The sequence below is a fragment of the Rhodococcus triatomae genome (assembly GCF_014217785.1).
Lineage (GTDB): Bacteria > Actinomycetota > Actinomycetes > Mycobacteriales > Mycobacteriaceae > Rhodococcus_F > Rhodococcus_F triatomae.
The window spans coordinates 2,453,866-2,681,329 of the sequence record NZ_CP048814.1 but is presented as its reverse complement, the minus strand read 5'-3'; the positions used below and the strand labels follow the sequence as shown (position 1 = coordinate 2,681,329).

The window sequence follows — 227,464 nt, the reverse complement described above, 5'->3', positions numbered from 1 at the left end:
GTGGCCGCCACCTCGCGGGCGGAGTTGGACAGGGCACCGACGCCCACCCCGACCATGGCCACCGTGTTGGTGACGTTCGCGGCGACCGGGGAGAGCCCGACGGCGAGCAGCGCGGGGTAGGACACGATCGAGGCCAGCCCGGTGACGAACCCCACCACCCCGGCGAAGAATCCCGCCACCACGAGGAAGCCGACGTCGAGGAGGGACACAGGACGTCAAGCTACTCGGAGTGTCCGCCGTCCGACCCACCGGCCGCGCACTCACACCGCCCGAGCCGCGGCACCGACACTCAGCCGGCGGGCGGCTTCGCGAGTTCCCGGAAGAAGCGATCGGTCATCTGGACGGCACGGTCGCCGCCGTCGGCGTCCGCGACGTACACCGCGAAGGCCAGGTCGCCCTGCGACCCGAAGAACCAGCGGTCGTCGTCGCTGCGTGCGGTCATGCCGAGCAGATCGGGGACTCCCCGGAGCAGCGCGCCCGGCCCGTGGGTGACGTTGTCGCGCATCGCCCCGCGCAGATGGTCGAGCACATGCGCCGGCAGCGGCTCCGCACGCTGGTCGGTCTCCGCCGGCTGACCGTGGACGATCATCGGAGTCGGTGCACTGCCACGGGCGATCGACGCCGCGAGCATCGCCATCCCGAACGGCGTCACGGCGGGCAGGTCGTCGTCGCGGGTGGCCATCGCCTGGTCCATGCCGTCGCGCGCCGAGGTGAAGACCGCGGTCTGCTGGTCCAGCCCCGGGATCCGGTAGTCCAGCCCGAGCCCCAGTCGCCGTGCGGTCTCCTCGACGTCCTCGATCGACAGGTCCTTCTCGTCGACTCCGCGATCCAACGCCGCGGCCTGACGGACCAGATCGAGCGCATTTCCCGCCGGATTCAGGCCCTCGAAGGCGATCGACCCCTGCTCGAACGCCTGATTGTTCTGAGCGGCCGCGAGTACCGCTCCGGTGGAAGGCTGGATCGCGACCACGGCGGCGGGAGTCCCGGCGCTGACGACCGCCTCGATGGCGGCGATCTGGATCCGCGAGTCGAGGGTCGCGGCGATGTCCGGCCCGGGCGGGCCCTGGAACCCGGCCTGCGGCAGCAAGGTGCCGTCCGGTTCGACCACGTGGACGGCCCAGCCTGCGGATTCGTCCCGGTTCGCCTGCCAGACGCGGCGCAACGGGTCGAGCAGCGGCGTCGAGATCCGGCGGTCCGCCGTGATCAGCGTCGGTTCCTTCACCACGACGACGCCGGGAATGTCGAACCTGTTCTCGAGGTAGGTGAAGTCGGCGTCGCGCAGTCGCACGGCCGTGACCTGCTCACCGGGATTCTCCCGGAGATCGGTGAGCATCGACTCCGCGGTGATCAGCGGGGCGACGGGCGCGATCGCCGCCGCGAGTCGGTGCGTGGTGTCGATCGGATCCGGCATCGTCGCCGGGTCCAGCACGATCGAGTTGATGGTCTGCTCGTTCATGAGCAGGGCCCCGGTGTTGTCGAACACCAGTGGCGGGGCGGCATCGGTCCGGTCGTACCGGACGAGACGGCCGTTGCCGAGCATCGGCGCGACGACCGTCGGGTCCCAGGAGATGCGCCACCCCACGGACAGGTTCCGCACACCGGCCTGCACCTGATAGCTCCAGTCCTTGCCCTCGCCGAAGTTCCACGACGCCGTCATCGTGAAGAAGCTCGACGACGGACCGAGATCCATGAACTGGGTGAGTTCGAACGTCGCCTGCTTCGGATCGAGGCCGTCGAACACCTGCTGCAACGTCTCCTCGGCCGCGTTCGGGTAGGAGGTCCGTTCGCCGGCTGCGGCCACGTCGCCGTCGTTGAGCGCGGACACGAACTCGTCGACCACGGCGCGGGCCGTCGGCTCGGGTCTGTTCAGCATGCAGGACGCCAGAACCACCACCAGGGCGAGGAGGGCGGCGGCAAGGGTGATCACATAGCTACGTCTTTTTCGTGACCCGATCCCCATGTCCACCATCTTGCTGCCCACCTCCCGCCCAGGGGGCACGAGTTGCGTACGAAGACATTACGGTTGAGCCACAACTTGCCCCCGAATCGCAACACTCGACGGGTTTCATCGCAGAAAACGCCCCGCGGCCTGCACCGCCGGTGCCGAACTGTCACCTTCGGCCACGAACACCGCAAACGCGAGATCGTCCGTGATCCCGACGAACCATCCATGCGCGGAACCACTTCCGGTCTCCGCGGTACCGGTCTTACCGAGTACACCGGGGATGTCGGCGAGGTCGGTGGCGGTGCCCGCGGTGACCGTCTCGCGCATCATGGCCCGCAGATCCGCAGTCACCTCGGGCGGCACCGGAGGAGCCGTACGGTCGGCGGACGCGGTCGCACCGCGCACGATCGTCGGCGACGGGGTGGTGCCGTCCGCGATGGACGCCGCGACGAGCGCCATCCCGAACGGGGACGCCGTGACCGTGCCCTGACCGATGGCGGACTCCACGCGCGCCGCCGGGGTCTCGGCGGGCGGCACCGAACCCGTGACCGTGGTCAGACCCGGAGTCACGTAGTCGATGCCCAGCCCGAACTGCAGTGCGGCGTCGGTGAGCGCATCCGGGCCGAGCCCGACGGCGAGGCGGCCCATCGTGGTGTTGCAGGACCGGGCGAAAGCCGTGTGCAGCGGGACCGAGCCCAGGTCGAAATTGTCGTCGTTCGGTATCTGCCGCCCCTCGATGTTCTCGGTGCCGGGGCAGGGCAGCACGGTGTCCGGGGTGACCTCCCCGGACTGCAGGGCCGCGGAAGTCGTGACGGTCTTGAACGTCGATCCGGGCGGGTAGAGGCCGGTGAGGGCGATCGGTCCCAGTGCGTCGGCCGACGCGTTCTGCGCCACCGCGAGCACCTCGCCGGTCGACGGAGCGATCGCGACGATCGCCGCCTGCTGCGGCAGATCGGCCAGCGCGCTCTCGGCGGCGTACTGCAGGTCCAGATCGAGGGTGGTGGCGATGTCCTCGGCGGGGGTCCCGTCCTGCCCGGCGATCGTCGTCGCCGTGCCGTCCGGCTGCACCAGCTGCACCGCCCAGCCCGCCGATTCGTCCTGGCGTTCCTGCCACAGCGTGGTGAGGTCGCCGAACACCGGCGAGGCGAGGTCCCGGTCGACCGCGAGCAACCGCGTCTGCTCCGATGACGTCACCCCCGTCATCGCACTCAGTGCGGCCGCGATCGGCGCGTGGTCCTCGGCCCGCAGGGTGATCGCCGTGACCGGCGCGCCCTGGGCGGCGGCGACCGACTCGGTGAGGGACTGCGCGGTGATCGTCGGCGCGATCGGCGCGAGCAGGTTCGCGAGCGCGGCGGTGTCGGCGGTGCCGTCGATGCTCACGACCGTCACCACCTGCTCCTGCATCAGCGGAGCACCCGAGGAGGAGAGGATCTCCGGGGCAGGGCCGAGCGTCGGCGTGTAGCGCACCGATTGCCCGGCGGTCATACCCGGAATCAGCACCGCCGGGTCGAAGTCGACGCGCCACTCGTCCCCGACCCGCACCGCGGTGCCGCTGGTCGAGTAGTCCCAGGTCTGTCCCTCGCCGGACGTGCCCTCCCCGGACGTCCCCTCCCCGAATGTCCCCTCCCCGAATGTCCCCTCCCCGAATGTCCAGGAGGCGTCGAGCGAGAAGGTGCCCGCATCGTCTCCGGTCTCCTCCGCAGCGGTCACGGTGAACGAATGCTCGGTGGCGCCGAGGCCGTCGAATGCCGCGGAGAGGGTGTCGGCGGCGGCATCGGGATCGTCGGTCAGTGCCGCGGCGGCTTCCACGTCGCCGCTGCCGAGCGCGGCGGCGAACTCCTCGGCGACGGTCCGGGGCTGGTCCGGGCCGAGACTGCATGCGGCGAGGAGCCCCAGAGTGAGCGCGGCGACGGAGCTGACGGCGAAGGACCGCTTCGGGATACGCACGCTTCCGATCATGCCTCGAGTGGCCGCGCCGGTCGTTCGTCCCGCCGTCATCGGCAGCCGAACCCGCGCCGGGAATGCCGAGCGCGAATAATCCGTTGCACCGGCACGGACCACGCACGTAGTCTGGTCCGGTCGTTGTTTCCGCACAGGAGGTCCCAGGCCGTTGCTCGTTCAGAGGTGATTCGCGCGTACTCGTATCGCACCTCTGGAGGTCTGTCATGGCCGTATACCCTGTCGTTCTTTCCGACATCTCGCTGTCCTGGCCGGACGGCACTCCCCTCTTCGACTCTCTCGACGTCACTTTCGGGGCCGGGCGCACCGGCATCGTCGGCCTCAACGGATCCGGCAAGTCCAGCCTGCTGCGGATCGTCGCCGGCGCGGTGCGTCCGAGCCTGCCCGGAGCACTGCGCCCGGACCGGGGTTCGGTGACCGCGGCGGGTTCCGTGGCCTACCTCCCGCAGGACATCACTCTCGACGCGAGTGTCGCGGTCGAGAGGATCCTCGGAATCGCCGACGCGAGGGCCGCGCTGCAACGAATCGAATCCGGCGCGGGCAGTGAGGAGGACTTCGACCGGATGGCCGGCGCGTGGGACATCGAGGAGCGCGCGATCTCCCTGCTGCATCGTCTCGGTCTCCACACGATCGTCCCGGATCCGGCGGCGCTCGAGCGCACGGTCGGCAGCCTGTCGGGTGGGGAAACCGTGCTCCTCGGCCTCACCGCCCAATTGCTCGCCGAGCCGGACATCCTGCTTCTCGACGAGCCGACGAACAACCTCGACGAGGCATCTCGCGCGCACCTTCACGCTGCACTGCAACAGTTTTCGGGAACGGTGCTCGTTGTCGGCCACGACCGTGAGCTGCTCGATCGGATGGATTCGATCGCCGAGGTCCGCGACGGGGCCGTCCGCACGTTCGGCGGCAACTACACGCACTACCGGGAGGTGATCGACGCCGAACAGGAAGCCGCCCGCGCCGCGGTCCGCGATGCCCGCGGGGACATGCAGAAGCAGAAACGCGAGTTGGTCGAGGCACGCACCAAGATCGATCGCCGAGCGCGCTACGGACAGAAGATGTTCGAGAACAAGCGCGAGCCCAAGATCGTGATGGGAGCGCGCAAGCGGGCCGCTCAGGTGTCGGCCGGAAAGTTGCGGAACAGCCACATCGCCAAGCTCGAGGATGCGGAGTCCACACTGACCCGGGCCCGGGAGGCGGTCCGCGACGACCGGGAGATCCGGGTGGATCTGCCGGACACCCGGGTCCCTGCAGGGCGTGTCGTCGTCGAGTTGGCCGAGACCACACTCGCGACCGGTCAGGACGTGGCGCTCACGATCGTGGGCCCGGAGCGGATCGCGCTCACGGGGAAGAACGGTGTCGGCAAGTCCACCCTGCTCGACAGGCTGGTCGCGGCGGGTCCCCGAGTACCGTATCGGGTGCTTCCGCAGCGCCTGGACGTCTTCGACGAGGAGGCGACCGTCGCGGAGAACGTAGCCGTCGCGGCGCCCACGGCGACGGCCGAGCACGTGCGTTCCCGGTTGGCGCGCTTCCTGTTCCGTGGCGCCGACGCCGACGTCCCGGTGCGAGTGCTGTCCGGCGGCGAACGGCTGCGGGCCGCGCTGGCGACGGTGCTGCTCGCCGACCCGGCCCCGCAGCTGCTCGTGCTGGACGAGCCGACCAACAACCTCGATCTGGCGAGCCTGGCGAATCTCACCGAAGCCCTGGCGGACTACGAGGGTGCGCTGGTCGTGGTGAGCCACGATCGACGGTTCGTGGACGACCTCGGGGTCACGCGGCGGCTGGAACTCACACCCGACGCGCTCGAGGACCACACGTGAGGCAGACTCGGCCACGTGCCCGACATCCACAACCCGGTCGACGGAACCCGCATCTCGTACGAGATCGTCGGTGACGGCCCTCCGGTGCTGTTGCTGCACGGCAGCGCCCTGTCCCGGGCGATCTGGCGCGGCTTCGGGTATGCACGGGCACTACGCGACCGATACCGGCTGATCCTGGTGGACCTGCGGGGTCACGGGCGTAGCGCCAGACCTCACGGGGTGGACGACTATGCGCTCGACCTCGTGGTCGGCGACGTGCTCGCCGTGCTCGACGAGGCCGGTGTCCGCCGCACCCACGTGCTGGGCTACTCGTTCGGCGGCCTCGTCGCGCTCGGGCTCGCCACCCGGGCCCCGGATCGGGTGTCCGGGTTGATCGTCGGCGGGGGAAGCAGCCGGCCCCGCGCGGGCGCCTTCGACCGGTTGTACTTCCCCGGCGCCGCGGACGTGCTGGCCGACGAGGGCATCGACGCGTTCCTCGATCGGTGGAACGCGGTGCGGGCACGGCCGATCGATCCCTCGACCCGCGCCGCGTTCTCCGCCAACGACCCCTCGGCGATGGCCGCCTACATGCGGCGCAGTGATCTCGAGCCGGGAATCCCGGACCGGCTGCTCCGGCAGATCGTCGCCCCCACCCTGATCTTCGTGGGCTCCGAGGACACTCACCGGATCGAGGATGCCCGGCACCTCGCCACCGTGATCCCCGAGGCGTCGCTGGCGATCGTTCCTGGCCGCGATCACTCGACCACGATCGCCGCGAGGGACGAGATCCTGGCCGTGGTCGAGCCGCTGCTCACCTCCCGGTGACCCGGATCAGGCGAGCAGCCCCTTCGCGATGTGCGTGACCTGGATCTCGTTGGAACCGGCGTAGATCATGAGCGACTTCGCATCTCGCGCGAGCTGCTCGACCCGGTACTCGGCCATGTAGCCGTTGCCGCCGAACAACTGCACCGCCTCCATCGCGACCTCCGTCGCGGCGCGGGACGAGTACAGCTTCATCGCCGACGCCTCCGCGAGGGTGACCGGGTCTCCCGCCGCCGTGCGTTCGATCGCGTTGAAGACCATGTTCTGCACGTTGATCCGGGCGATCTCCATCTCGGCGAGCTTGAGCTGGATCAGCTGGAACTGCGCGATCTCACGTCCCCAGAGCTTGCGGGACTTGGCGTAGTCGACGCACAGCCGATGACATTCGTTGATGACCCCGAGAGCCAGTGACGCGATCCCGATTCGTTCTGCCGCGAAACTGTCTTTGGCACTGGACTTTCCATCGGATTTCCCGCCGTCCTCGCTCTCCCCGAGAAGTCGGTCGGGGGTGATGCGCACGTTGTCGAAGAAGAGCTCCCCGGTCGGGGAGGAGTTCATTCCCATCTTCTTGAACGGTGGGCTCTGGGTGAGACCTTCCATGCCCTTGTCGAGGATGAACGCGAGCACCTTCCGGTCCCGCCGATCGATCGAGGTGTCCCCGTCGTCGAGCTTGGCGTACACGATGACGACGTCGGCGTACGGCCCGTTGGTGATGAACGTCTTCTGCCCGTTGAGGATGTAGTCGTCACCGTCGCGGCGCACGTAGGACTTCATTCCGCCGAACGCATCCGACCCGGAATCCGGCTCCGTGATGGCCCAGGCACCGACCTTCTCGAACGTCACCAGTCCCGGCAGCCACCTCTCCTTCTGGGCGAGGGTGCCACGGCTGCGGATCGTGCCCACCGTGAGCCCCAGGCTCACGCCCATCGAGGCGACCAGGCCGAGGCTGACTCCGGCGAGTTCCGAGTTCAGGAGCACGGCCGTGCTGCCCGCCCCCTTGAACACGCCGGAGTCACCGGAGCCGCCCTGCTCCGTGGATTCGCCACGTTCGCGCGCGAGTGACTTGCCGAGCGACTCCCGCGCGAGTTCGTCGAGCCCGAAGGTGGAGAACAGCTTCCGGATGATGTCGAACGGTGGGAGCTCGCCGGTCTCGAGCCGGTCCACGTGGGGCCGCACTTCTTTGTCGATGAAGCCTCGGAGCGCCTCGCGGAACATCAGATCGGTATCGGACCACTGGTACATGCCCCGACAATAGAACACGTTCTCGTTTTTCGACAGGGTATGTCAGCCCGTGATCCCCAGGCGCTGCGCCAACCAGCCGAGCTCCTGCTCGAGGCCCGCCGACCAGACCGCGAAGCTGTGCCCTCCCGGCAGTTCGACGTAACGCACGTCCATGCCCGCGTCCTTCGCCGCCTGGTAGACCTTCTGCGCGCCCGGCCGGTAGTCGGCGTCGTCGCTGCCGACGACGAACACGCCGGCCGAGTCCGGAAACCGCTCACGCGCCAGGATGTCGAGCGGATTGACCTTCTCGAAGGCCTGTTCGTCGCCACCGAACGCCTCGTCCAGGGTGCGCTGCCGGTCGCCGAGCGTCGGTTCCTCCTGTCCGGAGATGTCCAGGAAGGTGGGGTACACCTGCGGATGGTTGGTCGCCATCTGCAGCGCACACGTACCACCGTAGGAGAGCCCACCGATCGCCCACGCCCTCGGATCCTCGTCCACCTGGAGGGTGGAACGCACCCACGCGGGGACGTCGGTGGACAGGTACGTGTCGACGTTCCCGGCAGCCGAGTCCACACAGAGCGGGTTCGCGAACTGGGACCCGGTGCCGTCGGCCACGACGACGATCGGGGCGAGACCGTCGTGGCCGCGCGCGAACTCGTCCATCGTGGTGGCCATCCGGCCCCCGGCGAGCCAATCCTCCGGACTCCCCGGCTGGCCGGCCAGCAGCACCAGGACGGGCAGCAACGGACGCGGGTCGGTGAAGTAGGCCGGGGGGAAGTAGACCTCGGCGTCCCGGGCAGCGAACCCGGACACCGGCCCCGGGACGGGCATCGTCACCACCGATCCCCGGTCCGGCATGCCGGCCGGCGGCGTCCACGCTCCCTGCAACGGGGTGCCGGTCACCACGTTCTCGGTCCGCACCTCGACGTCGGCAGCAGACCGGCGGTCGAACTCCTCCCGCCCGACGACGGTCCCCAGTGTCGGATACGCATCGAACACCAGGTTGATCTGCAGGGCGGACGTCAGCAGGACGGCGAGGGCAGCCACCACCGCGGCGACGGCCGAACGCACCCGCCGGCGGACCAGGGCCCGAGGAACGACGAGGAGCAAGGCCAGCAGCGCCGCCCCGATCCACAGGTACACCGGCAGCTCGATCGGATCCGGGAAGGGTCGCAGCACCTTCTCCACCAGCACCCAGAGCAGCGCGGTGACCACCACGGCGGCGACGGCACAGATCGGCAGAGCCTGCCGCCGGTACCACGGAGCCCGGCCCGCGAGAAGCCAGAGCGCACCGGCCACGCCGAACGCGGTCACGATCGGCGGCACGGGGCCCGAGATCACGTCGAGTCTGCTGAGCCACTCCACTCCGGAAGCCTAGAACGGCGCGGCCCGTAAAGTGGTCGTCGTGACGTTCATCAAGGTCTGCGGGTTGCGCGACGACATGTCGGTGGACACGGCAGTGCGCCTCGGCGTCGATGCCGTCGGGTTCGTCTTCGCGGCCAGTGTCCGGCAGATCTCCCCCGACGACGCTGCCCCGCTCGTCGCCCGTGCCGCGACCGGGACGGTGCCGGTGGGAGTGTTCAAGGGCAACCCGATCGAGGAGATCCTCGCCGTCGCCGCCCGCACCGGGTTGCGCACGGTCCAGGTTCACGACCTGGTCGATGCGCAGCAGGTGGCGCGCCTGCACGCCGCGGGTCTGCACGTCGTCCGGGCGATCGTCGCGGGCGACACCTCGGGCGATCTCGGCGCCGACCGGCTGCTGGTCGACGGCGCCGTCGCGGGCGCGGGGCGCACCTGGGACTGGTCGTCGACCACGGCACCCGACGGCGGGTGGATCCTGGCCGGCGGGCTCGACCCGGACAACGTGGCCGATGCCCTCGCCGCGACCGGCGCGTGGGGCGTCGATGTCTCCAGTGGCGTCGAATCCGAGCGCGGCGTCAAGGACCCGGCTCTGATCGAGAAGTTCGTCGCCGCCGTACGTGCCGTTCGAGCCGACTGAGCCGTTCGCGCCCGGCCCGCTCCGCGGGGCCGTGACGGGATGGGGCCGCTAGGTCGGGAGACCGGCGACGCGGTCCTCGCTCGCCCACGCGGCCAGCACGGTGCGGATTCCCGCGACCAACGGCAACGGCTGGTCGATCATCACGTGGTGCCCGGCGTCCGGAATCTCGGCGACGATCGCGGTCGGACCGAATCGCTCACGCATGTCGGCCATCACGGCGTCGGAGATGATTCCGTGCTCGGCGCGGAAATAGGCGATTCGGCAGCGCGGGTCGTCGGCACCGAGGTGCTCGCTACCGCCGCGTGACATCATCGCCGCGTCGAACTTCCACGACCAGCCGCCCTCCACCGGCCTCATCGAGTGCTCCGCGACATGGGCGAGGACCGCGGGAACGGCACTGTCCTGCGGCGGTACGAACCGGAAGTGTGCGAGCGCTTCCTCACGCGTCGGATACACCTTGACCGGCCCGAAGGCCCGGCGCCTGCGGGCTGCTTCCTCCTCCGGCGTCCTGGCGTGCACCGGAGAGTCGATCAGCACCACCCCGCCCAGCTCCGCGCCGAACAGCCGCGCCGCGACGAACGCGACCATGCCGCCCATGCTGTGCCCGACGAACACCGGGGCACCGTCGATTCCGGCAGGTTTCGCCACGGCGAGAGCCTCCTCGGCCCAGCGCTCGAGCGAGTAGTCGGCCCGACGGTCACTGTCCCCGTGCCCACTGAGATCGAGCGCGACGACCCGCCGACCCTCCGCGAGCTGCGGGGCCAGATGATCCCACCAGCGGCTGTGCGCGGCCCCGCCGTGGATCAACACGATCCCGGGTGCACCCACCGGCCCCCAGGCCCGGTAGGTCACCTCGGCGCCGGCGACGTCGACCCTGCCCGTCTCGACCGGAGCCGCCAGTGCCCGATCGAACCACCCCGGCGTCGTGTGCGTGTGCTCGGTGCTCATCGATCGAACATACCCACACGCTTCCGTTGCGCCCGCGTGCGGCCTGTGCCTGAATATCCCCATGAGCACTGCGGACACCGACAGCACTGCGGACACCGACAGCACTGCGGACACCGACGTGGCAGCGGTGTACGAGCAGTTCACGGATCTGCCGGACGTCCCGATGTACATCGTCACCACGGTGTCCGCCGACGGTCGCCGCGCCGGGTGCCTGATGGGGTTCGCCACCCGGATCAGCATTCGTCCCCCGCGCTTCCTCGCCGGGCTGTCGCGGGTCAACCACACCTTCACCGTGGCTGCCGACGCCGACTATCTCGCCGTCCACCTCATCGGTAAGGAGCGGCGCGATCTCGCGGAGCTGTTCGGCGGAAGGACGGGCGACGAGATCGACAAGTTCGCCGAATGCGCGTGGACGGAGGGGCTGGTGCGGGAGAGCCCCGGATTACCGATCCTCGACGACGCCGCCGCGTGGATGTGTGGACGCATCCTCGAACGTGTCCCGCTCGGCGATCACGTCGGCCATCTCCTCGAACCCGTCGCCACGGAGATCCGTCGCGACGTGCCCGTGGTCTCGTTCTTCGACATCCGTCACCTCACACCGGGGCACCCCGCCTGACGAGCGCGTCAGCGGTCCCCGGTCGGCAGCTCCCGCAGCACTGCCTCGACGGTGCGTGCGACGACGGGGAACTTCTCGGGGGACAGATCGTGCCGCCCACCGTCGATCTCCACGAGCGTCGTCGGGGCCGGGATCAGGTCGAGGGCCGCGGTGATCTCCGCCGTCGTCGCGAAGGTGTCCTTCGACCCGTGCACCACGACGGTGGGCGTGCGCAGCTGCGGGAGATGCTCGGTGCGCGCCTTCTCCGGCTTGCCCGGCGGGTGCAGCGGATACGACGTGAGGAGCAGCCCGTCGGCGAGGTCCGGCTGTTCGGCGAGCAGCATCGACGTCTGCCTGCCTCCGTAGGACTGCCCTCCCGCGATCACCGGGCTACCGGGGACGAATGCCCGCATCTCGGCGATCGCCGCCTCGATCCCGGCCCGGTCCTCCGCCGCCTTCGACGGATGCGGCGGGCCCGACGGCCGGCGCTGACGGTAGGGCAGGTCGAAGCGCAGGACGAGGAACCCCTCCGCGGCGAGCCCGGCGGCGAGCGCCCGCAGGAGCAGCGAGTCGCTGTTGCCGCCCGCACCGTGTGCGAACACCACACCACCGACGATGTCGCCGTCGGGGCGGTGCAGGAACCCGCGGATTCCGCCGCGGTCCACCAGTTCGCTCATTCCGTCCACGGTAGTGGACCGGCCGCGCCCCCCAGCCGTGAACTGCCGGGGAATAGCCGCGGGCCGGCAGCGTTGCACCCAGGGATATAGTTGACAAATCAACTACCCGAGGAGGCCCCCGTGCCCGCTGTGACTGTCGACGACATCCTGACCCTGCCCCGCGTGAACGCTCCCGAGCCGCAGTCCACGGATCGGCCGGTCAAGACCGTGACCACCGCCCCACAGGGCTACGAGGGCGAGGGATTCCCGGTCCGGCGCGCCTTCGCCGGCGTGAGCCTCGGCGCACTGGACCCGTTCATCCACATGGACCAGATGGGCGAGGTGAACTACGCACCGGGCGAACCGAAGGGCACTCCCTGGCACCCGCACCGGGGCTTCGAGACGGTCACCTACATGATCGACGGAATCATGGAGCACCAGGACTCCCACGGTGGCGGCGGCGTCATCGGCGGCGGCGACACCCAGTGGATGACCGCAGGTGAGGGCATCCTGCACATCGAGGCACCGCCGGAACACCTCGTCGTCAGTGGCGGACTCTTCCACGGCATGCAGTTGTGGGTGAACCTGCCCCGCAGCGACAAGATGACGACTCCTCGCTACCAGGACATCACCGGTAAGGAGGTCGCACTCCTCTCGTCCCCGGACGGCGGCGCGCTGATCCGGGTCATCGCCGGGGAGATCGACGGCCATCGGGGACCGGGGTCGACCTACACGCCGATCAGCATCGCGCACCTCAGTATCGCTCCCGGCGCCTCGGTGACGCTGCCGTGGAACCCCGAGTTCAATGCCCTCGCGTACGTGATGGCGGGCAACGGGCTCGTCGGCTCGGAGCGGCGCCCCGTGCACACCGGGCAGCTGTCGGTCTTCGGCCGCGGCGACACGGTCACCCTCGCCGCGGCGGACACCCAGGATTCGCGCAGCGAATCGCTCGAGGTCTACCTGATCGGCGGCAAGCCGATTCGCGAGCCTGTCGCGATGGCCGGCCCGTTCGTGATGAACACGCGCGCCGAGGTGATGCAGGCGTTCGAGGACTTCCAGGCGGGTCGCCTCGGGGTGCCCACCGAGACCCGCGACTGACCGGTGGGCGCCCGCACGCCGGGCAGGTCGTACGCCCGTCCCTGAATTCCGATGGGGGCGGGCGTGTTTCCGTTGCGGTATCGACACCTGGTCCCGCGTCCGGTGACCCGCACCACCTCGTACCCTTGATCGGTATCACCGAAGGAGGCCCGACGATGTCCGCTGTCAGTATCCCCCGCGTCCACGTCCACCGAGCGGGCGACCGTCTCTCGACGCGCATCTCCTGGCTGGACTCGAAACACTCGTTCTCCTTCGGCCAGCACTACGACCCCGACAACACCCACCACGGACTGCTCCTGGTCAACAACGACGACACCGTGCTCCCCGGCGAGGGGTTCGACACCCACCCGCACAAGGACATGGAGATCGTCACCTGGGTTCTACGGGGCTCGCTGGTGCATCAGGACTCGATGGGACACTCCGGGGTCATCTACCCGGGCCTCGCGCAGCGGATGAGCGCCGGCCGCGGCATCATGCACTCGGAGAAGAACGACAGCTGGCGGCTCGAGGGCACCGAGCACCATCAGCCGGTGCGGTTCGTCCAGATGTGGGTGGTGCCCGACGAACCCCGCCTCGACCCCGGATACGAGCAACTCGAGATCGAGGACGAGTTGCTGAAGGGCGGGCTGGTCCCGGTCGCGTCCGGCATGCCCGAGCACCGAGATCACGCGGCGATCCGGATCAACAACAGGGCGGCGGGCCTGCACGTCGCCCGGCTGCGCCCCGGCACCGACGTCGTCCTACCGGAGGCGCCCTACCTGCACGTCTTCGTCGCCCGTGGACGGGTCGAGCTCGAGGGCGTCGGATCTCTGGACGAGGGCGATGCCGTCCGGCTCACGCACTCGGGCGGGCAGCGGATCACCTCGGCGGACGGCGCCGAGGTCCTGGTGTGGGAGATGCACAAGCGAATCGGCGAGTAGCCGGCGCGGCCCTGTGGCCGCGGGCTACCACCGGGGCCCGGCAGCGGGCGGGCAACCGGTGTAAGTATGGAACGATGACCACGAAATCCGGCATCGACCTGACCCATGTCGACGGCGACACCCGCCCCCAGGACGACCTGTTCGAGCACGTCAACGGACAGTGGCTGGCGAACTATACGATCCCGGCCGACCGCGCGGTCGACGGAGCCTTCCGGTATCTCTACGACAAGGCCGAAGAGGACGTCAAGACCATCATCCTCGAGGCCTCGGAATCCTCGCCCCCGGAAGGCACGGACGCCCAGCGGATCGGCGATCTCTACGCCAGCTTCCTGGCCGAGGACCAGGTCGAGGAAGCGGGCCTGACCCCGATCGCCTCGGAACTCGCGGACGTCGCGGACGCACCCGACCGAGTCGCTCTGGCCGCGGTTCTCGCCGGTCTGCAACGCACCGGCATCGGCGGTGCCGTGGGCCACTACGTCGACACCGACGCCAAGGATTCCTCCCGCTATCTCATGCACTTCACCCAGTCCGGGATCGGCCTTCCGGACGAGTCGTACTACCGCGAGGACGAGTACGCCGAGACACGCGCCGCCTACGTCCGGCACATCGGCCGGATGTTCACGCTGGCCGGCCTGGACCACGACCCCGAGCGCGTGATGGCTCTCGAGACGAAACTGGCCGCCGGGCACTGGGACGTCGTCCGTCGGCGGGACGCCGAACTCGGCTACAACCTGCTCACGTTCGGCGAGCTGCCGGAGGGCTTCGACTGGGCGGGCTGGACCACCGCTCTCGGCGGCTCGGGCCAGGACTTCGCCGAGATCGTCGTGCGCCAGCCGGACTTCCTCACCACCTTCGCGGGCCTGTGGCAGAGCGAGTCGCTGGACGACTGGAAGGCGTGGGCGGCCTGGCGGGTCGTGCACGCACGCGCGCCCTACCTGACCTCGGCCCTCGTGGACGAGAACTTCGACTTCTACGGACGCATCCTCACCGGCGCGGAGGAGAACCGGGAACGGTGGAAGCGCGGCGTCTCGCTGGTACAGGACCTGCTCGGCGAGGCCGTGGGCAAGATCTACGTCGAGCGGCACTTCCCCGGAGACGCCAAGGTACGGGTGCGCGAACTCGTCGCGCACCTCATCGAGGCGTACCGCCGGTCGATCACGGCCCTGGACTGGATGGGGCCGGACACCCGGCAAGCGGCCCTGACCAAGCTCGAGAAGTTCACTCCGAAGATCGGCTACCCGGACACCTGGCGCGACTACTCGCGTGTCGTGATCGTGGAAGACGATCTGGTCGGCAACTATCGGCGCGGCTATGCCGCCGAGTACGACCGTGACCTGGCCAAGCTCGGTGGTCCGGTGGATCGCGACGAGTGGTTCATGACCCCGCAGACGGTCAACGCCTACTACAACCCCGGGATGAACGAGATCGTCTTCCCCGCCGCCATCCTGCAACCGCCGTTCTTCGATCCCGACGCCGACGACGCCGCCAATTACGGCGGGATCGGTGCCGTCATCGGCCACGAGATCGGCCACGGGTTCGACGACCAGGGGGCCAAGTACGACGGCGACGGCAACATGGTGGACTGGTGGACCGATTCCGACCGCGCCGAGTTCGGCAAGCGCACCGCGGAACTCATCGCGCAGTACAACCTGTTCGAGCCGAAAGCCCTTCCCGGGCATCATGTCAACGGCGAGTTCACCATCGGCGAGAACATCGGTGATCTCGGCGGGCTGTCCATCGCTCTCGAGGCGTACCGGATCGCGACGGACGGCACCGAACCCCCGGTGCTCGACGGGCTCACGGGGCTCCAGCGGGTGTTCTTCGGCTGGGCGCAGGTGTGGCGGACCAAAGCCCGCGACGCCGAGGCGATCCGGCGTCTGGCGGTCGATCCGCGCTCGCCCCCGGAGTTCCGCTGCAACGGCGTGATCCGGAACCTCGATTCGTTCCACGAGGCCTTCGACGTCCGGCCCGGCGACGCCCTGTACCTCGAACCGGAACGCCGCGTACGGATCTGGTGACCCGGACCCGGCTCACCGTCCGCGCCCCGAGACGTTCGCGTTCGGGCGCGGACGGTGAGCGGTTGAGCTGAGCGGGGCCGTACGGTCCCGCTCAGGTCAACCGTTCCCCCGTCGTCGGCGAGAAGAAGTACACCTGATCCGGCCGCGGCTGGAGGTACAGCTCCTCGCCCGGTCCGAACGGCCGGTGCCGGTCGACCCGCACCACGATGCGGCCGGTCGGTCCCTCCACGTACACGAACGACTCGGCCCCGAGTTCCTCGACCATCTCCGTCTTCGCGGTGAGCGAGCCCTTGCGCCAGGCGCCGACCAGCGTCCAGGATTCGGGGCGAACGCCCACGACGACCCGGCCTTCCGCACCGGCCGGCACCGGAATCCTCAGGTCGCCGAGGACGGCCCTGCGGTCCTCCACCGGGGCCTCCAGGAGATTCATCCCCGGTGAGCCGATGAAGCCCGCGACGAAGGTGTTGACCGGATCGTCGTACAGCTCACGAGGACTGGCGACCTGCTGCAGTACCCCGTCCCGCAGGACCGCGACACGATGACCCATCGTCATCGCCTCCACCTGATCGTGCGTGACGTACACGGTCGTGGTGCCGAGCCGACGTTGCAGTGCCGCGATCTGGGCCCGGGTACTCACGCGCAGCTTGGCGTCGAGGTTGCTCAGTGGCTCGTCCATGCAGAAGACCTGCGGGTGCCGGACGATAGCCCGGCCCATCGCGACCCGTTGCCGTTGCCCGCCGGACAGTTTCGCCGGCTTGCGGTCGAGGAGTTCCTCGAGTTCGAGCATGCGGGCGGCCTCGAGGACCTGCCGGGCGCGGTCCGCCTTGGGCACGCCCGCGTTCCGCAGGGCGAACCCCATGTTCTCGGCCACCGTCATGTTCGGATACAGCGCGTAGTTCTGGAAGACCATCGCCACGTCACGGCCGCTCGGTGGCACCCGGGTGACGTCCCGTCCCCCGATGAGGATGCGGCCACGCTCGACGGCCTCGAGCCCGGCGAGCATCCGCAGGCTGGTGGACTTGCCGCAGCCGGAAGGCCCGACGAGGACCAGGAACTCGCCGTCCTCGACCTCGAGATCGAGCAGGTCGACGGCAGGCTTGTCCGCTCCGGGGTAGCGGTGGGTGACGCCCGAGAAGTGTACGCCCGCCATCACTGCGGCAGCTTGGGTGAGATCTGGCGGTCGATGATCTGCTGCAACTGGTCCGCCACCGAGCCGAAGGTGCTTCTCACGTCGGCGTTCTGCAGCGCGACCTGTTCGAGGCCGGTGCCGATGATCTGGTCGCCGCCGGGGACGAACACCCGCGCATAGTCCTGGGACCGCGTGTGCGCCAGCTGGTCCACGGCCGTCCGGGCATTCGGGTTGGCGTCCAGGAAACTCTTCATCTCCGGATCCTCGGTGGCCGACTTGCGCACCGGCATGTATCCGACGCTCTGGGAGAAGTACGCGGTGTTCGCCCCGTTCGTGACGAAGTCGATGAACGTCAGGGCGTTCTTCTTCCGCTCGTCGGAGATCCGGGCGGGGATCGCCAGGCCCGCACCACCGGTGGGGCACCCGGGGTCGCCGGACGACGACGTCGGCAGGAAGGCCGTGCCGAAGTCGAAACCGGCATTGGCGGTGACGCCGGACAGGTCGCCCGTCGAGGCGATGGTGGATGCCAGAATGCCCGCGGAGAAGTCGTTGGCGATGTCGTTGGCAACTGCGGCGTAACGCTTCTCGTGGATCATGGACTTGAGGAACTCGCCGGCCTGCACGGTGCGGTCGTCGGTCATCGTGAGCCGCCACTGATCGGAGTAGCCTCCACCGAACGTCCAGATCGGTCCCTCGAAAGTCCAGCCCAGATAGTCCGTCGCGTTCCCCCAGCCGTGGGCGAACTTGCCTCCGCCCACCACTCGCTGCAGTTCCGGGCCCCACTCGTCGAACTCGGCCCAGGTCGCGGGCCCGCGATCCGGAAGTCCCGCCTGTTCCCAGATCTGTCGGTTGTAGTAGAACAGCGGCGTCGACCGCGCGTAGGGGAGCGCGAAGTGCTCGCCCTGGAACAGGTAGTCCGCCAGCAGGGAATCGACGTAGTCCCCGGAATCCACACCGACCTCGTCGAACAGCCCGTCGAGTGGTGTGATGGCGCCGGTGAGAGCGTAATTGAACCACCACACATCGGAGAGCACGATCACGTCCGGCAACTCGCCCCCGGACAGCGCGGCGTTGAACTTCTGCGACACTTCCTCGTAGTTCTTGCCTCCGGTCACGAGATCGACGGTGAGGTCCGGGTGCTGGGCCTCGAACCGCGCGATCAACTCACGCTCGACGTCCTGGGACTTGCCGGGGTGGTTCGACCAGAACGTGATGGTGTTCGCATCGCCGGATTCTCCGGAACTCGACCCCGTTCCCGCGCAGGCGGTGAGGGCCGCTCCGGCGGCCACCGCGCCGGCGAGGCCGAGGAAGTTGCGGCGGTTCATGACGGACGGATTCTGGTGGAACGTGGGATAACGCACGGGTGTCGACTCCTTCGAAGTCAGGTTCTCCGCCGATCACAGTGATCGGCGGCCGCCATTCAGCCTTTGACCGCACCGGAGGTGAGGCCCTTGATCATGTGTCGTTGCAGGAGCAGGAAGATCACCAGGATCGGCAGCATCGCCAGCACCGTCCCGGCCATGACCGGCCCCCAGTTGGTGAAGCCGTCGTTGTTCTGCAGCAAGGTCAGTCCGATCGGCAGCGGGGCCACCGAGGCGTCGTCGGACATGAGGAACGGCCAGAGGTACTCGTTCCATTCGTTGACGACGGTGATGATCCCGAATGCCACCATCGTCGGGATCGAGATGGGTAGCACCACCCGCCACAGCAGGCGCCCGTGGCCGGCACCGTCCATCCGCGCGGCCTCGACGACCTCCGTCGGTATCGACAGGAAGTGGTTCCGCATCAGGAAGGTGCCGAACGCGACCCCCGCGAGGGGGACGATGATCCCTTGGAACGTGTTCCGCCAGCCCCATTCCGCGACCAGTGCGTAGTTCGAGATGACCGTGATCTGGTTGGACACCATCAGCGCGCCGATGATCGTCAGGAACAACAGGTTCTTGCCCGGGAACCGGAGGAACACCAGCCCGTACGCACTGAGAGTGCCGAGCACGAACTTGATCGCCGCGAGAATCGTCGTGATGATCACCGAGTTCCGCAGGAACATCCAGAACGGGACACTCGTCGTCGCCTCCCGGTAGTTCTCGGGGTGGAACGTGCCCGGCCACCAGGTGACGGGCTGGACGTAGATGTCGGACCGTTCCTTGAACGAGGTCATCACTATCCAATACAGCGGGACCACCACCACCGCGAGCGCGAGGACCATCGCGACGTAGGCGAGTATCCGCACCGCGATCTTCCTGCGCTGCGCCGATCCGGCGTCCTGGGCGGGCACCGCTGCCGTCTGCGGACGCCGGAGAGTCGCGGTCACCGGTGATCACCCCGATCCATGATGCGTACCTGATACACGGTGATCGACAGCAGGACGAGGAACATGATCGTCGCGACCGTTGCGCCGTAGCCGGCCCGGAAGTTGCGGAACGTCTCGTTGTAGACCTGGTAGACCATCGTCGTCGTTCCGGTTCCCAGTGGCCCGCCACGGGTCATCACGTTGATGATGTCGAAGACCTGCAGGGAGTTCAGCATCACGGTGATGGACAGGAAGAACGTCGTCGGCCGCAATTGCGGGAGCACGACGTGCCGGAAGGTCGACCACCGGCCGGCGCCGTCGATCTCGGCGGCCTCCGAGAGCTCGGCCCGAAGCCCCTGCAGTGCAGCGAGATAGATGACGAAGGTGTACCCGAGGTTCTTCCACATGTAGGTGACCGTGACCATGAACAAGGCCCAGCCGGGGCTCTGGTAGAAGTCCGGGACGGTGAGTCCGACGCGATGCAGCAGATCCTGGACGAGCCCGAAGTTCGGATCGAAGACGAACTGGAACGCCACTCCGACGGCCGCACCGGAGATCACGAAGGGCGCGAAGATCGCGGACCGGACCAGGTTCCTGCCGAACAGCTTCCGGTCGAGCAGCATGGCCAGCGCGAGCCCGAGAACCATCGACCCGGCCACCGTGGCGACGGTGAACAGCACGGTGTTCGACACGATCTGCCAGGTGTCGCTGCGCCCCCACCATTCCCGGTAGTTGCCGAACCCGACGAACGTCGCCACCGGATCGGCGATGTTCCAGTCGAAGAAGGACAGCCGGATGTTGTCCACCAGGGGGCGATAGGTGAACAGGAACAGAAGAGCCAGGTTCGGCCCGACCAGAGCGAGGAACAGTACGTAGTCACGCCACGGTCGGCCGAGCACCTGTGGAACACGCTCGGGACTCGATCTCACTGCGGCAGTCTGGCCTTCGCGGACGAATAGCCGGTGAACCGGAACTGCCCGCCCACTGAACAGTGGGCGGGCAGTCGTCGATCAGGAGGTGATCGGGATGCAGTCGGTGACCGGGGGTGTCAGCGGTTCCAGTCGCCGAGTCCGTCGGAGCCGCTCAGCACGCCGCCGGCGGTGTTCTGCACGATCACCGGGTCACCGCGCCCGACGTTCTCGAAGAACCACTTTCCGTCCTCGGTACTGACGTTGAGGCAGCCGTGGCTGACGTTGCTGTAGCCCTGCTGGCTCACCGACCACGGTGCGGCGTGCACGAAGATCCCGCTGTAGGAGATCCGGGTCGCGTACTCGACATAGGTGCGGTAGCCCTCGGGCGAGTCAACCGGGACACCGTACGTCGACGAGTCCATGTACATGTCCCGCCGCTTCTCACCGACGATGTAGGTGCCGTTCGGGGTCTCGTAGCCGGGCTTGCCCAACGACGTCGGCATCGTCTTGACGACCTCGCCGTTGACCGTGACGGTGATCTGCTTGGTCGCGTCGTCCGCGACCGAGACCACGGCGTCACCGATGGAGAATGCCGAATGCGAGCCGCCCGCGTTCACCGTCACCTGGGTGTGGGCGGGCCAGAACTCGGTCGGCTTCCACCGCACCTGGCTGTCGTTGATCCAGTAGAACGCGCCGTCGACCTCGGGCGTCGTCGTGATCTCGATGGCACGCTCGGCCATACCCCGGTCGCCGATCGGCTCGTCGAAACGGAGTGCGATCGGCTGCGCGACGCCCACCACCTCGCCCGAGGCGGGGCTGATCGCGGGGGCCGAGAAGTTGGCCGGGCCGACGGACGGCTCCGCGGGGGCACCGGGCAACCCGGGAACACCGGGCAGTTCCGGCAGGGGTATCTCGGGCAGACCCGGAATCTCGGGCCCCCCGGGGAACAGTGGCGCCGCAGCGGACGGTCCGGCGAGGACCAGCCCGGATGCGAGCGCGCCGGCGAGAAGAACCGCGAAGCGGCTCCCGAACTTGCTCATGACAAACCTTCGTTCGACGCGTTGGTGCCGCGCGCCCGACTTCGCGCCGCTGATCGGAGTAGCCACCGAAGTGGCTGCTGTCATTCGACATCGAGAGACTACGTCACTCGAGAAGACATCGAGAGACTACGTCACCCGGGAGCCGTGTGGCTGAGGCCTCCGTCACTCCACGGGATCACACCGGGCTCATTCGCGGTGCGCCGCCGCCAGCATGTCCTCGATCCGCACGAGCTTGCGCCGAGGACGCCCGGTGGCTTTGCCCTCGTCGCGCTCCACACGGTCGATCGACTGCCAGCCGCGATAGTCGATCGCCTCCGGCGCCCGTTCGGCGAGCAGGGTCTCGAAGGCGTCGCGTTCCGCCGGATCGTGCAACCGCCCGGCCACGTAGTCGTCGACCAGCATCGACACCGTCTCCGCGGAGCAGTAGCGGTTGGTACCGATGACTCCGGTGGGGCCGCGTTTGATCCAGCCTGCGACGTACACACCGGGAAGCGGGCGCCCGGTTTCCGGGTCGATCACCCGGCCGTTCTCGTTGGGGATCACCCCACGGGCACCGTCGAACGGCACGTCCGGTACGGGAGTGCCCCGGTATCCGACCGAGCGCAGGACCAGTCCGGTCTCGATCGTCGACGTCTGTTCCGACGGCTCGGCGACGAGACGGCCCGTGGCATCGGCGACGAGTGCGTTGCGAACCACCCGCACCCCCTCGACGCCGGTGTCGCCGAGGACCTCGACGGGGGACACGAGGAAACGCAGGACGATGCGGCGCCGGGACGGATCGGGAGTGCGGGCGGCGAGTCCGGCGATCTGGGCGACCTTGAGCCGCACCGACGGTTCCGTGTCGCCGCTGTCGAGAAGCGCCCGGCTCGCGGGGTCGAGTTCCGCCTCGTCGGATTCGACCACGACGTCCACCCCGGCCATCTGGGTGAGCGCGAGCAGTTCCGGATTGGTGAATGCCGCCTGCGCCGGACCACGCCTGCCGAGCACCACCACTTCGCGCACGTTGCTCCGACGCAACGCCTCGAGTGCGTGGTCCGCGAGGTCGGTCTTCGCCAACTCCTCGGGATCGCTCACCAGGATCCGGGCCACGTCGAGGGCGACGTTGCCGTTGCCGACGATCACCACGCGTTCGGACGAGAGGTCGAAGGTGCGATCCGCGTAGTCCGGGTGGCCGTTGTACCAGGCGACGAATTCGGTGGCGGCGTGACTGCCCGGCAGTTCCTCGCCGGGAACACCCAGTGCCCGGTCGCCCGCCGCACCGACCGCGTAGAGGACGGCGTGGTGGTGGGACAGCAGTTCCTCGTGGGTGACGTCGCGGCCCACCTCGACGTTGAAATGGCAGCGCACACTGCGCTTGCCGACCGCGGCGCGGAACTGCTCGGTGACTCCCTTGGTTCCCGGGTGGTCGGGAGCGACCCCCGACCGCACCAACCCGTAGGGGGTGGGCAGGCGATCGAAGACGTCGACCTCGACGCGCGACGTCGACGTCAGTCCCATCGTCGCGTAGCAGGCTGCGGGGCCGGATCCCACGACGGCCACTCGCAGCACGTCTCGATCCTTCGGCACGGCCGGAGTGGTCACCGGTTCCGGCCAGTCCGGACCGGTCGGATGGGCGACGAACCAGTCGCGATTGATGTCGAGGTAGGGCTCGTCGTCCAGCACCAGATCGTTGTCCGGGACGATGGCCTCGACGGGGCACTCCTCGACGCACGCCCCGCAGTCGATGCAGGTGTCGGGATCGATGTACAGCATCTCGGTGGTGGCGAACTGTGGCTCGTCGGGTGTGGGATGGATGCAGTTGACGGGACACACGTCCACGCACGATGCGTCGTTGCAGCAAGGCTGCGTAATCACATAGGTCACGGCACTTCCCTCATCCACGACTCGCGCGACCCGATTCCTCGGAACGTCCTCAGGTCTCGGAACAGCCTCAGACTATAACGTGTTCCAGTTTTGCGCGAGCGTCTGCGCCATCGCCCCGAGCCGCGCCAGGCGGAGATCGCCGAGGGCCGTCAGCGAACTTCCCAGCCGGTTGGTGACGAATCCGAGCGACATGCCGGTGTCCAGGTCCGCGAACCCCCCGGACCCGCCGACGCCGTAGTGCCCGATCGCATTCTGCGGTTGCACCCGGGAGGCGAGAATCGGCCGGTGATAGCCGAGAGACCAGTTCGGCCGGACGGCCAGCACGTAGTCGCGGCCGCGGGCCTGCACCCTCGTACTCTCCTCGATGGTGGCGGGGTCGAGGAATCTGCGACCGCCGATCTCACCACCGTTCGCGATCGCCCCGTACATCCGGGCGACGGCGTCCGCGCTGAACACGCCGTTCCATCCGGGCATGACGGCGTCGTGCACCCGCGGGCTCCGCACGAGCAGGTCGAACCCGTCCGGCATGGCCGCCTCGGCGAGGCCTCGGGTGGGGGCCACGTGCGCGAGGATCGCGCTGGTGAACTGCCAGTTCAAACCACCGGGGTTGATGTGCGGGAACAGTTTCGCGATGCGACCCCGGTGCCCTTCGGGGACGCGGTACCAGTACTCGTCGATCCCCAAGGGGCCGGCGATCTCCTCGGCGACCACATCCTGGAACGGCTTGCCCGTGGCCCGGGCGACCAGTTCGGCGACCAGCCAGCCGTAGGTGACAGCGTGATATCCGGGTCCGTTCAACCGCCTCGGATCCGGACGGGCATTCGCGAGGGCCTCGATGACGGTGTCGTAGTCGAGCATGTCGAACGGTCCACTCAGCAGCCCACGGACCCGATGCAGGCCCGCGCGGTGCGTGAGCAGTTGCCGCACAGTGATCTCGGACTTGCCGTGCGCGGCGAACTCCGGCCAGTACCGCGCCAACGGCAGGTCGTAGTCGATGACGCCGCGTTGAGCCAGACGGTGCACCACCGTGCTCGCGACACCCTTGCCGGTGGAGAAGGACAGGGCGACGGTGTCACGGGACCATCGACGGTCCCGATCCGCCCAGCCGGCCCACACGTCGAGGACCTTCTCGCCGCGCACATAGACGACCAGGGCCCCGCCGCCCTGCTGTGGATTGCGGTACATCGAGAAGAAGCGGTCCGCGAGCGGCAGCAACCGCTGGTCCACCACCATCTCCGTCGGCACCGACCCCTGCGACGCCCGCACACTGCTCGTCACCAGAACCACCTCCGCTCGAACCCACTGGCCCCATTGTGACCTACAACACAACGCCTGTGTGCACCGGATGCCGTTTCAGCCGAGCGTCCAGGTGGAGACGCCATCGTGGAAACATGCCTGGCCTGCAAGCACCTTGACCGCGAGACCGAGCCCACCGGCACACGACACGCCCTGTTCGTCGTCCCCGGCGAAGGATTGGGCGCCGGGGCCACTGACGACGAACGCCCACCCCGGCGTCGAGGTCAGTGCGACACTGTCCGTTCCCACGGCGATCGCCACGCCGGCGCCGAGCCGCGCCTCGACCGCGCCCACGCCCCCGTCGAATCCCAGCGCCAGAGCCGACCCGTGGGTCGCGGCATCGGCGAAACCGACCCCGCCTGCACCGATCGCCAGGGAGTTGCCGGACACGTCCGAGATCGCCCGGCAGGCCGCGCGTCCGTCTGTCACCGCGGTATCGGTGCCCGGCGGCGAGACGCAGGTGGGGGCCGCGGTTGCGGTACCCGACCCGAGAAGAAGGGAGCCGACGACGGTAGCGGTGGCAACCGTGCCTGCGGCAATGACTGTCGAGCGATCCATCGTGGTGACCTCCGAGTCCGAAGGTACAGGGAATGCCACTCGAGCGGCGACCTCACGCTGTCCGCACGGACCTCCCCGCGCTTCGAGCCCATTCACGCGAACATCCTGGAGAAATCACAAGTTTCGGACGCAAATACGGTACTTGATCACGAAGAAGTACGGCGGCCGATTCCTCTACGATCACGCCCCGTGACCTCATTGCGCCCTCTGATCCCGGTGGTTCTGGTGTCTTCGGCCCTCGTCGCGGGCGCCTGCGCGACGACCCCGGACCGGACCGACCGGGCCGACACCCGAACCACCGCCGAGGCGGCCGCAGCCCCCGTCACCGCCAGGGACCAGATCGGATTCCTCCGCCCGATCGGCTCCTGCGGGGAGGTTGCCTGGGTGCTCTCCGACCTTCTCGGCGACCTCGTCGAGATCGACGCGGACGTCTCCGTCGAGGAGTATCGCTGCGCCTGGGGGCCCGAGGGCACCGTCGGCACCGATCCCGCCCGGACCGGCGCCCGAGTGGAGGGTACCGCCACGAACCCCGGATTCACCCCGGACGCCGTACGGGCCGCGCACACGTCGACGCTGCTCAGTTCCCCCGCCACCGAGGCGGCACGCGCCGTGGCCTACTCGAGGGACACCGCGACCACCCGCACCGTGGTCGTGGAGACTCCCGACGCCCGGGTCGAGGTGGTGCTCACCGGCGCACTGTCGGAATCCTCGGCCGACGCCGTACTCGCGGACCTGATGACCCTGATCGAACAACCCTGACTCCCGAACGGCGCCGAGTCCCGAACGGCGCCGACTCCCGAACGGCGCCGAACCGGACTACTTCCGGTCCCGGTCCCGGCTGGGCTGCACCCGTTTCGGCTCACCGGGCATCTTGGGGTAGTTCGGTGGATACGGTAGGTCGCCCAGCCCGGCCGCGGCATCGCGGTCCGCCCGCTCGAGCAGATCGTCCAGGCCGTGCACGTGCCGGTCCATCGCCGCCATCGGATCGCCCCGCCGCGCGAGCAGTGCGGGCACCGTCGCGATGGTGAAGTCGTCGGGATCGGTGTCGGCGAGTTCGTCCCAGGTGACCGGTGTCGAGACCGTCGCGATCGGAGTCTTGCGCGCGGAATAGGCCGAGGCGATCGTCTTGTCCCGATTGTTCTGGTTGTAGTCGAGGAAGATGCGCTCGCCGCGCTCCTCCTTCCACCACGCCGTCGTGGCGCGGCCCGCGCTGCGTCGCTCCACCTCACGGGCCAGCGCGATTCCGGCACGGCGCACCGTCACGAAGTCCCACCGCGGCTCGATCCGCAGGTACACGTGCAGCCCCCGGCCCCCGGAGGTCTTCGGGAAGCCGACCAGACCGAGCTCGTCCAACACGGGGCGCACGACGTCGAGGGCGAGGGACCGGGCGTCACCGAAGTCGGTTCCGGGCTGCGGATCCAGATCGAGCCGCAGCTCGTCGGGGTGGTCGACGTCGGGACAACGGACCGCCCACGGGTGGAACGTGATCGACCCGAGATTGGCCGCCCACACGATGTCGGCGGCGCCGCGCACACGCAGTACGTCGGCGGTCCGTCCCGAGGGGAAGGTGACCTGGCAGCTCGCCACGTGATCGGGCCGCTTCGCCGGCACACGCTTCTGGTAGATCTCCTCGCCCTCGACACCGTCCGGAAAACGCTGCAGGTGGGTGGGGCGGTCGTACAGCGCGCGCAGCAGTGCCCCCTCGGTGGCGACCGCGCGGTAGTACTCGACCAGATGGCGCTTCGTGCCGCCGTCCGCACCCAGGCGTGGGTAGTAGACCTTATCCGGGTTCGACAACCGTACCGCGATGCCGTCGACGTCGAGTTCCTCTGCCGGGCTTGCCATCAGGCCCCTCCTGCCAGGACGTCTGCGAGGTCGTAGCGAACCGGCACCTCGAGCTGGTCGAACGTGCAGTCGCGCGGCGGCTTGTCCGGGCGCCACCGCAGGAACCGGGCGGCGTGCCGGAACCGTGCCCCCTCCATCTGGTCGTAGGCGACCTCGAGCACCCGCTCGGGGCGCAGCGGCACCCAGCTACGGTCCACACCCGAACGCCACCGGGTCGCCTCGCCGTCGGCGACCACGTCCTCACCCATGCGCAGCGGCTGCAACTCGGCCAGCAGTTCCCGCCTGCGGACGTCGGTGAACGCGGAGGCGCCACCCACCATGACCAGTTCTCCGTCCGAATAGAGTCCCAGCAGCAGGGACCCGACCCCGAGTCCGTTCTTGTGCACTCGGTATCCGGCCAGGACGCACTCCGCCGTCCGGGCGTGCTTGACCTTGACCATGTCCCTCTTGCCCGGCACGTAGACGCCGTCCAGCCTCTTCGCGATCACACCGTCGAGCCCCGCGCCCTCGAACGTCTCGAACCACTCGGACGCGATCGCCGCGTCGCGGGTCGCGGCGGTCACGTGGCAGCTCGGCCCTCCGCCCACCGTCGCGACGAGTTCGTCCCGACGTGCCTCGAACACCTCGGCGGTGAGGTCTCGGTCCCCGAGCGCCAGCAGATCGAACCCGACGAACTGGGACGGTGTCTGCTCGGCCAGCAGGCGCACCCGGCTGTCCGCGGGGTGGATGCGTTCGGACAGCGCCTCCCAGTCGAGCCGGACGTGCCCGTCGCGATCCCTGGGGACCACCAACTCGCCGTCGACGACGCAACGGGAGGGGAGCTCGCGCCGGACCGCATCCACCATCTCGGGAAAATACCGAGCCAGGTCCTTCCCGCCGCGCGAGCCCAGCACCACCTCGTCGCCGTCACGGAAGACGATGGTGCGGAAGCCGTCCCACTTCGGCTCGTAGGACCACGCCGGCTCTCCTTCGGGCTGGGACGGCACGGCCGAGGCGGCCTTCGCCAGCATCGGCTGCAGGGGTGGCATGACGGGAAGGTGCACGAGGTCCATCCTGGCACCGAAACGGTGCCGTGGCGACGGAACCCGGACGGAAAGTCCGGGCGCGTGACGTCGGCCGGGCAGCTCTACAGCCAGCCGCGACGCTTGAACACCGTGTACAGGCAGATACAGATCAAGGCCATCAGCCCGACCGCGAACGGGTAGCCGAGATCCCAGTGCAGCTCCGGCATCAGGTCGAAGTTCATCCCGTAGACGGTCCCGATCAGCGTCGGAGCGAACAGAATCGCCGCCCAGGCCGAGACCTTCTTGATCTCCTCGTTCTGCGCATAGCTCGCCTCGGTCATGTTGCGCATCTCCTCGTTCTGCTCCTGCGAGACGAGAGTGGCGTTGACGGTGAGGATGTTGCCGAGCAGCTGACGGAAGCCGTCCGCCCGCTCGACGATGATCGTCGCGTGGTCGTTCACGTCACGCAGGTACCGCTGCAGCTCTTCGTCGGTCTGATACTTGGCGAAGCCCGCCGAGAGCGCCTGCAGGATGCCCAGCAGTGGCCGTGTCGCCCGCTGGAACTCGATGACCTCGCGCGTCAACTCGTAGATGCGGCGGGACACGCCGGGAGCGCCGGAGAACACCTCGGTCTCGATCTCGTCGATGTCGTTCTGCAGGCCGGCGACGACCGGCGCGTAACCGTCGACCACCGCGTCGAGAATCGCGTACAACACCGCCTCGGGCCCCAGGCGCAGCAGATCCGGGTCTCCTTCCATGCGGTCCCGCACGGTGGACAGATCGGGGGATTCACTGTGCCGCACCGTGAGTACGAACGTGGGGCCGCAGAACACGTGTAGCTCACCGAACTCGACGCTCTCGGTGTCGTCGTTGTAGCGGGCCGCCCGCAGCACGACGAACAACGTCTCGCCGTAGCGCTCGAGCTTGGGCCGCTGGTGCGCCGAGATCGCATCCTCCACTGCGAGTTCGTGAAGATCGAACTCCTTTGCCGCGGAGTACAGTTGATCATCAGTCGGACGGTACAGCCCGATCCACGCCATCGACGAGCTGTCCGGGACACTCGACAGCGCCTCCCCGAGCGTCGCCGGGCTCGCGATGCGCTTCCCGTCCCGATAGACGGCGCTGTTGACGACGGTGGACTCGATCGGCCCGGGCGAGACCGGCGGCCTGCGAGGCGTCGCGTGATCGTCGTACGGTTCGGTGAGACCGGCCGAACGGAGTGGGAGCAATGCTCGGAGTGGACGCTTTTCACGCATGGCGACAAGTACTTTCGGGTGTGATTCTGGACAGATACACGAAAGTGAAACCAGCGCACCCGGGTAGGAACGCCGATTTCAGCCGATACTCGGAGGTCGACTGTTGTTCACGCAGCCACACCTCCCTGTCGTCCTTGCCAGTTATCCGGATGGGCCTGCCGCGAAGCCACGATCACGATACTCTTCGCAGCGCGCTCGCGCACACGCTGTCGCGCGACGAGGCGATTCGCGTCTGCCCACGACGGAGAACCCTCTTCTCCCGCCCCTTGTTTCGAACATTCTTTCGAGGTAATGTTCGTGTATGGGGTATCAGGGGGATCGTTTCCGGGAGCGGACCAGTCGTGAGTTGTTGTGTGACGCTGTCGCGTTGAGTGCCCGAATCGCGTCGTTCGAGGCGCAGCGGGTGGCTGTGGTCGCCGAGGTGGAACGCCGGTGTACGCGGGTGGATCATGGTTTCGCGTCGACGAAGGGGTGGTTGTCGTCGGTGACGGTGGTGTCGCCGGGTGCGGCGGGGCGGATCGTGGAACTCGGTGCCGGGTTGGCGGAGCATCCCGCGGTGGCGGAGGCGTTCGATGCGGGTCGGATCGCGTTCGAGCATGCGTTGCTGATTGTCCGGTTCTGCACGAAGCCTCCGAAAGGGATGCCCGCGGAGGCGTTGCCGGGGTGTGTGGCGGCGTTGCTGGCGGCGGCGGACGGGCCGTTGGCGCGTACCGACGGAGTGCGCACGGCGGTTGCGAAGTTGGAGGCGATCTTCGAATCCGATGACCAGCCCGCGTCGGAGGACACCGACCGTAACGAGCTGTACGTGTCGAAGACGTTGAATGGTCGGGTCGCGATTCGTGGTGACGTGGACGCGGTGACCGGGGAGATGCTGCTGACCGCCCTGTCGAAATTCTCGGCCCCACAGCTCGCAGCGGACGGGACACGTGACCCGCGCACGCCGTCCCGACGCCGCGCGGACGGACTCGCCCAGTCGTTGTCGATGCTGCTCGCGTTCGGCGAGCTGGGGGTCGAGGGCGGGGAACGTCCGCACCTGTCGGTACACGTACATGCGCGGGACCTGGGCCAGGACCGGCGGGAAGAGTATGCCCGCAGAACACGGCCGGCCGACAGCACAGACACGCACCCCGCCGATCCTGCTGGTCTTGCCGAGGTGCGGGGTATCGCGTGGTCGCCGTGGATGGGGCCACTCACGGTCAACACCGCACGCCTCCTCGGCTGCGATGCGAACGTCACCGCAATCGTCCTCGACGAGCACGGCGCACCGCTGAGTGTGGGACGCACCCACCGCACCGTCACCAGGGCCCAACGCACAGCGCTCGCCGCCCGCGACGGTGGCTGCGCGTTCCCGGGCTGCGGAGCTACCGCCGCCTGGTGCGAGGGCCACCACATCACGCATTGGGCAGACGGCGGACCCACCGACCTCGACAACCTCGTGTTGCTCTGCGGCACCCACCACCGACTACTCCACACCACCGACTGGGACGTGACGATCGGCAAGACCAGGCACCCGGTATTCACCCCACCGGCGAGCGTCGACCCGACACGAAAACCGATACCGACCAGGAACAGAACCACCACACTCCACCGTCGCCGGGGCACCCACACGGGGCATCCCACCCGGGAAAGGCCCCCGGTCGTGACGAAGGTACGCGCGCCGGCCACGTGAGAGCGGCCGAGTCACGATCCCGACTCCCGGACCATGAGGTCAGGGATCAGGGGATCAGTCCGTGCCTGCGCGCCTCGACGACAGCTTCGTGGCGGCTCCTCACGTCGAGCTTGGCCATGAGGTTGCGCATGTACGTCTTCACGGTCTGAGTGCTCAACGACAGCCGCTCACCGATCTCCGCATTCCGGCATCCGAGCGCCACGTAGTTCAGCACGTCGCGTTCGCGTCGAGAGAGGGCGATCGGTGAGGCAGACGACTCGCCGGAGACGAGGCGCCGTAACGCGTCCTCCACCTGGCGAAATCGGGCCTCCAACTCCGGATCCTCGAGTCGGCCCACGAGTTCCCCGAGTACCACGCAATTCTCCGCGATACCGGCGCGCAGACGCGGATCCTCGACGTCGTCCCGGCCACCGGCCGCGGGCGGCGGGTCGACGGCGGCCTTCAACATCGCCGTGCGGCGGTCCACTTCGTCGCGAATCTCGATCTCACGTGCCAGCGCCGCCGCAGACGTCGCCACCGTTTCGGTCGCCCGATCCCCGAGAGGAAGGTTCTCCCGCAGTCCGCCGTAGAGGGTGCCCCTCGTCCTCCCCCGCACCACGACGGGCACCGCCAGGAGCGTCTCGATTCCCTCGCGCCGCACCGGGGCGTCGTACTCGTGGGTGATTCGTCGAGAGTTGAAGTAGCCCTGGATGCCGACCGGGCGTCGCTCGACCATCGCTCGCCCACCCACACCGCATTCGGCGTCGATCACCAGGTCACGGCAGGACCGTGCTCCGTGTCCCCACGAAACCGGACAACGTCAGCTGTCCCTCCTCCACGACACCACCGAACAGGACGGGAAACGCCGTGCGCCCTCGCAGCCGCCTCAACTCGCCACGCACCGCATCCTGATCGCTCGGCCTGAGCACGCCGTTCGCAACCATGACCAACTCCGTCTCGGATCACATCCCCCGCTACCTACCCACTTCGGAGGGTAGCGACGCCCCTGTGACGACTTCTACCGTCCTTCCAGTCCTGTCGCGCCGATCACAGTTCGTGTTCCATCTGATTTCCGGAGGTTTCGTTGCCCGGCCCCACCCACACATCGGCCCACCGCACGCCACTCAGCCCGCTGCGTTTCCTCGAGCGTTCGGCCGGCGTGTTCCCCGACCGCACCGCGGTGATCCACGGAGATCGCCGGTACACCTATCGCGAGTTCGGAGACGAGGTGGAGCGGTTCGCACGTGCCCTGCGCAGCAGGATCGAACCAGGCGATCGCGTGGCGTTCCTCGCGCCCAACGTCCCGGAACTACTGTTCGCTCACTTCGCCGTTCCCCTGGCCGGCGGGATACTCATCGCACTCAATTCCCGCCTCGCCCCGGCAGAGTTGGAGTACATCCTCGATCATTCCGGCACGAGAATCCTGTTCGTCGATTCCGAGTTCCTCGGGGCCACCTCGACTGCGCGCGCACACGTGCCCGGCCTCGACGAGATCATCGAGGTACCGGATTCCACCGTCTCCGTACCGGAGATCGACGGGATCGAGTCCACGCCGTACACGGAGTTCCTTTCCACCGGAACGAATCTCGAAGACACACCACTGCATTGGGGTGTCGAGGACGAGGATCAGGTCCTCGCGATCAACTACACCTCCGGCACCACCGGCCGCCCCAAGGGGGTGATGTACACCCACCGAGGGGCGTATCTGAACTCGCTGGGGGAGACGTTCCACAACGGCTTCACCGGATCCACGAAATACCTGTGGACCCTGCCGATGTTCCACTGCAACGGCTGGTGCACGCCGTGGGCCGTCACGCAGGCAGGCGGAACGCACGTATGCCTGCGTGCGGTGCGCGAGGATTCGATCTGGGATGCCATCGACGATCTGGGGATCACCCACCTGTGTGGCGCACCCGCCGTGTGCTCGACGATCGCCGGATCGCCGCGCGCCCATCGGGTCGACTCCCTGCGAATCACCACCGCGGGTGCGCCGCCGTCGCCGACCGTCATCGCCCGCCTCGAGGCGATCGGCGTCACCGTCGTCCACGTGTACGGACTCACCGAGGTGTACGGCCCATACACGATCTGCGAGTACCAGGATGCGTGGGACGGGGCAACTCCCGACGAGCGTGCGGCCCTGCTGTCGCGCCAGGGCGTCGGAATGGTGCAGGCCGAAACCGTGCGGGTGGTCGACGAGCAGATGAACGACGTCCCCGCCGACGGAGAGTCGCTGGGTGAGATCGTGCTGCGCGGCAACAACGTGATGGCCGGCTACTACCGTGACCCGGAAGCGACGGCCGAGGCGTTCGCCGGCGGCTGGTTCCACACCGGTGACCTGGGTGTCATGCATCCCGACGGCTATGTCCAACTCAAGGATCGCGCGAAGGACATCGTGATCTCCGGCGGAGAGAACATCTCCACGGTCGAGGTCGAGCAGGCTCTCCTCTCGCACCCGGCCGTCCTCGACGTCGCCGTCGTCGGTGTGCCGCACCCGAAATGGGGCGAACGGCCCAAAGCGTTCGTGGTACTCGAGAAGGGTCGGGCTCTGACGGCCGACGAGTTGATCGCGCACGCCCGCGAGCGGATCGCGCGGTTCAAGGTGCCCGAGGAGTTCGTCTTCCCCCTCGAACTGCCCCGCACCCCCACCGGCAAGGTCCTCAAGTTCGCGCTCCGCGCCGGGTGAGACCGGGACCGAGCCGACGGGGCACGATGACCGCACGAGGGCAGGGCGTGCGAGGGCAGGGCGTGCGAGGGCAGGGTGTGATACTGACAGGCATGACCGAACGCAGCGAGAGTGGCGGCGCGGACCCGGATTTCCGCGTCCACGTCGTCACCCAAGCGATCCGGCTGTTCGCGGAGAACGGCTACGAGTCGACCACGGTCGACCAGATCGCGGCCGCCGCGGGCGTGTCCCGGCGCACCTTCTTCCGGCAGTTCCGGTCCAAGGAAGACGTGATCTTCGCCGACCACGAATCGCTGCTCCAGCACGTCGGCGAGTTCCTGGCACGCTCCGGCCAGGCACGTGACCCGTGGGCGATCGTCTGCGAGGCCGCGGGCGTCGTGTTCGCCCGCTTCCGCGAGAACCGCGATCTGTCGTACCGGCGCTATCAGGTGGTCCAACAGGTTCCCGCGTTGCGCGAACGCGAGATCGTCACGGGCTACCGCTACGAGCGCCTGTTCGTCGAGTATCTGCGCCCCGCCCTCCCCGACGAACCCGTGCTGCGGGTCGTGGGCTTCGCCGCCGCCGTCACCGCCTGCCACAACTACCTGCTCCGCGGAATGATCAAGGGCGACCCGGACACCACTGCCGAGGCACTCGATGCCGCGCTGCTCGACGTGCGCAGGACGTACGGCGTCGCGCCGGACAGCCGGGTGGAGGACGAGGTCGTCGTGCTCCGGTATCCGAGCGGCACCACGATCGACGACATCACCGGCGCGCTGCGTGCACGGCTCACCGAGGAGGAGGCCTGATGCCGGCTCCCTCCCGTGTCGTGGCGTGGGGCCTGTTCGCGTCGTGGCTGGTACACGACCTGGAGGAGTCGGCGACCATGCCCGCGACGTCGCGGGTGCTCGCCTCCCGGCTGGCCGAGTCGTCGTCGCCCGTCGCGCGTGCGCTCGGCGAAAGAGTGGTCACCACACACCGCGAATCCGCCGTCGCGATCGCACTCATGGGGACACTCGTCGCCACCGCCGCGGCACGGGGTGCGCGCACCGGTGGACGGGACCGGTTCTTCCAGGCCGTTCTCGCCGGACTGCACGGGCACGTCCTCACTCATCTCGGAGCGAGTGTGGCCCTACGCGGCTACTCGACCGGCGTCGTCACCGCGGTCACGGTGGTGCTGCCCTACAGCCTGTGGGCACGTCGGCAGCTACGGACCAGAGGAGTCCTCGTCGAGGGCAACGGCCCGTACGCGGAGGGCGTCGCCGTGCTCGTTCCGGCAGTGCTCGGAGTCCACGGCGCGGCCCGTCTACTGCGGCGCAGGTGAGCGATCACGCACTTGACTGGCACTCAGTGCCGTGGTTGACTGGCTCGAAGTGGCCGAAGTGTGCCCGAACACCGCCAACCGGCCGCACCACCCGTGGCACCGAGTGCCTCCACTCGATGCCGTCGATACCCATCGAGGAGCATTCATGGCCGGGAATCCGGACTTCGACCTGTTCAAGTTGAACGAAGAGCACGAGGAACTGCGTGCCGCGATCCGCGCGCTCTCCGAGAAGGAGATCGCGCCGTACGCGAAGGACGTCGACGGCAACGCCCGCTTCCCGGAGGAGGCGCTGACCGCGCTGGTCAACTCCGGTTTCAACGCCGTGCACGTGCCCGAGGAGTACGACGGCCAGGGCGCCGACTCCGTGGCCACCTGCATCGTCATCGAGGAGGTCGCCCGCGTCTGTGGTTCGTCTTCCCTGATCCCGGCCGTCAACAAGCTCGGCACGATGGGCCTGATCCTCAACGGCTCCGAGGAGCTCAAGCAGCAGGTCCTTCCCACCCTCGCTTCCGGCGAGGCGATGGCGTCCTACGCGCTGTCCGAGCGCGAGGCCGGTTCGGATGCGGCGAGCATGCGTACCCGCGCCAAGCAGGACGGCGACGACTGGATCCTCAACGGATCGAAGTGCTGGATCACCAACGGCGGCAAGTCCACCTGGTACACCGTCATGGCGGTCACCGACGCCGAGAAGGGTGCCAACGGCATCTCCTCGTTCATCGTCCACAAGGACGACCCGGGCTTCGTCGTCGGACCGCTCGAGCACAAGCTGGGCATCAAGGGTTCCCCCACCGCCGAGCTGTACTTCGAGAACTGCCGCATCCCCGGCGACCGGATCATCGGCGAGCCCGGCACCGGCTTCAAGACGGCACTGCAGACGCTCGACCACACCCGTCCGACCATCGGCGCGCAGGCCGTCGGTCTCGCCCAGGGCGCCCTCGACGCCGCGATCGCATACACCAAGGACCGCAAGCAGTTCGGCAAGTCCGTCAGCGACTTCCAGGCCGTGCAGTTCATGCTCGCCGACATGGCGATGAAGGTCGAGGCCGCACGCCTGATGGTCTACACCTCCGCTGCTCGTGCCGAGCGCGGCGAGAAGAACCTGGGCTTCATCTCGGCTGCCGCGAAGTGCTTCGCCTCGGACGTGGCGATGGAGGTCACCACCGACGCCGTGCAGCTGTTCGGCGGCGCCGGATACACCACCGACTTCCCGGTCGAGCGCATGATGCGTGATGCCAAGATCACGCAGATCTACGAGGGCACCAACCAGATTCAGCGCGTCGTCATGTCTCGCGCGCTGCTCAAGTGAGGACAGTTGTGGAGAAAGTAGGAGTTATCGGCGGCGGCACCATGGGTGCCGGTATCGCCGAGGTCTGTGCCAAGTCCGGCAGCGAGGTCATCGTCGTCGAGACCAAGCAGGAGTTCGCGGACGCGGCGAAGGCACGGATCGAGAAGTCGATCGGCCGTGGCGTCAAGGCCGGCAAGCTCAGCCAGGAGGATGCCGACGCGGCGCTCGCCCGGGTGACGGTGACGCTGAAACTGGAGGATCTCGCCGACCGCGACCTCGTGATCGAGGCGGCCCCCGAGGTCGAGTCCATCAAGACCGACATCTTCGCCAAGCTCGACACCATCGTGAAGCCGTCCGGCATCCTGGCGACCAACACGTCGTCGATCCCGGTCATCAAGATGGCGCAGGCGACGAACCGTCCCGGTCAGGTCGTCGGCGTGCACTTCTTCAATCCGGTGCCGATCATGCCGCTGGTCGAGGTCATCTCGGCACTGACCACCGAGGAAGAAGCCGCCACGGCGGTGTACGACTACGTGAAGAACACGCTCGGCAAGACCGCGGTGCGGGCCGGGGACCGGGCAGGCTTCATCGTGAACGCCCTGCTCATCCCGTACCTGACGTCCGCGGTGCGGATGCTCGAATCGGGTTACGCGACGAAGGAAGACATCGACGCGGCGATGAAGGGCGGCGCCGGGTACCCGATGGGCCCGTTGACGCTCATCGACACCGTGGGGCTGGACATCACGCTCAACGCCGCACAGTCGCTGTACGACGAGTTCGCCGAGCCGCACTACGCGCCTCCGGCGCTGCTGCGCCGCATGGTCGAGGCGGGACGCCTGGGCAAGAAGTCCGGAAAGGGCTTCTACGACTACAGCTGACCTCCCGAGACAGCGTCTCCAGAGGCCAGCTCGATCCTGAAGCGACGGCGCCCACGGTGATCCGTGGGCGCCGTCGTCGTCTCCGTACCCCCGCACGCGCATTCTGCAGCCGCACAACGACTTGCCGAGACGACATGCCGAGGCTCGCAGAATCGGTGTGCGGCTGTGGCGCGAGACCCGGCACTCACCCCTCGCGCACGCCGTACCCCATGTACGAGATCGCGGTGCTGCGCACCTGCCCGAAATCGAAGCGACGGCTCACCTCTCCGTAGCCGAGCCGGCCGCGCGCGGCGCGTGCCATGTCGACCAGGCGCATCGGGTTCCACGACCGCGGCCCCAGCCCCACGACCTCTCCGACGCCGATTCCGTGCGTGTCCAACATCGTCTCGAGTTCGCGTGGCCGCACGTACATCGACCAGTCGTGAATCGGGGTGTCGAACATCCTCGTCAGACGCCACTCCTGCATCAGGCGAATGGTGACGAGACGACTCACGAAGGTGCGGTTGATGGTGTCGAAGAAGTAGAGGCCGCCCGGCCGCAGGACCCTGGCGGTCTCCGCGAGCACGGCACCGAGGTCCTCGACGTGCTCGAGCACGTCACAGCAGTAGACGACGTCGAAGCTCGCGTCCGGGACCGGGAGCCGCTCCCCTGCCGCCCGGCAGTAGTCGATCGGCAGGTCCCCGCCGGCGTGAGCCCGCGCGGCACGCAGGGACACCCCGGACGGGTCGATGCCGACGACACGCACACCCAGCCCCGCGAACTGCTCTGCGAGAAAACCTCCGCCACAACCGATGTCGAGGGCGCGACGGCCGGAGTGCCCGACACCCCACCGGCGATCCAGCACCGACCGGAAGTACGCGAACCGGCCCGCAGTGAGGCTGCCGTGGAGAAGATTGAGCGGGTTGTCCTCGGACCACCAGGTCTGCCCGGTGCGGTTGTAGACATCGTTGTCGATCGTTCGGTCGTCGATCGTTCGGTCGTCGATCGTTCGGTTGTCGATCGTTCGGTTGTCGATCATTCGCTCGACACCACCTCGTCGCTGCTGCTGTGTCTTCGCTCTCGGCGTCGTTCCATCGTCACATGCCCCTGCCCCACGTGCAGGGAAACCCCGCCCGCCCCCACGCTGAGGGGAGCACGATGGTGCCATGACGTCTCCCGGCCTCGCCCTGCACTCGCGCCGCGGCCGGTGGGTGGTCGCCGCCACGGTGCTGGGGTCGAGTCTGGCGATGCTGGACGGAACGATCGTCAACGTCGCGCTCCCGCACATCGGCGAGGACCTGGGCGCGTCGATGTCCGGGCTGCAGTGGACCCTGAGCGGATACACCCTGGCGTTGGCGGCGCTGATCCTGCTGGGTGGCGCGCTCGGGGACCGGATGGGCCGTCGGCGGATCTTCGTGATCGGCACCGTCTGGTTCGCGGTCGCGTCGGCGCTGTGTGCGCTCGCCCCGGATGTCACGATGCTGGTGGTCGCGCGTGTGCTGCAGGGGGTCGGGGCTGCCCTGCTGACGCCCGGGAGCCTCGCGATCATCAACGCGAGCATCCAGGAGGACGACCGGGGCGCCGCGATCGGGCTGTGGTCCGGGCTCGGCGGTATCGCGAGCGCGATCGGCCCGCTGATCGGCGGCTGGCTCGTCGAGTCCGTCGGCTGGCGCGCGGTGTTCCTGATGAACCTGCCCCTCGCCGTGGTGGTGGTGTGGGTGGCGTTGCGGCACGTTCCGGAGAGCCGCGATCCGGATGCCCCGGACAAGCTGGACGTCGTCGGCTCGGTGCTGGCGGTGCTGGGCCTGGGGCTGATCACGTACGGGCTGATCGAGGTTCGTCCGCTGTTCACCGTCGCGGGCCTGCTGGCGATGGCGGTGTTCGTCCAAGTGGAGCGTACGTCGCCGCACGCACTGGTACCGCCGTCTCTGTTCCGTTCACGCGTGTTCACCGCCGCGAACCTCGTGACGTTCGCGGTGTATGCGGCGCTCGGCGGAGTCTTCTTCCTGCTGCTCATGCAGTTGCAGATCGTCGCCGGGTACTCACCGATCGAGGCGGGCGCCGCCACCATTCCCATCACCCTGCTGATGCTGGTCCTGTCGGCCCGGGCCGGTCGCTATGCCCAGCACCACGGGCCGCGGCTGCTGATGACGGTCGGCCCGGCAATCGCCGCCGCCGGACTGCTGTTGATGCTCCGGATCGGACCGGATGCGTCGTACGTGATCGACGTGTTGCCGGGCGTGCTCGTCTTCGGTCTCGGGCTGTCCGCACTCGTCGCGCCGTTGACGGCCGCGGTCCTCGGCTCGGTTCCCGTGGTGCAGTCGGGCATCGCGTCCGGTGTCAACAACGCGATCGCGCGCACCAGCCAGCTCCTCGCGGTGGCGGCGCTGCCCGCGCTGGCCGGAATCAGCGGCATCGGCGTCGGGCAGTCGGAACAGTTCAGCCACGGATTCCGGGTTGCCATGCTGATCTGCGTGGGGTTGCTCGCCGTCGGTGCCGTGGTGGCCGGCGTGCTGATCCGCAATCCGGCGACACCGCCGGAGGACGACACCGTGGCGACCGTGCCCCGCTGCGACGTCACCGGCCCGGCTGTCGCCCCGGGTCCGCAATATCCGGGTCCGCAATATCCGCAATATCATGGAGAACGTGGCAACCCCTGAATCCGCTACCAGCCGGGTGGACAGCTGGACGTGGGCGGTGCGCTTGTTCAAGACCCGTTCCGCTGCGGCCTCCGCATGCCGCGGCGGCCACGTCCGGGTCAACGGAGCGACGGCGAAACCTGCGCAGCCGGTCAAGGCCGGCGACGAGGTGCGGATCCGCAGCGCGGGCACCGAGCGGATCGTGACGGTCACCCGCACGATCACCAAGCGGGTGGGTGCTCCGGTCGCCGTCGAGTGCTACACCGACCACACGCCACCGCCCCCGCCGCGTGAGCTGTTCGCGGCGCTTCCGGTACGTGACCGGGGCGCCGGACGTCCCACCAAGCGCGAGCGCCGCGAGATCGACCGGCTGCGCGGCTTCTGAGCTGCCACCCGAGATGCCGCAGGGTCACATCCGGGAGAAGACGTCCAGGCCCCGCTGGAATCCGGCCAGGCGCTCGGCCAGTCCGTGGTGCCCGCCGTTGACGAGCTCGGACACCCGCACGATCCCGGCGTTGTCGGCAGCCTGGTTGAGGTTGCGCGAGGTCCAGTACCAGACCGCGGTGGAGAAGGCGTGCTCGGGCGCGGCGACCAGTTCGGGGTGGGAGACGAAGTCGATACCGGTGGCCTGGCTCACGCTCTCGTAGTTGTGCCGGCCCGTCACCTGGATGGCGCCGCGGCCCTTGTAGCGCTCACCGTCGCCCGGCTGGGTGTTGCCCAGATCGGCGCGGCCCTCGTAGGCGCGACCGGACGCGTACTCCTCGAAGGTACGGAACGAGTCGGACTCGACGAGCAGCTGCGCGACGAATGCCGCCTTGCGGATCGGGCTGTCGATACCCCCGCTGACCATCGCGGCGTTCAGCGGAGCCGCGTAGGTGGCCAGCTTGTCCGCCGGAATCTGCGGCACGATCGCGGCGAGTTGCTCGGGCGTGATGAACGTCGGCGTCTCCGGTTCCGCCTCGGCGGCTTCTGCCGCCGCCTGCTCGGCCTGGGCAGCAGCATCCGCAACGCGGGCCTGCTGGCCGGGGAGTGTGAGCGCCACGAGCAGCTGGCGCGGGTCGTAGGGGCTCGTCACCGGGGCCTCCCCCCGTTCTGCGGCTGCGGGGGCAGCAGCCGGGGCCGGGGAGGCGAGGGAGGCCGCCGCCGGCAGGGTGGGGCCGACGGTGGCCGCGGCCTCGGGAGTGGCGTGTGCCACAGCAGCGCTGCTGGTGGCCAGGACAGTGGTCGCCGCGGCGGCGAAACCGATTCGACGTGCGTATGTTGAAACGTGCAAGGGACGTGCTCCAAGATTTCGGCCGAGTCATCGACCTTCCGAAACTGAGATGCGGGTGTTGCCGGGGAAGCGAATGTTCCCTCGATGGTCACCAACGCGTCGCAAATGGGTCACAACCAGGTAACGGTGCAGGTCGCGAGGTTTCAAGGAATCGAGACCAGGGCCACATCCAGCCGGCTTTCTGAGATCCAGATCACTCTCACGTCGCTCGAACCCCCGTCCCGGACGCCACCGGTCCCCCGCCCCGAAGGCGCCGCCCACAGTCCCCGTCCGGCAACGCCGCGAACTGCGACGACACGGACGGAAGAAGTCACATCAGTTGCCGCAGAGCACTATTCGTGGATATCCGGGCGGGTGAGGAATGCCCGCCGAGACTCTCGCGTGCTCGGTCCGCGGCTATCCGCGCCGGTCGCGCCAGGCATCGCGCAGCGGGCGAACGGTGACGCCCATTTCTGCCCGTGCACGGCGGCGGAAGACCAGAACTCCGGTGACGGCGATTGCCCAGATCACATATTGGACACACCACGCGACCCGGAAGGACTCGAACGTGTAACCGCCCATCGCATCGAGAATCAGGCCCATCGACTGGAGCACGATCAGGGTCGCGAGGAACCCACCGCTGTTCACCAGCCCCTGCGCTGTGCCCATGCTCGTCGACGGCACCATCATGCGAGCGAAGTCGAAGCCGATCATCGATCCCGGGCCTCCCACCGAAATCACGATCACCAGCAGGCACAGCAGCCACATCGGCGCAGGGCCGGGCAAGGCGAGCACGACCGCCCACATCACCGCGCTGCTCGACATCACGGTGAGCACCATCAGTGACCGGCGCATCGGATAGCGACCGCTGAGGATCCCGATGACGATTCCCGACGTGATGGCTGTCACCACCGACAGCGACAGCAACGCGCCCGCCGCCGTGGCAGACAGGCCTTGCGCCGACATGAGGTACGGGACTCCCCACAGAAGCGCGAAGGTGGTGATCGAGAACTGGGTGCCCATGTGGGTGAAGAATCCGAGGCGGGCCCCGTGGTTGGCGAAGACCGCCCGCACCTGACGGCCCACCTCACGCAGGCCGGCCGGTGCGGCGATCACCGCCAGACCGGGCGGCGAATTGCGCACCACCGCGAGAGACAGCACGAATGCCAGTACACCGAGGGCCGCGGCCGACGAGTACGCGGTCGTCCACCCGGCATCGGCGAGCAGAATCGTGAACGGGACGGCGGAGAGCACCTGTCCCAGCTGCCCGGTGATACCGGTCAGCTGGGACACGAGGGGGACGCGCCGCGGTGCAAACCATTGCGGAACCAGCCGCAGCACCGCGATGAAGGTGAAGGCGTCCCCGGCACCGACGAGCACCCGGGCCGCGATCGCGACCGGCAGCGACTCGGTGAGAGCGAGGGCAAGCTGGCCGGACGCCATCACCACGGCTCCGGTGGAGATCATGGCGCGGGAGCCGAAGCGATCCAGCAGGACGCCGGCCGGGATCTGCATTCCGGCATAGACCACGATCTGGAGGACCACGAAGCTCGAGAGCACGCCGGGTCCTGCCGAGAATCGTTCCGAGGCCGCCAGACCGGACACTCCGAACGAGGTGCGGTGGAGTACCGCGACGACGTAGGCGAAGACGCCGACTCCCCACACCCACCAGACCCGGTTCATACCGAGCTGAGCTTACGACAGGGCGCCGCCCTCACGCAGACGCTCGACCACCTCGGGGCCGTATCGGTACGCCCGGAAGACCGAGTTGTTCGCGCCCTGTGACGAGTCGAGTCCCACACCGGCACCGAAACTGCCGAAGTACGGGATCACGTACTCCCAGACCACCTCGCGATCCGGCGTCACCTCGAAGATGCGGCCGAACGAGCCTTCGGTGATGAGGGTGTTGCCGTTCGGAAGTCTCTGGGCGCTGGACATGTAGGGGCTGTAGAAGTTCTGGGGTGGGTTGTCGGTGTAATCCCACACCACGGTGTTCGTTTCCGGATCCACCTCCACCGCGCGCGAGTACGGGTAGCTCACGGAATCGCGGAAACTACCGTTGTCGAACACCAGAATGTTGCCGTTGTCGAGTTCGTGCGGATAGTGCTGTTGGGAGACGACCGGTGCGGACAGCTGCCACTCGACGTCTCCGGTCGCCCGCGCGACACGCACCACGGTGGACGCACTGCGGAAACCGATCAACAGGTCTCCGGACGACGTTTCACTCACCGTGTTCGCCATCGGCCAGTGCTCGCGGGCGAAGTGCGCGTCGAGCGGCGCATCCTCGAAGGCCAGCCGCTCCGCCGCCGACCATCGCCACACCACGTCTCCGCTCCAGGTCATCTCGACGACCACATCGGCCCAGATCGATCCGTCCGGCGCCTCCGAACCCGGGACACCGCCCCGCACTCGACGTGCGGTGGCCTCGTCCAGTCGCTCGACGGTGAGGACCGCGAGATTTCCGTTGGCGAGGAGGACCGCATCGTGGTGGTGGTAGGGATGTCGCACTTCGCGCAGGATCGAACCGTCCGGCGCGACCTCGGCCAGCACGCCACCGTGATACACGCCCCAGATCGGGAACAACGTCGGTCCGTCGACGTCCTTGCCCTGGTAGAAGAGGTTGCCGTCGGGAAGCAGGCGGGCATGTCTGCCGGGCGGGTAGGGGAGGTCCCACTCGTGCACCACCTGCCCCTCCATGTCCACCAGGTACACCCGCCCCTGTTCGGCGATCGGAGCGAACAGGGTGTATCCCTGCCACGCCCGCGCCGGATCGTGGGCGATCAGCCCGACTCCCCTGCGACGCAACGTGTTCTGATCCACGTTCGTGCCCGATGCCATCGTTTCTGTCCTACTCGTTTCTGTCGTCGTCATAGGCCACCGCTCCTCGTATCCTCGTATCGTCCGGTCCCGGTCACGCACTCTGTCGGCGCTCCGTGATCCCTGCTTCCGCACAGCGCGCGACATGCCGCTGCTCCGTGGTTTTCTCGCCCGTCTGCGCGCTCAGGGCCGGTCGAGGGTGACCGCCCCGGCGTCCACGTTCTGCAGTGGGGAAGGGTGTATCGCGGCCCGGACCGCATCGGGGCCGGTGGCGCTCCGGATCCCCAACGAGTCCACGGCCCAGCTCGCTTCGTCGTCGAGTGAGTCCACCAGCTCGCGATCGAGGCCGATCTCCATGCGGTAGAGGGGCCACAGGTCCGCAGCTGCATCCGCCGAGATCGATCCGTTCGACCCCGCGACCACCGAAGCGCGTGCCGCGGCCTCGTCGGATTCGACGCGTTGCTGGGCTGCAAGCAGCGCACGCAACACCGATTCGATCACGGTGTCGTCGACGTCGGGGCCGGCGACGAGGATCGTCGCGTTCCGGTAGCCGTCGAAGACGAAGTCCGCATACTGCCCACCGAGCAGAGACTCCGTGGTGCCGTAGAAACTGGGAAAGGTCACGCCCGCGTCGATGTCGCCCGCGGCCAGGGACTGGGGTACCTGGTTCGGCGCGAGATTCACCAATTCCACGTCGGACTCGGCGAGCCCGGCGGACTCGAGCACAGCGCTGACCAGGTACTGGAGATTCGTCCCCTGGGCCAGGCCGATCCGTTGTCCACGCAGATCCGCAGGTTCGTCGATTCCCGAGTCCCGAGTGGTGAGCACCCGCCACCCGCTCCCCCGTGAGAGTGAGCCCACCACACGGATGTCCTCACCGGCGAGAATCCCCGTGACCGTCGGGAGATCACCGACGGTCGCGAGGTCGGCCTGACCACCGAGCACGGCGTTGAGTGCGTCGCGGCCGGTCTGGTAGACCTGCAGATCGACATCGAGGGACTCGGACGCCCACAGGTCGTCGTGGTCGGCGACGAACAGTTGCGCGGCACCCACGTAGTCACTACCGGCGATGCTCACCCGGTTCACGGAGGGATCATCCGGTTGCGACGAGCCACACGCGGTGGCGGCCAGTGCCGCTGCCGTCACGAGGGCTCCGAATGCGAGACGAGATCGAATCATGTTCGTTCCTTGGAAGAGTCGAGAATTCGGCGAAAGGAGTGCTGTGGTTCCGACGAGCCGCCGGGACAATGTGCCGTCAATGTCCTCCGAGTCGGGCGACGATCCGGGATCTGACGTCGGCACGCCGGGCGTCGTCGGCACCGAGGAGATCGATGTCGGCGACGATGCGCCCTGGGGCGCTGTCCATCAACAGGATTCGCTGTGACAGAAACAATGCCTCGTCGACGTCGTGGGTGACGAACACGACCGTGCGCCCCGTCTCGGACCACAACGTCAGCGCCAGCTCCTGCATTCTGGCCCGGGTGATCGCGTCGAGTGCGCCGAACGGTTCGTCCATGAGGAGTACGTCGGGCTCCGCTGCCATCGCCCTGGCGATGGCCACCCGCTGCTGCATCCCGCCGGACATCTCACCGGGCATCTTGTCGGCGGCGTCGGAGAGGTGCACCGCGGCGAGGGCCTGCCTGGCGCGGTCGCGGCGCTCGGCGCGGGGCAGCTGCCACCGTTCGAGCGCGAACTCGACGTTCGCCGTCGCCGTCATCCAGGGCAGCAGTGCGTACTGTTGGAAGACCACGGTGCGATCCGGTCCCGGTCCGGTGATCGGATTCCCGTCCAGCTCGGCAGATCCTGCCGACGGCGGCACGAACCCGGCAATGACGTTCAGCAGGGTCGACTTGCCGCAGCCGCTCGGGCCGAGTAGCGCGGTGAACGAGCCGGCGCCGAGCTCGACCGAGGTTTCGGCGAGTGCCCGCGTGCGTCGGCGGGACTTCGTGGAGGTGTAGGTGACCTCCAGCCGGTCGAGTCGGACTCGGCCGGGTGCCGGATCGGCGGTCTTCCCATGGTCTTTCATGATGCGCTCCAGGTGATCCACCGGCGCCCGGCTGCCGCCAGCACCAGGTCGGCAGACGCGCCGAGTGCACCGAGCACGATGAGCCCGACGAACATCCGATCCGTCTGCAGGAACTGCCCGTCGACCTGGATGCGATAGGCGATCCCGGTCTGCGTGCCACCGAGTTCGGCGGCCACCAGAGCCAGGAAGGCGATGCTGCTCCCGTACCGCAGCGCCGTCACGACGGACGGGGCCGCCCCGGGCAACAGCACTTTCCGGAAGGTGCGCACCCGGCCGACACCGAACATCCTCGACACTCGCAGGTATAGCGGAGCCACCCTGGCGACCCCGTCGTGCACGTAGAGCCAGACCGCGAGGAACACCGCGTACGCGATGACGATTCGCTTCGCGTCCTCACCGATACCGAACCAGGCGGTCGCGAGCGGCACGAGTGCGATCACGGGGATCGGTCTGAGGAACGAGACGACCGGGGACACCACGCGCGCGATCGGGGTGATCCGGCCCGAGACGAACCCCACGCCGACTCCGAGCGTCGCACCGATCGCGAAACCCGCTGCGGCACGACCGAGACTCGCCGAGAGGTCCGTGGTGAGGACGCCCTCGTTCCACATCGCCCGCGCGGCGTCCCAGGTCTCGATGGGGGTGGGGAAGAGCGCTCGGCTGACCACCCCGCTGACGGCGACGGCCCACCACAGCACCAGGACGACGGCCAGCGCGGACAGCGGGGGCCAGACCTGGTCCAGCAGAATTCGGGCACGGCCCCACCGGATGGATGAGGCGTCACCACGGACGGAGCGAGTGCCCGCATTCTCAGCGGGTTCCACGCCCGTCGGTGCGGGTGGTGTCGTCGTAGGCATGAACCCATGATCATTGACGACGTCAATAATAGGAAGCCGTCAGCCTGTTACGATCATGTTGATTCGAAAGAGCCTCGGCCTGCGGCTAATGACGTAGTCTATGGAAGTTTCGCGCCTGTTCGGGCGCTCGAGAGCCACGGAGGTTGCCGCATGGGGAGAGCACCCACTCCGGAGGGAGTGGCGGTCGGGGAACGGATTCGTCTCCTCCGCAAGAAGGCCGGGCTCTCGTCCGGCGCGCTCGCCGAGCACTGCGGAATCTCGCAGCCTTTCCTGAGCCAGCTCGAACGCGGCGTCGCGACTCCCAGCCTCACCACTCTCTATCTCCTCGCGGACACCTTCGGTGTCCACCCGGGTGCCCTCCTCGAGAACCGGCCGCAGGCGCCGGTGAGCGTCACGACCCCGGCCGACCGTCAAGTGATCCGCGTCGGCGAGGGCAACCACCAGATGGCGCGCGCACTCATACCCGGCGGTCTGGACACGATGCTCGAGGCCTACGAGCACACGTTCGATCCCGGTGCCGGAGACCGCGACTGGTTCGAGCACCCCGGGGAGGACTTCATCTACGTGCTGTCCGGAACCGTGGAGTTGCAGCTCCGAGGGCACGACCCGGTCCTGCTGACCGCGGGTCAGACCGCTCTGCACACCGGTCTGGTCCCGCACCGCTGCGTCCTCGTCGGGTCCCGGCCCGCCCGAACGATTCTCGTCTCCCGGCACGGGTAGTCCGCCGAGCCGAGAAGCTACTCCCGCCCGAACGACACCCAGCTCGGGTCCGCGGACCGGTGCCCCACCGTCAGGTCGGCGAGCTCGTCCAGGCGGGCGATCTGCTCCGGTGTCAGTGCGACATCGACGGCGCGCGCATTCTCGGCGACCCGCTCCGCGAACCGGGTGCCCGGAATCGGCACGACGGGCAGGCCCAGTTGCCTGCCCTTCTCGTAGAGCCACGCGAGCGAGACCTGCGCGGGAGTCGCACCGGCCTCGGCGGCGACGGTCCGGACGATCTCGAGAACCTTCGCATTGGCCGGTATCGCGTCGGGCGCGAAACGCGGGAAGCGATGGCGCAGATCGGATTCCCCGAGCGCTGCCGGGTCGTACGAGCCCGCCAGGTATCCACGTCCGACCGGCGAGTACGGCACGAACCCGATACCGAGCTCGGCGGCCGCCGGGACCACATGGTTCTCGACGTCGCGGCTCCAGATGCTCCACTCGCTCTGGATCGCCGCGATGGGATGCACGGCATGTGCCCGGCGCAGCTCGTCACCGGTCGCCTCGGACAGGCCGATGTGGCGCACCTTGCCCGCCTGGACGAGTTCGGCGATCGCGCCGACCGTGTCCTCCACCGGAACATTCGGATCCACCCGATGCAGGTAGTACAGATCGACGGAGTCCACACCCAGCCGTTCGAGCGACTCGTCCAGGTAGGTCGCGACGTGCGACGGAGATCCGTCGATACCCCGCCGCCCGGTCGCGATGTTGCCGACCAGCCCGAACTTGGTCGCCAACTGCACTTCGTCACGACGCGTCTTCAGGATCTCCCCCACCGCACGCTCACTGGCTCCCTGGCCGTAGACGTTCGCGGTGTCGAGGAAGGTGACCCCGATGTCGAGGGAGTGATGGAGGGTCGCGAGTGCCTCGGCAGGATCGACGGGGCCGTAGACCGGGGCGACGGACATCGCGCCGTAGCCCTGGGCACTGACGACCAGCCCGTCGCCGAGTGGGACGGTGTCGACGACGGCGGAAGCGCGGGAAGCGGAAGGAACAGTCATGGCTCGATCCTTCCGCACGGTGCCGTCGGGAACACGGGAGTAAATCACGGCGATCTTTATCGGCGACCGTCCCGCGCCACCCCCGTGACACGCCGTTCGAGCAGGTCTCCGACCTCGCAGTCGAGCGCGTCACAGATCGCGACCAGGGTCGAGAACCGAATCGCCTTCGCACGATCGTTCTTGAGGACCGAGAGGTTGACGAGGCTGACTCCGACGATCTCGCTCAACTGCGTCAGGGTCATCTCCCGCTCGGTCAGCAGGATGTCGAGCCTGCAGTGGATGACACTCGCCGGCACGGCACCGGGATCCGCCGCGTCACTCACACGAGCCCCTCGGCGTCTTTCTGAAGCCGCTCACCGGCCTGGAACGCCATTCCGATGACGGCGAGCGCGAGCGCCACGAAGACCGGGGCCCAGTCGACGGCGAACGTGACGTTGTCGTACGTGTAGTCGCTGAGCGCCGCGAATGCCCCGTTCACCCCCATCGTGCCGAACATCGCAACGGCGAACCATCCCGCGGTCACGATGACCGATGACGCGATGATCATCCGGGTATTCGTACGACTGAACGCAATTCCCCTGGCCAGGTTGCGGCACAGCACCACTCCGCAGCCGACCAACGCGAGCACGGTGGCCGCCACCGCGATGTGCGCCAGGATCAGGGAGACCAGCGTGATGCCGGCCATCCCGGACACCTGGACCGTCGCCGTGTCGATGACGGCGTCGACCGGCGCGCCGTCCGGGCCGACGGGGAGCGGTGCCCGCATGTCCACGAACGGAACCTGCACGGCCACATCCTTGTTCGGCAGGATTCGGGCGATCTCCCACACCGCGTCGGCCAGGGCAGCCACCGCGACGACGAGTCCCCCGACCACCGTGAACACGAGCCCCCACCGGTCACTGCGGGTGAGGATCCCGCTCGACGTACTCGACTCGGCCATGGAGGGGCCTCCACTCTCCTCGACTTATCGCTTGTCGATAAGAACATAACGAATATCGATAACTCGAGCAAGCGAGACACCGGCCTCCTCGTCATACCGCTCGCCTCGTCGTGAGAGCATCCTCATCGGGGACGGGGACGGGGACGGGGACGGGGACGGGGACACAGGGGACGACGCGTGAAGCGAACGCAGCGGAAGCGGGCAGGCCGGCCCGACATGGACAGTGGCCCGATCGGCCCTGAACGGACGCGCCCACTGCCCACTCCGCGGGGGTGGTGGATGTGGACGACGACGTGGTCGCGCGGCATCCTCACCGGGCTCGGCGTCGTCATGGTCGTCGCCGTGATGTTCTCGGTGATCGGGACCGGAGAGTTGGCGTCTGCTCTGCCGGCACTCGGGGTGGGGGTACTCGTGCTCCTGGCGATGCCGGAGAGCGTCGCGACCCGTGACTCGGATCTCACCCATGTCGTGGAGGGTTCCGTCGACCCGCGAACCGGAAGGACCTCGCAGTCCCGCCGAGACCGCGACACACTCGACACCGGCGACACCGAGAGCGGCACCGTGATTCCCTATCGGAGCCTGACGGTGGCGCAGTACGCAGGGACAGGGGTGCTCTGCCTACTCGTTGTCACACCGTTCCTGATCTACCTCCTGGTGAAAATCCGACAATCCGGAGGCGAGGTCCTGCTTCTGCTCTTCCTGGTTCTGGTGCTGGTGATCGTCCTGTCGGCCGGATCGAGTCTGGCCTCGGTCAGTCGCAAGATCCTGGCCGAAGGGCAGAGCCTGACGTTGACCGAATCGGGGATATATCTGGCCAGTCCGCTGTACAGCGGCTACATCGCCTGGGACGACCTCGTGGAGGTCCACGCTCACCAGGCCAAGACCGGGCTCGAAATCCACCTCCGCGCGCCCGGGGCCGTCCGCAGCCTCCGGCCTCGTGGTCGACGGGGTCTCCGGACCCGTGGTCGACAGAGTCTCCGGACCCGTGGTGGCGACCGCCCGATCCACTCGATCGGGAAGCTGAGAGTGTCGGCGCTCGCGCACCGCGTCGCCGGCAAGACACTGTTCTACCTGCTCGACGACCTCCATCGCCATCCTCACCTCCGGAGCCGGCTCCGTGGTGGCCAGATCGTGGACCACATTCGCGTCATCGCATCGCACGTCTGACCTGCCGCCCGGCCGGTGACTCTCCTACTGTGGAGTGCATGGACTTCGACTGGATCAGTCTCCAGCGCACCGCCCGCGACGAGTTCGGGGCCCGAGTCGCGATGATCGTCCAGTGGAGCGGCCCGACACCGGACACCGACTGGACCGTCACCGACCTGGTGCGGCATGTCGTCGTCGAGCAGCAGTGGGTGCCACCGCTACTGGCCGGAAAGACCGTCGACCAGGCCCGTTCGGACGTGGCGTCGCTGCACGGCGACCTGCGGGCGGAATGGAACCGATATGCGCACGCCGCATCGCTGGCGTGGGAGGAGACCGACCTCCAGGCGCCCGTGCACCTGTCGTTCGGCACCTTCCCGGTGGAGTACTACCTCCGGCAGCAGACCTCGGACATCGCCGTGCACGCCTGGGACCTGGCCCGCGCCGTCGGCGCCGACGAACGGCTGGACCCCACGCTCGTGGAGGCGGTGTGGCGCGAGCTCGACGGCCAGCGGGACATGCTCGCCGACAGTGGCCTCTTCGGCGATCCGGTGCCGGTCGAGGACGACGCACCACTCCAGGATCGACTCCTCGCGCTCACCGGCCGAAATCCACGCTGACCTCGCGAATTCGCGCGTCCGCACGCAAACGTCGGCAGAACGGGCCAGACTCGGTGTATGAACACCGAACACGACCACGACATCAAACCGCGCAGTCGCGACGTCACCGACGGTCTCGAGAAGACCGCTGCCCGCGGAATGCTCAGGGCAGTGGGGATGGGCGACGAGGACTGGGGCAAGTCCCAGATCGGGGTCGCGTCGTCGTGGAACGAGATCACCCCCTGCAACCTGTCGCTCGATCGACTCGCGAAGGCGGTCAAGGACGGCGTGCACGCGGCGGGCGGTTACCCGCTCGAGTTCGGCACGATTTCGGTGTCCGACGGCATTTCGATGGGACACGAGGGGATGCATTTCTCCCTCGTGTCCCGTGAGGTGATCGCCGACAGCGTCGAGACGGTGATGCAGGCGGAGCGACTCGACGGCTCCGTCCTGCTCGCGGGATGCGACAAGTCCCTTCCCGGAATGCTCATGGCAGCAGCTCGTCTGGATCTCGCGAGCGTGTTCCTGTATGCCGGGTCCACCCTCCCCGGCATCGCGAAACTGGCGGACGGAAGCGAGCGGCAGGTCACGATCATCGACGCGTTCGAGGCCGTCGGTGCCTGCTCGCGCGGGTTGATGAGCCGAGAAGACGTGGACACGATCGAGCGGGTGATCTGCCCGGCCGAGGGCGCCTGCGGCGGCATGTACACCGCGAACACGATGGCGAGCGCGGCCGAGGCACTGGGCATGTCGCTCCCCGGCAGCGCGGCACCACCCGCCTCCGACCGTCGCCGGGACGGGTTCGCCCGGCGTAGCGGCGAGGCGGTCGTCGAACTCCTGCGTCGGGGGATCACCACCTCCGACATCCTCACGAAGGAGTCGTTCGAGAACGCGATCGCGGTGGTGATGGCGTTCGGTGGTTCCACCAACGCCGTGCTGCACCTGCTCGCCATCGCCCACGAGATCGACGTGGACCTCACTCTCGACGACTTCGCCCGTATCGGCGGGCAAGTGCCGCACCTCGCCGACGTCAAGCCCTTCGGTGCCCACGTGATGACGGATGTGGACCGGATCGGCGGGGTGCCGGTGATCATGAAGGCCCTCCTCGACGCCGGTCTGCTCCACGGCGACTGCCTCACCGTCACGGGCCGGACCATGGCCGAGAACCTCGCCGACATCGCACCCCCGGACCCGGATGGAAAGGTGTTGCGGGCGTTGAGCTCACCGATCCATCCGACGGGCGGGATCACGATCTTGAAGGGCACCCTGGCCCCCGGCGGCGCTGTCGTGAAGTCGGCGGGATTCGACTCGCACGTCTTCGAGGGGCGCGCCCGGGTCTTCGACGGTGAGCGTGCCGCGATGGACGCACTCGAGAACGGCACGATCACACACGGCGACGTCGTCGTGATCCGGTACGAGGGCCCGAAGGGTGGCCCCGGTATGCGGGAGATGCTCGCGATCACCGCGGCGATCAAGGGCGCCGGCCTGGGCAAGGACGTCCTCCTCCTCACCGACGGCCGGTTCTCCGGCGGTACCACCGGCCTGTGTGTGGGTCACGTCGCACCGGAGGCCGTCGACGGCGGCCCGATCGCATTCGTCCGCGACGGCGACACGATCCGGTTGAACGTCGCCGACGGAACCCTCGACGTCCTGGTCGACGAGAAGGAGCTCACCGCGCGCGGGCAGGGCTGGGCGCCGCTGCCCCCGCGCTACACGCGGGGCGTGCTCTCCAAGTACGTCAAGCTGGTCGGATCCGCCTCCCAGGGAGCCGTCTGCGGATAGGACCCTCGATCCGCGGGCTGGTTTCCGGCCCGCGGATCAGGAGGCGCTGACCGCTCGTGGTTCCCCGGCGCGCCACAGTTCCCGGTAGACGTCGCTGCCCGCGAGCAACTCCTCGTGGGTTCCGACGGCGTCGACCACTCCGTCGGCCAGGACGACGATCGAATCGACCCCCGTGACGGTGGACAGCCGGTGCGCGATGACGATCACCGTGCGCCCGGCGATCAATGCCGCGAGCGCTTCCTGGATCTTCGCCTCCGTCTCCAGATCGACCGACGCGACGGCCTCGTCGAGAATGAGGATCGGCGAGTTCTTCAGCAGGGCACGGGCTGTCCGCGATCGAGAATCGGATCGAGCGCGCGACCGGATAGGACGGTCAGATCGGTCGGAAGCCCGCGCCCGGGCCGCCGCTGCCGTTCATGTGATGCATGATCAGGTCGAAATTGGTTCCGATCTCCGGACCGATGCACGGATACAGGAAGTAGGCGTTCACCATCGCCACCAGCGTCGTGCCCACCACCAGCGGTGAACCGGAATCACCCTCGACCACACAGGCCTGAGTCCACGTCTCCTGGGTCTGCATCAGATCGCCCCACACCACACCGCAGGTGTTGCCGGTCGTCCGCCCCTCCTTGCATCCGATCTGAGGGAACGCTGCGGGCGGCCCCACGTGCGTGATCGTCACGTTGCCGACCCGGTTGACCGGGACCACCTTGGCAGGATCGAACTGGATCACGGCGTAGTCCAGGTCGTAGTTCGCGGCGACGAAGGTGCCGACCACACCGGAATCCGGCTTGTACTCCGGAACGACCGTCGACCCCACTCGGCCACAGTGACCGGCGGTCAGCCCGACGAGGCGACCCGCGTTGTCGTGACCGATCGTGGTGATCGAACACACCAGCTCGTCGTCGATGACGATGCCCGACCCGCCACCGAGAACCGCCGGAGCAGGCGCCGCGACCGCCGTTCCACCCGCCATTCCCCCGAAGACCAGGGCCGTGGCCCCGATGACGGTCGCGACCCACCTGAAAACGTGCCTGCTGAGCATCTCCCTGCCCTCCGTCGATCCCGACACCGCGTGTTTCTACAGCGTGTCACCCACGGAGACCGTTGGTGGACGTTTTACGCATCGTCCGAGGCAGAAGCACCGGCTGCACAGAGTCCCTCAATCGGCTGCGCAGTATCACTCAATCGGCTGCGCCGAGCGCCTCGAGGGCTGCGCGAGCCTCCTCGAGCTGCCGGCTGAGCTCCTCCACCTTGGCGGCGGCACTCTCGCGGGCGACGGCGAGGATCGACTCGACGGCATCCACCGTCGCAGGATCGCCGAGCTCACGCACCGCTCGTTCGACCGCATCCGCGGTGACCGGTGTCGACTTCGCCGGCCGCTTGGCGCCCGGAGTCACGGCGACGCTCCACTCTCCGTCGGCACCCGCGTGGATGGTCACCGCCACCGCGGCGGGTGCCTTCTTCTTCGCCGGTGCCCGCTTCCGCGGGGCCGGCGGCTCCGCGGAGGACGCCGCGACAGGGGCAGCGGAGGAGGTACGCGGCTTCGGGGCGGGCGGCGGCCCCGGCTCGATACCCTGGTGAACCGCCAGTTCGGTCTTCGTGCCGCCGGCCTTCGACGCAGCCCGTGCAGGGGTGGCACCGGCCGCGGGCTTGGGCCGGCTCGCCAGCAACTCCTCCGCCTCGAAGGGCAGTTCGTCGTCCACACCCTTGGGTCGGATCACCACCGTGTTGCCCGACACCGACAGGGCCTTGGCGGACGTGCCCGCCTCGAGACCGAGACTCGGCATCGCCTCGCGGAGATAGACGGTGGACCGGCGCCCCTCGGCGATCGCGGCGGCCAATGTCGCGAGGTTCTCGGCGGTGAGCCCGGAGGCGCCGGCTCGGGTGCGGGGCGGCATGTCGAGTCCTTTCGGGTGTTCAGGAATTCGCGCACACTCTTGCACACGGCACCGACGCGGGCACGACACCGCCCCGACTCGGCGCCGTCCCGCACACGATGCCCGGCCGAGTGTGCGAGATTGCATCCAGTGCACGACGCACGCCGACGCGCGACCCCGCCGCGGTGCGCCCGATCGAACGGAGAGGCGATGGAGCCGAGGCCCGACGAGCCCGTGAGGCCGGAGTTCGATCCACACGTTCTCGGCGAGATCCAGGAGGAACTCGAGGAGTTCCTCCTGGGTGGCCCACGCAAGTACACCCAGGACGAGATCGCCGCGCTCGCCGGCGTCCCGCGTGAACGCGCGGACCGCCTGTGGGTCTCGATGGGATTCGCCGTGGACGCCGATCCGGATGCCCGGATGTTCACCGACGGGGACGCGCGGGCACTGCGCTCCATCGTCGAGTTCGTCGAGCGTGGCGTGCTGACCCCCGAGGGAGAAGTGGCCGCGGCGCGGGCGCTGGGGCAGGCGATGTCGCGGATCGCCGAATGGCAGGTGTCCCTGCTCAGTACCCACATCCTCGAGGAGCTGGCGGGATCCGGGGTCTCGGAACCCGCGCAGATCCGCGCGCACGTCCACGCGCTGGCCGCCGAGGTGATCCCCGCCGTCGAATCACTCCAGTCATACGTATGGCGACGCCATGTCGCGTCCACCACGGGCCGCAGCGTCGGAAACCCCACGGACGAGGTCGCCAGCCGCACCCTCGTCGTGGGTTTCGCCGACATCGTCGGGTACACGTCGCTGACTCGGCGGCTCGGGGCCCGCGACCTGTCGGATCTGCTCGAACGCTTCGAATCCGTGTCCACCACCGTCATCGCCGGCCACCAGGGGTGGGTGGTCAAGACGGTCGGCGACGAGGTCATGTTCGCCTCCGAGAACCCTGCCGACGCGGCCGAGATCGCGCTGCGGCTGCAGGAATCGGTCCTCACGGACGAGACCGATCCCGGCCTGCGGGTCGGGCTGGCACTCGGCCCCGCCCTGGTCCGGTACGGCGACCTCTACGGCTCGGTCGTCAACACCGCCGCTCGGCTCACCAGCGCGGCTCGGCCGGGCGCGGTCCTCGTCGACGAACGGATGGCCGACGAACTCGCGGGCGAGCCCGCCTATCTCCTCAAGCAACTGCGTCCCCGCCGCGTGCGCGGTATCCGACGGCTGGAACAGTTCGTCCTGCGCCGACGGCCCTGACCACGCCGGTTCTGCGTGCGGTCACTCAGCCGGAAACTGCTTCTGCACAGACTCTTTCGAGCTCCCCCACGACGGCGTCGAGCGGCGACGAGCTGCGCTGTGCCTGCGCCAGCACCAGGGCACCCTCGAGAGCGCCGACCACGAGCACGGCGACCGTCTCCGCCCGGTCGGGGCCGACGCCCTCGCCCACGAGCTTGCTCGCGATCACCGCACACCAGGATTCGAACGCCACCCCCGCGATGTCCCGGGCGCCGCGCTCGTTCCCCAGTGCCGCCGACACGATCGGACAGCCCACGGCGTAGTCGCCCGACTCGAGCCCCCGGCGCCACAGCTCCACCAGCGCGCGCAGGGCGGTCGCCGTGTCCCCCGAGTCGAGAACCCTGCCGATCCCGGCACCGAGCCGTCCGGCGGCATCGCGCGTCGCCTCCTCGACGAGCTGCGCCTTCCCCTCGGGGAAGTGGTAGTAGATCGAGCCTCGCGGCGCACCGCTGCGTGACAGGACGTCCGCGAAGGAGGTGGCGGCCACTCCACGCTCTCGGAAGAGCGCGATCGCGCTGTCGATCATCGCCGCGCGGGCGCCGGTCCGATCCTGCTGCCTGGTCACCTGCATCCGCCTCTCGGTTTGCCGCACTACTGATATGTATGTTGTCATACTTAATATCGGCGAGGTACCGGGATCGCCGACACCGAGTTCACCCGACACCGTGATCACCCGACACCGATCAGCGCAGCCCGGCAGCCGCACCGAGGAGCATCATGACCGAGATCATCGCCCCGACCCACCCGTTCGACTCGGCGATCGATCTCACCCCGGCAGAGGACGGGGTCTTCGCCGGCCACACCTCGGCGGCGTTCGCGAACATGGTGGGCCCCTTCGGCGGCATCACGGCCGCCACCCTGCTGCGCGCCGTCCAGCAACACCCCGACCGGCTCGGCGATCCACTCTCGCTGACGGTCAACTACGCGGGACCCGTCGCCGAGGGCGCATTCGAGATCACGGCGCGCGCCACCCGCACCAATCGCACCACCCAGCACTGGTCGCTGGAACTGACGCAGGCCGGTGTCCTCACCACCACCGCGACGGCGGTGTTCGGCATCCGCCGCGAGACGTGGGAATCGACCGAGTCGGAGATGCCACGCGTTCCGGCCCCCGACGCCGTCGAACCCTCGCCGTTCCCGGAGTTCATCGCCTGGGCCCGCAACTACGACATGCGGTTCGTCGAAGGCGCTGTGCCGAACGAGGACTCGGGCGAGAATCCGGATTCGACGTCGACCCTGTGGGTGCGCCCCACCCCGGCCCGCTCGTTGGACTACCCGGCCCTGGCCGCACTGGCGGACGTGTTCTTCCCCCGCGTGTTCCTGCGCCGCGGCCGGTACATGCCCGCCGGCACCGTCTCGCTCACCGTGTACTTCCACGGCAATCCGGAGGCGCTCGCCACCCAGGCGGACGAGCCCCTCCTCGGCACTGCCAGGACCGGACGATTCGGCAACGGGTACTTCGACCAGTCCGCCGAACTGTGGGGCCGCGACGGGGCACTGCTCGCCACGTCGCACCAGCTCGTCTACTTCAAGGACTGACGGCACGCATCCGCGTTCCGTCGACCGCCCACCGGTGTCGGCACACTGTCACATAGTTTCGGCCCAACGAAACCAGTGTGACACCGTGCCCGACAACCTGTTTCGGCACAATGTCACATTGTTTCGATCTGACGAAACCGGTGTGACATTGTGCCAGCGGCAGGCGGCAGGGCGAGCGGCAGGCGGCAGGGCGAGCGGCAGGCGGCAGGGCAGGCGGCAGGCGAGCTACCGCACCCTGCGACCGCCCTCGCGCATCCGGCGCGCCGCGAGGAAGTCGTCGACGATCTCCTCGCACGCCTCGCGTCCCAGCGGGGACAGGGTGGCCAGCCGGGTGAACACCAGGGGGCCGATCAGCTGGGCGAGCGCCAGGTCGTAGTCGTGTTCGCCGAGCACCTCGAGCCCCTCCGGGGTGCGCAGGATCCGATCGAACGCCTCGCGGTACTGCTCGACCACCGTGCGGCGCAACGTGCGCAGTTCGCGCCGGTCGGCCGCGCTCGACTCCCCACCACCCGACTCGGACGCCGCGGCGCTCGAATAGTCACCGAGTGCCGGTCCGAGCCCCAGCCAGCACATCGCGGTGACGTGCATCGGCGCGTTCTCGATGAGCCGCGCCTGCCCGACGAGGAGTTCCACCAGCCGCGACCGTAGATCACCGGTCTCGGGAACGACCGGCGCGGGCGGCACCAGACGGGCGAACGCCGCCGCGACGAGCTCGGTCCCACTGGCGAAGTGCCGGTAGAGGGTGGCCCGGGCGACGCCGGCCTCGTGGGTCACGGCGTCGATCGTCACCGCATCCGTCCCGCCCTCGGCCAGCAGCCGGGTCGCCGCATCGAGCAGCCGGGTCCGCGAACGCGCCCGCCGTGGATCCTCGTCGACCATTCGCGTCCCCGTCCTGCCGCAGCCCTTGTGAACCGTTAGTCTACATACGATACTGTCAGTCTCGTTTCGAGTCCGGACACCGATCTCGATTCCCCGAGAGCAGTTTCTCGACGACAGTTCGATCCCCGACCGGAAGGCGAACGGCGTGCAGCAGGCCATGGCACAGGAGCAGGCGAAATCGACCAGATGGACGTTCGGCCAGGTGTGGATGCTGCTCGTCGCGTGCGGCGGGGTGGCACTGGTCGTCGCCGCGATGGCCGCGCTCAACACCGCGCTCCCGGATCTGGCCCGCGACACCGGGGCCACCCAGACGCAACTCACCTGGATCGTCGACGGCTACACGCTCACTCTCGCCGCCCTACTGCTTCCGGCGGGCGCGCTCGGCGACCGGTACGGCAGACGGGGCATGCTCATCGGGGGCTTGGCCGTGTTCGCTGCCGCCAATGCCGTTCCGCTGTTCGAGGATTCACCGACCTGGATCATCGCCGCCCGCACGGTGGCGGGCATCGGGGCGGCATTCGTCATGCCCGCGACGCTGTCACTCCTCACCGCCGGGTTCCCACTCGCCCACCGCGGCCGGGCCGTCGGAATCTGGTCGGGCGTGGCCGGATCCGGAGCCATCGCCGGTCTCGTCGTGTCCGGCGCCCTGCTCGAGAGGTTCGCGTGGACGTCCATTTTCGCCGGTCTGGCCCTGGTCTCCGCGATCCTGCTGATCGCCTCGTTCACGATTCCGTCGTCGAAGGACTCGGATGCGACACCTCTGGATCTCCCCGGCGCGGCGCTGATCTCCGGAGCCGTCGCACTGTTCGTGCTCGGCACCATCGAGGCGCCGCATCGCGGGTGGCTCGACCCGATCGTTCTCGCGTTGCTGGTGGGCGGCGTCCTCGCCGCCGGGCTGTTCGCACTCGTCGAATTGCGTACCAGGCAACCGCTTCTCGACGTCCGGCTGTTCGCCAATCGCGCCTTCGGATCGGGTTCGGCCTCGCTGGCCCTGCAGTTCTTCGCCACGCTGGGCGTCTTCTTCTTCACGGTGCAGTATCTGCAACTGGTCCTCGACTACTCACCACTGCAATCGGCACTGGCCATGGCCCCGATCGCGGTGCCGATCCTGGTGCTGTCGGTCCTCATGCCGCTCGCGATCCCGTACACCGGCCTGCGCGTGCTGCTCGCCACCGGCGCGGCGATCCTCGGTGTCGGGCTGCTCCTGATGACTCGGCTCGACATCGACTCCTCCTACGCCGAGGTGGCGGTGCCGCTCTTCGTCGCCGCCCTCGGCATCGGCCTGTGCACGACGCCGGCCACCACCGCGATCGTGGCGAACACCCCCGACCACAAACAGGGGGTCGCGTCGGCGGTGAACGACGCCTCCCGCGAGATCGGCTCGGCGATCGGAATCGCCCTGGCAGGCAGCATCCTGGCCGCGGGCTACGGCCGCAACGTCCAGGAGGCCGTCGACGCCGTGCCCGAGCCGGCCAAGGAAGCGGTGCACGGATCACTCGCATCCGCGCTCCAAGTCGCGGACATGGCGGGCCCGCGGGGCGCAGAACTGGCGGAGTTCGCTCGCGAGGCGTTCCTGAAGGGGATGGACGAGGCATCGATCGTGCTCGGCGCGGTACTGATCGCCTCTGCCGTCGGGCTGGCCTTCTGGGCTCCGGGCCGCGAGCCGCGGAACTGACCTCTTCCGCACGGACTCGGCGCTACGACCGCGCCCATTGCGATTGTGACATCGATCATTGTATCGTTCAGTATCAGTAACCAAGCGTCACACGTAGGGGCAGCTCACGAAGGGGTACGCCATGACCGCGTCGATCGAATCGGCCCGTCCGACCACCTCCGATCGGGAAGAGACCGCACAGCGGCTCCTCGCCTCGTCGGCGCGGAAGTCGTACGACCCGATGGTGGAGGTCGACTGGGAGGCGCCGATCCCGGCGGACAAGTTCGGGCTCACGCCCGAATGGAGCACCCTCTACGGCACCGCACTCTGGGACGAGATGACGGACGAGCAGCGCATCGAGCTCACCAAGCACGAAGCCGCCTGTGTGTCCGGAGTCGGCCTGTGGTTCGAGATCCTGCTCATGCAGATGCTGCTGCGGGACGTGTACGGGCGTGACAAGCATTCCCGCCATGTCCAGTTCGCGCTCACCGAGGTCGCCGACGAATGCCGCCACTCGGTGATGTTCGCCCGCGCCGGCGAGCGGCTGAGCATGCCCGGCTACGGCCCTCCCAAGATCATCCACCGGCTCGGCCGCATCTGGGGCAGCTTCTTCCGCGGTGCCAACGCCTACGCGTCCGTCATGGCCGCGGAGGAGATCCTCGACATGATGCAGCGCGACTTCATGCGCGACGAGAGGGTCCAGCCGGTCACCCGCACGGTGAGCAAGATCCACGTGCTGGAGGAGGCCCGGCACATCCGGTTCGCCCGCGAGGAGGTGCTCCGCCGGATCGAGGGTGCCGGCTGGGGCCGGCTGCAGATCGAGCGGCTCAACACCGCCGTCGTCGTCTACTTCGTGATGAAGTCGATGATCCGCAAGGACGTCTACCGCAACGCCGGGCTCGATCCGCAGCGTGCGCGGGACGAGGCCAAGCACAACCAGCACTACAAGGACATGGTCCGCACGTCCGGGTCCAAGCTCATGCAATTCCTGGACAGCGCCGGGCTCGTCGGTGGCCCGACCAAGCGCCTCTACAAGCGCGTGCACCTGCTCTGACGGTCACCCGAGTTCGCGGGGGCGGGTGACACCCGTGGCGGTCACGTCGAGGACCTGGGCGCTCACGATGTCGAAGAACAGACCCGCCACCCGCACTCGGCCGTCCGCGAAGGCCTCGCCGACGACGGGGTGCCGCTGCAGCGTCTGGACCTGGACCGCGACGTTCGTGATTCCCAGTCGGTCGATCGTCCCGAAGCCCATGCCCGCCGCGTCCCGCGCGGCGGGGTGACCGCTCCGGAATGCCCGCACGCTCGGATGAGCGTGGGAGAGCCACCGGTCGATCGGCCCGTCGGGCTCCCGGACCGCGGTGTCGTCGCTGTCGGGCTCGTTCGACAGCAACGCCGTCATCGCCCCGCAACCGGAGTGTCCGCACACGACCACGGACGTCACCCCGAGTTCGGTCAACGCGAACTCCAGCGCTGCCTCGACCGAGTCGTCCGCACGCCGCCCGGGTACCAGGTTGCCGACGTTGCGGATCGTGAACAGATCCCCCGGCCCGCTACTGGTGATGACGTTCGGCAGAATTCTCGAGTCCGCGCAGGTGAGGAACAACGTGTCGGGGCGCTGACCGTCGCGCAGGCCCCCGAGGTGTGACTGGAGCTGCTCGGCACCGCGCCGGTGGTACTCCGCGACCCCGGCCCGCACCGGCTGCAGCGCCGGCGGGGTCGCGTGCTCCCGCCTGACCTGGGACTGCCAGCTTCGCCACGGGGCGAAACCCGGCGGCGGGGCCACCCGGGTGCCCCGCCGCGGCGGGGCCGCACCGACCGCGTCGACGTCGACCGGGCCGGTGGTCTCGACGGTCACCGATCCGCCGCCACGCCGATGGTGCTTGACCCACTCCTCGATCGCCTCCCACGAGGCGTGGTCGAGGAAGTCGACGGCGAGCTCGATCGTCACCTCCGCACCCGGCGGCACCCGGCCCAGCAAGGACGTGAGCCGCGGCAGCGACAGGAAACTGCACGGCCCCTCGACCGAGACGCGCCAGGGTGCGCCCGGCGCGTCCGGCTCGGACACCTCGAGCGCCGGACGGATCACCCGCCACAGCAACAGCACGACGGCGAGCGCGAGACCGAGGAGAACACCCTCGAGCAGATTGAGGAACACGACGCCCGCGACGGTCACGGCGTACACCCAGATGTCGCCGGTGCGGCGCGCCATCGTGATGTCGGCGAGCTTGATCAGCTGGAGTCCGATCACGACCAGGAGCCCGGCCAGCGCCGCCATCGGCACGCGCTGCACCAATCCGGTGAGCAATGCCGCGAACACCAGGATCCACACGCCGTGCAGGATCGCCGACGCACGGGTCCGGGCCCCGACTGCGACGTTGGTCGAGCTGCGCACGATCACCCCGGTGACCGGCAGTCCGCCGATCGCGCCGGAGACGACGTTCGCCGATCCCTGCCCGACCAGCTCCCTGCTGAAGTTCGTGCGGGGCCCCTCGTGCATCTTGTCGACCGCCACGGCCGAGAGCAGGCTCTCCACACTCGCGATCAACGCAACGGTGAGCACGCCGGTGGCGACGGCGAGCCACGGGCCCTCGGGCATCGAGGGCAGCGCGATCGCATCCACGAGCGATCCGTCGAGAGCGATCCGGGGGACATCCATCGGGACGAGAAGGGACACCACCGTCGCCACGACGACGGCGACCAGTGGCCCGGGAATCATCCGCAGCTTTCCCGGCAGACGTTTCCACACGAGCATGATCACGACGACGAGCGAGCCGATGAGTACCGAATCCCATTGTGGCGACGCGAGTTGTCCCGGAAGCTCGGTGATGTTCTCGAGTACCGAGCTGTGCGAACTCCCCCCGAGCAGGACGTGGATCTGCTGCAGCGCGATCGTGACGCCGATACCGGCGAGCATGGCGTGCACGACGACGGGTGCGATCGCCAGCGCGGCTCGTGCGACGCGGCTCAGCCCGAAGACGATCTGCAGCACGCCGGCCGCGACGGTGACGGCGCACGTCGCCTGCCAGCCGAACGTCGCGACCAGTTCGGCGACCACGACGGTCAGTCCGGCCGCGGGACCGCTCACCTGGAGCGGCGAACCACCGATCGCGCCCGCCACCACTCCGCCGACGATCGCGGCGACGAGACCCGCCATCACGGGGGCGTCGGAGGCGATCGCGATACCCAGCGACAGCGGCAGCGCCACCAGGAACACCACCAGCGAGGCGGGCAGGTCGTACCGGGCGACGATGCCGACGCGGTCCCGCAGTGTCGGCGCGGCCGCCCGACCGTCAGGCGCCGCGACGGTGGCGGTGTCGGCGTTCTCGAGGGTCTGCATGACGCCACACGGTAACCACGTCCGAGGCCCCGGCGGGCGCTTCCGCCGCCCCGGTGTGGCCGGTCTCACCGGGGCCGGGCAGCATCACGAATGTCACCGGAAAATCCTTGAACAACAACAGATTATGGCGAGGTTAACGACGCACCGGCGGGACCCTTCGGGTGGACACGGCAATTCGGTTCCACGCGTTGATCGTGAAGATCACGGCGATGAGCCGCGCCAGCTCCTCGTCCGAAAAGTGCTCCGCGGCAGTCAGGTACACCTCGTCCGGAACGAAGTCGTCGGTTAGCCTGGTCACCGACTCCGCCAATCGCAGTGCGGCGCGCTCCCGGTCGCTGTAGAGCCCCACCATCTCGTTCCACGCGTCGAGCAGGTAGAGCTTCTGCTCGCTCACCCCGATCCGGCGAGCATCGTGGGTGTGCATGTCGAGGCAGAAGGCACAGTGATTGATCTGGGAGCAGCGGGTGAGGACCAGCTCGACGAGTTCGGGGTCGAGCCCTTCGCGCGCCGCGCTGTCGAGGGCGATCATGGCCCGGTACACGTCCGGGGCCTGCCGAGCGAGGTCGATCCGGGGTGCATGCCCGGTGGTTGCGTCTGCGGTGGATGTATCTGCGGTGCGTGCTGCGGTCATACATTCCACGGTAAGTCGAGATCGGACCATTGGTCTGGTTCAATTTCCCCATGAGTTCTTGGGCCAATTCCGGTCTCGATTTCCACCTCGAACTAGCCGGCCACGGCAAGTCCTCGCTGGTCACCGCACTTCGTCAGGCCGTCCGGTCCGGACGTCTGCAGCCCGGCGCGACGCTTCCACCGAGCCGGGCACTCGCCCTCGACCTCGGAATGGCGCGCAACACGGTGGCCGCGGCGTACTCCGACCTGGTCGCCGAAGGATGGTTCGAGGCCCGACAGGGCTCGGGAACACGGGTGGCGCGGGTGCCGTCACCCGATGCGGCACCGGCCCGGCCCCCGTCCCACGTCCGGACCGCGCTGATGAGTCTGGTGCCGGGGGCGACCGACCCGGCCACGTTCCCGCGCACCGCGTGGTCGGCATCGGCGCGCCGGGCCCTGTCCCGGGCACCCGACTCCGCGTTCGGCCCCGGCGATCCCCGTGGCAGGCCGGAACTGCGGCGCGCGCTCGCCGAGTATCTGGCCCGCGCCCGCGGCGTCCGCGTCCACCCGGACACGGTCGTCGTCTGCCCCGGCTCGGGGCACGGGCTACAAGTGCTGGCACAGGCTCTCGACGCCCCCACCATCGGAGTCGAGGAGTACGGCCTGCATCTGCACCGCCGGCTGCTCGAGCGCGCGGGCGTCGCGACGACAGCACTCGAGCTGGACGAGCACGGTGCGCGTCCACCGACCGGCTCGCCCGCTCCGGCCGCGGTCCTCCTCACTCCCGCACACCAGTTCCCCCTGGGCGGCCCTCTTCATCCGACGCGGCGCACCGCCTTCCTCGAATGGGCGAGCAGCACCGGTGGCCTGGTCGTCGAGGACGACTACGACGGCGAATTCCGCTACGACCGAAGGCCCGTCGGGGCAGTGCAGGGCCTGGCTCCGGATCGGGTGGCCTATCTCGGCACGATCGGCAAGAGCGTGACACCGGCCCTGCGGATCGGCTGGATGGTGCTGCCCGAACGTCTGCTCGACCCCGTGCTCGCGATCAAGGGCCCCTACGAGCGCTGGGTCAGCGCGACGGATCAGCTGACACTCGCCGACTTCATCGACACCGGGGGACTCGATCGGCACGTGCGTGCCATGCGGCAACGGTACCGTCGGCGGCGGCAGCGCCTGGTGGACTCGCTGGCCGCGCACGTTCCCCACGCGCAGGTCACCGGAGTCGCCGCCGGGCTGCACGCGGTCGTCGAATTACCCCACGGCACCGAGGATCTCGCTGTCGAGCGCGCCCGTCGCGCAGGCCTCGCACTGGTCGGCGCGCGGCTGTATCGCCACCCGGCGGCACGATCCCCGCACCGGGATGCCGTGGTCATCGGCTACGCGACACCGCCACAGAGCAGATTCGAGGCGACGCTCGACACCCTGTGCACGGTGCTGTCGGACGTCGGCTGATTCGGGAGTCGGCTGAGCGCCGGGACGCCCGGCTCGGGCGTCGACCAGGCGAGCAACGTCCTGTCCAGCATTGGCCGACGCCCTGTCGCTATCTCTGTACCGATCGCCTCACGCCGGTTACAGTCGTCCCGTGAACTCGACGAACGGATCGACCGGACCGCTGCTGACGCGGCGGCGCCACGTCGATTTCGCACTGGTCTGTACCAGCGGGTGTCCGACTCCCCACCGCTCGAGCGACTGAACCTCGAGCCCACCGCCAGTCCTCGGCCGCCGGTATCCGGCGGCCTCGTGGTGCACCTGCGCCACCCGCTGTCCTCGCCGGACGACTGCACCACCCGCTGTCCTCACCGGACGACTGCACCACCCGCTGTCCTCGCCGGACGACAATGCCGACATCTATCGAAACCGGAGCCCCCCGTGACCGACACCCCCGATCCCAGCGCCGACTGGTCGTTCGAGACCCAGCAGATCCACGCCGGACAGACCTCCGACGCCACCACCAAGGCGCGGGCGCTGCCGATCTACCAGACCACCTCGTACACCTTCGACAACACCGACCACGCGGCAGCGCTGTTCGGGCTCGCGGAGCCGGGCAACATCTACACCCGCATCATGAACCCCACCCAGGACGCGGTCGAACAACGCATCGCCACCCTCGAAGGCGGAGTCGCGGCACTGCTGCTCGCGTCCGGACAGGCAGCGGAGACCTTCGCGATCCTCAACATCGCCGAGGCAGGCGACCACATCGTGTCGAGCCCGTACCTCTACGGCGGCACCTACAACCTCTTCCACTACACGCTGCCGAAGCTCGGTATCGAGGTCTCGTTCGTCGACGATCCCGACAACCTGGAGGAGTGGGCCGGCGCGATCCGTCCGAACACCAAGGCGTTCTACGGCGAGACCGTCGCGAACCCGAAGAACCACGTCCTCGACCTTCCCGGAATCTCGAAGGTTGCGCACGACAACGGTATTCCACTGATCGTGGACAATACGGTGGCGACCCCGTACCTCCTCCGTCCGCTCGAGCACGGCGCCGACATCGTGGTCCATTCGGCGACCAAGTACCTCGGCGGACACGGCACCGCGATCGCCGGGGTGATCGTCGACGGCGGCACCTTCGACTGGACGCAGGGGCGGCACCCGAACTTCACCACTCCCGATCCCAGCTACCACGGTGTCGTGTTCGCGGACCTGGGTGCGCCCGCCTACGCACTCAAGGCGCGCGTGCAGTTGCTGCGCGACCTGGGCTCGGCGGTCTCGCCGTTCAACGCGTTCCTCATCAGCCAGGGCATCGAGACCCTGAGCCTGCGTGTCGAGCGGCACGTGGCCAACGCGCAGCGGGTCGCGGCGTGGCTGGAGGGCCGCGACGAGATCGTCTCGGTCGCGTACGCCGGCCTCGAATCCTCACCGTGGTACACCCGCGCGCAGCAGCTCCTGCCCGAGGGAGCAGGTGCGATCGTCACGTTCGAGCTGGCCGGGGGCGTCGATGCCGGTAAGCGGTTCGTCGACGCGCTCACGCTGCACAGCCACGTCGCGAACATCGGTGACGTGCGCTCCCTCGTCATCCACCCCGCGTCCACGACGCACTCACAGCTCACCCCGGACGAGCAGATCGCCGCCGGTGTCACGCCCGGACTCGTACGCCTGGCCGTCGGTATCGAAGGGATCGACGACATCCTCGCCGATCTCGAGACCGGCCTGAAGGCCGCGGGAGCATAACGCGCGTCCGTCACCCCGCGACACACAGCGAGGGCCCGAGCCGTATGGCTCGGGCCCTCGTCGTGTGTGGAGCAGTCGTGTGTCGAGCGGTCCGGTGTCCGGCAGCCCCGTCAGCGCAGATCGGAGATCGGCGTGGCGGGGTCGAGGTCGATCCCCATCCGCCGCAGGTTCGCGTAGAGCACCTGCCAGATCGACACCTCGAGGAACGCGGAGAGTTCGGGGCTGTCCACGGTGGGGTGCGTGATCCACCGGTTGACACTCACGTCCACCAGCCCGATGATGCCGAACGCCAGGGGTTCCGCGGCGTCGCCGTCCCCGCCGAGATGAACGAGCACCTCCTCCAGGAGACCGGTCAGGTGCAACGCGATCGCCGTCTTCGTGCCCGTGACCACCCGCGACCCCGTGGTACGCCGCGACGGGGAACCGGTTCCCAGGAACTGGTGCAGCCGTGGATGCTCCACGATCCACCGCATGTACGCCGAGACCGCCCGGGCGATCGCCTCCTGAATCGTGCCCTGCGGGGTCAGGGTGGGGCTGAGTTGCTCCATCAGCCGCTCGATGATGCGCACCCGCAGCTGTTCGTCGAGGTCGCCGCGATCGGCGAAGATCCGGTACACGACCGAGCGGGGCACGCCGGCACGATCCGCGACCGTCGCGACCCCCACGTCCGGCCCTTCTGTCTCGATCGCTCCCATGGCAGCGTCGAGGATGCGGGTTCGTCTCTCCGCCTTGTGGTCCTGCCATCTCGTGGCGCGCCCGTCAACGGCCAAGGTGGTGCCCCCGCGTTCTCCGCCACGTCGGTGTCGAACCGAGTTCGTCCAGCATCCGCCACACGATACGCCCCGAGGGATTGACTTGGACACCCTGTCTCACCTACTTTTCTGGGACAGGGTGTTACACACATTTTTCATCATGTCTGGTTCCTGGGAGCTGAAATGAGCAACAGAGTCTTCGTGGTCGGCGTCGGCATGACCAAGTTCGAGAAGCCGGGGGCCCGCGAATGGGACTACCCCGACATGGCACGGGAGGCCGGGACCAAGGCCCTCGAGGACGCCGGGATCGACTACAGCCAGGTCGGCCAGGCGTACGTCGGCTACGTGTACGGAGAGTCGACGTCCGGCCAGCGCGCCGTGTACGAACTCGGTCTCACCGGTATCCCCGTGGTCAACGTCAACAACAACTGCTCCACCGGATCCACGGCGTTGTTCCTCGCCACCCAGGCGGTGCGCAGCGGACAGGTGGACAGCGCACTGGCACTCGGCTTCGAGAAGATGCAGAAGGGCTCGCTCGGGTCGACCTACGACGACCGCGAGCAGCCGCTCATGCGCCATCTGCTGGCCCTCGCCGAGCTCCAGGAGTTCGCCATGCCACCGGCGCCGTACATGTTCGGCGCTGCCGGAGTCGAGCACATGGAACGCTTCGGCACCACCGCCGAACAGTTCGCGAAGGTTGCGGTGAAGAACCACGCCCACTCGAAGAACAACCCCTACGCGCAGTTCCAGGACGAGTACACCCTGGACGAGATCCTGGCCTCGCGCCCCATCCACGGCCCGCTCACGAAGCTCCAGTGCTCGCCCACCTCCGACGGCTCCGGCGCGGTGATCGTCGCGAGCGAGGCATTCGTGGAGAAGCACGGTCTCGACGATCGGGCCGTCGAGATCACCGGACAGTCGATGGTCACCGACCTCCCCTCCACGTTCGACGATCGCAGTGCGATCAGCCTCGTCGGCGCGGACATGACCCGCACCGCCGCGCGAAAGGTCTACGAGCAGGCAGGTGTCGGTCCCGACGACGTCGACGTGATCGAGCTGCACGACTGCTTCTCGACGAACGAGTTGCTCACCTACGAGGCACTCGGGCTGTGCGGCGAGGGAGAGAGCGGCAAGCTCATCGACGCCGGGGACACCACCTACGGCGGCCGCTGGGTCGTCAACCCGTCCGGCGGCCTGATCTCCAAAGGCCATCCGCTCGGCGCCACGGGCCTCGCCCAGTGCAGCGAGCTCACCTGGCAGCTCCGCGGAGCGGCCGACGACCGGCAGGTCTCCGGCGCCCGCACCGCCCTCCAGCACAACATCGGCCTCGGCGGCGCCGTCGTCGTCACGGCCTACCGCGCACTCTGACGTACCACCACACCGAAAGGCATCGACATGGCTTCCGTCTCCGTCTCCGCACCCCTGCCCATCGCACCCGAGAAGGCCTGGGACGCACTGGCCGACCTCGCCCGCTGGGAAGAGTGGCTGACGATCCACCAGTCGTGGAAGAGCGACATCCCCTCCGAACTCGTGCTCGGCACCCGGTTCACCGAGGTCGTCTCGGTCATGGGCATGGCCAACAAGATCGAATGGACAATCGCGGAGGTGACCGTGCCGGAGATGGTGCGGATCACCGGTACCGGCATGGCCGGTGTCACCGTCGAGTTCGTGCTGCGGGTCGAGCCCGACGGCTCCGGGTCGACGGCGCACTTCGACGCCAGCTTCACCGGCACGATGATCGTCGGCCCGATCGGCAAGGCCGTCGCCAAGAACGCAAAGTCCGACCTCGAGAACTCGCTGGCGAAGTTCGCCGAACTGGTCGGCTGAGCCGTGAGCACCCCCACCGTCGTCTTCGACACCGCGGGGCTCGGGGAATGGACCGATCCGGAGACCTTCGAGGTCACCGGCGACCGGATCGCCGAATATGCCGCGGCCACCAATGATCCGATCGAACGGCATCTGCGTGGCGAGGTCGCTCCCCCGGTCTTCGCCGTGGTCCCGGTCTTCACGTCCATGGCACCGGCGGCCCTGTCGGTGGCTCCGGTCGAACTCCTGATGAAGCTGGTTCACGGCGAACAGGACTTCGTGTTCCACCGGCCGATCCTCCCCGGGGACAGGCTCGTGGCACGTGCGAAGCCCGTGGGATACGCGGGCCGCGAGAACGGCTCCACCGTCGTCGTGTACGCCGAGACCCGCACCGACGCCGGAGAACTCGTCAACGAACAATGGATGACGGCCTTCTTCCGCAAGGTGGACGCCGGGCCGGGGTCGGGCGAGGGCGCTCCCGAGCACCGGTTCGACGAGTCGCTACGGTCGGCCGCTCCGGCCGCCGTGGTGACCCAGCACGTCGACGAGGACCAGACGTTCCGGTACTCACCCGCCTCCGGCGACCCGATGCCGATCCACCTCGACGACGAGATCGCCCGCATGTCCGGCCTTCCCGGCATCATCAATCACGGACTGTGCACGATGGCGTTCACCTCCTGGGCGGCCCTGACGGAGTTCGGCGACTCCCGGGTGGAGCGCCTGCGCCGTCTGGCGGTGCGTTTCGCCAAGCCCGTCCTCCCCGGCCAGGATGTGGAGACGACCTTCCGGCGGGCGGCGACGGTCGATTCCGCCACCACGTCATACGTATACGAGAGCGCGGTCGGCGAGGACCTCGTCGTCAAGGACGGGCTCGTCGTCCTCGACGATCACTGACCAGGCCGACCGCGAGAACCGACCACCACACGATTCACCCTCACGGAGGACATTCATGGGTACTTTGGACGGACGAGTCGCCATCGTCACCGGCGCCGGTCGCGGTATCGGACGCGAGCACGCACTCCTGTTCGCTCGCGAAGGAGCGAAGGTCGTCGTGAACGACCTCGGCGGCGCGAACGACGGAACGGGGACCGATGCCGGCCCGGCCCAGCAGGTCGTCGACGAGATCGTCGCGGCAGGCGGGCACGCCGTGGCCGACACCGGCAGTGTGCAGTCCTGGGAGGACGCCGAGGCGCTGGTGCGCCGCGCGGTCGACACCTTCGGCAACCTCGACATCCTGGTGAACAATGCCGGAATCCTGCGGGACGCCTTCATCGCCGGCATGACGGAGACCCAGTGGGATGCCGTGATCGGCGTCCACCTCAAGGGACACGCGGCGATGTTGCACCACGCCGCTGCCTACTGGAAGGGACGCAGCAAGGCCGGGGAGAAGGTCAACGCGGCGGTGATCAACACCGCATCGGCGTCCGGCACCTTCATGCCGAACGCCGGACAGGCCAACTACGGTGCGGCGAAGGCCGGGATCGCCGCGCTGACGCTGGTCGCCGCGGACGAACTGGACCGCTACGGCGTCCGGGTCAACGCCATCGCCCCGATCGCGCGCACCCGGCTCACGCTCGCCACGCCGGGGATGGGAGCGCTGTTCGCGCAGGAGGTTCCCGAGGGAGAGTTCGACGCCTTCAGCCCGGCCAACATCTCTCCGCTGGTGGCGTTCCTGGCGGGTGCGGACTGCACACTGACCGGGAAGGTCTATGCGGTGCAGGGCGGTGCCGTCTCCGAGCTCGCCGGCTGGCACGACGTGAACACCATCGAGAGCGACGGCCCCTGGACCGTCGCCGATCTCGCGAAGCAACTGTCCTGAGAGGATCATCGTGGCACGCACTACGTACGCACTCGGGCTCGGTCTGACCGACGAGCACACGGCCCTGGCCGATTCGGTCCACGGATTCGTCGAGCGGACCCTCACCACGGAATCCCGCAGGCACGCACTGGAGCTGGCGGACGAGGAGCCGCGGCCCGCCTTCTGGGCCGCGCTGTCCGCGCAGGATCTGCTGGGCCTGGCGGTGCCCGAGGACAAGGGCGGTCAGGGCGCGGGGCTGCTGACTCTCGCGGTCGCTCTCGAAGCGCTCGGGAGGGCCGCGGCGCCCGGGCCGTTCGTACCCACGGCATTGGTGGCTGCACTGATCGCCGAATCCGACTCCAAGTTCGGCGTGACCGAACTCCCCGGCCTGATGGACGGAAGCCGCACCGCCGCTGTGGCTCTCGACGGTGACTTCGACGCGGAGGTCCTCGAGGACGGATATCGGGTCAGCGGCAGCGCCGACGCCGTTCTCGGAGCCGCTCTCGCGGACCTGCTCCTCGTGCCCGTCACGGTGGATGGGGCGCGGCGATGGATCGCGCTCGACGCGGAGTCGGTCACGATCACGCCACAGGACAGTCTCGACCTGCTGCGACGCTCGGCACGCGTGAGCGCCGACGCGGTGGTGGCGGAGAGCGGACGGCTCCTCGACGGACTCGACGAGACTCGGGCCCGCTCGATCACCACTGTCGTCCTCGGCGCCGAGGCCGTCGGTGTCCTCTCGTGGTGTGTCCAGTCGGCAGCCGAATATGCCGGTACCCGAGTGCAGTTCGGCCGGCCGATCGGGCAGTTCCAGGGCGTGAAGCACAAGTGCGCCGGAATGGGTATCGCGCTGGAACAGGCCCGTGCGGTGATCTGGGATGCCGCGAGCGCACTGGACGCCCGGGACGACACGGCCGACTACGCCGCGGAGATCGCCGCGGTGCTCGTACCCGATCTGGCGGTGGGCGTCGCCCAGGACTGCATTCAGGTCCACGGCGGTATCGGCTTCACATGGGAACACGATGCACACCTGTACTACCGCAGGGCGCTGTCCATTCGAGGAGTGCTCGGAACCCGGGAAGCGCGCGCGGAACGCGTCGCCGAGCGCGCCCTGGCGGGCGTCACCCGCCCCACCGAGATCGAACTTCCCGACGACGCCGAGCCCGTTCGGGCGGTTGTTCGCGCGGCCCTCGAGCCGATCGCCCGGATGGACGAGGACGATCAGCTGATCGCTCTCGGCGACGGCGGCTGGGTGCAACCGCACCTCCCGAAGCCCTACGGCCGCAGCGCGTCCCCACTCGAGCAGATCGTCATCTCCCAGGAGACCAAGGCCGCCGGGATCGCCATGCCCCAGCTACTCATGGGTGGATGGGCCGTGCAGGCCGTCGTCGCGCACGGCACCGAGCAACAGAAGCAGGAACTCGCACTGCCCACCCTCCGTGGGGACCTGGTGTGGTGCCAGCTGTTCAGCGAACCGGGCGCCGGGTCCGACCTGGCGTCGTTGACCACCCGTGCCGAGAAGGTCGACGGCGGCTGGAAGATCACGGGACAGAAGATCTGGACGACGGTCGCCCAATTCTCGGACTGGGCGATGCTTCTCGCCCGAACCGACCCGTCGCGACCCAAGCACGAGGGCATCACCTATTTCGTGCTGGACATGTCGTCACCGGGAATCACGGTACGGCCGCTGCGGGAGATGACCGGTTCTGCACTGTTCAACGAGGTGTTCCTGGACGACGTGTTCGTTCCCGACGAGAACGTCGTCGGAGAGGTGAACGACGGCTGGAACGTCGCACGTACCACCCTGGCCGGTGAACGAGTGGCGCTCAGCCAGAAGATGGAGGCCTACGCGACGGACAAGGACCTCCTCCGGTTCGTTCGCGACCGTCCACTGGGACCGGTCGGCCGATTCCGGCTGGGCGAGTTGATCGCCGAGAGCCAGGCGATCGACCTGATCGGTGCCCGGGTGGTGCTCGGCCAGCTGTCCGGCACGGACATCGGAACAACGTCGAGTGTCGGCAAGCTGCTCGGTATGGGGCTGGGCCAGTCCATCGCCGAGTTCGTCGTCGAGGAACTCGGCGCGGCGGGCACCGTCGCCGTCCCCGGCGAACCCAGCGACAAGGCGATGGAACAGCTCATCGCAGGCCGGGCGACGACGATCTACGGCGGCACCACGGAAGTTCAGCTCAACGTGATCGGTGAGCGGATGCTCGGGTTGCCTCGGGACGTCTGAGCACCGCCCGCGATCGCAATGATCTGCGGATGTCTCCCGCGCCGCGCTCTCGAATCTTCGGGGGCGCGGCGCGGATTTCCGGCGCGAGTCGGCGGGCCCGGCGTTGGAACCCGAACTCGACTCGAGGTCAAGGGCTCCCGGCGATCACGAAGGCCGCCAGCCCCGCGGTCGAGAGGAGGAACCGCACATGGTTGCCCGCGGCCCACCGGCCGATCAGGGACGGCCACCGGGCCCGGTCGGAGGGAACCGCCGGGTCGAGTTCCGCCATCGTCCGGTTGAGGGGCACGTTGTAGGCCGCGGTGACGACGAAGCTCCCGAGAGACAGGAGCGCGCCGCCCAGGCGCCAGGCATCGACCTCGCGGGTCGTGAAGAGCTCGACGGCGACCACTGCCGCGGCCGACAGCGCGGCACCGAAGAAGAGGACCATGAACGGTGGTTTCAGAGCAGCCGTGTTCACCGCCTGCATCACCCCGAGCGCCTCGCCTGGCGGCCGCCTGTGGAGCGCGGGCACGACCATGATCGAGAACGCCCCGTAGACGCCTGCGGTCACCCCGGTCGCGACGGTCGCGGTGACGGTCAGCAGGGTCGTCCCACTCATCGCGCCACCTCGCCTTCTCGGTCGGTCAGGCGCCAGGCGCCGGCGGCCGCCGCCCGGCTCGCGTAGTCGGCGAAGGTCCTCGGTGCGCGGCCCAGCACCTCCTCGACGGTATCGGTCACCGCCTCGTTGCGCCCGTCGAGAACCTCGGCGAACAGCCAGGCCAGTCCCTCGGCATCCTCGGCGGGCACACCCTCACCCGTCAGGTCGGCGACGAACTCCGCCGACGTCACGGTCTCGAAGTCGACCGGTCTCCCGATCGCGAGGGACAGCAACTCCGCCGCCCGGGCGAAACCGATCGCGTCGGGCCCGGTCACCTCGAGGACGCGGCCGGTGAGCGCCGGGTCCGTCAGCGCCCGCACGGCCACGTCCGCGACATCGTCGAGATCGACGAACGGCTCACGTACACCGTCGACGGGAAGTGCCACCCGCCCGCGCAGCACCTGTCCGAGCAGGAAGTGCTCACTGAAGTTCTGGGCGAACCACGAGCTGCGCACCACGACGCCGTCGATCCCGCTCGCGCGCACCAGGTCCTCGCAGGCCCGCGCGCCGTCCTCGCCGCGGCCGGACAGCAACACCAGCCTTCGGACACCCGATTCCACAGCGACACGGGTGAATTCGGCGACGATGTCGTCGACCCCGGGGAGCGCCAGGTCCGGCGAGACGCAGAGGTACACGACGGTCGTCCCCTCGAGTGCGGCGGGCCACGTACCGGAGTCGTGCCAGTCGAAGGGCGGGATCCCGCGGCGGGAGGCGACCCGCACCGGCAGGCCCCGTTCCCGGAGTCGGGTGACGACGCGGTGCCCGGTACGGCCGGTGCCGCCGGTGACGAGGTAGGTGTCGGTGGATGCGGTACCTGTGTTCATGTCTTCGTTCATGTCTTCGTTCATGTCTTCGAGTACACCCGGCGGAACCTGGACGATGAATAGTCTTGAATCCGTAATACATGTTTCATCGTCCGAGCTACGCTGGCACCCGTGGATCCGATCGGCCGACTTCTCGAGCACCCCCGGGCACGGGGTGCGTTCACGCTCCGGTCCGTCATGCGACCGCCGTGGTGGGTACGCGTGCAGGACGGGGCTGCACTCACGGTGCTCGTCGCCTCGGCCGGGGCCACGCAGTTGCACGCCGCCGACCGTCAGTGGGATCTCGAGCCGGGCGACGTGGCACTCGTTCGCGGCCCCGAGCCGTATTCGGTGCAGAGCCCGGACCCGACGCCCGAGCCGTCGGCCGTCATCCATCCCGGACAGTTGTGCACCACTCCCGAGGGCACCTCACTCCACCAGAGCATGGCCCGGGGCCTGCGTACCTGGGGAAACGCGCCGGACGGTCCGGACAGCCTGATCATCGCAAGCTACGAGGACATCGGAGAGGTGGGCCGGCTCGTGACGGATCTCCTCCCTCCCTGCGTCCACCTCCCCGCGGGAACCGTCGATCCGGATCTGCTCGCCTGGCTCGCCCGCGAACTCGACGGCGACGGGTATGCACAGGGCGTCGTTCTGGACCGTCTCGTCGACATCGTGCTGATCACGGCACTGCGCGCATGGATCGGCGAGCGGGGCGCCGCACTGCCGGGATGGGTCCACGGCGGCGGCGACACCGCGGTGGGGGCCGCGCTCGATGCCATTCACGACCATCCCGAGCACCCGTGGACCGTCGCGAGCCTCGCCGACCGGGCGCTGGTGTCCCGCACCAGCCTCGCCGCGCGCTTCTCCGCCGCGGTGGGCATGTCGCCCATCGCCTACCTGTCGCGATGGCGACTGACGGTGGCCGGCGACCTACTGGCCGACGAAACCCTCACTCTGGCAACCGTTGCCGATCGCGTCGGCTACGGCAGCCCGTTCGCGCTCAGTGCCGCCTTCAAGAAACGGTACGGCGTCAGCCCTCGGGAGTTCCGTCGCCGCTCACCGACGGTGATCGGCGACACCAGGGAGAGCAGGGCGCACTGACGCCGGCAGGACTGTCTCGTTGCTTACTTTCGCCGCGACACCGCACCACGCCCCACCCGGATCGGGCAGGGTGGAGTCGAGGGCTCGCAGGGGAGTCCTCGACGCGAACACGAAGGAAGCGCACATGTCCGAATGGAAGAACGTCACGGTGCTCGGCACCGGCGTACTGGGATCGCAGATCGCCTACCAGACCGCCTACAGCGGCTTCGACGTCGTCGCCTTCGACATCGATGCCACGGTCCTGGACGAGGCGAGACAGCGATTCACCGGGTTGGCCCGAACCTATGTCGAGCAAGTCGACGGCGCGGCCGACGGCAAGGCCGACGAGGCGCTGGCCAGGGTCAGCTACTCGTCGGATCTCGCGGAAGCCGTGAAGGATGCCGACCTGGTGATCGAGGCGATCCCGGAGAACTTCGACATCAAGAAGGACACGTACACCCGTCTCGGTGAGGTGGCTCCACCGAAGACGATCTTCGCCACCAACTCGTCCACACTGCTGCCGAGCAGCCTGATGGAGTTCACCGGACGCCCCGAGAAATTCCTCGCGCTGCATTTCGCCAACCAGGTCTGGATCCACAACACCGCCGAGGTGATGGGCACCGAGAAGACCGATCCGAAGGTGTACCAGGAGGTGGCGGACTTCGCGTCCGCCATCGGGATGGTCCCGATCGAGATCAAGAAGGAGAAGGCGGGGTACCTCCTCAATTCGCTGCTCGTACCCTTCCTGGGCGCGGCAGGAGAATTGGTGGCAGACGGGATCGCCGAACCCGAGATGATCGACAAGACATGGAAGATCGCCACCGGGGCTCCGCACGGACCGTTCGAGATCTACGACGTCGTCGGGCTCACCACCGCCTACAACATCTCGTCGGCGGGCGGTCCCAAGCAACAGGAGTTCGCGAGGTACCTGAAGGAGAACTACATCGACGAGGGCAAGCTCGGCGTCGCCACCGGCGAGGGGTTCTACAAGTACCCGCGGGACGCCACCTGATCGGACGTCGAAACGGCTGGGGCACACCATGATGGATGTGCCCCAGCCGCTCGTCGTCTCGGCTCCCGATCGGTATCCGATCAGTTGGCCGACCCGCTCGGGAACAGCGAGGGAAGCTCACCGGACGGAACGGCAGGGCCACCGGGACGCCACTCGAGGGTTCCGTTCTGGAAGTGCTGGGCCCAGCCGCCCTCGATCTCGAACTCGTTGCTCACCGGGAAGCCGAAGCGCCCCGCCTCCGCCCCACTCTCGAGCCACGCCTGGCGGATCTCACCCCACACGGCGAAGGCGCTCGTGCCCGTGTTCGGGTGCCAGTAGATATCCGAGTTTCCCTGGAACGTGTTGTACCTGCCGGTACCGTCCTGCGCGTTCAGTTCGTCGCTGACGGGATACCCGTGGGCACCGGTCTCCCAGCCCTTCCGGGCCCACTCCGCACCGATCGCGCCCCCGATCTGGTGGGCGTCGGACGCCGGCGACCAGTAGATCGAGGAGTCGTTGGTGAACGAGGTACGTTTGCCCACGCCATCGGGATTGGTCAGCTCGTCGGATGTCGGGAGACCGAGAGGCCCGTCGACTCCGCCCAATTCGTTGTACTTGTCGAGAATGCGTCCGCACACCATGAACCAGCTGTCGAGCTGGGGATTCCAGTAGTCCGCACATCCGGGCAGAGCCGCCGCGCCGGGGTCGTTCTCGGCCTGCTTCCGCGATTGCGGCGCATTCGCGTTGGGCCCGTCGGAGTCCGGCCGTGGCGGCATCGTCTCGCTGGGCTGGGCACTCCCGCCCGAGTCCGACCCGTCGGGCTGGGCGAATGCCGTACCGGCGGGCAATATCACCAATGATGCGGCAGCAACGCCGACGGTCAGCGCCCTCAGCTTTCGGCCACCGCTCCGAGACGACGAGATGGAACCCTTTTCGGTGCAGGGTGATTCGATACCGAGAAGATCATGTCGTGACAGCATGGGAGAATCCCTTCGAGGTCGATGATGGTTGAAAGTGCAACCCCCGCATCGCATCTACCGAGTGCAGCGGGCCAGATTCCGGCACCGCCACCGCTGTGTTGCTCTTCGGTTGTGATTCCTCTGTCCGGGGTATCGCCCCATCGACCACGATCTGTTACGGGATTCTCCCGACTCGTCCGAATCGACAGTTGCGACGAATCATCTTGGTACGTCGAGAAACTCCACGACCAGCGGGGACGTCACCCGTCCACGGCAGGGAGCGGGCCACCGGCCGTGCCGGGGAACAATCGTGCCCCGTTGTCGTGGACGACGGCACGAAGCCAGTCGTCGCCGAGGTCGAACCGGGTCAGCCCTTCCAGGGCGTGCAGGTACCGGTAGGGGATGTTCGGGAAGTCACTGCCGAAGAGGATCCGGTCGCGGAGCTCCACCAGTTGCGGGAGGCGTGAGGTGGGGAACGGCGCCACTTCCTCGGAGAAATCGGTGAAGGCCATCGTCGTGTCGAGGTGCACGTTCGGATACCGCGTCGCCAGGTCGAGGAACTCCCCGTACTCGGGCATCCCCATGTGTGCGATCACGAGAGGCAGGCGCGGAAAGCGCGCCAGGAGCCCGGCGATGGGTCCGGGTCCGGTGAATCGCCCGGGCGCCGGCCCCGACCCACAGTGGATCACCACCGGAAGGCCGGCGTCGTCGATCGTGCCCCAGACACCCTCGAGCAGCGGGTCGTCGGGCGAATAGTCGCCCACCTGTATGTGACTCTTGAAGATTCCGACGCCCGAGTCGACGGCATCGCGCACGTAGTCGGCGGCCCCCGGTTCCGGGAAGAAGGTCGCGGTCCGGACGCAGTCCGGCGTGCGGAGAGCGAAGTCCCGGGCCCAGCCGTTGAGCCAGGCTGCCATCGCGGGCTTGTGCGGGTAGATCATCGAGGTGAAGGCCCGCACACCGAACGCCCGCAACCGGGCGACGCGTTCGTCCTCGTCGTGGCGATAGGTGATCGGCCAGGGCCGTCCGGTGAGCGGGCCGGCGGAATCGAAATAGCGCCACACCTTGTCCATCACGTTGGACGGCATGAAGTGGGTGTGGACGTCGACGATTCCCGGTAGGCCGAGCGCCGCGACGAACCGGCGGACCTCCTCGACCTCGCGATCGTCCTCTGTCTCAGCGCTGTCGTGCGTCACCGTTCGATCCATGTCAGAAGAGTGTCAGGGCGTCTTCCGCCGCGGTCACCGGGGTCTGCGGGGCCGCTCGCGGGGACTCCTGCGGCGGCTCGTCGGCGGGGCGCTCGAGTGGTGGACGCGTCGCGGCTGCCGGGGCCGTCGCGACCTCTGCGGGCGGTTTTCCGTCGGCGATCGCCCGGGCCGCCGCACCGGCGAGGGTATCGGCGATCTCGTTGTAGTGGTTGCCGACGTGACCGCGTACCCAGCGGAAACGGACCGGGCCGGAGCGTCGGGTGATGGCCTCGTCGATGCTCCGCACGAGCTCGAGGTTCTTGACCGGGGCACCGGACGACGTCTTCCAGCCCTTCCGCCGCCAGCCGGGGAGCCAGTCGGACGCGCATTTGATCGCGTACTGCGAATCCGACTCGATGAGCAGGGGCGCGTCGCCGGGGTGGGCGCGAATCGCTTCGAGCAGCGCCATGAGCTCGGCGATCTGGTTGGTTCCGGACTCGGCCCCACCCGATGCGCTGGGCCCTTCGTGATCGACCCACGCCCAACCGATGGCCCCGCCGGGGTTGCGCAGACACGATCCGTCGGTGCTCACGATGATCATGTCCCGAGACGATACGTCCGTTCGCCGACAGCCCGCGCGCCTGTCGGCCCGACGCGCCGATAGGCTGAGACCGATGACCGCAACGCTCGACAGGATCGCCACCACGGTGACTGCTCGGCGCCCGTTCGATGCCGCGCTCGCGTTGGCCCCTGCCCGTCGCGGTCCGTACGACCCGTGTTTCCATGCCGCCGCGGACGGGTCGATCTGGCGCACCTCGCGGCAGCCGAGCGGGCCGGTGACATTCCGGATCACCCAGGTCGATGCCCGGACGGCTCGGTGCGACGCGTGGGGCCCGGGTGCCCCGGACCTGGTCGACGCGGTGCCGGCGTTGCTCGGCATCCACGACGACGCCACTGCATTCGCGCCCTCCCATCCCGTCCTGGCCGAGGCGCACCGCCGGCACCCCGATCTGCGGATCGGCCGAACGAACCGTGTTCTCGAGGCGCTGGTACCGGCGGTACTCGAACAGCGGGTGCACAGCGTGGCTGCGTACGCGTCCTGGCGCAGGCTGGTCACCCGGTTCGGGGAGGTCGCACCCGGACCGGCACCGCAGGGTATGCGGGTATCGCCTGCCGCCGAGACCTGGCGACGCATCCCGTCGTGGGAGTTCCACCGGGCAAATGTCGATCCCGCGCGCTCGCGGACGATCGTGCGGTGCGCGGGAGTGGCCGACAGCCTCGAGCGCCTCGTGGACGTCCCGCCCGACGAGGCGGCTCGTCGGCTCAGGTCCGTCTCCGGCATCGGAGTGTGGACCGCCGCCGAGGTCGCGCAGCGCGCGCTCGGCGACGCCGATGCGCTGTCCGTCGGCGACTACAACCTCGCGGCGATCGTGGGATGGTCCCTCACCGGCCGACCGATGGACGACGAGGAGATGGTCGCGTATCTCGAGCCGATGCGGCCGCACCGCTACCGAGCGGTCCGGCTGCTGATGCTCAGCGGCCGCGCGGTGAAACCGAAGTTCGGTCCGCGGACGCCGGTGACGGACCATCGGTGGCACTGATCTCCGATCACAAATCACATCTCCGATCACAACCGGCACTGAATCCCCTGGAGCCACAACGGTCACAGGCACGGGGTGTCGAAAAGTCTTCGTCGACGGGCACTCTCGGAGGCGCCATCGAAAAACCCGTCGCGATTCGGCGAAAAGCCTCCGCGCCGTCACCGCGGTGGAGAAGCATCGGATGAGGGACACGATCCCCCGACACGAAGTCTCAACTGTACGAACAACTCACTGTACGAAATCCAATCGAACGTGAACACGGTCCGCCGTGGGCATTCGCACCACGCAGCCCGGTAGGTCGGCACGACCACCGACAGCGACGCGCCGTGTTCGTCTCTCCATTCGCGACGGGAATCCATCCGATGAAGTGCGTCAAAATCGTTGCGGTAACGGTCATGATCGGCCTGTGTGCCCTGGTGGGCTCGGGCCTTGCCACCGCCGAGCCCCCTCCGCCTCCACAGATCGACCTCACCCAACCCCTCATGACGCCGACCGACGACGGCAACAGTCAGGTCGCCACGGCGCTGTTTCCCGAGAACGATCCGAAACAGACGTCGTTCGACGACATGACCCGCGAGATCGACATCGGTTGGAACAACGGCGGCATGGCCGGCGCAGCGATCGGTGCGTACGCGGGAATGGCGATCGGGTGCGTGTCGATCTTCCCGAACTTCATCGCCGGATGCATCATCGGCAACGTGGTGGGCACCGTCGTCGGTGCCGTGGTGGGTATCGGCTACGGGAATCCGGATGCGCAACCCGCGGTCGAACAGTTCCTGTCGACGCCGTGACAGCGGTGGCAGGATCGGGGTGTGAACCTCGACGCCGCGGCGGACGAACTGTACGAACTGCCTCCCTCGGAGTTCGTCGGCGCCCGCACGCGATGGGTGCAGGAAGCGCGATCCGCCGGTGACCGTTCGCTGGCCACGGCGATCGGGAAACTGAAGAAGCCGACCACCGCGGCGTGGACGGTCAACCTGCTCGCCCGTACCGAGCCGGGCGCGGTGCAGGAGTTGCTGCAGCTCGGCGTGGAGCTGGGGGACGCACAGCGGCGTCTGTCCGCCACCGAACTGCGGGAACTGTCGAGCCGACGGCAGGCAACGGTCCACGCGCTCACCGGTAGAGCCGCGGAACTGGCCGCCGAACGAGGACACCGGGTCGGCGAGACGGTGCTACGCGACGTCGCCCAGACCCTCGGTGCCGCGCTGGCCGATCCGGACGTCGCCGTCGCCGTCAGGAGTGGGCGTCTCCTGACGGCGACCAGCTACAGCGGCTTCGGCCCGGTCGGACTCTCACTCGTCACCGATGTGGACGAATCGGTCACGGATGCGGACAACTCCGGGGCCCCGGTAACCGTCGCGGACAGCGACGCCGATACCGACCGGAGCCCGGAGACCGCTCCCGTCGACGCCGACCGTCTCGCTGCCGCGGAGGAGGTGCTCACCGACGCGCGCCGACGTGCCGAGGCGGCGCGAGCACGGCTCGCCGCGGCCGAGGAACAGGTGGCGGAGGTGACCGGGCGGATCGAGCAACTTCGCCGGAGACTCGAAAACGCCGAGCAGGAGGGACAGTTCGCGATCAGCTCCCGCGAGGACGCGCAACGCGAACTCACCGAGCTGACGTCCGCGGTGTCGGCGGCGGAATCCGCACTCCAGGCCCTCCGGGACCGCGCAGGGAGTTGAGAGCCGAGGGCGGCCGGCTCGATACGCCGTACGACTCCCCTCAGCTCCCCGTCCAACGAGGTGGACGCTTCTCGACGAACGCGCGCGGCCCCTCCGCCGCATCGGCGGTCTGCGCGATCACCGCGTGCTCGGCCGCCGACCGCGCCCACGCCTCCCGGTCGGTGACGACCTCGCCGTCGACGATCCCTGCCACCAGGCGTTTCGTCGCCTGCACGGCCAGAGGCGCGTTGGCTGCCACCGCCTCCGCCACCGCGAGGGCGCCGGACAGCGCGCCGCCACGGGGTACGACCCTGTTCACGAGTCCCCAGCGCTGCGCCTGTTCGGCGTCGAATCGATCCCCGACCAGGAGGATCTCCATGGCCACCGCGCGTGGGACCCGCTGCGCGAGCCAGATCGCACCACCGCCGGAGGCGATGAACCCGTTGCGTACCTCGGGCAGCGAGAACCGGGCGGTCTCGTCCGCGACCACGAGATCACAGGCCATCGCGATTTCCGTGCCGCCGCCGATCGCGAATCCGTTCACCGCGGCGACGATCGGCTTGTCGATCGGGTGCGCGCAGATCCCGGCGAAGCCCCACCGGGCACGCGGCGGATCTCCCGGCTGCAGCGACCGCCCCGCCGCCATCTCGGCGAGGTCACCCCCGCCGCAGAAGGCCTGGTCCCCTGCACCGGTGATCACGACTGCCCGCACCTCCGGGTCGGTGTTCGCCGCTTCCAGTGCGTCGCCGATTCCTCCGGCCACCGCGGCATTCACCGCGTTGCGCACCTCGGGACGGTTGATGGTCACGATCAGCACGTGGCCCCGGAGCTCGGTGAGCACCACCGGCGCGTCGTCCCGGCGCATCCCGGCATCTGCCGATGCCGGTGCGGCCCCGCTCATCGTGCCGACTCCACCACGGCGGCCAGACCCTGTCCTCCGCCGATGCACATGGTGATCAGCGCCCTGCCGCCACCGCGGCGGCCGAGCTCGTGCAGGGCAGTGGTGGCCATACGGGCTCCGGTCGCACCGACAGGATGCCCGAGAGAGATTCCGGATCCGTTGACGTTCAACCGATCCCGATCCTCGAAATCCCATTCCGCGAGCACGCCGAGCACCTGGCAGGCGAACGCCTCGTTGAGTTCGACGAGGTCGAAGTCCGACCACCCGAGTCCGGTCTTGCGCATCAACTTCTCGGTCGCCGGAACGGGCCCCAGCCCCATCAGCGCGGGTTCGCATCCGGCAGCTGCCCAGCCGGTGAGGAAGCCGAGCGGCTCGAGACCGTACTCGTCGAGACGGTCCTCGGCCACGACGAGCATCGCCGAGGCCGCATCGTTCTGCTGGCTGGCGTTCCCCGCGGTGACGACGCCTCCCGGCGTCAGCGCACGCAACGTCGCGAGTGATTCGATCGTCGTGTCGGCGCGGACGCCCTCGTCCCGCGCGAAGTCGGACGTGTTGCCCTTGCGGTCGGTGAGTTCGACGGCGACGATCTCGTCGTCGAACCGGCCCGCCTCCCACGCTCGCGCGGCCTTCTGCTGGCTCTGCGCAGCGTACTCGTCGGACTGTTCCCGAGTGATTCCCGTTCGCTCGGCGACGTTTTCGGCTGTTTCGATCATTCCGCTGATCCTTCCGAACCGCCACTCGGGCTGCGAGCGCTCCCGTCCCCGGTCGAGCCGGTCGTACAGATTCAGCCCGCCCGCGCGGGTGCCCCATCGTGCCCCGGTCGTGTAGTGCTCGATACCGCTCATCGATTCGACGCCGCCCGCGAGAACGACATCGGCCGTTCCCGTCTGCACCATCATCGACGCGGTCGCGATGGCTTGCAGGCCCGTCCCACAGCGCCGGTCCGTCTGCAGGCCGGCCACCGAGATCGGCAGTCCTGCGTCGAGAGCTGCCCATCGACCGATGCACGGCGCCTCGGAATTCGCATAGGACTGGCCCATCGCGACGTCCTCGATCACCTCGGGGTCGATACCCGAACGAGCAACGGCCTCCCTGATCACGGTGGCGGCGAGCGTCTGGGCCGGGACGTCCCGGAGCCCTCCCCCGTACCGGCCGACGGCGGTGCGCACAGGCGCCACCAATGCTGCTCGCCTCATCACGCCCGGCACCTCACGGAACCATCACGACGACGGTTTCGGCGACACACGCGGGCTTGCTCTCGCCCTCGATCTCGATCGTGTAGGCGACGACGACCGTGGCTCCCTTGGCGGTGCGCTCGACCGACACGATCTCGCCCGTCGCCCGAATGGAGGACCCCACCTTCACCGGCTGTGGGAACCGAACCTTGTTGAGCCCGTAATTGATCTTCATCTTCAGTCCGTCGACCCGCAACAGTCCGGCACCGAGCTTCGGCAACAGCGAGAGCGTCAGGTAGCCGTGTGCGATGGGGGCGCCGAACGGGCCGTCCGCGGCGCGGACGGGATCGACGTGGATCCACTGGTGGTCTTCGGTGGCGTCGGCGAACAGGTTCACCCGGTCCTGGGTGACCTCGAGCCAATCGGTGTGGCCGAGGCTCTCGCCCACTGCGGCTTCCACTTCGTCGATTCCGTCGAGTACGCGCATGATTCTCCTGTAATCCGGCTACCGGACGTATCCGTCCGGTGGCGACTCAGCGCCCGCTGCGGCGCAACGTGACGCGGTACGTGTAGTGCTCTGGCAGGAAGTAGCTGACCGCCAGTTCGGTGGCCAGCCCCTCGGTATCGCTGTAGAGGCGGTCGACCCGCAGCATCGGATGCCCTTCGGCGCAGCCGAGTTCAGCCGCAACCCTGGGCGAGGCCGCGCCGACGGTGATGGATTGGGCAGCCTCACCGATCGGGTGTGTCAGGTGCGGTTCGAGCAGCCCGATGATGGTGTGCTCGCTGGTTGCGCCCGATTGCAGTTCCGGGGCATCGAGAACCGGGCGTGCCACCCGCTGCGGAAGGAACACGGTTGTCACGACGAAGGGCACCCCGTCGTGCAACCGGGCGAACACCAGGCGGTACACGACGTCGGTGTCCAGCCGCAGCCGACTCGCGACGTCGACGTCGATGCGTCGGGTGAGCGGCTCGATCACCCGCATCGTGGTGTCCGCGGACAGGTTCATCAGATCCTCGATGGACCCGAGCTGACGCAGATACCGGCCGTCCGACTCGATGGCGAACGTACCGCGGCCCGGCACCCGGTAGACGATTCCCTCGGCGACGAGATCCTGGAAGGCGCGGCGCACCGTCTGACGGCTCAGACCGTGTTCCTCGGACAGCTGCGCCTCGGTGGGCAGGCGAACCCCACCCCGATAGCGACCGGCGGCGATCTCACGGCGCAGCTCGCCGGACAGCACACGGTAGGCAGGTTCGCTCTCGTTCATCGCGCCCCGATCCTAGCCACCGCGCCCGGCCTACAGGCCGCCGCGGGCCACGAGTTGACCGACGATGACATTGCGCTGGATCTCGTTCGTGCCCTCACCGACGATCATCAGCGGCGCATCCCGGAAGTAGCGTTCGACGTCGTACTCGGTGGAGTACCCGTATCCGCCGTGGATGCGGACGGCGTTCATGGCTATCTCCATCGCGACCTCGGAGGCGAACAACTTGGCCATCCCGGCCTCCATGTCGCACCGCTCCCCGCTGTCGTACTTCTCGGCGGCGTAGCGGGTGAGCTGGCGCGCGGCGGTGAGTTTGGTCGCCATGTCGGCAAGGTAGTTGCCCACCGACTGGTGCTTCCAGATCGGCTTCCCGAAGCTCTCCCGCTGCTGTGCGTATGCGAGCGAGTCCTCGAGCGCCGCGGTGGCGACGCCGAGCGCCCGACTGGCCACCTGGAGGCGACCGGTCTCGAGCCCCTTCATCATCTGCCCGAATCCTCGACCGGGTTCGCCGCCGAGGATCGCGGTGGCCGGGATCCGGTAGTCGTCGAACGACAGCTCACAGCTCTCGACGCCCTTGTAGCCGAGCTTGGGCAGATCGCGGGAGACGGTCAGGCCGGGACCGTGCTCGACCAGCACGATCGAGATACCGGAGTGCCGGGGAGTGGCCTGGGGGTCGGTCTTGCACAGGAGGGCGATGAGCCCGGACCGGCGCGCGTTGGAGATCCAGGTCTTGGATCCGTTGATCACCAGATCGTCGCCGTCGGTTCGCGCCGTGGTGCCCATGTTCTGCAGGTCGGAACCGCCACCGGGCTCCGTGAGCGCCATCGTGGCACGCATCTCACCGGTGGCCAGGAGCGGGAGGTACCGCTGCTTCTGGTCGTCGGTGCCGAACAGCGTGAGCAGTTTCGCGACGACGGTGTGTCCGCCCATCGCACCGGCGAGACTCATCCATCCGCGGGAGAGCTCCTCGGTGACCTGCACGTAGCAGGGCATCGACACGGGCGTCCCGCCGAACTCCTCCGGCACGGCGAGACCGTAGACGCCGATCTGCTTCATCTGCTCGATCCACTTCTCGGGGTACTCGTTCGCGTGCTCCACCTCCTGCACCGTGGGCTTGACATCGCGATCGATGAAGGCGCGCACGGTATCGACCAGGAAACCTTCCTCCTGGTTCAACGTGCTCGCGGTCGAAGTGGTCATGGTCCCGTCCTGCCGATGGTTCGTGGGTTCGTTCGCCCGAGAATATGTACGGCCATATTTGAACATATCTCCGGGGAAGTCAACACTTCACGCCGAATCTGCCGTGTGATAGGAAGAATGCGGCGAGACATTGGCCGCACAAATATCGACAGAATCCTCCAGATGCCGTCGCACGAGAAGGACCCCACCCACAGTGACATTCCCAGCCGCGACGACCCCGGCCGCTGCCCGACAGCATCCCCCCGTCCGCCGCCGTGCCGTGCTCGTCGCACCCGCGTCGGACGAGCGCAAGGCCCGCAAGGCCCTCGAGTCCGGTGCCGACGAGGTGGTACTCGACCTCGAGGACGCCGTCACCGCCGCACACAAGGAATCAGCCCGCGCCGCCGCCACCGCGCTGGTCGCCGAGTACGGCGCCCACCGCACGGTGTCGGTCCGGGTGAACGGCCTCGACACGGACTGGGCTCGCGACGACCTGCAGACCTGCGGCGACCTCGGCGCCGCACTCGCGTCCGCGGTGCTTCCGAAGACGGAGTCCACGGAGCAGTTGAGCGAGGCGGCGACGTTGCTCGGCAGGTCCGTCCCGCTCCAGGCGCTGGTGGAGACGCCCCGCGCGATAGAGGACATCGGGCGAATCTGCGCCGCGGAACGAGTGGAGGCGGTGATCATCGGATACGCGGACCTCGGTGCCGCACTGGGCCGCTCGGCCACGGCGCAACCGCAACACTGGCTCGCCGTACAGGACCGGGTCCTGCACGCGGCCCGTGCCGCGGGGATCCAGGCGATCGACGGACCGTTTCTGGGTATCCGCGACGACGACTCATTCCGCACCGCGAAACGCTGGGTGAGTGAGCTCGGATTCGACGGCACCTGGGCCATCCACCCCGCTCAGATCGACACGGCGACCGCCTTCTTCACTCCGTCCGAGGAGGCCGTCGACGACGCCCGGCGGGTGCTCGCAGCACTCGACGACGCCAGGTCCCGAGGCGCCGGTGCCGCGCGACTCGACGGCAGGATGCTCGACGAGGCAGTCGCCGTCGCCGCCCGTCGCACCCTGGCGAAGGCAGGCGCACGATGACACCGGTTCCCGTGGGCGGACCGTACTTCGACGAGCTCTCCGTCGGGCAGACGTTCGATGCCGCACCCGCGGTGACCCTCACCAGCGGCCTCGCCGCGACGCATCAGGCCATTCTCGGGGACCGGTTGCGACTGCCCCTCGACGCACACCTGTCGGCCGCGGTGACCGGAAACGCCGCGCCTGTCGCGCACGCCGGACTCGTGTGCGACCTCGCGATCGGACAGTCGACGCTCGCCACTCATCACGTCAAGGCGAATCTCTTCTACCGCGGCCTGCGGTTCCACCGGTATCCGCATCTGGGCGACACCCTGTACACGCGGACCGCGGTCGTGGGGCTGCGGGAGAATTCCACCAAGCCCGGTCGGGCGCCCACCGGGCTCGCGGCACTGCGGATACGCACCACCGATCAGGACGGAAGGACGGTGCTCGATTTCCACCGGTGTGCCATGCTGCCGCTGAGCCCGGAGGCCGACCCGTCCCGCACCGTGCACGCCGACGACCTCTCGCGCATCGGAACGCCGTCGCCGCTCGGCCGGAAGCCGATCGGCGAGGAGTCCCTCGTCGTCCCCGAGGGATGGGACCTGAGCGCGTATCGCGAACGCATACCCGGACCGCACTTCACGGAAGATCTCGCCGGACAGGTGTCGAGCAGTAGCGGCGACGTCGTCTCCGGCGCACCGGAACTGGCGCGGCTGACGCTCAACATCGCGGCGACACACCATGATGCCCGGGTCGGGCAGGCCGGACGGCTCGTCTACGGCGGGCACACCATCGGCCTCGCGCTGAGCCAGGCGACGCGAGCGTTGCCGAACCTCGTGACCGTGCTCGGCTGGCATTCGTGCGATCACACCGGGCCGGTGCACGAGGGCGACACACTCACCAGCGAGCTGCACATCGAATCCGCTCGGACACTGCCCGATTCGGACTCCGGGATCCTGGAGCTGCGATCGCTGGTGTACGCACACGACACCGAGGAACCACGCCCCGTCCTGGACTGGCGATTCACCGCCCTGATGGCCTGAACCGAGCAGAGGAAACCCGTGAGCACATTCGACAGCCGCCCTCTCACCGGCCTACGCGTCGTCGAGGTCTCCAGCTTCGTCGCGTCCCCACTGTGCGGCCTCACCCTCTCCCAGTTGGGTGCCGAGGTCATCCGTGTCGATCCGCCGGGAGGAGCCGCCGACTACCGGCGCTGGCCGGTGACCGACGCCGGGGAGAGCATCTACTGGACCGGCCTGAATCGCGGGAAGCGTTCGGTGGAGGTCGACCTCCGCAGCGAGGAGGGTCAGCGATCGGTGCAACGTCTCGTCACCGAGTCCGGTGACGGAGGCGGCATCCTCGTCACCAATGCCGCCGGTCGATCGTGGTCGAGCCACGAGACGCTGTCGGCCCTGCGCCCCGACGTCATCACCGTCGAGATCCTCGGCGGAAGCGACGGGACGCCCGCCGTGGACTACACGGTGAACGCCGGACTCGGATTCCCCCGGATCACCGGGCCCACCGATCACTCCGGCGTCGTCAATCATGCTCTGCCCGCGTGGGATGTCACGTGTGGGATCTACGCGGCGCTGGCGGTGACGTCCGCGGTACGTCGCCGCGAGCGCACCGGGCAGGGAGCCCGGGTGACCCTCCCGCTCGAGGATGTCGCCCTCGCGACCGCGGGCACGCTCGGGTATCTCACCGAGGTACAGGTCAACGGCGTTACCAGGGAAGCCACCGGCAACGACGTGTACGGCACGTACGGCACCGATTTCGTCACCGGCGACGGAGACCGGTTCATGATCGTCGCGCTCACGCCGCGTCATTTCCGCGATCTCGTGGCGGTGACGGGGACAGGTGAAGCCGTCGCGGCACTGGAGAAGGCACTCGGCGTCGACTTCTCGACCGAGGCGGACCGGTACCGGCACCGGGAGGTGCTCACCGCGGTGTTCGCGGCGTGGTTCCGCGAGCACACCACCGAACAGGTGGCCGCGTCGCTACGCGGCTCGTCCGTACTGCACCAACGCTATCGCTCGTTCGCCGACACCGCGGCGACACTCGCCGGACGACCCCTGTTCGGCCGGCTCGAACAGCCGCGGATCGGTAGCTATCTGGCAGCGGCGATGCCCGCCTCCTTCGACGGCGAACACCTGTTCACCGGACCGGCACCGGCAGTGGGGGACGACACCGAATCCGTGCTGGGCGAACTCGGCTAGCCTGGGCACATGGATATCCGGGACGCCGAATACCTGGTCGCGGTGGTCGACCACGGTGGCGTCACCCGAGCATCGAAGGCCCTGTTCATCGCGCAGCCTTCGCTGTCCCAGGCCATTCGGGCTCTCGAACGGGACCTCGGTGTCGAACTGTTCACGCGCGGCGGCCGCGAACTCCAGCCGACCGAGGCAGGTCTCGCGTTCACCGCGGCCGCGAGGCGCGTCCTCGCCGACGTGGACCGTGGCCGCGCGGCAGTTCGGGACGTGGTGGACCTGACCGGTGGGGTCCTGACGCTGTCCGTCCTCAACTCGCTCGCTGCCGACCCCCTTCCTGCGCTCGCCGGGCGATTCCACCGCAGGTTCCCGGAGGTCCGGCTCCGTAGCCTGTCCGCCGACACACCGGACACGGTGCTGCGAGCTCTGCGGACGGGCGAAGCGGATGCCGGTCTCAGCGAGACAGGCGAGTTCACTCACGGACTCGATGTCGCGCGGCTCCCCGACCAGGAACTCGTCCTCGCACTGCACCGCGATCTCGCAGAGGAGCTACCGGACCCGGTGCCGGTGTCCGCACTCGCCGACATTCCGATGATCGTCGAGATCGGGGAGACGGTGCAGCCACCGCTCGAGAACGTCGCCGTCGAATGTGCACATCGGCAGGCGGTGTGGGAGCTGGTGTCGCAGGGCGCCGGCGCGACGCTGGTTCCTGCTGCCGTCGCGGCGCGGGAACTCCGGGACGTCGAGGCCCGCCGTCTCGACCCACCGATGGTCCGCGACGTCGGGGTGCTCAGTCGGTCGGGCCGGAAGCCCCCGGCACTCGCGGGCTTGCTCGCACTCCTCTGACACATCAGAGCATGTCGAGGAACGCGGCCGCGGCAGGTGAGAGTCTGCGCGGGTCGTAGACGACGCCGTAGCCGAGCGTGATCGGTGGATCGGGGCGCCGGACCACCGCCCCGGCCGCCCCGGCGCGACGGGCGAGCGAACGTTCGATGAAGGACATACCGACCCCCTCCACGACGAAAGAGCCGACGGCTTCGCGCTGTTCGAGCACCGTCGACATCACCGTGTGGCTCCCGGCCGCCTGCAGCGCCCGTTCGACGACCGACCGCGACGACGCCTCCTTGGGAACTCCGACGACCCTGATGTCCGGGAGCAAGCCGAGGGGAAAGGGGTCGTCGTCCGGGACGTCGGTGCCGGGAGGGAAGGCGACCCAGTACTCGTGCTGCCCGACACTCCGGACGGTCAGGCCCGGAGCGGCGACGGGGAGATGGCTGAACACGATCTCGCAGTGACCGTCGCGGATCAACGCACCGACCGGATCGGCGGGACGAACTCCCGCCAGTCGCACCGAGACCGACGGGTAGCGTTTTCGGAACCTCCCGATCACCCCGGCCACCGGCCCTTCCGCCACATACGCGGACGCGCAGATGTCCAGACGCCCACGCGGCAGTCCGTCCGGTGCCACGTAGGCACTCTCCGCGGCCACGGTGTCACGCACGATCTGCCGGGCAGGTCCGACGAAGGCCTTTCCCGCAGCGCTGAGCACCATCCCCCGGCCCACCCGGTGGAACAGGTCGGCACCGAGATCCTTCTCGAGGCTGCGGAGCCCGCTGGACAGCGACGGCTTGCTCACACCGAGTGCAGCCGCCGCCGACCCGAGACCGTCGTGGTCGACGGCCGCGAGGAAGTACTCGACATGACGTAGCTCCACGACGTCAGGCTATCGGTCGGGGCGGCCGGAGACCGAAGTGCCGTCAGATGTGTCGGCCGCCGGTGACCTCGAGGACGTTGCCGGTCATATAGCTCGACAGATCGGAGGCGAGGAAGAGCGCGACGTTCGCGACTTCCTCCGGTTCCGCACCACGGCCCATCGGGATCTCCGCGAGTTTGGCGGCGATGATGTCCTCGCGCAACGCACGCACCATGTCCGTGTAGACCAGGCCGGGTTGGATCGCGTTGACCCGCACCCCCAGGTGTGCCAGTTCCTTCGCCGCGGCCTTGGTGAGACCGACGATGCCGGCCTTGGCCGCGCTGTAGTTGGTCTGCCCGACGAGTCCCACCTTCCCGGAGATCGACGAGATGTTGACGATCGCGCCGGAACCGGCCTCACGCATCGCGAGCGACGCCCGGCGGGTACCGAGCCAGCTGCCCTGCAGGTGCACGTCCACGACCGCCCGGAACTGGTCGAGCGTCATCTTCCGCAGTGTCGCATCACGAGTGATGCCCGCATTGTTCACCCAGACGTCGATCCGGCCGAAGGTCTCCAGCGCCGCGTCGCCGAGGCGGTTCACCTGCTCCTCGCTGGTGACGTCGCATTCGACCGCGAGGGCCTCGTGTCCGGCGGCCTTCAGTTCCTCGGCAGCGGCCTGTGTGCGCCCGGGGTCGAGATCGCCGAGCACGATCTTCGCGCCGTTCTCGGCGAACGTCGTCGCCATCGCGAGCCCGATCCCCTGGGCTCCACCGGTGACCACGGCGGTGCGTCCTTCGAGAAGTGTCATGTCGTCTTTCCCTTCAGCTGTAGGTACGCAGCAGACCACGGCTGATGATCTGCTTCTGGATGTCGCTGGTGCCCTCACCGATCAACAGGAACGGTGCCTCACGCATCAGGCGTTCGATCTCGTATTCCTTCGAGTATCCGTAGCCCCCGTGGATCCGGAAGCTGTCCTCGGTGACTTCGGAGCAGTATTCACTGGCCAGATACTTGGCCATCCCGGCGGCGACGTCGTTGCGCTCCCCGGAGTCCTTGAGCCTGGCGGCATTCACCATCATCAGATGTGCTGCTTCGACTTTCGTCGCCATCTCGGCGAGACGGAAGGCGATCGCCTGGTGTTCGGCGATGGGTTCGCCGAACGTCTCCCGCGTCTTCGCATAGCGCACGGCGAGCTCGAACGCCCGTTGCGCGATGCCGCAGGCGCGGGCAGCCACATTGACCCGACCGACCTCGACCCCGTCCATCATCTGCCGGAACCCTCGCCCGGGAGCGCCGCCGAGGACGGTGTCGGCGGGCGCGACGTAGCCGTCGAAGAACAACTCGGTCGTGTCGATGCCCTTGTACCCCATCTTGTCGATCTTCCCCGGGATCGTCAGTCCGGGAAGGGCTTCACCGAACCCGGCGGGCTTCTCGATCAGAAACGCAGTGAGATTGTCGTGCGCCCTGTCCGCCCCCTCCTCGGTACGGACCAGCACGGCGACCAGGGTGGACGAGGCCCCGTTGGTGAGCCACATCTTCTGTCCGTCGATCCGGTAGTCGCCGGTTCCGGTGCGCTTCGCCCGGGTCCTGATCGCTGCGACGTCCGAACCGAGCTCCGGCTCGGACATGGAGAACGCCCCACGAAGTTCGCCGGTCGCCATCCGCGGCAGGTACTGCTGCTTCTGCTCTTCCGTACCGTGCCGTGCGATCATGTGCGCGACGATGAAATGGGTGTTGATCACCCCCGAAACGCTCATCCACCCACGAGCGATCTCCTCGACACACAGCGCATACGTGAGCAGCGACTCGCCGATGCCGCCGTACTCCGGGTCGATCGTGAGCCCGAACAGACCCATGTCCTTCATTCCGTCGACGATCTCCTGGGGATACACGTCGCCGTGTTCGAGTTCCTGCGCCCGGGGGATGATCTTCTTGTCCGCGAAATCCCTTACTGCGCCGATAATGTCGCGCTGATTCTCGGTCAGGCCGGCAGTCTGTGCCAAGCGTGCCATGATGTCCTCTCGTTCCTGCTCTCATCGGCCCTGCGTCCGGCGGGCGGCCCGAGCGCGGCCCTCGGGCGTTGCCGGCAACTCGTCCACGAACACGACATCGTGGATGCGTTTGTAGCGGGGGACGGCGCCCGCCACCCGGGCGAGCAGCCCGTCGATGTCGACCGCGCCCGGCGAGTGGGGCACGACGAGCGCCACGGGCAACTCACCGACGGACGGGTCGGGTCGACCCACCACCACCGCGGCACGCACGCCACGAAACCGCGACACCAATTCCTCCAGTTCGCCGGGGTCCACTCGATAACCCTTGTAGAAGAGCATCGGACCACCATTTCTCGCACCGGACGATTCGCGTTGCCCACACCTTCGCCTGCCGCCGGACGCGGCACGGGAATTCCCCGATTCGAGTAGACGGCACGGCGCACGCACACACAAAGACCGGCACGCTTACGCATCGTCAGGCTGCGCCTATAAGCCGAGTTCAGCGGTGCTTCATGCCGGCATCGACGTCCGCGTCGGCACTTGACAGCATCGATCGGGCGATCGAATACTCGCTGTCATGCCAGTAGTGAGCGACGACGACTTCAAGGATATTCTCGCGCAGACCCGCGCATTCATCCAGAAGGAAGTAATTCCCCGGGAATCGGAGATCGCGGACACCGACACCATTCCCGACGACATCCGCCGGAATGCCGCCGAGATGGGCCTGTTCGGGTACGCCATTCCTCAGGAGTGGGGCGGCCTGGGTCTCGACCTCGCCCAGGACGTCGAGCTCGCCTTCGAGTTCGGCTACACCTCGCTCGCGTTGCGGTCCATGTTCGGTACCAACAACGGCATCGCAGGCCAGGTACTCGTGAATTTCGGTACGGACGAACAGAAGTCGACGTGGCTCGAGCGGATCGCTTCCGGCGAGGTCGTGGCCTCGTTCGCGCTCACCGAGGCGGAGGCCGGGTCCAATCCGGCCGGCTTGACCACCAAGGCCGTGCTGCGCGACGGCGCATGGGTCGTCAACGGCACCAAGCGGTTCATCACCAACGCTCCCGCCGCGCACCTGTTCGTCGTGTTCGCACGCACCCGTCCCGCGGACGAGAACGGCACGGGCATCGCCGTGTTCCTCGTACCCGCCGACACTCCGGGGATCACGGTGGGGCCCAAGGACAGGAAGATGGGCCAGGAGGGTGCCTGGACATCCGAGGTCAGCTTCGACGACGTGGTGGTGGAGGAGTCCGCACTCGTCGGCGGATCCGAGGATGCCGGATACCGAGCTGCCATGACCTCACTCGCGCGCGGCCGGGTGCACATCGCCGCCCTCGCCGTGGGTTCTGCCCAGCGTGCGCTCGACGAGTCGGTCGCGTTCGCGGCCGTCACCCGTCAAGGGGGCACCCCGATCGGGGACTTCCAACTGGTTCAGGCGATGCTGGCCGATCAGCAAGTGGGTGTCAGCGCCGGACGGGCACTCGTCCGCGATGTGGCGCGCAAGTACGTGAGCGGCGAGGATCGTCGTATCGGGCCGTCGGTCGCGAAACTGTACTGCACCGAGATGGCAGGCAAGGTCGCCGATCTCGCGGTCCAGGTGCACGGTGGGAGCGGATACATGCGCGGCGTCGCGGTCGAACGGATCTATCGCGACATCCGGTTGCTCCGCCTGTACGAGGGCACCAGCGAGATCCAGCGGCTGATCATCGGGGGCGGCCTCGTGCGCGCTGCGAAGAAGACGTCGTGAGCGCGGTGCGCGCCCTGCACGATGCAGTGATCTGCGAACCGCTGCGCACTCCCGTCGGCGGTTTCGGCGGCGTGTTCCGGGACGTCCCCGTGACGACACTCGCGGCGACCGTGCTGCGGGGGCTGGTCGAGCGGACCGGAATCACCTCCGGTGACATCGACGACGTGGTCTTCGGCCAGGGGTACGCGAACGGGGAAGCCGCGGCGATCGGGCGCATCGCCGCGCTGGATGCCGGTCTGGACGTCGAGGTGCCAGGGCTGCAGCTGGACCGCCGCTGCGGATCGGGCGTCCAGGCACTGATCTACGCCGCGATGCAGGTACAGACGGGCATGAGCGACCTGGTGATCGCCGGCGGGGCCGAATCCATGAGCCGGACCGAGTTCTACAGCACCGACATGCGCTGGGGAACCAGACGTCCGTCCGTGGAGTTCCACGACCGGCTGGCCAAGCCGCGGGTCAACTCCGGAGGCGAGCGGTTCCCCGTGGAAGGCGGCATGATCGAGACGGCCGAGAACCTCCGGCGCGAGTACTCGATCGGACGCGCCGAGCAGGACGCGTACGCGGCCGAGTCACATACGCGGGCGGTACGCGCCCGGGACACCGGACTGTTCGACGACGAGACGGTGCCCGTGACCGTCACGCGACGTGGCAAGGACCCCGTCACCGTGACCGCGGACGAGCACCCCCGCCGGGACGTCACCGTGGAACAGCTCGCCGAGCTCCGGCCGATCCGCGCCCGCGTCGATCCCGACGCCACGGTCACCGCGGGCAACGCCTGCGGGCAGAACGATGCCGCCGCCGCGGCGATCGTGACGACACCGGAGAACGCCGCACGACTGGGACTACGTCCGTACGTACGACTGGTCAGCTGGGGCGTGGCCGGCGTGGAGCCCCACCGCATGGGTATCGGCCCCGTTCCGGCCGTGGCGAAGGCCCTTGCCCGCACCGATCTCTCGCTCGACGACATCGGCCTCATCGAGGTCAACGAGGCCTTCGCCGCCCAGGTCCTCGCCTGCGCGCGGGAATGGAAGCTCACCGACGAGGACATACGGGACCGGTTCAATGTCAACGGGTCCGGGATCTCGCTCGGGCACCCCGTCGGAGCCACCGGCGGACGAATCCTCGCCGGTCTCGTTCGCGAGATGGAGCGACGGTCGGTTCGCTACGGTGTCGAGACGATGTGTATCGGTGGCGGTCAGGGTATCGCCGCGGTGTTCGAGAACGTCCGGCTCTGATCACACCCGCCGGCACCCGACCGAAAGGAAGACTCCATGTCCGACGAAGTACTCACCGAGCGCCGTGGACGCACCCTCGTCGTCACGATCAATCGGCCCCAGGCCCGCAATGCGGTCAACGGCGCCGTCAGCCGCGGCCTCGCCGCAGCTGTCGACGAACTCGACGACAGCGACGATCTGTCGGTGGCGGTGATCACCGGCGCAGGTGGAAACTTCTGCGCGGGAATGGACCTCAAGGCATTTGCCGCGGGAGAAGATGTCACCGTCGAGGGCCGGGGCCTCGGCTTCACGTCCCAGCCACCTCGTAAGCCGATGATCTCCGCGGTCGAGGGATTCGCCCTCGCCGGCGGAACGGAACTCGTGCTCGCGACGGATCTGGTCGTGGCATCGACGACAGCGAAGTTCGGGATCCCGGAGGTCAAGCGTGGCCTCGTCGCAGCCGGTGGCGGCCTCCTACGACTCCCCGAACGGATTCCGTATCAGCGGGCGATGGAACTCGCACTCACCGGCGACAACTTCGACGCCGAGGAGGGCTTCCGCCTCGGCTTCGTCAACCGCCTCACCGAGCCGGGCGAGGCCCTGGCCGCAGCTCTCGAACTGGCCGACAAGATCGCGGCCAACGGCCCACTCGCCGTGGCCGCGACGAAGCAGGTGCTCGTGGCTGCGCGGGACTGGCCGTCGGACCAGTTCTTCGCGAAGCAGGCCGAGATCACCGGCCCGGTCTTCGTCTCGGAGGACGCCCGCGAGGGTGCCACGGCGTTCGCCGAGAAGCGCCCCGCGGTCTGGAAGGGCCGCTGACCTAACGCACCACGTTCCGTGCCCGGAGTTCGGCGATCTCCGTCTCGCTCCAGCCGAGATCGCCGAGCACCGCGGCGGTGTGCTCCCCCAGCGCCGGAACGGCGTCCATCCGCAACTCGACATCGTGGAATGTCATGGGCGGCAGTACCGCCCGCACCGAGCCGTGCTCGGTACCGACCTCCCGCCAGCGGTCCCGGACGGCCAGCTGAGGGTGCTCCACCATGCCCGCGACGTCCCTGATCCGGGCTGCAGGGATCCCCGCGTCCGCGAGACGGGCGTCGAGATCCGCCGTGGAGCACTGCCGGGTCTGCTCCGCGACCACTGCATCGACCTCGGCCCGGTGCCGCACCCGTTCCACGTTGGTGGCGAACCGCGGATCGTCGGCGAGATCAGGGAGCGAGAACACCTCGGTCACCAATTGTCGCCAGCCACGGTCGTTCTGGACGCCGATGAGGATCTCCCCGTCCACCGTCGGGTAGGCGTCGTAGGGCACGATGGCCGGATGGCCGAGCCCGGCACGCGGGATCTGCCGGTCGGCGTACAGCGAGATGTACATCGGGTGCCCCATCCACTCCACCGTCGCGTCGAACATCGACACATCGATGTGGGCACCCTTCCCGGTACGGCCACGACGCAGCAGAGCAGCGAGAATCGCGCTGAGCGCGTACATTCCGGTCGCGATGTCGGAGGCGGCCACTCCCGTCTTGGTCGCGGTGTCCGGCGTGCCGGTCACCGAGATCAGTCCCGCCTCGGCCTGGACGAGCATGTCGTAGGCCTTGCGATCCCGCAGTGGACCTTCGGTGCCGTACCCGGTGATGTCGACGGCCACGAGTTCGGGTCGCGTGGCACGAAGCTGCTCCGCCCCCAGCCCGAGTCGCGCCGCCGCCCCAGGCGCGAGGTTCTGCACCACGACGTCCGCGTGCTCGACCAGCCGGCGCACGACGTCCCGTCCCGACTCGGTCTTGAGGTCCACGGCGACGGATTCCTTGCCCCGGTTCAGCCACACGAAATGCGAGGCCTGCCCGTGCACCACGTCGTCGTAGGCCCGGGCGAAGTCGCCGCCTTCGACGCGTTCGATCTTGATCACCCGGGCCCCCATGTCCGCAAGATGACGGGTCGCCAGTGGCGCGGCGACGGCCTGTTCGAGCGCGACGACGGTGACGCCGTCGAGCGGGAGCGGAGCGCTTTCGGTCACACTCGAACCTTCGCCGAGGCGGCCGTCGGTGTCAATCGCCCTGCGTACGGCAATGTTCGAAGGTTCCGCTCGATCACTGTGGGGTGCATCTGTTCCGACGCGAAGGCCGCGCCACATAGGCAGGGCCTCACGGTCCGTACGCGTCTACGTCTTTGTCGCGGCGATCACAGTGATGCTCCACTGAGGAGGACGATCGTCCCGCGGCTCCTCCGGCCTGCCGCCCTACCGGCGGCGCCCCTGCCGGAGCCGCACCACAGCTTCCCAGGAGTGCGATGTGAACGGACTGCACCTACCCGACCGGATTCGGCGCTACGCCGTGGACCGAGCCGACCGCCCCGCGCTCAGCTTCCGCGACTCGTCCTGGACCTTCGCCGAACTCGACCGGGAGACGAACCGCGTCGCGACGGCACTGACGTCGCTCGCCGCCCCGGGCAGCAGGGTGGGTGCGCTGCTCCGGATGCAACCGGAGGGCGCGGCGGGCTTCATCGGTGCGGCGAAGGCCGGGATGGTGTTCACTCCCCTCAACTGGCGGCTGCCGGCCACCGAGATCGCCGACATCGCGGTGGATGCCGAACTCTCCGTACTGATCGCCCACACCGACTTCCGGGAATCGGCCGATGCCGTCCGAGCCGCCCTCCCCGCCGTGCAGGTCGTCTGGGTCGACGACGCACACTCCAGCGACAGTTCGGGCGGCGGGACCGGTGATGCCGGGTGGGCCTCGTTCGTCGCCTCCGGGTCGGAGGACGATCCCGGGTACGGCACCGATCCCGACACTGCCGTCCTGCAGCTGTACACGTCCGGCACCACGGGGCGGCCCAAGGGCGTGGTGTCGACGCACCGCAACCTCCACAACGACGACGCGGGGCTACGGGTCTACCGATGGAAGGACGACTCCGTCTCACTCGACGCGATGCCGCTGTTCCACATCGCGGGCGCCGGGTGGCTCTCCTCGAGCCTGTCGGCCGGCGCCCACGTGGTGCTGCTCGACAACTTCGATGCCGCGGAGGTCCTGGGACTCGTCGAGACCCACGGAATCACGCACGCGTTCCTGGTGCCGTCGACGGTGCGCATGCTTCTCGACGTCCCGACTCTCGAGGACCACGACCTGAGCAGCCTCGAGGTGGTGTTCTACGGCTCGTCGCCCGCGACGGCGGCACTGCTCACCGAGGCGATCACCCGGCTGGGGTGCGGATTCGTCCAGCGCTACGGGATGACCGAGACGACGGGCTCCGTCTCCGCGCTCGCGGTGGAGGACCACGACCCGAGCGGCCCACGGGCGCACCTGCTCAGCTCCGCGGGAAGGCCGATGCCAGGCGTCGAGATCGACATCCGGGACGTGGTCACCGGTGCGCCCCTGCCGACGGGAGACACCGGTGAGATCGTCTGCCGCTCCCGCAACAACGTCTCCGGATACTGGAAGCGTCCGACGGAGACGGCGGAGTTGTTCACGGCCGACGGGTTCCTGCGCACCGGCGATGCCGGTCATCTCGATGCGGACGGATATCTCTACGTCACGGACCGCCTCAAGGACATGATCATCTCGGGTGGGGAGAACGTCTACCCGATCGAGGTGGAATCGGCCCTCGTCGAGCATCCCGCAGTCGCGGAGGCGGCCGTGGTCGGTATTCCCGACGCGGTGTGGGGCGAAGCCGTCACCGCGGCCGTGCGACTCGTGCCCGGGGCGCTCGCCCCGAGTGCGGGGGAGCTGGTGGACTTCGCCGCATCACGACTCGCGTCCTACAAGAAGCCCCGGCACGTGCACTTCGTCGACGAACTGCCCCGCAACGCGGGCGGCAAGATCCTCAAACGCACCTTGCGGGAACAACTCGGCGGCCGGCTCCCGGAGGAGCCGGGGCCCGGGACCTCGCACCGATCGGGAGCCCACGCATGATCGAGATCACCGGCCACCGTCAGCGAGAAGCCTGGCGCGACAAGGTACTTCCTCCGGTCGAGCAGGTACGTCCGGGGATCTGGTCCATCCCGGTCCCGATGCCGGGCAATCCGTTGCGCTACGTCCTCGTCTACGCGTTGGCACTGCCGGACGGACTCGCCCTGATCGATGCCGGATGGGACAGCGAGGAATCCTGGGCCGCGCTGACAGCGGGTATTCGTGCGACCGGCCACGACGTGCGCGAGGTCCGCTACACCGCGATCACCCACCTGCACCCCGATCACTTCGGCCTCGTACCCCGACTGCGCGCCGCGAGCGGAACGGCGGTCGCGATGCACCGTTCGGATGCTGCGCTGCTCCGGCACCACGACGAGCCGCGGGCACACGAGCAGCAGGCCGTCGCCGCCGCCCAACTGCACCAGCTGGGCGCTCCGGGGCGAGTGGCGGAATCCGGGATGGTCGAACTCGTGCGCTTCGCGGAAGGGGACGGGGCGGACATCCTGCTCGACGACGGCGCCGGGTTGCACCTGCCCGGGTGGAGCCTGCGCGCCGCGTGGACCCCCGGACACACCCCGGGCCACCTGTGCTTCGTCGACGACGACGCCGGACTCGTGTTCAGCGGTGACCATGTACTCCCGAGGATCAGCCCCAACATCTCCACGATTCCGGGCCAGTTGCCGGACCCGCTGGGCAAGTATCTGCGCTCGCTCGATGCCACCGTCGACTTCCCCGAGGGAGAAGTCCTCCCGTCGCACGAGTACCGGTTCCGCGGCCTGGCCGCCCGCGCCCGCGACCTCCGGGCGCACCACGAGGCGCGTCTCGACGAGATCCGCGCGGCCACGGCCGCGTATCCGGAGTCGACGGCGTGGGAGATCACCACGCAGATCTCGTGGTCGAGACCGTTCGATGAGATGACAGAGAATCTGGGACGCCTCGCGGTGCGGGAGACCCAGGCCCATCTCGTCGTCCTCGAGGATCGCGGTCTGGTGCACCGGGCGGGCACCCGGCCGGAGCGGTGGCACGCGGTACCGGCTCGTATCGCGGACATCGCTACTGCCTCGTACAGCAGTTCCGTACGATAGAGCAGTGGATCTGCACCTCGTCACGTACTTCGTCGCGGTGGTCGACCACGGCGGTATCACCCGGGCGGCGCAGTCCCTGTACATCTCGCAGCCGTCGCTGTCGCAGGCGATTCGCACACTCGAGCGCCGGCTCGGCGTCACCCTCTTCGACCGCACCGGGCGCAGGCTCGAGCTCACCGAGGCCGGGCGCAGGCTGGACGTGGCGGCACGGCGCATTCTCGCGGACGTCGCGCGGGCCAAAGCGTCCGTCGCCTCCGTACGGACACTCGCCGCCGGGCGGGTCGACGTCGTGACCTACTCGGCGTTCTCGATCGACCCGCTCATCGGAATCGTGCGGCGCTTCCGCGAACATTTCCCCGGGATCATCGTCCGGTTGATCTCGGCCGAGGGCCCGGGCTCCGCCGCGGCGACGATCCGGCGCGGCGAGGCCGAGATCGGGGTCGTGGACCTCGACAGCGACCACGGCCCTCTCTCCGTACACCCTCTCGGCGTACAGGAGCTGGTCCTGGCGCTGCCGGAACATCTGTCCACCGACCTTCCCGATCCCGTTCCCCGCGTGGCGGTCCGGGATCTTCCTCTGGTACTGGATCTCGGCGATCGGGGCAACACGGTGCTGTTCGCCGAACTCTTCGGAGAGGGTGCACCCAACGTCGTGGTCGACTGCGCCCACCCGACGGCCACCTGGGAGTTCGTGGTCCGTGGCGTCGGAGCCACGGTGCTGCCGCGTTCGGTCGCCGAGAATCATGTTCCCGGTTCGGTCGTCCGCTCGTTCGATCCTCCGGTGACCCGATCGGTGGGGCTCCTCACCAGGCCGGGTCGGCCCTCACCCGCTGCCGAGGCATTCCTCTCCGTCGCCGGCGCCGGGCTACCCGGTCTCGATCACTCCGGTCTCGATCACTCCGGCCGCGATCTCTCCCGAGCCGACGAACCCGTCCCAGACGAGCAGGGAGGCCACTGACCGTGGAACTACGCCAGGTCGAATACTTCCTCGCCGTCGTCGAATACGACGGTATCGGCGGGGCCGCCGCCGCTCTCGGAGTCGCGCAGCCGACCGTGTCGCAGGCCCTACGAGGGCTCGAACGCGAACTCGGTGTCCAACTGTTCCACCGGATCGGCCGCGGGATGGTACTCAGTGCGGCCGGCCGCGCACTGGTCGGGCCGGGACGGCAGATCCTGCGGGACGTGACCGCGGTCCGGGACAGGCTGGCCGCCTCCGGCGGCGAACTCGCCGGGCGACTGGAGATCTCCGCTTTCCCGCCCATCGCCGTCGGACGGCTCGTCGAACTGATCGCCGAGTTCCGAGCGATGTATCCCGGCGTGACGGTGAGGTTCTCCGAGCTCCGTGACGAGGGTCAGGCGGCAGCGACCATCCGCGACGGTCACAGCGAGTTCGTCGTGACGCATCTTCCACTCGACGACGGCGACCTGGCGGTGGAGATCCTCGGTGAGCAGGAGTACTGGCTGGTCTATCCGGACGGTACCGATCTTCCGGAAGGCCCGGTGCACCTGTCGGATCTGCCGAACATCCCGATGGTCTTCGTCCCTCGGGGCGGCTCGGTCGCGGACGAGATCGAGGCCGGAATCCGGGCAGCCGGGGTACGCCCGGAGATCGCCGTGCTGTCCGAGCACCGCGAAGCCCGGCTGCCACTGGTGACAGCCGGGCTCGGTGGAACGCTGGTCGAGCGTTCGATGGCCGAATCGGTCGCCGATCGCACGGTGGTGCGGCCGGTGGTTCCGCGCTTCGTCCGGCCGTTCGGCGTCGGTTACGACCCCGAGCGGCTCTCCCCTGCCGGCCAGGCGTTCATCGAGCTGATCAGGGCGTCGTGAACGACCGGCCGGCGGGCCGGGTCAGGATCCGGTCGCCGCGTCGGCGACCAGTTGCTCACGCAGCCGGGCCTTGACGATCTTGCCCGCGGCGGACGTGGGGAGCGCGTCCACGACCACGACGTCGCGGATCTTCTTGTAGGGCAGCACCTGTTCGGCGACGAAGTCACACATCGCCTTCTCGTCGACGTCGTGTCCGGGCTCGGGAACCACGAACGCCACCGGTTCCTGGCCGATGCTTCCCGCATCACGCCCGACGACCGCAGCGGCCGACACACCCGGATGCGTCACCAGGATCTCCTCGAGCTCCCGCGGATACACGTTGTACCCCTTGTAGATCAGCATGTCCTTGGCGCGGTCGCAGATGTAGAGGTATCCGTCGTCGTCGCGGTATGCGATGTCTCCGGTGTCGAGCCAGCCGTCGACGTACTGCTCCGCCGTCGTCTCCGGGTGTCCGAGATAGCCGTCGGTCACCTGCGGCCCTCGGACCCACAGCTGTCCACGCTCCCCCGCAGGAAGCACGGTCCCCGGATCGCCCACGGCGCGGATCTCGACCTCCGTGTCGAAGGTCGGTACCCCGACGCTCCCGATCCGGTAGCCGGCCCGCCGAGTCAGCGGCGCCGAGGCCACGAGGCAGGTGGCCTCGGTGAGCCCGTAGCCTTCCACCACCCGTGCCGAAGGGAAGGCCCGGCCGAGCGCGTCGAGCGTGACGCGATCGATCGGCGCGGCACCGGAGGACACCACCCGCACCGAGTCGGTGTCCCGGGTCCGGGCGTCCGGGTGGGTCGCCACGGCGTGCCACATCGCCGGGCTACCGGTGATGTAGGTGGCCCGGTGTTCCTCGATCAGCGCCAGCATCCGAGCCGGATCGAACCGTCCGGCGAGAACCTGAGTCGCCCCGCTCAGCAGCAGGAACGATGTGTTGATCAGGGCGTGAGCGTGGAACATCGGGGAAACCACGATCGTGGCGCCCGCCCCCGGTTCCACACCCCGATCCTCCACCTCGGTCATCGGCTCCAGCGTGAGCAGACCATCCGATCCGGCGAGTACCCGATGCCCGGCCCGCCAGCCGATCATCTGGGTCACGTTGGCAATCACGTTGCGGTGCAACACCCGAACGCCCTTCGACACACCGGTGGTACCGCCCGTGTAGGCGAGGTGGGCGACGTCGTCCCCGGTGACGCCGATCGGGAATTCCTCGGCCGGAGCCCGGGTCAGGAACTCGTCGAAGGTCACGACCGGGACCGAGCCCTGCGGTACCGCCTCGTCCCCGGTCACGAGGACGACGGACCCGACGGTGGTGTCCTCCGCCGCCGCGAACAGGTTCACCGCCTGCGCGGCCTCGGTCACCGCGACGACGGCACCGGTCTCGACGATCTGGTTGCGCAGGCCGGGCACGGGCTGCAGCGGATTGACCAGGGTCACGGTGGCCCCCGCTCGCAGGCTGCCGTAGTACGCGACGAGGAACTCGATGCCGTTGCCCAGGTGCAGCAGCACGACGTCACGCTCGGCGACGCCACCGGCACGCAGCGCTGCCGCGAACGCGGCAGTCCGCGCGTCGAGTTCGCGGTAGGTGATCGTGCGGGTGCCGTCCACGACGGCCAGGCGATCTCCGTAGGACGCGGCCATGCTCGGGGGCAGCGAAGCCAGCGTGACCCGGGGGTAGTTCAGGACGGTGCTCGTCGCGGTGCTCTCTGCCGTGGACACGGATGCTCCTGTTCTCCGGATCACCGGGGTGCCATGCGGATTGCCCCGTCGAGCCGGATCGTCTCGCCGTTGAGGTAACCGTTCTCGAGGATCGACGCCGCGAGATGACCGAACTCGTCCGGCTGCCCGAGCCGGGACGGGTTGGGCACAGACTTCTCCAGCGAGGCGCGGACGTCGTCCCGCAGGCGCGCGAGCAGCGGGGTGTCCATGATGCCGGGAGCGATCGTGCAGACCCGGATCCGCCTGCTGGCGAGATCGCGGGCCGCGGTCACCGTCATCCCGACGATGCCCGCCTTGGAGGCGGTGTAGTTGATCTGCCCGATCTGTCCCTCGAACGCCGCGACGGATGCGGTGAGCACGACGGCGCCGCGCTCACCGTCGATCTCGTCGTTCCGGGCCATCCGCTCGGCACCGAGTCGCAGCGCGTTGAACGACCCGACGAGATTGAGCCGGACGACGAACTCGAAATCCTCGAGCGAGCCGGCGCGCCCGTCCGAATCGAGGATTCGCATCCGGCGTCCGGCACCGGCGCAGTGGACGAGCCCGCGGAGCCCGCCCCGGGAATCCGCGACATCGAGCGCGGCCGCGAACTGGTCGGCGTCGGTGACATCGGCCGCCGCGAATCGGGTGTCGGCCCCGAGTTCCGCCGCGGCTTCCTCGCCGCGGGAGGACGGCAGATCGATCAGCGTGACCTGGGCCCCCGCATCGACGAGTCGACGTGCGGTTGCCAGCCCCAACCCGGAGGCGCCTCCGGTGACGGCGGTGGACAGTCCTTTGAGATTCATGTTCTTCCTGTTCGAGAGTGCGAGAGAGGTCGGGAGCCGGATCAGACGAGTTCGAGGATGGTGGCGTTGGCCTGACCACCGGCCTCGCACATCGTCTGCAGCCCGTACCGGATCCCGTTGTCGACCATGTGGTGGACGAGTCGGGTCATCAGGATCGCGCCGGATCCACCGAGTGGATGCCCCACCGCGATCGCACCACCGAGCGGGTTCATCCGGGACGGATCCGCCGCGGTCTCGATCTGCCAGGCCAGAGGGACCGGCGCGAATGCCTCGTTCACCTCGAAGGCACCGATGTCGCCGATGGACAGCCCCGACCGCGACAGCGCCTTCTCGGTGGCCGTGATCGGCCCGGTGAGCATGATGACCGGGTCGTCCGCGGCGACGACGCTGGTGTGCACCCGCACCAACGGCGTCAACCCGAGCGCGGCCGCCTTCTCGCTCGTCGTCACCAGGAGCGCACCGGCACCGTCCGAGATCTGCGACGAGTTGCCCGCGTGGATGACACCGTCCTCCTTGAAGACGGTGCGCAGCTTGCCGAGGGAGTCGAGGGTACCGCCCCGCCGGACTCCCTCGTCGCCGGACAGGACATCCGGGACCGGCGCGAGCTGCCGGTCGAACGCTCCGGAATCTGCTGCGGCGGCCGCTCGTTCGTGCGACAGGAGCGAGTACTCGTCGAGCACTGTGCGGGAGAGCGCCCATTTCTGCGCCATCATCTCTGCACCGGTCCCCTGGCTGAATCCGTCCACGCCGTACCGGTCGAGGACCGAGGCCGGATTGTGCTCGCCGTTCTTGCTCGCACTGCCCATCGGGACCCGGCTCATCGATTCCACACCGCCGGCGAGGATCATGTCCTCCTGACCGGCGATCACCGCAGCCGCGGCGAAGGCGACGGCCTGCTGGCTCGAACCACATGCCCGGGTGAGGGTGGTCCCCGGGACACTCTCCGGCCAACCGGCTGCGAGCACCGCGGTGCGGGCCACGTTGCCCGCCTGCTCGCCGGATTGGCTCACGCATCCCCAGATCACGTCGCCGACCACGGCCGGATCGATTCCGGTCCGTGCGGCGATCGCCTCGAGCAGGTGGGCGGACAGATCCGCGGGGTGGATTCCCGACAGGGCGCCGCCTCGGCGTCCGATCGGAGTACGGACGGCGTCGACGATCACTGCATCACGCATGGTCTTCCTTCGTTGGTCGGGTGTCGTGTCTACCAATCGATCACGAACGGCTGCGCAGAACAACGGGATTCGAGTGATCGAACGATGAGTGGATTCCTATGGAAGCGCGGACGGCCTACTTCGCGGCGCCCGGAGCTTCGATGGCCGACGGCGCCACCCCACGCACGAGTGCCTTGTCCCGCTCCGGGTCGGCCAGCAGCAGTGCGGCGAGCGCGCACACCGCCGCGACGACGCCCAGCGCCTGGAAGGCCGTGGCGTACCCGGCGGCCGGGGTGCTGGCGGCGTCCACGATGAGACCGGTGGCGTACGGGGCGACGAGCCCGCCGATCGCCATGATCGCCATGAAGACACCCAGTGTTCCCGCGGTCTGCCGGGGCGGGCAGATCTCCGAGATCGCCGCGTTGAGAAGTGGGAACACCGAGGCCGCGAACCCGTAGCCGACGGACACGACGAGCACCGCCAGGCCGGGGGTGGAGATCGACGGCAGCATGAAGAGAATGGCGCCGCAGATCAGGACGCCGGTGGCCGGCACGATGACACGGATGACTCGGCTGGTGGCGCCGCGCGTGATCAGCCGGTCACCGACCGACGAGGTCAGGAGCATGAGCGCCAGGCCCGCGATGCTGGGGAACGCGAACATCGAGCCCGCCTGCAGCCGGCTGTACCCGAGCCCCACCTCGAAGTACGAGGGCAGCCAGGTGAGCACGACGGTGACCAGGGCGTACACGCTCATCACCAGGAACACGCCGCTGACGAACGTGCGGGTGGTGAAGATCCGGATCCACGGCACGTGCGGCTCCGTGGCCGCGGGGACGACGGCTTCCTCGCCCACGCCCTCTTCGTCCGCGGCGGCGACCGCCTTCTTGCCACCGGCCTTCTTACCGGCGATGTAGGGGCCTTCCTTCCACACGGCCAGCCAGACGACGCACCACACCAGGCCCGCGATGGAGAGCGCGATCAGTGCGGCCCGCCATCCCCAGGTGACGGTGATGAAGGCCAGCGCGGGTGCGACCGCGATCTTCGAGATCGACGCCGCTCCGGCGATGAGCGCGCCGGGGAGGCCGCGACGTTCCGGTGCGTGCCAGGAGTAGGCCGCGGTGTGCACGAGCGCCGAGCTCGGCCCCTCCGCGAGGCCGAGGAACAACCGGCTGCCGATCAGTACGACGAACGTCGCGACCACGACCATCGGCAGCATTGCCACCGACCAGCACAGCGCGAGCACGACCAGCGCCCAGCGCAGGGTCATCCACTTGTTGATGGCCCCGGCGAAGAATCCGCCGATGGTGAAGGTCAGGAAGAAGAGGCTTCCGACGAGGCCGATCTGGGAGGAGCTGAGGCCGAGTTCCTGCGCGACGGGCTGGGCGATGATGCCCAGCACCGCCTTGTCCGCGTAGTTGACCACGTAGAGGACGACGAGCAGGGAGGTCAGTCCCCAGGCGGTGCGGCGGGACTCGGTGCCGGGCTCGACTACCCTGCTCACCGCGCCCGAGATGGTTCCGGTACTCACTTCGGATGGTCCTTTCGGAGGATCTGTCGTCGGCTGCCCCACGTCACATCAGCCCCCTGTAGTGGCGTAGTTCACAGCAACGCTGCACTCATTGAATCCGGCCACCGAGGGGCGATCAATACGCCGACGCCGAAGCGAGTGGCTGCCGCTGCCTATACGTCGGCGCGAGCAGGAGTCATTGGCAGGCGCTATGCGACCGATAGCCGACAGGCCCCTGCCGAGGCCGCCGGGTCTGCGGCACGGTGAGGTCATCCACCCCGTGGCGGCACCACGGGAGTCGAGGAGGGCGCCCGATCCGGACGGCGCCCCTCAGAGAGCGGGAGTTGTCATGCAGCGCACGGTGTTCGGCGAGGATCACGAGCTCTTCCGTAAGACGGTCCGCGACTTCGTCGCCAAGGAAGTCGTCCCCGCCCACCCGCAGTGGGAGGAACTCGGGCATCCTCCGCGCGACTTCTACAACCGGCTGGGCGAATTGGGCATCCTCGGTATCCAGGTGCCCGAGGAGTTCGGCGGCGCCGGCGAGGAGAGCTTCAAGTTCGCCGCCGTCGTCGCGGAGGAGACCGCGGCAGCAGGCGTGTCCTTCGGTGCCTACTCCGTGCACAGCAACCTCATCCTCCCCTACCTGCTCGAGTATGCGAACGACGAGCAGAAGCAGCGGTGGTTGCCCGCCTTCGCCGACGGCGATCTGATGTTCGCGATCGCGATGACGGAGCCGGGTACCGGTTCGGACCTGGCGAACATCTCCACCACGGCGAAACTGTCCGCCGACGGCAGCCACTACGTTCTCGACGGAGCCAAGACCTTCATCACCGGTGGCGCCCAGGCCGACCGGGTACTGGTGGTCTGCCGCACGGCGCCGGCGACGGACGAGGACCGCCGCGCCGGCCTGACGATCCTCGTCGTCGATGCCACGACGGAGGGCTACTCCGTCGGCCGCAAGCTCGACAAGATCGGCCTCCGGACGTCGGACACGGCCGAATTGTCCTTCGCCGGGGTACGGGTGCCCGTCGAGGACCGGCTCGGGGACGAAGGCGCCGCCTTCTCCTACCTGACGCACAACCTCGCTCAGGAGCGGCTGGCCATCGCGATGGGCGCCTCCGCCACGGCAGCGGCAGCCCTGTCCCACGCTCTCGCCTACACGCGCGAGCGGAAGGTCTTCGGCCGCGCCGTCGCCAGCTTCCAGAACAGCAAGTTCGTCCTCGCCGAATGCTCCACGGAGGTGCAGGCGATCCAGCTCCTGTCGGACCGGGCGCTGGATCTGCACGACGACGGGCAGCTGACGGTGGCCGACGCTGCCCGGGCCAAGCTGTTCTGCACCGAAGCCGCAGGCCGGGTCATCGACAAATGTCTGCAACTGCACGGCGGATACGGCTACATCACCGAATACCCGATCGCCCGGCTGTACGCCGACACCAGGGTGACGCGCATCTACGGCGGCACCAGCGAGGTCATGAAGACGATCATCGCCAAGGATCTGGGCCTGTAGAGGTCCTCGGTCGGCAGAAGCACTCGTCGCACGGGCTGTGGACGGTCCGAGTCACCCGGTGCGCGTCGATCCGCGCCGCCGCGTCATCCGGCGGCGCGGAGTTCTCGCTTGAGCAGTTTGCCGCTCTGGTTCTTGGGGAGCGACTCCACGAAGCGGATCGACTTGGGCACCTTGAACGGGGCGATCCGGCCCTTCACGTGCGCAATGAGATCGTCCTCGCTGATCCGAGAACCGTTCTCACGCAAGACGACGACGGCCGTGACGGCCTCGATCCACTTCTCGTCCGGGGTACCGATCACCGCGACCTCGGCCACGTCCGGGTGCGTGTAGATCGCGTCCTCGACCTCCCGCGAGGCCACCAGGATTCCGCCGGTGTTGATGACGTCCTTGATCCGGTCGACCACCGTCAGGTACCCCTCGGCATCCCGGGTGACCAGATCACCGGAGTGGAACCACCCGTCCCGGAATGCCTCCGCCGTGGCGCCCGGGTTGTCCCAGTAGCCCAGACACAGCTGGGGCGAGCGGTAGAGGACCTCGCCGGGAGAGTCGTCCGGCACGTCGTTCCCGTCCGCGTCGACCACCCGCGTCTCCACGAAGTACACCGGGCGACCGGCCGACGACGGGCGCAGTTCGTGCTCTTCCGGACGGAGAACCGTGGCGAGCGGGCCGATTTCGGACTGCCCGAAGCAGTTGTAGAAGCCCAGATCCGGATAGCGCTCGCGGAGACGATTCAGCACCGTCACCGGCATGATCGACGCACCGTACTGAGCCTTGGTCAGCGTGGACAGATCCCGGTGTTCGAGATCGGGATGCCCGGCCAGCGGCACCCACACCGTCGGCGCCAGGAACAGCGAGCCGATCCGGTCCCGTTCGATTCTGCGCAGGATCTCGGGAATGTCCGGTGCCGCCATGAGATTGACCGTCGCACCGATCGACAGGTAGGGCAGCGTGAACACGTGCATCGCGGCCGAGTGATAGAGCGGCATGCAGACCAGCGGATTGTCCTGTGCGGCGAGGTCCAGCGCGGTCACCGCCGACAGGTATTCGTGGACGAGCCCGCCGTGACTCATCATGGCGCCCTTGGGTTTCGATGTCGTCCCCGAGGTGTAGAGCAGCTGTGCGAGGTCGCGGGCATCGGCCGCGTCCGGCAGTGGCGTCACCGCCCCGGACGCGGCGCGCCCGAGCAGCGACTGCGGCGCATCACGCAGGGTGATGACGTGCTCGATTCCTCCGGCCCCCGGCACCGATGCCCACTTCTCCTGCAACGCAGGATCGATCAGAACAGCGCGCGCCGCGCACTGGCTCACCAGATAGGCCAACTCGTCCCCGACGAGCGCGTAGTTGATCGGGACGTGCACGAGACCGGCACGCGCGCAGGCGAGGAAGGCGAGGACGTACGCGTCCGAATTGGTGCCGTACGCGGCGACCCGATCGCCGGGAGCGAGCCCGAGACCACGCAGGTGGCTCGCCGCCCGGGTGACCGCATCGTCGAGTTCACGGTAGGTCCAGGTTCGCCCCTCGAACGTGAGAGCGGTCGTGGCGGGATTGCGAGCGGCAGACCGACGGAGCACCCCGTCGACCGTGTCGGAGCGCACATCAATACTCATGCACGGCACATTATCGGACGTCCAATTAATTGGGAAGGGTGCGAGTCGCCGCGGCCGCGGCCACGAGTGCCACCGCGTCCTCGGCGAGGGCCGCGGGCAGGTCCGGGAGATCGTGCCCGGCGATCGCAGCGCGCCAGGAGTGCCCGGCGTACGCGCCGACGACGGATGCCCCGGCTCCGAGCGCGAGGGCGGGCAACGCAGGACGCCCGCACCGGCGTGCGAGCACCGATGCCCCGTACGCACCGGTTGCGATACGGGGAAGGAGTCCGGCCGGAGCCAGCCGGGACGGCGTCTGCGGAAGCTTGTCCCCGATCAGTTCGCCCACCACGAGAGCACCGGCAGCGAGCAGGCGCGGGGTGCGCCGGCCACCGTCCCCGGCAGGAACCCACAACCCGGAGACCCACGGAGCGGCGATGCCGAGCGAACTCCTGAGCCCGGCCGCGAGGCCGAGCAGTGCGGCGCGGCGAGCGAGATCGGCATCCATCGTCACCACTACGACGATAGGGAGTTCACCTCGCCGCGGCGGAGGATTGCGATTCGGCAGCCGGTCAGGGACGCAGGGCCGACAGGACGGTCCGGAACTTCGCGTGTGTCTCGGCAACCTCGAGTGCGGGGTCGGAACCTGCCACGATGCCGCCGCCCGCATGTGCGGTGACGGTGCGCCGGTCCGCCGCGACCTCCGCGCAGCGGATCGCGACCATCCACTCGCCGTCGCCTGCCGCGTCGCACCAGCCGACCGTGCCGGCGTAGAACCCTCGCTCGGGCTCCACCTGCCGCAGATACGCCAGTGACGATTCGGACGGGGTGCCGCACACGGCGGGGGTCGGATGGATCGCCCGGGCCAGGTCGAATGCCGTCACCTCGGGCGACTTCAAGGTGCCCACGATGGGCGTACCGAGGTGCCAGAGCTGTCCGGTGGCGGTGAGAGCGGGACGCTCGGGTACCTCGAGGGCGCGGCAGAGCGGCTCGAGTGCCCGGCGCAGGTAGTCGACGACCAGGGCGTGCTCGCGGCTGTCCTTCTCGCTTCCCAGAAGGCCTTCGGAGATCGCCGTGTCCTCGTCGGGCGTCGCGCCCCGCGCCGCCGAACCGGCCAGCGGGTGGCAGCTGACGTGCAGGCCGCGCCGACGGACCAGCACCTCGGGGCTGGAACCGACCAGCACCGGATGGGCGACGCCGCCCCTCGGGTCACCGAGCTCGACGAGGTATCCGTTGCCTGCCGGGTCCCCGGCCACCAGGCGGGCGAGCAGATCGGCGGGATCGAGCTCGGAATCCGCAGCGAGCACGGCACGTCGGGAGAGAACGACCTTGTCGAAGGCGCCCTCACGGATCGATGCCAGGGCCCGATCCACGTTCTGCGCGTGCACGTCGTCGGCAGGCAGGTATCGCGGCTCCCCGACCCGCACCTGTGCAGCCCGTCCACCCGAGTTCTGCCACGGCCCGGGCGTCGAGCGCAGCTCGACGGGTTCGACGAGTGAGCACGGCCCGTCCGGGTCGAACGGAAGCGCACCCACCAGGGCCGACACTCGACCTTCACGGAAGGCGTCGCGGGCGGCGGCCGGGTCGTCGAAGTACTGGCGGACCCCGCGGCCCTCGACCGTTCCGGAGGGCCGGGAGAGCACGAAACCCGTTGCTTCGGAAGTCGGTTGCGAATCCTCGGCCACATCGCCGATCACCTGTCCGGTCGCCATTCCTGCCCTTCCGCCGTTCCGGTTCCGCCGCCTCCCGAGCACCTGCGGCATGTGGTTAGGCTAACCTGACACCCACCCTCCTTGGCAACGGAGTGGTGTCGTTCACACCGGGATCCGGTAGTCCACCGGCCCCTAGCCGGACTCGGCTGCGACCTGAACCTCCGGCTGATGTCCGGCATGTGTCCGCAGACCGCGCAGGACCACCGCGAGGAGCCCGAGGACCACGACGCCCGCGAGGCCGTATACGAGAAAAGCGGCCTGTGGCCCCACCAGGCTACCGACGACACCGGCGACGAGCGCACCCACGGCCACCCCGGTGGAGATCTGCGCGCCCCACACGCCGGCCATCCGTCCGCGGTACTCCTCCGGGGTCTGGGTCTGGATGATGGCGTACCGCAGGATGTCCCCGATCACCCGGCCGAACCCGTGCGCCACCAGGCCGAGGAAGGCCACCAGGAACAGCGGCGCCGCGCCGACCCCCGCCAACCCGGCCGCGGCGACGATCGACGACGCGAAGACGATGAGCCCGGACCGCCTCGTCGTTCCGGTCCATCCACTGGTGAGCGAGCCGGCCAGGGCACCGATCGCCGGGGCGCTGTAGAGCAGGCCGGTCAGTGCGGGGCCGGCATCGAGCACCTCGCGCGCGAACGCCGGCAGGAGGACGTTCCACCCCGTGAGCATCATCGCGCAGAAGCCGACGAGCAACGTCCCGCCCACCACCGGATCGTGGGCGGCGTAGGAGAACCCGCCTGCCACCGAGCGCAGCGGATTCTCCGTGTTGCGCACGGGCGGCGGCAGCGAGGGCAACCGAGCGATGCAGTAGGTGGTCACCACCGCCGAGAGCGCCGCCACCGTGTAGGCGACACCCACCGAGGAGGACGCGATGATCAGGCCGCCGAGCGCGGGCGATGCCACGGTCCCCAGATCCGCCATGACGGTCATCAACGCACCGGCCGCTGCCATCTTCGCCTTCGGCAGCAACGACGGGATGACCGCCATGAGCGCGGTCGACGACACTCCGCCTGCCAGGCCGTCGATCACCCCACACACGTAGATCGCCCACAACTGCGGCGTCGGCACGAAGGCGTTGACCGCGAGCAACGCGAACGCCACGCCCGCGACCGATCGGGCGATCGAGATGACGACCCGCCGGTCGAAGCGATCGGCGAGGACACCCCCGAACAGGGTGCCGACGAAGACTGCGGCACCGACCGCCACGGCCGCAGTACCGACGGCGAAGGTCGAGCCGGTCATGTCGTAGACCTGGAGCGGAACCGCGACCAGGATCATGCCGATGCCGAAGATCGACACCGTGCGGGCGACGAAGATGTACCGGAATTCCCGGCTGCCTCGCAGCGGAGACAGGTCGATCGCGAAACGGGAGGCTTGCGCCCTCGTCATACGTTCCCCTCGGTGTGAATACGGTCCGGCCTCGCCGGGGTGTGGATACGGTCCGGCTTCGCCGGGGTGCATATAGTTAGGCTTCGCTAAGTAGGTACGTTCGGGAACCTACCCCGGAGGCCACCCTCCAGGACACAGGCCCCCGCACAATGCTCGGCGACGGACGACTGTTCGGCGACGACACTCCTACCACCCACGACCGGACAGACGGACGACACGGACATCCCGTACAGCAGATGGAGGCGATCGGTGACTCACCTGACCCGCGAACAGATCCGAGGCGACGTGGCCGAGGTGCTCGGCGTTCCCCTCACCGATATCGAGGACACCGCGAATCTTCTCGACGAGGGCCTCGACTCGATTCGCGCCATGACTCTGGTCGAACGGTGGCGGTCGGGCGGCACCGACGTGGACCTGGTCGATCTCGTCGCCGAACCGACCATCGATGCCTGGGTGGAGGTCACGCAGGCGGCCTGACCACGGTGGCCACCCTTGACACTTTGCTCGAGTTGTCTCATTGTCGATACATGACAACAGGAGTGTCTCGACCAGTGTCGTTCCGCCCGCTCTCCGGTGCCTCCTGGCGCTCGCCGTGGCAGATGTACGCCGACCTGCGCGAACACGACCCGGTGCACCACGTCGTCCCGGACGAGGACCCGGGGGCCGACTACTGGGTGCTCTCCCGGCACGCAGACGTCTATGCGGCCGCCCGAGACCACGAACGGTTCTCCTCCGGGCAGGGGCTGACCGTCACCTACGGCGAACTCGAGAAGATCGGACTCGCGGACAATCCACCGCTGGTCATGCTCGACCCGCCGGATCACACCGCCTTCCGGCGGCTGGTGTCCCGGGGATTCACTCCTCGCCAGGTCACCGCGGTGGAGCCCGCGGTGCGGGAGTTCGTCGTCCGACGCATCGAGGAGCTGCGGGCAGCCGGCGAAGGGGACGTGGTGACGCAGCTCTTCAAACCCCTGCCCAGCATGGTCGTGGCCCACTATCTCGGAGTGCCGGAGGCCGACAGGGCCCGATTCGACGGCTGGACCGAGGCCATCGTCGCCGCGAACGCGAACGGTAACGCCATCGAGGCGGCCGACGCGGTCACCGAACTGATGGCGTACTTCGGCGGGCTGATCGAGATGCGCCGCCGCGACCCGGGCGACGACACGATCTCGCATCTCGTGGCGGCGGGCATGGGCGCGGACGGCGACGTCGCCGGGATGCTCTCGATCCTCGGATTCGCCTTCACGATGGTCACGGGCGGCAACGACACCACCACCGGAATGCTCGGAGGCGCCGTGCAACTACTCACCCGGAACCCCGAACAGCAGCGCGCGCTCGCCTCGGATCCGTCCCTGATCGCCGATGCCGTCGAGGAGTTCCTCCGGCTGACCTCACCGGTACAGGGCCTGGCTCGCACCACCACGGAGGATGTCACCGTCGCGGGCACGACCATTCCCCGCGGCCGGAAGGTGTTGCTGCTCTACGGTTCCGCAAATCGCGACCCCAGGGCGTTCGGACCCGATGCCGAGGAACTCGACATCCGACGGCGCCCGAAGCAAATCCTCACGTTCAGCCACGGCGCGCACCACTGCCTGGGCGCAGCGGCCGCGCGGATGCAGGCACGGGTCGCCCTCGAGGAGTTGCTCGCACGCTGCCCGGAGTTCGTCGTGGACGTCGACGCGGTGGTCTACGCGGACGGCAACTACGTGCGTCGGCCACTCCACGTCCCGTTCCGGGCAGTGGCATGAGCGGCGACTGGATGCGCGACGAGCGCTCGAGTGCGGCCGCCCAGCGAATCCTCGACGCTGCGGCACAGCTGTTCGCCGAGCGTGGCATCGACTCGGTGGGTATGGGGGACGTGGCGACCGCGGCCGGCTGTTCGCGCGCCACCCTCTACCGCTATTTCGACAACCGGGCCGCCCTGCAGTCGGCGTTCGTCCACCGCGAGGCGCGGCGGATAGGCGCCCGTGTCGCCGAATCGGTGTCCGGGACCGACGACCCGGAGGAACGGGTCGTGGCGGCTGCCCTGACCGCCGTGCGACTGGTCCGCGAGGAGCCGATCCTCGCCGCCTGGTTCCGGATGGGGAACTCCGGTCTGGCCGCGGAACTGTCCCACACGTCGGAGGTGATCTCGTCCCTGGCGACGGCTTTCCTCGCTGGATCCGGAGCCGCGGACGCCCCGGCGGCCGCGAAGTGGCTGGTGCGGATCATCGTGTCACTGCTGACCGTTCCCGGGGCGGACGACGCGGAGGAGCGAGACATGCTCGCGCGCTTCGTCGCCCCGGTGGTCACCGGTTCCCCGGCGGGGCAGCGCCCCGCAGACCGCTAACGGAACATCTGGACGTTGCCGAGGCGCTGACCACCGTCGATCACCATCGTCTCGCCGGTGATCCACTTCGCGCCGTCGGAGACGAGATACGCGATGGCCGAGGCGATGTCCTCCGGCTCACCGATGCGGCCCAGTGCCGTGCCCGCGGCGACCAGCTGCTCGTGGTCGCGCCACAGCGCCTCGGCCAGCCTGGTGCGCACGACACCGGGGGCCACGGCGTTGACCCGGATCGTCGGCGACAACTCCAGCGCCAGTTGTTTCGTGAGGTGGATGAGTGCGGCCTTGGACGCGTTGTAGACACCGAGGCCCGCCTCGAATCCCATACCGCCGATGGAGGCGGTGTTCACCACCGCGCCACCGTGCTCGCGCATCCAGGCCCGTGCCGCGAGCGACGTCCACAGCACCGGCGCCCACAGGTTGACGTCGAAGGTCTTGGCGAAACGCGCGTGGTCCTGGTCGATCACCGGGCCGAACGCGGGATTGGTCCCCGCGTTGTTGACCAGGATGTCGATCCTGCCGAACTTCTCGAGCGTGAAGTCGATGCATGCCCGAGCGGCGTCCTCGTCGACGGCATGGGCACCGTAACCGACTGCGCTACCATCGATTCCGGCCGCAGCCTCGTCCGCGGACTCTTGCTTGCGGGAGGTGAGTACGACATCGGCCCCGCGGGCCGCGAGCTCCGCCGCCGTGGCCAGGCCGATGCCGCGGGATGCCCCGGTGACGATCGCCGTGCGACCGGCGAGATCCTGCGTGGCCTCCCGGGCCGACGTGTTGTCCTCGGTCATGGTCAGTGTCCTCCGGATTCGGTCATCAGGTCGCGATACCTGCGCAGCTCCTGGCGGGCGATGGCGCGCTTGTGCACCTCGTCCGGGCCGTCCGCCAGCCGCAGCGTGCGCAGATGTGCGTACGCCATCGCGAGCGGGAAGTCGTCGGTGACGCCTGCGCCGCCGTGCACCTGGATCGCCCGGTCCACGATCTTCAGGGCCATGTTCGGGGCCGCCACCTTGATCGCCGCGATCTCGGTGCGCGCCTCCTTGTTTCCGACGGTGTCCATCATGTGTGCCGCCTTCAGGGTCAGCAGCCGCACCATCTCGATCTCGATACGCGCCTCGGCGATCCAGTCCTGGATGTTCGACCGGCGGGCGAGGACCTGCCCGAAGGTGACCCTCGTACTCGCCCGGGTGCACATCAGCTCGAGCGCGCGCTCCGCCATTCCGATGGCTCGCATGCAGTGATGGATCCGCCCCGGACCGAGCCGCGCCTGACTGATCGCGAAACCCTCGCCGGGGCCGGCGAGGATGTCCTTCGAGGGAACCCGCACGTTCTCGAAGGAGATCTCCGCGTGGCCCTCCCGGTCGTGGTAGCCGAACACCGGAAGATTGCGCACCACGGTTACGCCGGGGGCGTCGATCGGGACGACGAGCATCGACTGCTGCCGATGCGGGGCCGCGTCCGGGTCGGTCTTGCCCATCACGATGAGCACCTTGCAATTGCGGTGCATCGCATTGGAGGCGAACCACTTTCGGCCGTCGAGGACGTAGTCGTCGCCGTCGCGGACCATGCTCATCCGGATGTTCGTGGCATCGGAGCTGGCGACGGCGGGTTCGGTCATGGCGAACGCCGAGCGGATGGCGCCCTCGAGCAACGGCTTCAGATACTTCTCCTTGTGCTCCGCCGTACCGAACAGCGCGAGGATCTCCATGTTGCCGGTGTCCGGCGCGTTACAGTTGCACGCCTCCGGCGCCAGCGGGCTACGGCCCATGATCTCCGCGAGCGGCGCGTAGTCGAGGTTGGACAGGCCCGCGCCCCATTCCGAGTCCGGCAGGAAGAGGTTCCACAGCCCGCGCCGGCGTGCCTCGACCTTGAGATCTTCCAGGATCGGCGGCTGGAAGTGCGGATCGCCGGCCTCGCGCATCTGCTGCTCGTAGACCGCCTCCGCCGGGTAGACGTGCGAATCCATGAACTCGAGCAGATCGGACCGGTACTGTTCGGCCTGTTCGGAGAACTCGAACAACGGCATCGGATACTCCTGACATCGGCGTGACATGACGCGTGATCGTGTCCGGAGCATAGTTGAATCTGGATTCAACTTCAATACTGGATCCGGCCTCGGGCACCCCGTCCACGGGACGCGACGTAGCGGAGGTCACGTCGCCGAATGGCCGGACAGACGGGGGTGGTTCGCCCACACTGAGTGGCATGACGGATGTCGACCCACCAGCCGGACGTACAGAATCGGTGCGCAGGATCGTCGGCTCGCCGCGGTTCTGGATCGCACCGATCGCCCTCGTCACCTTCGTCATGGCGATACTCGGGGCGCTCTACATGGACTCGATGCTCGATCCCGAGCGCAACATGAACAACTTTCCGATCGCCGTCGTCAACCGGGACGACGGCGACATCATGGTGGGCTCCGATCCCCCCGAACACGTGGTGCTCGGTGACCAGGTCGTCGCGGGCCTGGCCGACGAGGTGGACCCGAACCAGATCGATCTGCGCCCGATGGGCATCGCCCAGGCCCAGCAGGAGCTGAACACCGGAAAGATCTACGGAGCCATCGTCGTTCCGCTGGACTTCACCAAGCGGACCATGATCCTCGCCCAGGCGAGTGTCGTGCCGGGCGACATCGAGCGTCCGGTCATCACCGTCTACACCAACCCGCGGTCGGGGACACTCGCGGGGAACATCGCCCGCGTCATCGGTGAGCGTGTCGGCACGTCCCTCAACGAACAGATGGGACGTCAGCTCACCGAGCAGGTCACGGCCGAACTGGCGGCCACGGCACCGGATCTGCAACTGTCCGGCGCGAGTTCGCTCCTGCTGAGCGAGCCGGTGGACGTGCGGCTGGTCGAGAACAACCCGCTGCCGCCGGGCACCGGGTTCGGGCTCGCCGCCTTCTACTTCACGCTGCTGCTCGTGCTCGCGGGGTTCACCGGCGCCACCATCGTCAACACCGTCGTCGACGGCATGCTCGGATTCACTCCCACCGAGGTCGGGCCGCTGTACCTGCACAACGAGTCGGTTCCCCTGTCACGGTTCCAGACCCTGCTCGTCAAATGGGCGATGATGGTCGTCCTCGGGTTCGTCGTGTCCGCGGTGTATCTGTGGATATCGATACTGCTCGGCCTGCCGGTGCCGCAGCCCTTGGCTCTCTATCAGTACGGTGCCCTCGCGATCGCCGCGGTCGGGATCACCTCGATCTCGGTCATGGCGATCTTCGGCAATCTCGGGCTGCTCATCAACCTGTTCGTCTTCATCATCCTCGGGCTCCCGTCCTCCGGTGGCGCGATCCCCCTCGACGCCGCCCCGCCGCTGTACGCCTGGCTCGCCAACTTCGAACCCATGCACCAGATCTACGTCGGGGTGCGGGCGATCCTGTTCTTCGACGCCAATCCCGACGCCGGTCTCGGCCAGGCAGCATGGATGACGGTGTTCGGGCTCCTCTTCGGCCTGGTCGTCGGCGGTGTCGTCACCATGCTCTACGACCGTCGCGGGCTGCGGCGTGTTCACCGGGCGAAGGCACCCACGCCGTCCTGATCAGGCGCCCTCCTCCGGCGACGGCTCGCGTTCAGGCGGCCTGTTCGAGAGCCAGCAGGGCGGCCTTCGCCTCCGCTCCGCCCGCATATCGACCCAGGCTGCCGTCGCTGCGCACGACCCGATGGCACGGCACCACGATCGGCAGCGGGTTGAGCGCGCACGCCGTCCCCACCGCACGGACCGCGCGGGGGCTTCCCGCCGCAGCGGCGATCTCGGCATAGCTCGCCGTGTGCCCGTACCCGATGTGCGGGAGCCGGGACACCACCTCGCGGCGGAAACCGTGTGTGAGACGGAGATCGAAAGCGAGATCGAACGTGGTGCGTCGCCCGACGAAGTACTCGTCGAGTTCCCGCACGGCGTCCTCGAGCCTCCCGGGCGCGCGGAGTATCCGCGGGCTGATCGCCCCGGACAGTTCGACGAGTTCCGCGTCGAGCCCCGCGCTGCGCAGGTATGCCACGCGAACCAGCCCGGCGGAGGTGGCGGCCAGCAACAGCTCACCGACCGGGGTATCCATCGTGCGGTAGGCGACGTCGAGGTCACCGGCCGCGTCGGAGCTGCGGGCGAGGCGATCGCGCAGCCGAGCCGAGTCGGCTTCCGAGGGCACGGCGTACTCGCCGAAGAGACTGTCTGCGTGGGTCATCGGTACTCCCGAGTGGAGGCGAGGTTCTTGCGGAGGGAAGCGACCCCGTCGGCGGCGGCCCGTCGCGCCGCCGCGGGCGAGTTGCCGAGGATGCGGGCGATCTCGTCGTAGGGCAGACCGGCCAGGTGGTGGTAGGCGACGGCGGCACGCTGCTTGGGCGGGAGCGCCGCGAGCGCCGCATCGAGCGCGTCGTCACGCGAATCCGGGATCCCGTCGCGGCTCGGCCGGTCCGGAAGGCTTTCGACCGGGACGGCTCGTCGGCCGGCCGCCCGGTGCACGTCGATCGCCTTCCGGTGCGCGATGGTCACCAGCCACGCCTCGACGTTGCTCCCGGGCGGGAGTTCCGGATAGGCCCGCATCGCGGCGAGGAACGTCTCGGACCAGGCGTCGTCGGCGTCCACCGGCCCGACGACGGCGCGGCACACCCGCAGCACCATCTCCGAGTGCGCGGCGACGACCCGCTCGAAGGGCGGCAGGCTCACGTGGCGGAGCCTTCGAGGTCGAGCAGGAATCGCTTGCGTGCGAGACCACCCGCATAGCCGGTGAGCGAACCGTCGCTGCCGACCACCCGGTGGCAGGGCACCACGATGCTCAGCGGATTGCGGGCATTCGCCGAGGCCACGGCCCGCACCGCGGTCGGCTTCCCGGCGGCCTCGGCCAGTTGCCGGTAGGTCCACGTCCGCCCGTAGGGGACGGTGGCGAGCAACTCCCACACTCGTCGCTGGAACGGCGTACCGCGCGGCGACAAGGGCAGGTCGAACCGGCTCCGTTCTCCGCGGAAGTACTCCGCGAGTTGCGCCGACGCGGGCCCGAATCCGGTGTCGTCCCGAGTCCCCAGTTGCGACGGGTCGGGTCCGTGCCGATGCTCGGCCAGGTAGACCCCCGACAGGCCCGCACTCGTCGCCACCAGGGTCAACGGCCCGATCGGCGAGTCGACGAGCGTGTGGGTGAGGCTGTCCGAGTACACGGGGCTGTCCGGGTACCCGAGAGAATCAGGGGCCATGATTCGATCCTTCCAGTCGACGACGCTCTCATCCCGTAGACGTCCGGGACGCACGGAATGTGAGATCGTGCCGGTCAGTGAGTCTCCGCGGGACCGGTCGAGGAAGAGCCGCGATCCCCCGTCGCCCCCAGTTCGTCGTGATGCGCCCGCATCGATTCGACCAGAACCGTGAACACGCGGTGCGCGGCCGCCAGGTCGTCGTCCGGAACCGCGCGCAGTGCGTGCGTCGTCCGCGCACCGAGCGGGGCGAAGAACTCCCGCGCGACCTCGAGACCTTGCGTGTCGTACCTGAGGAGGACTCTTCGCCGGTCCGACGGATCCGCCTCCCGGCGAATGTGCCCGGACGCCAGCAACCGCTCGACCAGATACGTCATCGCCGCCGGGGAGAGCCCCAGCATCGATCCCAGTTCACCGGCACGCAGGGGCCGTCCGCCCGTCTCGGCCACCATGATGTGCATCAACGCATGGAAGTCGTTGTGGCCCAGATCGTGTGTGGCCGCGAAGACTCGTCCGATCTGCTCGGACACCGCCGTCACCTCACGCAGGTCGGCCGAGATCTCGGCCTCGAGCCGGGATCTCCTGTCCGACGGCACGCGACCGGAACTACCCTCCACCATCCACCGGCCCCTTCTCCGCAATCCCGAACGCCCGACATGTACTCGGCATTATTTCATTTGTTGAACATTTCAGAATATGAAATGATTCGGCGATGGACTCCTCGACGGGCAACCTACCCGGCGGCGGGGCCTGGGATCGCCTGGCCGCCGCGGTCACCGGCCGCCGGTCCTGGTCGATCGCGCTCGCCGTCCTCGTGTCGGCTGTCGCGATCATGGCGCTCGTCGGCGGCAACGACGCGGCGGGAGAAGCGCCCTCCGCACTGCCCGAATCCGCCGAATCCGCGCAGGTCCAGCAACGGTTGGCCGAGTTCCCCCAGTCGGAGACCGCCTCGGCCGTCCTCGTCGGCAGCCGCTCCGACGGGGCCGAGTTGACCTCGGCAGACCTCACCGAATTCGACGCCGTCCACACACGCATGCTCGCGGTCGGGGAAGCCGATGACGGCGCTCCGGCGCCCGCGATGGTGCCCTCCCCCGACGGCAAGGCGGTTCTCGGCCCGGTACCGGTCGACGCCGAACTGTCCGGCTTCGCCCTGAGCGACCAGGTGTCCGCGCTGCGCGACGCCGCCTCCACCGGCCTGCCGGACGAACTCCGCGCCGAGGTCACCGGCGGTCCCGCCTTCGGTGCCGACATCGCGGACTCTTTCTCCGGTGCCAATACGACCCTGCTCGCGGTCACGGCCCTGGTGGTCGCGGCCCTCCTCGTTCTCACCTACCGCTCGCCGATCCTCTGGCTCGTCCCGCTCGCGGTCATCGGATTCGCCGATCGATTCGCCGGGACCGTGGGTACGGCCCTGGCCGAGATCACCGGCCTGTCCTTCGACGGATCGACCTCCGGGATCACCAGCGTTCTGGTGTTCGGCGCGGGGACCAACTACGCCCTGCTCCTGATCTCGCGCTACCGGCAGGAATTGCGCTCGGAGGCCGACCACCGGCTCGCCCTGCGGCACGCCGTCCGGCAGGCGGGGCCGACGATCCTCGCCTCCAACGGCACCGTCGTCCTGGCACTGCTCACGCTGCTCCTGACCTCGATTCCGAGTACCCGCAGTCTGGGTGCACTCGCGGCCGCGGGGCTCCTGGTGGCCCTGGTCTTCGTGCTCCTGGTCCTGCCACCGGCACTCGCGCTCTGCGGAAAGAAGCTGTTCTGGCCGTTCGTGCCGAAGGTCGGAGATCCCGACACCACCTCGGGCGGAACGTGGTTCCGCGTCGCGTCGGCCGTCGCCCGGCATCCGTGGCGCACGTCGGTCACCGCCGTCGCGGCACTGGGAATCTGCGCCACCGGAGTTCTCGGCATCCAGGTGGGGCTGTCGCAGACCGAACAGTTCCGCGTCACCGCCGAGTCCGTCGACGGTCTCGACACGCTGGCCGCGCACTTCCCCTCCGGGCTCTCGAACCCCACGACCGTGCTCGTCGACACCGGAGCCGCGCAGGACACGGCGAGTGTCCTCGCCGCCACGCCCGGCGTCTCCTCCGTCACCGAAGCCGGCCGATCCGACACGGGCCTCACCCGGTTCACCGTGGTCCTCGACGCCCCACCCGCCACCGACGAGGCGTTCGCCACCATCGAGACCATCCGCGAGACCCTCCCGCCCCCGGGAGGAACCGAGGCCCTGGTCGGGGGAAGTGACGCCGAAGCCCTCGATCAGCGGAACGCCGCCGTCCGCGACCAGCTGATCGCCGTTCCGATCATCCTCGCCGTCGTCCTCGCCGTCCTGATCGTCCTGCTCCGGGCCGTCGTCGCACCCGTCGTTCTGGTCGCGACGACGGTGCTGAGTTCACTCGCCGCCCTCGGGCTCGGCAATGGGGTGAGCACGTACGTCTTCGGCTTCCCGGCCCTCGACGACACCGTCCCGCTCTTCGCCTTCCTGTTCCTGGTGGCGCTGGGTGTCGACTACACCATGTTCCTCGTGGCGCGCGCCCGCGAGGAGACTCCCGGCCACGGCACCCGAGGCGGGATCGTGCGTGCGGTCGCCGCCACCGGAGGAGTCATCACCAGCGCCGGGATCGTCCTGGCGGCGGTGTTCACCGTCCTCGGTGTCCTGCCCCTGATCACGCTGACCCAACTGGGAATCGTCGTCGGCCTCGGAATCCTGTTGGACACCTTCGTCGTCCGCACGCTCGTCGTCCCGGCCCTGTTCACCCTGATCGGGCCGAGAGTGTGGTGGCCGAGTACCTTCGACCCCGCACCGGCTCCCACCGACAGCCCGGCGGGTTCGGGCATCGAGGCGCGCCAGTAGTCCCAGTCCTCCTCAGTAGTCCCAGTCCTCGTCGGTCGTCTCGGCGTGAGTCCCGATGACGTACGAGCTTCCGGAACCGGAAAAGAAGTCGTGGTTCTCGTCCGCGCCCGGACTCAGGGCCGCGAGGATCACCGGGTCGGCCTGCGCCTCGTCGAGCGGAAACATCGGACCGTATCCGAGGTTCGCGAGCGCCTTGTTCGCGTTGTAGCGCATGAAGGGCAGCACCGCGTCGGTGAGTCCGGCGTCGTCGTAGAGGTCACGGGCATACCGGATCTCGTTGCGGTACAGCACGTCGAGCAATTCGCGGGTGTAGCTCTCGTGCTCGCGCCTGGTCGACTCCTCGGCGTCGTCGAGAGCGCGCCGGCACTTGTAGCCGATGTAGTAGCCGTGCACCGCCTCGTCGCGGATGATCAGCCGGATCACGTCGGCCGTGTTGGTGAGCTTGCCCCGTGACGACCAGTGCAGCGGGAGGTAGAAGCCCGAGTAGAACAGGAACGACTCCAGCAGCACCGACGCGGCCTTGCGTGCGAGGGGGTCGTCGCCGCGGTAGTAGTCGACGACGATCTGCGCCTTCGTCTGCAGGTACTCGTTGGTCTCGGACCAGTCGAAGGCCTCGTCGATCTGCACCGTCGAGCAGAGTGTCGAGAAGATCGAACTGTAGCTCTTCGCGTGTACCGACTCCATGAAGGCGATGTTGGTGAGCACCGCCTCTTCGTGCGGTGTGCGAGCGTCGTCGATCATGGCGACGGCGCCGACGGTGGACTGCACGGTGTCGAGCAGCGTCAGGCCGGTGAACACGCGCACGGTCATCGTCTGTTCCGCGTCGCTCAGTGAGTGCCACGTCGGCAGATCGTTGGACAACGGGACCTTCTCGGGAAGCCAGAAGTTGCCGGTGAGCCGCGCCCACACCTGCGCATCCTTCTCGTCGTCGAGTCGATTCCAGTTGATCGCGTGTACGCGATCGATCAGCCCACCGCTCACCGTTCCACCAAGTTCCCTTGAGCCATACTTTTATTTTCGGGTAGCCGAACTATAGCGAATCTCGCACGATCGAGGGGAGCCACCTCGGTGACGTGACGGCACTCGTGCAGGATGGCAGCCATGTCCGCACTCGTCCCCCGCCCGCACGACGTGGTGCGCGGCGTGCGCGATGTCGTGGGATGGACGGTGGCTACCACGGCGCTGGTGGCCTCGCTCCCGGGGCGAATCGGCGCACTCCTCGACGAGGTCGAAGCGCTCGTCGAGCGGATAGACCTCGTCACGCGCCGCGCCGATCACGTCGTCACCCGCGCGGCGCTGGCCACCGTGGAAGTGGAGACCGTCGTCGTCGACACGGCGCGCCTGTCGGCCACGGCCCAGGAACTACTCGACCTCTACGCTCCGCTCGCCGCGCGGGCGGCCCCGCTGGCGGCGCGATTCGTGGACGAGATCGGCGAGGACGAGGTCCACGCGGCAGTCGCGTTGATCGACTACCTTCCCGAGTTGACCGTACGAATGACGGCGATCATGCCGATCCTGGCGACGCTCGACACCGTCGCTCCCGAGATCCACGAACTCCTCGAAGTGGTCAAGGACGTCCGGCAGGCGATCCAGGGGGTTCCCGGGTTCAGTTTCTTTCGCCGTCGCGGCGAAGCCCGCGACACTTGAGGGCAAACTGCGGCGAAGCCCGCGACACTCGAGGGCAAACTGCGGCGAAGCCCGCGACACCTGAGGGCAAACAGCGGCAGTCGGTCACATCCCTCGCGCGGCGTGCAGTCCGGCGGCGACGAATTCCGGTACGGCGGCACCGGCACGGTCGAAGCCTTCGCCCCGCGTCGCACCCGCGCGGTAGCGATGGTCGATACCGGCTGCGATGACGGCCAGCTTGAAACAGGCCAGCGCCAGATAGAACGGCCAGTGGTCGAGATCCCGGCCCGCCGCAACGCTGTAGCGGTGGGCGATGTCCTCCGCCGAGGGCAGACGCGAACTGGTCCACGCCGCCGGCTCACCGAGTACCAGATCCATGGCGGGGTGCCGGTAGACGCACATCAAGGCGACGTCCGTGAGCGGATCTCCGAGCGTGGAGAGCTCCCAATCGACCACGGCTGCAACCGTACCCACATCCTCGGTACCCAGGATCGTGTTGTCGATCCGGTAGTCCCCGTGGACGATCGCCGAGGCCGAGCGCTCCGGGATCGCGCCCGCGAGAAGCCCCGCCAGCCGATCCACGTCGGGGTGGTCGGCCGCCTTCACCCGTTCCCACTGACCCGTCCACAGCTTCACCTGACGAGCGACATACCCGTCGGGCCGACCGAACTCACCGAGGCCGCAGGAGCGGTAGTCGACCGAATGCAGCCGGGCGAGTACCTCGATCAGCTCCGCCATGCAGCGGTCGACATCGTTGTCCGACAACATGTCCAGTTGGCTCCGGGTACGGATCACCTGGCCGGGGACGAACTCCACCACCGTGAACGGCGCGCCCATCACCGCCTCGTCCTCACATAGCGACACGGTGGGAGCCACCGGCACGCCGGTACCCGCCAACGCGGAGGTGATCCGGAACTCCCTGGCGACGTCGTGGGCCGAGGGCGTCAGGCCGGCTGTGGGTGGGCGTCGCAGGATCCACGACGAGACGCCGTCCGTGACGCCGAAGGTGAGATTCGACTTGCCCCCGGAGATCAGGTTCGCCGTCAGCTCACCCGCGACGGCGACCCCGCTGTCGGTCAGATGGTTCTGCAGCGCAGCGAGATCGAGTCCGTCGTATGTGTTCGAGGCCGAGCCGTTCGGGCTGTTCGGGCTGTTCGAGTCGTTCGGCGTGTCAGCCATGTCGGTTCCCCTCCCTTGCCGCGCGCTTGGCGGCGCCGACCGCGCGCTTCGCGATCGACCAGCGGTGCACCTCGGACGGCCCGTCGTACACCCGGAACGGGCGCACCTCGCGGGACAGTCGGGCGAGCGGGAGATCACCGGACACTCCGAGCCCGCCGCACATCTGGATGGAGCGGTCCACGATCCGTCCGACAGCTTCGGCCGCGAACGTCTTGGCGATCGACGTGGAATCCGACGCCCGTTCTCCGCGGTCGAGTTCCCAACACGCACGCACCAGGAGCGCCCGCGTCGCGGCGATATCGATCTCGTTGTCCGCCACCATCTTCTGCACCATTCCGAGGTCTCCGAGCCTCGAGCCGAAGCCCGCACGGCCCGCCACGTGCGCCACCGCGACGTCGTGGGCCCTGCGGGCGGCACCGAGCCAGCGCATGACATGGGTCATCCGCGCCGGACCGAGCCGTACCTGTGCGTAGGCGAACCCTTCGTCGACCCGGCCCAGGACGGCGTCGTCCGGCACGAAGACGTCGTCGAAGCGCACTTCGCAGTGTCCACCGATCATCGCCCGGTCCAACGTCTCGATGTGCCGCCCGACTTCGAGTCCGGGCGCTCCCGCGGGGAGCAGGAACATCGTCGCCCCACCCCGGTCACCCGGTTCGCCCGAGGTGCGGGCCATCACGATGAAGAATCCGGCCCCGTCGGCGCCGGTGATGAACCACTTGTGCCCGTTGATCTTCCAGCCTCCGGCAACCTTCTCGGCGCGGGTGCGCAGGGCCGAGGGGTCCGAGCCGGCGCCCGGAGCGGGCTCGGTCATGGCGAAGGCGGACCTGACCTCGCCGTGCGCGAGCGGCGCCAGGAACTCCCGCTTCTGCGCGTCGTCGGCAACGTGCGCGAGCAGGTGGACGTTACCTTCGTCCGGGGCCGCGATGTTGGTCGCGATCGGGCCGAAGAGCGAGTACCCCGCCTCCTCGAAGACCGGGGCACGATCACTCATCCCCAGCCCGTGGCCGCCGAACTCCACCGGCACGTGCGGCGCGAACACACCCGCCTCCTTCGCGGCCCGCTGCAGTGCGATGCGGAGTTCGTCGCCCCCTGCGGCGGTGACGTCACCGCTGTTGGCGTCCTCGATCGGCAGAACGTGCTCGCGGGTGAATGCCCGCGTCTTCGAGATCAGATCCCGGACCGGGGCGGAGTAACTCAGATCGACGGTCATTCGGACAACCTTCCACTCACCCGGACAGTGCGCCGACCGATCGATCGCTCGGTACCGGTGACCGTGCCATGCACACTGCCTGCACGTCAAGCATGCAGCGCGAATCCCCGGGTCAGGACTCCACGGTGGCGCGGGCAATGCGCACGTAGCGCTCGACCAGTTCGTCGGGAGTGAGTGGTCCGTCCTCCCGGTACCAGGTGGACAGACCCACACACATCGTCACGACCGCACGACTGGCATCCTCGGGGAACGGCGTCCGGAACACACCGTCCGCGACTCCGGCGACCACGATGTCGTCGAGCATGCGCTGCTGTTCGTCCCGCTGCGCGATGTAGGCGGCGCGGGCCTGCGGCTCCATGCTGCGGGTCTCCCGCGACGCGACGAACGCCTGGTCGCGGCGGAACATGTGGAACCGCAACAAGCTCTCCACGACCGCGTCGAAACGCTCGCTCGCGGTGGGCCCGGCCTCCGCCACTGCGGCACGACTGCGCGCCAGCAACTCCTCCATCACCGCGTCGGTCAAACCGACCAGCAGGGCCTGCTTCGACGGGTAGTGATGGTAGAGACCAGGCACGGACAGGCCTGCGCGAACGGCGATCTCCCTGATCGACGCACCGTCGTACCCACGCTCGGCGAACGCGGACAGCGCCGCCGCGAGCACCCTCGTCAGGCCCTGATCGCGGTACACGCGCCACGACGCCGGCTCGATGCTCTCCTCCGTCATGCGGTACACCGTAGAGCAGTGGCAGCATGGGAACGCGGCGGCACGGGACAGCGGCGGGGGCGCACCGCCGAGAAAGCCGGGCAATGTACCCAGTACAGTCTGTCACAGTAATTACGGATCGACGCAAAGGACGCCCTCATGATCCACATCCGTCACTCCGCCTCCGCCGCCGCTCCGATCGAGGTCGTCTTCGCCTACATCGACGACCACAGCACCGTGCCCGACTGGATGTTCGGCGTCTCCCAGTTCACGCCGGTCGGCGAGTTCACGCAGGGTCTGGGCGCGCAGTTCGATGCCGTCATGAAGATCGGGCCGGCCAGCCTCGAATCGCGGCTGGAAGTGACCGAATGGGTGGAGAACGAGGTCATCACGCTGTCGTCGCTCGGCGGGGTCTCGAACTCGTCGTCGTGGCGCTTCATCCGCAAGGGCGATTCCGCCACCGAACTGAGCGTCGACTTCGCCTACCAGCTGCCCGGCGGGCTGGCGGGCAAGGCCCTCGGCCGGATCGTCGAACCCTTCGTGGGTACGGCGATCAAGAACACCGAGGAGACCCTGCGCCGCAACGTCGAGGAGATCTACGCCCGCGAGGCGTGATCAGTCCTTCGGCCCGCCGGCCACGTAGATGACCTGACCCGACACGAAGCCCGCGCCCTCGCTCGCGAAGAACGATGCGGTGTGCGCGATGTCGGCCGGCTCGCCCACCCGCGCCACCGGGATCTGGCCGGCAGCCGCCGCCTTGAAGTCCTCGAAGTCGGCGCCGACCCGCGCCGCGGTGGCGGCGGTCATCTCGGTCGCGATGAATCCCGGCGCGATGGCATTGGCGGTGACACCGAACTTGCCGAGCTCGATGGCGAGCGTCTTGGTGAATCCCTGCATGCCCGCCTTGGCCGCCGAGTAGTTGGCCTGGCCCCGGTTGCCGAGCGCAGACGTGCTCGACAGGTTGACGATCCGACCGAACTTCGCGTCCACCATGTACTTCTGCACGGCGCGGGCCATGAGGAAAGCGCCCCGCAGGTGCACGTTCAGTACCGCATCCCAGTCGTCGACACTCATCTTGAACAGCAGATTGTCGCGCAGGATTCCGGCATTGTTGACGAGGATCGTCGGCTCACCGAGTTCCGCGGCGATCCGCTCGACCGCGGCGGCGACCGAGGCCTCGTCGGCCACGTCTGCACCGACGGCGAGGGCGCGGCCCCCGGCCGCCTCGATGGCGGCCACGGTGTCCGCACAGGCGGCCTCGTCGAGGTCGAGCACGGCGACGGCGTTTCCGTCGGCCGCCAGCCTCTGAGCGACGGCGGCGCCGATCCCTCGGGCGGCACCGGTGACGATCGCAGTTCTACTACCTGCCATGGTTCTGTTCCTCCTGAATACCGAAAGTCCGGCCGAGACGTTCTCGCCGGAGATGATGTTCTCGCCGAAGACGTGGCCCCGGCGATGTTCCGACGCGTCCACCGCCGATCAGGTCGTGGGATCCGTCCGTGCCACGAGAGTGGCACGGTAACGCTGCATTCCGCGCAACCACCGGTCGTAGTCCGCCGCTTTCTGGCGGTACATGTCCAGCACCTCCGGATGCGGCAGGATCAGGAACTGCCCGGACTCGATGCCGGCGAGCACGCATTCGGCCACCTCCTCCGGGGACAGTACGCGCCCGGCGGTCTTGACGGCCCTGGCCGCGGTGTCGGAGAGTGCGGCGTCGTCGTGGAGCAGCTTGGTGTCCACCCCCATCGGGCACACACAGCTGACCCCTACTCCCCGATCTCCGTACGTGACCGACAGCCATTCGGCGAATCCCACCGCCGCATGCTTGGTGACCGAGTACGGAGCGGACCCGATCTGGGTGAGCAGACCTGCCGCCGACGCGGTGCCGACGAAGTAGCCCTCGCCCCGCTCGATCCAGCCCGGGACCAGGCGGCGTGCGGCCCGGATGTGCGCCCGGAGGTTCACGTCCAGGGCGAGGTCCCAGACGGCCTCGTCCGGTTCGAGTTCGTCCCCCGCCGCGACACCGGCATTCGCGACATAGAGGTCGACCGCGCCGAATTCCTTCTCCGCGAAGGCGATCACGTCGTCGATCGAGGACTCGTCCGCGGCGTCGGACATCTGTGCCAGCGCCGAACGCGGGTGTTCCGACTCGATCTCCGCCGCGACGGCCGCGACGGCCACCCCGTCCAGGTCGGTGAGAACCACTCGCGCACCGGCGGCGGCGAGACGGTGGGCGATCGCCGCGCCGATGCCGTTGCCGGCCCCGGTGACGACGGCGACCTTCTGGGAGACCTGCACGCCTGCCCCTTTCTGGGTGATCGTGATGCCGCCGTCGACGGCTGGGTGATCGTGATACCGCCGACCACGGCTAGGTGATCGTGATACCGCCGTCGACGGCCAGGGTCTGCCCGGTGACGTACCCGGCCGCGTCCGACGCCAACCACACGACCGTGGCGGCCAGTTCGGCGGGATCGCCCAGACGCGGGATCACCAGGCGGGCAGCCATGGCGTCCAGATAGCCGTCCTTGTACTGGTCGGTCATCTCGGAACGGAAGAATCCCGGCGCGATCGCGTTAACCCGGATTCCCTTCCGTGCACCCCACTGCTGGGCGAGGTCGCGAGTGAGCCCGATGACCCCGGCCTTGCTCGCCGCGTAGGCGGCCTGCGGCAGGCCTGCCGTGGTCAGTCCCAGCACGCTGGAGATGTTGACGATGGCGCTACCGGGCTGCATCACCCGCCCGGCCGCCTGGGCGGCCCAGTAGGAGCCGTTGAGGTTGATGTCGATCACCTGACGGAACTCGTCCGCCGTCTCGCGGGTGGCCGGCACCGCGGTACCGACACCCGCGTTGTTGATCAACACATCCACCTTGCCGAACTGCTCCATCGCGGCATCGATCATGTGCTGGGCCTGTGCCGGATCGGCGATGTCGGTCGCCACGGAGAGCGGCGTGCGGCCGGCGGCGCGCACCAGATCGGCGGTACCCGCGAGCCGGTCGACGCGACGTGCGGCGAGGACGACGTCCGCCCCGGCCTCGGCCGCCGCCTGCGCGAACGCGACCCCGAGTCCCGATGACGCTCCGGTGACCACTACCACCTTGTCGGTCAGGCGGAATCTGTCGAGCACTGACATAAGTGAATCTCCATTCGTCATCGAGGTCCGTCGACTATACGTCTATCAGAGACCGAGATCGCGGCCGATGAGCTCCTTCATGATCTCGTTGGACCCGGCCCAGATCTTGGTGACGCGAGCGTCCTTCCACGCCCGGGCGGCACGGTACTCGTTCATGAAGCCGTATCCGCCGTGCAACTGGACGCAATGATCGAGGATCTCGTTCTGCACCTGCGCCGTCCACCACTTCGCCTTGGCGGCGTCGACGGCCGACAGCTCACCTTCGGCGTGAGCGGCGACGCACTGGTCGACGAACGCCTGGGTGACCTCCACCCGAGTCACCAGGTCGGCGAGCAGGAATTTGTTCCACTGGAGCGAGCCGATCGGCTGACCGAAAGCCTTGCGCTCCTTGGCGTAGGCGATGGTCTCCTCGAGAATCGGCGCCGCGTGCGCGAGGTTGGAGACGGCCGCGCCCACCCGCTCCTGCGGCAGCATCTCCATCATGTGCACGAAACCACGGTCGATCTCGCCGATGATGTTGTCCGACGGGACGCGGACGTTCTCGAAGAACAGCTCGGCCGTGTCGGATTCGGGCTGCCCCACCTTGTCGAGCTTCCGTCCACGCTCGAAACCGGGCATTCCGGTCTCCACCGCGAAGAGGGTGATGCCCTTGGCCTTCTTCTCAGGGCTGGTACGCGCCGCGACGATCACCAGGTCCGCATTGAACCCGTTGGTGATGAACGTCTTCGAGCCGTTGACGATCCAGTCGTCACCGTCACGGACCGCCGTCGTCTTGAGTGCGGCCAGATCGGATCCGCCGGACGGCTCGGTCATGCCGATGGCGGTGAGCAGCTCGCCCGTGCAGAACTTGGGCAACCAGCGCTGCTTCTGCTCCTCGGTGGTGAGCTGCACCAGGTACGGCGCACACACGTCGGCGTGGATGCCGAAGCTCGAGGCCAGCGCCGCACTGCTGCGCGAGAGCTCCTCGGCGAGAACCGCATTGAACCGGTAGTCGCCGGCCTCGCTGCCGCCGTAGGCTTCCGGAACCTCGAGGCCGAGGAATCCGTTCCTGCCCGCCTCGAGCCAGATGTCGCGGTCGATGAACCGCTGCTCGATCAGCTTCTCCTCCACGGGCACGACATTGCGGTTGACGAACTCGCGCGCCGACTCGCGGAACGCCTCGTGGTCGGGGCCGTACAGGGTGCGTCGCATGGGACTGTCCTCCAGAATGTAAGCATTCGCTTATTTTCTAAGCAGTCGCTTATACTGCTGCCCGGGCGGGATATTGTCAACAGCTCGTGCGGACACCCACGAGCGCAGGGACCGCAGGCCCCGCACCGCAACACTGGAGCAGCGAATGACCAAGCCACCGAGCCCGGTGACCAGCACGTCGAAGGCGGCGGCCCGCATCCGTGCCGCCGCGGTCGACGCGTTCGCCACCAACGGGTACGGCGGCACCACGACCAGGGAGATCGCCGCCCGTCTCGACATGAGCCCGGCCGCGATGTACCCGCACTACCGGTCGAAGGAAGACCTGCTGTTCGCCATCAGCTACGACGGCCACGCCACGACACGCGAGGTCATCTCGGCGGCCGATCTCCCCGGCGAGCCGCCGACGGCCCGGTTGCGCTCGATGATCGCGGCCTTCGCCCGCTGGCAGGCGGATCACCACGCGCAAGCGCGGGTCGTCCAGTACGAACTGACCGCCCTCACCCCCGAGCACTATCGCGACGTCGTCGCCATCCGCCGCGAGATCACCCAGCACTTCCGCCAGGTCGTGGAGGCGGGGGCCGCGGCAGGCGAGTTCACCGTCCCGGACGCCGAGGGCGTGACCCTCGCCCTGATGTCCCTGTGCGTGGACGTCTGCCGCTGGTTCCCCGCCGGGGCCTACACCGACGCCGACGCCGTCGCGAGTCTCTACGCGGACCTCGCGATGCGCCTCGTCGGCGCCGACTGAGCCCACCGCCCCCTCTTCTCCGCGCCCCTCAGCGCCGCCTCCCCCTCCCCCTCCCCGGCACGATGTCACATCGGTTCGGTTGAACGAAACCGATGTGACATCGTCCCGCCGAAAGTGACGTCTTCCCGTGGTGGAGGACGTAATTCGGGCTAGCATCTGTACATCGACTCGGGGGAGTCGAGTCAGGGTAAGTCCGAGCAGGGGGACTCATGGCGATCCAACCGGCGTCCGTCGGACGCGCCCGGCACCGTCAGGGCATCGAGACGCTCGGCGCCCACATCGGCGGCGAACCCGATGCGCCCTATGTCACCGACCCCGACGTGTTCTCCGGAATGAGCAAGCAGGAGATGGCGCTGGGGGTCTCCGGCATCGACGCCGGTGTCGTCACCGAGGTCGCCCGCGCCTATCACTCACTCGCGAGCACGTTCAACATCACCTGGGGTCTGGTCAATCTCCGGCGCATCGCGGGCGGCGCCCGCTGGGAGGGAGCGGCAGCCGACGCCGCGAGCATCGCGATCGGCGCGTTGATGACACCGGTATCCGAGACCAGCGCCTCGTTGCAGACGATCGGACTGAAGCTGCAACTGGCCGCCGACGCCGCCGGCGAGGTGAAACCCCGGGTCCAGAGCCTGGTGTCCGGAACCCGACGGCCTCCGGCGCTCACCGGCGGCGACGCTGTGGCCGCGAAAGCGAGGGACGAGGAGGAACGGGCCGAGGCGGCGCGGGTCCTCGACGCCCTCTACAAGGCGACGTTGGTCGATTCGGGCACCAATGTGCCGCCGATCCTCCCGCCCACTCCTGCTGCCAGCCCTCCCGGCGTCCTCGTGGACGAGGCCGTCGGCGGAGCGAGCATCCCCGGAGAAGGCACGGAGGAAGGCACACCCGCTCAGGAGCCGATCTCGGTCCACGAGGCGACTCACGACCGGGGCGGGCCGACGGCGGGCAGCTCTCCCGGTCGCGTGGCACTCACCGGCGGCGGCAGCCCTCGCGACTCCGAGGACGATCTCGCGGCCGAGACCCGGGCCGCCACGGCCGACGCCCACCCGCCCGGCACGGGAGCCGCCGGCACTCCGGGAACCGGGGCAGTTGCCGCAGGGTCGTCGCAACCGTTCGCGCCCACGAACGCCGCAGGAGCGCACGCGGGTTTCGGTGCGGGAACCTCCGCCGCAGGCAGCCCCTCGGGCGGGTACGGCCCCGCCGTGCGCGGTGGAACGGGGCGAGCGTCCTTCGGAAGCGACCCCGGCCCCCGTGGCGATCCCGGTCCCCGTCGCGACGGCCCGAGGACCGGGCCCCAGGGCGGCATGCCGATACCCGGCGCCGTGCTGCCCGGACCCGGTGCGGGAACCGCGCCCGTCGCGACGGCCGCGACGGACCCCAGGCCCGGCAGAGGCCGCGCCGGTCCGGGTACGGCAATGCCGATCGGGATGGCGGCTGCGCGAGCGAGGGGCGCCGAGGACACCGAGCACACGACTCCGAGCTACCTCGTGACGGTGGAGAACGGACACGCACTGATCGGTGACATCGCCCCTGTCGCCCCACCCGTTCTCGGCGCATGAACCGGACGCTGACCTCCGCGCAGTTCATGCATCTGTGGGAGGCGACGGGTCTCGACCGGATGCCGCATCCTTTCGAGCACCGCACGTCCGCCCGACTCGAGAGCGAGCGGGGTGCGGAGGAGCGGACACTCGAACACCGGTCCGCGGATGATCCGGGTTCGGGCATCGTCGACGCGATCGACGTCCTGCGCCGGCCCGAGGTGTCCGTCAGTGTCTACCTGCCGAACACACCCCCGATCCTGCGTCGCGGAGCGATCCGCGGACGCGTCTGCGTGGTTGCGGATCAACGGCACACGGCGGAGGGAACCGGGGATCTCGAACTCCGGGTCGGGGCCGGCCACCACGCGCCGGATGTCCGGGCATTCGTCCGTGCGCTGCTCGACGGCGTTCCTCCGAATACTCCAGGGCGCACCCGGTCCGTCAACGTGCATCCGGACGAGCTCGGGCGTCGACCTCGAAGTGGCACGTCGGTGCTCCACGACGTCCTCGAATCCGGGGCGCCGCTGCTCGAACACGTCCTTGCCGCGCGGACCACCACCGGATACCTCTGCCTGCACCGTCCGTGGCGCGGTGCCGAGGACCAGGTGGTCGACTCGCTCACCTGGTTCGACGTCCCCGGAGACGGGCGATATCTCTACCACGAGGGTCACCGTGTCGAGCTCCGGTCGGCGATGCCCGGCCTGGTCGACCGCGAACTGGAAACGCGCGTGCGGAAAGCGCTCGCGGAGCCCTCGACACAGCGGAGCCGCACGCTACCCTGGTCCCCATGCCGGAAAGGGACCGGGACCCGACGGGCCGACCACTGAACTCGCGCCCGCGCGACGGGCTGGGCCGCCCGCTGCCGCGCGATGTCGAGGGCGTTCCCCGCGTCCCCGAGGATCTGCGGCTACCGCCGGACGAGGCAATCACCGAAGCCCAGCGCCTGTTCGATCACGACCTGCCCTTCCATGCGCACGAAGTTCTCGAGGGCGCCTGGAAGAGTGCGCCCGAGGACGAGCGGGAGCTGTGGCAGGGACTCGCTCAACTCGCCGTCGGTCTCACTCATCTCCTGCGGGGAAACGAGACTGGCGCCCGCTCGTTGCTCCGGCAGGGTCACGACCGGATCCGCCACTACGAGACCGAACCCCCGCACGGGCTGGACGTCGCCGGCCTGATGACCTGGACCGACCATGTGCTCCTCGAAATCGACAGCACAGAAACACTTCCGGAGATCCCTGTCCCCCGATTGAGAATCCCGTAGATGGCGACAACCCAGATGACCACCATTCCGATGTTCCCGCTCGGCACCGCACTGCTTCCGGACCAGCCGCTCCCGCTCAACGTCTTCGAGCCCCGGTACCGGCAACTGGTTCAGGACTGTCTCGCCTCCCCCGAGGGGCCCGTGTTCGGCGTCGTCCTCATCGCTCGCGGCAACGAGGTCGGCGGCGGGGACGTTCGCCACGACGTGGGCCTGCTGGCCCGGATCGAGGACCACACTGCGCTGGCCGACGGGCGCTACGAGTTGCGCTGCCGTACACAGGAGCGGATCCGGGTACGGAAGTGGCTGCCCGACAACCCTTATCCCCTGGCAGAAGTCGAACTGTGGGCGGACGAGAATGCCGGGACCCAGACCGTGGACTACGAGTTCCCGGCCCTCGTCGAGCGAATCGAGCTTCTGTACGGACTGCTCGCCCGGCTCGCGCACCAGCAGGGCACACCACCTCCCGACCCGCCTGTCGTCGCGCCGTTTCGCGGAGCTCTCGGCAACCGGCTCTACGAGCTCGCCGCGCTGGTGCCGATGGGCGACGCCGACCGGTACGCGATCCTCGCTGCCCCCGGAGCCGACGAGCGACTTCGCGCCGTGTCCGAGACCATCGAGAACGCCATCGAGATGGTCCAGTTCCGGCTCCAATAGGCATCTGTCGACACCACCGAGGAGCATTGTGCCCGAACGGATCACGCACTTCACCCGCGATTCCCTGGTGTTCGACGTCCGCGACGAGGGGCCGATCTCGGGGACACCGGTGGTGCTGTTGCACGGCTTCCCGCAGGACTCGCGCAGCTGGGACGCGGTGGTCCCGGCACTGCACACGGCCGGCTTCCGCACCCTGGCCCCCGATCAGCGAGGGTATTCACCGGGAGCGCGGCCCCGCCGTCGACGCGACTACCGCGGCGAGGAACTGGCCGCGGACGTCGCCGCGCTGATCGCGGCGGTGGACGCGGGCCCGGTCCATCTCGTGGGCCACGACTGGGGAGCGGCGGCGGGATGGCAGGTCGCGGCCGGCTACCCGGACCTGATCCGGACCCTCACCGCCGTGTCGGTGCCCCACCCCGCGGCGATGGTGCGCGCGATCCGCACCAGCAGACAGGCATTCCGCTCCTGGTACATGCTCGCGTTCCAGGTTCCGTGGATCCCGGAGTTGCTGCTCACGAAACCGGCGTTGACCCGCAGCATCCTGGAACGAATGGGGCAGACCCCGCAGCGCGCTGCCCGGGACCAGTCGAACCTCGCCCACCGGACGGCGGCCCGCGGAGCGGTTCACTGGTATCGCGGGCTGCCGTTCACCGATCGCCACACCACGTCCCGGGCGGTGCGCGTACCGACCCTGCTGGTCTGGAGCGACCGGGACAAGGCGATCGGTCCCGAGGGCCCCGAGCTGACCGAGCGCTACGTGCGCGCTCCCTACCGCCTCGTCACCCTTCCCGGCGTCAGTCATTGGATCCCGGACGAGGCGCCGGAGGAACTCGCCGAACTGATCCTCGACCACGCGTCCACGCCCGGCTGACCCACACCCTGGTCGGAGCACCCTCCGGGAGCGTGTATGGTGGTGACTACGACGCGGGGTGGAGCAGCTCGGTAGCTCGCTGGGCTCATAACCCAGAGGTCGCAGGTTCAAATCCTGTCCCCGCTACGAAAAAGTCCAGGTCAGCCATTGGCTGACCTGGACTTTCGCTGTAGGGCCGGCGGTTCTGGGACCGGGCGGCGAAACGAGTACGGTGCAGGACACCGCGTCGTCGAAGTCGGCGGCCGGTCTCGACTACCGCGCCCCGAAATCGACGACCAAGCGCATGACGAGTTCGCCGTCGACGATCCGCGATCGCCCGGCACAGATCGCATCGAGGTAGCGGGGCGCTTCTTCCACGCTCACCTCGTGGGTGAGCAAGGCATCGATCGATCCACCCCAGTCGACCAGTTCCCCCGCCGCCGCGACGAGTTGAGTGTTCGTGACTCCTCGGTTCCCGCTGCACACGATGCGTCGGTCCCGCTGCGCGAAAGTGACGGTGGAAGGAGGCCACGGCCCGCCGGTGTTCGCAGCCCGGACCGCAGGCAGATCGACGCCCGGCAGGAGCGGAGTGCGTGCGTCCGGTGCGAGCCCGCCGATCGGATGCACGGCGCGCAAGCGTGCGCCGAGCCCTCGCACCGCGCCCTCGATCGCGGGAATCGTGCCCCCGCGGTGGGTGGCCACGAGGACGGCGACGGCATCCCCGACGCCGTCGTACAACGTCGGATCGGTATCGAGAGCGCTCCTGGTACCTGCCGGTGCATGCCGGCCCGTCCACTCCATCCCCTCGCTGCTCCGATGTACGACCACGACCTGCCCGGAGGGGAGCAGGAAGTGGGGAGCCAAGAAAGCAGCGAGGTTCCCGATCAACCCGTCGCCGTGAATGATCAGCGTGTCGGGCGTTGCCGCGGCCAGTGCAGCGAGCGCGTACCGCACCACCGCGAAGGGCTCCACCAATGTCGCGCGGGAGGCGGACAACTCGTCGGGTAGCAGTGAGACCAACCCGCCGGACACTGCCGACGCAGCGATGACGACCCGCTCCTGGAACAGGCCTTCGACGTTGTGGCCCAGCAGGAACGAGGAATCGTCGGGGTGAGTCGGGTTGATCACGACGCGGTCACCGATCCGGAACCCGTCGACCCCCGCGCCCACGCCCACCACCCGGGCGGCACCCTCGTGCCCGACGATGTCGGAAGGGTCGTCGCGATCTCCCCGGAGGATCTGGATGTCGGTGCCGCACAGGCTCACCTTCTCCGGGGCCACGGCCAGCTCTCCGGGGCCCGGGGGGCGATCCGGCCTCGACTCGACGGCGCACCACCTTCCGCGCCGGACGATCGCCTTGTGCACGGTATTCGATTGCAGGGCAGTCATCTCGCCTCTCCTCAGTCCACAGTTTCCGGGTGATGTCTGTGATGTCGGCGATGTCAGATCTTGGACACCGTGAGCGCGCCATCCGCCATCGCCACGACGCCGTCGAGTGGGTCGACGTCCCCCGGCTCACAGACGTGCAGACGATCGCCGAGATGCTCGACATCGAGCCCCCGGTCCGCGTACGAGCGCACGGTCGCCACCTGCCGGAACAACTCGTCGCGGTACAGCGCCGTCCTGGCCTCGACGAATCCGCCACCGATCCCGATGAGGTCGATCTGCGGGTCCAGCGACCAGACGGTGCGCACCAGTTCCGCGATGGGTTCGACGACGAGGGTCCACAGCCGGATCGCCGCGTCGTCACCGCCTCGGACACGCGCTTCCAGTTCCTCACGCAGCGTTTCGGTCCGGCCCGTGCCGAGGGCCCGGGCGACCCCGTCGAGAGCCGGGCCCGCCGCAATGGAGGAGACGTGGCCACGGCCGCCGCACGGACAGGGCAGCGACTGCACGGCGGCGGGGCCGCTCGTGACAGCGCGTAGGTGCCCGACCTCCCCCTGGAGGCCCGCACCGTCCACCGGAATCGTGTGGGTGCGCACATCGGCGGTGCGCAAGGCGATTCCACTGCTCACCGTGAGGTAGCAGACCTTCCGGTGACCCGGCCGGGCATGACGGCGCACGAAATCCGCGAGCGCTGCCGTTACGTCGTTCACCAGGTGCCACTCCGAGTCGGGGCGCCGCTCGGACAGTAGGTCCACCAACCGGATCGGACGTTCGATGCCGGAGCCCCACAGTGGTCCCGACCCGTGGATCTCCTTCCGCTCCTCATCCATCGCGGCCCCGCAGGACACTGCGACCCGGCTACCGGTGGGGACCCTCGAACACAGTGCGTCGAGCAGGCGCTCCACCAGTTCCTCCACCGGCACCCCGGGATGACGGAGAGCACTCGGTGCGGGCACCCGACAGGTACCGTCCGCGCCACGGATCCGGAGCCACGTGCCGCCGAGGTCGACAGCGACGGTCGGCAGTCCGGTCACGTGCCGAACTCCACCACCACGCGGTTCTCCCGCGGCCACACCGAGATCCGCGACAGGTCCGCCACCGCCCGGGCACCGGGATACGTTGCGCCGACGGCGACCGCGGACGCACCGGCGCGGGCGATGGCCTCCAAACCCGCAGTGGAGTCCTCGAACGCGAGGCACTCCCCCGGGTCGGCACCGAGCATACGGGCAGCCGACAGGAATCCCTCCGGATCAGGTTTCCCCGCGCGGACGTCCTCGGCGCAGACCGCGAACGCAGGTAACGGTAGCCCTGCCGCCTCCAGGCGAAGTTCCATCATCGTCCTGGTCGCGGACGTCACGATCGCCCACCGCTGCGCGGGCAGTGCGGCGAGCAGCCGCGCGGCTCCCCTGATCGCCCGGATGCCGTCCACACGGCCCGACTCGCACTCGCGGACCCACCGTACTTCCGCGTCGACGTCGGCTTCCGGACCGAGGAGCCCGGCCACGATGTCGGGCGCCGTACGTCCCGGCAGCGCAGTGAGGACGGCGACCGGATCGAGGACGTGTCGCCTGGCGAAGGCCAACCACACGCGTTCGATCGACATGGCGGAATCGACCAGAGTGCCGTCCATGTCGAACAGTAACGCCTGCACGGTGACGGCTTCCGCTCCTGTGGCGTCGACCAGTCTCACGACAGCTCCAGGACATCGGCCGCCACTCGGATGTGGTCCACGTCGTCGCGCCATTCGCGGCGGAGCCGCTGATCGCCGGGGTCGGTGTCGAGGACGATCGTGTCCGCCCCCAGACCGCGGAGGAACTCGATGTCGTCGCGGATCTGACCGACCGAACCGTAGCCGAGCGGGCGGTCACCGGATACGGCCGTCCGGGCGGGCAGGAAGAAGATGCGGGGCGAGAATGTCTTGTCCTGCTTCAGCATCGACGTCCCTTCCACACAGAGCCGTCGATCCGGGTGCAGCGGATGCCAGGTCGTTCCGTATCGGTTCACCCGGTCGATCGCCGGTCGCCCGTTGCCGCCGATCCACAGTGGCGGATGCGGGTCCTGCACCGGGAAGGGCTCGGTGTGGACTCGGTGGGCACGTTCGCTTCCCGAATACTCGATGACGGGGTTCGTCCAGGCCCGTACGAGGGTCTCGAGCAGGTGGTCGGTGAGAGCACCGCGGCGTCGGAAGGGGATGCCCAGGACGTCGAATGCCTGGCGGGTCCACCCGACTCCCACTCCCACGGTCAGCCGTCCGGCGCTCAGCCGGTCGATCGTCGCGGTCGCATGGGCGAGTTCGACGGGGTGCCGGTGCGGACCGATGAGTACACCGGTACCCAGCCGGATGGTGTCGGTCTTGCCGGCGAGCCACGCCAGTGTGGACAGACTCTCGAAGAACGGTGCCGGAGAACGGCGGTGTGCATCGTCGGTCAGTGCGACGTGGTCGGAGACGAGCACGGTGTCGAACCCGAGCCGCTCGGCTTCCCGAGTCCAGACGAGCAGGCCCTCGACCGTCATCTGCGGCCCGAAGTTGGGCAGGTTGATCCCGAACTTCGGGCCCGGGCCCGTCATCTCCCGAACTCCGTACCGACGACGATCCCGAACTCGGTCTCCACCGCGCTCTCCGGTGCGCAGTCCTGCGCGTGCAGAGCCAGCACGTTCCCGCCGGGGGCGCGAGGCGGGCGCGGCGGGTCCTGTGCGCCGACACTGTGCTCGAAGAGTTCGATGTTGAGCGCATCGTCGACCACCAGCATCGCCATCGTCGAGGTGCCTTCGACGTCGATTCCGAACTGCGCCGACATGAAGTCGCGTCCGGCGTCTATCCGGGTCCGCAACACCTCCGTCGCCCCGTGCCGGTCGACGAGGTAGCGGATGGTGGCCTCGAGGTCCCGGACGCTGTATCCCGTGTGGTCGAGCCCCAGTAACGACGGCAGCCGCGCATCGTCCGCCGGGGACTGTCCGTGGAAGAGCCGGGCGCTCGTGTCGGCCTGGTACGCGGGATGTTTCGGCCATTGCTGCAGTTCGAACAGCGTTCCCCACGGGGACCGGAAGTAGATCCACCGGTTTCCCCGTATCGGACCGTCGGGCACGGTGACGATGTCGCCCAGGACTCGAACCCCCGGCTGCTCGGCCAGATATGCTGCAGCGACGTCGATGTCACCGACGCGGAAGCACAGATGGTTCGTCCCGACGTCGACGACTCGGGGCGGCGATCCGAACGCAGCGTCGGGTGCCACCGGAATCAACGTCACATCGGTGTTCGGAGCGAAGGCGACCGTACGGACGAGATCGGCGGCGGCTCGCACCGGTGAGTCGCCGACGATCGACGCGAAGAACTCGACCGCCCGGTCGACGTCGGGAACTGCCACGCCGATCCGGTGAGGGGTCGACTCATTCACACCGGTCACCGTCGGCGGTGCAGGCGCGGGCACGGGTTCGGACGGGGTCGTGACGTTCGACGAAGTCATGGGATCAGCAGTACCTTTCCTCGAGTGCCGCCTGCAGCGAGTACGCCGTGGGCGCGGGCGGCGTCGTCCAGCGGGAACTTGTGGGCAACAGGAACGGACAGCAACCCGGCGTCGATCCTTGCGACGATCTCGGCCAGTTGCACACCGTTCTCGTCCACGTAGTTCTTCGCCGGAGTGACACCCCGTTCGGGATCGGGCTGCTCGTTGTCGTCGATCGACACGAACCGACCGTTGTCTCGTACCGCCCGCACCGCGGCGGCCACACCCGCCGTGTCGACGACTCCGGCATACCGCCTCGCGGGTAGCGCCTGCGGCCGGTCGAACACCGCATGTGCCCCGAGGTCCCGGAGCTCGTCGGTGTCCGATGCACGCGCCAATGCGTCCACCTCGTGTCCTCGCCGGATCAGTAGCTGCGTGACGATCCGACCGACCGCGCCTGCCGCTCCGGTGACCAGGACGGGGGTTCCCTCGGCGACATGGAGTGCGGCCGTCGTCTGCCAGGCCGTCAGCGCAGCGAGCGGGATCGCCGCGGCCTCGTCCAACGGCAGCGAGCGGGGTGCCTGGGCGAACAGCGACTGATCGGCCACGACGCGCTCGGCGTACGTCCCGTACCGGTGGACTGGCTGCGCGATCATTCCGACGACACGGTCGCCGACGGCGAAGCGATCCACGGCGGCACCGACAGCGGTCACGATGCCCGCCACGTCCCAGCCCAGCACCGCGGGAAAAGTCAGCACGATGTCGGACAGGAATCCTGAACGGGTCTTGAGATCAACCGGGTTCACCGCAGCGCCCGCGACGGTGACCTGGACGTCCCCGGACCCGACGGCCGGTTCCTCGACGTCTCCCGGCACCAGGACGTCCGGGCTTCCCTGGCCGGCCAATACCACTGCTCTCATGCGGTCCTCTCGTTTCCTGTCGGGTCGTGCGAGTCGCGAGCGGATCCTGCCGCCCGGGCGCCGCGGCGTGCATTCGCCTCGGCCGCCGTCAGCGAGAGCCCACCGTCGACGGTCACCGAGCCGCCGGTCACGTAGGCGGCATCCGGCGAGGCAAGATAGGCGACCAGGGAAGCGACCTCACCGACTCCGGCTGGTCGGCCGAACGGTATGTCCGGGCGTGTGATTCGCAGATAGTCGGATTCGTCGGCGCCGTTCATCGCAGTGGCCGTCTCGCCCGGCGCCACCGAGTTCACCCGAATTCCGTGCGGGGCGAACTCGAGCGCCATGACCTTGGTGGACATACCGAGTGCCGCCTTCGCGGCACAATAGAAGGTGCCCCCGGTGATCGGTATGGTCTCGTGCACCGAGGTGACGTTGACGATCGTTCCGGCGATCCCCCGGTCGATCATGTGGCGGCCCACGACCGATGCGAGCGCGATCGGGGAGAGAGCATTGATCGCGAACACCTCTGCCATGCGGGCGACGTCTGCCGACGCGGCGGGTGTCCGATCGTTGATTCCGGCGTTGTTCACCAGGCACCCGACGGCGCCTGCATCGGCGATCACGGCGTCGACGTTCTCGGCCGCGGTGGCAGGATCGCGCAGATCGAGATGTACTGCCCGGCAGGTCGTCCCGTACAGCCCGTGCAGATCCTCGATCACGCTCCGGATACGAGTCTCGCCGGAGGAGTAGCCGAGAATCAGCGGGTGGCCTCGGCGTGCGAGTGCATGGGCGACAGCCCTGCCGATCCCGCTGCTCGCACCGGTGATCAGAGCGGCATCCTTCGTACTCGTCGTCTCACCCAAGGTCGATCACCACCTTGGGCCGGGTACGCCCGCGCTCGAGCAACGCGAACGCACGATCCACCTGCCTCAGCGGGACCACCTCGTCGACGAGAGCGTCGAACTGCGCCCCCGATTCGGTGACGAGGCGGGCTGCCCGGTGATAATGGTCGACACCGTGTCGCACCCCGACGATGCGGAGACCGTCCAGCGCGATCACTGCGGGATCGACGGACTCGGCGCCGACAGCCACACCGACGAGCAGGCACAGCCCGCCCGGAACCGCCGCGCGCAGCGACTCGCCGAGCATTCCCGGCGCTCCCGAACACTCGACGACGACGTCGTACGCGCGCGACGCAACCTCGGACGGTGACCGGTGATGCCGCCGGTACGACAACGGGTCCAGGTGCGGCAGGGCACCGGGCTCGAGTATCTCGACTGTCACGGGGTACCGCGAGAGCACCACGGCAGCAAGACTTCCGATGGTTCCGGCCCCGACCACCAGGACCGTGGTTCCCGGTGCGAGTTCGGTGTGCGCGAGCGCCTCCAAGACCGTCACCAACGGTTCGATCAGCACGTGCGCGGGACGCGGCCCGCCGTCCGGACGGCCGAGCGAGACCACCGCGTGCCGTGGCATCGCGAGGAAGTCGGCTGCCGCACCCGGCCAGCCGTAGAGACCGACCTCACACAGTCCCGAGCACAGATTCCGGCGACCCGCGGAGCACTCCCGGCACGATTGACAGTGGATCATCGTGCTGCCTGTAACCACCTCACCTACCGCGAGATCGTCGACTGCGACACCGGTGGTGACCACGGAACCGACCCATTCGTGACCGAATCTGTGTGGGTACGACGCGCGGCCGTCGACCAGGTACTGCGACGTTCCGTGCGCCAGTTCGAGATCCGTTCCGCACAGTCCCACGTAGGCGATCCGGACCAGGACGTCGCGTGGGCCGACTGTCGGGCGGGACGCGGAGATCACGGACAGCGAGCGCGGGGCGTCGATCACCGCGGTCCGCATCGACGGCTCACCCATCGGCAGTGACACCTGCCGGGACCGAGCGCCGTGTCAGGGTGCTCAGTGTGAGGACTCCGAGCGCCGCCACACCCAGCACGGCCCCGACGACGGGCAGCGCTGACAGGCCGGCCCCGCCCGACAGGGTGAGCGATCCGATCCAGGCGCCGGCCGCGTTGGCGAGCTGGAAGCCGGCGATGTTCACCGTCGCCGCGAGATGCGGCGCCTCCGAGGCAGCACCGATGATCTTCGACGCCAGTGGCGGAATGATGGAGAACCCGGCGGCACCGAGAACGAACATCCACGGCGCGACGAACCACTTCTGGGTCCCGAAGAGCGCCAGCAACGCCAGTGCCACGACGAGGGCGGTGAGGGCGACGTACAAGGTCCGGTCGATCGACTTGTCGGCGAAGTACCCGCCGAGCTGGTTTCCCAGAACCGATCCGATTCCGAAGACGAAGAGGAGCACGGTGACCTGACCGGCGGTGAAGCCGGAAAGATCCTGCAGGAACGGCGACACGAAGGTGAAGACCACGAACAACGCTGCCTGACTCAGGGCGGTGAGCCCGATCGCCCACACCACCGTCGGGCGGGTGAACACCCTCAGCTCCGAGACGATGCTCCCCACCTCGTGGGAGGGCGCGTGCCTTGTCGAGGACAGCAACCCGGCCGTCACGACGACCTGGAACACGGCGACGATCACGAACGACCAACGCCACCCGAGTTGGGTGCCGATCAGGGTCCCCAACGGAACCCCGAGTACCGTCGCCAGATTCAACCCCAGTGTGACTCGGGCGATCACTCTGCCCTGGAACTCGGGCGGAACCAACGACGTCGCGAGTACGAGGCACAGCGCGAAGAACGTGGCGTGTGGCAACGCGGTCACCACCCGGAAGAAGATCAGCACAGGAAAGTTGGGCGCCAGGGCCGTACCGATGTTGCCGACGACGAAGACCGCCATCAGCGCCGCGATCAACGTGTTTCGGGGGATCCGGATGGTCACGATGGTGAGCAGCGGACCCCCGATCATCACGGTGAGGGCGTATACGGTGATCAGCAACCCTCCCGTCGCGTCCGAGACTCCGACGTCACCGGTGATGTCCTTGAGCACGCCCGCGACGACGTACTCCACCGTTCCGACTCCGAACACCGCCAACAGCATCCAGACGATCGCCGCGTTCGCGTGGACGCTCGGTGGTGTGGCCTGGTCCGTGTCGCCGGTACCGGTGCCGGTCGCGGGCTCGGTACCGCCCTTCGTACTCGTCATCGACGCTCGTTCCCCTCGTCCGCATCTGTTCCGGTGTATTCCACGACCGCACATCCCCAGGTGAATCCGACGCCGATTCCGATGAGCATCAGCCGATCCCCGGCCTCGAGGTCGTGGTTGCGCCGCACCAGATCGAGTCCGACGAACGGATCTGCGGCGCCGGTGTGGCCGATCTCCCGTCCGTACCGGAACAACGTCTGCTCCGGCGGAATCTTCAGCGGCTCGAGGCATTGCTTGCGCAACAGGACGTTGCCGAAGTTCGGAAGGACCCAGGTGGCGATGTCGCCGTGTTCGCTTCCCGAGTCGTCGAGTGCCGTCTGCGCGCATGCGGACACCGCGGCCGCATTGCGAGTCCAGAACTCGTCGATGTCGTGGCTCCGCGTGTAGCCACCCACCCGTCTGCGGAGGTCGATCGGCAGGTTGCCCGAATAGTGCGGCAGCGCCATCGATTCGTCCCCCCGGTGCATCTGCTCGAGGTGGGGGTCACTCACCACCGAGGTCGACAGCACCCGGAACGGGCCACCCTCGAATCCGAGAACGACGGCTCCGGCCCCGTCCCCGTAGGCGAGCCCACTGTCCGACGCCCATCGGTCGAAGAGCGGGCGCTGCCACACGTCGGCAGCAGTCACCATTCCCTTGCCGGATCCGCCGCAGTATCGACCCACCAATTCGATCCCGAGAATCCCCCCGGCACACGCAGTTCGTATCTCGATGGGGATACAGCCCTCGATTCCCATCTGCCCCTGGAGATAGGACCCGCAGTTCCACGCCTCGAGCCCGTTGTGCAGCACCACGGCGTGAATGAGTACGTCGATCTCCGACGGGTGTCGACCCGCGTCCGCGAGCGCCGCTCGACCGGCCACGACGGCCATCTCGGGTGCCGTCTCGCCCTCCTCCGGACGGGCGACCACCACCGAGACCTGGCCCGTCTTCTGATGTTCGATCTCGTCGTAGCGTCCGACAGCGACCATGTCCACAGCCCGCTCCCGCTCGGCGGGGAGGTACGACGAGAAGCCCTCGATGTAGAGGTTCGGCCACTTCACGGACGGCCGCCGACCAGAGCAGAGGGTCGCGCCTGTATGGATCCGAGAACACCGAGCGCACGGGAGAGTTCGGCCGGTGTGACGTCGTCGACGAACCGGTGACGGCCGATGCCCAGCGGCAACGGAAGCCGCTGGTGGCCGTCCCGGTGACGTACGGTGTCGGCCAGGGCGCCGTCGAGGATTCCCGGCCGTGCCAGGACATCGGTCCACACCGGGAGCCCGAGCGCTGTCATCAGATCCAGGATCCGGTCGGTGTCGGCGGCGCCGACGTCACCGCGCAGGTGGGCGATCACCGTCGTCAGTGCCATGTCGATGCAGACCGCCTCGCCGTGCAGGAGCGTGGGGAGCGCCTCCATTTCGAGTGTGGGACTGAAGGTGTGCCCGTAGTCGACGCACCGCTCGAGGCACGATTCCCACAGATTCGGCTGCAGTTCCTCGAGCATGAGGTGGATCGCCTCGTCCGTCACCGCGACGGCCGCGGCGTCGAGGTCCCCGGTCGAGCCCTGGAACCGGTCCGCGATGAGCCGCGGGCCATAGGATTCGAGCAACCCGAAGAGCTCGGCCGACTTGATCAGGGCGAGCTTCAGGATCTCGGCGAGGCCGTTGGCGAGGTGCCGTTCGTCCAGCGTGCGGAGGAAGGTCCGGTCGATGTAGGTCGCGGTCGCGGGAGCATAGGTTCCCAGCCGGTTCTTTCCCCGGCCGTAGTTCACACCCGTCTTGACGCCGACCCCCGCGTCCACCAGTCCGATGAGCGTCGTCGGGATCCGGATGTACGGTGTCCCCCTGCGATACACGCTTGCGGCGAAACCGACGACGTCTGTCAGGACACCGCCTCCGATCGCGATGACCGGTTCCCTCCTACGGTCGATCCCGAAGGCGTTCATCGCGTCGACCACCGTGGTCACGGTGTCCCAACCCTTCACCGCTTCGTCCGCACGCAGGGAAAGCATGGTGGTTTCCACTCCGTGGTGACGGAAGTACGACTCGATCCTATTCCCTTGCAGGCGAGCGACATTGGAGTCGATGACGAGCAGCCGCCGGTCACCCGGAGCGAGCGGAGCCTCCGGACAAGCGTCCAGAAGTCGGGTGTTGGACGGATCGAAGAGATCGCGCGTCGCGATCACGTGGTACTTGACCTGCTTGACCGCCTCGACGGTCCATATCGCGTGTGTGTCGTGACTCTGACTGAGCCCGTGCCTGAACGATGCACCACTGCGCATGTGCCGAATCCCCTCATCGAATGTGTGGCCCTGCCCGACTCCAGGCTCTGGTGTTCCTGCACGTTCACTCGACAGATCCGAGGCGACGACACCGTCGCGGTCCCGGGGCGACCCGGGGGCCGCACGCGGCCACCTCGTCGATCAAGACGCATCCCCGCGCCCCATGCGAGGACGCTACCACTCCTGTAGTGATCGATACAGGAGTAGAATCGGACCTGTTCCGGTGACATGAGTCACAGGACTCGAAGGAGGTGGCATGTCCGGGATCCGCGGGCAAGGCAGAAAGTTCGACCTCGACGAGGCGACGGACGCGGCGATGCATACGTTCTGGAACCACGGCTACGAGGGGACGTCGATCGCGATGCTCACGAGCGCGATGGGCATCAAGGCACCCAGTCTGTACGCCGCCTTCGGGAGCAAGGAGGAACTGTTCTTCTGCGTCGTCGAGCACTACAACAGCACGCGTGGCGGATACATGAAGCGCGCCTTCGACGAGGAGCGGCACTCCCCCACACTGGTTCGGCGGCTACTCCTGGAATCCGCCGTACACTACGCGGCCACGGACAGCCCTGGAGGGTGCCTCGTCATCAGCTCCGCGATCTGTGTCGGGAGCGACAACGCGCACGTCGCCGACCGGCTCCGCGCCCTCCGCAACGCCAACATCGAGACCCTGCGGGCGCGGCTCGACGCCGACCGCAGGAACGGCGTCGTCCCGGCGCAGACGGACCCGGACGCGACCGCCTCGTTCGCGGCCGCGGTACTCCAGGGCATGTCGCAACGCGGACGCGACGGGGCGAGCCGCGACGAGCTCGAGGTCACGGCGGAAATGGCGTGCCGGGCCATGGGCTTCCCCTGATCTTTCGGCGACCTTTCTGGCACGCTGGACCCATGGCCACCGTCGACGCCGTCGTGATCGGATCCGGCCCGAACGGCTTGGTCGCGGCAGCCATCCTCGCCGACGCCGGATGGGACGTCCTCGTCCTCGAGGCCCAGGCGACTCCGGGCGGCGCCGTCCGGACGGCCGAGCTCTTTCCCGGGTATCGCTCCGACCTCTTCAGTGCCTTTCACCCGCTGGCCGTGGCGTCGCCCGCGATCCGGGACCTCCACCTCGAGGACCACGGTCTGCGATGGAGCAGGTCCCGGTTCGCCGTCGGTCACGCGCGAAGTCCACACGACGAGGACGCTCCCGTCATCCACGCCGACGCCGCCGAGACAGCCGCGGATCTCGACCGGCACGCCCCCGGCGACGGCGATACCTGGATGCGGCTCGTACGGCAGTGGGAGGCCGTGCAGGAACCGCTGCTCGACACGTTGTTCACCTCGTTCCCGCCGGTGCGTGGTCCGGCCCGACTGGCTCGGACACTCGGTACCGCGGAGGCGCTACGGTTCGTCCGCTTCCTGGCACTTCCCGCGCGACGGATGGTGCGCGAACTGTTCTCGGGCGATGCGGCGCGACTGCTGTTCCTGGGCAACGCCATGCATGCCGACGTGCCCACCGACGCGCCGGGAAGTGGGGTGATGGGGTATCTGCTGACGATGCTGGCGCAGAGCGTCGGCTACCCGACTCCGACCGGTGGCGCCGGCTCCCTCACCGCGGCCCTGATCCGGCGCGCCGAATCCGCGGGCGTGACGGTTCGATGCGCAGAGCCCGTGGTCGCGGTCGACGTGCGCGACGGTCGCGTCCGTGGTGTGCGCACCGCCGGTGGCGAGCGCATCGCCGTTCGCCGTGCCGTCGTCGCCGATACCTCGGCACCGTCGCTGTACCGCGACCTCCTGCCCGAGAAGTCCGTTCCCCGTCGCGTTCTCGACGATCTCGACCGGTTCGAGTGGGACACTCCGACAGTGAAGGTCAACTACGCGTTGTCCGGAAAGGTCCCGTGGATCTCGCGTCGCCTCGGCGAGGCGGGCACCGTCCACCTCGGGGCCGACGACGACGGACTGGTCCGCTGGAACGCGGATCTGACGACCGGCGTGGTCCCGACGAGTCCGTTCCTCCTGTTCGGCCAGATGACGACCGCGGACGCTTCCCGATCGCCGGCGGGCACCGAAAGTTGCTGGGCCTACACACACCTGCCCCGCGGCGTCACCGACGACGACTCGGCCGAGCAGCTGGCACAGCGGGTGGACGACACCCTCGAGGCGCACGCGCCGGGCTTCGCCGATCTGACCGTCGGCCGGACGGTGCAACGCCCGAGCGACCTCGAGGCGGCCGATGCGAACCTGGTGGGCGGCGCGGTCGGGGGCGGCACCTCGCAGCTGCACCAGCAACTCGTCTTCCGCCCCACAGTAGGGTTCGGTCGCTCCGAAACCCCCATCGCGGGACTCTATCTGGGGAGCGCCGCGGCACACCCCGGCGGTGGCGTCCACGGGGTGTGCGGCCGCAACGCGGCACGGGCCGCTCTGGCCGACCGCAACGTGATCCGCCGCCGTGTGACTCGCACCGTCATCGACCTGGCGTCCCGTGACTGAGCACGGTGCCATGCGCCATGGCCGGCAGCCACCGGCACCTCGGTCACGGGCGAGGCGAATGCCGCTGGTCGTCACGGCGGCAATTCTCGGCGCACTGTGCCTGGCCGGCTGCTCGCCCAATGCGGGAACGGCGTTCGGATCCGAGTTCGAGCAGTACCTCGAGAGCCGGGACGACGTCGCGGATTTCACCGTGCGTGGCCACAACGACGCCCCCTTCCGGGGCTCCGCCGACAGCGAGATCTCGCTCGTCCGCGGATTGGACGACGCCCGGATCGCGCAGGTTGCCGCCGAGATCGCCGACCAGCCGCTCCCGCGAAGCATCTCGCACCACCGGATCACGCTGTACTTCGATGCGGTCAACGCCTCCGGCGCCGACGCCGCCGTCTCGGTCGCCGTGCCACCCGGCGCGGACGATGCCGCCCGCTACCGGGAGCAGATCGGCAGCGTACGCAGCCTCGCAGCCGACGATCCCGGACTCGTCCAGTTGCGCACCACGTCGAATTCCCTGCTGGCGCAGACGGAGTACGACCCGTTCGTCACCGCGGAACTCCTGTCCGGCTTCCTCCGGGAGGCCCCGGCAGACATCGACTTCGTCCTCGTCGAACGCGACGGTCGGGAGTTCGTCGGCTTCGACACGGGCGATAACCTGGACGAGTTGCTCCGGATGCGCCGGGTGATCGCGGCAGTCCCCGAGGAGATCACCCCGCGGCGATGGTCGGCATCGTCGCGCGCTCCGCTCGAACGAGCGAGGCTCGAGATCGTCCTGCCACCCGGGACGGACCCCTCGGTCCTGGACATCCTGTACCGGGAGGCGGTCGCCGCTGGGGTGGAACTCGACGCGACGACGGCGCGCTGACCCGGTTCCTCCGGCTACGCGGAGGCTCGGCCCACCCGTTCCCGAGCCGTGTCCACCGCCGTGCGCAGTGAACCCCGGTAGGCGGGGCCGTGCCCGGGGAGCAGGATGTCGGCGGGCAGGTCGGCCAGCGCCTCGACCGTCTCGTGCGTCTGGGGCTCATCGTGGTGGAACATCGGCAGCAGGAACTGGGGCCCGTCGACCCGTGACGTGGCGTGCGCCGTGACGAGTGCATCTCCGGAGACCACGGCGCCGGCACCGGGCAGGAGATATCCGGTGTGACCGCTGGTATGGCCGGGCAGTGGCACGGGGATCGGATGCCCCGGAACGTCCAGCGCTCCGCCGCCCGACGGGAATGCCTGCACCTCGGGAACGGAGACCGGCTTCAACGCTCCGACCCGGACGATGTGCAGACTCCAGGGCAACACGCCGGGCCGCCACGCATTGGCCGCGACCTGCAACGGCCCCGCCTGCTGGAGGTACTCGCGTCTCGCGTGCGGCACCTCCTCGGGGGAGGCGAACACGGGGAACGAATACTGCTGCGCCAGAGCGGATGCGGAGCCGATGTGGTCGACGTGGGCATGTGTGATCAGCATTGCCCGGATGTCCTCGGGCCGACGGCCGATCGAGGCCACCGAATCCTCGACGGCCTCGCGGTGCGCCGGATAGCCGGAATCGACGAGTGTCAGGGCACCGTCCTCCTCGAGGAGGATCCAATTGGTGTGTCCGGCGCTCACGAGGAACACTCCGTCTGCGACCTGGAAGGGTGTCGTCATGACGACACCCTACGTGTCATGATCGTCACACCCGGGAAGTATGCGCACCCGCCAGGAGGGATGTCATGGAGCGGCACGAATCGTCCTTACTCGCCGAGGACGGCACCCGGATCGTGTATGACCTGTGGCAGCCCGCGGGCGAGGTCCGCGGAGTCCTGGTGCTGTGTCACGGTTTCGGCGAGCACGCCCGCCGCTACGACCATGTGGCCGACAGGTTGGGCGAGCTGGGACTCGTCGTCTACGCCCCCGATCACCGCGGTCACGGCCGTTCGGGCGGAAAGCGGGTCCACCTGCGGGAGTGGTCCGACTTCCTGGACGACCTGTCCCGGCTCTTCGAGGTCGTCTCCCGCGAACACCCCGGGGCCGACCGGTTCCTCCTCGGGCACAGCATGGGCGGTGAGCTGGCGTTGACCTACGCCCTCGACCATCAGGCCGATCTGAAGGCACTCGCGCTGTCCGGCCCGGCCGTCGACGTCACCAGCGGCACCCCACGGATCGTGGTGGAAGTCGGCAAACTGCTCGGCCGGTTCCTTCCCGGCGTTCCGGTGCAGACCCTGGACTCCGCCGCGATCTCACGCGATGCCGCGGTGGTGGCGGCGTACGAGGCGGATCCACTGGTGCATCACGGCAAGGTACCCGCCGGGATCGCGCGCGGCCTGGTGGTCGCGGCCGAGCAACTCCCGAAACGGCTCCCCTCCCTGACGATTCCGATCCTGCTCCAGCACGGGCGCGAGGACGCACTGGCGAGCGTGCGCGGAACCGAGATGATCGCCGCCGCCGTCGGCTCGTCCGACGTGACGGTGAAGATCTACGACGGCCTGTACCACGAGGTGTTCAACGAACCGGAGCAGCAGATGGTCCTCGACGACCTGATCGACTGGCTACGGCCGCGGGTCGGGTCCTGAGCTCTCCTCCGAAAGCCGTTCGGCCAGAACGTCCAATTGAATCTTCCTGGCGTCGGCGTACACGGCCCGGCCCTGCTCGGTGACGTCGACGAAGACACCGCGGCGGTCCGCCTCGCACAACGCCCGCGCCACCAGACCGGCCTTCTCGAGTCGGGCGACGCTGCGGGACAACGCGCTGGGGCTCAGATACATGTCCGCGGCCAGATCCTGCATGCGGGGACGCTCGCAACTCGGAGCCATCAGCCGGTCCAGCGCCTCGAAGTCGCTCATGCTCAGCCCGTGGGCCTGTTGCATCCGCCTGTCCAGCTCGCAGGCGATGCCGTTGTAGCTGTCCAGCAGCCCGCGCCACGTGCTGCGCAGTTCGGCATCGGACTTCATGCTTCCGCACCTTAGTGTGCACGCGCAATTACTGCAAGTAAACCAATTGCAAACACATTTTGTGCTTGTGCATTGATTGCATGTGCATCTAGATTGACCCGTGTGACTCTCAGTGATGCCTCCACTCGGACTTCCGCGCCACCGACAGCGACTTCGGCCACGGCAGGTGCCCCCGTACAGCCGCCCGCGCCACCCGTCTCCTGGGCACCCCGGCTGTGGGCGATCCTCGCGGTGCTGTGCCTGGTGATGTTCCTCGACGGCCTCGACGTCTCGATGGTCGGCGTCGCCCTCCCCTCGCTGGGAGCCGAACTCGGCCTGTCCACCACGGCGCTGCAATGGATCGTCAACGGTTACGTCCTCGGCTTCGGCGGCTTGCTGCTGCTGGGCGGACGCACCGCCGATCTGCTCGGACGGCGCCGCGTGTTCCTCGTCGCGCTGGCCGTCTTCGCGGTCGCGTCCCTGGTCGGCGGCCTCGTCGACGACCCGACGCTGCTCATCGCCAGCCGCTTCGTGAAGGGCCTCGCGGCCGCCTTCACCGCACCGACCGCGATGTCGATCCTCACCACCACCTTCAAGGAAGGTCCGTCGCGCAACCGCGCGCTGGCCATCTTCTCGGTGTTCGGGGCCAGCGGCTACTCCTCCGGGCTCATCCTGGGTGGACTGCTGACCAGCGCCGGGTGGCGATGGACCTTCCTCATGCCGGTGCCGTTCGCGCTACTCGCCCTCGTCGTCGGTGCCGCGCTCATCCCACGGCAGCCCCGGGCCGACACCGGTGGCCACGACCTGTTCGGGGCGGCGACGCTCGTCTCCGGAATGCTCCTCGCGGTCTACACCGTCGTCGCAGCACCTGCCCGCGGCTGGACCGATCCGCTGACGGTGGTGTCCTTCGTCGGCGCCGCGGCACTACTCGCCGCCTTCCTGGTGATCGAGCAGAAGGTGCCACATCCGCTGGTCCGCCTGGGGGTCCTGAGAATCGGCTCCATCGTGCGCGCCAACCTCGCGATCGTCGCCCTGTTCGGCTCCTACCTGAGTTTCCAGTTCATGATGACGATCTTCCTGCAGTCGATACTGGGCTGGTCGCCACTGAAGATGGCGCTCGCGCTGCTCCCCGCGGGTGTGATCGTCGCGATCGGATCGCCGTTCGTCGGCAGGCTGATCGACCGATTCGGCACGCCGCGGATCATCGCCGCCGCCCTCGCGTCGCTGAGTGCCGGCTACGTGTGGTTCCTGATCGCCGGGAGTGACCAGCCGTCCTATCCCGTTGCGGTCCTCCCGAGCGTCCTCCTGCTCGGCGTCGGGTTCGCCCTCGGATTCACCTCGATCATGTCGCAGGCCACCGAAGGGGTGGACGATTCGGAGCAGGGCCTCGCCTCGGGCCTCGTCCAGACGTCGGCCCAGGTCGGCGCGGCCCTCGTGCTCGCCCTCACGACGGCGCTGGTCACCTCCGGATCCCATTCGGCGACCGCGGTGGCCGGGTTCCATCAGTTCCAACCGGGCCTGGTGCTCGTCACCGGCGTGGCGCTGGTCGGACTGGCGATCACGACGTGGCCGCTGACCCGCCACGCCCTGTCGCCTCGTCACTGACACCGTCGGTGCCCGTCTCGACGTCGCGACGGGCACCGATGGCACGCTCGGCGAAATCGATGCTGAGGCCGATGATCGCTCTGCTCTCCCGCAGGATCTTGCCGATCACCGGAAACGCGTGGATCTGCCCCCGCCAGAGGTGGGTCTCCACCGTTCGGCCGGCCGCGTGGAGGGTGGCGGTCATCGCCTCGAGATCGGGGCGGAGCATTTCGTTCTCGGCGGCCGAGAAGAAGACCGGCGGAAAGCCACGGGGATCGGCGTCGACCGGCGACTGGGCCCCGGGAATGACGTCCGGCCCCGCGAGCCAGCGCTCCTTCACCGCGATCACCTTGTCCAGCGGCAGGTATGCATCGCGGGACAGGAGCGCTCGGTCGTGGGCCTCGAAGTCGAGGTTCAACAGCGGCGAGTATCCGATCACCGCAACGGGAGCCGGTAGTCCGAGCGAGGTGGCGACCTCGGCGATCTTCATGGCGAGGTAGCCGCCCGCGGAGTCTCCCGCGACGATCACCTTCGACGGGTCCTCGCACTCCTCGACCAGCGCGGCGTACGCGGCCAGAGCGTCGGCGACCGAGGCACCGATCGCCCCCTCGGGCAGTTGCCGATACTCCACCGACGTCACCGGCACGCCACTGGCCGCGGCCAGCAGGCCGCACAGCGGACGGTGCGTGGCCAGGCCGCAGAACACGAAACCACCACCGTGGAAGTAGAGGATGGAGGCTCCGCGAAGATCGCCGGTCGCCGTCCGGGGGTGCGTGATTCGTTCACATCGCACCCCACCGAGCCGCACCGTTTCGATGTCGACGCCCCGCGGCTTCGGGAGCAGATCCACCGCCTGTTCCAGTCGGGCCAGGGCAGCCAGGCCGCGGTCGGTGAGCGGCCAGTACGTGAACAGGGGCTTGACCAGGACCTGCGCGAAGAGGTGGACGAGTCCGGCACGTCGGCTCACGTCGTCGTGCCGGATCACCGGTGACCCAGTGGACGTCATACCGACTTCTCCTCGTGCTTCTCCTGGTGCACGCCAACTCCTGTACCCGAACGCCCCCGGCTCCCTTCACCATAGGACGGGGTCGGCGCCGGTGGTGGCAGATCTCACCGGCCGTGTCGCGTAACGGTGAGTATTCTCGAAGACGTCGATCGACACCCGGACGAGCGCACCGTACCCGGCCAGCGACAAGACGGTGCAGGAGTTGTCGTCATGGCTTGGCTGGTTCTCGTCGTCTCCGGGGTTCTCGAAGCGGTCTGGGCGACCGCGCTCGGTCGTTCCGAAGGTTTCACCCGCACAGGCCCGACCACCGTGTTCGTGGTCGGGCTCGTCTTCAGCATGATCGGGCTGGCGTACGCGATGCGCACCCTTCCGACGGGGACCGCCTATGCGGTGTGGGTCGGAATCGGTGCGTCACTCACCGTCGGCTACGCGATGGTCACCGGCGCGGAGTCGGCGTCGCTGGTCAAGATCGCATTGATCCTCGGAATCGTCGCGTGCGTGGTCGGTTTGAAGGTGCTGCACTGACCCCGGCGTCGATCACGCCGGGGTCGGCGCAGGTCGCTCGGGCGCGGTCAGGTGCGGCTACGAACGGCGTTCACGATCCACAGCAGGATCACCGCACCGAGCAGGCAGGTGAAGAAGCTGAAGAACCAGCCGGCACTTTCGACGTCGACGCCGAAGATGCTCAGCAGGAAGCCGCCGAGCAGTCCTCCGACGACGCCCACGACGATGTTCAGCACGATGCCCTGCTGCTCGTCCGTTCCCATGATCTTGCTGCCGATCCACCCGGCGAGACCGCCGATGATGATCCATCCGATGATTCCGAGACCGAGCATGTCTCCTCCAGCGCGTCGAGGTAGAGAGTTCCTACATCCTCACAATGCACCCTCGGCGAGGGCCGGGGCGCCAACTCGGGGAATCTGCCCCGCGGATCACTCTCCGGTGGGACGCTGAGGTCGTTCACACAGGCTCGACGGTGAGGAGTCGCGATGTCGCGTCCGGTCAATGTCGTCGTTCTCGGGGCCGGATCGTGGGGTACGACGGTGGCCTCGCTGTCCGTCAGGAACACCCCGACACTGCTGTGGGCTCGGGATCCGGACGTCGCCGTCGAGATCGAGACCGACCGGCGCAACAGCCGCTACCTGGGCGATCGCCTCCTTCCGGAAGGCATCCGGGCCACCGACGATCTGGGTCGGGCGGCACGCGAGGCAGACGTGCTCGTCGTGGGCGTGCCCTCGCACGCGGTTCGGATGACGCTGATGCAGATCGCGAACGACCTACGCGCGTGGGTTCCCGTGCTGTCCCTGGTCAAGGGGCTGGAGCCGGAGTCACGTCTCCGTCCGACCGAGGTGATCGCACAGTGCCTGCCCGGCCATCCCGTCGGGTTGCTCGCCGGCCCCAACATCGCCAGCGAGATCGTCGACGGCTTCGCTGCCGCGGCAGTCGTCGCCACCCAGGACGACCGTGTGGCCTCGGCGCTGCAGCCGCTGTTCGCCACCGCGGTGTTCCGGGTCTACCGCAACACCGACGTCCTCGGCTGCGAACTGGGCGGTGTCCTCAAGAACATCATCGCCATCGCCTCGGGCATGGCGGACGGCCTGGACGTCGGCGACAACACCCGCGCGATGGTGCTCGCCCGGGGACTGGCCGAGATGACCCGGCTCGGCGAGACGATGGGCGCGAACCCACGGACGTTCGCCGGTCTGACCGGGGTGGGCGACCTGATCGCCACCTGCATGAGCCCACGATCGAGGAACCGCAGGGTGGGGGAATCGATCGCCCGCGGTATGACGGTCCAGGAGGCGGTCGCCGATCTCGGCCAGGTCGCCGAGGGCGTGAAGACCGCGCCGACCGTCATGGCACTGTCCCGGGACTACGGCGTGGACATGCCGATCGCCGCGGAGGTCGAGGCGGTGGTGGCGGGCCTCCGGTCCCCCGCCGAGGCATACCGCGGTCTGCGGCGTCTCGCCCCCGGCGGGGAGCACGACGTCGCCTGAACGGTCCGCGCCATGACGCCCTCCGGCGACCTCTGGGAGTTCTCACAGACTTGCCGTGTTGCAGGTCACATCCCTTCGCGGTCGACCTAGTGTCGAGCCCGCCCACAGAGTCGGGGGGCGCTGCCGCAACGAGTAGCCGGTGAACCGTTCACCGGACCACGAGCAGCGAATCGGCGCCTGGTCGGGCAGTTCGACGATTGCCACCTCCTCGACGGGGGAACCACGAGCACAACCCAGGAGCGCCATGCCGATTCGTCCATCCCGCCTGCTTCCCGCCGGCCTTCTCGCCGTCGCCGTCGCGGTGGCGCTACCCGCCACCGGCGGCGCCACGTCGCCGGCCACCATCGCCAACGGGATCCTCTCGACCACGCCGTCCTGTATGAACGGACCGCGCGATGCGCTCCTCGACTGCGCGAGGCGGGAAGTGCTCACCGCGGAAGCCCCGGTGATGTTGCAGCTCAACCCGATCGGGACGCACATCGTCGTCCTCGGCGCGGGTCTGTTCCCGGACGGCACGATCCGCCCGGTCCTCGACGGCAGGCTGCGCGGGGCACTCACACTCGCACAACAGTTTCCGTACACACCGATCGTGGTCAGCGGGGGCGTGCCGCGCGCAGGCGTCACCGAGGCGCAGGCGATGGCCGACTGGCTCGTGGCCCACGGAGTCCACCCGGGGCGGATCATCCAGGAGGGCGCGTCACGGAGCACGGTCGAGAATGCCCGCAACACCACCGCGATCCTGGCCGGACGCGGCGCGTCCGGTGCCGTCGTCGTCACGAGCCCGGATCACCTGCAGCGTGCGATGGTCGACTTCCGCGCCGCGGCGGGCGGGAGGTACCCGATCGCGGGGGTGATCACGCCGTGAACTCGCACTCGACATACGAATATCAGTCTCTCTCGGATAAACGCTAGACATCCCGAGATTCTGTGAGAGCCTCCAGATAACGCGCGGTCACGTGACGCTGTATCCGCCTGCCGACCGGGGCGGTCACCCGGTTCCACCACAGGGCGGGCCGGGAGAACGCAATCACGCTCAGCACGACGGCGTCGTCCGCGCCCCATTCCACACAGAACCGTTCCTCACCCCGTTCCGGGTGCCCGTCGAGAGTTCCGTACGCGAATCCCCGACGGCGGTCGTCGTCCACCACATAGATCACCTCGCACGGCGCATCGAGATGCAGCAGGCGACCACCCCACCGGAGCGACACGCGCACGCCCGTGGCCGCGTCCGGGGTCTCCGGAGCCACCTCGATTCCGGCTCGCCGGTGCATGTCCCAGTGCATCAGGTCGGCGACCGCGCGCCGGAAGACGTGCTCACCGGTTCCCAGCGTGCACCGGCGCTCGAGATGGTCGTATCCCGGCGGGAGAGCACCTGCGGTGGCACCGACCTCGGCATAGGTCAATCGCCGTTGCGACAGCGGAGTCCGCGACATCGATCAGTCGTGCTGTGCGCGGAGATAGCGGCCGAAGTGCGGCACCGTGAAACCGATGGATCCTCGCTCCGCCGAGTAGATCAACCCCTTCTTGATCAGCCCGTCGCGGGCGGGTGACAACGATGCAGGTTTACGTTCCAACAACTTCGCGATCGACGCCGTCGCCACCGGGCCGTCGTCCCCGGACAGGTCTGCCATGGCTCGCATGTACTCCCGCTCGGCGGGTGTGGCCCGCTCGTAGCGAGAACCGAAGAACCCGACTGCCAGTTCCTCCTCCGCCGTCGGGGCGCCGACCCGCACGTCCTCCACCGAGATCGGACTGGTCGCGGCCACGTCCCACGTCGCCTTGCCGTATGCCTGAACGAAATACGGGTATCCGTCGGCGGCGAGGTACAGGGCGTCGAGCGCCTCGTCGCTGTACTTGACCTCCTCACGTTCCGCGGGGGCGATCAACGCGAGATCCGCGGCCTCACGGTCGAGCCGGTCGATCCGGTGGTAGCTGAACAACCGCTCGGAGTAGCTCTTCGACGCCGAGAGGACCGCAGGCAGATGCGGCAGCCCGGCGCCGACGACGGTTGCGTCCATGACGATGGTGTAAGAGCCGGATCAGGACGTCACCGGCGTGTCGTAGCCGGAAAGTAGGCGGTCATCGCGTGATTCTTCGAGAGAGCTACCAACTCGACTCGACGAAAGAGCACGCGATGACCACTGCCCACGATATCGACCTGGACCAGTTCCTGACCGATCGCCTCACCGACGCCAGCCCCGACCTGCTGCGCAGCCTGCTGTCCACGTTCATCGACGCGCTGATGGGCGCCGAGGCCGACAGCCTGTGCGGCGCCGGTTTTGGTGAACGCTCCGAGGACCGCACCAACAGCCGGAACGGTTACCGCCACCGGGACTTCGACACCCGCGCCGGAACCCTCGACATCGCGATCCCCAAGCTGCGTCAGGGCTCGTACTTTCCTGATTGGTTACTGCAGCGCCGCAAGCGTGCCGAGCGGGCCCTGACGTCGGTGGTGGCCACCTGCTACCTGCTCGGGGTCTCGACCCGACGGATGGAGAAACTCGTCGACTCGCTCGGCATCACCAGCCTGTCGAAATCCCAGGTGTCGGTGATGGCGAAGGACCTCGACACCCAGGTGGAGGCGTTCCGCAGCCGCCCGCTCGACGCCGGCCCGTACACGTTCGTCGCCGCCGACGCCCTCGTCCTGAAGGTCCGCGAGAACGGCCGGGTGGTGAACGTGCACGCCCTGGTCGCGGTCGGAGTGAACGCCGAGGGTTACCGCGAGATCCTGGGAATCGAGGTGACCTCCGCCGAGGACGGGGCCGGTTGGTTGGCTTTCTTCCGGTCGCTGGTCGCCCGCGGCCTGTCCGGAGTGCGGTTGGTGACCTCCGACGCCCACGCCGGCCTCGTGTCGGCGATCGGCGCCACCCTGCCCGGGGCCGCTTGGCAGAGGTGCCGGACGCATTATTCGACCAATCTCATGTCCCAGACACCGAAGAACTCGTGGCCCTGGGTGCGTGCGCTCCTGCACTCCGTCTACGACCAGCCGGACGCCGATTCTGTTCATGCTCAATATGATCGGGTGATCGACGCCTTGTCGGAGAAGCTCCCAACGGTAGCCGATCATCTCGACTCCGCGCGGGCAGACCTCCTCGCCTTCACGGCCTTCCCGAAGCAGATCTGGCGGCAGATCTGGTCGAACAATCCTCAGGAACGGCTCAACAAGGAGATCCGGCGCAGAACCGACGTGGTCGGGATCTTCCCCGATCGCACCGCCCTGATTCGGCTCGTCGGCGCGGTACTCGCCGAGCAGCATGACGAGTGGATCGAAGGCCGCCGCTACCTCGGCCTCGACGTGCTGACTCGGTCCCGCGGCACCCACGAACCTACCGAGGAGGTGACGCCGGCGGCTCTGACCGCATAACCCCACGAGGAGTCACGCGACGACCGTCGTACACCACGCCCTGGGACTTGACCCCGACGACGATCAACGGTGCCGCATCCTGGCTGAGTTCGTGGCAGGCACCGCAGATGGCGGACACGTCCGCGGGAGACAGATCCTGCATCTCGTCGATGAACAGCGCGATACCCACACCGACATCCCGCGCCAGCGACGACGCGTCGAGCAGGAGTTCGACCAGATCGATCTCGATGTCCCCGGAGTCGGCCCGGCCCTTCACCGCCGGGGCATCGATACCCGGTTGCCAGCGTTCGCGCATCCCCTTGTCCGCCGTCGCCCGCAGCGCGAACGACTTGAGGACGCCGAGGAAGTTCTCCACCCGCTCCGGATCACGGTGCGACGGTGCGATCTCCCGTACCGCCATGTGCAACGCGGAGGACAGCGGCCGACGGAGATCCTGGTCCGGCCGCGCCTCGATCTTGCCTGTCCCCCAACCGCGTCCGATCGCGGCCGAACGAAGCTGATTGAGCAGAACGGTCTTTCCCACGCCGCGCAACCCGGTCAGCATCACACTGCGCTCGGGGCGGCCCCGCGCAACCCGTTCGAGCACCACGTCGAAGGCGTCGAGCTGGCGGGTGCGGCCGGCGAGCTCCGGCGGCCGTTGACCGGCGCCGGGAGCGTACGGGTTACGGACCGGGTCCATGCGGACGAAGGTAACAACCTCGTCAGAGGTTTCTGCGGACATCTAGCGCGTGTCCTAGATCCGATTAGATCCCGCTGACATACGCCTCGGCGCCGCAGACCGTGCGCGTGCGGCAACCCAGGGTTGACGTTCGTCATGCGTCAACCTAAGGTTGACGCATGACCATACCCGACCCCCGCCCCACGGCGGCCACCCAGCCGATCCGACTCGACGACCTCATCGAGACCATCAAGAAGGTGCACACCGACGCCCTCGAGCAACTGACCGACGCCGTGCTGGCTGCCGAACATCTCGGCGACGTCGCCGACCATCTCATCGGCCACTTCGTCGACCAGGCGCGCAGGTCAGGGGCTTCCTGGACGGACATCGGCAAGAGCATGGGGGTGACCAAGCAGGCAGCGCAGAAGCGCTTCGTCGCCAAGCCGGGGGAAGCACCCGATCTCGATGCCAACCAGGGCTTCAGCCGCTTCACGGCCCGGGCGCGCAACGTCATGATGGCCTCGTTGAACGAGGCGCGGGCCGCCGGCAACCCCGAGATCTCGCCCCTGCACCTCACCCTGGGCCTGCTCAGCGAGCCGGAATCCCTCGGCGCGAGAGCGCTCACCAGCGAGGGAGTGTCGCTCGACGAGGTCCGGGCCGCGGTGACTGCCGCACTTCCGGCGGCCGCACCGGATCCGGTCCCGGACCTGATCCCCTACGACGCCGCGGCGCGCAAGACCCTGGAACTGACGTTCCGCGAGGCACTCCGCCTCGGCCACAACTACGTGGGCACCGAGCACGTCCTCCTCGCACTGCTCGAACTCGAGGACGGCGAGGGGCCCCTCACCGGCATCGGAGTGCGCAAGTCCGCCGTCGAGGCGCTACTCGTCGAGGTGCTCGCCTCGATGAGCGTCGACCCGTCCGCGCAGGTCGAGCAGAAGCCCTAGACCTCCAGGGTCAGCACCTCGGAGGTGAAGGGCAGCAGAGCCATCCGCCATCGTCCGCACGCGCAGCGCTGATAGTGCAGCATCCCCTCGCTGGTGCGATGGCGCGAGGCGCTCTCCCAGGAATGACGGTGTTCACGGTTCATGCCCCCAGCGTGATGTAATGCCATTGTGCATCTCAACCCTTACGGCGAGTACGCGGTCGTGCTGGCGGCCGATCTCGTGAACACACCGCCGCAGTCGATCGACGAACTCGTGGATCGTTGCGTCGACGCCGGGATCGTCGTCGACTTCCCGGTGGAGTACGACGACCTCGATGCCGTCCACGAGGTACTCCGACGCTGGCTGGCCGTGGTCGACGCGACCACCGAACGACACCGCGCCGACCTGGTCAACGAGATGCTCGCGTCCGCCTCGGCATATCCGCGGCTGACCGACCACGCCGGTGACGGCTGGCATCTGCACTACCGGGACGACCAGCATTCGCTCGCCGGGGTGCTCGCCGCGCTGTTCTCCGTGGGCACGGCCCTGCACCTGGTGGGCCGAGGCATGTACCGTCTCGGCCGATGCACCGCGGACGACTGCGATCGCGTCTACGCCGACGTGTCCCGCAACGGGACCCAGAGATACTGCTCCCCGCGCTGCGCCAATCGAGACGCCGTGCGCCGGCACCGGTCCCGGCACCGCTGACCCGGCACCGTCGACCCCGCCGACACCGCACCCCGAGTGAACCCTGATCCCGCCCCGGGGAAATGGGGGCTTCACCCGATGGCTTCCCTCGCTCGCGCGACGCACGGTGGAGGGATGCGTCGGCGGAGGTGATGCGGTGAACATCGTCGACTACATCGAGCAGTCGAATTGGCTGCTCCCCCTACTGTTCCTGGCAGTCGCCGCGGACGGGGTCTTTCCCCCGCTGCCGAGCGAGTTGCTGGTGCTGTCGGTCGTCGCGGTCGCGGCGGCCACCGGGAATCCACCGATGTGGCACCTACTGCTCGCCGCCGGACTCGGCGCACTGGTGGGCGACCATCTGGCGTACGGGGTCGGCAACCGCCTCGCGACGCGCACTCGCGGGCCGGTGCGAGCGGGACTCGCTCGTGCCGCGGTGCCGATCGAACGCCACGGCGCCACCGCACTGATGGTCGGCCGATTCCTTCCCGCGGGCCGCGTCGCCGTCAACGCCGCAGCGGGCGCCACCGGGTTTCCGTACCGGACGTATGTCGCGGTCACTTTGGCCACGTCCACTGCCTGGGCCGGGTACTGCGGACTGGTCGGGACGGTGAGTGCGCGGTGGGCGGACGGGAATCCGCTGACCGCAACCCTCATCGCCGCGGGAACCGCCCTCGCCCTCGGTGCCGTGGTGGACGTCGTGCGGCGGCGAACCGCCGTCGTCTCCGATGATCTACCCAAATCTAGCTTGAAGAGTAGAAACCGATAGATATTGCTGACGGCCGCTCAGTGCGGGAACTCACCGCCCTCGAACTCGCGCTCCTCGACCAGTACCAGCCAGTTTCCGGAGTTGTCACGCATCACCGCTTCGATCCCGTACGGCCGCTCGGACGGCGGCTGGGTGAACTCGACACCGCGAGCGGAGAGTTCCTCGTAGGTCTTACGACAGTCGGTGGTCGAGAGCCCGAAGCCGCCCATCGTCCCCGCGGCCAGCGACCGTCGGATCGCCGCCGCCATGTCCTCGTCGAGAGGCGGTCCGGGAACCATCAGGGTGACCTGCAGTTCACGGTGCGCCGGGTGCGACACGGTGACCCAGCGGAACCCGTCTCCCATCGACACGTCGGTGGTCTCCTCGAACCCGAGTACGTCGGTGTAGAACTTCTTCGCCTCGTCCTGATCGGTGACCCACAGCGTCACCAGCGATACGTTCGTGATCACGGCCCTGCCCTCTCGTCGAGTGTCTGCCCCCTCGACGCTATCGACACGGCGTTCCGTCGGCTTCTCGGAAATTGCGCTCCTCACCGGCGATCACCGAGACCGCGCATGAACAGGTAGCAGCCGGGGATCCGCGGCACCCCACTGCGGGCGAACTCGGCCTGATATGCAGACGGAGACACCCCGACCAACTGTCTGAACTTCACGCTGAACGACCCGAGCGAGCTGTATCCGACCAGATGACAGACCTCGGTGACGGTGAGGTTCGACGAGCGCAGGAGATCCTGGGCGCGTTCGATGCGCCGCTCGGCCAGGTAGGCCGACGGCGTGATCCCGTAGGTGGCCCGGAAGCAGCGGATGAAGTGGTACTTCGACACCCCGGCGACCGCCGCGAGACGCTCCGACCGCAACGGCAGCGCGTACTCGCGGTCCATCAGATCACGGGCACGACGAAGATGGGGCAGGACGTCGTCGGGCGCCCGGCCGTCACCGTAGCGGAGGGTCACTCACCGAGTATGCGTCAACGGGTCGGGGCGAGAAATGCTCCCGACCCCGAGAGATCCCCCGCGCGCGGCGTGCGTGCCTGGACCAGGCCACGCTTCTCCAGGATCGGGCGCACGCCCTCACCGAACTGGTACGCCTCCTCGAGGTGCGGGTAGCCGGAGAGGACGAAGTGGTCCAGTCCCAGCGCCGCGTACTCGGCGATACGGTCCGCGACCTCGGCGTGCGAGCCCACCAATGCCGTGCCGGCACCGCCCCGCACGAGCCCCACCCCTGCCCACAGGTTCGGCGCCACCTCGAAGTTGCGGGCCCCGGTGCCCGCGTCGAATCCGGCGCCACCGCCGTGGAGTTCGAGCATCCGCTTCTGCCCCTCCGAGGCGGATCGGGACAGCGCGTCCTGCGCGGCCCGCACCGTCGCCGGATCGAGAGCGCCGATCAACCGGTCCGCCTCCGCCCAGGCCTGCTCGGAGGTGTCCCGGCTGATGACGTGCAACCGGATGCCGTAGTCGAGCCGACGCCCCTGCACCTCGGCGAGGTCGCGGATCCACGCGATCTTGGCCGCCACCGCTGCGGGCGGCTCCCCCCACGTGAGGTAGGTATCGGCGAACTGCGAGGCCACCGTGCCCGCGGCCGGGGAAGAACCACCGAAGAAGATCGGCGGGACGGGGTCGGGGACACGTTGCAGTTGCGCGTTCTCCACCTCCACGTACTCGCCGTGGAACGTCACCGGTCCGTCGCCTCGCCACAGGCGACGGATCACGTCGAGGTACTCCCCGCACCGCGCGTACCGCTGGTCCTTGGACAGGAAGTCGCCGTAGGCCCGCTGCTCGAGGTCCTCACCTCCGGTGACCACGTTGAGGAGCAACCGTCCCCCGGACTGCCACTGGAACGTCGACGCCATCTGCGCGGCGAGCGTCGGGCTCAGCAGCCCCGGCCGGAGCGCCACCAGGAACTTCAGGGTTTCGGTGGTCTCGATCAGCATCGCCGTCGTGAGCCACGCATCTTCGCACCACGCCCCGGTGGGTGTGAGAACGGATTCGAATCCGTTGGCCTCCGCGGCTGCCGACAGCTGGGACAGGTACCGGAGCGTGGCCGGGCGGTCGCCCGACATCGAACTGCCGTGCCCGCCCGCCATGAGGTTGCGGGAGTCACCGTAGGTGGGCAGGAACCAGTGGAAGTGCGCAGACATGCGTCCGATTCCATCAGCGGTGTCGTCGTCTCGACAGGTTTCGAATCATCGTGATCGCTACCGGACGCGCCGCATGCTTGCGATACACCAATGTATCGGATTCATTGATGTATCGGATACACCTGTGTAGCGTCGAAGCCGTGGAACAGACGGTCCGAGTCACCAAGAGGCGTGGGGAAACCCGCAGCCGGCTCCTCGACGCGGCCGTCGACGTGTTCGCCGAGAACGGATTCGGGCGATCCACCGTCGAACAGATCTGCGAGCGGGCCGGATACACGCGGGGTGCCTTCTACTCGAACTTCGACTCGCTGGACGAGATGTTCTTCGCGATGTGGGAACTGCGGTCGAGGGCGATGCTCGACGGGCTCCGCGCCGCGGCCGAACGAGCGATGCCCGACATCGCCGCCCTCGCCCCCGCCATGCGCCTCCACGTCGTGGTGGAGAAGGCGCTCGAGTTCGTGCCGGTGGACGACGCCTGGTACCGGATCAACGCCGAGTTCACGGCGCACGCCCTCCGCACCCCCGCCGTACGCGACTCGATCGCCCGACGAGAGGAAGCGATCATCGCCACCATCGCACCGATCGTCGAGAAGTCGTTGTCCGCCATCGACCGTCGAGTGGTGGGAGACCCGGCCACCCTGGGCCGGGCGCTCGTCGCGGTGCACGACGGCACATCGGTGCAGTGCCTGGTCGACACCGATCCCGCATCCGCACGCGCCCTGCGCACCGAACTCTTCACCCGCGTTCTCGAGTCCTACACCGAACCCGCCCACTCAGAAACGGAGCGTCCCCAGTGACCGAACAGGCCGATGTGATCGTCGTCGGTGCCGGACTCGCCGGCCTCGTCGCCACCTACGAAATGGTTCGGGCGGGACGCACCGTCCTCGTCGTCGATCAGGAGAACGAGGCGAACCTCGGCGGCCAGGCATTCTGGTCCCTCGGCGGGCTGTTCCTCGTCGACAGCCCCGAGCAACGCCGACTCGGCATCAAGGACTCCTACGATCTCGCGTACCAGGATTGGCTGGGCACCGCCGCATTCGACCGCGAGCGCGAGGATCACTGGCCACGTCAGTGGGCGCAGGCATACGTCGAGTTCGCCGCCGGCGAGAAGCGCAGGTACCTCCACGACCTCGGTCTGCGGGTGATGCCCAACGTGGGTTGGGCAGAGCGCGGCGACGGCACCGCACTCGGACACGGCAATTCGGTGCCCCGCTTCCACATCACCTGGGGCACCGGGCCCGGCGTCGTCGAGGTGTTCCTCCGGCCGGTGCTGGAGGCACAGCAGCGCGGCCTGGTGACCTTCCGGCACCGGCACCAGGTGGACGACATCGTGGTCACGGACGGGGCCGCGACCGGCGTCCGGGGAACAGTTCTGGAGCCGTCCGCCGAACCCCGCGGAGTGAAGAGTTCCCGAACAGCGGTGGGCGAATTCGAGTTCTCCGCCCAGGCCGTCGTCGTGACGTCCGGGGGCATCGGCGGCAATGCCGAACTGGTCCGCGAGAACTGGCCTGCACGGCTGGGGAACCCGCCGCAGCACATGCTCACCGGGGTCCCCGCCCACGTGGACGGGCGCATGCTCGGGATCACCGAGGACGCCGGCGGCAACATCGTCAACCGCGACCGCATGTGGCACTACACCGAGGGCATCGCCAACTGGGATCCGATCTGGCCGAACCATGCCATCCGGATCATTCCCGGCCCGTCGTCCCTGTGGTTCGACGCCACCGGAAAACGTCTTCCCGCACCATTGTTCCCCGGATTCGACACGATGGGCACACTCGCGCACATCATGAAGACCGGCCACGAACACACCTGGTTCGTCCTCGACCAGAAGATCATCGAGAAGGAGTTCGCCCTCTCCGGCTCCGAACAGAACCCCGACATCACCGGCCGTGACGTCAAACTCCTCGCCAACCGTATCAAGAAGGGTGCGCCCGGCCCGGTGGAGGCCTTCACACAGCGCGGCGCAGACTTCGTCGTCCGCGACAATCTCCGCGACCTCGTCGACGGAATGAACGCGCTCACCGACGAACCGCTTCTGTCCTACGAGGACATCGAGAGGCAGATCATCGGCCGGGACCGCGAGGTGAAGAACAAGTACACCAAGGACTTCCAGATCATGGCCATCCGCAACGCGCGGGGCGTGCTCACCGAGAAGCTGACCCGTGTCGTCGCCCCACACGAGATCCTCGACCCGAAGAACGGGCCGCTGATCGCGGTGAAGCTGCATCTCCTCACCCGCAAGACGCTGGGCGGCCTGGAGACGAACCTCGATTCCCAGGTGATCCGCGCCGACGGCACTCCCTTCCCCGGCCTCTATGCTGCCGGGGAAGTCGCCGGATTCGGTGGCGGCGGCGTGCACGGCTACAGCGCACTCGAAGGCACCTTCCTGGGCGGCTGCATCTTCTCCGGCCGCGCTGCCGGCCGCGCCCTGGCCCGCCGCCTCTGATCGCTCCCCGTGCCTGATCCCCTGCGGCACAATGTCACATCGGTTCGCCCAGATCGATCCGATGTGACATCGTGCCGGGGAGGGGCCGGGCCGTCGGTCAGCGGTCGACGTCGGCGTGCATGAGGAAGACGTTGTAGTCGGACCAGGTCGACATGGTGAAGTACAGGTCGCCCTCCGTGGACCACGGATGGATGAATCCGCCGTAGAGCTCCGGATATTCGAGGGCACTGACCATGGGCGCGCTCTCGGTCCACAAACCCTGTGGGGAGTTCGACTCGCGCAGGACGATCGCAGCCTTGGACGTGTCGAGGTACACCATCTGCCACAGGTCGGACTCCGGCACGTAGCGCACCGACAGCTCGGCTGCGGGGGCGGGCACGATCGTGGACGCCTCGTTCGGGCCGCCCACCGGAGTCCAGGACCCGTCCTGCCAGTACTGGTAGGCGGTCTTGTCCAGGACCTGGTCGACCGGGACCCGCGCGACGCCGACGCCACCGAGCCGGGTGTTGCGGGTCCCGAACATGTAGACGTGGTCACCCGCGGGCACCATCGACGCCACCTGGAACTGTGTGACACCGAAGATGTTCTCCCAGCGCGCGTGCGGATCCTTCGTCCAGGTGGATCCGCCGTCGTCGGAGTACGCGATCCCACCGTGATTGGTCCACCACGTCGCGGGGATGCTGTTCCACGTCCGGATCGACATGTAACTCATGTACTGGCGGTCGCCGACAGCGAAACCGGATGTGGGAATCGTGGTGATCTCGACGTTGTCGAGTTTGCGGCTGCTGAGGACCTCCGCGGCGTGACACCGGCTGTCCTGCACCATCGAATCCAGGCTCATCCCGTCGGCGAGGTGCCGGTCGCTGCTGAACCCGAGCACGTTGCTGCGCCAGTCCTCGCCCTGCCCACCGGGCGGGTGGAATCCCTTCCCGACCGTGTCACCGAACGCCACCGCGATCTGGTCGGGGGCACTCTCCCACATGATGCCGAGGTCGGTGCCGTTCACCTGGTATCGCTTGTCCGTCCGGCTGACCGAACCCGCACCGGTCACCTTGGCCACGCGGGTCACGTCGCCGATACGGGGCGCGGGTGGGAGTGGGCTCACCGGCGCCGACTCCACGGGCGGAGACGACGGCCCGGGCGGCGGGGGCACCGGGCCGGGATCCGGACCCGGTACCGGGATGCCGAGGTGGAACGGCGACGGCTTCAGCGAAATCTGCGGAATGCCCAGGACACTGGACAGATTCCCCGGCGGCACGAACTGGTCGTCGTCGGTGAGATCGGGGCACGGGTCGAGGCAGGGATCCAGCGGCAACGGGTCGGGAACATGCCGCACCTGCTCCGGCTCCGGCGCCGGATAGGGCACTTCGGTCACGGTGGGGACGGGCACCGGGATCTCCACCCGATCCGGAATGAGCGACGCCGTCTCGTTCGACAGTTCCGCCAGACAGGGGCCGGTCCCCGGGGCCCCGTTCGCCACCGGCTCCGCACCGGCCGGGCCGACCGCCGCGATCACTCCGCTTCCCAACAGCACCGCGGCAACCGCCGCCGACGCCCCGACTCGACCCGGCATTCCTCACCTCACGCAATTCGATTATGCCCGAACGTAACACCCCGATATGGGAGGGCGCGGGAAGTCAGGACACATTCGTTCCGAACAGCAAGCCGAGCAGGTAGGTCGCCGCCGCGGCCCCGTATCCGATGGCCAGCTGCCGAAGCGCGCGACGCAGCGGAGGGCCACCCGACAGCACCCCCACGACGAAACCCGTTGCCAACAAGGCTATCCCGACGAGAATCGCAGCAACGAGGATCGCCGCCGTCCCCTGCATGCCGAACAGGAACGGCAGTACCGGGATGATCGCACCCGACCCGAAGAACAGGAAGCTCGACACCGCAGCGCGGGTTCCGGTTCCGATCTCCTCGTGTTCGTCGGTGCGGGTCTCGTCGACGGTACGGTGCGTCCGCAACACCTCGTCGGCACGCGCCTGGGCCTCGTCCGCGCTCATCCCCCGGGCCCGATACACCAGGGCCAGCTCGTTCTCGTCGACGTCGAGGAGTGGAACGGCGTCCGCGGCCGCGGGGTCCGGCCTCGACGCCTCCAGCAGTTCGCGCTGCGAGCGGACGGAGACGTACTCGCCCGCACCCATCGACAGCGCGCCGGCGAGAAGACCGGCGAGACCGGTGAGCAGGATGAACTCGTTCGAGACCCCGCTGCCCGCGATCCCCAGGACCAGTGCGAGGTTGCTCACCAACCCGTCGTTGGCTCCGAACACGGCGGCCCGGAACGTTCCGGACAACCGGTTGCGTCCCCGGGTGGCGAGCGCACGGATCACTTCCTCGTGGATCTGCTCGTCCGCCACCATCGCCTCGGTGGCGTCCGCGTCGGAGGCGTACGGGGATCGCGCCTCGGCCCGCTGAGCCAGAGCGAGGACGAACACGGACCCGAATCTGCGTGCGAGGACACCGAGGAACCGGCTCCGGATGTCGGCGCGGACCGGCGCGCCGACGTCGTCTCCGAGCAATCTCAGCCAGTAGGCCGCGTGTCGCTCCTCGGCGTCCGCGAGCCCGAGCAGGATCTCCCGTTCCTCCCCGCTCCGCCGAGCGGCGAGGTCCCGGTACACAGCCGATTCCGCGCGTTCGTCGGCCAGGTACCGGCGCCAGCGACGGAGCTCCCGCGCCGTCGGAATGCGTCCGGACGGGGCGGATCCCGGATCCGGCACGATGCGCCCCTTCCCGACGTGAGAACTCGACTCGCTCGCAGCCTAACCCGCCGGGGTCGCGGTGTCGTCGAGTCGAGCGGAGGGCTCGTCGGCACCACCCCGGCGCCCGAAACGAGCGCCCGCCACACACAGGATCGTGCCCGCCGCGATCCAGCAGGCGAGGACGACAAGAGCACCACCCGCGCCGTGGCCGTCGAAGTATCCGGCGGACCGGACGACGGTTCCGGTGGCACCGGGAGGAAGAAGCTGACCGAGCGTGCCCCACCCGGCCGGCAGCCAGGACCCGGTGGTCGCCATACCGGAGAGCGGGTTGGCGACGAAGACCATCGTCACCGCTCCCACCGCGAAACCCGGCAGCCCGAAGAGTGACTCGAGACCCAGCAGGGTGAGGGAGATCGCGCCGATCCCGGCAGACACCGCGAGCGACGTCCCGACGAAGTTGCCGGTCAGACTGCCGAAGCCGTACTGAAGGACCGCGGTGAGGGCGAATCCGGCGAGAATCGCGAACGAGACAGCCCCGACGATGCGCTGGGTGAGGCTGTGCGCGAACAGACGAACGAGCGCGATCGCGGGCACCATCCCGCCGAACACGAGGGGCAGAGCGAGCATGCTCAGTCCGGCACCGGTGGGGTCGTCGGCAGGCAGTGGCACGACGTCCTCGACCGGCACGGGCGCCCCCGTCGCCTCACGCAATCCTTCTGCGAGACCGGTGAGTGCCTGGGAAATCGGCACCCCACCCGCCGATGCCACCATAACGGTGGGCCCCTCCGGGCCGACGACGATGCCGCCCACCACCTCGCGATACTCGATCCCGGTACGCACGGCATCGGCGTCGGGGTACTCGCGGGTCTCGAACGCGCCGGGGCGCATCTCGGAGAGGCCGGCCTCGATCTGCGAGACGGCTGCCTCGGGCCCGGCGACTCCGAGAGGCAGGTCGTGGGGACCGCTGTTGATCGTCGGAAGGACGAAGGCGAGGAGCATGGCGGTGATGACCGCGGTCAGTGCCACGACCACACCTGCGAGCTTCACGGCGGCCGGTGGTCCTGTGGGGGCGCCCCGGTCGGTGGTCGATGCGGTTTCGGCGGACATGACGGACCTTCCCTGACGGAGAATGATTAGTGGAGGATTTTCCTCCGTATATGTGGAGAATTTTTCTCCGGTTAGAGTGGTTTGTCAACACGTGACGTGCGAACGGAGGTGAGACATGCGCGCGGATGCGGCACGACGACGGGACGCGCTGATCTCGGCGGCCCGGTCGGTGTTCGCCGAACGGGGGCACACCGCGCCCCTCGACGCGATCGCGGAGGAGGCGGGCGTGGGGATCGCCACCCTCTACCGCAACTTCCCCACCCGCGAGGACCTCGCGTATGCCGTGGCGATGGCCACCCTGGAGGACATGAGCACGGCGGCCGACCGTGCCCTCGCGAAGGCCGCACACGACCCGGCGGCCGCGGTACGGGACTTCGTCGACGCCGCGGTGGAGTTCCGGATCGGCGCCATCATGCCCGCCGTCGTGAACGAGAGCTTTCAGGAACTTCCCGACGCCGTACTGCAGAAGCGGGCCGGGACGAAGGACACCGTCACCCGGTTGATCCGGACGGCACAGCAGGCAGGCGTCATGCGAGCCGATGTGGAACCGCTCGAGTTCATTCTCGGGATCGCGCTCCTCACCAGGCCGCAGGTGCGCGTCGTCGAGGAGATGACCGCGCAGATGGTGTCCAAGCTCGTCGACATCTTCCTCGACGGGCTGCGATGCGGTGCGACAGCGACATCTGCGGCGTCGTCCGCAACGTCCGGGCGGGACGGCCGATGACGGCCGGGTGCCTGCCGGCGATCAGGGCATCTCGACGGTTTCCGCACGGGCGATCTCGTCGACCGCGCGCCGAGTGGCCGCCGCTACCGGAACCTGTGCCGCGGCGGCGAGATCGGCGATGACGACGACGGAGGCTGCGAGGACACCGCCTCGCTGCGGCGCCACGGACTCGTCGGGATCGCCGAGCCCCAGCGCCCCGGTGAGCACGGTTCCGAGCGCACCGACGTCCAGGTCGGGAAACCAGCTCACGGCACCGGCGCATCGACGCAGGACGTCCTGGGCGTTCTCCGTGGACAATCCGTCCGGGTGCGCGGCTTCGAGGAGCTCCCGCACGATTCCCGAGTGAGTCGCGACGACCTGATCCGCGGGCAGTTCCGCCAAGCGGTCCAGGGCCTCGCCGCATGCGCCGCGCCGTGTGCCGTGCGCGGCCTCGACCGCGTCGACCGTGGCCGCGGCGATGTCACGGGCCGTCCGCGGCCAATGGCCGGGCCACACCTGGTCGGGACACATCGCTCACTCCTGCCTGTTCACGTGCGCCGCTGCCGGCGCGCCGTCCACCTTGCCAGAGCTCACCGACACGGTTCAGAGGGCCAGTTCGGACGCCATCAGTTCGGCGGCGAGACGGGGGCGCGGTTCGGTCGGACGCAACCGATCCACGCACCGGAGGATCTCGCGGGCGACCTCGTCGGCACCTGCCTCCCGCAGAAGTCGGTCCGCGGAGACTTCGACTGCCGTGAGACCGAGGTGGTCGGCTCGGACCACCACTGCGGGCACACCGCTCGCGCACACGACATCGCTGGTGGCACTCCTCGTCTCGTCCGGCCGATCCCCCGGATCGAATACCGACGTCGAGACCAGTCGAGGAAGTTCACGCCACGTGCGACGGACCCGCGCCCGCACCGCCCGCCGGTATCCCGCCATGACGGCGTCGCCGAGGTCCGCCGGCGATCGGTCACGGCACCAACCCGTATCGATCACGATCCGGTCGGGCAGCAGGTGTTCGTCGATACGGACCTCGACCCCCACCCCGGCCCGCACCGGTGGTTCCTGCAACGATCCTCGTATCACGTGTCCCCCTCCATCGTTCGACGACGGCTCGGCCCCCACCCGGCCGGACATTTCCGTCACCGCGAAGGGTAGCCGCGGGGGCGGGCCCGGTCCATTCGTCGAGCGACTCACACCACGAGCCGGTCCAGCCGCCGGGCATCCCGCGGCGCGAAGCCCTTCATGTCGTTGTCGAAATAGGCGTACACGTCGCGGCCGTCGGCGACGTACGCCCGGATGTGGCTCGCCCACCGGTCCAACGCCTCGGCCGTGTAGCCGCTCGCATACAACTCGCGGTCGCCGTGGAGGCGAAGGTACGCGAACTCCTCTGCCGGAGAATCGATCACCGGGTAGCGGCCCGCTGTGTCGGCGAGGACTACGGCCACCTCGTGCCGCTCGAACAGCGCGCGGGCGGGCGCCGTGTCGAAACTCGGGTGGCGCACCTCGATCGCGTGCCGCACCGGCACATCCGCCACGACATCGAGGTACACCCGATCCCCGGAGACCTTCTCGCCGTGCCGGGCACCGAGTGCTGCCGCGTCCGTGGTGCTGCGCGGAAGCTGCTGCAGAAAGGCGCCCAGCAGGTCGGCATCGAACTGCAGCGTCGGGGGCAACTGCCACAGCAGTGGCCCCAGCTTGGGCCCGAGCGCCAACACCCCGGAGGCGAAGAAGTTGGCGAGTGCCTCGGTCACGTCCCGCAACCGCTCGACATGGGTGATGTAGCGGCCGCCCTTCACCGCGAACACGAACTCGGCGGGCGTCTCGTCCCGCCACCGGGCATAACTCGACGGCTTCTGCAGCGCGTAGAAGGATCCGTTGATCTCGATCGACGCCAGTCGCTCCGCCGCGTAGGCCAGTTCTCGTCGACGAGGCAACCCCGCCGGATAGAAGTCGCCCCGCCACCCCGGGTATGTCCACCCCGAGATTCCGATGCGGGCCCGAGCCATCCTCACAGCCTAGGACGACGCCCCGCGCGTGAAACGGAATCCCGGGCAAGCCCGGCGGGTTGAATCGGAGCATGACCGATTCAGGAGCGACCACACCCCCACTCGGAACATTCGGTGTCTGGCGCACGGCCTACGGGCTCACGCCGCGACAGGGCACGGAGATCGAGAAGCTCGGCTACGGGACCCTGTGGGTCGGCGGCTCGCCGGCGGCCGACCTCGGCATCGTCGAAGAACTGCTCGACGCCACCGATCACCTCACGATCGCCACCGGGATCGTGAACATCTGGACGGCGCCCGCCGCCGACATCGCCGAGTCCTACCACCGGATCGAACGGCGTCACCCGGGCCGCTTCCTGCTCGGTATCGGCGTCGGCCACCGGGAACAGGGCCAGGCCTATCGGGCGCCGTACGCCTCGCTGATCGAGTATCTCGACGTTCTCGACGCGGCCGGGGTGCCGAGCGAGCGACGCGTCCTCGCCGCGCTCGGGCCGAAGGTGCTCGAGTTGTCGGCGACCCGCGCCGCGGGAGCACACCCGTACCTGACCACGCCGCGCCACACGCACGACGCCCGCGCGATTCTCGGCCCGGACAAGATCCTCGCTCCCGAGGAGAAGGTGATGCTCGGAACCGACCCGGCCGTGGCGCGGCCGATCGGACGCGATGCCGTCGAGAACCCCTACCTGCACCTGCGCAACTACGTGAACAACCTGAAGCGGCTCGGGTACCGGGACGAGGACCTCGCCGACGGCGGCAGCGACGCGCTGATCGACGCGCTCGTCGCGCACGGCGATGCCCCCGCGGTGGCCGGGCAGCTGCGCCTGCATCTGGACGCCGGGGCCGATCATGTGGCAATCCAGGTACTTCCTGCACCGGACGATCCGATCCCTGCGCTGCGCGAACTGGCCGCTGAGCTGGGTATTTGACGGCTTCCGGCTACCGGTCCGGACGCGGAGTTCGGCCGTAGCTGTGATCCGGGCTACCGTTGCGGGCAACACCTCGGTAAGAAAGAGAATCGTGGGAACTACAGCCTCCGACGCAGGCCCGGGCCGGTCGAGCACCGGCCGGCCGAGCCCTGTCCCGCAGGAACCCGGTCCTTCGCACGGAAGGGAACAGCACGTGCCGCAGTCCCGACCGGTCGGCCCGTTCGCGGGCGGGCCGCCTGCCGAGGCCCTGACGGTGCATTCGGAGCCGCTCGAGCGGTTCCGGCTGGCCGAGATCTCGCGCGCGCTGGTCATCGCCGTCGCGGTCGTGGTGCACACGCTGTGGGCACTGCTCACGTGGGCGGTCCGGCCGCGAGGCAGACGCGCGGTGGACGTGGCCTGCGAGGGCATCGTCAACGGCTTCGAGGCGCTGGGCCCGACGTTCGTCAAGCTCGGCCAGCTCATGGCGTCGTCGTCCGGCGTGTTCCCCGCGCCCCTGGCGAACGCCTGTCTCCGCTGCCTGGACGACGTCCCGCCGGTGTCGGCCGAGAAGGCCCGTCGAGTCGTCGAGGAGGACCTCGGGTACCCCGTCGACGAGTTGTTCGACGAGTTCGACGACCGTCCGCTGGCCGCCGCGTCGGTGGCACAGGTGCACGCGTGCACCCTGCCCGACGGCCGCAAGGCCGTGCTCAAGGTCCAGCGTCCCGACATCTTCCGGCGCATGGTGGTGGACCTGCGTACGGCGTACTGGGGAGCACGTCATCTCGAGCGGCTCGAGTTCTTCCGGATCGCGAACGCCACCGCGATCATCCGGGACCTGCACGCGGCCACGATGACGGAGCTCAACAGTGCCGTCGAAGCGGACCGGCAGGCCCGGTTCCGGGAGAACATCGGTGCCTTCGGCGACAACAAGGGCGTCACCACCCCGGAGATCTACTGGGACTACTGCGGGCCGCACGTGATCTGCATGGAGCGCATGTACGGCATTCCGCTGGATCGCTTCGACGATCTCCACCACCTGGACACCCGGATGCTCATCCGACGCGGGGTCAAGGTCTGGATCGAGGCGGTCCTGTTGCACGGCCCGTTCCACGGCGACGTGCACGCCGGAAACCTGTGGGTCCTCGAGGACGGCCGCATGACGCTGCTCGACTTCGGCATCGTCGGTGAGCTTCCCGAGGAATGGCGCCTGATCCTGCGCTCCCTCTTCTACGCCACGCTCATCGACGGGGACTTCGCGAAGGTTGCCCAGGGAATCCGGGCCCTCGGGTATGCCGTCGACCACAAGGCCACCGACGAGGAGATCGGCAGGCAGGTCGCGTTCGCTCTCACCCCGATCCTCACTCGCGACCTCGGCGAGCTGAAGATCAGTGACCTGATCGGCGCTCTGGTGGCGATCGGCAAGAAGTGGGGCGTGGCCAGCCCCGAGGAGATGGTGCTGTTCGGCAAGCAGCTCGGATACTTCGAGCGGTACGCCACCCAGCTCGCACCCGGCTGGATCCTCGGCCAGGATCTGTACCTCTTCCGCAACGTCTTCCCGGACGAGGTCGCCGCGAAGGCGGCCGAACGCGGCGAGGTTCTCCCCGCCGACTAGCCGCGACCGGAACTGCGGCACCCTCGACCGGCCTCGTCAGGCGATCAGGCGCCGCAGCTGGTCCCAGAGGCCGTCGAGCGAGCCGGTGTCGTTCCGGAGTTTCGCGAACAGTACGACACCCTCGAGCTGCGCCAGCAGGGCGGCCGCGACGTCGCGGACCTGCGTCTCCGGTACCAGTTCCCCGGCCGCCACGGCCTCGTCGAGGACGTCGGCGACCAACGTCGTCTGCTCGTCGAAGACCGCCTCGAGGTCTGCCCTGATGTCGGGATCGCGAGTGGACAGTTCCAACGACAGGTTCGCGAAGAGGCAGCCGTTGATCGCGCCGCCCGCGGCCTGCTCGGAACGGAGATCGTCCGCCTGCATCGCGAAGAGTGCCTCCAGCCGGTCCAGGGGGGCTCCCGGGCCGGTGAGCCGGGCGATCCACCTGGCTCGCTCGGTGGCCCAGTGGCCCTCGATCACCGTGCGGGTCAGGGCCTGTTTGGACTCGAAGTAGTGGTAGAAGCTGCCCTTGCGGACGTCCGCGGCAGCGCACACCTCTGCCACGCCGACGGCGGAGTACCCACGATCCCGGATCATGCCGCAGGCGGCGTCGAGGATGCGTTCGCGTGCGTCACTGGTCCGTCCCACGGGCCCACGATACAACCCTCTCGTTGCATTTAGTTGACCGGTCGTCTAGTTTCAATTCCGAGCCGGGACCCGACCGGCCGGACAAGGAGGCCGAACCTCGTGAACGACTGGACACGAACACCATTCACCGACCTGCTCGGCGTGCGATATCCGATCGTGCAGGGCCCCTTCGGGGGCGGAATCTCCCGCATCGCTCTCACCGCCGCAGTCTCCGAGGCCGGCGGCCTCGGTTCCTTCGGGGCCCACCATCTGCACCCGCATGAGGTGGACGCGACGATCGCCCGGCTGCAGGCGAGCACCGACCGGCCGTTCGCGGTGAACCTGTGGGTGCCCCTGCCCGGGGAACCGACGAGGCTCGACCCGCTCGTCCACCGACATCGGTCCGCGTCGCTGGCGCCGTGGTTCCGTCGCGTGGGCCTCGCCCCGGAAGACCACTCCGCGCCGGCTGCCGTCGACTTCGAGGCGCAGGTGGACGCCGTGCTCGCACGGAAGCCCGCCGTGTTCAGCTTCGTGTTCGGAGTCCCCCGTGCCGAGATTCTCGCCGAGTGCCGGCGACTGGGCATCAGAACGGTCGGCGCGGCAACCCATCTCGACGAGGGGCTCGCATTGCAGGATGCGGGTGTGGACGCCGTCGTCGCCTCCGGATACGAGGCGGGAGGGCACCGGCCGGCGTTCCTGCGCCCGGGCGGCGACACGATGGCCACCGGGCCACTGACGGCCCGGCTGTCGGCCGCACTCACCGTGCCGGTGATCGCCGCAGGAGGCATCACCGACGGGCGCGGCGTCGCATCCGCCATGATCCTGGGGGCCGCCGCGGTACAGCTGGGTACCGCGTTCCTCGCCACCGACCAATCGGGAGCACCGGAAGTACACAAGGAGATACTGCGGTCACCCCGAGCCCGATACACCACGCTCACCCGGGCGTTCTCCGGCCGGCTCGCCCGCGGTGTCCGGAACGAATTCCTCGACGAGCAGACCGATTCCGACGGTCTCCTGCCCTACCCGCAACAGTCCTGGGTCACCGCACCGCTCCGCGCGGCCGCCGCAGCACGAGGCGACGCCGAACTCCTCGCACTGTGGTCCGGTCAGGGCGCGCCGGTCTCCGCCGACCGGCGAGACGCCACCGAGGTGTTCGAGTACCTCGTCGCCGACACCGCCCGAACACTCGCCACAGCCACCGGCAGCCGAACCGAATCGAAAGCAGTCACGTCATGAGCATCGTCACCGTCGCCGTCGTCTTCCACAGTGGCTACGGCCACACCGCTCGCCAAGCGGAATCCGTTGCCCGCGGGGCATCCTCGGTACCGAACGTCCGTGTGCACCTGCTCGACGTCACCGACCGCGGTGCGGACTTCTGGACAATCCTCGACAGTGCGGACGCCCTCGTCTTCGGCGCACCCACCTACATGGGCAGCGCGTCCGCGGAGTTCCGCCGGTTCGCCGAGGAGTCGGCGACGGCGTGGTCGTCGCAGGCGTGGCGAGACAAGTACGCGGCCGGCTTCACCAACTCGGCCGGCGTCAACGGGGACAAACTGAGCACGCTGCAGAGCTTCGTGGTCCTTGCCGCGCAGCACGGAATGCACTGGGTCAGTCTGGGTCTGCCGCCCGGCTGGCTGTACTCCGCGAACGGCTCCGCGGAGGACCTGAACCGGCTCGGCGGCTTCCTCGGTGCCATGGCGCAGTCTCCGTCGGATGCGCCACCGGCCGTATCGCCGTCCGATTCGGACCTACGGACAGCGGAGCACCTCGGCCGACGGGTGGCCTCGACGGTGTCGACCGCCCGCGGCCGGGAACATGCGGTCGCGGGAGCGCCGGCCGAGGCGTAGTGCCGAGGGGTGGTCAGACCCGCAGGGCTCGGCTCGCCACCTCGACCACCGACCACGCCTCGTCCCGGTCCAACGGACGGTGTCCCGCCAGCCACCGGTACATCAACGGACCGAGGAGCAGATCCCGCACCATCTCGGCGGGTACGTCGGCGCTCATCTGCCCCGCCTGCACGGCGAGTTCGACCAACTGCTCCACCGCGGCGCTCCGCCGGGAGAAGCAGTCGCCGGTGAGCGCCTCGGCGAGCGTCGGATCGTGCTGTGCCTCGGCCCGGATCACGAACACGGTGTCGGCGAAACCGGATCGGGACAGCGCGAGGACGTACTCGACGGCGAGTGCCTGCAGATCGCGCAGGGCATCGCCGGTGAGGTCGACGGCGACGGTGGGAACGGCCTCGCCCAGCACCGCCGCGACCATCGCGGCCTTGTTCGGCCAGCGTCGGTAGATCGTCGCGCGAGTGACCGAGGCCGCGGTCGCCACCGCGTCCACCGTCAGGCTCGCGTAGCCCCGGGCCGCGAGTATTCCGAGGACCGCCTCGGAGATCCGCGCGTCGACCCCGGGGCTGCGCGGGCGTCCACGCGCGCGCTTGTCCTCGGGCGTGCGGGCAGGCATACTCTCACCCTACTTTCAATACAGTTCGTATCGTAAAGATACGGCGAGGAGGGAGCACTCATGACCGAGCGAGCGGCCCGCCGGGCCGGAGCAGCCGTGGCGGGTGTCGCGGCGATCGGGCTGGCACTCGCCGCCGTGCCTGCGGCTACCGCGCAGGAGCCGGGCACCGCGCCCACGTCCTGTGCAGACGCCGCGTCCGCCGTCGAGATCGGCGCGGGCGTCCCCCTCCTCGACTGGTCGGAGAACGTCGGCTTCGACGGCGACGGCAATCTCTGGGTGTCCCGGGTGCTCCGCGGCGAGGTCCAGCGCCATGACGAGACCGGCGCGGTGACCGCGTCCGTCGCCGTCGACTCCCCCGGTGCCATCCGCCTCGGCCCCGACGGCCTGCTGTACGTCACCTTCGGCGACACCGTCACCAACATGCTCCCCGGCGTCGACGGCGGCGGCGTCGTCCGATTCGACCCCTCCGCAACGGATCCGGTCGTCGAGGAGTTCGTCACCGGGCTCGGCATGGCCAACGGCGCGGATTTCGACGAGGACGGGAACCTGTACGTCGCCGATACCGGATCCGGAGTCGTCCGGATCGGAACCGACGGCGTGGTGGACACGGAATGGTCGGCGCAGACGCAGCGCTTCATGGTCAACGGCGTCGCGGTACGGGACGGGTCCGTGTACGTCACGGTGATGCACACCGGCGAAATCCTGCGGATTCCGATCGATGATCCCGCGAACCCGGCGGTCGTCGCCCGGACGACGCTCGGGACGACGCCGATTTCCGCCGTTCCCGACGACCTCGCGTTCGGGGCCGACGGGGCGCTGTACGTCGCCACCTCGATCGGGCGTCTGGTACGCGTCGACCCGGACAGCGGAGCCGGTTGCACGGTGGCGGCCGGCGAGCCGCTCACGTCCGTCGTCACGATTCCCGGCACCCCCGACCTCGCCGTGGGCACCCTGGCCGGGAACATCCTCCGCGTCACCCCGGCCTCCTGATCCCTCCCCGCGCAGGGTGATCGGACCCTTCGGCTCGTCAGATCGGTCGAATGGTCCCTTCACCCGGGAGGGGTGGGGGTGGAAGCAGGAGGGTCGAGGAGGGGGCGGGAGGTGCCGGCGAAATGGCGCACCTGCTCGTCCTGCCAGACATGGGCGGGCACGGCGCCGCCGAGCAGGTCCCGGGCCAGGCCGGGCGACCGACCCAGCGGCGCGTCGCTTCCGGCGAGCACGATGTTCCCGTACCGGCGGCCCTTGAGCATCGCCGGATCCGCGACGGCCACGGTGTGGGTGAACACCGCCCCGAGGGTGGCCGCCTCCCGCCGGGCGGTGGTCAGGTCGCGGTGGTCTCCGCAGTTGACGACGTACATCCCGCCGGGAGCGAGCACGCGGCGCACGTGCCGGGTGAACTCGAGGGTGGTCAGCGGCTCCGGAGTGACCTCGCCGGCGAAGACGTCGCGGATGACCAGGTCGCGCGTCGCTTCCGTCAACGACTCGGTCACCTCCCGGGCCTCGCCCACCCGGATGCGCAGACGCGGTGCCCGGGGCAGGTCGAACCAGGTGCGGACGAGTTCGGCCAGCTTGCCGTCGATCTCGACGACCACCTGCCGCGACTGCGGGTACACCGCGGCCACGTGCCGCGCCAGCGAACAGGCCCCACCACCCAGGTGCAGGGCGCGCAGCCGGGCATCGACCGGCCACCGCTCCCGCACCAGCATTGCGATCCAGCGCATGTACTCGAAGTCGAGCCGTTGCGGATCGGACAGGTTCACGTGGGAACTCTCCACCCCGTTGACCTTCACCACCCACCCCTGGGGGTGCAGGGAGTCCGCGACCAATTCGCAGGTTCCGGTGTCGATCGGATAGACACCGGGAGTGGGGCCGGCGTCCTCGGCCCCCGCGCGCGGCCTGCGCTGCCTGCCCATCGCTGCTGATCCTCCGAACCGTGCCGCCGTGGAATCCGGGGTGTGCCCGGGGCGTGCACTGCCACGATACTTCCCTCTACCGTGGCGGAAGCGGACAGCGCACCCGGAGAAAGTGAGGCGAGGATCCCGTGGCAATCGAGAGCGACCCCGAGAGGGAACCCGAGGTCGACTTCGCGCACACCGAGCAGGCCGCACGCAACCGCCAGGAGAAGGCCGTCGGCATCGCGCGGTACGTGTGGGATCGGGCGATCGCCCCGGACGAACTACTCGCGATGCCGGAGGAGACGTTGCGCAAGCTCGCCCGCGCCGCCGAGGCACATCCGCCGCGCTCACGCGAAACCTGGACCGCCGTCGCCGACCTGCTGGACCGGAAGACCCGATGGGCGACGCAGCATCCCGACCATCCGGCCTCGGTACCGGCCCACGCCGACGAGAAGATCATGTGGGTCAAGCCGCCCATCACGCCCTGGACCTGAACCGGGCTGCCCCGACCGACGGTCCCCGGTCCGACCTACACTGACCGGATGGGCTCTCCCGAACTGGACCGGTACCTGCACCGCATCGCCTACACGGGCCCGCTCGCGCCGACCCTGGAGACGCTGAACGGCATTGTGCAGCACCATGTCCGATCCATTCCCTTCGAGAACCTCGATCCGTTCCTGGGGACACCGAACCGGCTCGACCTCCCGTCGTTGCGGGCGAAGCTGGTCGACCGGCGCCGCGGCGGCTACTGCTTCGAACAGAACCTGCTGCTCGCCGACGTCCTCACCGAGCTCGGATACTCGCTCGAGCGCCTCGCGGCCCGGGTGCTGTGGGGAGTCACCGACGGCGAGGTGCGTCCCCGCACCCACATGCTGCTGCTCGTCGACGTCGAAGGTGATCGCCGCGTCGTCGACGTCGGGTTCGGCGGCATGACCCTCACCGGCACGCTGACCCTCGAACCGGGAGTCGAGCAGCCGACACCGCTCGAACCGTTCCGGCTGACCAGGCTCGGCGACGAGTACGTCCAGGAAGTGCTCGTCTCCGGCGAATGGCGGCAGGTGTACCGCTTCGACCTGCACGGTCAGCATCCGGTCGACTACGTGCCGACCAACTGGTACCTGTCGACACACCCGGAATCGCATTTCGTCACCGGCCTCGTCGCGGCCCGCGCCACGGAAGACCGCCGCTACGCCCTACTCGGACGGCGACTCACGGTGCACCCTCGCGACGGCGAATCGACGCGCCGCTTCCTCGAGTCGCCGGCGGAGTTGCGCGCCGCACTCGAGGGAGATTTCGGGATCGACACGTCGGGGATGGATCTCGACGGAGCCTTCACGCGGCTCCCTCATCCCCGCTGACTCCCCGACCAGCTCAGCGGATCGTCGGAAGCGAACTCCACGGGAAATCGATCCACCGGTCGGTCTCCCGCCACGAATAGTCCGGGGCCACGACGGTGCGGGGCTTGGTGTAGATCACCGCGGAGCGGACCTCGCTCGCGTGCACGGTCAGCAGATCGAGAACCAGATCCAGCGTCCGTCCGGAATCCGCCACGTCGTCGACGACCAGGAGCTTCTTGTCCACGAGAGCGTTCGTGTCGAGCAGTGGTTCGAGCACCACCGGGTCCGGGAGGGTCTCCTCGATGTCGCTGTAGAACTCGACGTTGAGGGTGCCGGACGCCTTGATCCCCATCGCGTAGGCGATCGCGCCGGCGGGGATGAGCCCGCCGCGCGCGATCGCGATGACGATGTCCGGCCGGTACCCGCTGCCCACGACGTCGGCGGCCACCTCCCGAGCAGCCGTCCCGAACGTGTCCCAGGTGAGTACCTCGCGCATGGAGATCGAGGATACGGGCGTCAGGGGGTGGCAGCCATGTCTCGGACGGCGAGGTGGCTGAACAGCATGCTCGCGCCGATCGGGTTGCCACCGCCGGGATACACGGTGCCGCTCGCGGCCGCCATCGTGTTACCGGCGGCGTACAGGCCGGGGATCGGCGTACCGCTCGCATCCACCACCCGCGCCGAGGTGTCGGTGCGCAACCCACCCTTCGTACCCAGGTCGGAGATGCCGAACGCCGCCGCGTGGAACGGCCCCTGGTCGATCGGGACCAGCGGGGATCCGCCGCCGGCGAAGGCCCGGTCGTAGGGCTCGTCTCCGCGACCGAAGTCCTCGTCGACGCCCTTCTCCGCCATCTTGTTGTAGCGGGCCACGGATTCGACGAGGGCATCGGCGGGCACGCCGATCTGTTCGGCGAGTTCCTCGAGGCTGTCCGCCGTCTTCCACAGCCCTGCCGCGACGAACTCCTCGGTAGCCACCATGGGGACGTTCGACGCGTGAACGGGCGGGACGTCACCTTCCTTGTGGTCGTAGATCATCCAGTACGGCAGGGTGACGGTGCCCTCGTCCATCCGCTCGATGATGTCGCGGCCGAGCCGGTCGTACGGAGCGGATTCGTTGACGAAACGCCTTCCCGCGTCGTCCACGAAGATGCCTCCGGTGAACCACAGCGCGAAGGCCGAGCGGCCGTCCGGATGGGTCATGCCCGGTGACCACCAGGCCTGGTCCATCAGGTCGGTGTCTGCCCCCGCCTCGATCCCGGCCACGTGAGCCTTGCCGAGGTTGCCCCACGGCCCCATCGTGTCCCGCGCGACGCCGGGGACCCCGTATCGGGTACGCAGTTCGTCGTTGGCCTCGAATCCACCGGCCGCCAGGAGCACCCCGCGGCGCGCCCTGATCGCGCGACGCCGCCCGTCGTGCTCCACGATCGCGCCGACGACCCGTCCGTCCTCGACCACGACCTCCTCCAGCGAGGTGTTCAGATGGGTCCGGGCCTGCGGGTACGTCGAGAGGGCGAGCAGGAATCGACCGATCAGCGATTGCCCACCGATGAGCATGTCCGGCAACGGTTCCCCGAGCCGATCGGTACCCAGCGGAGGCCGCAGATCGGCGCGCAGCTCGCCGATGTCGGCCGCCGGGATCGGCGTCGGCGCGATGTGCCGGCCCTCGGCGCTGGCCTTGGGTGCCTTGCCGAAATAGTCCGGCCACGGCAGTACGTCGAAGGAGAAGTGCTCGTCCTGCTCGAGATAGTCGATGAGCGGGGCGCCACCGGTGACGTAGGCGTCCTGCAACTCGCGGGGAGTCCGGTCGCCGACGACGGCGTGGAAGTACGTGAGCGCGTCGTCGATCGTGTCGGTGGTACCCGCGCGGCGGAGCACCGCATTGGTCGGGAACCACACGCCGCCTCCGCCCGAGTACGCGGTCGTGCCGCCGAACTTGTCGGTCGCCTCCACCAACGTCACCGCCAGGCCCTCACGGGCAGCCGTGTAGGCGCCGCAGCAGCCGCCACCCCCCGAACCGACCACCAGTACGTCGCACTCTTCGTTCCACTCCACCATTGCTGCCTCTCCTGCGTGCCTTCGAGCCGGGTGGCTCCGACGCTAGGCGCAGCCGTGAGCTGCGACACACGAACGTCCCGATGACCGGGAAGTCCGCTCGGGAATACCGGCACCGACCTCGTCGTTTCCCACAGAGGCCCGACAACTGATTTCCGGGCCGCCGACGAAAGGTGCCCGCTGCCGTGACCGTTCCACTCTCGATCCTCGACCTCGTCTTCATCCGCGACGGCGGCACCGCCCGCGAGAGCTTCGAGGCGAGCGTGCAGCTGGCGCGGCTGGCGGAGGCGCGCGGCTACCGACGCGTCTGGTACGCCGAGCACCACAACATGGCGAGCATCGCCTCCTCCGCCACCAGCGTGCTCATTGCGCACGTCGCGGCGCACACCGAGACGATCCGGCTCGGCGCCGGCGGCGTGATGTTGCCGAACCACTCCCCGCTCACCATCGCCGAGCAGTTCGGGACACTCGAGACCCTGCACCCGGGGCGGATCGACCTCGGGCTCGGGCGCGCACCCGGTTCGGACCAGAAGACGATGTACGCGCTGCGGCGCGAGCCCGCATCGGCCGACCGGTTCCCGCAGGACGTCCTGGAACTCCAGGCGTACTTGGCGGGGAACTCGCGGATCCCCGGGGTCGACGCGATTCCCGGCAAGGGCACGAACGTGCCCCTCTACATTCTGGGCTCGTCCATGTTCGGGGCGCAGTTGGCAGCCAAGTTCGGCCTGCCCTATGCGATGGCCTCGCACTTCGCTCCCGACCTGCTCACCGAGGCGGTGCGGGTGTACCGCGAACAGTTCACTCCCTCGGAGCAACTCGACGCCCCGTACGTCATCGCCGGAGTCAACGCGATCGCCGCGGACTCCGCCGCCGACGCGCACCGGCAACACGAGGATGCCGCGCGACGACGCGTCGCCGCGATGGTCGGCCGCGGGCGCACGTTCACCTCGGAGGAGGTGGATCTGATCATGACTTCTCCTGCGGCCCAGCAGATTCTGGGTATGCTGCGGTACACCGCGATCGGCACCCCGGCAGAGGTGAAGGACTACCTCGACTCGTTCGCCGAGCATGCGCAGGCGGACGAGTTGATCGTCGTGTCCCACTCCCACGAACTCGAGGATCGGCTGCGCACGTTCGACCTGATCGCCGACGTGACACAGCCGGCGATGTCGTGACCACTCCCGGCGAGCGGCTCGCCACGGAACGCGCGGACGTGGAGCGGCGTCTGGCGTCGCTGGTCCGGCGCCGGGACGCGATCCTCGAAGGCTCCCAGCTGACCACGGACGACGACGAACACGATCCCGAGGGTTCCACCATCGCCTTCGAGCGCGCGCAGGTGGCCGGCCTGATCGCGGATGCCCGACGCGAACTCGAGGAACTCGACACCGCCGAGTCCCGTCTCGCCGCGGGACGTTACGGGCACTGCGAAGGGTGCGGGCAGGTCATCGGCGCCGAGCGGCTCGACGCCCTGCCCGCGGCCAGGCTCTGCATCGACTGCGCCTGAGGCCCTTCAGCCGGGCAGCAGGTCAGTCGAACAGGCCGGCGACGAACGGGATCGCATCGGCCTGCGACTCGATCAACGTGCCGCTGTGGTCCGCGTCGTACATTCTGAAGGTCACCGGCTCCCCGTTCGCGGTGAGCTGCGCGACCAGCGACAGCGCCGACGGTGCCGGCACATCCGTGTCGGTGATCCCCTGGCCGATGAAGAACGGGCGGTCGTACCCGCTGGTCGGAACGCCCATGTAGTCCACCAGCAGACCGTGGTAGTTCGGAATCTCGCTCAGCGGTCGCGAGAACAGGTCGCCGATCACCACACCCTTCGCGGCCTCCTGCAGGTCGCCGACACAGAGACGTTCCGCCAGGTCCACGTAGTGGGCGCCGGTCGGGGTGAGATACGTGTCGAGGGCGATCTCCGGATGCGCGGCACGGAGACCCGCCAGGATGTAGAAGACGTACGAGGTGATGCCGGCGGGCAGGGCCACCGGAGGCACCCCCGGCCCCAGCGGCAGCAACGTCAGCTCGATATTCGCGGGCACGCCGGTACCCACCGCGCCCCGGTAGTCCAGGTCCGGTCCGCCGAACTCGGTGGCGTACCGGGCTGTGGTGATCGCGGCGCCACCACCCTGCGACTGACCGACGACGGCCCATCGATTCGACAGCGACGGATCGATGTCGCGGGCGGCCTTCACCGAATCGACGACGCTGTGCGCCTCGACCTTTCCGTCCAGGTACGGCATCACCCCCGGCGTGCCGAGACCGACGTAGTCGGTGGCGACGATCGCGTAGCCCTCGTCGAGCCACCGGCCCAGGTACGGGTAGTCGCGCTCCGGCAGGCCGGGACCGATCCGGGACGGCGCGCACTCGTCGGCGAGACCGGAGGTGCCGTGAGCCCAGGCGATGACCGGCCAGCCGCCCTCGGGCGCTGGTCCCTCCGGTACGAACATCGCGCCCGTGCTGAGGGCCGGCTGCCCGTCCGAGCCGACTGACCAGTAAGTGATCTGCCGCGCGTCCGCGGTGCCCGGGATCCAGAGGTGGTGCGGCAGGGGCGAGTAATCGACGACGGTTCCGGCGGTGGTGTCCTGCGCGAGGGCGAGCGGGGCGGCGTACACGCCGGCGGAGACGGCGAGGCCTGCGGACACGATGCCCGCCGCGACACGCGCGCGGACGGTGACGGTGCGACTCATTCTCACACCGTATGCCGTCGGCCGCACGCGGGGAACGCCTATTCTCCACTCCATGGCGGACAGCGAGACAGCGGATACCGAGTTGGGCGCCCTCGCCGAGTCCGTATCCCGGGTGGCAATCGACGCCGGCCTGCAGATCGCCACCGCGGAGTCGCTGACCGGCGGCCGACTCGCCGCCGCACTCGCCGCCTCGGCGCACTCGTCACGATGGTTCCGCGGTGGCATCGTCGCCTACTCCTCCGAGGTCAAACACACACTGCTGCGGGTGCCCGCGGGACCGGTGGTGTGTGAGGACGCCGCGGCCGCCATGGCGGAGACCACGGCCGAACTCCTCGGCGCGGACCTGACGCTGTCCGTGACCGGCGCGGGCGGCCCCGACCCACAGGACGGATGCCCGCCGGGCACGGTGTGGTTCGGGGTACACGCTCCCGGGCGGGACCACACCGAGGTCCACCGCTACGACGGGGAACCGGCACACGTCGTCGAGGTCACCGTGCGGCATGCCCTGGAACTGTTGCTCTCGCACTGCTCGGAAGGGTCGGCGTAGAGAAGACGGGCCTCACGCTCGGAGCCGAATCACCTCACCTCCCGGCAGTCAGCGGGTACGCGACCGCCTCGCGATACATCCGGGTGAACGGCTCGTGCAGAACCGAATTGGCCCGGTCCACCGCGTCCTGCCATTCGGCGATGCGCGGCATCATCGCGCGGAACTCGCGCAGGATCGCCTCCTGGTCGACCGTGGTCACCTGCCCGTGATCGACCACCCTGCGACCGTCCACGTAGACGTATTCGAGCGAGGAACCGTTCTCCGAGTACACCCATTGGTGGTCCAGGCGCGAACGCGGCGTGAAGGCGAGAGTGGTGAGGTCGTAGACGAGGAAGTCGGCCCGCTTTCCCACCTCGAGCGAACCCACGGTGTCGCCGAGGCGCGCCGTGCGCGCTCCCCCGACGGTGGCCGCCGTGAGCACTTCCTCGACGCGGGGCCACCGGTCCGGGTCGGGATCGGTGATCTTGTGGACCAGAGCCGCCGCCTTGGCGACTTCGAGGATGCGGGGTGTGTCGCTGCTCGAGCATCCGTCGGTGCCCAGGCCCAACGTCACTCCCCGATCGTGATATGCCCGCCACGGGGCGAGCCCCGAACCCAGCTTCATGTTCGAGAGCGGGTTGTGCGAGACCGAGACACCGTGTTCGGCGACGATGTCGATGTCCGAATCCGTCAGCCAGATCCCGTGGGCGAAAGTCGTGTTCGGCGACAGCGCGTCGAGGTCCCGCAGATACTCGACGAACGTCGTCCCGTGCAGGAGGTCGGCGGTGACCGCCTGTGTCCTGGTCTCCAGTACGTGGATGTGGCACTCGGCGTCTCGAGCGACAGCGAGCTCGGTGGCGCCGCGGAGCAGATCGGGCGTGCACCGCTGCGGGGCCGACGGGGCGAGCATGTAGCGCAATCGTCCACCGCCCGTGCGGTCGTGGCTCGCGAACGCCTCCCGGCTGAACGCGAGGTACTCGTCGGCGGTGAGCAGGCTCTGCCCACCTACCTCGCGCACGATCTCGTCCGGTAGCCACCGGGTGACGAACGGGAGTGTGTCGAGGAACGGAACGTTGATGACGTGCCCGGAGACGTTGGCCCGGATGCCGACCTCGTCGTAGGCACCGAATACGGCGGCCAACTGCCCGGCGCTCTGGCCGGGAGTCTCGAGGACGTCATCCACGAGCGTCGTGACACCGGACGTGAGGCTCTCCATCGCGAACACGAGGCTCCGGAGCCGGACCACGTCCGCCGGGAGCGGCTCGATGCCGAGAATCGGATACGAGTACAGCATCCACAGTTCGAGCGGAAGATTGTCGTAGCGGCCCTTGTACAGCGTCTCCCAACTGTGGGTGTGCGCGTTCACGAGGCCCGGGGTGACGAGTCGGTCGGTGCCGTCGATCACGGTGTCGCCCTCCCGAATTGCCACGGAATCGCCTATCTCGGCGATCACGCCCCCCTCGATCCGGATGCTGCGGGTCACGGGCGTCGCCCCGGTGTCCCGGTCCATCGTGATGACGTCGGCGTCGACGATCACGGTTGCCATCTGTCCACTCCTGCCTGTTCGGTGTGCGAACTCTCCGCCGCGACGTCGGGGAACAGACGTCCCACGACGAGAGCGGCGACCAGGGCCACGACGAGTCCCTGGATCGCGGGGCTGCCGGTGTCGGTGAGCGCCCCGGCGAGCGCGGCGGCCACACCGAGTAGGTACGCGAGGAGGCCGGGGAGCCGGATCTGTGGTGCGTCCGCCACCGCACGCGCCGGGTCGAGACGAGCGACGGAGGTGAAGTACAGGCCGATCATCACTCCTCCGAGCGGCGGGATCATCACCCCGACGACGACGAGGTAGTCGAGGATCGAGTCGGCGATCCCACTGATCGCGAGCACGATGCCCAGGACGACTCCGCCGACGACGAACGGGCGTTTGTCGTTGCGCTCGAACAACTCTGCGCCCGCCACTCCGAACGCGTAGGCGGTGTTGTCGTTGGTGGTCCACAGGTTCGCGACGAGCAGCACGAGGGCAACCGCGACGAGGCCCATGGCGAGCAGGAGTTCGGCGAAGTCCGCGATGCCGTAGCTGATCGCGCCCACCCCGCCGAAGAACAGCATGGCGAACTGCACGACCACGACGGCACCCGCGACGAGACCCGCGGTCCCGGCGGCGGTCCGGCCGAAGCGGGTCCAGTTGCCCATCTGCGTCCCGCCGCTGATGAAGGTCCCGATCATCATGCTGATCGCCGCCCCCATCGACACCGGCTCACCCGACGGCCCCGTCCCGGCGAGTCCGGGCCAGCCGCCTGCCTCGCCGACTGCCCTGGCGAGCACCCACACGCACAGAACGGTCATGAGCGGGACCGAGATCCACGACAGGATCTCGATGCCCTTGAAGCCGTAGTAGGCCGTCACTGCCATGACGATGCCACCTACGACGACGACGGGCCACGTGATCGACCATCCGAAGGCCGCGGCGACGAGATTGCCGAGGATCCCGATCGTGATGGCGTACCAGACGACCTGGGTGCCGCCGAGGAGCAGACACGCCCACTTACCGCCCAGCCGCCCGAGTGTGGCGCGGGCGAGCAGGACGGTCGACAGCCCCGATCGGGTGGACAGCCAGCCGAGCGTGGTGATGTACACGGCGAGGAAGGCGGTGGCCGCGGCCGCTGCGAGGACGAAGGAGCCGAAGCCGAGCGGAGCCGCCACCTGACCGGCGGTCACCATCGTCGGTGTGAAGAACAGGAACCCGGCGACCACGATCGCCACCTGCCACCGTCCCTGACGGTAGGCGGGCGGGACGGGGTCGAGCGGGAAGTCCGGATCGACGATGCGGCCCGGCCGCCTGTCGGCCTGCGGCGGAGATGCTGCGATATCCATGGGAACGCTCCGGGAACTCGTGCGACGGGTGTACGGGTGTGGGGGAAACGTAGGGACTCGCACGCGGCCCGGGGAAGCACCGGGCGCGAAGACTGGAGCCGGCTACAACCCGGACGGTCAGGGCTGTACTCGACGGACACTGCCGCGTTACCTGGCCACAACACGGCCGCCGTACCTTACGGCCGTGTCCATCCTGTCCTCGGCCTCCGTCGTCGTGCGGGATCTCCTCGTCCCCGACGCACTGCCCCTCCTACGCGTGGTCGGTGGCGACGAGGGCCTCGACTCGGCGGTGACCTCGACCTACGCCACCGAACTCCCGCGCCCCGGCGGATACGTGCCGCGCGGTGCGCTCGTGTTCACCACCGGGCTCGTCCTCACCGACGACGCCGCGGTCCGCCGCTTCACCCGGGACTGCATCGACGCCGGGGCGTCCGCCATCGGGTTCGGCACCGAGATCGCCTGGCCGCACGTTCCCGAAGGCCTGCGTGTGGACGCCGGGTCGGCGGGCATCGTGGTACTCGAGATCCCCCCGACGCTCGCCTTCGCGCGGATCGACGACTACTTCGACGGCCTGCGCATCACCCGCCAGCTCGTCGCGGAGCGCCGGCTTGCGGTCGGGCGTCTACTGGATGCGGTACGGAAGGGCTGGGCGAACACGTCGGTCCTCGCTCCCGAACTGCACCGGGTGATCCGGCCCGGCCAGGACGTTCTCGTCGTCTGCCTGGACGCCGACGCGCGTCCGGAGGTCGTGCTCGGTGGCGACTACCCGGTGGGACTCCTCGACGGGGTCCTGACGGCCATCGTGCCGAATCCACCGGGCGGCGAGATCCGGCGCGCACTCCCGGATCCACACGGCGTGGGCGGTCCGGTCCCGATCGGCTACGTGGCGAGTGCGATGGACGAGGCGCTCGCCGCGTTCCGGCTCTCCGAGCGGCGCGGGCTGCCCTCCTCCGGGCGCGACACGGCCACCCTGGCGGCGCTGATCGGACGGCTGCGCGCCGACCAGTCGGCGCCGTTCCACCACCACGTCTACCTCCCCCTCGCGCGGCACGACCACAGGCACGGGACCTTCCTGGTGGCAACGCTCCGCGCCTTCCACGCGGCGGACGGCTCGTTGGGGCTCGCGGCCGAGGCCCTGCACGTGCACCCCAACACCGTCCGCAACCGGCTGGAGAAGGCGGAGTCGATCACCGGCCGGTCACTGCGCGACGTGGCAGGTCGGGCGGCGCTCGCCATCGCGCTGTCGACGGCGGACGGCACCACCTGACCGGTCACCACCAGCCGGTGGCCAGCCCCATCTGCCGGTCCAGTTCGGGAACGGCGCTGCGCACATAGGTTCCCGACAGGTGGTGGGAGTCGTGGTAGACGAGAATGTTTCCCTGGATCGCCCGGCAGACGTCGACGTCGCACACCGCATCGGTCATGTCCAGGGGAAACACCAGTGGCAGGTCCCAGGCCGCGTCGAGGGTCGGGTTCATCGGCGACAGCACCTCGTCCCGGGGCATGCCGCAGCTGTCGGCGTCGCCGCCGTCGGCGAGGCAGTCGACCGCCGACCGCGGAACTCCGTCGTCGTGCAGCCAGGGTGTGTCCCGCATCGCCATCAGTGGCAACCCGTAGTCGGCCAGCCGATGCCATACGTCCACGTAGTCGGGTGGGGTGATGTCGCCGATGTCCTCCGGATGGGGCCGGGTCGACGTCGTGAACACCCAGTCCGGGCGATCGTCGCGCAACAGGTCGAGGATCTCGGCGGACCAGTCGTGGCAGCCGGGATTGGGCACGTCACCGAGCATCGGCTCCGTGTCGGTGGTCAGCGGGCACCCTGCCTTCAGGTACGTCTCGATCCGGACCCCACGTTGCTTGCCGATCTCGTCGAGGGCCGGCATCCAGTGTTCGGCGTGCGAACTACCGACCACGGCAATCGTGCGCACCGCGTTCGGATCGCCGTACGTACAGGTGACGACGTCCTCCTCCATGAGACCGGTGATGCAGCCGTCGAGGGTGGGTTGGGGGAGGTCGGCCGAGGCCTCGATCAGAGTGGGCCTCATCCGCGCCTCCGGCGCGAACACTCCCGGCACCAGCGACGCGGCGCCGGGATACGTCCGCGGGTCCAGCGGCTCCACTCGCGAACCCTGCTCCGGGTCCACGGCGAGGCGGACGTTCCACCCGACGGCACCGGCGACGATGGCGACGGCCGCCGCGACGAGCAACACGGTCATCACCCGCAGCCGCAGCAGGGGCGTCACATCGCGGCGTTCGGTGAACGGCGCCTCCACGTAGCGCTGGGTCAGCCAGGCGAGGGCCAGCGACACCGCGATGACCCCCGCACCGGACAGCACCCCCACGCTCAGGCGCTCGCGCCAGAACATGTAGAAGATCAGCACCGGCCAGTGCCACAGGTAGAGGGAGTAGGCGAGCGAGCCCAGGGTCACGAACGGGCGCGTCGCCAACAGGGTCACCACCGCCGACTGGCGGCCGATCCCGGTGCCGGCGAGAATCAGCGCCACCGCGGCCCCGACCGGGATCAGCGCTGCCGGGCCGGGGAACGTCGCCCCGCCGTCGATGAGGAAGCCGCATCCGAGTACCACCGCGAATCCCGCGATCGCGAGGGCGCTGCGGACCGGGAACGGCAGATTCACCCGATGGACGACGAGCGCGAGGAGCGCACCGACCAGCAGCTCCCACAGCCGCGCGCCGGTGTCGTAGTACGCCCACGGCTGGTTCACCTGGACGAGAGCCGCGGCGTACAGGAACGACGCGACCGCACCCACCGTGAGCAGCAGTATCAGCGTCGGCCGGACCATACCGACCCGCCCGGCGCGACGCAGGGACCACGCGACCAGTGCGATGACCGCGAGGATGACGAGGTAGAACTGGCCCTGCACCGACATCGACCAGAGATGCTGGAGCGGGCTCACGGAGGCATCGGCCGCCGCGTAGTCCGCGGCCGTGTGCGCCAGCTGCCAGTTCTGGAAATAGAACAGCGAGGCCACCAGTTGGTCGCCGATCACCGACCACTGGGTGAACGGGCGTTGGAGCACCGTGACGATCGCGGTGGCCGCCAGGACGACGACCAGCGCTGGGAGCAGCCTTCTACCGGTGCGTCGCAGCACCGACCGCCCCGACAGGCCCGCTTCGCTCTCCACCCGGCGCACCAGCATTCCGGTGAAGAAGAACCCGGAGAGCACCAGGAAGATGTCGACGCCGCCGGACACTCGGCCGAACCAGACGTGGTAGACGACGACCAGTGCGATCGCGATTCCGCGCAATCCGTCCAGATCGTAGCGATAGGGCAGTGCGGCGGAGAGCCGCACCGGGCCACCCGGAGAGCCGTCGACCAGCGTGCTGCTCGGAGCGACGTGGTGCGGTTTCACAGATCCAATCCTGGCTTTGGGTGTTCGCTTCCATTATCCATACCGGCCTCGAGCGGCCTCGCCCGGGAAACCCCTCGCGACCGATCGCAGGGAGTTCTCTTGGCGGGAAAGATGTTTCGCCACCGGCCGCGGGCGGCCGAGCCATCCGGTTCGGCAGAATCGGCATTCGCCGTTATATTTACTGCACTCGGTAGAGACACCTGCCGACCGTCAGGATCAGCAGGTGTCCGTGCGCCTGCCCTTCTCCAAGGGAGAGCAGAAATTGTTCGAGCCAGCATCGCCGACCGGGGTCGACGCGCTCGCCCGGGTAGATGCCGTTGCGGCCGCCCTGGAGAGCATGCAGGAACGGCTCACCTCCCAGGTCCAGGTGCACGCGTTCATGCAGGAGCTGTGCCGACGTGTCGTCATCACCTTTGCCGGTGCAGATATGGCGGGGATCACATTGCTGTCGAAGGACGGTGGCGCCGAGACATCGGCATTCACCGACCGCCGTGTCGTGACGATCGACGGTGACCAGTACACGCTCGGGGAGGGCCCGTGCGTCGAGGCGGCGAGGTCTCAGCAGATCGTCCGGGCGCGATTCGAGGAGGCGAAGCGGCGCTGGCCGCAGCTCGCCGAGCGGCTCGGCACGGAGGGGGTACGGAGCTTTCTCTCCGCACCGCTGACGCTGGGATCCGACAATGTCGGCGCTCTCAACCTGTACAGCTTCGACGACCACGGATTCAACGACCTGGATGCGGCCCTGCTGAGGGTGTATATGACGTCGGTGGAGAGCACCGTCGTGCTCGCGCGCGAGGCCGAGCACGCCTACACCGAACTCGCCGGCCTGAAGAAGGCCATGGCCACCCGTGCGGTGATCGAACAGGCCAAGGGCATCGTGATGGCCCTGCGCCGGATACCCGCCGACGACGCCTTCGAGATCCTCGTCACCAACTCACAGCGCGAGAACGTCAAGCTGTCCACTCTCGCCCAGCGGATCGTCGACTTCGTCGCGGAAGGAAAGGATCCCATCTTCTGACGGGGCCCGGTGTTCTGACGGCCCCGGCGAGCGACACCTTCCACAGCCGGAACCAGGACGAGGTCGCGCGGATTCGCGCAGGCCGCAGTCATGTGCGAACGCTGCACGCTGCGCGGATCGCCGGGAACGTGCGCGTGCGCTTGCCGACTCGGCACCGAAATGCATGTGGCGCAAGGGCGCCGGACGTTCAGTCCCGGCCCTGCATCCGATCGCGAATTGCCTGGTACGCGGCGGTGAACCGCTGGACGTCGTCACCATCGAGCTGATCGAACACGGTGGACCGCACCGCGGCGACGTGCCCGGGGCTGGCGGATTCGAGGACCCGGAAGCCCTCGTCCGTCAGTTCGGCGAGGGTGCCACGCCGGTCGTCCTCACATTCGAGCCGCACGACCCAGCCGAGCTCGACCAGCCGGGTCACGGCACGCGTCACCCCACTCCGAGTCGTCGTGGCGGCTTCGGCGATCTCGCTCATCCGCAGCCGCCGTCCCGGCGCCTCGGACAGGATCACCAGCAGCTCGTAGTCGGCGAACGAAATCCCCGAGTCGCGCACCAGCTGACGGTCGAGTGTCCGGAACAGCAGGCGGGTGCTGTCGAGATAGGCACGCCACATCCGCTGCTCGTCGTCGTCGAGCCACGGCCCGTTCCGATCGGCCACCACCGCACCTCCGACGTCCTCGACCTCAATTGGTTGACAGAGCAATCATATTACTGGAAGCGTCGTCACCGACGATCTCCGGGCGAATCGACCGGAGCAGCGCCGCCGTCCCCCGCACGGGAATACCGTGACAGCAGGCCATCGCACACCCGGGACGGACGGCCCGGAACGAAGGCAGGAGACGAGGACGATGAGCAATCTGGACCCCCACCCCGTCGAGGAGGTCTGCGAGCCCGCCTCGACGGTCGAGTATCCCACGGCACCGCTGGTGGAGGTCATCACGCCCCGCGACGTGCCGCTCGGCGGACCGCGGGCGATGCCGGTGCGCCGCACCCTGCCACAGCGTGCACGGTCGCTGATCGGCGCCTGGTGTTTCGCCGACCACTACGGGCCGGACGACGTGTCGGTGACCGGAGGAATGGACGTGGCACCGCACCCGCACACCGGGCTGCAGACGGTGAGCTGGCTGTTCACCGGCGAGATCGAGCACCGGGACAGCCTCGGCAGCCATGCACTGGTCCGCCCGGGCGAGATGAACCTCATGACCGGCGGGCACGGAATCGCCCACTCCGAGGTCTCCACGCCGGACACGTCCACGCTGCACGGGGTGCAGCTCTGGCTGGCGCTGCCCGCCCACGCGCGGGACGCACCGCGCGCCTTCGAGCACCACGTGCCTCCGCTCGTCCGGATCGAGGGGGCCGCGCTGCGGGTGTTCCTCGGCCGGCTCGCCGGTAGCGAGTCCCCGGTCCACACCTTCAGCCCCCTCGTCGGGGCGGAGATCGTCCTGGACCCGGGGGCCACCGTGCGGCTGGACGTCGATCCCGGCTTCGAACACGGAGTGCTCGTCGACGAGGGCGAGGTGCAGGTCGCCGACACCACTCTGCAGCGTGCCGAACTCGGCTACGTGGGCACCGGCTCCGCCGAACTGGTGCTGACGAATCGCGGGACGGGCCCGGCGCGGGTCGTCCTCCTCGGCGGGACACCGTTCGGCGAGGAGATCGTGATGTGGTGGAACTTCGTCGCCCGCTCGCACGAGGAAGTGGTCACGTTCCGCGAGGAATGGGAGAACGAGTCGGACAGGTTCGGGCAGGTCGACGGATACGTGGGCGCGCGCCCACGCCTGCCTGCGCCGACCTTGCCGAACACCCGGATCCTCCCCCGTCGCAACCCCGCACCGTAGGGCAGGTCACCTCCCGTCGGCGGCGTGACGGAGACCTCGGACGCGAGCGCCCCGAATACGCCTGCGCGCGGACGCTCCGCCCGCGTAGCCTGAAATCGCCAGGCGACAGGCAGCTTCGACCACGTGATACGAGGTGCACCGATGACCGAGGGCTGGATTTCCCGCGACCCGTTCGACGACATTCTGAGCCGGTTCTTCGGCCCTGGCGGGAGCCCCACCCGAGCGCCGGTGCAGCGCGTGGATCTGGGCAGACTCCTCAACGACGACGCGAAGACACTCGTCGGATTCGCGCGGCAGGCCGCACGGGACTGGGGCAGCCCGGAGATCACCCCCGAGCATCTGCTCTACGCCGCCACGCTGAACGACCCCACCCGCGGCGTCGTCAGCGGGCTCAATCTCGACCCGGACAAGGTTGCCGAGCAGATGCGCGACGCGGTCGCCAAGGGGGCGTCGCCGGACGACGACTCCCTGGTGCTGAGTCCCGCCGCGAAGCTGGCGCTGCGGACCGCACAACAGCAGGCCGGGCAGGCCGGAGTCAGCTACATCGGCCCGGAGCACATCCTGCTCGGCATCGCGTCCAACCCGGAGAGTGCCGCCGCGCGCGCCCTGGCCGGCGCCAACGCGAGACTGGATGCCTCCGCACCCGGCGGCACCCAGCAGTCCGCGACGCCGACACTGGACGAATACGGCCGCGACCTCACCGCCGAGGCACGTTCGGGCAACGTGGACCCGGTCGTCGGACGTGCGGACGAGATCGCACAGACCATCGAGATCCTTTCCCGCAGAAGGAAGAACAATCCGGTACTGATCGGCGACCCGGGTGTGGGGAAGACCGCAATCGTGGAGGGGCTCGCACAGCGCATCGTCAACGGCGACGTCCCGTCGACACTGGCCGATCGGCGGGTCGTGGCGCTCGACGTGGGAGCCCTCGTCGCGGGCAGCAAGTACCGCGGCGAGTTCGAGGAACGGCTGACGAAGATCCTCGACGAGGTGCGTGAGCATTCCGACGAGCTGGTGATCTTCATCGACGAGTTGCACACCATCGTGGGGGCCGGTGCCGGCGGCGAGGGATCGATGGATGCCGGCAATCTCCTCAAACCCGCACTCGCACGGGGAGATCTGCACGCGATCGGCGCCACCACGATCGACGAGTACCGACGCTACATCGAGAAGGACGCCGCACTCGAGCGCCGGTTCCAGCCTGTCATGGTCAGCGAACCGTCCGTGGACGACACCATCGAGATCCTGCGCGGTCTCGCCGACGTGTACGAGGAGCACCACCAGGTGCACTACACGGACGAGTCGCTCGTGGCCGCGGCCGAGTTGTCCGATCGGTACATCACCGACCGGTTCATGCCGGACAAGGCCATCGACCTCATCGACCAGGCCGGTGCCCGGGTGCGCCTGCGGACGAAGACGCCGGACGCGGACACCCGGTCGAGCGAGGAGGAACTGGCCCGGCTCAAGCGGGAGAAGGATTCCGCCGTCTCCGCCGAGAACTACGAACGGGCCACTCAGCTCAAGGACCAGATCACCGCGCTCGAGGAGGAACTGGGCTCGGTCGCAGCAGGTGCCACCCCGGAGGTCGAGGTCATCGACATCGCCGAGGTCATCTCGCGGCTCACCGGCATCCCGGTCGCGGATCTCACCGCCGAGGAGCGCGAGCGGCTGCTCGCGCTCGAGGACGTGCTGCACTCGCGGGTCATCGGCCAGGAGGAGGCGGTCACCGCGGTGGCAGAGGCGGTACGCCGAGCCCGCGCCGGCCTCGCCGACCCCAACCGTCCGACCGGATCGTTCCTGTTCCTCGGCCCCACCGGTGTCGGGAAGACCGAACTCGCCAAGGCATTGGCGGAGGCGGTGTTCGGCGACGAGGACCGGATGATCCGCTTCGACATGAGCGAGTTCCAGGAGAAGCACACCGTCTCCCGACTCGTCGGCGCTCCTCCCGGCTACGTCGGATACGAAGAGGCGGGCCAACTCACCGACAAGGTGCGGCGGCAGCCGTACTCCGTGGTGCTCTTCGACGAGATCGAGAAGGCCCACCCCGACGTGTTCAACGTGCTCCTGCAACTCCTGGACGACGGCAGGGTCACCGATGCCCAGGGCCGCACGGTCGATTTCAAGAACACGATCGTCATCCTCACCAGCAACATCGGCTCGGACCTGATTCTCGCCGCCCCCGACGGCGACGTGGACGCCATCGTCCCGCAGCTGATGGAACGGTTGCACGCACACTTCCGGCCGGAGTTCCTCAATCGGATCGACGAGACCGTGGTGTTCCACCGGCTCGACAAGGCACAGCTCCGCGAGATCGTCGAACTCGTCCTGGGCTCGACACGGCGGCTTCTGCGCGCGCAGGACATCGAGCTCGACGTCACCGAGGCGGCCGTGGACTGGCTGGCGGACGAGGGGTTCGAGCCGCAGTTCGGAGCCCGGCCGCTGCGGCGCACGGTGCAGAAGGAACTCGACAATCGACTGTCCTCACTCCTGCTTCGCGGCGATCTGTCGCCCGGACAGACCGTCCGGGTGGATGCCGACGGGTCCGGACTGCTGATCGAGCAGGCAGACACCGTTCGGGAGTGATCGGCGTACCGCCCCTCGATTTCCGGTTGTGAGGTCGGGTAGAGATCCCCGGCCGGGTCGTGTGACGGCGGCCAGCGTTTCCCGACACCCCGGCGGCGAGCGAACGACAGCGACGAGGTGCCGGGGACCGCCTGGGGCCAGTCCCCGAGGAACCATCGTTTACCTTGCGGCACAAGTACTTTCATCCACTTCTGCGTGCTGCGGACACCGATCGTCTCCCGCGCTCGACGTCGCGGAATCCGGCACCCGGACGCGGGAAAAGTCGAGCATAGGGCCTTCCTCGACCCCCGAGAACTGACTCCTGAGTAGTTTATGGTTCCGGCCCATGACATGGATCACATCTACGCGGAGTGCGGACAAGAGTCATCGTCGACCTGTCCGGGCTGCCGCAGGAGTCATCGCATCGCTCGCGGTTGCGGGGGCAATGGCGCTGACGGCCACACCGGCCGCCGCAGACGTCGTCGTTCCGCCTGCCAACGGCACTGTCGGGGTCGGCGCGCCGGCCACCAGCTTCCCCGAGGCGTTCGCCAACGGCCTACTCAACCCGAACGCGGCCCCGGTCGGCGCCAACGACTGGGGCTGCAAGCCGTCGGCGGCGCATCCGCGTCCCGTCGTCCTCGCACACGGCACCTGGGAGAACGCGTACAACAACTGGTCGGGGGTCGCGCCCGCGCTCGCGGCGGAGGGCTACTGCGTCTTCGCGATCAACTACGGCCAGTCCGACCTGCTGCAGAAGGGCGGACTCGGGACCATCATCCCCGGTGTCTACGGCGTGAAGCCGATCGAGGAATCCGCTCAGCAGTTGGCTGCCTTCGTCGATGCCGTCCTCGCCGGTACCGGAGCGTCGAAGGTCGACATCGTGGGGCACTCCCAGGGCGGGTTGATGGCACGCCAGTACCTGAAGTTCGAGGGCGGCGCCGACAAGGTCCAGAACCTGGTGACGCTCGGCGCCACGAACCACGGGACCACCCTGCTCGGCATCGGCGCGCTCAACCGATTCATCGGCGGCCTCGGCCTGAACCTCGACCCGGTGCTCGACTACCTGGTCGGTGTCTCCGGGATCCAGCAGGTCTACGACTCCCCGCTGCTGAAGCGGCTCAACGCCGAGGGCGACACCATCGCCGGGATCGACTACACGATCATCGGCACGATGTTCGACGAGGTGACCACCCCCTGGGAGTCGACGTTCCTCAACCCCTACGGCCCGGGTAACGTCCGCAACGTCACCCTGCAGGACGGGTGCCCGGTGGATGTCTCCGACCACCTGAGCATCACCTACTCGCCCCGGGCGATCGACTGGATCAAGCACGCGCTCGATCCGGCAGGATTCCCGGAATCGAGCATCGTGTGCGCCGGCAACGCACCGATCGGCGGACGCTCGGACGGCGGCCCCGGCGGCACCGGTTCGCTCGGGTCCGGATCCAGCGGCAGCGCCGCCGGATCGTCCGGCTCCTAGACGCCGGATTCGTAACATCTCACAAAACCCAGTCGCGGCCGTGTGCCCGTCCCGAATCGGGACGGGCACACGGCCGCGTCCCGGGTTCGACGCGAGGACACGTCCGACACGAGGAAAAATGCATTTCACCAGAAGAATCTGGCTGAATCAGTGGCGGATATCACGTTTGGGTCACTATGGTGATACCCGCAGTCGCGTTATTCAATCGAGACGCGACGGAGATTCTCGGGAGACCTCTTATGACGCTTGTCAATGAACCGAATTCCGGCATCATCATGGTCGCCGGCTCACCGGCTTCCTCATCCTTCGGCAATCTACGCTCTCTTGCCAACGATCTCGTCGGCCACTTCGCGGCGAACGTGATCCCGTGCGGGCTGCTCCCGCGTGAGGAACTGCAGGGCGATGTCACCAACGTGACGATGGGGTGCCTGCGACTGGCGATGGACATGCTGGACAAGCGTCGCGTGCCCACCGATGAGGACCTCGCGGGGTTCCGCGACGCGTCGGCTCAGTGGGCCCGCGAAGGTATCCCGCTCGCCACCGTTCTCGAGGTCCTGCACGAGGGGTTCCGCCTCGGCTGGCGCCACGTGGTGTCCGGCGCCGAGATCGACGATCTCGCCCACATGGCGGACGGCGCCGAACTCCTCATCTCCATGCTCGACAAGGTCACCCAGGCAGCGACGTCGGCGTACATCGCCGAACTCAAGGTCGTGGCGAGCGAGCACCACACCGCGGCCCACACTCTCGTCACCGCACTCCTCAGCGGACAGAGCACGTCGGCGATGGCCCGCCACTGTGGCATCGAGGTCGCGCCCTCGTATGTCGTCCTCGCCCTCCACCTCGACCAGCACACGGACGAGGGCCATCCGGGCGTTCAGCCGATCGTCGCGGCCCGCCGCAAACTCCGTCGGGTCCAGGCCGAACTCGCCAAGGCGTACGGCCGGGCCGCGTTGTCGCTCCTCAGCCCGGAGGGTGGCACGGTGCTCATACCCGACGCCGACGAGGACGCCAATGTGGACCACGTGGTGGAACAGCTCGCCTCCGCCGGGGAGGTCACCGTCACCGCCGCAGCGGTGCAGGCCGACACCGAGTCGGTTCCCCAGGCGTCCGAGCAGGCACACGAGTTACTCGACCTCGCCCGGCAACTCCACCGCGCGCCGGGCGTGTATCGCATGACGGACCTGGTGTACGAGTACCAGATGATGCGGCCGGGCGTCGGCCGGGCACATCTCGTGCAGCTGCTGCAACCGCTCGAGCGGTACCCCGATCTCGTCAAGACCCTCGACGTCCACGTCCACAACGACCTCAACCGGCAACGCACCGCCCGCCAGCTGCACGTCCACACCAACACGGTGGACTACCGGCTCAAGCGGATCGCGGAGCTCACCGGACTGGATCCGACGCGCGCCTCCGGCCTCAGGCCCCTGCAGGCCGCGCTACTCGCCCGTCGCCTGGAGTTCCGGGACGCGCGCCAGAAGGTCTGAGCACCCGCGACGCCACCGCGCCCGCAGCGCTCAGGTGAACGACGACTTGCGCCCCCACACGAACCAGACGACGGGCCCGAGAACGGGAAAGGCGAACACGAGCAGTATCCACACCGCCTTGCCTCCCGTCTGGTAGGTGTCCGACCTCGCGATATCGACGATCGCGCCGACGAACAGCGCTAGGATCAACAGGCCGACCACCACGATCGCGCCGAGCACGATCCACGATCCGATCTGCTGGGAGTCGGCTGCAGCAAGTGGACTCATGCACCCGACTGTAGCGAGCGCGACCACGACTCGGCGCCGACGCGAGGAGAAGTGCGCATGACCGTCGCCACCCGTCTCGCCCCGCTGCTGTGCACTCTCTCGCTCGCACTCGTCGCCTCGTCCGCGACGGCCGGCGCCCGGACCGACGGCCTCGCGCCGCTGGGTCCGGACTTTCTCTGGGGAGTGGCTTCCTCCGGTTTCCAGTCGGAAGGGAGTGCACCGGACAGCAACTGGACTCGCTACATCGCGGAGGGGCGGGTCGAGGATCCGTACCTGGACTCGGTCGACTTCGTCCACCGCCATGCGGAGGACATCGGCCGAGCCGCCGACCTCGGTGTCGACACGTATCGCATCGGCATCGAATGGGCCCGTGTGCAACCGCACCCTGGGCAGTGGGACGAGGCGGCGTTCCGGTTCTACGACGCCGTGATCGACGAGATCCGAGCCGCGGGAATGCGGCCGATGCTCACCCTCGACCACTGGGTGTACCCGGGCTGGGCGGTCGACTACGGCGGATGGAGCAATCCGCGCATGGTCGAGGACTGGCTCGCGAACGCGCGGGTCGTCGTGGACCGGTACTCCGGAACCGACCCGCTGTGGGTGACCGTCAACGAACCGACCGTCTACGTGGCCAACGAGATCCGCTACGGCGGATTGCCCGCACCCGAGCTACCGACGATGTTCGGCCGGCTCGCCGACGCGCACAACACGATCTACGACCACATCCACGACCGGCAACCCGGCGCGATGGTCACCAGCAACACCGCCTACATCCCCGCGGTCGAAGACGCCGTCGACGGCGTGTTCCTCGATCTGGTCGCCGACCGACTGGACTACATCGGGATCGACTACTATTACGGAGCCTCGCTGGGCGATCCGTTCGGGGCCGTCGGCGCGCTCACCGGACAGATGTGGACCGCCACACTGCAACCGGAAGGCATCTACTACGCCTTGCGGTTCTACGCGGACAAGTTTCCCGGCCGCCCGCTCTACATCGTGGAGAACGGTATGCCGACCGAGAACGGCGCCGCCCGCCCGGACGGCTATCGACGCGACGATCTGCTCGCCGACACCGTGTACTGGATTCAGAGGGCCGCCGCCGACGGGATGAACCTGATGGGCTACAACTACTGGAGCATCACCGACAACTACGAATGGGGCAGTTACACACCCCGTTTCGGCCTGTACACCGTGGACGTTCTCACCGATCCCAGCCTGACACGGAGACCGACGGACGCGGTCCCGATGTACACCGGGCTCGTGCGTGACGGCGGCGTCCCGGGTCACTACCGGCCGACCCGGGAGCCCGTCCCGTGCTCACTCGTCGGTGGTGCGGCCAGCTGCCTCGATCCGGTCGAGATCGCCGGCGGCTGACCGTACGGCCGCCTCAGCGGACCGAACCCGCGCGCGCATCCATTTCCCAGATCAGCAACTCGGTGGGTTCGAGCGCCGTCACCGACTGTCCCCCACTGCGACTCAGCCGTACCGCGTCGCCGTGTTCGAGCCGTCCCGCGCCCTCGAAGTCCACTGCTCCTCTCGTGAGGAACACGTGGCCGTACGGCGACTCGGGAACCGAGACCGACTGCCCGGGCTCCAAGCGCGCGGCGTGCAGAGCGACATGCTCGTTGCGGATGCGTCCGACCGTGCCCCCGGCGTGCCTCGCCATTCCGCTGACCACTGTCACCAGGTCTCCTCCCGACAACGCGTCGTCGAGCGGTAGGTCCTGGTAGTCCGGCTCCAGTCCGAGGGAATCGGGCGGAATCCACATCTGCACCACCGTGACCGGGTCGCGGTGCCGGGGGAGACCACTGACGGTCCACGAGTCGTTGTACTCGGCATGGGAGATTCCGCTACCGGCAGTCATGCGCTGGGCCGATCCGGAGGTGAGCACCCCGACGTTTCCCAACGAATCCCGGTGTACCAGGGATCCACTCACCACCCAGGTGATGATCTCCATGTCCCGGTGTGTGTGCCGGTCGAAGCCCGCGCCCGCGTCGACGGTGTCCTCGTTGTGCACCAGCAGCATCCCGTGCGCGTTCTCCACGAGGTCGAAGTTGCCCGCGAACGGAAAGGACCCGCGGCTCGTCACGTCCGGAAGACGCAGGATCGTTCGGTCCGCACTGCGAATCACCTGGACGGCGCCGTCGGTCATGTCGGGCCCCTCTCGAAAATGGTCGGGTAGCGATCAGAAGGGGCAACCCGGTACCCGTCGTCGCTATTCCCCGCTGGTCACAACCTGCTCGACACAACCTGCTCGTCACAACCTGCTCGACACGTTCCCGAAACACTCGTCGAATAGGTTGCAGGCGTGGAGAACACCGACGAACAGAGGCCCGTCGCGGACGGCAGGCTCCTCCGCGTCCTCACCGGCGCGACCTTGCCGGACGGCCGCCGGGTGGACGTGAGGCTGGACCACGGCGCGGTAACGCACGTCACCGACGCGGCGCCGTGCTCGACAACCCGCGCCGTCGAGCGCGGCGTCGATACCGCCGATACCGCCGATGCCCTCGACCTGGACGGATACCTCCTGCTCCCCGCACCGGCGGAGCCGCACGCACATCTGGACAAGGCCTTCTCGTGGAACGAGATCCGGCCGCCCATGGGGGACCTCGGCCGGGCGATCGACTCCTGGCGCGAGCACAGCGCCCACCTCACCGTCGACGGGATCGCGGTCCGCGCGCGCCGCGCCGCGCTGGCGCTCCTCGCGAACGGCACGACCGCTGTGCGTTCCCACGTCGATCTGCTTCCCGGCCCGGCCCCGCTACGCGGTGTCCGCGCCCTGGTCCGCGTGCGTGAGGAGCTCGCGGATGTCATGGACGTCCAGCTCGTCGCCCTCTGCCCGTTCGACACTCCCGACGAGATCCTGGACGAAGCCCTCGACCTGGGCGTCGATCTGGTCGGGGGCTCACCCCACCACACACCGGCACCGAGCTCGGACCTGCAGCGGCTGTTGCGGATCGCCGAACGCCGGGGAGTCGGTGTCGATCTCCACACGGACGAGCAGCTGAACCCGGACATGCTGACCCTCGAGGAACTCGCCAAGTCGGTGCGTGACTGGCCGGAGTCGATGCCGGTCACCGCGGGACACTGCGTCAGTCTCGGGACGGTGGACCCGGACGTCCTCGAACGCACCGTGCGGGCGGTGGTGGACAGCCGCATCGGAATCGTCACCCTGCCGATCACGAATCTCTACCTGCAGGGATGGGATCATCCGGTCTCCACGCCCCGGGGCCTGACCGCGGTGCGTGCCCTCCTCGATGCCGGGGTCCGTGTCGGTGCGGGCGCGGACAATGTCCGCGACCCGTTCAACCCGCTCGGCCGCAGCGATGCCCTGGAGACGGCGATGCTCCTGGTGACCGCGGCACATCTCACGACGGCGGAGGCGTATCACGCCGTCAGTACCGGGGCTCGCGCGGTGATGGGGCTCCCGGAGGCCGGGGTGTTCCCGGGTGCCCGCGCGGACCTGCTGGCCGTGCGCGCCGCCGACCTCGAGGAGGCGATCGCCGACGCCTCGGCCGAGCGCTACGTACTCCGTGCCGGCCGACTCGTCTCGGCCACGCACGTCCACCGGTCGATGTACCGCGCGTAGGCGGCTCTCACACCTCCACGAGTTCGCCCTCGCGCACCGGCCGCCGGGCGAGACGCTGCGCGATGACCGCACACACGATCAGCTGGATCTGGTGGAAGATCATGAGCGGAAGGACGATCAACCCCACGGGTCCCCCGGCGAACAGCACGGCAGCCATCGGGAGGCCGGAGGCGAGGCTCTTCTTCGAGCCCGCGAAGAGGATCACGATGCGGTCCTCGAGCGAGAATCCCAGCACCTTGCCGATCCCCACCGAGGTACCCATGACGACGGCGAGCATCAGGAGGCAGATCACGACCAGTACCGCGATCTGCACGGCATCGACCGCGCTCCAGATGTTCTCGTTCATGCCCTCGCTGAACGCGGCGTACACGACGAGCAGGATCGATCCGCGGTCCACGATCTTGGTGGGCCCGGCGTTGCGCTTCAGCCACGCGCCGATCCACGGCCGGATCAACTGACCGACGAGGAACGGCGCCAGGAGCTGGAGCAGGATGGCTCCCGCGGCGCCGGCGTCGACGTGGGCGTCGCCGGTGGTGTTCATCAGCAGCACCACCAGCAGCGGCGTGACGAACACTCCGACGATGTTGGAGAACGACGCGCTGACGATCGCACCCGCGACGTTGCCCCGTGCGATCGAGGTGAACGCGATCGACGACTGGACCGTCGAGGGCACGAGGCACAGGTACAGGATTCCGGTGTAGATCTCGTCCGAGATCACCGTCGGTGCGAGGACCCGGAGGGCGAGCCCGAGCAGCGGGAACAGCACGAAGGTGATGGCCAGGATCACCGCGTGCAGCCGCCAGTGCTTGACTCCCTGCCACGCCTCGGCCGGGGACAGGCGGGCGCCGTAGATGAGGAAGAGCAGCCCGATGGCGATCTTGGTGGCCCAGTCCACCACGACGGCGGCCTGGCCGGATGCCGGGAAGATGCTCGCGACCGCGACCATGCCGAAGATCGCGAGGACGAACCCGTCGATGGAGAACTTGCTCAGGAACTTCACGGACAGACGATACGACCGTCCACTCCATCGCCTGACGCTATGGCGCCTATATTAGATATCGAGATCCGCGATGGACAGTCGGCGGAACGGTGACGACGACCGAGGAGAGGGTGGCCGTGTACGACCCGGTGTTGTTGCGCAGCTTCCTCGCGGTCGAGCACTACGGCGGGTTCACGGCCGCGGCGCGGCAGCTCGGTCTGCGGCAGCCCACCGTGAGCGGCCACATCGCCCGGCTGGAGAGGCAGATCGGCCGGGAACTGTTCGCGCGGGACACCCACCGCGTGGTCCTGACCTCGGACGGAGCCGCGATGCTCGGGTTCGCGCGGGACATCGTCGATGCACAGCAGAAAGCCGAGCGATACTTCGGCGGTGAGGAACTGGCCGGACACATCCGGTTCGGGGTGTCCGAGGACCTGGTCGCGCAGGCCCTGCCTGCGATCCTGCTCGAGTTCCGCAGCGCCTACCCGCAGGTCGATCTCGAGCTCACCGTCGGCCTGAGCGAGGAAATCCATGCCCAACTCCGGGCCGACGAACTCGATCTCGCCTTCGTCAAGCGCCGGCCGGGCGAGAAGCACGGACAGCTCGTCTTCGAGGACCGGCTCGTCTGGGCCGGGCCCGCCGGTCCGGACGCCCGGACACGGGCGACGGAGAGCCCGGTGCCCGTCGTCACCTACCATCCCCCGAGCCTGACCCGGGATGCCGCGCTGCGCGCGCTCGAGCGCGCCCGCATCCCCTATCGCATCACGTGCACCACCCAGGGACAGCTCGGTCTGCGGGCGGCCGTCCTCGCCGGCCTCGGCTACATCGTGCACAGCGAGAGCCTGCTCCCCGCGGACCTGCACCCGGTGGACGGCCTGCCGAGTCCCGGCACCACCCAGTTCACCCTGATCACCTCCGCACGGCGCGCGCAGTCGCCACCGGAGCGGGCCCTGATCCGCGCCATCGTCGAGAACACCCATCGGCTGCGCCGCCCCGGCCTCGCCGGTCGGGCCGACGCTCAGGGACGCAGCACCCGCCCCGGGTCGAACGACGCGATCTCCCCGATCGCACCCACCAACGTCGACACCGCGTCCTCGAAGAACACCTTCCCCTGATCGGCGTTCGCCGGGGTCGGGTCGCCGATGACGCCCGAGGCGGAGAAGTCGTCCGAGAGCCAACCGAACCGGACGGGCTTGCCGAACCCCACGTAGCGGTGTTCGGCCAGCGACTCCGGCACGGCTCGCACCGCGCGCCGCATGTCCACCAGATCCGGGCGCAGATGCAGCATCATCGACGTCTCGGTGAATCCCGCGTGGATGCCGAACCCGCACTCGGTCGGTCCCGGCCGGCCACCGCCGGAGTACAGGAAGGTCTGGAGATCGAAGCGGCGCCGCAACTCTCGGCACGCGACCTCGAGAAGTGCCGAGTTCCCGCCGTGCCCGTTGACGAACAGCACCCTGCGGGCCGGTGTCGCCGCGATCGACCTGCCGAGATCGACGATCGTCTCGAACAAGGTGTGCGCTCCCAGCCACATCGTGCCCGGCAGGCGCGCGTGCTCGTCCGACTTGGTGTAGCTCAGCGCGGGCAGCAACCACACGTCGTGTCCGAGAGCCGCGCCCCGGTCCACCAGTTCGCGTCCGAGCGCCTCCGCGACCACCAGGTCGGTGCTCAGTGGCAGATGCGGACCGTGCGGCTCGATCGCCCCGGTCGGCAGGACCAGCACCGAGTCACGCGAGAGCGCCTCGGACACCTCCGCCGTCGTCAGATCGACGTACCTCCTGGTGCGGGTCGTCACGGAATCCACCTTCCCGGGTTGAGGAGACCCTGCGGATCCGTCTGCCCGGCAAGGGCTTTGATCCTGTCCGCGTCGAGGTCCACATAGGACTGGTGCGGAGAATGCACCCGCACGCCCAGCTTCTCGAGTTTCGGCACGCCCGCGAACACGTCCTCGGGGCCCCGATAGACGCCGTTGAGCATCCCCGCCATCGACTGGTACCCGACCTCGAGATGCAGCATCCCGCCCTCGTAGACGTTCTCCACCGCCGACAGCCGGTGAACCAGGGCATCGCCCTGGACCTCCATGTGGAAGTACCTGTCCGGCACCGCTTTCTGTAGCCACCACGTCGGATGGTTGTAGGAGAGCGTGCTCAGCCGGACGGTTCCCGGCAAGCCCTCCCGCACCGCTTCCACCCGGCCTCCCCCAGCTTCGACCACCGCCGCTACGGTGTCGACAGTGGTGGCGTCGAAGATGCCACGCAGGCTCGAGCGCCCCCGCGGGATCGCCTCGTCCGGAGGCAACGTCGCCGAGACCGTCGCCGTGTCCGCCGAACACAGGCGCGGCATCGGATCCAGATTCCGCAGCTCCCACGCCGCCGGGAAGGCCTCGTGGTGGCTGCGGAAGCTCGCGTAGACGCTGCGCCAGGGTTGGAGCGGCTCGACCCGCACGGTGGCGCGAACCACGATTCCGGCCACACCATACGTATGTACGAGCGGCTGTGCATCGGGCCCACTGACGTGGACGATCTCCGCGTCCGCATGCGCGAACACCACGTCCAGGGATTCCACGAAGCCCATGTGGTTGCGGCCGTGCACGATCGAACCCGTCCCCGCCGAGCCGCCGCTGAGAAACCCCCCGAGGGTGGACTGCACCGTCGACGGATACATCCACAGCTGACGTCCGTGCTCCCAGGCGGCCTGTTCGAGTGCGATCATCCTCGTTCCGGCCTCGGCCGTGACGGTGCGGTCCGTGACCTCGACGATCCGGCGCAGGGAGGTCATGTCCATCACCAGTCCGCCGAAGCGGGGAATCACCTGTCCGTAGTTGCCGGTGCCCTTGCCCCTGGTCGTGATCGGGACTCCGTGGCGGACCGCCGCCCGTACGACGGCCGGAACCTGCTCGACCGTCGTGGGGAAGCAGACCACGTCCGGACGGCCCAGTGGGTGCTGCGCCGTCAGGATCGGACTCATCCCGGAGCCGTCCCTCGACGCCCGTGCGAGAGTGCGCGGCTGCGTCCCGACTCCTCGCGGGCCGAGGATCCGCACGAGATCGTCGATCAGCGCGTCGACGTCCGACGGGCCGAAGTCGGGCCGGCCGGAATCCGACGGCGCCGACATCGTCACGGGGGCCGGCTGTGGTGCGGGAGTGGCCGTCGTCGTGTCCACCGCCATCGGGCTATCCCGTGAATCCGATGGAGGGATCGACGAACTCGTTCGTCACCAGCGTCTCCGGAGCCAGGTCGGCCGGGATCGTGATGCCCTGTTCGGCGAAGATCGGTGTCGTGATGTCGAGGAGGTGCTGTACGCGGTCGAGGTCGAAGTCGCCCATCGTGGCGTTGTCACCGTTGCCCACGAGACCCAGCTCCTTCATCGTGGCGGCACCGTACTCCGCGTTGGGATGTCCGTAGACCCAACCGGTGTCGTACTTCTCGATCGCCTCGATCATCAGATCGTTCGTCGCGGTCGGGTCGGCGTAGTAGTCGTTCATCGACTGCTGTATGGCCGGGACCAGCTTGCTCAGGCACGCGGAATGCGTGTCGACGTCGTCGCTCCGCAACCCGATTGCGGACTTGTAGGTGGGGAATCCGGCGTCGTGGACGAGTTGCAGGCCCACCGGCTTCATCCAGCCCTCCACCTCGTGCTCGTACACGTACGGCTCGGAACTCGCGAAGCCCTGCTGGGCGTTGGCGCCACCCGCGGTCACGAAGTTCGCCGGTGTGCCGTCGTAGCTGCCGTCCACCTGGTCCGGCGAGAGAATGTCGGCCCCGGTGAGATAGTCCATGTAGGCAGAGCCTTCGAAGTACAGCACCTTTGCGTCGGTGTCCTTCAGATCGGCGATGGACTCCACTTCCGGATAGGTCTCCGGGTCCCACATGATCATCATGGGGCTCACCTCGAGCGGCGCCAGCACCGATGTCGTGGGGTTGCTGTCGGCGGCCTGGATGGCCTGGTCGGTGTCGATGAACCCGAGCATGATCTCCGGATCCTGGTACATCTGCGAGATCACGGTCTGGAACCCGATCGCGGGGCCGCCGGAACGCACTTCTATGTCCACCCCGGTGTACTCGCCGCCGGCGAAGAGGGGCCCCGAGGTGCGCTTGCTCCCGGCATCCACGTTCGCGCCAGGGCCGATCAGCTGATAGATGGAGCCGTGCTCGGCCTCGGGGTTCCAGTCGGTCTGGACGACGATCTTCTCCGGACAGTCACCGGACAGATCGAGCGCACCGATCTCCCCGTCGTAACCGGACATGGCCGATTCGGTCCCACCGGAACAGGCGGTGAGCAGGCCGGAGGCGGCGACGGCGAGTACCGCGGCGCGGCGGGTGGTCCTGAGACGTCGGGTGCGGACTGGACGAGTCATGTAGCGCTCCTGGAGGAGAGGGGACGAGGGAGGACGAGCAGAACAGTGCGTCAGCGACGAACCGGGTTGTGCCACTTGCCGACGACACGGTTGGAGAGCCATCCGAACAGTGCGAACACGGCCACGCCGAGCGCGGAGGCCAACAGGATCGCGGCGAACAGCTGGGGTGACTGGAGCCGCGACCGGTAGTTGTCGATCAGGATGCCGATACCCGGAGCACCCTGTTTGAAGAAGAAGTCTCCGACGATGGCACCGACGACGGCGAGTCCGGCGGAGATCCGCAGCCCCGCGAAGATCGCGGGCATCGCGGCCGGGAACTCGAGCTTGAACAGCCTCGTGACCCGACGGGTCTTGTGCAGCGCGAACAGTTCTCGATGTCCGCGATCGACGGACTTGAGCCCGAACAGCGTGTTGGTCACGATCGGGAACAGCGCGATGAGCACGCACACCAGGACGCGGGCGGAGAACCCGAATCCGAACCAGAATCCGATGAGCGGAACGAGGGCGAGAATCGGAATACACTGCAGTACCACGGCATAGGGGAACAGCGAAGTCTCGGCCCACTGCGCCTGAGACATGAGCACGGCCCAGGAGATCCCGACCACCGCCGCGATGGCCAGCCCGGTCAGCGCCACCGTGGTCGTGCGTCCCAACGCCTCCCACATGTCGGGGGCGTTGGGCCCGAACAGCCCCTTGCTGATCACCTCGTGTGGCGGCGGCATCAGGAATCGCCGCGCCGGATCGAGCAACAGGTACGACACCGCGTACCACGCGGCGATGATGACCGCGAACACGGCGAGCGGGCCGAGCACGGGCATCAGCGATCGGCGGCCGCTGCGCGATCCGGTGACGGAGACGGCATGTCCGGCGTCGGGTTCTCCGGCCCCGGAACCGTTCGTGCCGGCTCCCCCACCGACAGCGGTGGCGGCATCCGAGGTCTGCGTCGGGGTACTCACGAGTGTGCCTCCCGGAGGGCATCGGAGATCTTCTCCGCGAGCGAGGTGAATTCGGCGGTGAAGCGGATGGAAGGATCTCTCGGGTAGTCGAAGGGGATCTCGATGTCGTTGACGATCCGGCCCGGACGTCCCGACATGATCACGACCCGGGTGGACAGGTACACCGCCTCGGAGACCGAGTGGGTGACGAACAGGCCGGCGAACCGGCGGTCCGCGAAGAGCCTGGTGGTCTCGTCGCCCAAGCGCTGACGGGTGATCTCGTCGAGTGCGCCGAAGGGTTCGTCGAACAGGAAGAGTTCGGGATCGAGCGTGAGCGAGCGGGCCACCGACGTCCGCATGCGCATACCCCCGGACAGCATGTGGGGGAGGTGCTTCTCGAATCCGGTGAGCCCGACGAGCTCGATGGCCTCGTCGGCGCGCCGATAACGTTCCGCCTTGGGCACGCCGTCCAGTTCGGCGAGCAGCGCGATGTTGTCGCGCACGCTGCGCCACGGCAGCAGTGTCGCGTCCTGGAACACATAGCCGATCCGGTTCGCGCCCACTTGGGTGTAGCCACCGCTGGCCGACTCCAGGCCGGATGCGATGCGCAGAAGAGTGGACTTTCCACATCCCGAAGGCCCTACGACACTGACGAACTCGCCGGCACGCACTGTGAGATCGATGCTCTCGAGCGCCCTGGTCCCGTTGGGGTAGACCAGATGGGTGCTCTCGAAGCCGAGGACTTGCGTGCCGGACGCGGGGGGCGCGTCACTCATGGGAGACATCGACTACCTCCGGTGTTGCGGTCTGAGTTGTTGCTGTCGGGGTTGTTGCGGTCGGGGTTGTTGCGGTCGGGGCTGGGACGGTCGTGCGGGCGGCGACGGGTACCACCGCGGTGGCAGACAAAATGTTGACTCCATCAACATCCTCAGTATGGGGGCGCAGATGTTGCGCCTCGGTAAACCAGGCCTCTCGTTGTGTTAAACCTCGGCACGAGGGAGCGTGTCACACCTCGGCACGAGGGGGCGTGTCACACCTCGGCGCGAGAGGCGGACTCGGGCGCGCTCTCCGGTTGCAGCACCTGCGCCGTGCCCTAGAATCATGACCTGGCACGCCCGGCTACGGCCCGGCGGCAGTGCAGGTCTCGTGGCTGGGACACTCGCGCGGCGGACGCACAGATACAGGAGTCGTCCGTGTCCCATCCCTCCACGCCCCAATCCCCCACATCCAGTCCCTCCACGCCGGGCACCCCGGCACCCACCGGGCCGGGTACCGACTCGCTCGAGGTCGTCGTCATCGAGCGACGGACCGTCGCCCACGACGTCGTCGAACTGACTCTTGCCCGGCCGGACCGGTCCGTCCTCCCTCCGTGGGCGCCCGGCGCGCACCTCGACCTCGTGCTCGCGGAGGATCTCGTCCGTCAGTACTCGTTGTGCGGTACCCCCGAGGAGCGCAGCACGTTCATGATCGCCGTCCGGCGCGAGGCGCCCGGTCGCGGCGGATCCGCCCGTGTCCACGATGACCTGCGGGTCGGCGCGCGAGTGCGAGTGCGGCCGCCGCGCAACCATTTCCCGCTGGTGCGCGCGGCCGGCTACGTCCTCGTGGCCGGTGGCATCGGAATCACGCCGATGCTCGCTCTCGCCCGAGCCGCAGCCGCCTCGGGGCGGTCGTGGCAACTCCACTACTGCGGCCGGGGCGCCGACCGGATGCCGTATGCAGGCGATCTCGTCGCGGCCTGGCCCGGACAGATCACCCTGCACGACTCGGTCACCGAGGGACGCTGGGATCCTCGGACGGCACTGTCCGGACTCGAACGGGGAACCGCCGTCTACTGCTGCGGTCCCACGGGACTGCTCTCCGCGGTCGAGGAGGCCGTCGCACCATTGCCCGCGGTGGACGTCTTCACCGAGCGCTTCGTCCCGCCGGCCCCGGACACCGCCGCCACTGCCCGGCCGTTCGAGGTCCACCTGGCGACCAGCGGCCGTACTCTGTCCGTGCCCACCGACCGATCGATCCTCGACGTCGTCGAGGAAGCCGACCTGCTGGCGGCGTCCTCGTGCCGCGAGGGAATCTGCGGTACGTGCGAGGTGGAGGTGGTGAGCGGCGAAATCGAGCACAGGGACGCGGTTCTCACACCGGAGGAGCGTGCCGAGGGCGAGACGATGATGATCTGCGTCTCGCGTGCGTGCGGTCCGCGGCTGGTGCTGGACCTGTGATCGGGACCGGCCCCTGACGACACCGGGTGGGGTGCGGCCGGCTGCCCGCACCTCACCCGGTGAATGCGCCGCTCTCCGCGGTGAATCCATAGCACTGACGCACGTTGTAGACCGTGGCTTCCATACAGAATTCGGGCGACGTCGTCCCCACCGCATCGGTGAGCATCACCACGTCGTACCCGAGGTCGGCCGCGTCGGCCAGCGTGGCAAGGACACACTGATCCGCATTCACACCCGCGAACAGCAGGGTGTCCACACGCAGGTTGCGCAGGATCGAATCCAGTGGTGTGTCGACGAATCCGCTCATCCGATACTTGTCGACGCAGACGTCCCACGGCTCCTGGACGAGTTCGTCGACGATCGCCGCCGACCAGCTACCCCGTTCGAGGACGGGCGCACCCGCCGCATTGGCGCGGCTACCGATTCCGACTCCCGAACCTGCCGGATCGTACACGTGCAGAACCCCCGGCGGGAGGTTCGCGCGATCGGGACGGTTCCCCCAGTTCACCCAGACGATCGGCACACCCCGATCACGCAGACTCGGAATCAGACTCCGTAACGGCGTGATCGGGGCCCGCGCCGGCGTGACGTCCACACCGATGCCGGACAACCAGCCGTCGCGATGGCAGAAGTCGTTCTGCATGTCGACCACGACGAGCGCGGTCCTGGACAGGTCCATCGTGATCCGCTGTGGCCGCGCGTCGATCTCGATCGGCTCCGCCTCGAGCGCCGCTCGCCGCAGGTCCACGTGCTCCGGATCGAGCTGCCACGCATTGCGTCCTCGCGTACGGCGCTGCGCGGCACCCGGTACGGCCGGCTGGGTTATCGGCGACACGATCACTCCTCGGGTCAGTGGATGGACGAGGTGGCGCTCGGGGAAACGGCAGGAGTGGACACGACAGGGGTGGACACTGCAGGGACGGACACGGCGGGGTCGGACACGGCGAAGTCGAGCAGGGTGTGGTCCTCATCCGGGCCCGCGATCAGGCACAGCCCGAGTGGCAGCGCGCCGTCTGCCAGGAGCGGCATCGACAGAGCGGGCAGCCCGGCGAGGGAGGCCAGGCAGGTCAGGCGCAGAGTCGCGGCGCGGGTGCGTTCGACGGCCTCGGGTTCCGCGGCGACCGGCAGTGCCCCCGACGAGGTGGCCGGCAGTGCGAGGACCGTGCCCGGAGGGAGCAGTCCGTGCAGGCTCGCCCGCATCCGGGTGAGCACGGCGCGCGCCTCGGACTCCGTCGCGGCATCCACCGTCCGTCCGGCAGCGAACCGCGCGCGGACGGCGGGGTCGAGCGCGTCGCCGTTCCCGGTGACGAACGTTCCGTGCAGGCGCCAGGCTTCGGCGGCCTGGACGACGCGGAACGCGGCGAGTATCCCGTCCAGGTCGACACCCGGAGGGTAATCGAGCGACACCGACACCGCCGCAGGCAGTGTGGGCCCGGCAGCGCAGTCGCGCAACGTGAGTGCCTCGAGACCCGCCGTGAACGACGCCGCGGCAGCAGGCGTCGCGAGGCCCGTCAACTCCGGTACCCATACCACCCTGTCGACGGCGTGCCGGGGCCCGGCCGGCAGCAGCGCGTTCGCCGCGGAGCGCAGCAATCCTGCGTCGCGCGTGAGCACACCCACACTGTCGAAGGAGGGCGCGAGGCCGACGAGCCCCTCCCGCGAGACGGCGCCGTGCGTCGTCCGGAGCCCGTAGAGACCGCAGTGGGAGGCGGGGACCCGGACGGACCCGGCGGTGTCGGTGCCGAGTCCGATGTCGGCCGCGCCTGCGGCCACCGCGGAGGCCGGCCCGCTCGTGGATCCACCGGGAACGTGTCCGGGAGCTGCCGGGTTCGGCGGCGTGCCGTAGTGGGCGTTGGTACCCGACAGGGAGAACGCCAGTTCGTCGGTGTGTGCGATACCGACGACATCCGCGCCGGCCACGAGCAGGTCCGCGACCGCGCGTGCGTGTCGGGGTTCGACCTCGGCCGTCGCCAGTATCCGCGGGTTCCCCGCGCCGATCGGATGACCCTCCACCGCGAAGAGGTCTTTCACCGCGATCCGCCGACGACGCAGCGGGCCGTCGTCCGCCCCGATGGCCGGTGGCACGGCGCCGTGCGCGCTCCGCCAGATCCTCGCATCGCCGGGGTCCACGGGCGCATACACCGGCCGCGGAGACGTGGAGACGTGGGCGGTGGTCACGACCCACCCGCACCGTTCGTCCCGCTCCCACACCTGGGTCTGTACGGCGAGATCACCTTCGGCACTGCCATTCTCGGAGATCCTGATGCTCTCGGCGACGATCACCGCAGCGGAGGGGCCGATCGGCCGGACGTGGACGCGCCTCAGCTCCCGTCGTGGCGCTCCCGACCGTCCCGCGCGGAACTGCGCGATGGCCTCGTGTCCGACCAGGGTGCGGCCGCCGTCGCTGCGGATCGTGGTGTGCCCGCGAGCGAACAGGGTGTCGAGTTCGTCGACGTCGTTACGCATCAGGGCCCGCTCGTAGCGGGCGAAGGCGACGCGCAGATCCGGGTCGCAGGTGGCAAGGTCCATCACGTCGGCGAGCCTAACTCCGATGTTGATGTGATGAACATCGGCCAGGTTACGGCGTTGTGAATTCCGTTCCGGAGTGCACGAGCACCACGATGGCAAGGCCGTCCCCGACCCTGCGGTGGCGGTGTTGAGTTCCTCCCGGATAGGCGATGGACTCCCGCGCCGACAGCGTGTGGAACTCCGAGACGGGCGTCGCACCCACGCCCGGCGCGAGCAACTCCACCTCGATCGCACCCGACACCACGTAGACGAGTTCGCGTCGGTCGTGCACGAAGAAAGCTTCGAATTCCCTTGATTCCACGATGATCTCGGTGACGTCGGCACCGGCGGGGTCGTGATCGACCAGCCGGGCCTCGTGGACGCCCTGATCCGCGTCCGGGCGCGCCGTCGCCGCCACGGTCGATCCCGTGAGCTCGGAGGGTGCACCGCGCGCCAACAACGATTGTTGCGTCGTCTCGAGCGCATCGGCGATCAGGTAGAGCGAACGCATGGACGGGCGGGCGAGGCCGCGCTCGATCTGACTGAGGAAGGGATGGGACAGCCCCGTGGCCAGGGCGACCTGCACGAGCGTCCGGCCCAACTCGCGGCGCCTCGCCCGGATGGCCGCACCGAGATGCGCGTCCGATCGGGCGACGCCGCGCTCGGCGGTCACGCCGGCCTTCCCTGGACTCGCCACGAGATCTCCTCCCCGACGGGCGTCAACACCTGCGATCCACATCCGTTACCGGTGCGCAATAAACCGTACCTATCGTCACAAATGTTACCCACATCAACATTTTTGCACCACCGCGACGCTCCGCCAGAAAGGCACCCGATCGTGAGACCCCCGACGTTCTGCGCCACGCCCGACAGCTGGTTCGACGTGCGGCCGATGGCAGAGGGCGTGTATCTCGTGGCCGAACCCGGTCATGTCAACTGCTACCTCGTCGTCGGTACCGAATCGGCACTCCTGTTCGACACCGGGCTCGGTATCGCACCGATCTCCTCGGTCGTCGCATCCTTGACCGACCTTCCGGTTCTCGTCGTCTCCTCGCACCATCACCTCGACCACCGCGGCGGGAACGCCGATCTGGCCACCACGGATCTCCCCGTCACGGATTTCGCGGTGCACCCTCACGTGATCGAACCACACTCTCCGTGCGCGCACGTCGACGCCGACCCCGCCTTCCTGTCCGCATACGCCGAAGCCATGACCGAGGTGGCCCGCGAGTACCGGCGGTACTCCGCACTGGACCGCCGGTACTTCTTCGCACTGAACCGATTGCCCGCGATGCGGCCACTGCCCCAGCTGTCCGGCTGGACCGTCCCCGGCGTGCCACCCACCCGCACCCTGGACGACGGCGAGGTGCTCGATCTGGGCGGGCGGCACCTGCGGGTACTGCACACTCCCGGCCATTCCCCGGACGAGCTCTGCTTGTTCGAGGACGCCACCGGGTTCCTGTTCTCCGGCGACACCGTGCTCGGTGCGGCGCACTGGTTGCACGGCGACGGGGCGGACGTCGCGGCATTCGCGCGGTCGACGGCGCGTCTGTCCCGGCTGCCCGTCACCCGCGTCTTCGCGGCCCACAACCTCACTCCCGAACTGCCCGCGTCGTCGGTCACCGACGTGGCCACTGCCGCTGCGGCAGTGCGTGATTCCGCGACGGCGCCCGAGTCCGGCCGGGATCTCCTGGGCCACCCGGTGGTGCGTCACGACTGCGGACCGGTCACGATCCTCACTCCTGCGCCGACCCCCGCGCACCTCGACGTCACCCGACAGACCACCCTCATCGAAAGGATCCGACCATGACCGGAGCACCACCCGTCGTGCGCAACCTCGACGAACTGACCGCGTCACTGATCTCCCCCGAGGACTCCGTGCGCCTGTGTACCCTGGCCGGTCCCGCCGACGGCTCGAGCGCCAGCGTGTTCCTCGAGATCTGGGAACCCGGTGGCGCGCAACCGGTCAACTCCCACGACGACTCCGCCGAGATCTTCATCGTCCTGTCCGGGCGGGCACGGGCTCACAGCGACGATCACGTCGTGGAACTGAGAGCGGGCGACGTCCTGGTACTCAGGCCCGGATCCGAGCACCGCATCGTCAACATCTCCGAGACCGAGCGCCTGCACACGATCACCGTGATGGCGGACGACGGCGGATTCGCCGACCTGGTGAACCGGGGCACCCCCGCCGCACTCACCGCCCAGGACATCGCCACCCTCGTCGGCCGGACCGCGCTACCCGATCACCAGGCTGCCCACAGACGCGCGTAGCCGCCGCCCGCGGCGACCAGGGCATCGTGCGTGCCCTCCTCCAGGATGCGGCCGTGACCGAGCACGACCACCCGGTCGGCTCGCTCCGCCTGGGTCAGCCGATGGGCGACGACGAGGGCCGTGCGCCCGTTCGTCACGGCAGCCGCGGCGAACTCCAGCTCCCGGGCTCCCCGGCTGCCGGCCTCCGCCGTCGCCTCGTCGAGCACCACGACGTCCGGGTCGACGAGCAGGATCCGGGCGAGGGCCAGCTGCTGTGCCTGGGCCGTGGTCAATTCGTGCCCGCCCTCGCCGACCTGTGTGTCGATTCCGTCGGGCAGGTGTTCGACCCACTCCTGTGCGCCGACCCGGGTGAGCGCTCGACGCACACGTGTCTCGTCCGCGTCCGGGGCGGCGAGCCGGAGATCCTCGATCAGCGATCCGGAGAACACGTGCACTTCCTGGCTGACCACGGCAACGCGCCGACGCACGGTGTCACCGAACCCGGCGATGTCGACACCGCCGATCCGCACCGACCCCGAGTCGGGCACGTGGACGCCCGCGGCGAGGGAGGCGAGCGTGGACTTGCCCGCGCCGGTGGCTCCGACGAGCGCGACGGTCTCACCGGGCTCGAGCCGCAGCGTCACGCCGTGGAGCACTTCCCGGCCGTCGTACGAATGCCTGATGTCGGCGAGCTCGAGTGAGGAATCTTCCGGGACGGCGGCATTCGTCGCCCGGGGCGGGTCCGGGATGTCGATGACCCCGACGATGCGGGCCAGGCTCGCCCCTGCAGACTGCACCTCGTCGAAGGTATAGAGCAACAGTCCGATCGGGTTGAACAGACGATGGAAGACCAGTGCGGCGGCGGTGGCGGCACCGACGGTGATCGCACCGTTCGAATGCAGGGCGAAACCCGTGACGAGGATGAGCGCGAGACCGACGAACTCGGCCCGGTTTCCGCGACCGGCGAACCGGGTGAACAGCGAGAACACGGTGATACCCAGCAGTTTCGCGCGATCGGACGCGCGGTCGATCTCGCGCAGGTGGCTCTCCTCGAGACCGTAGGCACGTACCGTCCTGCGGCCCTGGATACTGCCGATCAAGGCCTGCGAACGCGCACCCATCGCGACGCGTTGCTCCGCGTACAGCGGCGCCGAACGGGGCAGGTACCAGCGCAGCGCCAGCACGTAGACGGGGATGGCCAGGGAGCCGGCAATCGCCAACCGCCAATCGATTCCGGCCATCGCGACGAGACTCGCGGCCACCAGGAGTGCGGCCGAGACGATGCTCGGCACCACCTCGCCGACGGACTTGTCGATGACCGAGATGTCGTCGCCCACCCGGGACAGGACGTCGCCCTTGCCTGCCTTCTCCACCGTCCCGAGCGGAAGGCGCAGGGTCCGTGCCACGACCTGCTCGCGCAGCCGCGCGAGCAGCGATCCACCGAGCACCTCGATGAGATACGACGAGACGCCGGTGAGGAGACCGGCGACCACGGCGGCCACGGCGATGACCGCGACGAAGGTGGCCACGGTCGCACCGCCCGCTCCGGCGCGGATCTCGTCGATCAGCCGGCCGAACATGTACAGCGGCACCACGGTCGCCGCCGCGGCTCCGGTGGCCGCGAGGAGCGTCGCCGTCGTCGTCAGGGGGCGACCGCGCAGTGCTTCCAGCAACCACCGCGAGCAGCGGCGTGCGGTGGCCACGGGGAGGAGCGGACGCGAGGAGGCGTCGCCTGTCCCGGCACCGGGCCCGGTGGTCGCCGTCATCGCAGCACCGCCGTGCGGTAGCGCTCGTCCGTCTCGGCGAGCTCGTGGTGGGTGCCGTCCCGCACGATCCGCCCTTCCTCCACCACGATCACCCGGTCGGTCACCGCCAACAGATTGGGGCTGGTCGTCAGCACGATCGTCGTGTGGATTCCGGACACGTGATCGGCGTGCCGCAGTTCGGCGACCCCGGCCGCAATCTCCTGTTCGGTGACGGCGTCCACCGCCGTCGTCGGGTCGTGCAGCACCAGAACCGGGGTGCGACGGGACAGTGCGCGCGCGAGTGCCACCCGCTGCCGCTGTCCACCGGACAGGCTCAGGCCCTCGTCCCCCACGGCACGGTCGAGCCCGTCCGGATGCAACTCCGCGACATCGCGAGCGGCCGACACGTCGAGGACACGTTCGAGGTGTTCGGGCGGACCGGTGTCGGTGTCGCCGGTGACGATGTTGGAATGCAGGGTTCCGCCGAAGAGGTGGCCGGCGTGCGGCTCGGCGAGAACGGTCCGGCGCAGATCGTCGAGGTGCAACTCCGCCAGTTCGCGGCCCGCGACGGTGACGCTGCCGGTGCGTTCACCGTCCGGCACGTCCCCGGACAGCAATGCGAACACCGCGTCGGCGTCCTGCTGCCGGTAGGCGACGATTCCGACGAGCTCGCCGTGCCCGATCTCGAGGTCCAGGCCGGTCACCGATCGGTAACCGGCATCGGCGAACACGATGTGGGGGCTGGAGGGCTCGTCGATCCGGGACGACGGCGCGGGCAACAGATGTGGTGCGGCGAGGACTTCCGCGAGTCGTTGCGCCGACCCCCGGCAGCCGGCGACGACGGCCGGTAGCCGCGACAGTGTGGTCAGGGGCTCGATCAGGAACTGGGACAGGCCCACCACCGTGACCAGCTCGCCGAGCGACAGACGTCCCTGCACCGCGAACCAGCCCGCGGCTCCGGCCACTCCGACCGCGAGGATGCCGCTGGCCCCGGTCGCGATTCCGGTGTACACGGACTGGACCCGGGCCGTACCGAGAGTGGCGCGCAACGCCGATCGGCTGACGACCCGGTACCGTTCGTCCGCCGCGGTCTCGCCACCGAACCCCCGCAACGGGCGCAGCCCGCTCACCAGATCGGTGGCGGACGCCGACGCGCGAGCGATCTCCTCCTGCCGGGTCACGGTCCGACGGGTGATGAGCGGGGCCAGGGCCTGCAGGCCGCCGAGCAGCAAGGGCGTTGCCACCAGAACCGCCGCACCGAGCGGGAGGTCGATGGCCAACAGCACCGCAGCGGTGACGATCACCGCGGTGAGTGCGGCCACGGTGCGGGCGACGACGTCGAGCATCCAGGACGTGCGGTCCGCGTCCGAGGTGGAGACCGTGAGCAGTTCGCCGGCCTTCATCGGGCTCCGCAACCCGCGGGGGTCGAGGATGCGCGCGGCGACCTCGACCCGCAGCCGGTGCGCCTCGGTCTCCATCGCCACGACCACCAGCCGGGCACCGAACCTCCACGCCAGGGTGAGCACTACGAACAACGCGGCCAGCCCCACGATTCCGAGAGTCATCGCCGCGCCGTCGCTCGGCGCGATCGCTCGGCCCACGATCAGACCGATGGCGACCGGCACCATCGCCTCACACAGCTGGTGGAGCCCCACCAGTGCAG

220 protein-coding genes, 1 tRNA gene, 3 pseudogenes and 1 riboswitch (2 of these 225 running past the window's edge) are annotated in these 227,464 nt (G+C 68.6%); of the genes and pseudogenes, 99 read left to right on the top strand and 125 right to left on the bottom strand.

The features are described 5' to 3' along the window. From G4H71_RS12625 to G4H71_RS12615, 3 genes are all read right to left on the bottom strand, one after another. A protein-coding gene (locus tag G4H71_RS12625) for a sulfite exporter TauE/SafE family protein (protein ID WP_072737121.1) crosses the window boundary here: on the bottom strand, positions 1–209 show its start. Its footprint begins 529 nt before the window's first position; 209 of the gene's 738 nt are visible here — the first part of the coding sequence; it begins with the start codon at positions 207–209; the stop codon falls past the left edge of the window. 80 nt (positions 210–289) lie between these two features. Beyond that, positions 290–1,969, bottom strand: a complete 1,680-nt coding sequence (locus tag G4H71_RS12620; protein WP_083343011.1) for an NTF2-like N-terminal transpeptidase domain-containing protein — start codon at positions 1,967–1,969, stop codon at positions 290–292. Positions 1,970–2,065: 96 nt separating this feature from the next. Then, entirely contained in the window at positions 2,066–3,904 is a 1,839-nt protein-coding gene (locus G4H71_RS12615) for a penicillin-binding transpeptidase domain-containing protein (protein ID WP_072737122.1), read from the bottom strand. 206 nt (positions 3,905–4,110) lie between these two features. Here G4H71_RS12615 and G4H71_RS12610 point away from each other — a divergent pair, with 206 nt between their 5' ends. Both G4H71_RS12610 and G4H71_RS12605 read left to right on the top strand, forming a co-directional pair. Beyond that, complete coding sequence (locus G4H71_RS12610; RefSeq protein WP_072737123.1) at positions 4,111–5,724, top strand: ABC-F family ATP-binding cassette domain-containing protein; 1,614 nt, start codon at positions 4,111–4,113, stop codon at positions 5,722–5,724. 15 nt (positions 5,725–5,739) lie between these two features. Continuing rightward, a complete protein-coding gene (locus G4H71_RS12605) occupies positions 5,740–6,528 on the top strand; it encodes an alpha/beta fold hydrolase (RefSeq protein WP_072737124.1) in 789 nt (262 codons plus the stop codon). Between the two features lie 6 nt (positions 6,529–6,534). Here the strand turns inward: G4H71_RS12605 and G4H71_RS12600 are convergent, their stop codons facing one another. Together G4H71_RS12600 and G4H71_RS12595 are read right to left on the bottom strand one after the other, a co-directional pair. Then, positions 6,535–7,767 (bottom strand): acyl-CoA dehydrogenase family protein, encoded by a 1,233-nt coding sequence (locus G4H71_RS12600; RefSeq protein ID WP_072737125.1) that lies wholly within the window; start codon positions 7,765–7,767, stop codon positions 6,535–6,537. Between the two features lie 42 nt (positions 7,768–7,809). Then, a complete protein-coding gene (locus tag G4H71_RS12595) occupies positions 7,810–9,111 on the bottom strand; it encodes an alpha/beta hydrolase (RefSeq protein WP_072737126.1) in 1,302 nt (433 codons plus the stop codon). A 40-nt stretch (positions 9,112–9,151) separates the two neighbouring features. On the opposite strand from G4H71_RS12595, the gene G4H71_RS12590 reads away from it, so the two are divergent. Continuing rightward, complete coding sequence (locus tag G4H71_RS12590; protein ID WP_072737274.1) at positions 9,152–9,745, top strand: phosphoribosylanthranilate isomerase; 594 nt, start codon at positions 9,152–9,154, stop codon at positions 9,743–9,745. Between the two features lie 48 nt (positions 9,746–9,793). Here the strand turns inward: G4H71_RS12590 and G4H71_RS12585 are convergent, their stop codons facing one another. Further along, a complete protein-coding gene (locus tag G4H71_RS12585) occupies positions 9,794–10,693 on the bottom strand; it encodes an alpha/beta fold hydrolase (RefSeq protein ID WP_072737127.1) in 900 nt (299 codons plus the stop codon). Between the two features lie 163 nt (positions 10,694–10,856). Here G4H71_RS12585 and G4H71_RS12580 point away from each other — a divergent pair, with 163 nt between their 5' ends. Then, on the top strand, positions 10,857–11,309 hold the full coding sequence (locus G4H71_RS12580; RefSeq protein WP_072737275.1) for a flavin reductase family protein: 453 nt from the start codon (positions 10,857–10,859) through the stop codon (positions 11,307–11,309). Between the two features lie 8 nt (positions 11,310–11,317). Here the strand turns inward: G4H71_RS12580 and G4H71_RS12575 are convergent, their stop codons facing one another. Then, on the bottom strand, positions 11,318–11,965 hold the full coding sequence (locus G4H71_RS12575) for an alpha/beta hydrolase family protein (RefSeq protein WP_174561830.1): 648 nt from the start codon (positions 11,963–11,965) through the stop codon (positions 11,318–11,320). 120 nt (positions 11,966–12,085) lie between these two features. Here G4H71_RS12575 and G4H71_RS12570 point away from each other — a divergent pair, with 120 nt between their 5' ends. From G4H71_RS12570 to G4H71_RS12560, 3 genes are all read left to right on the top strand, one after another. After that, complete coding sequence (locus tag G4H71_RS12570) at positions 12,086–13,042, top strand: pirin family protein (protein WP_072737129.1); 957 nt, start codon at positions 12,086–12,088, stop codon at positions 13,040–13,042. Between the two features lie 155 nt (positions 13,043–13,197). Then, a complete protein-coding gene (locus G4H71_RS12565; protein WP_072737276.1) occupies positions 13,198–13,962 on the top strand; it encodes a pirin family protein in 765 nt (254 codons plus the stop codon). 74 nt (positions 13,963–14,036) lie between these two features. Next, positions 14,037–15,980, top strand: coding sequence for a M13 family metallopeptidase (locus G4H71_RS12560; RefSeq protein ID WP_072737130.1), 1,944 nt, complete (start codon positions 14,037–14,039; stop codon positions 15,978–15,980). A 91-nt stretch (positions 15,981–16,071) separates the two neighbouring features. Here G4H71_RS12560 and G4H71_RS12555 read toward each other — a convergent pair whose 3' ends face one another. The 8 genes from G4H71_RS12555 to G4H71_RS12520 all read right to left on the bottom strand — a co-directional run bounded on the left by G4H71_RS12555 (position 16,072) and on the right by G4H71_RS12520 (position 25,067). After that, positions 16,072–17,130 carry an ABC transporter ATP-binding protein gene (locus tag G4H71_RS12555; protein WP_072737131.1) on the bottom strand — a complete coding sequence of 353 codons (1,059 nt, stop codon included), beginning with the start codon at positions 17,128–17,130 and terminating at the stop codon, positions 16,072–16,074. After that, positions 17,130–18,434 (bottom strand): ABC transporter substrate-binding protein, encoded by a 1,305-nt coding sequence (locus G4H71_RS12550; protein ID WP_072737277.1) that lies wholly within the window; start codon positions 18,432–18,434, stop codon positions 17,130–17,132. Before G4H71_RS12550 ends, G4H71_RS12555 begins: the two co-directional genes overlap by 1 nt. A gap of 95 nt (positions 18,435–18,529) precedes the next feature. Further along, positions 18,530–19,420: a carbohydrate ABC transporter permease gene (locus tag G4H71_RS12545; protein ID WP_072737132.1), complete on the bottom strand. Its 891-nt coding sequence runs from the start codon at positions 19,418–19,420 to the stop codon at positions 18,530–18,532. Further along, complete coding sequence (locus G4H71_RS12540) at positions 19,417–20,328, bottom strand: carbohydrate ABC transporter permease (RefSeq protein ID WP_072737133.1); 912 nt, start codon at positions 20,326–20,328, stop codon at positions 19,417–19,419. Before G4H71_RS12540 ends, G4H71_RS12545 begins: the two co-directional genes overlap by 4 nt. A gap of 119 nt (positions 20,329–20,447) precedes the next feature. Continuing rightward, positions 20,448–21,350: a L,D-transpeptidase gene (locus G4H71_RS12535; RefSeq protein ID WP_072737134.1), complete on the bottom strand. Its 903-nt coding sequence runs from the start codon at positions 21,348–21,350 to the stop codon at positions 20,448–20,450. Positions 21,351–21,536: 186 nt separating this feature from the next. Continuing rightward, positions 21,537–23,213, bottom strand: coding sequence for an FAD-dependent oxidoreductase (locus G4H71_RS12530; RefSeq protein ID WP_072737278.1), 1,677 nt, complete (start codon positions 23,211–23,213; stop codon positions 21,537–21,539). A 72-nt stretch (positions 23,214–23,285) separates the two neighbouring features. Then, entirely contained in the window at positions 23,286–24,446 is a 1,161-nt protein-coding gene (locus tag G4H71_RS12525; protein ID WP_139183219.1) for a serine hydrolase domain-containing protein, read from the bottom strand. A 120-nt stretch (positions 24,447–24,566) separates the two neighbouring features. Further along, a complete protein-coding gene (locus tag G4H71_RS12520; RefSeq protein ID WP_072737135.1) occupies positions 24,567–25,067 on the bottom strand; it encodes a DUF6764 family protein in 501 nt (166 codons plus the stop codon). Positions 25,068–25,256: 189 nt separating this feature from the next. Here G4H71_RS12520 and G4H71_RS12515 point away from each other — a divergent pair, with 189 nt between their 5' ends. Further along, positions 25,257–25,826, top strand: coding sequence for a hypothetical protein (locus tag G4H71_RS12515; RefSeq protein WP_139183198.1), 570 nt, complete (start codon positions 25,257–25,259; stop codon positions 25,824–25,826). 57 nt (positions 25,827–25,883) lie between these two features. Here G4H71_RS12515 and G4H71_RS12510 read toward each other — a convergent pair whose 3' ends face one another. The 3 genes from G4H71_RS12510 to G4H71_RS12500 all read right to left on the bottom strand — a co-directional run bounded on the left by G4H71_RS12510 (position 25,884) and on the right by G4H71_RS12500 (position 29,172). Further along, on the bottom strand, positions 25,884–26,912 hold the full coding sequence (locus tag G4H71_RS12510) for a DNA polymerase domain-containing protein (protein ID WP_072737137.1): 1,029 nt from the start codon (positions 26,910–26,912) through the stop codon (positions 25,884–25,886). Continuing rightward, a complete protein-coding gene (locus tag G4H71_RS12505) occupies positions 26,912–27,955 on the bottom strand; it encodes an ATP-dependent DNA ligase (RefSeq protein WP_072737280.1) in 1,044 nt (347 codons plus the stop codon). Before G4H71_RS12505 ends, G4H71_RS12510 begins: the two co-directional genes overlap by 1 nt. Before the next feature lie 83 nt (positions 27,956–28,038). Beyond that, positions 28,039–29,172, bottom strand: a complete 1,134-nt coding sequence (locus G4H71_RS12500) for a magnesium and cobalt transport protein CorA (protein WP_072737138.1) — start codon at positions 29,170–29,172, stop codon at positions 28,039–28,041. Between the two features lie 301 nt (positions 29,173–29,473). Here G4H71_RS12500 and G4H71_RS12495 point away from each other — a divergent pair, with 301 nt between their 5' ends. Then, positions 29,474–30,841: an HNH endonuclease signature motif containing protein gene (locus tag G4H71_RS12495; RefSeq protein ID WP_072737139.1), complete on the top strand. Its 1,368-nt coding sequence runs from the start codon at positions 29,474–29,476 to the stop codon at positions 30,839–30,841. A 46-nt stretch (positions 30,842–30,887) separates the two neighbouring features. Here G4H71_RS12495 and G4H71_RS12490 read toward each other — a convergent pair. Then, positions 30,888–31,764, bottom strand: a pseudogene (locus G4H71_RS12490) (helix-turn-helix transcriptional regulator). A gap of 140 nt (positions 31,765–31,904) precedes the next feature. On the opposite strand from G4H71_RS12490, the gene G4H71_RS12485 reads away from it, so the two are divergent. From G4H71_RS12485 to G4H71_RS12465, 5 genes are all read left to right on the top strand, one after another. Then, positions 31,905–33,503 carry an acyl--CoA ligase family protein gene (locus G4H71_RS12485; protein ID WP_072737140.1) on the top strand — a complete coding sequence of 533 codons (1,599 nt, stop codon included), beginning with the start codon at positions 31,905–31,907 and terminating at the stop codon, positions 33,501–33,503. Between the two features lie 92 nt (positions 33,504–33,595). Then, on the top strand, positions 33,596–34,291 hold the full coding sequence (locus tag G4H71_RS12480) for a TetR family transcriptional regulator (RefSeq protein ID WP_072737281.1): 696 nt from the start codon (positions 33,596–33,598) through the stop codon (positions 34,289–34,291). Then, positions 34,291–34,806 (top strand): HXXEE domain-containing protein, encoded by a 516-nt coding sequence (locus G4H71_RS12475; protein ID WP_217631310.1) that lies wholly within the window; start codon positions 34,291–34,293, stop codon positions 34,804–34,806. The genes G4H71_RS12480 and G4H71_RS12475 overlap by 1 nt, the downstream gene beginning before the upstream one ends. A 145-nt stretch (positions 34,807–34,951) precedes the next feature. Further along, positions 34,952–36,112, top strand: a complete 1,161-nt coding sequence (locus tag G4H71_RS12470; RefSeq protein WP_072737141.1) for an acyl-CoA dehydrogenase — start codon at positions 34,952–34,954, stop codon at positions 36,110–36,112. Positions 36,113–36,120: 8 nt separating this feature from the next. After that, positions 36,121–36,969 (top strand): 3-hydroxybutyryl-CoA dehydrogenase, encoded by an 849-nt coding sequence (locus G4H71_RS12465; RefSeq protein ID WP_072737142.1) that lies wholly within the window; start codon positions 36,121–36,123, stop codon positions 36,967–36,969. Positions 36,970–37,153: 184 nt separating this feature from the next. Here the strand turns inward: G4H71_RS12465 and ubiG are convergent, their stop codons facing one another. Further along, on the bottom strand, positions 37,154–37,987 hold the full coding sequence (gene ubiG / locus G4H71_RS12460; RefSeq protein ID WP_083342980.1) for a bifunctional 2-polyprenyl-6-hydroxyphenol methylase/3-demethylubiquinol 3-O-methyltransferase UbiG: 834 nt from the start codon (positions 37,985–37,987) through the stop codon (positions 37,154–37,156). Between the two features lie 127 nt (positions 37,988–38,114). Here ubiG and G4H71_RS12455 point away from each other — a divergent pair, with 127 nt between their 5' ends. Further along, a complete protein-coding gene (locus G4H71_RS12455; RefSeq protein ID WP_072737143.1) occupies positions 38,115–39,608 on the top strand; it encodes an MFS transporter in 1,494 nt (497 codons plus the stop codon). Next, positions 39,595–39,972: an Hsp15 family ribosome-associated heat shock protein gene (gene hslR, locus G4H71_RS12450; RefSeq protein ID WP_246442183.1), complete on the top strand. Its 378-nt coding sequence runs from the start codon at positions 39,595–39,597 to the stop codon at positions 39,970–39,972. The genes G4H71_RS12455 and hslR overlap by 14 nt, the downstream gene beginning before the upstream one ends. Before the next feature lie 24 nt (positions 39,973–39,996). On the opposite strand, the gene G4H71_RS22605 is transcribed toward hslR, so the two are convergent. The 6 genes from G4H71_RS22605 to G4H71_RS12420 form a co-directional block, all read right to left on the bottom strand. Next, positions 39,997–40,860, bottom strand: a complete 864-nt coding sequence (locus G4H71_RS22605; protein ID WP_246442195.1) for a glycoside hydrolase family 19 protein — start codon at positions 40,858–40,860, stop codon at positions 39,997–39,999. Positions 40,861–41,256: 396 nt separating this feature from the next. Beyond that, the gene (locus tag G4H71_RS12440) at positions 41,257–42,522 is read right to left on the bottom strand and encodes an MFS transporter (RefSeq protein WP_072737145.1); all 1,266 of its coding nucleotides are present in this window, start codon (positions 42,520–42,522) and stop codon (positions 41,257–41,259) included. A gap of 12 nt (positions 42,523–42,534) precedes the next feature. After that, positions 42,535–43,677, bottom strand: coding sequence for an aryl-sulfate sulfotransferase (locus G4H71_RS12435; protein ID WP_072737146.1), 1,143 nt, complete (start codon positions 43,675–43,677; stop codon positions 42,535–42,537). Between the two features lie 162 nt (positions 43,678–43,839). After that, positions 43,840–44,835, bottom strand: coding sequence for an ABC transporter substrate-binding protein (locus tag G4H71_RS12430; protein WP_072737147.1), 996 nt, complete (start codon positions 44,833–44,835; stop codon positions 43,840–43,842). Positions 44,836–44,911: 76 nt separating this feature from the next. Continuing rightward, positions 44,912–45,682: an ABC transporter ATP-binding protein gene (locus G4H71_RS12425; protein ID WP_072737285.1), complete on the bottom strand. Its 771-nt coding sequence runs from the start codon at positions 45,680–45,682 to the stop codon at positions 44,912–44,914. Beyond that, positions 45,679–46,539, bottom strand: a complete 861-nt coding sequence (locus tag G4H71_RS12420) for an ABC transporter permease (RefSeq protein ID WP_083342979.1) — start codon at positions 46,537–46,539, stop codon at positions 45,679–45,681. Before G4H71_RS12420 ends, G4H71_RS12425 begins: the two co-directional genes overlap by 4 nt. 150 nt (positions 46,540–46,689) lie before the next feature. Here G4H71_RS12420 and relB point away from each other — a divergent pair, with 150 nt between their 5' ends. Beyond that, entirely contained in the window at positions 46,690–47,259 is a 570-nt protein-coding gene (gene relB, locus G4H71_RS12415) for a type II toxin-antitoxin system RelB family anti-toxin (RefSeq protein WP_072737148.1), read from the top strand. 17 nt (positions 47,260–47,276) lie between these two features. Here the strand turns inward: relB and G4H71_RS12410 are convergent, their stop codons facing one another. Genes G4H71_RS12410 through G4H71_RS12400 form a run of 3 tightly spaced genes read right to left on the bottom strand, consistent with a single transcriptional unit; the run spans position 47,277 to position 49,242 of the window. Further along, positions 47,277–48,302, bottom strand: coding sequence for an aldo/keto reductase (locus G4H71_RS12410; RefSeq protein ID WP_072737287.1), 1,026 nt, complete (start codon positions 48,300–48,302; stop codon positions 47,277–47,279). 56 nt (positions 48,303–48,358) lie between these two features. Next, positions 48,359–48,625 carry a helix-turn-helix domain-containing protein gene (locus G4H71_RS12405; protein ID WP_072737149.1) on the bottom strand — a complete coding sequence of 89 codons (267 nt, stop codon included), beginning with the start codon at positions 48,623–48,625 and terminating at the stop codon, positions 48,359–48,361. Further along, positions 48,622–49,242: a DUF2975 domain-containing protein gene (locus tag G4H71_RS12400; RefSeq protein WP_072737150.1), complete on the bottom strand. Its 621-nt coding sequence runs from the start codon at positions 49,240–49,242 to the stop codon at positions 48,622–48,624. Before G4H71_RS12400 ends, G4H71_RS12405 begins: the two co-directional genes overlap by 4 nt. 279 nt (positions 49,243–49,521) lie before the next feature. Between G4H71_RS12400 and G4H71_RS12395 the strand changes: the two genes are divergently transcribed. The 3 genes from G4H71_RS12395 to ilvD are packed head-to-tail and all read left to right on the top strand — an operon-like array spanning position 49,522 to position 52,766. Beyond that, positions 49,522–50,409: a hypothetical protein gene (locus tag G4H71_RS12395; protein ID WP_072737151.1), complete on the top strand. Its 888-nt coding sequence runs from the start codon at positions 49,522–49,524 to the stop codon at positions 50,407–50,409. A gap of 38 nt (positions 50,410–50,447) precedes the next feature. Next, the gene (locus G4H71_RS12390) at positions 50,448–51,005 is read left to right on the top strand and encodes a TIGR03086 family metal-binding protein (protein ID WP_072737152.1); all 558 of its coding nucleotides are present in this window, start codon (positions 50,448–50,450) and stop codon (positions 51,003–51,005) included. A 57-nt stretch (positions 51,006–51,062) separates the two neighbouring features. Beyond that, positions 51,063–52,766, top strand: a complete 1,704-nt coding sequence (gene ilvD / locus G4H71_RS12385; protein WP_072737153.1) for a dihydroxy-acid dehydratase — start codon at positions 51,063–51,065, stop codon at positions 52,764–52,766. A 36-nt stretch (positions 52,767–52,802) separates the two neighbouring features. Here the strand turns inward: ilvD and G4H71_RS22390 are convergent, their stop codons facing one another. The 3 genes from G4H71_RS22390 to G4H71_RS12370 all read right to left on the bottom strand — a co-directional run bounded on the left by G4H71_RS22390 (position 52,803) and on the right by G4H71_RS12370 (position 54,667). Next, complete coding sequence (locus tag G4H71_RS22390; protein WP_217631309.1) at positions 52,803–52,991, bottom strand: hypothetical protein; 189 nt, start codon at positions 52,989–52,991, stop codon at positions 52,803–52,805. 148 nt (positions 52,992–53,139) lie between these two features. Further along, positions 53,140–53,811 (bottom strand): S1 family peptidase, encoded by a 672-nt coding sequence (locus G4H71_RS12375; protein WP_072737154.1) that lies wholly within the window; start codon positions 53,809–53,811, stop codon positions 53,140–53,142. Positions 53,812–53,950: 139 nt separating this feature from the next. After that, the gene (locus tag G4H71_RS12370) at positions 53,951–54,667 is read right to left on the bottom strand and encodes a DUF6319 family protein (RefSeq protein ID WP_072737155.1); all 717 of its coding nucleotides are present in this window, start codon (positions 54,665–54,667) and stop codon (positions 53,951–53,953) included. Positions 54,668–54,856: 189 nt separating this feature from the next. Between G4H71_RS12370 and G4H71_RS12365 the strand changes: the two genes are divergently transcribed. Beyond that, positions 54,857–55,891 (top strand): adenylate/guanylate cyclase domain-containing protein, encoded by a 1,035-nt coding sequence (locus tag G4H71_RS12365; RefSeq protein WP_072737156.1) that lies wholly within the window; start codon positions 54,857–54,859, stop codon positions 55,889–55,891. 25 nt (positions 55,892–55,916) lie between these two features. Here G4H71_RS12365 and G4H71_RS12360 read toward each other — a convergent pair whose 3' ends face one another. Beyond that, positions 55,917–56,501 carry a TetR/AcrR family transcriptional regulator gene (locus G4H71_RS12360; RefSeq protein WP_072737157.1) on the bottom strand — a complete coding sequence of 195 codons (585 nt, stop codon included), beginning with the start codon at positions 56,499–56,501 and terminating at the stop codon, positions 55,917–55,919. 146 nt (positions 56,502–56,647) lie between these two features. On the opposite strand from G4H71_RS12360, the gene G4H71_RS12355 reads away from it, so the two are divergent. Further along, positions 56,648–57,469, top strand: a complete 822-nt coding sequence (locus G4H71_RS12355) for an acyl-CoA thioesterase (protein WP_072737158.1) — start codon at positions 56,648–56,650, stop codon at positions 57,467–57,469. A gap of 225 nt (positions 57,470–57,694) precedes the next feature. Here the strand turns inward: G4H71_RS12355 and G4H71_RS12350 are convergent, their stop codons facing one another. After that, complete coding sequence (locus G4H71_RS12350) at positions 57,695–58,348, bottom strand: TetR/AcrR family transcriptional regulator (RefSeq protein WP_072737159.1); 654 nt, start codon at positions 58,346–58,348, stop codon at positions 57,695–57,697. 157 nt (positions 58,349–58,505) lie between these two features. On the opposite strand from G4H71_RS12350, the gene G4H71_RS12345 reads away from it, so the two are divergent. Both G4H71_RS12345 and G4H71_RS12340 read left to right on the top strand, forming a co-directional pair. Beyond that, on the top strand, positions 58,506–60,023 hold the full coding sequence (locus tag G4H71_RS12345) for an MFS transporter (RefSeq protein ID WP_072737288.1): 1,518 nt from the start codon (positions 58,506–58,508) through the stop codon (positions 60,021–60,023). Positions 60,024–60,144: 121 nt separating this feature from the next. Beyond that, positions 60,145–61,056: an AurF N-oxygenase family protein gene (locus G4H71_RS12340; RefSeq protein WP_072737160.1), complete on the top strand. Its 912-nt coding sequence runs from the start codon at positions 60,145–60,147 to the stop codon at positions 61,054–61,056. Between the two features lie 3 nt (positions 61,057–61,059). On the opposite strand, the gene G4H71_RS12335 is transcribed toward G4H71_RS12340, so the two are convergent. Next, positions 61,060–63,342: a SulP family inorganic anion transporter gene (locus G4H71_RS12335; protein ID WP_083342978.1), complete on the bottom strand. Its 2,283-nt coding sequence runs from the start codon at positions 63,340–63,342 to the stop codon at positions 61,060–61,062. Between the two features lie 133 nt (positions 63,343–63,475). Then, positions 63,476–63,973, bottom strand: a complete 498-nt coding sequence (locus G4H71_RS12330; RefSeq protein ID WP_072737161.1) for a carboxymuconolactone decarboxylase family protein — start codon at positions 63,971–63,973, stop codon at positions 63,476–63,478. A 50-nt stretch (positions 63,974–64,023) separates the two neighbouring features. On the opposite strand from G4H71_RS12330, the gene pdxR reads away from it, so the two are divergent. Both pdxR and G4H71_RS12320 read left to right on the top strand, forming a co-directional pair. Then, entirely contained in the window at positions 64,024–65,406 is a 1,383-nt protein-coding gene (pdxR, locus tag G4H71_RS12325) for a MocR-like pyridoxine biosynthesis transcription factor PdxR (RefSeq protein WP_072737162.1), read from the top strand. Positions 65,407–65,823: 417 nt separating this feature from the next. Then, positions 65,824–67,125, top strand: coding sequence for a bifunctional o-acetylhomoserine/o-acetylserine sulfhydrylase (locus G4H71_RS12320; protein ID WP_072737164.1), 1,302 nt, complete (start codon positions 65,824–65,826; stop codon positions 67,123–67,125). A gap of 110 nt (positions 67,126–67,235) precedes the next feature. Here G4H71_RS12320 and G4H71_RS12315 read toward each other — a convergent pair whose 3' ends face one another. After that, positions 67,236–67,895, bottom strand: a complete 660-nt coding sequence (locus G4H71_RS12315; RefSeq protein WP_072737165.1) for a TetR/AcrR family transcriptional regulator — start codon at positions 67,893–67,895, stop codon at positions 67,236–67,238. A 165-nt stretch (positions 67,896–68,060) separates the two neighbouring features. On the opposite strand from G4H71_RS12315, the gene G4H71_RS12310 reads away from it, so the two are divergent. From G4H71_RS12310 to G4H71_RS12290, 5 genes are read left to right on the top strand one after another with little or no spacing between them, the layout of a single operon-like run. Beyond that, positions 68,061–69,245 carry a lipid-transfer protein gene (locus G4H71_RS12310; protein ID WP_185284893.1) on the top strand — a complete coding sequence of 395 codons (1,185 nt, stop codon included), beginning with the start codon at positions 68,061–68,063 and terminating at the stop codon, positions 69,243–69,245. A 27-nt stretch (positions 69,246–69,272) separates the two neighbouring features. After that, a complete protein-coding gene (locus G4H71_RS12305) occupies positions 69,273–69,704 on the top strand; it encodes a type II toxin-antitoxin system Rv0910 family toxin (protein ID WP_072737167.1) in 432 nt (143 codons plus the stop codon). Positions 69,705–69,707: 3 nt separating this feature from the next. Next, positions 69,708–70,577, top strand: a complete 870-nt coding sequence (locus G4H71_RS12300; RefSeq protein WP_072737168.1) for a MaoC/PaaZ C-terminal domain-containing protein — start codon at positions 69,708–69,710, stop codon at positions 70,575–70,577. Positions 70,578–70,632: 55 nt separating this feature from the next. Next, complete coding sequence (locus G4H71_RS12295; RefSeq protein ID WP_072737169.1) at positions 70,633–71,502, top strand: SDR family oxidoreductase; 870 nt, start codon at positions 70,633–70,635, stop codon at positions 71,500–71,502. A 10-nt stretch (positions 71,503–71,512) separates the two neighbouring features. After that, positions 71,513–73,714 (top strand): acyl-CoA dehydrogenase family protein, encoded by a 2,202-nt coding sequence (locus tag G4H71_RS12290; protein WP_072737170.1) that lies wholly within the window; start codon positions 71,513–71,515, stop codon positions 73,712–73,714. A 127-nt stretch (positions 73,715–73,841) separates the two neighbouring features. Here G4H71_RS12290 and G4H71_RS12285 read toward each other — a convergent pair whose 3' ends face one another. Both G4H71_RS12285 and G4H71_RS12280 read right to left on the bottom strand, forming a co-directional pair. Then, positions 73,842–74,312 carry an anthrone oxygenase family protein gene (locus G4H71_RS12285; protein ID WP_072737171.1) on the bottom strand — a complete coding sequence of 157 codons (471 nt, stop codon included), beginning with the start codon at positions 74,310–74,312 and terminating at the stop codon, positions 73,842–73,844. Then, positions 74,309–75,175, bottom strand: coding sequence for a Rossmann-fold NAD(P)-binding domain-containing protein (locus G4H71_RS12280; protein ID WP_072737290.1), 867 nt, complete (start codon positions 75,173–75,175; stop codon positions 74,309–74,311). Before G4H71_RS12280 ends, G4H71_RS12285 begins: the two co-directional genes overlap by 4 nt. 111 nt (positions 75,176–75,286) lie before the next feature. On the opposite strand from G4H71_RS12280, the gene G4H71_RS12275 reads away from it, so the two are divergent. Next, a complete protein-coding gene (locus G4H71_RS12275) occupies positions 75,287–76,258 on the top strand; it encodes an AraC family transcriptional regulator (RefSeq protein WP_072737172.1) in 972 nt (323 codons plus the stop codon). Positions 76,259–76,382: 124 nt separating this feature from the next. Further along, complete coding sequence (locus G4H71_RS12270) at positions 76,383–77,249, top strand: 3-hydroxyacyl-CoA dehydrogenase (protein ID WP_072737173.1); 867 nt, start codon at positions 76,383–76,385, stop codon at positions 77,247–77,249. A gap of 80 nt (positions 77,250–77,329) precedes the next feature. On the opposite strand, the gene G4H71_RS12265 is transcribed toward G4H71_RS12270, so the two are convergent. The 3 genes from G4H71_RS12265 to G4H71_RS12255 all read right to left on the bottom strand — a co-directional run bounded on the left by G4H71_RS12265 (position 77,330) and on the right by G4H71_RS12255 (position 79,975). Then, the gene (locus G4H71_RS12265) at positions 77,330–78,076 is read right to left on the bottom strand and encodes an LGFP repeat-containing protein (protein ID WP_175460994.1); all 747 of its coding nucleotides are present in this window, start codon (positions 78,074–78,076) and stop codon (positions 77,330–77,332) included. A gap of 371 nt (positions 78,077–78,447) precedes the next feature. Further along, complete coding sequence (locus tag G4H71_RS12260; RefSeq protein ID WP_072737175.1) at positions 78,448–79,395, bottom strand: amidohydrolase family protein; 948 nt, start codon at positions 79,393–79,395, stop codon at positions 78,448–78,450. Between the two features lies 1 nt (position 79,396). Then, positions 79,397–79,975: a ribonuclease H family protein gene (locus G4H71_RS12255; RefSeq protein ID WP_072737176.1), complete on the bottom strand. Its 579-nt coding sequence runs from the start codon at positions 79,973–79,975 to the stop codon at positions 79,397–79,399. 73 nt (positions 79,976–80,048) lie between these two features. Here G4H71_RS12255 and G4H71_RS12250 point away from each other — a divergent pair, with 73 nt between their 5' ends. From G4H71_RS12250 to G4H71_RS12240, 3 genes are all read left to right on the top strand, one after another. After that, positions 80,049–80,975 (top strand): DNA-3-methyladenine glycosylase family protein, encoded by a 927-nt coding sequence (locus G4H71_RS12250; RefSeq protein WP_072737177.1) that lies wholly within the window; start codon positions 80,049–80,051, stop codon positions 80,973–80,975. Positions 80,976–81,337: 362 nt separating this feature from the next. Beyond that, the gene (locus G4H71_RS12245) at positions 81,338–81,766 is read left to right on the top strand and encodes a hypothetical protein (RefSeq protein ID WP_072737291.1); all 429 of its coding nucleotides are present in this window, start codon (positions 81,338–81,340) and stop codon (positions 81,764–81,766) included. Between the two features lie 21 nt (positions 81,767–81,787). Then, positions 81,788–82,657, top strand: coding sequence for a hypothetical protein (locus G4H71_RS12240; RefSeq protein WP_072737178.1), 870 nt, complete (start codon positions 81,788–81,790; stop codon positions 82,655–82,657). Positions 82,658–82,697: 40 nt separating this feature from the next. Here the strand turns inward: G4H71_RS12240 and G4H71_RS12235 are convergent, their stop codons facing one another. The 5 genes from G4H71_RS12235 to G4H71_RS12215 are packed head-to-tail and all read right to left on the bottom strand — an operon-like array spanning position 82,698 to position 87,177. Then, positions 82,698–83,537 (bottom strand): enoyl-CoA hydratase-related protein, encoded by an 840-nt coding sequence (locus G4H71_RS12235; RefSeq protein WP_371842144.1) that lies wholly within the window; start codon positions 83,535–83,537, stop codon positions 82,698–82,700. Continuing rightward, positions 83,534–84,733, bottom strand: a complete 1,200-nt coding sequence (locus G4H71_RS12230; protein WP_072737292.1) for an acetyl-CoA C-acetyltransferase — start codon at positions 84,731–84,733, stop codon at positions 83,534–83,536. The genes G4H71_RS12235 and G4H71_RS12230 overlap by 4 nt, the downstream gene beginning before the upstream one ends. A gap of 13 nt (positions 84,734–84,746) precedes the next feature. Then, positions 84,747–85,199, bottom strand: a complete 453-nt coding sequence (locus tag G4H71_RS12225; RefSeq protein ID WP_072737180.1) for a MaoC family dehydratase — start codon at positions 85,197–85,199, stop codon at positions 84,747–84,749. A gap of 46 nt (positions 85,200–85,245) precedes the next feature. Then, positions 85,246–85,980 (bottom strand): GntR family transcriptional regulator, encoded by a 735-nt coding sequence (locus tag G4H71_RS12220; protein ID WP_072737181.1) that lies wholly within the window; start codon positions 85,978–85,980, stop codon positions 85,246–85,248. A gap of 30 nt (positions 85,981–86,010) precedes the next feature. Further along, a complete protein-coding gene (locus G4H71_RS12215) occupies positions 86,011–87,177 on the bottom strand; it encodes an acyl-CoA dehydrogenase family protein (RefSeq protein WP_072737182.1) in 1,167 nt (388 codons plus the stop codon). A gap of 259 nt (positions 87,178–87,436) precedes the next feature. Here G4H71_RS12215 and G4H71_RS12210 point away from each other — a divergent pair, with 259 nt between their 5' ends. Genes G4H71_RS12210 through G4H71_RS12195 form a run of 4 tightly spaced genes read left to right on the top strand, consistent with a single transcriptional unit; the run spans position 87,437 to position 91,284 of the window. Next, complete coding sequence (locus tag G4H71_RS12210) at positions 87,437–88,252, top strand: HpcH/HpaI aldolase/citrate lyase family protein (protein WP_072737183.1); 816 nt, start codon at positions 87,437–87,439, stop codon at positions 88,250–88,252. Next, positions 88,249–89,274 carry a MaoC family dehydratase gene (locus G4H71_RS12205; protein WP_072737184.1) on the top strand — a complete coding sequence of 342 codons (1,026 nt, stop codon included), beginning with the start codon at positions 88,249–88,251 and terminating at the stop codon, positions 89,272–89,274. Before G4H71_RS12210 ends, G4H71_RS12205 begins: the two co-directional genes overlap by 4 nt. 18 nt (positions 89,275–89,292) lie before the next feature. After that, a complete protein-coding gene (locus G4H71_RS12200; protein ID WP_072737185.1) occupies positions 89,293–90,447 on the top strand; it encodes a CoA transferase in 1,155 nt (384 codons plus the stop codon). A gap of 9 nt (positions 90,448–90,456) precedes the next feature. Continuing rightward, the gene (locus tag G4H71_RS12195) at positions 90,457–91,284 is read left to right on the top strand and encodes a LysR family transcriptional regulator (protein ID WP_072737186.1); all 828 of its coding nucleotides are present in this window, start codon (positions 90,457–90,459) and stop codon (positions 91,282–91,284) included. A 4-nt stretch (positions 91,285–91,288) separates the two neighbouring features. On the opposite strand, the gene G4H71_RS12190 is transcribed toward G4H71_RS12195, so the two are convergent. From G4H71_RS12190 to G4H71_RS12175, 4 genes are read right to left on the bottom strand one after another with little or no spacing between them, the layout of a single operon-like run. Beyond that, positions 91,289–92,152 carry a LysR family transcriptional regulator gene (locus G4H71_RS12190; protein ID WP_072737187.1) on the bottom strand — a complete coding sequence of 288 codons (864 nt, stop codon included), beginning with the start codon at positions 92,150–92,152 and terminating at the stop codon, positions 91,289–91,291. 43 nt (positions 92,153–92,195) lie between these two features. Then, positions 92,196–92,939: a 3-oxoacyl-ACP reductase FabG gene (fabG, locus tag G4H71_RS12185; RefSeq protein WP_072737188.1), complete on the bottom strand. Its 744-nt coding sequence runs from the start codon at positions 92,937–92,939 to the stop codon at positions 92,196–92,198. A 13-nt stretch (positions 92,940–92,952) separates the two neighbouring features. Next, on the bottom strand, positions 92,953–94,143 hold the full coding sequence (locus tag G4H71_RS12180) for an acyl-CoA dehydrogenase family protein (protein WP_072737189.1): 1,191 nt from the start codon (positions 94,141–94,143) through the stop codon (positions 92,953–92,955). A 21-nt stretch (positions 94,144–94,164) separates the two neighbouring features. Then, a complete protein-coding gene (locus G4H71_RS12175) occupies positions 94,165–94,461 on the bottom strand; it encodes an AMP-binding enzyme (RefSeq protein WP_072737190.1) in 297 nt (98 codons plus the stop codon). A gap of 238 nt (positions 94,462–94,699) precedes the next feature. On the opposite strand from G4H71_RS12175, the gene G4H71_RS12170 reads away from it, so the two are divergent. The 3 genes from G4H71_RS12170 to G4H71_RS12160 are packed head-to-tail and all read left to right on the top strand — an operon-like array spanning position 94,700 to position 97,896. Further along, positions 94,700–95,863: an acyl-CoA dehydrogenase family protein gene (locus G4H71_RS12170; protein WP_072737191.1), complete on the top strand. Its 1,164-nt coding sequence runs from the start codon at positions 94,700–94,702 to the stop codon at positions 95,861–95,863. Between the two features lie 14 nt (positions 95,864–95,877). Continuing rightward, the gene (locus tag G4H71_RS12165) at positions 95,878–97,098 is read left to right on the top strand and encodes an acetyl-CoA C-acetyltransferase (protein WP_072737293.1); all 1,221 of its coding nucleotides are present in this window, start codon (positions 95,878–95,880) and stop codon (positions 97,096–97,098) included. Positions 97,099–97,134: 36 nt separating this feature from the next. Continuing rightward, positions 97,135–97,896, top strand: coding sequence for a crotonase/enoyl-CoA hydratase family protein (locus G4H71_RS12160; protein ID WP_072737192.1), 762 nt, complete (start codon positions 97,135–97,137; stop codon positions 97,894–97,896). Position 97,897: 1 nt separating this feature from the next. Here G4H71_RS12160 and G4H71_RS12155 read toward each other — a convergent pair whose 3' ends face one another. Beyond that, complete coding sequence (locus G4H71_RS12155) at positions 97,898–99,091, bottom strand: CaiB/BaiF CoA transferase family protein (RefSeq protein WP_246442201.1); 1,194 nt, start codon at positions 99,089–99,091, stop codon at positions 97,898–97,900. A gap of 274 nt (positions 99,092–99,365) precedes the next feature. Here G4H71_RS12155 and G4H71_RS12150 point away from each other — a divergent pair, with 274 nt between their 5' ends. Genes G4H71_RS12150 through G4H71_RS12135 form a run of 4 tightly spaced genes read left to right on the top strand, consistent with a single transcriptional unit; the run spans position 99,366 to position 103,891 of the window. Beyond that, positions 99,366–100,982, top strand: a complete 1,617-nt coding sequence (locus tag G4H71_RS12150) for a long-chain-fatty-acid--CoA ligase (protein ID WP_072737193.1) — start codon at positions 99,366–99,368, stop codon at positions 100,980–100,982. Further along, positions 100,979–102,064: an MBL fold metallo-hydrolase gene (locus G4H71_RS12145; RefSeq protein ID WP_072737194.1), complete on the top strand. Its 1,086-nt coding sequence runs from the start codon at positions 100,979–100,981 to the stop codon at positions 102,062–102,064. Before G4H71_RS12150 ends, G4H71_RS12145 begins: the two co-directional genes overlap by 4 nt. Before the next feature lie 4 nt (positions 102,065–102,068). Further along, positions 102,069–103,022 carry a LysR family transcriptional regulator gene (locus G4H71_RS12140; RefSeq protein ID WP_072737195.1) on the top strand — a complete coding sequence of 318 codons (954 nt, stop codon included), beginning with the start codon at positions 102,069–102,071 and terminating at the stop codon, positions 103,020–103,022. 2 nt (positions 103,023–103,024) lie between these two features. Beyond that, positions 103,025–103,891: a LysR family transcriptional regulator gene (locus tag G4H71_RS12135; RefSeq protein WP_072737196.1), complete on the top strand. Its 867-nt coding sequence runs from the start codon at positions 103,025–103,027 to the stop codon at positions 103,889–103,891. A gap of 21 nt (positions 103,892–103,912) precedes the next feature. On the opposite strand, the gene G4H71_RS12130 is transcribed toward G4H71_RS12135, so the two are convergent. The 4 genes from G4H71_RS12130 to G4H71_RS12115 all read right to left on the bottom strand — a co-directional run bounded on the left by G4H71_RS12130 (position 103,913) and on the right by G4H71_RS12115 (position 109,062). Next, positions 103,913–105,517, bottom strand: a complete 1,605-nt coding sequence (locus tag G4H71_RS12130) for a class I adenylate-forming enzyme family protein (protein ID WP_083343008.1) — start codon at positions 105,515–105,517, stop codon at positions 103,913–103,915. Positions 105,518–105,615: 98 nt separating this feature from the next. Next, the gene (locus G4H71_RS12125) at positions 105,616–106,380 is read right to left on the bottom strand and encodes an SDR family NAD(P)-dependent oxidoreductase (RefSeq protein ID WP_072737197.1); all 765 of its coding nucleotides are present in this window, start codon (positions 106,378–106,380) and stop codon (positions 105,616–105,618) included. 41 nt (positions 106,381–106,421) lie between these two features. Continuing rightward, on the bottom strand, positions 106,422–107,555 hold the full coding sequence (locus G4H71_RS12120; RefSeq protein WP_072737198.1) for a thiolase family protein: 1,134 nt from the start codon (positions 107,553–107,555) through the stop codon (positions 106,422–106,424). Positions 107,556–107,670: 115 nt separating this feature from the next. After that, positions 107,671–109,062: an MFS transporter gene (locus tag G4H71_RS12115; protein ID WP_072737199.1), complete on the bottom strand. Its 1,392-nt coding sequence runs from the start codon at positions 109,060–109,062 to the stop codon at positions 107,671–107,673. 328 nt (positions 109,063–109,390) lie between these two features. Between G4H71_RS12115 and G4H71_RS12110 the strand changes: the two genes are divergently transcribed. Continuing rightward, positions 109,391–110,548 (top strand): acyl-CoA dehydrogenase family protein, encoded by a 1,158-nt coding sequence (locus G4H71_RS12110; RefSeq protein ID WP_072737200.1) that lies wholly within the window; start codon positions 109,391–109,393, stop codon positions 110,546–110,548. Between the two features lie 83 nt (positions 110,549–110,631). Here the strand turns inward: G4H71_RS12110 and G4H71_RS12105 are convergent, their stop codons facing one another. The 4 genes from G4H71_RS12105 to entS form a co-directional block, all read right to left on the bottom strand. After that, the gene (locus G4H71_RS12105) at positions 110,632–112,155 is read right to left on the bottom strand and encodes a fatty acyl-CoA synthetase (protein WP_072737201.1); all 1,524 of its coding nucleotides are present in this window, start codon (positions 112,153–112,155) and stop codon (positions 110,632–110,634) included. A 25-nt stretch (positions 112,156–112,180) separates the two neighbouring features. Continuing rightward, the gene (locus G4H71_RS12100) at positions 112,181–112,645 is read right to left on the bottom strand and encodes a hypothetical protein (protein ID WP_139183196.1); all 465 of its coding nucleotides are present in this window, start codon (positions 112,643–112,645) and stop codon (positions 112,181–112,183) included. A gap of 58 nt (positions 112,646–112,703) precedes the next feature. Next, positions 112,704–113,843 carry an isochorismate synthase gene (locus G4H71_RS12095; RefSeq protein ID WP_083342972.1) on the bottom strand — a complete coding sequence of 380 codons (1,140 nt, stop codon included), beginning with the start codon at positions 113,841–113,843 and terminating at the stop codon, positions 112,704–112,706. A 132-nt stretch (positions 113,844–113,975) separates the two neighbouring features. Beyond that, positions 113,976–115,244 (bottom strand): enterobactin transporter EntS, encoded by a 1,269-nt coding sequence (gene entS, locus G4H71_RS12090; RefSeq protein WP_072737203.1) that lies wholly within the window; start codon positions 115,242–115,244, stop codon positions 113,976–113,978. A gap of 249 nt (positions 115,245–115,493) precedes the next feature. Here entS and G4H71_RS12085 point away from each other — a divergent pair, with 249 nt between their 5' ends. The 3 genes from G4H71_RS12085 to G4H71_RS12075 are packed head-to-tail and all read left to right on the top strand — an operon-like array spanning position 115,494 to position 117,573. Next, the gene (locus G4H71_RS12085) at positions 115,494–115,721 is read left to right on the top strand and encodes a phosphopantetheine-binding protein (protein WP_217631308.1); all 228 of its coding nucleotides are present in this window, start codon (positions 115,494–115,496) and stop codon (positions 115,719–115,721) included. Positions 115,722–115,771: 50 nt separating this feature from the next. Then, positions 115,772–116,992: a cytochrome P450 gene (locus tag G4H71_RS12080; RefSeq protein ID WP_072737205.1), complete on the top strand. Its 1,221-nt coding sequence runs from the start codon at positions 115,772–115,774 to the stop codon at positions 116,990–116,992. Continuing rightward, positions 116,989–117,573 carry a TetR/AcrR family transcriptional regulator gene (locus G4H71_RS12075; protein WP_072737206.1) on the top strand — a complete coding sequence of 195 codons (585 nt, stop codon included), beginning with the start codon at positions 116,989–116,991 and terminating at the stop codon, positions 117,571–117,573. The genes G4H71_RS12080 and G4H71_RS12075 overlap by 4 nt, the downstream gene beginning before the upstream one ends. On the opposite strand, the gene G4H71_RS12070 is transcribed toward G4H71_RS12075, so the two are convergent. Beyond that, entirely contained in the window at positions 117,570–118,358 is a 789-nt protein-coding gene (locus tag G4H71_RS12070; protein WP_072737207.1) for an SDR family oxidoreductase, read from the bottom strand. The genes G4H71_RS12075 and G4H71_RS12070 overlap by 4 nt on opposite strands. Positions 118,359–118,360: 2 nt before the next feature. Further along, on the bottom strand, positions 118,361–119,593 hold the full coding sequence (locus G4H71_RS12065; protein ID WP_072737208.1) for an acyl-CoA dehydrogenase family protein: 1,233 nt from the start codon (positions 119,591–119,593) through the stop codon (positions 118,361–118,363). A gap of 179 nt (positions 119,594–119,772) precedes the next feature. On the opposite strand from G4H71_RS12065, the gene G4H71_RS12060 reads away from it, so the two are divergent. Continuing rightward, on the top strand, positions 119,773–121,110 hold the full coding sequence (locus G4H71_RS12060; protein WP_072737209.1) for a YhgE/Pip domain-containing protein: 1,338 nt from the start codon (positions 119,773–119,775) through the stop codon (positions 121,108–121,110). Positions 121,111–121,141: 31 nt separating this feature from the next. On the opposite strand, the gene G4H71_RS12055 is transcribed toward G4H71_RS12060, so the two are convergent. The 4 genes from G4H71_RS12055 to G4H71_RS12040 all read right to left on the bottom strand — a co-directional run bounded on the left by G4H71_RS12055 (position 121,142) and on the right by G4H71_RS12040 (position 123,370). Next, positions 121,142–121,750: a methylated-DNA--[protein]-cysteine S-methyltransferase gene (locus tag G4H71_RS12055; RefSeq protein ID WP_072737210.1), complete on the bottom strand. Its 609-nt coding sequence runs from the start codon at positions 121,748–121,750 to the stop codon at positions 121,142–121,144. Beyond that, complete coding sequence (locus G4H71_RS12050) at positions 121,747–122,232, bottom strand: RNA polymerase sigma factor (protein WP_072737211.1); 486 nt, start codon at positions 122,230–122,232, stop codon at positions 121,747–121,749. Before G4H71_RS12050 ends, G4H71_RS12055 begins: the two co-directional genes overlap by 4 nt. Next, the gene (locus tag G4H71_RS12045; protein WP_072737297.1) at positions 122,229–122,753 is read right to left on the bottom strand and encodes a methylated-DNA--[protein]-cysteine S-methyltransferase; all 525 of its coding nucleotides are present in this window, start codon (positions 122,751–122,753) and stop codon (positions 122,229–122,231) included. The genes G4H71_RS12050 and G4H71_RS12045 overlap by 4 nt, the downstream gene beginning before the upstream one ends. A 74-nt stretch (positions 122,754–122,827) precedes the next feature. Beyond that, a complete protein-coding gene (locus tag G4H71_RS12040; protein ID WP_072737212.1) occupies positions 122,828–123,370 on the bottom strand; it encodes a MarR family winged helix-turn-helix transcriptional regulator in 543 nt (180 codons plus the stop codon). Between the two features lie 92 nt (positions 123,371–123,462). Between G4H71_RS12040 and G4H71_RS12035 the strand changes: the two genes are divergently transcribed. Then, complete coding sequence (locus tag G4H71_RS12035) at positions 123,463–125,604, top strand: MMPL family transporter (RefSeq protein ID WP_083342971.1); 2,142 nt, start codon at positions 123,463–123,465, stop codon at positions 125,602–125,604. Positions 125,605–125,616: 12 nt separating this feature from the next. On the opposite strand, the gene nrdF is transcribed toward G4H71_RS12035, so the two are convergent. Further along, on the bottom strand, positions 125,617–126,585 hold the full coding sequence (nrdF, locus tag G4H71_RS12030) for a class 1b ribonucleoside-diphosphate reductase subunit beta (RefSeq protein ID WP_072737213.1): 969 nt from the start codon (positions 126,583–126,585) through the stop codon (positions 125,617–125,619). Positions 126,586–126,705: 120 nt separating this feature from the next. Here nrdF and G4H71_RS12025 point away from each other — a divergent pair, with 120 nt between their 5' ends. Next, positions 126,706–127,251, top strand: coding sequence for a ribulose-1,5-bisphosphate carboxylase/oxygenase large subunit (locus tag G4H71_RS12025; RefSeq protein WP_072737214.1), 546 nt, complete (start codon positions 126,706–126,708; stop codon positions 127,249–127,251). Positions 127,252–127,335: 84 nt separating this feature from the next. On the opposite strand, the gene G4H71_RS12020 is transcribed toward G4H71_RS12025, so the two are convergent. The 3 genes from G4H71_RS12020 to G4H71_RS12010 all read right to left on the bottom strand — a co-directional run bounded on the left by G4H71_RS12020 (position 127,336) and on the right by G4H71_RS12010 (position 130,343). Further along, on the bottom strand, positions 127,336–128,409 hold the full coding sequence (locus G4H71_RS12020; protein WP_083342970.1) for a phosphotransferase family protein: 1,074 nt from the start codon (positions 128,407–128,409) through the stop codon (positions 127,336–127,338). Then, entirely contained in the window at positions 128,402–129,619 is a 1,218-nt protein-coding gene (locus tag G4H71_RS12015; protein WP_072737215.1) for an acyl-CoA dehydrogenase family protein, read from the bottom strand. Before G4H71_RS12015 ends, G4H71_RS12020 begins: the two co-directional genes overlap by 8 nt. Before the next feature lie 112 nt (positions 129,620–129,731). Then, positions 129,732–130,343, bottom strand: coding sequence for a TetR/AcrR family transcriptional regulator (locus G4H71_RS12010; RefSeq protein ID WP_072737216.1), 612 nt, complete (start codon positions 130,341–130,343; stop codon positions 129,732–129,734). A 138-nt stretch (positions 130,344–130,481) separates the two neighbouring features. Here G4H71_RS12010 and G4H71_RS12005 point away from each other — a divergent pair, with 138 nt between their 5' ends. Continuing rightward, on the top strand, positions 130,482–130,937 hold the full coding sequence (locus G4H71_RS12005; protein WP_072737217.1) for an SRPBCC family protein: 456 nt from the start codon (positions 130,482–130,484) through the stop codon (positions 130,935–130,937). Here the strand turns inward: G4H71_RS12005 and fabG (G4H71_RS12000) are convergent, their stop codons facing one another. From fabG (G4H71_RS12000) to G4H71_RS11985, 4 genes are all read right to left on the bottom strand, one after another. Continuing rightward, the gene (gene fabG, locus G4H71_RS12000; RefSeq protein WP_072737300.1) at positions 130,938–131,693 is read right to left on the bottom strand and encodes a 3-oxoacyl-ACP reductase FabG; all 756 of its coding nucleotides are present in this window, start codon (positions 131,691–131,693) and stop codon (positions 130,938–130,940) included. It abuts the gene before it with no gap. 108 nt (positions 131,694–131,801) lie between these two features. After that, positions 131,802–132,620, bottom strand: coding sequence for an SDR family oxidoreductase (locus G4H71_RS11995; protein ID WP_072737218.1), 819 nt, complete (start codon positions 132,618–132,620; stop codon positions 131,802–131,804). A 70-nt stretch (positions 132,621–132,690) separates the two neighbouring features. Beyond that, complete coding sequence (locus G4H71_RS11990; protein ID WP_072737219.1) at positions 132,691–133,452, bottom strand: SDR family NAD(P)-dependent oxidoreductase; 762 nt, start codon at positions 133,450–133,452, stop codon at positions 132,691–132,693. Between the two features lie 45 nt (positions 133,453–133,497). After that, the gene (locus tag G4H71_RS11985; RefSeq protein ID WP_072737220.1) at positions 133,498–134,643 is read right to left on the bottom strand and encodes an acyl-CoA dehydrogenase family protein; all 1,146 of its coding nucleotides are present in this window, start codon (positions 134,641–134,643) and stop codon (positions 133,498–133,500) included. Positions 134,644–134,788: 145 nt separating this feature from the next. Here G4H71_RS11985 and G4H71_RS11980 point away from each other — a divergent pair, with 145 nt between their 5' ends. The 7 genes from G4H71_RS11980 (at position 134,789) to G4H71_RS11950 (ending at position 139,835) form a co-directional block, all read left to right on the top strand. Further along, a complete protein-coding gene (locus G4H71_RS11980; protein ID WP_072737221.1) occupies positions 134,789–135,388 on the top strand; it encodes a TetR/AcrR family transcriptional regulator in 600 nt (199 codons plus the stop codon). Between the two features lie 209 nt (positions 135,389–135,597). Then, entirely contained in the window at positions 135,598–136,944 is a 1,347-nt protein-coding gene (locus G4H71_RS11975; RefSeq protein WP_072737222.1) for a hypothetical protein, read from the top strand. Next, the gene (locus tag G4H71_RS11970; RefSeq protein WP_072737223.1) at positions 136,941–137,750 is read left to right on the top strand and encodes an ESX secretion-associated protein EspG; all 810 of its coding nucleotides are present in this window, start codon (positions 136,941–136,943) and stop codon (positions 137,748–137,750) included. Before G4H71_RS11975 ends, G4H71_RS11970 begins: the two co-directional genes overlap by 4 nt. Continuing rightward, on the top strand, positions 137,711–138,184 hold the full coding sequence (locus G4H71_RS11965) for a DUF309 domain-containing protein (protein WP_072737224.1): 474 nt from the start codon (positions 137,711–137,713) through the stop codon (positions 138,182–138,184). Before G4H71_RS11970 ends, G4H71_RS11965 begins: the two co-directional genes overlap by 40 nt. A gap of 15 nt (positions 138,185–138,199) precedes the next feature. Then, positions 138,200–138,838: an LON peptidase substrate-binding domain-containing protein gene (locus G4H71_RS11960; RefSeq protein ID WP_072737301.1), complete on the top strand. Its 639-nt coding sequence runs from the start codon at positions 138,200–138,202 to the stop codon at positions 138,836–138,838. Positions 138,839–138,866: 28 nt separating this feature from the next. After that, entirely contained in the window at positions 138,867–139,709 is an 843-nt protein-coding gene (locus G4H71_RS11955) for an alpha/beta fold hydrolase (protein WP_139183195.1), read from the top strand. A 52-nt stretch (positions 139,710–139,761) separates the two neighbouring features. Then, positions 139,762–139,835, top strand: a tRNA-Met gene (locus G4H71_RS11950). 126 nt (positions 139,836–139,961) lie between these two features. On the opposite strand, the gene G4H71_RS11945 is transcribed toward G4H71_RS11950, so the two are convergent. The 11 genes from G4H71_RS11945 to G4H71_RS11895 all read right to left on the bottom strand — a co-directional run bounded on the left by G4H71_RS11945 (position 139,962) and on the right by G4H71_RS11895 (position 150,803). Beyond that, entirely contained in the window at positions 139,962–141,077 is a 1,116-nt protein-coding gene (locus G4H71_RS11945) for an alcohol dehydrogenase catalytic domain-containing protein (RefSeq protein WP_072737225.1), read from the bottom strand. Positions 141,078–141,130: 53 nt separating this feature from the next. Next, a complete protein-coding gene (locus G4H71_RS11940; RefSeq protein ID WP_246442205.1) occupies positions 141,131–142,108 on the bottom strand; it encodes an ROK family protein in 978 nt (325 codons plus the stop codon). Further along, a complete protein-coding gene (locus tag G4H71_RS11935; protein ID WP_169847131.1) occupies positions 142,105–142,764 on the bottom strand; it encodes an HAD-IA family hydrolase in 660 nt (219 codons plus the stop codon). The genes G4H71_RS11940 and G4H71_RS11935 overlap by 4 nt, the downstream gene beginning before the upstream one ends. After that, positions 142,761–143,642: a TIGR03619 family F420-dependent LLM class oxidoreductase gene (locus tag G4H71_RS11930; protein WP_072737226.1), complete on the bottom strand. Its 882-nt coding sequence runs from the start codon at positions 143,640–143,642 to the stop codon at positions 142,761–142,763. The genes G4H71_RS11935 and G4H71_RS11930 overlap by 4 nt, the downstream gene beginning before the upstream one ends. Continuing rightward, the gene (locus G4H71_RS11925) at positions 143,639–144,439 is read right to left on the bottom strand and encodes a VOC family protein (protein ID WP_174561831.1); all 801 of its coding nucleotides are present in this window, start codon (positions 144,437–144,439) and stop codon (positions 143,639–143,641) included. Before G4H71_RS11925 ends, G4H71_RS11930 begins: the two co-directional genes overlap by 4 nt. A gap of 95 nt (positions 144,440–144,534) precedes the next feature. Beyond that, positions 144,535–145,437, bottom strand: coding sequence for an NADP-dependent oxidoreductase (locus tag G4H71_RS11920; protein WP_072737228.1), 903 nt, complete (start codon positions 145,435–145,437; stop codon positions 144,535–144,537). Beyond that, the gene (locus G4H71_RS11915; protein ID WP_072737229.1) at positions 145,434–146,282 is read right to left on the bottom strand and encodes an SDR family oxidoreductase; all 849 of its coding nucleotides are present in this window, start codon (positions 146,280–146,282) and stop codon (positions 145,434–145,436) included. The genes G4H71_RS11920 and G4H71_RS11915 overlap by 4 nt, the downstream gene beginning before the upstream one ends. Next, complete coding sequence (locus G4H71_RS11910) at positions 146,275–147,294, bottom strand: zinc-dependent alcohol dehydrogenase (RefSeq protein ID WP_246442218.1); 1,020 nt, start codon at positions 147,292–147,294, stop codon at positions 146,275–146,277. Before G4H71_RS11910 ends, G4H71_RS11915 begins: the two co-directional genes overlap by 8 nt. Continuing rightward, positions 147,287–148,540: an MFS transporter gene (locus tag G4H71_RS11905; RefSeq protein WP_083342968.1), complete on the bottom strand. Its 1,254-nt coding sequence runs from the start codon at positions 148,538–148,540 to the stop codon at positions 147,287–147,289. The genes G4H71_RS11910 and G4H71_RS11905 overlap by 8 nt, the downstream gene beginning before the upstream one ends. Continuing rightward, positions 148,537–149,583 (bottom strand): 3-oxoacyl-ACP synthase III family protein, encoded by a 1,047-nt coding sequence (locus G4H71_RS11900; protein ID WP_072737230.1) that lies wholly within the window; start codon positions 149,581–149,583, stop codon positions 148,537–148,539. The genes G4H71_RS11905 and G4H71_RS11900 overlap by 4 nt, the downstream gene beginning before the upstream one ends. After that, positions 149,580–150,803 carry a sedoheptulose 7-phosphate cyclase gene (locus tag G4H71_RS11895; RefSeq protein WP_072737231.1) on the bottom strand — a complete coding sequence of 408 codons (1,224 nt, stop codon included), beginning with the start codon at positions 150,801–150,803 and terminating at the stop codon, positions 149,580–149,582. Before G4H71_RS11895 ends, G4H71_RS11900 begins: the two co-directional genes overlap by 4 nt. A 256-nt stretch (positions 150,804–151,059) precedes the next feature. On the opposite strand from G4H71_RS11895, the gene G4H71_RS11890 reads away from it, so the two are divergent. Genes G4H71_RS11890 through G4H71_RS11880 form a run of 3 tightly spaced genes read left to right on the top strand, consistent with a single transcriptional unit; the run spans position 151,060 to position 154,128 of the window. Beyond that, positions 151,060–151,659 carry a TetR/AcrR family transcriptional regulator gene (locus G4H71_RS11890; protein WP_072737232.1) on the top strand — a complete coding sequence of 200 codons (600 nt, stop codon included), beginning with the start codon at positions 151,060–151,062 and terminating at the stop codon, positions 151,657–151,659. A 32-nt stretch (positions 151,660–151,691) separates the two neighbouring features. Further along, positions 151,692–153,272 carry a phytoene desaturase family protein gene (locus G4H71_RS11885; RefSeq protein ID WP_072737233.1) on the top strand — a complete coding sequence of 527 codons (1,581 nt, stop codon included), beginning with the start codon at positions 151,692–151,694 and terminating at the stop codon, positions 153,270–153,272. Between the two features lie 58 nt (positions 153,273–153,330). Next, complete coding sequence (locus G4H71_RS11880; RefSeq protein ID WP_072737234.1) at positions 153,331–154,128, top strand: hypothetical protein; 798 nt, start codon at positions 153,331–153,333, stop codon at positions 154,126–154,128. A gap of 14 nt (positions 154,129–154,142) precedes the next feature. Here G4H71_RS11880 and G4H71_RS11875 read toward each other — a convergent pair whose 3' ends face one another. Then, positions 154,143–154,901, bottom strand: coding sequence for an MBL fold metallo-hydrolase (locus tag G4H71_RS11875; protein ID WP_072737235.1), 759 nt, complete (start codon positions 154,899–154,901; stop codon positions 154,143–154,145). 65 nt (positions 154,902–154,966) lie between these two features. On the opposite strand from G4H71_RS11875, the gene G4H71_RS11870 reads away from it, so the two are divergent. Then, on the top strand, positions 154,967–155,806 hold the full coding sequence (locus G4H71_RS11870) for an alpha/beta hydrolase (protein WP_072737236.1): 840 nt from the start codon (positions 154,967–154,969) through the stop codon (positions 155,804–155,806). Here G4H71_RS11870 and G4H71_RS11865 read toward each other — a convergent pair. Next, the gene (locus tag G4H71_RS11865) at positions 155,783–156,184 is read right to left on the bottom strand and encodes a MarR family winged helix-turn-helix transcriptional regulator (protein WP_072737237.1); all 402 of its coding nucleotides are present in this window, start codon (positions 156,182–156,184) and stop codon (positions 155,783–155,785) included. The two genes, G4H71_RS11870 and G4H71_RS11865, sit on opposite strands and share 24 nt — an antisense overlap. A 102-nt stretch (positions 156,185–156,286) precedes the next feature. Between G4H71_RS11865 and G4H71_RS11860 the strand changes: the two genes are divergently transcribed. Beyond that, a complete protein-coding gene (locus tag G4H71_RS11860) occupies positions 156,287–157,768 on the top strand; it encodes an MFS transporter (protein WP_072737238.1) in 1,482 nt (493 codons plus the stop codon). Here the strand turns inward: G4H71_RS11860 and G4H71_RS11855 are convergent. Beyond that, entirely contained in the window at positions 157,722–158,753 is a 1,032-nt protein-coding gene (locus G4H71_RS11855; protein WP_083342967.1) for an alpha/beta hydrolase fold domain-containing protein, read from the bottom strand. The genes G4H71_RS11860 and G4H71_RS11855 overlap by 47 nt on opposite strands. Positions 158,754–158,892: 139 nt before the next feature. Next, positions 158,893–158,953: riboswitch (guanidine-III (ykkC-III) riboswitch) on the top strand. A gap of 10 nt (positions 158,954–158,963) precedes the next feature. Here G4H71_RS11855 and G4H71_RS11850 point away from each other — a divergent pair. Next, the gene (locus tag G4H71_RS11850) at positions 158,964–159,278 is read left to right on the top strand and encodes a DMT family transporter (protein WP_072737240.1); all 315 of its coding nucleotides are present in this window, start codon (positions 158,964–158,966) and stop codon (positions 159,276–159,278) included. 47 nt (positions 159,279–159,325) lie between these two features. Here G4H71_RS11850 and G4H71_RS11845 read toward each other — a convergent pair whose 3' ends face one another. Next, a complete protein-coding gene (locus tag G4H71_RS11845) occupies positions 159,326–159,589 on the bottom strand; it encodes a GlsB/YeaQ/YmgE family stress response membrane protein (protein WP_072737241.1) in 264 nt (87 codons plus the stop codon). Positions 159,590–159,742: 153 nt separating this feature from the next. Here G4H71_RS11845 and G4H71_RS11840 point away from each other — a divergent pair, with 153 nt between their 5' ends. Both G4H71_RS11840 and G4H71_RS11835 read left to right on the top strand, forming a co-directional pair. Further along, the gene (locus G4H71_RS11840) at positions 159,743–160,750 is read left to right on the top strand and encodes an NAD(P)H-dependent glycerol-3-phosphate dehydrogenase (protein ID WP_072737242.1); all 1,008 of its coding nucleotides are present in this window, start codon (positions 159,743–159,745) and stop codon (positions 160,748–160,750) included. A gap of 244 nt (positions 160,751–160,994) precedes the next feature. Next, the gene (locus G4H71_RS11835) at positions 160,995–161,615 is read left to right on the top strand and encodes a YdcF family protein (protein WP_072737243.1); all 621 of its coding nucleotides are present in this window, start codon (positions 160,995–160,997) and stop codon (positions 161,613–161,615) included. A 43-nt stretch (positions 161,616–161,658) separates the two neighbouring features. Here G4H71_RS11835 and G4H71_RS11830 read toward each other — a convergent pair whose 3' ends face one another. Further along, positions 161,659–162,183 carry a DUF1990 domain-containing protein gene (locus tag G4H71_RS11830; RefSeq protein WP_072737244.1) on the bottom strand — a complete coding sequence of 175 codons (525 nt, stop codon included), beginning with the start codon at positions 162,181–162,183 and terminating at the stop codon, positions 161,659–161,661. 3 nt (positions 162,184–162,186) lie between these two features. After that, positions 162,187–162,756 (bottom strand): annotated as a pseudogene (locus tag G4H71_RS11825) (DUF8462 domain-containing protein); the annotation flags it as partial. Between the two features lie 128 nt (positions 162,757–162,884). Here G4H71_RS11825 and G4H71_RS11820 point away from each other — a divergent pair. Then, positions 162,885–164,114 (top strand): IS256 family transposase, encoded by a 1,230-nt coding sequence (locus G4H71_RS11820; protein ID WP_072740403.1) that lies wholly within the window; start codon positions 162,885–162,887, stop codon positions 164,112–164,114. A gap of 52 nt (positions 164,115–164,166) precedes the next feature. On the opposite strand, the pseudogene G4H71_RS11815 reads toward G4H71_RS11820, so the two are convergent. Then, positions 164,167–164,793 (bottom strand): annotated as a pseudogene (locus tag G4H71_RS11815) (ATP-binding protein); the annotation flags it as partial. A 158-nt stretch (positions 164,794–164,951) separates the two neighbouring features. On the opposite strand from G4H71_RS11815, the gene G4H71_RS11810 reads away from it, so the two are divergent. Beyond that, a complete protein-coding gene (locus G4H71_RS11810; RefSeq protein WP_072738476.1) occupies positions 164,952–165,719 on the top strand; it encodes a Clp protease N-terminal domain-containing protein in 768 nt (255 codons plus the stop codon). Here G4H71_RS11810 and G4H71_RS11805 read toward each other — a convergent pair. After that, entirely contained in the window at positions 165,716–165,862 is a 147-nt protein-coding gene (locus G4H71_RS11805; protein ID WP_169847157.1) for a hypothetical protein, read from the bottom strand. The genes G4H71_RS11810 and G4H71_RS11805 overlap by 4 nt on opposite strands. A 25-nt stretch (positions 165,863–165,887) precedes the next feature. Between G4H71_RS11805 and G4H71_RS11800 the strand changes: the two genes are divergently transcribed. Further along, on the top strand, positions 165,888–166,406 hold the full coding sequence (locus G4H71_RS11800) for a CGNR zinc finger domain-containing protein (RefSeq protein WP_072738477.1): 519 nt from the start codon (positions 165,888–165,890) through the stop codon (positions 166,404–166,406). Between the two features lie 136 nt (positions 166,407–166,542). Further along, complete coding sequence (locus tag G4H71_RS11795) at positions 166,543–167,151, top strand: DedA family protein (RefSeq protein WP_169847158.1); 609 nt, start codon at positions 166,543–166,545, stop codon at positions 167,149–167,151. Between the two features lie 17 nt (positions 167,152–167,168). On the opposite strand, the gene G4H71_RS11790 is transcribed toward G4H71_RS11795, so the two are convergent. From G4H71_RS11790 to G4H71_RS11780, 3 genes are all read right to left on the bottom strand, one after another. Then, positions 167,169–167,600 (bottom strand): VOC family protein, encoded by a 432-nt coding sequence (locus G4H71_RS11790; RefSeq protein ID WP_072738479.1) that lies wholly within the window; start codon positions 167,598–167,600, stop codon positions 167,169–167,171. An 80-nt stretch (positions 167,601–167,680) separates the two neighbouring features. Beyond that, the gene (locus G4H71_RS11785) at positions 167,681–168,031 is read right to left on the bottom strand and encodes a helix-turn-helix transcriptional regulator (protein WP_072738596.1); all 351 of its coding nucleotides are present in this window, start codon (positions 168,029–168,031) and stop codon (positions 167,681–167,683) included. Between the two features lie 86 nt (positions 168,032–168,117). Then, positions 168,118–169,287 carry an LLM class flavin-dependent oxidoreductase gene (locus tag G4H71_RS11780; protein ID WP_072738480.1) on the bottom strand — a complete coding sequence of 390 codons (1,170 nt, stop codon included), beginning with the start codon at positions 169,285–169,287 and terminating at the stop codon, positions 168,118–168,120. A 107-nt stretch (positions 169,288–169,394) separates the two neighbouring features. Here G4H71_RS11780 and G4H71_RS11775 point away from each other — a divergent pair, with 107 nt between their 5' ends. Next, positions 169,395–170,084 (top strand): TetR/AcrR family transcriptional regulator, encoded by a 690-nt coding sequence (locus tag G4H71_RS11775; protein WP_072738481.1) that lies wholly within the window; start codon positions 169,395–169,397, stop codon positions 170,082–170,084. Then, complete coding sequence (locus G4H71_RS11770; protein ID WP_072738482.1) at positions 170,081–171,736, top strand: FAD-binding dehydrogenase; 1,656 nt, start codon at positions 170,081–170,083, stop codon at positions 171,734–171,736. Before G4H71_RS11775 ends, G4H71_RS11770 begins: the two co-directional genes overlap by 4 nt. Before the next feature lie 97 nt (positions 171,737–171,833). On the opposite strand, the gene G4H71_RS11765 is transcribed toward G4H71_RS11770, so the two are convergent. The 3 genes from G4H71_RS11765 to G4H71_RS11755 all read right to left on the bottom strand — a co-directional run bounded on the left by G4H71_RS11765 (position 171,834) and on the right by G4H71_RS11755 (position 175,545). Beyond that, entirely contained in the window at positions 171,834–173,309 is a 1,476-nt protein-coding gene (locus G4H71_RS11765; protein ID WP_072738483.1) for a glycoside hydrolase family 183 protein, read from the bottom strand. A 64-nt stretch (positions 173,310–173,373) separates the two neighbouring features. Continuing rightward, entirely contained in the window at positions 173,374–174,456 is a 1,083-nt protein-coding gene (locus G4H71_RS11760) for a VIT1/CCC1 transporter family protein (protein ID WP_072738484.1), read from the bottom strand. A 42-nt stretch (positions 174,457–174,498) separates the two neighbouring features. After that, on the bottom strand, positions 174,499–175,545 hold the full coding sequence (locus tag G4H71_RS11755; RefSeq protein ID WP_072738485.1) for a hypothetical protein: 1,047 nt from the start codon (positions 175,543–175,545) through the stop codon (positions 174,499–174,501). 115 nt (positions 175,546–175,660) lie between these two features. On the opposite strand from G4H71_RS11755, the gene G4H71_RS11750 reads away from it, so the two are divergent. Further along, on the top strand, positions 175,661–176,269 hold the full coding sequence (locus G4H71_RS11750; protein WP_072738486.1) for a TetR/AcrR family transcriptional regulator: 609 nt from the start codon (positions 175,661–175,663) through the stop codon (positions 176,267–176,269). 21 nt (positions 176,270–176,290) lie between these two features. On the opposite strand, the gene G4H71_RS11745 is transcribed toward G4H71_RS11750, so the two are convergent. The 3 genes from G4H71_RS11745 to G4H71_RS11735 form a co-directional block, all read right to left on the bottom strand. After that, complete coding sequence (locus G4H71_RS11745; protein ID WP_246442222.1) at positions 176,291–176,779, bottom strand: hypothetical protein; 489 nt, start codon at positions 176,777–176,779, stop codon at positions 176,291–176,293. Between the two features lie 72 nt (positions 176,780–176,851). Next, on the bottom strand, positions 176,852–177,322 hold the full coding sequence (locus tag G4H71_RS11740) for a hypothetical protein (protein ID WP_139183281.1): 471 nt from the start codon (positions 177,320–177,322) through the stop codon (positions 176,852–176,854). 122 nt (positions 177,323–177,444) lie between these two features. Then, a complete protein-coding gene (locus tag G4H71_RS11735; protein WP_072738488.1) occupies positions 177,445–178,260 on the bottom strand; it encodes a DUF72 domain-containing protein in 816 nt (271 codons plus the stop codon). 71 nt (positions 178,261–178,331) lie between these two features. On the opposite strand from G4H71_RS11735, the gene G4H71_RS11730 reads away from it, so the two are divergent. Together G4H71_RS11730 and G4H71_RS11725 are read left to right on the top strand one after the other, a co-directional pair. Next, on the top strand, positions 178,332–179,183 hold the full coding sequence (locus G4H71_RS11730) for an LLM class F420-dependent oxidoreductase (protein WP_072738489.1): 852 nt from the start codon (positions 178,332–178,334) through the stop codon (positions 179,181–179,183). 193 nt (positions 179,184–179,376) lie between these two features. Next, the gene (locus G4H71_RS11725) at positions 179,377–180,774 is read left to right on the top strand and encodes an ABC1 kinase family protein (protein WP_072738490.1); all 1,398 of its coding nucleotides are present in this window, start codon (positions 179,377–179,379) and stop codon (positions 180,772–180,774) included. Positions 180,775–180,810: 36 nt separating this feature from the next. On the opposite strand, the gene G4H71_RS11720 is transcribed toward G4H71_RS11725, so the two are convergent. Beyond that, the gene (locus G4H71_RS11720; protein WP_072738491.1) at positions 180,811–181,401 is read right to left on the bottom strand and encodes a TetR/AcrR family transcriptional regulator; all 591 of its coding nucleotides are present in this window, start codon (positions 181,399–181,401) and stop codon (positions 180,811–180,813) included. A gap of 99 nt (positions 181,402–181,500) precedes the next feature. On the opposite strand from G4H71_RS11720, the gene G4H71_RS11715 reads away from it, so the two are divergent. Together G4H71_RS11715 and G4H71_RS11710 are read left to right on the top strand one after the other, a co-directional pair. Next, a complete protein-coding gene (locus G4H71_RS11715) occupies positions 181,501–182,616 on the top strand; it encodes an NAD(P)H-dependent flavin oxidoreductase (RefSeq protein WP_072738492.1) in 1,116 nt (371 codons plus the stop codon). Further along, positions 182,613–183,227, top strand: a complete 615-nt coding sequence (locus G4H71_RS11710) for a flavodoxin family protein (protein ID WP_072738493.1) — start codon at positions 182,613–182,615, stop codon at positions 183,225–183,227. The genes G4H71_RS11715 and G4H71_RS11710 overlap by 4 nt, the downstream gene beginning before the upstream one ends. 13 nt (positions 183,228–183,240) lie before the next feature. On the opposite strand, the gene G4H71_RS11705 is transcribed toward G4H71_RS11710, so the two are convergent. After that, positions 183,241–183,837, bottom strand: a complete 597-nt coding sequence (locus tag G4H71_RS11705; protein ID WP_072738494.1) for a TetR/AcrR family transcriptional regulator — start codon at positions 183,835–183,837, stop codon at positions 183,241–183,243. Between the two features lie 60 nt (positions 183,838–183,897). On the opposite strand from G4H71_RS11705, the gene G4H71_RS11700 reads away from it, so the two are divergent. After that, complete coding sequence (locus G4H71_RS11700; RefSeq protein ID WP_072738495.1) at positions 183,898–184,827, top strand: SMP-30/gluconolactonase/LRE family protein; 930 nt, start codon at positions 183,898–183,900, stop codon at positions 184,825–184,827. A gap of 59 nt (positions 184,828–184,886) precedes the next feature. Here G4H71_RS11700 and G4H71_RS11695 read toward each other — a convergent pair whose 3' ends face one another. After that, positions 184,887–185,750, bottom strand: a complete 864-nt coding sequence (locus tag G4H71_RS11695) for a spermidine synthase (RefSeq protein ID WP_072738496.1) — start codon at positions 185,748–185,750, stop codon at positions 184,887–184,889. 128 nt (positions 185,751–185,878) lie between these two features. On the opposite strand from G4H71_RS11695, the gene G4H71_RS11690 reads away from it, so the two are divergent. Next, on the top strand, positions 185,879–186,226 hold the full coding sequence (locus G4H71_RS11690) for a hypothetical protein (protein ID WP_246442223.1): 348 nt from the start codon (positions 185,879–185,881) through the stop codon (positions 186,224–186,226). A 48-nt stretch (positions 186,227–186,274) separates the two neighbouring features. Next, positions 186,275–187,090, top strand: coding sequence for an arylamine N-acetyltransferase family protein (locus G4H71_RS11685; RefSeq protein ID WP_072738497.1), 816 nt, complete (start codon positions 186,275–186,277; stop codon positions 187,088–187,090). Positions 187,091–187,103: 13 nt separating this feature from the next. Here G4H71_RS11685 and G4H71_RS11680 read toward each other — a convergent pair whose 3' ends face one another. Together G4H71_RS11680 and G4H71_RS11675 are read right to left on the bottom strand one after the other, a co-directional pair. Continuing rightward, the gene (locus tag G4H71_RS11680; protein WP_072738498.1) at positions 187,104–187,565 is read right to left on the bottom strand and encodes a phosphoribosyltransferase; all 462 of its coding nucleotides are present in this window, start codon (positions 187,563–187,565) and stop codon (positions 187,104–187,106) included. Positions 187,566–187,585: 20 nt separating this feature from the next. Beyond that, on the bottom strand, positions 187,586–189,124 hold the full coding sequence (locus G4H71_RS11675; protein WP_072738499.1) for an FAD-binding protein: 1,539 nt from the start codon (positions 189,122–189,124) through the stop codon (positions 187,586–187,588). Between the two features lie 182 nt (positions 189,125–189,306). Here G4H71_RS11675 and G4H71_RS11670 point away from each other — a divergent pair, with 182 nt between their 5' ends. Beyond that, the gene (locus tag G4H71_RS11670) at positions 189,307–190,296 is read left to right on the top strand and encodes an LLM class flavin-dependent oxidoreductase (RefSeq protein ID WP_072738500.1); all 990 of its coding nucleotides are present in this window, start codon (positions 189,307–189,309) and stop codon (positions 190,294–190,296) included. Then, a complete protein-coding gene (locus tag G4H71_RS11665; RefSeq protein ID WP_072738501.1) occupies positions 190,293–190,625 on the top strand; it encodes a TraR/DksA family transcriptional regulator in 333 nt (110 codons plus the stop codon). Before G4H71_RS11670 ends, G4H71_RS11665 begins: the two co-directional genes overlap by 4 nt. A gap of 22 nt (positions 190,626–190,647) precedes the next feature. Here the strand turns inward: G4H71_RS11665 and G4H71_RS11660 are convergent, their stop codons facing one another. Further along, complete coding sequence (locus G4H71_RS11660; RefSeq protein ID WP_083343130.1) at positions 190,648–191,805, bottom strand: lipase family protein; 1,158 nt, start codon at positions 191,803–191,805, stop codon at positions 190,648–190,650. A gap of 52 nt (positions 191,806–191,857) precedes the next feature. Between G4H71_RS11660 and G4H71_RS11655 the strand changes: the two genes are divergently transcribed. Continuing rightward, positions 191,858–192,352 (top strand): CinA family protein, encoded by a 495-nt coding sequence (locus tag G4H71_RS11655; protein ID WP_072738600.1) that lies wholly within the window; start codon positions 191,858–191,860, stop codon positions 192,350–192,352. 34 nt (positions 192,353–192,386) lie between these two features. On the opposite strand, the gene G4H71_RS11650 is transcribed toward G4H71_RS11655, so the two are convergent. Together G4H71_RS11650 and G4H71_RS11645 are read right to left on the bottom strand one after the other, a co-directional pair. Then, positions 192,387–193,877 (bottom strand): amidohydrolase family protein, encoded by a 1,491-nt coding sequence (locus tag G4H71_RS11650; RefSeq protein ID WP_072738502.1) that lies wholly within the window; start codon positions 193,875–193,877, stop codon positions 192,387–192,389. Beyond that, on the bottom strand, positions 193,865–195,205 hold the full coding sequence (locus G4H71_RS11645) for a cytosine permease (RefSeq protein WP_072738503.1): 1,341 nt from the start codon (positions 195,203–195,205) through the stop codon (positions 193,865–193,867). Before G4H71_RS11645 ends, G4H71_RS11650 begins: the two co-directional genes overlap by 13 nt. A 184-nt stretch (positions 195,206–195,389) precedes the next feature. Here G4H71_RS11645 and G4H71_RS11640 point away from each other — a divergent pair, with 184 nt between their 5' ends. Continuing rightward, positions 195,390–196,472 carry a PucR family transcriptional regulator gene (locus tag G4H71_RS11640; RefSeq protein WP_072738504.1) on the top strand — a complete coding sequence of 361 codons (1,083 nt, stop codon included), beginning with the start codon at positions 195,390–195,392 and terminating at the stop codon, positions 196,470–196,472. A gap of 4 nt (positions 196,473–196,476) precedes the next feature. On the opposite strand, the gene G4H71_RS11635 is transcribed toward G4H71_RS11640, so the two are convergent. Then, positions 196,477–198,543 carry an acyltransferase family protein gene (locus tag G4H71_RS11635; protein WP_072738601.1) on the bottom strand — a complete coding sequence of 689 codons (2,067 nt, stop codon included), beginning with the start codon at positions 198,541–198,543 and terminating at the stop codon, positions 196,477–196,479. A gap of 1 nt (position 198,544) precedes the next feature. On the opposite strand from G4H71_RS11635, the gene G4H71_RS11630 reads away from it, so the two are divergent. Beyond that, positions 198,545–199,594, top strand: coding sequence for a GAF and ANTAR domain-containing protein (locus G4H71_RS11630; RefSeq protein ID WP_185284892.1), 1,050 nt, complete (start codon positions 198,545–198,547; stop codon positions 199,592–199,594). Positions 199,595–199,781: 187 nt separating this feature from the next. Here G4H71_RS11630 and G4H71_RS11625 read toward each other — a convergent pair whose 3' ends face one another. Beyond that, positions 199,782–200,204: a MarR family winged helix-turn-helix transcriptional regulator gene (locus tag G4H71_RS11625; RefSeq protein ID WP_072738603.1), complete on the bottom strand. Its 423-nt coding sequence runs from the start codon at positions 200,202–200,204 to the stop codon at positions 199,782–199,784. Positions 200,205–200,439: 235 nt separating this feature from the next. On the opposite strand from G4H71_RS11625, the gene G4H71_RS11620 reads away from it, so the two are divergent. From G4H71_RS11620 to G4H71_RS11605, 4 genes are all read left to right on the top strand, one after another. After that, positions 200,440–201,429 (top strand): pirin family protein, encoded by a 990-nt coding sequence (locus tag G4H71_RS11620; protein WP_072738505.1) that lies wholly within the window; start codon positions 200,440–200,442, stop codon positions 201,427–201,429. Positions 201,430–201,570: 141 nt separating this feature from the next. Further along, on the top strand, positions 201,571–204,012 hold the full coding sequence (locus tag G4H71_RS11615; protein WP_072738506.1) for an ATP-dependent Clp protease ATP-binding subunit: 2,442 nt from the start codon (positions 201,571–201,573) through the stop codon (positions 204,010–204,012). A 424-nt stretch (positions 204,013–204,436) separates the two neighbouring features. Next, entirely contained in the window at positions 204,437–205,468 is a 1,032-nt protein-coding gene (locus G4H71_RS11610; protein ID WP_072738507.1) for a lipase family alpha/beta hydrolase, read from the top strand. A 239-nt stretch (positions 205,469–205,707) separates the two neighbouring features. Then, on the top strand, positions 205,708–206,952 hold the full coding sequence (locus tag G4H71_RS11605; protein WP_072738508.1) for a PucR family transcriptional regulator: 1,245 nt from the start codon (positions 205,708–205,710) through the stop codon (positions 206,950–206,952). Positions 206,953–206,982: 30 nt separating this feature from the next. Here G4H71_RS11605 and G4H71_RS11600 read toward each other — a convergent pair whose 3' ends face one another. After that, positions 206,983–207,219, bottom strand: coding sequence for a PLDc N-terminal domain-containing protein (locus tag G4H71_RS11600; RefSeq protein WP_072738509.1), 237 nt, complete (start codon positions 207,217–207,219; stop codon positions 206,983–206,985). Between the two features lie 57 nt (positions 207,220–207,276). Between G4H71_RS11600 and G4H71_RS11595 the strand changes: the two genes are divergently transcribed. Next, positions 207,277–208,593, top strand: coding sequence for a family 1 glycosylhydrolase (locus G4H71_RS11595; RefSeq protein WP_072738510.1), 1,317 nt, complete (start codon positions 207,277–207,279; stop codon positions 208,591–208,593). A 13-nt stretch (positions 208,594–208,606) separates the two neighbouring features. Here the strand turns inward: G4H71_RS11595 and G4H71_RS11590 are convergent, their stop codons facing one another. Further along, entirely contained in the window at positions 208,607–209,371 is a 765-nt protein-coding gene (locus tag G4H71_RS11590) for a pirin family protein (RefSeq protein ID WP_072738511.1), read from the bottom strand. A 156-nt stretch (positions 209,372–209,527) separates the two neighbouring features. Here G4H71_RS11590 and G4H71_RS11585 point away from each other — a divergent pair, with 156 nt between their 5' ends. Continuing rightward, on the top strand, positions 209,528–210,808 hold the full coding sequence (locus G4H71_RS11585) for an amidohydrolase family protein (protein ID WP_083343134.1): 1,281 nt from the start codon (positions 209,528–209,530) through the stop codon (positions 210,806–210,808). A 7-nt stretch (positions 210,809–210,815) separates the two neighbouring features. Here G4H71_RS11585 and G4H71_RS11580 read toward each other — a convergent pair whose 3' ends face one another. Then, a complete protein-coding gene (locus tag G4H71_RS11580; RefSeq protein ID WP_072738512.1) occupies positions 210,816–211,808 on the bottom strand; it encodes a bile acid:sodium symporter family protein in 993 nt (330 codons plus the stop codon). Between the two features lie 110 nt (positions 211,809–211,918). Here G4H71_RS11580 and G4H71_RS11575 point away from each other — a divergent pair, with 110 nt between their 5' ends. Further along, on the top strand, positions 211,919–212,902 hold the full coding sequence (locus tag G4H71_RS11575; protein ID WP_174561861.1) for a LysR family transcriptional regulator: 984 nt from the start codon (positions 211,919–211,921) through the stop codon (positions 212,900–212,902). Here the strand turns inward: G4H71_RS11575 and G4H71_RS11570 are convergent. The 5 genes from G4H71_RS11570 to G4H71_RS11550 are packed head-to-tail and all read right to left on the bottom strand — an operon-like array spanning position 212,806 to position 217,855. Further along, a complete protein-coding gene (locus G4H71_RS11570) occupies positions 212,806–213,582 on the bottom strand; it encodes a creatininase family protein (RefSeq protein ID WP_139183282.1) in 777 nt (258 codons plus the stop codon). The two genes, G4H71_RS11575 and G4H71_RS11570, sit on opposite strands and share 97 nt — an antisense overlap. Beyond that, on the bottom strand, positions 213,579–214,901 hold the full coding sequence (locus G4H71_RS11565; RefSeq protein ID WP_083343156.1) for an FAD-binding oxidoreductase: 1,323 nt from the start codon (positions 214,899–214,901) through the stop codon (positions 213,579–213,581). Before G4H71_RS11565 ends, G4H71_RS11570 begins: the two co-directional genes overlap by 4 nt. A 58-nt stretch (positions 214,902–214,959) precedes the next feature. Continuing rightward, a complete protein-coding gene (locus G4H71_RS11560; protein ID WP_072738515.1) occupies positions 214,960–216,144 on the bottom strand; it encodes a substrate-binding domain-containing protein in 1,185 nt (394 codons plus the stop codon). Between the two features lie 50 nt (positions 216,145–216,194). Further along, entirely contained in the window at positions 216,195–217,100 is a 906-nt protein-coding gene (locus G4H71_RS11555; RefSeq protein WP_246442226.1) for an ABC transporter permease, read from the bottom strand. Further along, entirely contained in the window at positions 217,097–217,855 is a 759-nt protein-coding gene (locus tag G4H71_RS11550) for an ABC transporter ATP-binding protein (protein ID WP_217631326.1), read from the bottom strand. The genes G4H71_RS11555 and G4H71_RS11550 overlap by 4 nt, the downstream gene beginning before the upstream one ends. 417 nt (positions 217,856–218,272) lie before the next feature. Between G4H71_RS11550 and G4H71_RS11545 the strand changes: the two genes are divergently transcribed. Next, complete coding sequence (locus G4H71_RS11545; protein WP_083343135.1) at positions 218,273–219,295, top strand: PDR/VanB family oxidoreductase; 1,023 nt, start codon at positions 218,273–218,275, stop codon at positions 219,293–219,295. Positions 219,296–219,347: 52 nt separating this feature from the next. Here the strand turns inward: G4H71_RS11545 and G4H71_RS11540 are convergent, their stop codons facing one another. Genes G4H71_RS11540 through G4H71_RS11530 form a run of 3 tightly spaced genes read right to left on the bottom strand, consistent with a single transcriptional unit; the run spans position 219,348 to position 222,500 of the window. Continuing rightward, positions 219,348–220,130 (bottom strand): cysteine hydrolase family protein, encoded by a 783-nt coding sequence (locus tag G4H71_RS11540; protein WP_246442228.1) that lies wholly within the window; start codon positions 220,128–220,130, stop codon positions 219,348–219,350. 14 nt (positions 220,131–220,144) lie between these two features. Next, positions 220,145–221,824: an AtzH-like domain-containing protein gene (locus G4H71_RS11535; protein WP_072738517.1), complete on the bottom strand. Its 1,680-nt coding sequence runs from the start codon at positions 221,822–221,824 to the stop codon at positions 220,145–220,147. A gap of 49 nt (positions 221,825–221,873) precedes the next feature. Then, on the bottom strand, positions 221,874–222,500 hold the full coding sequence (locus G4H71_RS11530; protein WP_246442231.1) for a helix-turn-helix domain-containing protein: 627 nt from the start codon (positions 222,498–222,500) through the stop codon (positions 221,874–221,876). A gap of 141 nt (positions 222,501–222,641) precedes the next feature. Here G4H71_RS11530 and G4H71_RS11525 point away from each other — a divergent pair, with 141 nt between their 5' ends. After that, on the top strand, positions 222,642–223,613 hold the full coding sequence (locus G4H71_RS11525) for an MBL fold metallo-hydrolase (RefSeq protein WP_246442233.1): 972 nt from the start codon (positions 222,642–222,644) through the stop codon (positions 223,611–223,613). Next, a complete protein-coding gene (locus tag G4H71_RS11520; protein WP_072738520.1) occupies positions 223,610–224,077 on the top strand; it encodes a cupin domain-containing protein in 468 nt (155 codons plus the stop codon). The genes G4H71_RS11525 and G4H71_RS11520 overlap by 4 nt, the downstream gene beginning before the upstream one ends. Here G4H71_RS11520 and G4H71_RS11515 read toward each other — a convergent pair. Together G4H71_RS11515 and G4H71_RS11510 are read right to left on the bottom strand one after the other, a co-directional pair. Further along, complete coding sequence (locus G4H71_RS11515; RefSeq protein WP_072738521.1) at positions 224,050–225,822, bottom strand: ABC transporter ATP-binding protein; 1,773 nt, start codon at positions 225,820–225,822, stop codon at positions 224,050–224,052. The two genes, G4H71_RS11520 and G4H71_RS11515, sit on opposite strands and share 28 nt — an antisense overlap. Continuing rightward, positions 225,819–227,464 carry the 3' portion of an ABC transporter ATP-binding protein gene (locus tag G4H71_RS11510; RefSeq protein WP_072738608.1) on the bottom strand. Its footprint extends 13 nt past the window's final position, so only the last 1,646 of its 1,659 coding nucleotides appear in the window; the start codon falls outside the window, past its right edge — the gene reads right to left on this strand; its stop codon occupies positions 225,819–225,821. Before G4H71_RS11510 ends, G4H71_RS11515 begins: the two co-directional genes overlap by 4 nt.

Excerpts from the sequence above, each read along its gene's own strand:
- G4H71_RS12620 (WP_083343011.1), bottom strand. The coding sequence starts at position 1,969 with ATGGTGGACATGGGGATCGGGTCACGAAAAAGACGTAGCTATGTGATC.
- G4H71_RS12615 (WP_072737122.1), bottom strand. The coding sequence starts at position 3,904 with ATGATCGGAAGCGTGCGTATCCCGAAGCGGTCCTTCGCCGTCAGCTCC.
- G4H71_RS12610 (WP_072737123.1), top strand. The coding sequence starts at position 4,111 with ATGGCCGTATACCCTGTCGTTCTTTCCGACATCTCGCTGTCCTGGCCG.
- G4H71_RS12600 (WP_072737125.1), bottom strand. The coding sequence starts at position 7,767 with ATGTACCAGTGGTCCGATACCGATCTGATGTTCCGCGAGGCGCTCCGA.
- G4H71_RS12585 (WP_072737127.1), bottom strand. The coding sequence starts at position 10,693 with ATGAGCACCGAGCACACGCACACGACGCCGGGGTGGTTCGATCGGGCA.
- G4H71_RS12580 (WP_072737275.1), top strand. The coding sequence starts at position 10,857 with ATGTACATCGTCACCACGGTGTCCGCCGACGGTCGCCGCGCCGGGTGC.
- G4H71_RS12575 (WP_174561830.1), bottom strand. The coding sequence starts at position 11,965 with ATGAGCGAACTGGTGGACCGCGGCGGAATCCGCGGGTTCCTGCACCGC.
- G4H71_RS12565 (WP_072737276.1), top strand. The coding sequence starts at position 13,198 with ATGTCCGCTGTCAGTATCCCCCGCGTCCACGTCCACCGAGCGGGCGAC.
- G4H71_RS12560 (WP_072737130.1), top strand. The coding sequence starts at position 14,037 with ATGACCACGAAATCCGGCATCGACCTGACCCATGTCGACGGCGACACC.
- G4H71_RS12555 (WP_072737131.1), bottom strand. The coding sequence starts at position 17,130 with ATGGCGGGCGTACACTTCTCGGGCGTCACCCACCGCTACCCCGGAGCG.
- G4H71_RS12550 (WP_072737277.1), bottom strand. The coding sequence starts at position 18,434 with ATGAACCGCCGCAACTTCCTCGGCCTCGCCGGCGCGGTGGCCGCCGGA.
- G4H71_RS12535 (WP_072737134.1), bottom strand. The coding sequence starts at position 21,350 with ATGAGCAAGTTCGGGAGCCGCTTCGCGGTTCTTCTCGCCGGCGCGCTC.
- G4H71_RS12525 (WP_139183219.1), bottom strand. The coding sequence starts at position 24,446 with ATGGTGGTGGACCAGCGGTTGCTGCCGCTCGCGGACCGCTTCTTCTCG.
- G4H71_RS12520 (WP_072737135.1), bottom strand. The coding sequence starts at position 25,067 with ATGGATCGCTCGACAGTCATTGCCGCAGGCACGGTTGCCACCGCTACC.
- G4H71_RS12510 (WP_072737137.1), bottom strand. The coding sequence starts at position 26,912 with ATGGCAAGCCCGGCAGAGGAACTCGACGTCGACGGCATCGCGGTACGG.
- G4H71_RS12500 (WP_072737138.1), bottom strand. The coding sequence starts at position 29,172 with ATGCGTGAAAAGCGTCCACTCCGAGCATTGCTCCCACTCCGTTCGGCC.
- G4H71_RS12495 (WP_072737139.1), top strand. The coding sequence starts at position 29,474 with ATGGGGTATCAGGGGGATCGTTTCCGGGAGCGGACCAGTCGTGAGTTG.
- G4H71_RS12480 (WP_072737281.1), top strand. The coding sequence starts at position 33,596 with ATGACCGAACGCAGCGAGAGTGGCGGCGCGGACCCGGATTTCCGCGTC.
- G4H71_RS12475 (WP_217631310.1), top strand. The coding sequence starts at position 34,291 with ATGCCGGCTCCCTCCCGTGTCGTGGCGTGGGGCCTGTTCGCGTCGTGG.
- G4H71_RS12470 (WP_072737141.1), top strand. The coding sequence starts at position 34,952 with ATGGCCGGGAATCCGGACTTCGACCTGTTCAAGTTGAACGAAGAGCAC.
- ubiG (WP_083342980.1), bottom strand. The coding sequence starts at position 37,987 with ATGATCGACAACCGAACGATCGACAACCGAACGATCGACGACCGAACG.
- G4H71_RS12455 (WP_072737143.1), top strand. The coding sequence starts at position 38,115 with ATGACGTCTCCCGGCCTCGCCCTGCACTCGCGCCGCGGCCGGTGGGTG.
- G4H71_RS12440 (WP_072737145.1), bottom strand. The coding sequence starts at position 42,522 with ATGAACCGGGTCTGGTGGGTGTGGGGAGTCGGCGTCTTCGCCTACGTC.
- G4H71_RS12435 (WP_072737146.1), bottom strand. The coding sequence starts at position 43,677 with ATGGCATCGGGCACGAACGTGGATCAGAACACGTTGCGTCGCAGGGGA.
- G4H71_RS12430 (WP_072737147.1), bottom strand. The coding sequence starts at position 44,835 with ATGATTCGATCTCGTCTCGCATTCGGAGCCCTCGTGACGGCAGCGGCA.
- G4H71_RS12425 (WP_072737285.1), bottom strand. The coding sequence starts at position 45,682 with ATGAAAGACCATGGGAAGACCGCCGATCCGGCACCCGGCCGAGTCCGA.
- G4H71_RS12420 (WP_083342979.1), bottom strand. The coding sequence starts at position 46,539 with ATGCCTACGACGACACCACCCGCACCGACGGGCGTGGAACCCGCTGAG.
- relB (WP_072737148.1), top strand. The coding sequence starts at position 46,690 with ATGGGGAGAGCACCCACTCCGGAGGGAGTGGCGGTCGGGGAACGGATT.
- G4H71_RS12410 (WP_072737287.1), bottom strand. The coding sequence starts at position 48,302 with ATGACTGTTCCTTCCGCTTCCCGCGCTTCCGCCGTCGTCGACACCGTC.
- G4H71_RS12400 (WP_072737150.1), bottom strand. The coding sequence starts at position 49,242 with ATGGCCGAGTCGAGTACGTCGAGCGGGATCCTCACCCGCAGTGACCGG.
- G4H71_RS12395 (WP_072737151.1), top strand. The coding sequence starts at position 49,522 with ATGTGGACGACGACGTGGTCGCGCGGCATCCTCACCGGGCTCGGCGTC.
- G4H71_RS12390 (WP_072737152.1), top strand. The coding sequence starts at position 50,448 with ATGGACTTCGACTGGATCAGTCTCCAGCGCACCGCCCGCGACGAGTTC.
- ilvD (WP_072737153.1), top strand. The coding sequence starts at position 51,063 with ATGAACACCGAACACGACCACGACATCAAACCGCGCAGTCGCGACGTC.
- G4H71_RS12375 (WP_072737154.1), bottom strand. The coding sequence starts at position 53,811 with ATGCTCAGCAGGCACGTTTTCAGGTGGGTCGCGACCGTCATCGGGGCC.
- G4H71_RS12370 (WP_072737155.1), bottom strand. The coding sequence starts at position 54,667 with ATGCCGCCCCGCACCCGAGCCGGCGCCTCCGGGCTCACCGCCGAGAAC.
- G4H71_RS12365 (WP_072737156.1), top strand. The coding sequence starts at position 54,857 with ATGGAGCCGAGGCCCGACGAGCCCGTGAGGCCGGAGTTCGATCCACAC.
- G4H71_RS12360 (WP_072737157.1), bottom strand. The coding sequence starts at position 56,501 with ATGCAGGTGACCAGGCAGCAGGATCGGACCGGCGCCCGCGCGGCGATG.
- G4H71_RS12355 (WP_072737158.1), top strand. The coding sequence starts at position 56,648 with ATGACCGAGATCATCGCCCCGACCCACCCGTTCGACTCGGCGATCGAT.
- G4H71_RS12350 (WP_072737159.1), bottom strand. The coding sequence starts at position 58,348 with ATGGTCGACGAGGATCCACGGCGGGCGCGTTCGCGGACCCGGCTGCTC.
- G4H71_RS12345 (WP_072737288.1), top strand. The coding sequence starts at position 58,506 with ATGGCACAGGAGCAGGCGAAATCGACCAGATGGACGTTCGGCCAGGTG.
- G4H71_RS12340 (WP_072737160.1), top strand. The coding sequence starts at position 60,145 with ATGACCGCGTCGATCGAATCGGCCCGTCCGACCACCTCCGATCGGGAA.
- G4H71_RS12335 (WP_083342978.1), bottom strand. The coding sequence starts at position 63,342 with ATGCAGACCCTCGAGAACGCCGACACCGCCACCGTCGCGGCGCCTGAC.
- G4H71_RS12330 (WP_072737161.1), bottom strand. The coding sequence starts at position 63,973 with ATGACCGCAGCACGCACCGCAGATACATCCACCGCAGACGCAACCACC.
- pdxR (WP_072737162.1), top strand. The coding sequence starts at position 64,024 with ATGAGTTCTTGGGCCAATTCCGGTCTCGATTTCCACCTCGAACTAGCC.
- G4H71_RS12310 (WP_185284893.1), top strand. The coding sequence starts at position 68,061 with ATGAGCAACAGAGTCTTCGTGGTCGGCGTCGGCATGACCAAGTTCGAG.
- G4H71_RS12305 (WP_072737167.1), top strand. The coding sequence starts at position 69,273 with ATGGCTTCCGTCTCCGTCTCCGCACCCCTGCCCATCGCACCCGAGAAG.
- G4H71_RS12295 (WP_072737169.1), top strand. The coding sequence starts at position 70,633 with ATGGGTACTTTGGACGGACGAGTCGCCATCGTCACCGGCGCCGGTCGC.
- G4H71_RS12285 (WP_072737171.1), bottom strand. The coding sequence starts at position 74,312 with ATGAGTGGGACGACCCTGCTGACCGTCACCGCGACCGTCGCGACCGGG.
- G4H71_RS12280 (WP_072737290.1), bottom strand. The coding sequence starts at position 75,175 with ATGAACACAGGTACCGCATCCACCGACACCTACCTCGTCACCGGCGGC.
- G4H71_RS12270 (WP_072737173.1), top strand. The coding sequence starts at position 76,383 with ATGTCCGAATGGAAGAACGTCACGGTGCTCGGCACCGGCGTACTGGGA.
- G4H71_RS12260 (WP_072737175.1), bottom strand. The coding sequence starts at position 79,395 with ATGGATCGAACGGTGACGCACGACAGCGCTGAGACAGAGGACGATCGC.
- G4H71_RS12255 (WP_072737176.1), bottom strand. The coding sequence starts at position 79,975 with ATGATCATCGTGAGCACCGACGGATCGTGTCTGCGCAACCCCGGCGGG.
- G4H71_RS12250 (WP_072737177.1), top strand. The coding sequence starts at position 80,049 with ATGACCGCAACGCTCGACAGGATCGCCACCACGGTGACTGCTCGGCGC.
- G4H71_RS12245 (WP_072737291.1), top strand. The coding sequence starts at position 81,338 with ATGAAGTGCGTCAAAATCGTTGCGGTAACGGTCATGATCGGCCTGTGT.
- G4H71_RS12235 (WP_371842144.1), bottom strand. The coding sequence starts at position 83,537 with ATGAGCGGGGCCGCACCGGCATCGGCAGATGCCGGGATGCGCCGGGAC.
- G4H71_RS12230 (WP_072737292.1), bottom strand. The coding sequence starts at position 84,733 with ATGAGGCGAGCAGCATTGGTGGCGCCTGTGCGCACCGCCGTCGGCCGG.
- G4H71_RS12225 (WP_072737180.1), bottom strand. The coding sequence starts at position 85,199 with ATGCGCGTACTCGACGGAATCGACGAAGTGGAAGCCGCAGTGGGCGAG.
- G4H71_RS12220 (WP_072737181.1), bottom strand. The coding sequence starts at position 85,980 with ATGAACGAGAGCGAACCTGCCTACCGTGTGCTGTCCGGCGAGCTGCGC.
- G4H71_RS12215 (WP_072737182.1), bottom strand. The coding sequence starts at position 87,177 with ATGACCACTTCGACCGCGAGCACGTTGAACCAGGAGGAAGGTTTCCTG.
- G4H71_RS12205 (WP_072737184.1), top strand. The coding sequence starts at position 88,249 with ATGACACCGGTTCCCGTGGGCGGACCGTACTTCGACGAGCTCTCCGTC.
- G4H71_RS12195 (WP_072737186.1), top strand. The coding sequence starts at position 90,457 with ATGGATATCCGGGACGCCGAATACCTGGTCGCGGTGGTCGACCACGGT.
- fabG (WP_072737188.1), bottom strand. The coding sequence starts at position 92,939 with ATGACACTTCTCGAAGGACGCACCGCCGTGGTCACCGGTGGAGCCCAG.
- G4H71_RS12180 (WP_072737189.1), bottom strand. The coding sequence starts at position 94,143 with ATGGCACGCTTGGCACAGACTGCCGGCCTGACCGAGAATCAGCGCGAC.
- G4H71_RS12175 (WP_072737190.1), bottom strand. The coding sequence starts at position 94,461 with ATGCTCTTCTACAAGGGTTATCGAGTGGACCCCGGCGAACTGGAGGAA.
- G4H71_RS12170 (WP_072737191.1), top strand. The coding sequence starts at position 94,700 with ATGCCAGTAGTGAGCGACGACGACTTCAAGGATATTCTCGCGCAGACC.
- G4H71_RS12160 (WP_072737192.1), top strand. The coding sequence starts at position 97,135 with ATGTCCGACGAAGTACTCACCGAGCGCCGTGGACGCACCCTCGTCGTC.
- G4H71_RS12145 (WP_072737194.1), top strand. The coding sequence starts at position 100,979 with ATGATCGAGATCACCGGCCACCGTCAGCGAGAAGCCTGGCGCGACAAG.
- G4H71_RS12130 (WP_083343008.1), bottom strand. The coding sequence starts at position 105,517 with ATGGCCGCGTCCTACGGAGATCGCCTGGCCGTCGTGGACGGCACCCGC.
- G4H71_RS12125 (WP_072737197.1), bottom strand. The coding sequence starts at position 106,380 with ATGAATCTCAAAGGACTGTCCACCGCCGTCACCGGAGGCGCCTCCGGG.
- G4H71_RS12120 (WP_072737198.1), bottom strand. The coding sequence starts at position 107,555 with ATGCGTGATGCAGTGATCGTCGACGCCGTCCGTACTCCGATCGGACGC.
- G4H71_RS12110 (WP_072737200.1), top strand. The coding sequence starts at position 109,391 with ATGCAGCGCACGGTGTTCGGCGAGGATCACGAGCTCTTCCGTAAGACG.
- G4H71_RS12105 (WP_072737201.1), bottom strand. The coding sequence starts at position 112,155 with ATGAGTATTGATGTGCGCTCCGACACGGTCGACGGGGTGCTCCGTCGG.
- G4H71_RS12095 (WP_083342972.1), bottom strand. The coding sequence starts at position 113,843 with ATGGCGACCGGACAGGTGATCGGCGATGTGGCCGAGGATTCGCAACCG.
- entS (WP_072737203.1), bottom strand. The coding sequence starts at position 115,244 with ATGACGAGGGCGCAAGCCTCCCGTTTCGCGATCGACCTGTCTCCGCTG.
- G4H71_RS12080 (WP_072737205.1), top strand. The coding sequence starts at position 115,772 with ATGACAACAGGAGTGTCTCGACCAGTGTCGTTCCGCCCGCTCTCCGGT.
- G4H71_RS12075 (WP_072737206.1), top strand. The coding sequence starts at position 116,989 with ATGAGCGGCGACTGGATGCGCGACGAGCGCTCGAGTGCGGCCGCCCAG.
- G4H71_RS12070 (WP_072737207.1), bottom strand. The coding sequence starts at position 118,358 with ATGACCGAGGACAACACGTCGGCCCGGGAGGCCACGCAGGATCTCGCC.
- G4H71_RS12065 (WP_072737208.1), bottom strand. The coding sequence starts at position 119,593 with ATGCCGTTGTTCGAGTTCTCCGAACAGGCCGAACAGTACCGGTCCGAT.
- G4H71_RS12060 (WP_072737209.1), top strand. The coding sequence starts at position 119,773 with ATGACGGATGTCGACCCACCAGCCGGACGTACAGAATCGGTGCGCAGG.
- G4H71_RS12055 (WP_072737210.1), bottom strand. The coding sequence starts at position 121,750 with ATGACCCACGCAGACAGTCTCTTCGGCGAGTACGCCGTGCCCTCGGAA.
- G4H71_RS12045 (WP_072737297.1), bottom strand. The coding sequence starts at position 122,753 with ATGGCCCCTGATTCTCTCGGGTACCCGGACAGCCCCGTGTACTCGGAC.
- G4H71_RS12040 (WP_072737212.1), bottom strand. The coding sequence starts at position 123,370 with ATGGTGGAGGGTAGTTCCGGTCGCGTGCCGTCGGACAGGAGATCCCGG.
- G4H71_RS12035 (WP_083342971.1), top strand. The coding sequence starts at position 123,463 with ATGGACTCCTCGACGGGCAACCTACCCGGCGGCGGGGCCTGGGATCGC.
- G4H71_RS12025 (WP_072737214.1), top strand. The coding sequence starts at position 126,706 with ATGTCCGCACTCGTCCCCCGCCCGCACGACGTGGTGCGCGGCGTGCGC.
- G4H71_RS12020 (WP_083342970.1), bottom strand. The coding sequence starts at position 128,409 with ATGGCTGACACGCCGAACGACTCGAACAGCCCGAACAGCCCGAACGGC.
- G4H71_RS12015 (WP_072737215.1), bottom strand. The coding sequence starts at position 129,619 with ATGACCGTCGATCTGAGTTACTCCGCCCCGGTCCGGGATCTGATCTCG.
- G4H71_RS12010 (WP_072737216.1), bottom strand. The coding sequence starts at position 130,343 with ATGACGGAGGAGAGCATCGAGCCGGCGTCGTGGCGCGTGTACCGCGAT.
- G4H71_RS12005 (WP_072737217.1), top strand. The coding sequence starts at position 130,482 with ATGATCCACATCCGTCACTCCGCCTCCGCCGCCGCTCCGATCGAGGTC.
- fabG (WP_072737300.1), bottom strand. The coding sequence starts at position 131,693 with ATGGCAGGTAGTAGAACTGCGATCGTCACCGGTGCCGCCCGAGGGATC.
- G4H71_RS11990 (WP_072737219.1), bottom strand. The coding sequence starts at position 133,452 with ATGTCAGTGCTCGACAGATTCCGCCTGACCGACAAGGTGGTAGTGGTC.
- G4H71_RS11985 (WP_072737220.1), bottom strand. The coding sequence starts at position 134,643 with ATGCGACGCACCCTGTACGGCCCCGACCACGAGGCGTTCCGCGAGTCG.
- G4H71_RS11980 (WP_072737221.1), top strand. The coding sequence starts at position 134,789 with ATGACCAAGCCACCGAGCCCGGTGACCAGCACGTCGAAGGCGGCGGCC.
- G4H71_RS11975 (WP_072737222.1), top strand. The coding sequence starts at position 135,598 with ATGGCGATCCAACCGGCGTCCGTCGGACGCGCCCGGCACCGTCAGGGC.
- G4H71_RS11970 (WP_072737223.1), top strand. The coding sequence starts at position 136,941 with ATGAACCGGACGCTGACCTCCGCGCAGTTCATGCATCTGTGGGAGGCG.
- G4H71_RS11965 (WP_072737224.1), top strand. The coding sequence starts at position 137,711 with ATGCCGGAAAGGGACCGGGACCCGACGGGCCGACCACTGAACTCGCGC.
- G4H71_RS11960 (WP_072737301.1), top strand. The coding sequence starts at position 138,200 with ATGACCACCATTCCGATGTTCCCGCTCGGCACCGCACTGCTTCCGGAC.
- G4H71_RS11945 (WP_072737225.1), bottom strand. The coding sequence starts at position 141,077 with ATGACTGCCCTGCAATCGAATACCGTGCACAAGGCGATCGTCCGGCGC.
- G4H71_RS11930 (WP_072737226.1), bottom strand. The coding sequence starts at position 143,642 with ATGACGGGCCCGGGCCCGAAGTTCGGGATCAACCTGCCCAACTTCGGG.
- G4H71_RS11920 (WP_072737228.1), bottom strand. The coding sequence starts at position 145,437 with ATGAGAGCAGTGGTATTGGCCGGCCAGGGAAGCCCGGACGTCCTGGTG.
- G4H71_RS11910 (WP_246442218.1), bottom strand. The coding sequence starts at position 147,294 with ATGGGTGAGCCGTCGATGCGGACCGCGGTGATCGACGCCCCGCGCTCG.
- G4H71_RS11905 (WP_083342968.1), bottom strand. The coding sequence starts at position 148,540 with ATGACGAGTACGAAGGGCGGTACCGAGCCCGCGACCGGCACCGGTACC.
- G4H71_RS11895 (WP_072737231.1), bottom strand. The coding sequence starts at position 150,803 with ATGCGCAGTGGTGCATCGTTCAGGCACGGGCTCAGTCAGAGTCACGAC.
- G4H71_RS11890 (WP_072737232.1), top strand. The coding sequence starts at position 151,060 with ATGTCCGGGATCCGCGGGCAAGGCAGAAAGTTCGACCTCGACGAGGCG.
- G4H71_RS11885 (WP_072737233.1), top strand. The coding sequence starts at position 151,692 with ATGGCCACCGTCGACGCCGTCGTGATCGGATCCGGCCCGAACGGCTTG.
- G4H71_RS11880 (WP_072737234.1), top strand. The coding sequence starts at position 153,331 with ATGCCGCTGGTCGTCACGGCGGCAATTCTCGGCGCACTGTGCCTGGCC.
- G4H71_RS11875 (WP_072737235.1), bottom strand. The coding sequence starts at position 154,901 with ATGACGACACCCTTCCAGGTCGCAGACGGAGTGTTCCTCGTGAGCGCC.
- G4H71_RS11870 (WP_072737236.1), top strand. The coding sequence starts at position 154,967 with ATGGAGCGGCACGAATCGTCCTTACTCGCCGAGGACGGCACCCGGATC.
- G4H71_RS11865 (WP_072737237.1), bottom strand. The coding sequence starts at position 156,184 with ATGAAGTCCGATGCCGAACTGCGCAGCACGTGGCGCGGGCTGCTGGAC.
- G4H71_RS11855 (WP_083342967.1), bottom strand. The coding sequence starts at position 158,753 with ATGACGTCCACTGGGTCACCGGTGATCCGGCACGACGACGTGAGCCGA.
- G4H71_RS11850 (WP_072737240.1), top strand. The coding sequence starts at position 158,964 with ATGGCTTGGCTGGTTCTCGTCGTCTCCGGGGTTCTCGAAGCGGTCTGG.
- G4H71_RS11845 (WP_072737241.1), bottom strand. The coding sequence starts at position 159,589 with ATGCTCGGTCTCGGAATCATCGGATGGATCATCATCGGCGGTCTCGCC.
- G4H71_RS11840 (WP_072737242.1), top strand. The coding sequence starts at position 159,743 with ATGTCGCGTCCGGTCAATGTCGTCGTTCTCGGGGCCGGATCGTGGGGT.
- G4H71_RS11835 (WP_072737243.1), top strand. The coding sequence starts at position 160,995 with ATGCCGATTCGTCCATCCCGCCTGCTTCCCGCCGGCCTTCTCGCCGTC.
- G4H71_RS11830 (WP_072737244.1), bottom strand. The coding sequence starts at position 162,183 with ATGTCGCGGACTCCGCTGTCGCAACGGCGATTGACCTATGCCGAGGTC.
- G4H71_RS11820 (WP_072740403.1), top strand. The coding sequence starts at position 162,885 with ATGACCACTGCCCACGATATCGACCTGGACCAGTTCCTGACCGATCGC.
- G4H71_RS11810 (WP_072738476.1), top strand. The coding sequence starts at position 164,952 with ATGACCATACCCGACCCCCGCCCCACGGCGGCCACCCAGCCGATCCGA.
- G4H71_RS11805 (WP_169847157.1), bottom strand. The coding sequence starts at position 165,862 with ATGAACCGTGAACACCGTCATTCCTGGGAGAGCGCCTCGCGCCATCGC.
- G4H71_RS11785 (WP_072738596.1), bottom strand. The coding sequence starts at position 168,031 with ATGGACCGCGAGTACGCGCTGCCGTTGCGGTCGGAGCGTCTCGCGGCG.
- G4H71_RS11780 (WP_072738480.1), bottom strand. The coding sequence starts at position 169,287 with ATGTCTGCGCACTTCCACTGGTTCCTGCCCACCTACGGTGACTCCCGC.
- G4H71_RS11775 (WP_072738481.1), top strand. The coding sequence starts at position 169,395 with ATGTATCGGATACACCTGTGTAGCGTCGAAGCCGTGGAACAGACGGTC.
- G4H71_RS11765 (WP_072738483.1), bottom strand. The coding sequence starts at position 173,309 with ATGCCGGGTCGAGTCGGGGCGTCGGCGGCGGTTGCCGCGGTGCTGTTG.
- G4H71_RS11755 (WP_072738485.1), bottom strand. The coding sequence starts at position 175,545 with ATGTCCGCCGAAACCGCATCGACCACCGACCGGGGCGCCCCCACAGGA.
- G4H71_RS11750 (WP_072738486.1), top strand. The coding sequence starts at position 175,661 with ATGCGCGCGGATGCGGCACGACGACGGGACGCGCTGATCTCGGCGGCC.
- G4H71_RS11745 (WP_246442222.1), bottom strand. The coding sequence starts at position 176,779 with ATGTGTCCCGACCAGGTGTGGCCCGGCCATTGGCCGCGGACGGCCCGT.
- G4H71_RS11735 (WP_072738488.1), bottom strand. The coding sequence starts at position 178,260 with ATGGCTCGGGCCCGCATCGGAATCTCGGGGTGGACATACCCGGGGTGG.
- G4H71_RS11730 (WP_072738489.1), top strand. The coding sequence starts at position 178,332 with ATGACCGATTCAGGAGCGACCACACCCCCACTCGGAACATTCGGTGTC.
- G4H71_RS11710 (WP_072738493.1), top strand. The coding sequence starts at position 182,613 with ATGAGCATCGTCACCGTCGCCGTCGTCTTCCACAGTGGCTACGGCCAC.
- G4H71_RS11705 (WP_072738494.1), bottom strand. The coding sequence starts at position 183,837 with ATGCCTGCCCGCACGCCCGAGGACAAGCGCGCGCGTGGACGCCCGCGC.
- G4H71_RS11700 (WP_072738495.1), top strand. The coding sequence starts at position 183,898 with ATGACCGAGCGAGCGGCCCGCCGGGCCGGAGCAGCCGTGGCGGGTGTC.
- G4H71_RS11695 (WP_072738496.1), bottom strand. The coding sequence starts at position 185,750 with ATGGGCAGGCAGCGCAGGCCGCGCGCGGGGGCCGAGGACGCCGGCCCC.
- G4H71_RS11685 (WP_072738497.1), top strand. The coding sequence starts at position 186,275 with ATGGGCTCTCCCGAACTGGACCGGTACCTGCACCGCATCGCCTACACG.
- G4H71_RS11680 (WP_072738498.1), bottom strand. The coding sequence starts at position 187,565 with ATGCGCGAGGTACTCACCTGGGACACGTTCGGGACGGCTGCTCGGGAG.
- G4H71_RS11675 (WP_072738499.1), bottom strand. The coding sequence starts at position 189,124 with ATGGTGGAGTGGAACGAAGAGTGCGACGTACTGGTGGTCGGTTCGGGG.
- G4H71_RS11660 (WP_083343130.1), bottom strand. The coding sequence starts at position 191,805 with ATGAGTCGCACCGTCACCGTCCGCGCGCGTGTCGCGGCGGGCATCGTG.
- G4H71_RS11655 (WP_072738600.1), top strand. The coding sequence starts at position 191,858 with ATGGCGGACAGCGAGACAGCGGATACCGAGTTGGGCGCCCTCGCCGAG.
- G4H71_RS11650 (WP_072738502.1), bottom strand. The coding sequence starts at position 193,877 with ATGGCAACCGTGATCGTCGACGCCGACGTCATCACGATGGACCGGGAC.
- G4H71_RS11645 (WP_072738503.1), bottom strand. The coding sequence starts at position 195,205 with ATGGATATCGCAGCATCTCCGCCGCAGGCCGACAGGCGGCCGGGCCGC.
- G4H71_RS11625 (WP_072738603.1), bottom strand. The coding sequence starts at position 200,204 with ATGTGGCGTGCCTATCTCGACAGCACCCGCCTGCTGTTCCGGACACTC.
- G4H71_RS11620 (WP_072738505.1), top strand. The coding sequence starts at position 200,440 with ATGAGCAATCTGGACCCCCACCCCGTCGAGGAGGTCTGCGAGCCCGCC.
- G4H71_RS11615 (WP_072738506.1), top strand. The coding sequence starts at position 201,571 with ATGACCGAGGGCTGGATTTCCCGCGACCCGTTCGACGACATTCTGAGC.
- G4H71_RS11610 (WP_072738507.1), top strand. The coding sequence starts at position 204,437 with ATGGCGCTGACGGCCACACCGGCCGCCGCAGACGTCGTCGTTCCGCCT.
- G4H71_RS11605 (WP_072738508.1), top strand. The coding sequence starts at position 205,708 with ATGACGCTTGTCAATGAACCGAATTCCGGCATCATCATGGTCGCCGGC.
- G4H71_RS11600 (WP_072738509.1), bottom strand. The coding sequence starts at position 207,219 with ATGAGTCCACTTGCTGCAGCCGACTCCCAGCAGATCGGATCGTGGATC.
- G4H71_RS11595 (WP_072738510.1), top strand. The coding sequence starts at position 207,277 with ATGACCGTCGCCACCCGTCTCGCCCCGCTGCTGTGCACTCTCTCGCTC.
- G4H71_RS11590 (WP_072738511.1), bottom strand. The coding sequence starts at position 209,371 with ATGACCGACGGCGCCGTCCAGGTGATTCGCAGTGCGGACCGAACGATC.
- G4H71_RS11565 (WP_083343156.1), bottom strand. The coding sequence starts at position 214,901 with ATGTCGGCGCCGTCGGATTCCGGCCGGCCCGACTTCGGCCCGTCGGAC.
- G4H71_RS11560 (WP_072738515.1), bottom strand. The coding sequence starts at position 216,144 with ATGACTCGTCCAGTCCGCACCCGACGTCTCAGGACCACCCGCCGCGCC.
- G4H71_RS11550 (WP_217631326.1), bottom strand. The coding sequence starts at position 217,855 with ATGAGTGACGCGCCCCCCGCGTCCGGCACGCAAGTCCTCGGCTTCGAG.
- G4H71_RS11535 (WP_072738517.1), bottom strand. The coding sequence starts at position 221,824 with ATGGACCTTGCCACCTGCGACCCGGATCTGCGCGTCGCCTTCGCCCGC.
- G4H71_RS11520 (WP_072738520.1), top strand. The coding sequence starts at position 223,610 with ATGACCGGAGCACCACCCGTCGTGCGCAACCTCGACGAACTGACCGCG.
- G4H71_RS11515 (WP_072738521.1), bottom strand. The coding sequence starts at position 225,822 with ATGACGGCGACCACCGGGCCCGGTGCCGGGACAGGCGACGCCTCCTCG.